The sequence below is a fragment of the Paenibacillus sp. JNUCC-31 genome (assembly GCF_014844075.1).
In the GTDB taxonomy this organism is placed as follows: Bacteria; Bacillota; Bacilli; order Paenibacillales; family Paenibacillaceae; genus Paenibacillus.
On the sequence record NZ_CP062165.1, the window covers coordinates 4,611,587 to 4,842,272 of the forward strand.

The following is a 230,686-nucleotide window of genomic DNA, read 5'->3' on the forward strand; positions in this document are numbered from 1 at the left end:
ATCAGGGGCAGCCCAGAGGTCTGTTAAGGGTCAAGGAAATGGTGGAGAATTGGAGAGAGCCACCAATGACCGATCTATCGTGACACCCACAGATGATAGATCTCAGATAACAGCACAATCAGGAGGAACCAGAACGGGACGCCAGCATGATCAGTCTGAACAGGACCTTGTATTTGGACCTGTTATTGAATATCTCGAAGTATTGGAAGATATGGTCATCTCCGAAGGACAGAAGAATGAATTGGACAATGAGATAGTTGAGAAGTCGTTAGCCTTATTTGCAAGATTGCAGCGTGTTATCCCTGCACTGAAAGAATTAAACAACGGGGACATAAACCACACGATGCGCAGATTGGTTTTGAAGGATCTAAATGGTTTCATCAATCCATTCCTTCGTCTGAGTGGAGAAGCCAAGCGTACAAACCGACGGATGTTGTTAAACGGATTGAAAGATGTGGATTCAAAAATTTCCGAGATTGTATCTACCATAGAACATAAAGATTTATTGGAGCTTCAGAACAAGGCAGAGCTTATTCATCAAAGGTATAATAGCTCCGAATTATAGGAGGGATTGGCATGGCAACTGATTATGTTCCATTAAAGCAGGAAGACGAGCAGCGAATTAACCAGGAAGCGACCCAACTGATTCAAAAAGTTTCGCAGAGTGATGTATTTCATCTGGATACATTAATGGATGACATCGGCAAGTTGGGTGTAAGAACACAGGAAAAAGCCGGCCAAACGCTGAAAATGCTGGATCGTCCTGTGAATGACCTCATGTCCGGGAATCGGGCTGAAGTGTCTAACATGATATTGAAATTGCGTGATGAGTGCGAAAGTCTGCAACAGAGCAAGAACGTCAGTTTTGTAGGACGTTTACTTCGCAAAAGTCCCCTGAAGAACTATGTATACCGATATCAGTCTGTTCGAACCAACATAGACAGCATCATCAACGGGTTACGTGACGGGAAGGACAATTTGGAAGAGAGTATCGTAAACATGCGTCAGCTGAAACGTTCCTCGATCCAGGAGATATACAACCTGCAGACCAAGATTGCTTTCGGTAATCAGCTTAAAGGATTGTTTGAGGCAGAGATTGCCAAGCCGGAAAATGAGAACCGTAAAGCACATCTGGAGCGTGGATTGCGCAAAGTTGTTACACGTACACAATCTATGACTGAGATGATCATGCTGTATAATCAGGCGATTGCGGCGACAGATATCATTAATGACAACAATGACAAACTCATTGACTCCGTGAATAACGCTATAGACAAGACGGCTAATTTGATTACGGTATCCGCGATGATTGCTATGGCTTTAAATGATCAGGAGAAGGTTATTTCGGCTGTAGAAGCTACGAACAAAACGATTGAAGATCAGTTTAAAGAGAATGCGAGATTGCTGCGTACCACAACGGAGAAGACCAATGACCTATTATCCAAACCATCCATGTCTATTGAGTCCGTTAATCAGGCGATCGGAGACTTAATGTCTGCTCTTGATCTGTCTGAGCAGTCCAATCGCCGTATTATTGAGAGTTGTAATGACTATACAACCAAGATGACTGCATTGAACGCAGGTATGAGTGAGAGATTGGGACTGGAGGCTCCGAAGGCTGCAGCCATTCAAGGGAAAGGCCAGCCTGATGCCAATTCGTTAAGCTCTTATTTGGATTAAAACTCGTTTTCGTTAAAAAGAGACGCTGCGGCGTCTCTTTTTGTTTTCATAAATAGATTTATAGAGATCCACACTTGAATAACGGATTTGGTTTATAAGGGTCTTCACCCGGCAATAATAGGCATACATTGAACTCTCCTGCATACAATCTGGTAAGTAAAGAAGGATGCATTTTTCATAGGAAAGGAGTTGGATTTATGCTAACTATAGTTATTGCCGGCATTGCTTGCGTTTTAATCGTTGTTGCCAGCAGTGAGAAAGCAGAGTCGATTGCGGAGTTGAATGACCGTTAATCTTCTGTATTTTTTATTGAGCGTTTGATAGAATGAAGGTAAACTTTGGAAATGTGTGAAGGAGCTTACTCAACATGCTGGAATTTTCATTCGAGATTATTGATGAGACTAAGATTAACATTCAGTACAAATACGGTAATCAGTTTTTTAATTTTAATCTGTTTTGGTCCAATGGCAATTGGACATTGCATCCTTTTGACGGCATTCTTATCGAAAATCGGGAGATGTGCAGCCTAATTGTAGCGGAATTGCTGAAGAATAAGGATTTTCATGTCATGCTTGCAAAAGAAAAGATTATGCTTTCCCATTTACGAACTACCGTAAATCTTCAACCAGACGACGAACCGGAAGAGTTCGAATTAAACCGTCGAATTGCCGATCGGTCATATCAGGATGATGATGGCCTGATGAGTTACATAGAAAATCATAGTTTTGAAGAGATTCTTCAACTGGAGCAGCAGCAGATCCATGCAAGAGTGGAATTTTTCCAGCAAATTATTCAGAGAATGTTTATGGAAGGTATTGGACCAGAAGATGCTGATTTTGGCAAGGTACAATCCATTATTCGAATCTACAAGGATACTCTCGCTAGACTGGGGAATATCAATGATACCAATATGGGCGATTACAATAGCAAAAGATGGTAGAGGTTTTTGAATCTGATCTATTGGTGAGAGGTTGAATTAAAGATTGATAAAGAAGGGATTCGATCCCTTCTTTTTTTGGGTTCTTCGGGAGTTCGTTCTTGTATGATCTGCTTCCTCAGGAATAGAATGATACGGAAGATTATCATGTACAGGACATGACGATTAAGCAGATATGGGATTAAATGAACATGTGGAGCTTCTACATTTATGGTGACGGCAGGTTTTCGATAAAACTCCAAACTTTGGATAGTGTTACCTTGTTAATTAGGTCAGGAGGGGATAAGGGATGACAAAACCTATAGTGGCTGAGCAGGAAGAGGCGCGCTTATATGGCGAGTTGCAACGTGTGCTGGAGGATGTAGAAGAAGGGGAACAGCGGCAAAAAATGTTGAATCATATGATCAGACAAGTCAAGTTTGCCCAATGGCGAACACGGCGACTCCGCAGGTTTGATCAATACTTCCAGAATCTAAGGCCAGCATCACTTTGGATCATGTTAGCTACTGGGGCGCTTATGCCAGTTGTGTTATTCAGCATATTTATATGGATATCCTTATGGGTGGAATGAGCCTGAGAAGAAGAGGGTAAGTACCTTCGTTAAATGAATTGCATTTTCATGTCAGGGGGCAGTGGCAAATGTATGAATCATGTGTACAGTTACTGCCTCACGTATACACGCAAAAGTGTGAGATTGTTTCTGGTAACAACTGCCTAGGTATTTGAAAGAGTCGGCTTCTACTGCCCAAAAGAGATAAAGACTTTTTGCTTATTTTTCAGTTGTTATATACACGTTACACCGAAGATGCACTATAATGATGCTGCTTCTTTGGGAAAAAGAGGATGAAATTTGATGATATTTAGTCCCTATTACATAATTAAAGAGCCTTATTATTAAAGGCCCTCTGATAAAAAATCGTATATGTTCCTATGAGTTTGAAAGAGTTCATTTATTTAAGAGGTTTGATTTCATCAGGCACTGAACCCGTCTTGACTTCATAGGTATCATAGTCGACCATAGTGAATATCTCCTGATCTTTGTTTCCTTTCACATAACCAGTTAAAGAAACGGTATGGGATAAATCAGCGGGAATAAACTTATGGTCTGTAAATTCAACATCAATTCCATATTTTTCTTTAAAATAGGTTTGGCTTGCTACTTGGGCTTTTTGGATAATCTCTTTTTTCTCGTTGGACATACATCCTCCTAAAGTGAATGATATAGCGCAGATCATTAATATAAAAAGTAATCCTGATTTTTTCAATTAATCACCTCATATTCCTAATGTTGTCGTTTGATAATGTGCATTATACAACTTCCGTTAACTAGAAGAAAGGGTGAATAGGATGGATAAATACATGACTGACGAATTATATTTAAAAATATCTGAGCTTGCATATACGGATGTTCCTGCAGGCCGTAGTGACATTTTGGACAAGGATGAGTACAAGGAATGGAGAACGGTTGAACCAAAGGATGCAAGTCTGCACAGTGCGTATTCAGGATTTGATGCTGTAGTGCTTGAGAATCCCAAAACAAATCAAGTTATCATCGGCTATAGAGGTACTGAACCTGAAGGTATTATTGGAAAAGCAGCTGATATTGAGACAGATGCCTTCGATGTGGTAGGTGGCAGAACCAGAAGACTTGAGGATGCAATCACGGATCCAGAACGCCATAATATATTTAAAAATAGTCCCTTCAAGCTGATGAAGGATAACATGGATTGGGAAAATAATCAGTTTCACCAAGCTGAGGAATTGTATGAGGCGGTGAAAGTGGCGTATCCTGATTCAGACATTTCATTGACTGGGCATTCCCTTGGTGGCGGTTTGGCTCAATATGTAGCTGCACGTCAGGATGTGTCTGGCATGACATATAGTGCTCCAAGCGTAACGAATCTTCTGGATGATGTAAGCTTAGCCAAAGTGAATGAGGGTCATTTTGATAACAAAATGGTTAACGTGGTTCATCCCAATGATTCTGTAGGGGCTGGGGGAATAAGTGAATATGACAGGCACGTAGGAAATACCGTGTATAAGGGTCAGGACTTTGACACCGCGAATGCAATGTACCAGAACTGGAAATTTCAGTTTCAGTTAAAGGTTCCTTTTCAGCCTCTGGGCGCAGGCTCGCCCATGTTAGTTCATGATGTAAGAATAGGTGTGGATCTGGACAAGCTTCATGTGGGTGATATTATGAGATTTTTTGATTCATTCTCGAAGGACGAAGGCAAGGGATATCATTCCATGGATCAATATGAGTTTGATGAGCATGGAAATCTGAAAGGTCCGCTAATAGACCGGAGCACAGGGGAAACCATTAATATTTCTCCAAGATGGACGGCCCATCAGAAAGCATTAGCCACGTTCTCAAATTTGATGTCAGGCATTGTTCCTCCGTTGATCGCAGCGGCTACAGGAAATGTTGGTGGATTGGGCGGGGGTAAGATTCAATTAACACCGGAAGAGTTAGCGCAGGCTGCTAGGGAGATGAGGCTAAGTTTAAGTGGCTTCTCGAGCGATGCCCAGGCTTCGATTCAGATGTTTCAGACACATATATCTACCAGCGACAGTCAGTCCTTTACGCCCATTGCCTATAACGCAACAGCAACACTGCAAGCAATTAATCGTTGGTATCAGGAATCCATCAGCGAAATTGCGGAGTATATCGAACGTAAAAGAGAGGATTTTATAATCGCAGACCAACACTAATGCTTTTCTACATAGAAGGACTAACAGGAGGAAATGAGAAATGGGCAGAATATCCATATCCTTGTCTGATTTAAGAAGGGCTGTTCTGCAATGTGAGCAGTTGCAGCAACGGCTTATGCAGCAGGAACAGAAAATGCGCTCCATTCATGGCCGATTGCAGCAAGACTGGTTCGGTACATCCGCAAATGAACTGACATATAAGATGCAGTCCTTTATGGATGGGGCTTCTGCAAAGCTGACAGAACTTGAAGCCCACAAAGAAGAACTGAAGCGATATATTCGTAAAATGGAGGAAGCGGACAGAGAAGACCGCAGGAATCGCAGCCGGATACAATAATACCTCTTCACAAGAAGATAGTTAGATAGGAGTGAGTCTTCCCATCTAACTATTTTGGTTTATTTATACATTGGAGCAGCTTCATCTGAGTAGCCGATACAGATTAATGTGTAGCTGACTTCGCTTTATTCAACGTCTGAATCTTCTCTTGCATGTACTGGTGGTAATCGCGAAAACTGCTAATGTGGTGCAGGGAGTCGGAGTTTTCAGATTGGATCTTGATTTTCCCGTCCTGTGGTAAGTCTTTCATCTCAGCAACCACTTGTTTCGAGCCCTGAATATCTCCCGACATGTCCTGAATTCGCTGTAACAGAGTTGGATGACCTTCATGTTGCAGCATTTCAGCGAGCGGTCTCATTTCCTCCAGCTTCTGGCTTGACCGTTCAAGGGTGGTCATCACTTTGTCTCCATCCATGCTCGCATTCAGCGAAACCATGCGATGGATGTGATCCTTCTCCATCCGCTCCAGTGCCTCCAGGTGAGAAGCCTCCAGGCGTTTGGGATCGTTCCAACTCTCGGATTGCACAGTATCCGTCTGCTCCGAAGCCTGATTCATATTGGTATTGCCACAGCCCCATAACAGAGTCGAGCAAGTTAACACCGTTCCAACGGCGATAATGCTTTTTAACCTCATGTTGTCACTCCTTCAATAATTTCCTTATGGTAGTATGAGCCGTAAATTGGTAATTATGCATACAAACCAATGGATCAGAAGGTCCAACCTTTTGGCATGGGTATCGTTTATAAAAGTAAAGAGATGCTTGTAAAAGGGGAAGCCAATGAAACTCTACACTCACAACATTTGGCGATGGAGTACGACACTGTTGTATCCACTGCTAATATTTTTAGATAGGAGTTGGACGGGACAGCCCCATCCATGGATCACGTTAACCATTGCCATTGTATTTTGTTTTCGACCCTTCTCAACCCGCTGTGCAAAATAATCGGAACATCAACCAACAAATCCCCTTGTCCGTTACGACAGGGGATTTGTTATAGCTACACTTTCCTACGGAATTTACCCGTGTATGGAATCGTAATATAAATGTTCAGCTTCTGAATGGAATCTTCCGTAAGGATCATCTTCGAGCCGTTGTTGGACAGCTTACGCCAAAGACTTGGATTTTTGCGATAAAGTTTCTCCTGAAGTCCATAGATATCGACCCCTTTTTGCAGACCTGCGCGATATGTTTTCAGGATTTGATCCCGTATCGTTTTCTCGCTGAATTGGACCATCTCATCATAGGAAATTGGGCTGAGATATTCATACAAGGCGGTCAAGTACTTGGCATCGATATTGAAATGAACTTCATTCCCACGAACAACAGGGTCAATCTTGATTTTTGGCAAACCCACGCTGAGCACGCCATAGATCGTTCCCTCATTTTCAATAATTAATGGCGCTCGTCGCATGTCTTTGAGTAGCCAAGGGTATCCAGAAAGCTTGCTGTGGGGCAAATATTCGAAATCATTTCCGGTTCTTTCAAAAAAAGCACCGTCAATGATAAACAATTCATGATTCTTTTTGTTCTGCGACCAATGATTCTTGTTCAACGCGATGCAAGGCAGATAGGTTGTCGTGGATGCATCGTTATGTGTGGCAATGAGCTTGAAACTGAGCACTGGAGGGTAGAGCGATTCTTCCAAAAATGAGGGAAGAGGGTTGTGCAGAATGCTGTCCAGCGGCGACATATTGTATAAGGAGGTGGTACTCAAAATATTTTCCAGCGGTTCACGAGTGCCATACACCCAGGTCGTATATCGCGACTCAGGGAAGCGACCCAACATATCAAATGCATCCTTGATGTGATTGCTTGTCAGGATGCTTTCGGCCATGACAATGGCCGTCACATGCCCCCAGGCGATATGAAGCTGGGAACTTCGGAACAGCTCGTTGACTGCCAAATTCAATGTTTTTCCCGCTGCATGTCCAACCCATACGGGCGGGCTTTCCGCTGTTTTGGTTGGGCTGTCACTCTTGGCCACACTGGCAAAGTCCATGGTCTGAACATACATGTGGTACATCCCATCCCTGTAATCTATTCCGATCGCTTTGGCATAGTCGACCTGTTGGATTTCATAGGCACTCCAGCACCCGCTGGTCACCAAACATAGAGAGAGACTTAACAACCCTAGCAACCATAGGTGCATGAGCCGTTTCATCGATCATTGCCTTCTTTGCGCGGCTTCTGTGTTTCCAGATAGACAGGTCTGCGTTTCATCCATCCCTTCGGCAGTTTGAACAAGGAGGCCAGAGCCTGTTTGAAATTAAGCGGGGTGAGCGGTGTCAGATAAGGAATACCGAACGATTTCAGGTCGGTCAGATAGATCAGGAACAGAATAATGGACAGAATGAACCCGTATATCCCGAGGGATGCCCCCAGTACAAAACAGAAAAAGCGCAGAATCAGAACTGAGCTGGTCATGACCTGATTCACAATGGTTGCCCCGGCCACCACGGTAACGGCAATGACAACAATCATGAGCGGGGAAACCATCCCTGCACGGATGGCTGAATCCCCGATAATCAATCCGCCAACAACGGTCAGTGTCTGACCGATGGCGCTCGGAAGCCTTACCCCCGCTTCCCGGAAGAGCTCCATCAAAAGCATAATGAGAAACATCTCTACACTGGACTCCATGGGCAGGCCCATTCGTCCAACCGAGATCGTGGCTACCAGCGGAAAAGGCAGCTGATCCATATGAAATGAAGTCAGTGCAATATAGAAGCCGGGCAGGAATACGGTCACCAATAGCCCGATAAAGCGCAGCATGCGGCCCATATTCACCGGAAGGAATGGGAAGCTGGCATCCTCGGGGGATTTGAGAAGCAGAAACAGATTAACGGGACCAATGATGACGCTTGGATTGCCATCCACGATGAGGATGAACCGACCGTTCAGAAGACATTCCGAGGCAAAATCGGGTCTGCCGGTGTAATGGGTTACCGGAAACAGTGTAATTTTCGAAGGGGACAGCAATTCTTCCAATTCATTAGCTGTCATGATTCGCTCGATGTCGATTTTGCGCAGTCGATCCTTGACATCATTGATTAACTCGGGATTGGCTATATTTTTGATATACATCAGGGCTACTTTGGTCATGGAGCGAGAGCCGATTAATTCAATATTACAGGCTAATTCGGCTGTACGCAGACGTGTACGAATCAAGGCGATATTGACGGACAAGCGTTCGATAAATCCGTCTCGGGCTCCACGGATGGATACTTCAGTGGTGGACTCTTCCGGTGTCCGGGTCGGAATGTTGGATATATCCATGCTCCACATCGTCTGAAGAGAAGGGACGCAGATGAGCATATGTCCCTCAAATACCCGCAGTGCCATGAGTTCCGTCCCCAGTGCCTCATTTTCCAGATCCATACGGGTCCATTGAAGTGTGACGGACTTTTCGATATCGGATGTCCGAACAAAGTGAGTACTCTCGTAGGTTCGCGTCAAATCGGGAAGAATAATATCATATATGGATTTGCTATCTACCATGCCACTGCAATATACAACAACAATCTGTAGGGAAGAATCCCCGATCATATGACTGCTGATAATGACATCGTCTGAACCTGCAAAAAACGTCGTCAGATTATGCTCATTGATTCGGAATGGCTCAGCCAGATGAGGGTTCTTCTTTGGTGCTGTTTTGATCGGCATGGGTCGGAGCCTCCTTGTCTTTTTTGTGAATGAGTGCAGCCAGGGTCAACAGGATGGTGATTATGGATACATAAACCAGCATCACGGGAAACTGAATATGGCTTACATAATAATCAACGTAATCTATCCTCCACCACTGAGCAGCTACGAAGCACATGATAAAGGTGACCGTTAATATGGCAATATACCTCTTTTTGGGTCTGCGAAAATCGAGCAGATCCACGATAAGATAAATGGAGATAGCCACTCTGGCAAAAGAACCGCTCAGCCATTGATATATGGAAAGGAAATCCACGTGCTGAAGCAACTTTCCGATGTTTACCAGTTTCCATTGCTCGTAGGGGCTATTTCGTTGTTTGGCGGCTTCTTCCGGACCAAACTCAACAATGGCTCCAAGGGTAGGCCCGACGGCCATACTGAGCATGAATAGTCCCAGCAGAAGGAGATGCCACCAGCGAATTTTGCTTTTGACATCGTGTTGAAACAGCATCAGTATCCATATCTCCATCAGTCCGGCAAGCGAATAGATCATACCTTTCAGGACAGGACCGGTACCATACTCCATCATCGGGAAAAGTTGTCCGTAGTCCTTGTATTTCATGTTCGCTGACATCACGAAGTATCCAAGCATTATCACGAAGGGAAGCAGAATGCTTGAAGTCATGGCAATGGAACGTATGCCTTTGGCAGCAGCCCAGGCAGCAACTAATGCACCGCCTCCTGCAAGCACATAGGGTGGGGTGAATTGCAGATAGGTAGACACCGTCCAATTGGTTGTTTCATATAACGTATGTGTTCCCAGACTGAGTAACAGCAGCGATGCAGTAATTCGAAAAATCCATGAAGGCACCATGCCGAATTCGCGGGTAATCCAATCTGTTATCCGCTGTCCCTGTACCCGCTTGATGATAATGAACATCATACAGAGAAATAACATAAATAAAGGTGCAGCAGCCAGTACAGATAACCAGCCGTCTCTGCCTGCCTGATCCAGAATTGCCGGAATGGACAGAACATGACATACGAGCCCGGCACTCAATAAAATGATGGAAAAGGATAGCCAAATCGTGATTTCACCCTTTTCACGACTCATGGGAATCCTCCTTTCCGAACGAGGAAGTTTCCGTTAGGTTGTACAGGAAATGGATTTTCGATTCCTGTTTTATCTTTTTGAACAATAGAAGACGAAACAAGATAGACGGAAGAGACAGAAAGCATTAACATACAGATATAGCACGTTTAGAAGACAAGCTCCCAAAAGAAACAGAGAGAAATAAGGAGGAAACCTACGATGACAAATACGACGAAGGCACCTGAAGAGACAAAAGTTGGCTTTATCGGTACAGGCGTGATGGGCAAAAGCATGGCAGGTCACATCCAGCAGGCAGGCTACCCGCTGCATGTCTACACGCGCACGGCCGCCAAAGCGGAAGCATTGGTGAAAGAAGGTGCCGTATGGCATGACACACCAGGCAAACTGGCAGCCGAGTGTGATGTCATCATCACGATGGTGGGGTATCCGAAGGATGTCGAGGAGATTTATCTCGGTGAAGAGGGTCTCGTTGCGAACGCCAAACCAGGAACATACCTGATTGATATGACCACATCCAGTCCGCTGCTGGCTTCACGTATCTATGAAGCCGCTGAAGCCAAAGGACTGCATGCATTGGATGCACCTGTATCCGGTGGAGATATCGGAGCACGGGATGGCAAGTTGTCCATTATGGTCGGCGGTAGTATGGAGGCCTTTGAAGCGGTTCGTCCGTTGTTCGAGCAGATGGGCACCAATATTGTGCTGCAAGGCAAGGCGGGAGCAGGACAGCATACCAAAATGTGCAACCAGATCGCCATTGCTTCAGGCATGATGGGTGTATGCGAGGCACTTGCCTATGCCAAGACATCCGGTCTGGACGCGGAGAATGTGCTGAAGAGCATCGCTACCGGTGCAGCCGGAAGCTGGTCACTTAGCAATCTCGGTCCACGTATGATTGCAGGCGATTATGAGCCCGGATTCTATGTAAAACATTTTATCAAAGACATGGGTATCGCTCTCGAATCCGCCAAAGCCATGGGCATGAAGACGCCAGGACTGGCGCTGGCCGAATCCTTATATCAGGAAATCTCAAGGAACGGTCTGGATGAGAAGGGTACACAGGTGCTTTACACATCCTATTTACAGGCTTAATGGCCACAACCAACCAGACCAGCAGCGTGTTCTTTTTCTTCAATAAGAAAGGAATGCGCTGTTTTTTTAAAATCTCCCCTCTTCTATGCGTCTAAAGTCACAGTATTGGTTAAAGAATCGTATATACTTTAGTTAAGTGTGGGATTTTGCTCCTCTTCCCTTTATTTTTGCCCCTCTTTATCCGACATAAGTAATAGAAGTATACATAATGGATGTGCAAGGACGTATCTCAACCCCTTAATGGTCACCTGTAACTCACACTATATAGAACGGAGCTTGCCCATGTTTAAAAAGATCCTGTCTCTGTTCAAGACACAACCAGAGCTTGCCAACCAGATTACAGCTTCCGCTCCAGCTATGCCGACATCCGGACCTGCGCCTACACGCCTGGTTCGCAGTCGGCGCAAATCCAAATCGCAAGAGGAGTGGACCCGTCAGCCGGAGGAGCCGAGTACTGCCCAGCAGCTGCATGGTCTTCCTGGTGAATACAAAGTTCTAAATGACTTGCTCGTTGCCAATACCAAGTCCCGATCGGGTTATTCATCCATTGATCATGTCGTCATTGGTCCCCGGGGTATCTTTGTCATTGAGACCCGAAACCTGACGACGGGTGAGATCCGCGGCGGCCGAAGAGAGGCTAACTGGACCGTCAGCAGCAGCCGTATCAAGATGTATAACCCACTGATGCAGCACCGTGGACATGTAGAGGCCATTCGGGCACACCTTGGTGATTATAAAAGAGTACGTCTCGTCTCGATGGTGACCTTCACCAATCGCTGCCGGATCAGCGTTGATCCCGCTGTGCGCTATGTCAATTCAGATGAACTGATTATCTATGATCATGAATTGGTGGAGACCATTCTGCGCAAAACGGAACGACTTGAGACCGAGGTTCCCGAAACGTTGTATAAAGAACAGGATGTTCAGGCGATCTACAACTTGTTGTCCGCAGTCAATTCCACTGATCCCCAGATTCGGGCTGATCATATGGAGAAGGCCAAAGGTATCAAATAAGCGAAACCTGAACCTGTTGCATCAATCAAGCGCGATGAATTGGAATTGAATAATTTGTGCTCTTTATTTCGGTCCATCACTTGATGTTAAAGTATGGATGAAATGAAGAGCACTGGATACATATCAACACGGTTATCCTTTCATGGATGACCGTGTAGTTTGTGTTTTGTCCGGGATTAGGGAATAGGTGAGGTTACATAAGGATTCAGGCATATTGTCGTATACACCCAGTATTTAACTTATGATAAAATAAAGACCAGATTATATGTTGAAGTACCCCTGTAATCTGAAAGGGTACTTATGGAATAAATAGGCTGTACATGCATTAAAGTAGAGGTTAATGCAATTCAGGTAACGTAAGATAAGGGGAAGATTATACAATGATATGGAATCATAGAATCAAGATGTTTACGGCCATTTTCAGCTTGGCTGCAATACTGACTGCATGTGGCGGAGGGGCAAAGGACGCAACAACGAATCAACCTGCTCAGGAAGCGGGTACAGCGAGCAATACTTTGGACACGTCCAAGACCGGAACAACGGCAGCAGATAGCGGTGACAAGGATTCCACCGACACAACGACTGCGAATGCAAATGACTCTGCATCAGAAGAGGGCAAGATTGGTTTGGATTCTACACTGGAGGAATTGAAGCAGAAGTATGCCGACAAGCTTGGCTATATTCGTGTCCCGCTTAATGACCATCCAGTTCGCAGGGTAAGTGAAGAAGGATCCAAAAATATTAACATTGCCAATTACAGTGATGCGGTAGTGGGTATGAACACAGGCATTCCGATTCACTCTGATTCACAGCGTTTGATCGATGATGCCTATCCTTTTTTCACAACTGTTCAGGCGCCAGACGTCTCCTATGTACCATGGGAAGAAGCAACCAATCTGGAGCGTGCCATGGTCAAAACGTTGTTTATCTCTCGTGAAGGTCTGCTCATCACCGAAGATGCAATGAATAATAAGGATTACAGCAGTAAATCATTTCAGGATTCCATGGACTTCTTTGAGGTAACAGCCAAATTTGAATCCATGGCACCGGTAGCGCAGCATCCATATGACATCACATTAAGTCAACTCTACGACAAAGCACGGGATTCATGGGGCAAGCTGGCTGCAATAGACCCTTCTCAAGACGAGGCGGCATTTGCAGAGATGTATAAGACGGCTCGAACAGACGCAAATAACGCAATGGGACTCCTGAACATTTTGCTATCCACCAATGAAGAAGAGCGTATGGAAGAGACGTACGGGAAATAGATAGGAACTCTGACTACCATGAACGTGGGGTCAGGGTTTTTCTGTTTTTTTGGATGGGGGTATGATATCTTTTTTTAGAAAAACCTGGTGTGGGACAAGGGTGAGGTGCGTAGGGCAATGAGGTGGTTTCATTTATGTAAACGCTTTAAATTCAGAACGAAACTGATTTTGTTTTTGTCGGCGGCGACCGTTTTGATATCAGGCATCACGGGGTTGATCACTTATCGCATACATATCTCGCTTTTTAATGAGGAAGTTAGTCGCCAGTATAGTCTTACCGCAGAACAGGTACTTGCAAGACTCGACTCCAGAGTCCACGACATGTATAAAGTGACGGACTACATTACGCTGAACCCCTCCGTGAAAAATGCAATCAGGACACAGGCTGCGGGCATTTCTTCCTATGATCAGATGAAGCTGGAGGATGAACTGGATGACCAGTTGTACCAGGTACGTCTGGATGCGCCCGAGATTATGGGGATTCGGATTTATGATCTAAAAGGAAATATATTTAATCTCGGCACATTTGCCAGTTCGTTTCAACAGATGGACCCTTCATATTTGGCTCAGATGGTCCATAAGCTGGAAGGGACGGGCGGGGAATATGTATGGAACCGTCTGGAAGCAGATGCTTTCCTTCAGGAGGAAAAATCGAACTGGATTCTCGCAGGGCGTTTAATGCGATCGGTTGATCTGGAGACCTATGGAGTCATGTTAATCCTCTTTAATACTTCCCTGTTTGAATCCTATCTCAAGGACCTGCGTCTTAATGAAGATATTGCCGCGTATTTGTTGGATTCTGATGGAAAACTGGTGTATGCGTTCCATAACCAAGATGCAAATCCACCACCGCTTACGCAGTTGAGCATGGGGGCAACCGAGATTCGGGACGAGCAGGGGACTACCCATTTGTATACGAAACAAACGTCGGACAAGACCAGATTTACATTGATCAGCAAAGTATCCTTATCCCAGATTCAGCACAAGGGCAAGATTATCGTCAAAGTGGCTGTGTTTTCCGCGGCAGCCAGCGTTCTGTGTTCCTGGATTATTATTACCATCATCAGTCGCAGGCTGCTGCGTCCCTTGGCCAGTCTGGTGAACGCGATGAAAAGAGTGCGTGACGGACAATTTGATACACGCGTTCCGATTCAGACACAGGATGAGCTCGGCTTCATTGGAGAACGATTCAATGCGATGGCATCACGGATCGATACGTTGATTCATGAAGTGTATGAGCGTGAATTAAGTGAAAAACAAGCCGAACTCAAGGCTATTCAGGCACAGCTGAATCCACATTTTCTGTATAATACGTTAAGCATGTTTTTCTGGAAATTCTATATGCTTGGAGATGAGAAGTCGGCGCGTCTGGTCACGGCCTTGTCCGAGATGCTGCAATATACACTGGAACCGGTTCAGCGGTTGACTACGCTGCAGGATGAGATGACCCAGATTGACCATTACTTGCAGATTCAGCAGGCCCGGTATCAGGAAGCATTGTCAATTGAAGTTTCCGTTCCTTCTGAATTGCTTCGTTGCCGGGTTATTCGGCTGCTTCTGCAACCCATCGTGGAGAATGTGTTTGTACATGCCTTTGCGAACAAAAGAGACAATCGCTGTCTGGAGATTCGTGGATTTTGTAACGGGGGAGATGATGCAGAACCGGACATGCTCATCCTGGAGATAACAGATAACGGATGCGGGATGGACCCGTCCATGATGGATCGTATTTTTGCACCCATGGCACACGCCGATGAGGAACGCCAACACATTGGCATGCGAAGTGTGCTCAGACGAATCGAGCTGATTCATGGTGAGCCTTATGGTGTTCAGATCGAATCTACTGCTGGGCTGGGCACGTTGGTACGGCTTCGTTTGCCCTATCAGGTGGAACAGGTTGCTGTACATGATCAGATTAAATGCTGAGAGGAGAATACATCCATTGAATGGACGAATGCTCGTAGTCGATGATGAAGCGATGTTTCGGCAAGGGTTGATACATCTGGTTCGCAACAATCCGCTCGGTTGGGAAGTGGTTGGAGAAGCGGCCGACGGCGAAGAAGCGCTACAGGCCGTGGGCACCTGTACACCGGATCTGATCATAACGGATATCAACATGCCGGTGATGGACGGCTTGGATCTGGCGGAACAGATCCATGATAGCGGTCAGGACATTATGATCATTATTTTGACCGGCTACCGGGAGTTCGAGTATGCACAGCGCGCCATCCGTTATGGCGCCATGGAGTTTCTGCTGAAGCCTTTCTCTATCGATGATGCCTGTCGTGTTCTGCGCAAAGCGCATGAGCGATACCGCCAGCGACAATCCGATAACCGGATCAGGGAACAGTACAGTCAGGCAGATCGTTTGGAGAGGTTGCGAGAGGAACTGGCCTCGCTATTGTTGAATCATCAAGTCCCACAGATGGAAGCGCGGATTGAGGAGTTGTTCAGCAAAGCCTCACGGATGCCTTTACCCGAATGCAAAGCCGAGATTCAGATGCTCATGAAGGTGATGACCGATCTGCTTGTACAGCAGTTGCGTATACAGGAGTCTGCGGGGGCTGACAAGTTCGGCCCTGATCCGTTGCTCTGGATTCATACGGTTCAGGAAGTGATGGCTTGGGCACGCTGCAAAAGTAAAGAATGGCTTGGTATGTTGGCGCGACTTATGCAGGAACAGCAGGATCATGTGGTCCCACGGGTCCTTCAGTATATCGAGATGAACTATTCCACCAACTGCACACTACAGGCCGCAGCCGCATATGTTCATGTGACCCCCAACTATCTCAGTTACCTGTTCAAAAAAGAAATCGGTCATGGTTTCAGCCAATACGTCAGCAAGCGTAGAGTGGAGAAAGCGAAGCTGCTGCTGTGCAGCACCCGGCAGAGCATGGCGGATATTGCCGAACAGACTGGGTTCGATAACTCCAGTTATTTTACAACCGTGTTCAAACAGATCACCGGGCTGTCGCCCCGTGAATTTCGCAAGCAGCCGAGCCTTGAGAGCAACGGATAGAAGTTGATGGAATCAGTCATCTTGTGTCTAAGCCAACCACGATCAAGATGGTCCTAACACCATGCTCGCTATCATCACAGCCCCACGATGTGGGGTTATTTTGCGTAGAAATTTAAAAAAGGATCGTTGAATATCAAATGTTTACGCTTACATTATTATCTAAAATACAACTATAGACATCAGCAGCAGAGAGGAGTGGTGAACATGAAGGGAGAACTGGCCGTCAGGCCGCCAGGGCTGGAACCGCCTGACAATGAAGTAAGGCAGAGAATTCGGCAGCAGCGGCTTCGCCGTTTCAAAACCAATATTCCGTTAATATTGATGTTTCTGCCGGTGATCCTTTTTTATCTTACCTTTCGTTATGCACCGATCGGAGGGCTGGTCATCGCCTTCAAGGATTACAACTTCTATGACGGACTCTGGAACAGTCCATGGGTGGGCTTGGATCATTTTCATACTCTGTTTAGCGATCCGCGCACGGTAGAGATTATTCGTAATACCCTGTTCCTCAGTTTGCTTAGCATTATCGTGGGTTTTCCCATTCCAATTATTCTGGCGATTATGCTGAATGAAGTTCGAAACATGGCCTTTAAGCGGACCGTGCAGACCGTGGTGTATATGCCCCACTTCTTCTCATGGGTCATCATTGCGATGATGATTATGACCGTATTTTCACTGGAGAACGGAATTGTGAACCGATGGGTGGAAGCCTGGACGGGAGAACCGTATCCGTTTATGTACAACAAAGGCTCTTGGATTGCTGTGTTTGTCGGGTCAGGCATCTGGAAGGACATGGGCTTTAACGCCATTATTTTTCTGGCGGCACTGACGACCATCGACCCAAGCCAGTATGAAGCTGCACAGATGGATGGGGCGAGCAAGCTGCGGCAGATCTGGCACGTCACCCTTCCGGGCATCCGCTCCACCATTATTTTGCTGCTTATTCTGTCGATGGGGCGCGTAATGGAAGTAGGATTCGACCAGGTGTATATGCTTCAGAACTCCAATGTGAACGAGATAGCCGATGTAATCAGTACGTATATTTATCGCGCAGGCCTTCAGGGAGCACAGTTCAGCCTGACGACGGCCATGGGATTATTTGAATCGCTGGTCGCATTCATTCTCATATACTGTGCCAACTATATCGCGCGTCGATTTAACGAAGGTTTGTGGTAGGAAGGGGGAGCAGCGTGAGAAGAACTCGCGGAGAACAAGTCTTTTATATGATCAATTATGTATTGTTAACATTGGTCGCCATCAGCTGCATCCTGCCTCTCCTGAATATTGTGGCCTTGTCATTAAGTGATGCGAGAGCCGTAGTATCCGGTAAAGTGGGGCTATGGCCGGTCGACTTCACCTGGTTTTCCTATCATAGTTTATTGACCGGGACGCCGATCCTGAATGCGTTCTGGAACAGTGTAGAGATTACATTAATCGGCACAGGGCTCAGTATGGCTGTTACGATTATGGCAGCGTATCCGCTGTCGCGCAGGCATTTTTATCACCGCAGATTTTTTACGATGGCGATGGTGTTCACGATGATTTTCAATGGTGGATTGATTCCGACCTATCTGGTGGTGCAGAACCTTGGACTGGTGAACAGCTATGGTGCACTCTGGCTGCCGGGTCTGGTGAGTACGTACAACATGCTGATCATGAGATCCTATTTCGAAAATCTGCCGGGGGAAGTGGACGAAGCTGCACGCATCGATGGCTGCGGAGAACTCGGTCTTTTGTTCCGAATCGTGCTGCCGCTCTCCAAACCACTGCTGGCGACCATTGCTCTGTTCTACGGTGTAGGGTACTGGAATTCATTCATGAGTGTGATGATTTATATCAACGATACCTCCAAATACAACATGACCGTGCTGGTTCAGAATATGATCATGTCCAATCTGAATGTGCAGGATTTTACCGATCCAACCATGATTTCGAACCTGACGCCAGAGGGCATCCGGGCAGCGGCCGTGATCGTAATGGTCATTCCCATTTTGGCAGTATATCCGTTCTTGCAGAAATACTTTGTTAAAGGAGTTATGCTGGGTTCCATCAAAGGGTAGTGTAGGCTGCAATCCATTCGCTTGTTTCGTTTCATATTATATAAGAAAGTGGGTCTGATCTTATGGTGATGTCCATCAAGGCATGGGTGAAGTCCGGTCTCGTTCTGGGCCTGATCGGCGGAATACTGGCGGGATGTTCGGGAGAAGGCGAAAGTGAGCAGGCCGAAGGTGAAAGCGGGCGCGGCAACATAACGTCGACGATCTATGATCGGGGCTCCGTGCCAAGCGGCATGGGCACGATTGAGGATAACATGTGGTCCAAGTGGATCAATGAGAATGGCCCGGCCAACGTCAAATATACCGCGGTTCCCCGCTGGGAATCCCAATCCAAATTAAACGTGTTGTTTGCTTCAGGCAGTGCACCGGATGTTATTTTTGAATTTGGGACGCCTATTCGTAATACGTTATTTAATCAAAAACAGTTGATGCCGCTGGATGACCTGATTGCGAATTCCAGTGTGGAGTATAAAGCGCTGATGGAGAAGTATCCACAGTTAAAGAAGGCTGGGATCAAGAGTGATGGAAAGTTATACGAAGTTGGCCGGATGAATGAGGTATTTCCGCTGACCAGTTTTTTCATTCGTGCAGATTGGCTGGAGAAGCTGAATCTGGAGGTGCCGACGAACGAAGCAGAGATGCTGGCGGTCGCCAAGGCATTCACGGAGAATGACCCGGATGGGAACGGTGCAAACGATACATATGGGATCGGAGGTTTGCAATTTGGGGACACTGCTGGATTGTTCCGCTACATGTACAATGCCAATTGGGTTAACGTGGAGGACGGGGAGATCGTGGTTGGCCCTAATCATATGAAGGAAGCGACGGCGTTTAAGCGGGCATTGTTTGAGGCTGGGGTAGTAGACAAGGATTTTCTGACCGACAAGGATGGAGCGAAGTCCAAGCAGGATTTCCTGAACGGTAAAATAGGCATGTATGCCGCCATGACGTCCGATTATACCGGATTTGCGGCCAAGGAACTGGACACCCTTATGCAAAATGTACCTGATGCCAAACTGAAGGTCATTGCCCTGCCTTCCACATCGGTGGGTCAATATACCATGGTATGGAATAACCCGGTACAGATGACAGCTGTTGTGAATGCCCGTGCCAAAAATCCGGAAGCCGTTATTCAATATATCGATTTCCTCACCAAAACAGAATCAGGTCGAACGTTCAAAAACGGATTTGAAGGCACACACTATACATTGAACGAACAGGGCTGCCCGCGCATATCTGACCAGGAAAAGTACAAACAGGAAATTAGCTGGGCCGGAGATTACGCGATGCTGTACAGTCGCCTGGAAGAGGGGAAATGCGGATACACCGAAATGCTGTTCAGTGAGGAGATCCCGTCTCAGAAGGAAGGACTTCGTCTCTTCAAGGAAGCGCGGGAAGTATACATGAACGATCTTCCGGTGGGCGAGGGCGTTACCCATTCGGAACATATGCCCCAGCTGCCTAAAGAGCTTCAGGTGAAGCTTACCAATGTGACGACAGCCATTAATGATATTTTCACACGTTCCATTATTAGCGGCAGTAAGTACACGGTTGAGCAGGCTGCTGCAGAAGCGGAGCAAAAGTGGGAGCAGGGTGGTGGCCCGGAGATCGAAGCGTGGTACAAAGACTGGTGGAGCAAGGAAAAGGACAATGTCCTTATATGGGACGACTTCTATGAAATCTATGAACAGCAGCAGGCTGACTTTAAGAAGTAGAGTGACTTAAGTGACGTTCCAACACGGTGTGAAAATCATTGTCATAGATAGAGAATTAAAGGGGTGGTCTCAAAAGCTCTAAAAAACATATCGATTGGGAGCAATAACACTGATATGTTCAAACGGGACGAAGCAGAGGTCTATTCTGTTTCGTCTCGTTTGCGTTTTTCCGTGATCGTGGCTTTCTTGAGTAGATTGTGGGCAAGGCCAAGCCACCCGACCTCCAAGATTTTGACATAATTGATATCACAGCTATGTTAAGTTGTCTAGGTCTGTTTGTTAAAATTTATTGACAATTTGGATTTGATGTTGTTTCATATGATTAAACTATGTTGAATGACGCTTAGTTAGGAGATCAATGGAATGGAACTGGGAAGCAAAATCCGAAAGCTTCGAAAGGAACAAAACCGTAGTCAAGATGACATCGCAAAGGTTTGCGGATTTACCAAAAGCTTGTTGTCCAAAATCGAAAACGGGAAGACGGTTCCTCCCATCGGTACGCTGATCAAGATTGCCGAAACGCTTGGAACCAAAATTTCCATTTTGCTGGACGATAACGATTTTAACGGAACGGTGTACACGCCAAAAGCCAGGAGCATGGAAAAAATGGTCCAGACGGATCGAGGGTATCTGTTTTCCGCCATAGCGGCCGAACGGCCGGAAAAACTGATGCAGCCGTTTTACTTTGTTGCACAGAAAGGCAAAACGGGCAAAAGAACGATTTCACATGTCGGGCAGGAATTTATCTATGTCCTCGAAGGCACAATGATTTATTACGTAGGGAAGGAAGAGTACACTTTAAATGCCGGTGACAGCTTGTATTTCGATTCGGTGGAAAACCATAAATATATGCTGGTGACCGATGAAGTCAAGTATTTGTCGGTATTCTGCTCCGACACGAATGGTTAGGAGAGGGGATGAAATATGTTAAACATTTTGGTTGTGGATGACGAACCGAAGCACAGAAGAGGACTGTCCCGAATGCTGAACGCTCTGAAACCGGAGTATAACATTTTTCATGCCAGAGATGGGGAGGAGGCTTTGCAAAATTTGAATGTTCATCCGATGGATCTGGTGTTCACGGACATTCAGATGCCGGTTATGGACGGCCTGGAATTAATGGAACAATTGACCCGCCGCGGAGGAAATGAAAGCGTTATCATACTAAGTGCTTATTCGGATTTTGTTTATGCCCAGCGTGCGCTCCAGTTAGGCGCCAGCGATTATTTGCTAAAGCCGGTGGAAGAACAGAACATCCTGCCGCTGCTTGCAAAAGCGGAGCGTAAAGCCAGCACTGCGCGTCTTGCATGCATAGAATCCGCACTTTCCGAACTGTTGGAAGGATGTCCATCCAATCAAGATTATCGATTATTGGAGAGCGCATTCCCGGAATTTAAGCAAGGGATCGTTCTGACCGCTGTTTTTGGCATGGCGAAGGACCATCCATTTCTGCTCAGCAGCCTCCAAGACCGGCTGCTCAAGATGATGGAGAAATCTGGATTCTCCTGCGCTTTTTGTATGAAGGAACAAATGCTCACCGCCTTGATTATGAACTCCGAGTCCTCCTCCATGGTGACTGCCGGCTTTGAAGACAAGATGCAAGAGGTCATTCAACACTTCCTACGGGCATACGGGGCGGAATTAACGCTTGGCCTTGGACGTTATTTTGCCGAATGGCAAGAAGCCAGGCAAGCTTACCAGCAGGCGTGCCATGCGCTCAAAGCCAGGTTTTATAAAGGAGGAGGGGTGCTGTATGGAGCCGAGCAGATGAATAATGGAGACCGGCCTGCCGTCGTGAAGCTTGAAGTAAACGGGCTGACCCGAGCGGTCCTGTCCGGAAACAAGCCGGAAATTGAAGCCTGTCTGGATTCGGCTGTTTGCCAGGATTCCGGGAACGGCTTTCCTGAGCCGGAGAAATTGAAATACGTTCTCGCCGCCTCGATCGATCAAGTCATATCCCTTTTAATGGAAAAAGGGCTTGCGCCCTTACATAGCAGGGTCTATGAGGAAGCTTTGCTTCACTGTCATACCGTTGATGAACTGAAAGAGGCGGCCCGGGAGTGGATCTTCGAGCTGACGGATCGTCTGGATCAACGGCGGCAGTGCAAAGCCGAGTCCATTATCGACAGCTGCAAAGCCTATATTGATACGCACTATGGCGATGGTGATTTGTCACTGAGCACGCTGGCAACGAAATTTCATTTTAATCCCTCGTATTTTTGCATGTTGTTCAAAACGCATTCCCACATGACCGTCCATCAGTACATCGCCCATACCAGAATGAAGGCGGCTGCTGGCCTGCTGCTGCAGACCTCCCAGAAGGTTTACCAAATTGCCGAGAGCGTAGGATATAAAGACGCAAAATACTTCATTCGTCTGTTTCGCAAGGAGTTTGGCACAAGCCCCGAAGAATATCGCCATTTATCCGCTACTCTCTAAAAGGAAGGGATGTCATTTGAGAGGACGTTGTTTATTGCCGCGTTTTAAGGATCTCAGCTACAGGTTCAAGCTTTTCCTGACCTATGCGCTCATCGTTTCGCTCCCCCTCAGTATCCTGAGCTGGATGTATTTTCATTCAAGCCGGGAATTTGTCTCCGAATTTGCCAGGCAAAATCTGTACTCCATCGTAAAGCAAAATAATGAAATCATGGACGCCGAGCTCGCACAGGTGGAAGAAAGCAGCCTGGCCATCATCGCGGATCAAACGTTGTATGAGCAGTATCTGCATGCAAACCCTGCAGATGAATACAGTATGATCTCGATGGAGAAAAAGGTTAGCCGGACGTTAAACACGTATTTTACGGATTTGGGGCAGATATATTCCATACATCTCATTACCAGTTATTCCAATATTGGCCCAACGGGCGCCTCCGCATTTATTCCGTATAGTAATTTCAACCAAACAGCATTGTACCGGGCTGCTTTACAGGGGGAAGGGGCTATGGAGTGGGTGCCGACCTTCTCGTTTGATCAGATGTTTAAGCAGGATATCCGCCGCTCCAAGCCCCCCGAATATGTTCGCCTGCTGGCGGGTGCCCGCTTGTTGAAGCTGTTCAATATCAATAACGGCGAAGTCGTCGAACTGCAGGGCAAGGCCGAGCTTCCCGTGCTGGCCGTTGTTTATCGGCCGGAAATCTATCATTCCCGCTTCGCCAACACGCTCCCTTCTGCCGGAGCTTCTTTTTTTGTGGTCAGTCCGGCCGGACAGCCTGTGGCGGGCACGTCCATGGAGCATGAAATGGCAGGCATCGATCTCGCTTGGCTGGATGAAATGACGGAGATGAAAAGTGGCACTTTGACGGTGACGCAGGATGGAAAGCCGCTCATCGTTTGTTTTGATACGTCTAAGGTGACGGGATGGATCTCGGGTGTCACCATCTCGCCAGAAGCGATGGTGGCGGCTTTTTTGCCAGAGATCAAATCTTATACCTTCTATTTGGCCATTATTCTCCTGTTTATTTCGCTCCTGCTCGCGTATGTTTTTGCCAATTCCATTACCAGGCCCATTCATCAGCTACTCCAGGCAATCAAAAAAACGAGCGAAGGTGAATTCGACACGCGAATACCCGTAGAATCCTACAACGAAATGGGGCTGTTAATCCACAAATTTAATCAAATGAATGTCAAAATCAACAATTTGATTGAAGAGAATTACAAAGTCAAGCTGCGGGAAAAAGAAACAAAGATCATGTCGCTGAACATTCAATTGAATCCCCACTTTATGTACAACACGCTGAATATCATGAATTGGACGGCACTTGAAAACGACCAAAAAGAGTTGAGCCGCATGATTGTCAGCTTGTCCTCCATGTTGCAGTACACCTCCGAGAACAGCCAGGACATCGGCGATTTGGCCCAGGACCTGAACTGGCTGAAACATTATATTTACATTACCAATCAGCGTTTCGAAGATCGGTTTACCGTCAACTATTGCCTTGCCCCTGAACTGTATGCATACCAAGTTCCCAAGCTGTTCCTGCAACCGTTTATCGAAAACGCGATCGTTCACGCATTTTCCCGTTTGCACAGCGGGGGAAGGATCACCATCCGGGGATGGATGGCCGACGGTGAGCGTTTTTTTACGGTGGAGGATAACGGCACGGGGATCGCTCCAGACAAATTAGAAGAGCTTGCAAAACTTGAAGGCGAGTCGATCGGTATCCGGAATGTGGACAAAAGAATCAAACTCATCTATGGAGACGGCTATGGCGTCACTCTGACTTCAGTTGAAGGACAGGGCACAACGGTAACAATCAACCTTCCTGTATCAAACGTGTGAAAATAATCCACCAATACAAATATGTTGGAATTTTATTCGGAACGGCTTTTTTTTACAATAAATATACAAACCATCAGCCAATGAATGGAGGTTTCGTAGATGAACAAAGCCAAACGTGTCGCAGGAGTGGTTTTATCGTCTGTTCTGACGATCAGCTTGTTGCTGACGGGATGCTCGGACAGCGGAGGAGGTCCCGAAGCCCAAGGTGGCAAGAACGGCCAAAAGGAGCCGGTCACGCTTAAATTTTCCTTCTGGGGAGACACCATTGAAAAGAAAACGGTTACAGAAGCGCTTGAGCGCTTTGAGCAGGAGACCGGCATCCAGGTAGAGCCGATGCATGTTCCAGCGGATTATTTGACCAAAATGACAACGATGGTCGCAGGGAACGTTGCGCCGGATCTCGGTTATTTGTCATCGGGGGCCGCTCTGAGCTGGGGACGTGACGGGAAACTGCTAAACCTCACACCGTTTATGGAGAACGACCCTGATTTTAAAAAGGAAGATTATCTGGACCAGATTTGGTATGAAATCGAACCTGGCAACATCATCGCGATGAGTACCGCCGTCGAAGGTTATGGTCTTATGTACAACAAGGATTTGCTGCTGGAAGCTGGGGTCGAGCTGCCTCCAACGGATGCGAACAAAGCATGGGATTGGGATACGTTTGTGGAGTACGCTAAAAAATTAACGCTGGACGATCAAGGAAGAAATGCGTTGGATCCGAATTTTAACCCGGATAAAATCAGACAGTTTGGCCTTCAGTACGATCCGTATAACATGATGGCGGCGGTAGTCTCCAATGGTGGCAACTTCCTGACCGAAGACGGCACAGGCTTCGGGCTTGCCCGGCCGGAAGCGATCGAAGCGATTCAAAAGCTTGCAGATCTGATGTATGTGCATCATGTTTCCCCTACTCCGCTGCAGACCAAAAACATGCCTGACACGGCGCTTCAGACCAAAAAAGTCGCGATGACGGTATCCGGCAACTGGGCGCTTCAAGCCTTTGCGGAACAGGATTTTAATCTTGGCGTCGGGGTCCTGCCAAAGCTGAAGGAAAGCAACACGCTGCTGGACGGCGCGCCAACGGTCATTTTCAAATCAACCAAACATCCTGAAGAAGCTTGGCTGCTGTACAAATATATGACGGACCCTGAATCGGTGCTGCCGCTGATTGAGGGCGGATTATGGATGCCGCTGAAGAAAGAGTGGTACACGAATCCCGAGCTGATCAACAAATGGGCAGCAGGGAACAAAGCGCATCCGGAAGGCTACACGGAAGCCTTTATGAAACAAACCATTGAAAACGGATTCCGCACTCCCGGCTTTGAAGTGAAGAATCTGGACAAGATCAACGCGCTCGTCACGCCCGCACTCGATTTGGTGTGGACGGGCAAACAAAAAGCGGAAGAGGCACTAAAAGGCGTGGAGCCCAAAGTATTGCCGCTTATTGAGGGATATTACGGAAGGTGATCCTTTTCCGGCGGCAGCAGCAAACCGCGTTCTGTTCATGACTTGAAGGATATTCATTGAAGATAGGGGGGATTCATATTCAACATAAACGCCGAATCGCAATGGCGGGCATTCTGTTTGCCCTACCCAGCATTTTGGGACTGATGTTGTTTGTCATGCTGCCGATGCTTGCCAGTTTGCTGCTCAGCTTTACGGATTACCGGATTGTCAACACGCCTAAATTTATTGGACTCGCCAATTATATTCGGCTCTTTGATGGAACGGACCCCTATTTCTACAACTCGTTATGGGTCACCTTGAAATACGTGATTCTCCGTGTTCCGCTGGGCCTTGTGTTCTCTTTTATGGCTGCGTTTTTGCTGAACATGCAATTCATTCGCGGCAAATCCGTCTTTCGCACGATCTTTTACTTGCCGTCTATTGTACCTGCTGTCGCCTCTTCCATGATCTGGCTCTGGTTGTTCAGTCCCGATCTGGGACTGTTCAACAGCTTTCTTGAAGCGTTGAATCTGCCCACGCTCAACTGGCTGTATTCCGAACAAACGGTGGTGCCTTCGATTGTGCTGATGAGTCTTTGGGGGATGGGTAGCACGATCATCATCTTCCTGGCGGGCTTGCAAGGGGTGCCGCGATCCTTGTATGAGGCGGCCACTGTGGATGGTGCCGGCGCCCTCCGGAAATTCCAGCATATTACGATTCCGATGATGACGCCAATTATTTTCTTTAATTTGATCATGGGGTCAATCGGAGCCTTTCAGGTGTTTACTGAGGCGCTGATTATGACGCAGGGAGGTCCAAATAACGCCAGCCTGTTTTATAACTACTATATTTACCGGCAGGCCTTTCAGTTTGGCGAAATGGGGCAAGCCTCCGCCATTGCGTGGATTCTTTTTATCATCATCCTTTTGGTTACGGTTATATTCTTCCGCACATCGAAGTCCTGGGTATTCTATGAAAGCGAGGTGTAGCTCCCTGTGAAGAAAAGCCGCCGTATTCAGCAAATTATCGTGTATTTGTTCCTCATTGGGGGAGCTGCCTTTTGTTTACTCCCGCTGTTTTGGCTGGTACGCAGTTCGATGATGAATTCGCTGCAAATTTTTGAGATGCCTCCGAAGTGGATTCCTTCGCCGTTTCGGCTGCAAAACTATGTGGAGGCACTGACCACCATCGACTTTTTCCAGTTTTTCCGCAACACCTTATTCATTACCGTCAGCTGTCTGTTTGGAGCACTCTTTAGCAGCTCGATTGGAGCCTACAGCTACGCCAGGCTGGAATGGCCGGGAAGGCGGCTCTTCTTCGGCTTGCTGCTGGCCAGCATGATGCTTCCCAGCGCCGTCACCTTGATTCCCACTTTTATCGGCTGGAGGTTTGCCGATCTGATCAATACGTATTTCCCGCTGATTCTGCCGGTATGGTTGGGATCTGCCTTCGATATCTTTTTGCTCCGGCAGTTTTATTCCACGATACCGAAAGACATGGATGAAGCCGCATATGTGGATGGGGCAGGGCCGTGGACCATTTTCACCCGGATCATCATTCCTTTGTCCAAACCGCCCCTCATCGTGATTGGATTGTTTTCCTTTATGAATTCCTGGAACGACTTCATGGGACCGCTGGTGTACTTGAATGAGGAGAGAAAGTTCACGCTGGCATTAGGCCTGCAGATGTTCCAGTCGCTTCACAGTGCGCAGTGGCACCTTCTGATGGCGGCCTCGACCGTGGTCATTTTACCGGTCATCGTCGTTTTTTTCATAGGCCAGCGTTATTTTATCGAAGGGATTACGTTGACCGGAATGAAAGGGTAACTCGGGTGTGGGCATACCTATAATTCAACATTATTGAATATAATTCAATTCAGTTTCGTAACATGCTGTAAAGGCAGAAATTTCGGCTTTGTCACAATACGGAGGGAGCGTAAAAAATATGGAAGCTCAGCGACTCAGCAAGGTAAGGGAAGTGATCGAGCAGCAGGAAATGGATGCACTGTTGATTTCCAGTCCGTTTAACCGGAGATATGTTACCGGCTTTACGGGAACTGCCGGTTGGGCTGTAATTACTCAGGATCAAGCGTGGCTAGTGACCGATTTTCGTTATGTCAGCCAAGCGGGGCAGCAAGCCAAGGAATTTGAAGTGGTGCAGCATGGGGGCCAGCCGCTTGAGCTGATCCGCGAAAAACTGGGCGCCGCCGGCGTCAAGAAAATGGGATTTGAAAAACATCATGTTCCCTTTGCCGACTATGAAACGTACGAGCGCACGTTTGCCGGCATCGAACTAGCGCCAATTGGGGACGCCATCGAAAAGCTGCGAGGCATTAAAGATGAGAGGGAGCAGCACTGTATTCGGAAAGCAATCGAAATTACGGAAAAGGCCTTTGCGTTTATTCTGGGTGTAATGAAGCCTGGCGTTACCGAAAGGGAGGTGGCGGCGGAGCTGGAATATTTCATGCGCAAAAACGGCGCGGTGTCGTCGGCGTATCCGATCATCGTCGCTTCCGGCGCGCGCTCGGCACTTCCGCACGGATTAGCCAGCGACAAGCCACTCGGAATGAATGAATTCGTGACCATGGATTTTGGCGCGAATTACGAAGGATACTGTTCCGATTTGACGCGCACGGTTTTTATCGGCAAACCGACCGAACGCCATCGGGAGATTTACCAGATCGTGATGGAAGCGAACCAATCCGTCCTGGAGGGGCTGAAACCGGGAATGACCGGGAAGGAGGGTGACTCGTTGGCCAGGGAATATATTACGGGCCGCGGGTATGGGGATTATTTCGGTCATGGTCTCGGCCACGCCTTCGGTTTGGAGATTCACGAGCCCATGCGGTTTTCCCAACAAACGGAGGATAAGCTGGAGCCCGGCATGATTATGACGGTTGAACCCGGCATTTACCTGCCTGATTTTGGGGGCGTCCGCATCGAAGACAATATTCTGGTTACCGATACGGGCATCGAGGTGCTGACAACATCGAATAAAGAACTGATTGTGCTGTAAGAGGGGAGGCAAGGGATCGATTCATGAATGCTGAATCTGCGGAGGTTGTTGTTATCGGCGGCGGGATTATCGGCATGTCCATCGCTTATTATGCGGCGAGGCAAGGTATGGATGTGGTTGTGGTGGAGCGGGGAGAACTCGCCGGAGGGACCTCTTCCAAATGCGACGGCAATATTCTTGCGATTGACAAGGATCCCGGCTTTGACAGCCAGATGTCCTTAAAATCGCAGGAACTGGTGGCGGAATGGGCCCGGGAGCTCGATGAGGAATTTGAGTATCGCGCCCCCGGAAGCATCCTTGTCTGCGAGACGGAAGAGGAGATGCTTGCCGCCGAAAACTGGGTTTTACGCCAGAGGGAGGCCGGCCTTCCGTTCCGCATGCTCGACCAAAAAGATCTGCGCAGCGAATGGCCAGCGCTGGCCGAAGATCTGCTCGGCGGCTTAGAGTGCGCAACGGATTCCACCGTAAATCCGTTGCTGCTCACCTATTCGCTGGCATCCGCCGCTCGCCGGTATGGAGCCAGGCTGCGGGTTCATACATCCGTTACGGCGATTATGCTTGATGCTCAGCGGAGAATCCGCGGGGTAGAGACCACTGGCGGTACGATTCATGCACAGACCGTCATCAATGCTGCCGGGGTATGGTCGAAGCATATTGGACAAATGGTCGGGCTGGATATTCCGATCGAACCCCGCAAAGGTCATATTCTGGTCGCTTCCCGCTCAGAGAGCATCGGGAAGCGGAAGGTGATGGAATTTGGTTACCTGATCAGCAAGTTTGGCGGAAAGCGGAGCGTGGACCCGAAATTTGAACAATACGGGATCGCGCTTGTATTCGAACCGACCGCATCGCAAAATTTCCTGATTGGATCGAGCCGCCAATTTGTGGGGATGGACGCTCGCGTGGACCAGGAGGTCATCCGGCTTATCGCCGAAAGGGCAATTCGCTTTTTCCCTGCCCTGGAACAGATTCCGCTGCTTCGAACCTACGCGGGATTGCGTCCCTGGACACCGGATCATCTGCCGATTGTATCTGCCGTTGATGAAATTCCCGGGTTCTACATCGCGGCCGGACACGAAGGTGATGGCATCAGCCTGGCCGCCGTTACGGGAAAAGTCATTAGCGAAATGCTGAACGGAGCGGAGACCTGTATTCCGGTTGATCCGCTGCGTTATGACCGTTTCCGCCACGAGGCGGGCCGACAGGAGGTAATCTTTTGAGAATATCCAAGCTGGTGAGCACAATCGACACGCACACGGGGGGGAACCCCACCCGGACCGTGACAAGCGGAGCACCCGAGCTGATCGGCCACACAATGGCCGAGAAGATGGTGTACATGTCCGAACATTACGACCATTTCCGCCGGGCTCTAATGCTGGAACCGCGGGGGCATGAAGTGATGTCCGGCTGCATTTTGACCCCCCCGTGCAACAAAAGTGCAGACATCGGGGTTGTCTTTATCGAAAGCGGTGGATATTTGCCGATGTGCGGACACGACACGATCGGCCTATGCACGGCACTGATCGAGGGAGGAATTTACCCCGGGAACAAAGACGTTATCCATTTGGATACGCCAGCAGGAATGGTTAAAGCAAAGCTTACAGTGGAGGACGGGAAGGTAAAGAAGGTTTCGTTCACCAACATCGCTTCTTTTTTATACCAATCGGATGTACGGGTTCGCGTTGAGGGTATTGGCGTCATTTCCGTTGATATTGCGTATGGTGGCAATTTTTACGGGCTTGTGGACGCGCGCCCGCTTCATCTGCCACTTGTTCCCGGACGGGGGGCGGAGATCGTGGAGCTGGCGATCAAGATCCGGGAGGCGATCAATCGCGAAATCGAGGTGGTACATCCCGAAATCTCCGTCATTCGCGGACTCACCCATATTGAGTTTTACAGTGATCCGGTCTCGCCGTCCGCCAACTGTCGGAATACGGTTGTCGTACCCCCTGGGGGCATTGACCGCTCTCCATGCGGCACGGGAACTTCTGCGAAAGTTGCCGTGCTTCACGCCAAAGGGGAGCTGCAAAAAGGGGAGGAGTTCGTGCATGAAAGCATCGTAGGCTCCTTGTTCCAGGCAAAAGTATTGGAAGAAACGACCGTGGGTGGTTTGGCAGCAGTCATCCCCGAAATATCCGGTTCAGCGTGGATTACGGGCTTTCATCAGTTTGTTTATAAGGAGCAGGATCCGTTGAGTCAGGGATTTTTCCTGCTCTAATGAATTTTACCGGAGGGCGGCATTATGGAAACAACGAAGTGGTATGCGGCGCTCGATACGCATTCCTGCGGTCAGCCGCTGCGGATCATCACCGGGGGGGTGCCTCAGATCAACGGCTCCTCTCAACATGCGAAGTCTTTATTTTTCAAAAGGCATTTCGATTCCGTCAGGAAGCTGCTGCTGGCTGAACCGCGAGGGCATCGTGAGATGACGGGAGCGATTGTGACGGCACCGACAACGGCAGAAGCGAGCTTTGGATTGTTATTCCTGAACCAGGAAGGCCTTTCGGCCATCAGCGGTCACGGAATCATCGCCGCCGTTGCGGCATGGGCGTCGACAGGGCAGCTATCTGCTTCGGACGCTGCCAACGGCGTTCTGATCGATTGCCCGGCCGGAACGGTCAAGGCATTTGCCGATTTCGATGGACATGAAGTCCGGTCAGTTTCTTTTTTGAATGTCCCAAGCTTCGTTTATGCCGAGCAGTTTGCGGTGAAGGTTCAAGGCATGGAGGTAAGGGTCGATGTCGCTTTTGGCGGTGAGTTTTATGCTGTGGTCGATATGTCAGCTTTGGGAGACGGGGATGTGTTCAACCTTCCGAAGCTGCGTGAATGGGGCAGACTGATCCGCGAGGAGATCGAACGGCGGCTTGAGGTGAAGCATCCGCATCTGGACTGGATATCCGGAATTCACGGCGTCTTTTTTTATCAAAGGGGAGATGCATCGTGCGATGACCGAAACCCGAACCGGCTCACATATCGCTGCACGGCTGCATTTGCCGGAGAGCAGCTTGACCGGTCGCCGGGAGGGGCTGGCACCTGCGCTCACATGGCGGTCCTGCATTCCTGCGGTTCGTTGAAGCCAGGGCAGCAGATCGTTTATGAAGGGATCACTGGCGCGCGAATCGTGGGAAGCATCGAAGGGGAAAAGGACATTTACGGGTATAGAGCTGTCATTCCTCGGCTCACCGGAACCGCTCACATCCTGGGCTTCATGAATTTCTTGCTCGATCCGTCAGACTCGCTGCCGGAAGGTTTTGTTCTGTACTGAATCGAGGTTGATATTGAAATGGATAACACTGAAGGGAGAAATGTCAATATGGCAACATTTGAAGGAGTTTATGTCGCACTTGTCACACCGTTTACAGCGGATTACGAGGTTGATTACAAACGTTTGGCGGAGCTTTGCGATGACCTTATCTCACAAGGTGTGAACGGTTTGATCCCGGCTGGATCATTAGGCGAATATGCGACTTTAACACAGGAGGAACGGGCCAAGGTTGTGGAGACGGTCATCGAAACCGCGGCAGGCCGAGTGCCTGTAATGGTCGGTTCCGCGGCACCTTCCACCAAGCAAGTGGCAGATTGGGTACGGCATGCCAAGGATGCGGGAGCTGCCGGCGTGATGGCACTGCCACCGATTAATTACAAGCCGCTTGAGTCTGAGGTCATTGCTCATTATGAAGCGGTCAATGAGGTCGGTTTGCCGATTATCGTTTACAACAACCCGCATGATTACAAAGTTGATTTGACTCCCCAGCTGCTTTCCAGGCTTTCCGAGCTTGAACATGTCGTGGCCGTGAAGGAATTCTCCGGGGACATCCGCCGCGTGCACGATATTTTGGCCCAAACCAATTTGGAAGTGATGATTGGCGTTGACGACTTAGCTATGGAAGGTGCGCTGTGCGGGGCAACGGGCTGGATTTCGGGCGTGCCAAATGCTCTGCCTAAGGAAGGAGTGGAGTTGTTCAATCTGGCGAGACAGGGCAAAGTTCGGGAGGCGTCTGTTCTATATCGCCATCTTCTCCCTTTGTTCCACTTTGATGCCAGTCCACAGCTTGTCCAGTCGATCAAATATATGATGGAACTGGCCGGATTCCCGGTAGGACCGACGCGTCCGCCTCGCCTGCCACTCCCGGCAGCCGACTATATCGCCATCAAAGAAGCATTTGAGTTTGCCGTGAAGCGCGAAATAAGCCAGCCATGAAGCCTTAACCAATAAAGCTGAATTATGAATCCTGCAAAAGGAGGAACGCAAATGAAAAACAGCCGCAACTGGATCGGGGGAGAATGGATAGAGCCGACAGCGGGAGAGTGCGCCGTAATCAACCCATCCAACACCAAGGAGCAGGTGGGGGTGTTGCATTTATCGGATTCATCACAAGTCATTCAGGCAGAGCAGGCGGCGCGTGAAGCTTACGGCCCCTGGTCTGGCTTGAGCGGCCCTGTCAGAGCCGGTCATTTGGAACGGATGGCGGATTTGCTTCAGTCAAAATCGGGTGACGTCGCTAACCTCGCAAGCATGGAGATGGGGAAGCCGATTGCGGAAATGCGCGGGGAAGTAAGCCGGGGAGTAAACCTGCTGCGTTATTACGCCGCCGAGGGACTCCGGGCGAACGGGGCGGTCATCCCTTCCAGCGAGCAGAATGTGCTGCAATTCACCAGGAAGGTTTCTCTCGGCGTGGCGGGCATCATTACGCCATGGAATTTCCCCGTTGCCATTCCGATCTGGAAAATAGCACCCGCGCTGATTTGCGGAAACACGGTCGTATGGAAACCGGCAGAGCTTGCATCGCTGACCGCGACCAGGCTGGCCGAACTGTTTGAAGAAGCTGGGCTTCCGCCAGGTGTCATCAATCTGGTTATCGGCAAGGGCAGCCAGATCGGTAAAGCGATGCTTGAGCAAACTCCTTTGGACGCCGTGAGTTTTACCGGCTCCACGTCCACAGGCCTTGGCATTGCCCAAATTTGCGCCAAGCGCAATATCAAATATCAGACCGAAATGGGCGGCAAAAATGCTGCTGTCGTATTAAACGACGCTGATCTCGAAACGGCTGTGCCGCTCATTGTCAGCGGTGCGTTTCGGTCGGCGGGCCAAAAATGTACGGCAACAAGCCGGATTATCGTTGAGTCGGGAATTTATGATTCGTTCATCAAGAAATTGTCGTATGCCTTGTCCAACATCAAGCTGGCTCCGGCACTTGACAGCGAGGCTTACCTTGGTCCCGTGGCTTCCGCAAGCCAGTACGAAACCGTGATGTCTTATGTGCATATGGCGAGCGAACAAGCGGATATTCTGGCGCAAGGTCCGCCGCTCTCCGGAGATCAGGATGGTTATTATATCCGGCCAATCGTGGCCGCTGGCGTAGGCGCAGGACACCCCTTGATCCAGGAGGAAATATTCGGACCCGTCGCCACGGTGCTGGAAGCAGCCGACTTTGAGGAGGCGGTGGCTTTGTGCAATCAATCGATTTATGGGCTGAGCGCTTCGCTGTTTACTCAAAATTTATCGCATGCCCACCGGTTCCTGGACGAGGCCCGGGCCGGAATGGTCCGTGTCAATCAGGAAACCGCGGGTGTTGAGTATCAATCCCCGTTCGGCGGTATGAAGCTGTCAAGCTCCCATACGCGCGAACAGGGCCAGGCTGCACTGGACTTCTTTACCGAGCTTAAGACGTGTGCTATTTCTTATCGATAGGAGGGTTCCCATGAAACGCTCTTCCATGATCATTTGCCGATGCGAAGAAGTAGCCCTCATTCAATTGGAGGCCGCATACGAGTCAGGATGCCATACTTCAAGGCAGCTAAAAATGAAAACACGTGCCGGTATGGGAGCCTGCCAGGGCAGGATATGCAGGCATCTCCTCGAAACCTGGGTGCATGCCAAAAATCCGGAGTCTGTCCGCGATCCGGAACTGCTGCCCCACCGTCCTCCGGTGCGGCCGGTGACCTTTGGCCAGCTGGCTAATGGTGAAGCGTAATGGAACGGATTACGAATCATCCGATTTTGGGTCCGCTGAAGAGGGGGAAGGAACCGGTCAGCTTTACGTTTGACGGCAGAACGCTGACCGGACTTCAGGGCGAACCGATTGCTGCGGCCTTGCTGGCCTCGGGGATTCGCAGACTGCGCAGGCATGAGGAGTCCGGCACCGCTCGCGGGCTGTATTGCGCCATCGGCCACTGTATGGAATGTCGGCTGAACGTGGAGGGGAGGGGGCAGGTGCGCTCCTGTCTTACCCCGCTCGAAGAGGGGATGCGCATTTCGGAAGGGCGGCAGCTTTCCAATGAAATTACGGGGAGGAAGCTGCCATGACGTCATTCGATCTGTTGATTGTTGGAGCCGGTCCGGCGGGATTATCAGCCGCCGCAGCGGCGGCCGAGCATGGCTTGAGTGTAGCTGTGCTGGATGAATTCCCGCAGCCGGGCGGGCGCATGCTTGGACAATTCCATGAGGAAAAAGGGAGATGGTGGGTTGGCAGGCAGGTTGCAGAACAGCTGATAGAAGAATGCAGCGTCAAGGGAGTGGATATCCGCTGCGGCGTTTCCGTTCACAGCATACTCCGAATTGAACAGCGCTGGGTCGTAAGAGTCGCGGGCGGATCGTTCACGGCAGCAAGGGTGCTGCTCGCCACCGGCGCTTCCGAAATTCCTCAGCCGATTCCGGGCTGGACGCTGCCAGGGGTTATGTCGATCGGTGCAGCCCAAGTGATGGCCAATGTGCACTATGTGAAGCCGGGACGCCGCGGGCTAATCATCGGCGTGAACGTGCTCGCGATGGCGATTGCCCGCGAACTGTCCGTTAGCGGGATTTCGCTCGCCGGGATCGTGCTGCCAGAACGAAATTCCGTATTCGGTAAGGAGGCCTTGCCTAAAGAAGCAGTGAAACGCCTGCTGGGCCTGGCTCATTTGGCACCGTCTCCGCTGATGAGAATCGGAGGAAAGCTGGGCGCGAGCTTTGGGTTGGCTGGCGCGGTATCCCGCTTTTATCCACGGGGCGGGCTTAAAATATGGGATATTCCTTTACGGCTCCGCACTTCCGCCATATCCATTAACGGCGTACATCACGTGGAATCCGTGACGCTGGCGGATGTAACCGGGAGAGGCGAAATTATTCCGGGCAGCGAGCGGGAGGAGAACGTCGATTTTGTGGCTCTTGCCGGCGGTTTATCCCCGCTAGCGGAATTGGCCGCGGTGGCTGGGTGCCCCCTGGTGTATGCAGAGGAACTGGGCGGTCATATTCCGCTGCACAACGAGGAAATGCAGACGCCAGTAGAGGGCCTGTACGTCGCCGGCAATATTACGGGAATCGAAAGCGCGCTGGTCGCTATGGCTCAAGGCAGTGTTGCGGCGGCTGCCATTTGCCGGGATGCTGGAGTGCTGGGGAAGGATCGGGAACCTCACCTGCTTGAAGCGATGGAGCATGTCCGCCGGATTCGCGCCGAAGCTTTGATCCAGTTTCATTCAGGCATTTCGGATGCCAGAGAGCAATTTTATAAGAAATGAAATGAGGAGGAATGAACATGAAAAAATGGTTATCCATGGCGCTTAGCTTTGCGCTGTTGTTTTCCTTATGTGCATTCCCGGCCGCGGCCGAGCCCGTGAAACCGGATTCAACCACCGGCGAGGCGAAGATCATTGACATTTTCGGAAGAACGCTCAACGATTACGGCGTCGAACTGGTAGACTGGCAGGGATACATCGCCAATCCGTATGTGAAACTGAACGTTGTTCCGCCGAAAGACGCCGCCTATCCATTGACGATTGACATCAAGGCCAAAGGCACCTCTCGCCTGATGATGGACCGGCCGAGCACCTTGAGCGAGACAGGGGCGGCAAAGACGCTGACGTTTCAAAATACCGGCGAAAGCAAGCACTTTCTGCTCGAAATTCATCCCGACCGAATCGGAGGCAACGGTGAAATCGAACATTATATGCTGGAGCTCACGGTCACGGATGCCAATGGCAATGTCCAAAAACAAACCACCCCGATTCGTGTATGGGACCAGGATGATGCCAGAGAGCCGAGCCTGCCGCTGAAATTTGATTATAGATATGACACGATCCAGCCTTATTTCAGCGATCCCGCGATCCGAAATGCCAGCGAGCAGGCGATCAAGGATTGGTTCTATTTCTTTGATATGGAGCCCTTCGATACCGTCCCGGCGAACTCGGAAGTCACCCGGCTGCCGCAGGATAATTTTGACGGGCATATCTCGGTGACCAATAATGAGCCTTACAACGGAATGTGGGTCTACCTCAGAGGGCTTAACGAGCCATATTCCACTGGGGGAGCGTCCGACAACGGGAAATATCATAAACGTAACGGAGTGACGGTTCCCGACAGAATCCATCGTTCGCTTCTCACCATTTTGGACTTTTACGATACTGCGACGCCGTTTAGCTCGCTGGATGATGAGAAATGGTACCTGACGGAGATGTCAGACACCTCTACGGACGTGTACGGACTCATCATGCACGAATTCGGGCATGCGCTTGCGTTTTCCCACAGCTGGAGAGGGATGGCTGCCTATAAACGCAGCGGAGGAACGGCGGACAATATCGTCGCGTACCAAGGGGGTCCGGTTCCGTTGGATGACACCTACCATATTCCTGGAGAACCGCAATACTGGGACCGGATCAGCGGGCAGAACGGCGGCCGTACACATCTCTTTCACAACAAGCGCTGGATGCTGACCAAACTGACGCTGTTGATTGCGGAAAAAGCGGGCTGGACATTGAATCGTTCACTGACGCCTTTCCTTAGCCCTGCCATTAAAAACACTCCGGTTCCCAATGCTAAGCCAGGACAGAATTATGAGCTGAAGCTTCAGGCGGAAGGCGGAGTCCCTTTCTATGATTGGAATATTGCAGGGGGAACCCTGCCGGAGGGATTGACGCTGGACCGTTTTACGGGCAAGATCGCGGGAAAAGTATCCGGTGGGGCCAAAGGCAGCTACAGGTTTACGGTACAACTCCGGGATTATGACGAAAAGAGTGCCCCGGTTCAAAAGGAATTCACATTAAATGTCGGCCAGGGAGAACTGGCGGGAGATTACTTGTTTGATGAAAAACAGGCCGAGGATTCCGGTATCGCCCTGGATTATTCCGGTGCGAGCCATGATGCTGCCGTTTATCATGCTTCTCGGACGGACGGCGCAAGAGGCGGAGGATTGGGCTTGAACGGTTTGTCAAGCTACATGAAGCTTCCGGATCGGATGCTGAAAGGAGCCCAGGACTTCACCTTCTCCGCATGGGTAAACGTGGCCGGGAGTCCGGCTGCCTCATCCTCCGGCAACTCTGATATAAACGCAGCCAACGTGCGCATTTTCGATTTTGGCTCACGCCCAGGCAAATCCATGGCGTTATCCATCGAAGCTGGCGGAACGTTACGCTTGACGGCACCGGGCCCGCAGGGGACCGGAGCCGTGAACATTTCTGGCAGCGGCGTAACATCCGGACAATGGCATCATGCGGCGGTCACCGTATCTGGAAGCACGGCAATCCTTTACCTGGATGGGGCTGAGCTGGCCAAGACCTCGGATGTGAATCCAGGCAGCATCCGATCCCTTCTGAATGGGGCGAACAAGTATATCGGAAAGTCCGGGACGAACGAACATTATTTTGCCGGAAGTCTCGATGAAATCAAGCTCTATTCGCGTGCGCTGCTTGCGGCCGATATCGCCGCTCTTGCCGCGGATAAACCATCTCCGCCCGTTGTCGAACCGCCGGGACCGATAAATCCAAACGTAGCGGTTGAAGGAAACGTTACGGCCTCCTACGTCTCGCCTTGGGAAAGCCTGGTGGGACTAAATGATGAATACGAGCCGACGAGCTCGGCGGACAGGGGGCACCCGATCTACGGGAACTGGGATACCCGTGGGACCGAGCAGTGGGTGCAGTATGATTTTGACCGGCCGTTTACCCTCTCGTCAAGTGAGGTATACTGGTTTGCCGATCATGACGGGATCGATCTGCCAGCGTCGTTTTACATCCAGTATTGGACGGGAACCGATTGGGTGAAGGTGCCTGATCCTTCCGAATATGGCGTTCTTCCGGATCAATATAATGTGACCTCCTTCGATCCGGTAACAACGACGAAAATCCGCCTAACCATGAAGGCCAAGGCAACGACATCCACAGGCATTCAACAGTGGAAGGTGATTGGAACATCCACAAGCGAATAGGGGGGCATGACATGGGTTTGGTTAAAGAGGATGAAAGCATCGTAATCAAGGATATGGAGACGCTGTATTTAGGCAATCTGGCCACGGTGGAATTCGACCTCCGCTTGCCCCTGGAAGGGAAATACGGCTCAAAAATCAACTGGACATCAGGGGATTCCCGCTTTCTCCATGACGACGGTACGGTAACCCGGCCGAAATACGGCATTGGCAAACGCACAGTTCCGCTGCGCGCAACGTTTCGATATGGCGATTGCATCAAGGAAAAAGTCTTTGAAGTGACCATTTTGGAGGAAAAGAATCAAATTCGGGTGTCACGGATTTATCCGATACTGCTGAAAGAGGAAAAGGGGCGGCCGTTTTATTTGCCGACGGTCGCCGTGGTCGAAACGACCGAGGGCGAGATCATTTCCCATGCGGTGGATTGGGAACAGGGGGAGGCATGCATTGTCGATGAGCCCGGTCCTATCATGTTTAAAGGGGTCCTGAAAGACACGGCGATTCCGGTAAGTGCGGAAGTTTGGATGGCAGCCGGGCAGCTTGAACGGGAAACGATGGACACCACTCCTGCCGTGCACGGCTTTCCCGCTGATGCGGTAGCGCTGAAGGACGGGACCGTCTTTAAAGCGGCTCAGGACAGAAGCCTGGTCTTTTTGAGAAATGTCAATGACGACCAGATGTTATATAATTTCAGGGCTGCCGCCGGACTGGATACACGCGGAGCTCCGGAAATGACCGGTTGGGATTCGCCCGACTGCTTGCTGAGGGGGCATACGACCGGGCACTATCTGTCCGCGCTGGCATTGTGCTATGCGACTTCGGGGGATGAGGACATCAAGCGGAAGGCAGAGTACATGATCGCTTCGCTGGAAGAATGCCAGCAGGCTTTTGCAGGCCAATCCGGAATTCATGCCGGCTTCCTCAGCGGTTACACAGAGGAACAATTTGACCAGTTGGAGAAGTTTACCCGCTATCCGGAAATATGGGCTCCTTACTACACCCTGCACAAGATCTTTGCCGGGTTGCTGGACTGCTACCGCCATTTGGGAATTCGTACGGCGCTGACGATCGCCGATCAGCTTGGCGACTGGGTGTATCATCGTTTGAACAGGCTCCCTAACCGCGTGCTCAAAACCATGTGGAGCATGTACATCGCCGGCGAATTTGGCGGCATGAACGAATCGCTTGCCGAGTTATACTCCATGACGCATAAGCCCGAACATCTGGCGGCGGCCAACCTGTTTGAAAACGATCGTCTGTTTGTCCCGCTGCGCGCGGGTATTGATGCCCTTGGCGGCCTCCATGCCAACCAGCATATCCCTCAGGTCATCGGCGCCCTGAAAATATTCCAGGCTACCGGGGAGAAGGTGTATTACGACATGTCCCGTTTTTTTTGGCAGGCCGTTACGAGTTCGCATATCTATTCGATCGGCGGCACGGGAGAAGGCGAAATGTTCCGGCAGCCAGACAGAATTGGAGAGTGTCTCAGCGATAGAACCGCGGAAACTTGCGCCTCGTACAACATGCTGAAATTGACGAAGGAATTGTTTGTGTATCATCCGGCAACGGAATATATGGATTATTACGAGCGTACGATGTTTAATCACATTTTGGCCTCCTGCGATCATCAACCGACGGGAGGCAGCACGTATTTCATGCCGTTGGCACCCGGCAGGACAAAGTCTTTTGACGTAGCGGGGAATACCTGCTGCCATGGCACCGGATTGGAGAACCATTTTAAATATTCGGAGGCGATTTATCATTACGATGAATCCGCGCTATATGTTAATTTGTTGATCCCTTCGACCCTCCATTGGCGGGAACGGCAGGTGAAGCTGGCGCTGGACGCGGAGCGATACGATCCAGGTAAAGTGACGCTGCGGGTGGAGGGGACAGGGGCTTTTACATTGAAGATTCGTCGTCCTTACTGGGCCGGGCCGGATTGCGGAATGGAGATCAACGGCCAGCCAGCCGACATGGCTAACGACCCTGAAGGGTATATGTGCATCAGACGGGATTGGCAGGATGGAGACGAGATCAAGCTTTTCTTCGACTGCAGGCTCCGCGTGGAAACGGCGCCGGATCGGAAGGAACTGGTGTCTCTTGCGTATGGGCCGTACATTTTGGCTGCGCTCTCTGAAGAAAGTGACTATTTGCGGCTTCAGCTGCGCGAAGATGCCCTTCAGGAAAGTTTCACCAAGGAAACCGGGCCGCATGGGTTCGCTTTCCGCTATGCCGAGGATGATTTGTTGTTCATTCCACTTGCGAATGTGTTTCACGAACGATATCACGTGTATATTGAACGGGACACGATGCTGCAGTAGGAGGAGAAATAGCGCACACTTTTGCAGTGTGCGTTTTTTATATTTGAACTTGAGCTTCATATAAGCCCATTGATTTTGGAGGGCATTATTAATTCGTGGTCATCGTAGAGGCTCCGAAATCTTCAATGTCCACCTTCACCTCAAAGGTCACGGGTACGGTTGCAAAGACTTGATCCCAATGGTCCTTCACTTGCTCCCACATATCGGGGTGTTGAATTCGCAAGGCTTGGCCCATATGTGCTACCTCCACCCGCATTTTTTTCATCTTGGATACCGTTTGCTGTGCCAGCTCCTTGATCTTGTCCTGAACAGCATCTGCTTCTTCGTGCAGTGTCTGATCCTTCATTTTATTTGCATCAGAAACAAAGCTTTCAGAAAGGCGACCCACGGATGAAATCTTCACATGGAACGAAATGTCGTTTTTATTAACGTGAGCCTGAATATTACTTTTTGCCGATTTGATCTCATAGACGAAATCCCGTTGCGAACGGGAATCGGTACCTTTTACAATCCCACCTGTCAAATCTCCTGTAATCCATTGCAATCCTTCTACATCCATTTTACTCAGATATCCTGCATATTTTTGCGTGTTCCCCCTGATAACCCCTGCACCAAATAGTGTGATTCCATCCCTAATCCTGATGACGTTGGGTAACACGAAGCTGGATCTCGATTTTAGCGGTCCGATCACTTTGGCGAGAGTTACGGGCTTGACAAGACGATTGGTGTGGCTGCGGTTGTCAAAAAGATCTTTCAGCATGAAGGCGGGCGTTTTCCCCGAGCTCATTTCCTTGAACACATCGCTTGCTGTACCGGTGCTTGTTAAGAGCAGAATACTCAGTCGAATGTCGTTATCCGCCAAATAAAAATCCAATAGTTCCTGAAGGGGGACTTTTTGAAGTAATTCCGAACTAATGATAATGGTTTTAAGGTGAAATCCTGCCGGAGACTGATTGCTGAGATAGGATTCTCTTGTCATTTCCATGATTGAATCGCCAAGCTCTTCTTCATTATAAAACTTGTTTCCCTGTGAAGGAGAGCCTGAACTGCTTCCCTCTTCCGGAAGAACAAACTGAACAGTTCTTCGAATCTGATATTTCGGATGTTGTTGCCGGGTTTCTCGGACCGACGTCTCCGTTTTCTGAGGTTCGGCATCCAACGCAATGCCTGCTTCCAAATTCCTCTCCTCAATGGGGGAACTGCTCCAGCAGCCAGCAAGCAGGAAGCAACATGTAATCATGCAGGTGTATCTCAAGCAACGCTTCCAACTCTTCATGGAGAATTCACCCGCCAACGTGAAATGAGAAGCAACAGCACAGGCAAGCATGAGAACAAGACCAGATTGGCCTTACCCATGTATGCTCCCAGAGCAAAAACTTCGTTGATGTCTTTAGGCAACTGGGAAATGAGACAAATGAACGGCAAAATCAGAAACATGCTTATCCTGTAGGATAAATTGAAAATTTGGGAAACGCCTAAGGCTGCAGAGTAGAAAATAATTGTGAATATAGAAAAAATCTGTAATATCCAGATCGCCAAGAGCAGGGATTCGAATCGTTCCAGCAGGAGGTCTTCGAATTCCACGCTGCGGGCAAGATCGAAGAACGGCCAGGTGCGCGTCAAAACCCCGTCCAGGGAAAATACCCCAATACAGATGATTACGGCTGACGTATAAAAGATAACGGCAAGGCCGATTCCCCAGCTCATGACTTTAGCTGCTTTTTTGGGAGCCTGCATCTGACTCAATATGAACAGGAAACATTCGCTTCCGCTGAAGGCGAGTGTAGTGGATGGAATGCCTTTCATGATCGGTGTCCATCCCTTGGCAACGAGGGGACGAAGATTATTCATATCGAAAGCGGTAGACCCCAAAAAACAGATAAGAATAAGAACGGTTATGGATATGGGAATAATAATCTGGCATAATTTCCCGATTGTGCTGATACCCTCCATGCACAAGTACAGAGATATCCAGACAAAGCAAGCCAATATAGCCCATCCTGGTGTGCCCTCCAGAAGATAGAAGGAAGCCATTTCTTCCATAGACCTTAACTCATAACTGGCAAGATGAATGTAATAAAGAACGACAACAAGTCCGATGCATTTTCCGATAAGCTTACCAGTGATTTGTTGTACGTATTCATAGAAGGTGAAATGCGGATATCGCTGGCCGAGCAAGATAATGATCCAGGCTGTGCAGAAGCTGAATATGCCCCCCAGAACAACCGATATCCATGCGTCGGCAGTGTTTACTTTGCTAATTATCTCCCTTGGCAGGGTAAACAATTCCGCTCCAATCATGAAACAAAGAATAAGCGCTAGCGTCTGTAACGTGGTTAACTGTTTCGTTTCAGGAATTCCGGCTGACATCAGGAATGCTCCTTTCCATCTAATCTTTGCGTTTGGATTCCTTGGGCTTGAGCACCTCGGGACGATATTTCATGAATTGCAGAGGTACACGGATTACATAGTCTTTCCAGTCTTTCAAGGACTGGGGAACGGCCAGATTGACATAAGAAATGCCGAAGCTTTTCAGCTTGAGCATATGGACGGTCAGGAAGAGAAAAGACATGATTACACCATACAATCCGAACATCGCAGCGCTAAACATAATTGGAAAACGCAGCAGGCGCATGGATAACCCTGCGCTGTACATTGGCGTCGCAAAGGAACAGATGGCTGTCACGGCAACGACAATGACCAAAATGGGACTGACGATTCCTGCATTTACCGCAGCCTGTCCAATGATCAGTCCACCTACGATTCCCATGGCGGGACCGATAGGTTTAGGAAGTCGCAGTCCTGCTTCGCGCAATACTTCAATGGCGATTTCCATGATCAGCGCCTCAATGAGTGTCGAAAAGGGAACGCCTTTCCTTGTGGCGATGATGGAAACAACCAATTTGGTTGGAATCAGGCCGGGATGAAACGAAATAAATGAAATGTACAGGGAAGGAGCGAAAAGGGAAATGAACGTGCAGACAAAACGAAGAATGCGGATCAGCGAGCTAGGAAGCCAGCGTTCATAATAATCCTCCGGGGATTGTAACATCATGGCATAGGTGACGGGCATTAACAGCGCATAGGAAGAACCATCCAACAATATGGCTACTCGACCTTCCAGCAAGGAACTCATAACCCGGTCAGGGCGTTCTGTATTTTGTATTTGGGCAAATGGACTCAAAAAATTGTCCTCGATGAGCTGTTCCACATAACCGTTCTCCAATACTTCATCCACATCAATGGTTCTTATACGCCGTTTGACCTCTGCCACCAACTCTTCATTGGCAATATCCTTGAAATATATAACCATCAACTTTTTTTGCACCCGCTTACCGACTTGATAGGACGTCATGGCAAGGCTTTTATTTTCTCCGTGTCTGCGCAACATGGCCGTATTGTCGCTTAACGTTTCGGTGAAGCCGATTCTTGGTCCGCGAAGAACGGCTTCTGAGATGGGTTCCTCTACAGAACGGGTCTGGCCGCGAGAGCTTCCCAACAGCAGGGCACCTGGCATGCCTTCAACTAACAGCATGGTAGAACCGAACAGGACTTTTCGTAATGCTTGATGGACATCGACGATCCACTCGGTCTCCGAAATCAACAAGACTTGTTGCACAAGGTAATCCTCTAGCTTTTCATTTCTAATATGTTCATCTGTTAAGGGCTTACTTGCCCAGTCCAGAAGCGGCTTTAATATATTCTGGTCGAGTCCCGGTTTGTCGGTAAGGCCGTCCACAAAAAACAAGATGCCTCTGGCTTTCAAATTTTGGAGAAAGATCGTTCTCTCGTTGACATCATCCATATCCAGAGCAGTTTTCCTGAATTTGTCCAGGTTAAGTTGATAGTCATCCGTATAAGAAAGTATTTCCTCATCTGATGCTGTCCGCGTATCGCCCGAGTCGAGTCCACGTTGGTCTTCCCGTTGTATTTCCTCTAATTTTTGTTTTCTTTGGCTATAAGCCCCATCAAATATTTTAATCTGTCTGATGGTGAGTAGAATGAGCAGTGGAACAGCCGAAAGAAAAAAGACTTCCATTAGCACTCCCCATTTAGGTAAATGGTTCAGGATGAATTGTGGCATCACAAGGCCTCCATTTCCAGAATATCCACGTTGGTTAATAGAGTTGCCAAACATAACAAAATAATGCATTACTAAGGGGCAATACGTATTGTACCCATTTGCAGTCCTGATTTAGGCACGCTGCTCCGTTTTTTTTATCATAGATCGATGTTCCCATGTCCATTTCAGGTTAATAATGAGAAGGAAAGTAAGATATTAACGATTTGATGATGCAAAATGCGATATAATAAGCGTATTGGATACGTGAAATTTTACATAGAATGATGGAATGAGACTAACGGAGCTGGCTGCGTGGACACAAAAAAATGAGTCACGGTAACAAGCGCTCCGGGCCGGAGGAATGGTAATGATCAAGCTGTTGTACTACTTGAAGAAGTATCGAGTCGCCGCCATCGCAGCACTGGTCATGATGCTGATTGAATTGACGGTCGAATTGGCGCAACCCTATCTGATCTCGAAGATCATTGATAACGGTATCCAGCAAGGAGATCTATCGGTAGTTTGGCTATGGGGTGGGGTGCTCGTGGGCAGTGCCGTCGTGGCGTTTGCCGCGGGAATTGCAAGCTCGTTTTTTGCGTCCCATGCAAGTCTTGGCTTCGGGTACGATTTGCGGGAGAAGCTGTATGACAAAGTGCAAGCGCTCTCTTATGCCGTCTTTAACCGTTTTTCTACATCTTCCCTGATTACCCGATTGACCGGGGACGTTACACAGGTGCAGGATACGATCTTTATGAGTCTGCGATTCATGACGCGTGTGCCGCTCGTAGTGATTGGCAGCATGATCATGGCGGTTGTGGTAAATCCGAGGCTGGGTCTGCTGCTCGTGGTGATGGTGCCTGTATTACTTGTGGTTGTCGTCTGGATGATCAAAAAGGCGGCGCTGCTGTTTCGCAATGTGCAGCGCAGACTGGATGCCGTGAACGGAGTCATCCAGGAAAATCTGACAGGCATTCGGCTGATCCGTGTCTTCGTACGGATGGGCCATGAGATTGAACGCTTTGCCACATACAGCGGCAAACTGATGAAAGGCACGATCTCCGCGCTGCGCCTGACGGAGACAACGATGCCATTCATGCTGCTCATGATGAATGGTTGTATCATCGCCGTACTGTGGTTCGGACGACGTGATATCACTACCGGAAATGCAACCGTGGGTGAAGTCGTTGCAGTCATTAACTATCTGCTTCGGACCATTGGTGCCATGTCTGCACTGTCCTGGATTCTGGTAACCTTCTCCAGAGCGAGTGCTTCAGCACAGCGGCTTAATGAGGTTTTCGATACGGAGGATGTATCGGAAATGGCACAAGGTGAAGGGGGAGGGAAAGCCGAACAAACAGGACAGAAAACAAAGCAATCAACAGAGCAGCCAAGTCTTTCTTTAGAACCAGATCGTTCCGTACAAGCTGGGAAAGGAAATCCTGTTATCCAGGGTGCAGTTGATTTTCGGGGTGTGGGATTCAGCTATCCCAATAGTGAAATTACTGTCCTGGAAGATATTACGTTCTCGGCGAACCGAGGAGAACGTATCGCCATCATGGGAGCGACAGGTTCGGGGAAATCCTCACTGGTTCAGCTCATTCCAAGACTTTATACCGAAGATCAGGGCAAGGTTCGTATTGATGGCAAAGACGCAGCTCGCCTGGATATTGCTTCACTGCGTGGAGCTATCGGTTATGTACCGCAGGAAGTGGTTCTCTTTACCGGATCGGTAAGAGATAACATCGCCTGGGGTCGGGAGGACGCAACGCTCGAAGAGATTAAGGAAGCAGCGCGGCGTGCCCAGATTCACGAGACCATTGAGAAGTTGCCAAATGGCTACGATACACAGCTGGGTCAGCGGGGAGTCAATCTGTCGGGTGGACAGAAGCAGCGGCTCTCGATTGCCCGTGCATTGATACGTCGTCCGAGTATTTTGATACTGGATGACAGTACAAGTGCACTCGACGTGGCGACAGAAGCAAGGCTGCTTGATGCGCTGGAAGAACTGTCCTGTACAACGTTCATTATTACGCAGAAGATCAGTTCAACCACCTCTGCGGATCTGATTCTGCTGCTGGACGATGGGCGTCTGATTGGTCAGGGGAAACATGAGGATTTGATGGATTCCTCCGAGCTGTATCGCCGAATCTATGAATCACAATACGGGGAGGGTACACCACATGTTCAAAGCATTCACTGAACCTTTCCGTCAGCCCCCACCGTCGATTGATCCCGAGACGCTGAAGACGGGTGGAGGACGCAAGCCTAAAGCACGGGCGAAGAATTGGTCTGGTACGTTAGGCCGGATCTGGACGTATCTGGCACGTCGCAAGGTCAAGCTGGCTATGGTGCTGTTAATGGTATTTGCCAGTTCCGCACTCGCTTTGCTTGGACCTTATATGGTCGGTGTGGCTGTGGATAAATTCATTGATGGAGAAGCAACGAGTTCCAGCTGGACGACATTTTTATTGGGTCTGGTGGCAGTCTATGTTCTGTTCTCCCTGACATCATGGCTGCAAAATATATGGATGATCGAAATTGCACAGGAGACCGTGTTCCGCATGCGGTATGATCTGTTCGCTCATCTGCACAAACTGCCGATTCCATTCTTCGGCAAGCGTCAGCAGGGTGAGATTATGAGCCGGGTTACGAATGACATCGAGAATGTCAGCGGTACGCTGAACAGCTCAGCCATACAGATTTTTTCCAGTATATTAACCTTGCTTGGAACGTTTGGCGTGATGCTCTGGCTAAGTCCATTGCTCACCTTGCTTACATTTATCGTAGTACCGCTGATGGCTATTGGTATGCGCTGGATTACACGCAGAACCGGGCCGTTGTTCAAGCAACGTCAGCGCAATCTGGGCGAACTTAATGGGTACATTGAGGAAACATTGTCCGGGCAGAAGATTATCAAGGCATTCTCCCAGGAAGAGCGGGTCATTCGCGGGTTTGAGGAACGAAATACGAACATCCGGTTGTCCGGTTTCTGGGCGCAGACGATCTCCGGCTTTATTCCCAAGCTGATGAATGGTCTGAACAATCTGAGCTTTGCAATTGTTGCAGGCATCGGTGGAATTCTGGCGATTCAGGGTTCGGTTACAGTCGGGGTGATTATCATCTTTGTGGAATACGCTCGTCAGTTCACACGTCCGCTTAACGATCTGGCAAACCAGTGGAATACGTTGCTGTCTGCAATTGCCGGGGCAGAGCGGGTGTTCGAAGTGCTGGATGAGGATGAGGAAGCGAAGGATGAAGGCGCAGCGGTGTCATTGGACAAAGTGGAGGGAGCCGTTCGCTTCGACAAGGTGTCCTTTGGATACGATGAAGGGCGTAATATTTTGCATGAAATCAACTTTGAAGCTAAACCGGGTGAGATGATTGCCTTGGTAGGCCCGACTGGGGCAGGGAAAACAACGTTGATTCAGCTGTTATCTCGTTTCTACGATGCTACAGACGGCACGATAACGGTGGATGGACGTGACATTACCACTATTCGACGTGAGAATTTGCGCTCCCATATGGCATTTGTTCTTCAGGATTCCTTCCTGTTCCAGGGCACGATTCGGGAAAATATCCGTTTCGGCCGTCTGGATGCGACCAACGAAGAGGTGGAGGCTGCTTCAAGGCTGGCGAATGCGCATTCGTTCATCGTGCGGATGAAGGACGGATACGACAAAGTGCTTCAGGCCGACGGAAGTGGTATCAGTCAAGGACAGAAGCAGCTGCTTGCGATTGCCCGGGCAATTTTGGCTGACCCGTCCATTCTCGTGTTGGATGAAGCAACTAGCAGTATCGATACCGTCACGGAGATCAAAATCCAGGAAGGGTTACAACGTCTGATGCAAGGCCGCACCAGCTTTGTCATCGCCCACAGGCTGAACACGATCCGCCAAGCCGATCGAATTCTTGTACTGAAGGATGGTCAGCTCATGGAGCAGGGTTCGCATGACGCATTGCTGGAACAAGGCGGCTTCTACAGAGAACTGTATTACAGCCAGCTGCGGAACAAGGCACAGTAACAGAAAGAGCATGGCCGAAGAACTATGGCGGCCATGCTTTTTTTGTAGGTTATAATGGGTGGTTCGGGCTATCGCTGGCAGAGAATCAGCGAGAGGATTTTCTCTGTTGCTCAGCTGGAAAAAGGAGAGCAGGAACGGAGGGCATAATGAGTATTATGCCTTTCATTCCTGCTTTTTGCCTCTTCACATATTCGCTGAACATGAGAAGTAACTGAGAATTACTTCGTCACACTGCTCAGCTTGAATGAGCCGTCGGTCAATTTGTTTGTATTGGCAAAGTCCACGCCGGGTTTATTCGTTTCCGGATCGATGATCGCAATCGCGATATCATAGGTTCCTGCGGCAAGACCGGAGACTGGAATGGAGTCGGTCAGGGTGTAGGTGCCCGTTTTCCACGTGGTTAGATTAACAGTTGTTGTTTTCTTGGCGACCACTGTATTGCCACTGCGCAGTTGAATTTCAACCGGCCACGCAAATGGGAAGTGCTGTACGCCCTTATTTTCTACCTTAATCGTTGTTGTAAATGTACTTCCGTTAATGGTGGATGGATGCGAGATTTCTTTCACGACAAAGTGGTAACCCATTCGTTTCTTGAGTGCATCGATGTTGGCCTGTAGTGCATGATTCAAAGGAAGCGAGGCAGGGGAGTTCGGTCCCAGCCAGCTCGGCTTGCTCAGCTCCGTTTGACGCAACGTTTCCGTAAATCCGCTGCCGCTGGTCAATGCCGCAAGCATGCCGGAAGCTCCACCGTAAAATTCTCCACCGGAAATTCGTGTCTCCCAGAAGTTCGCATGTGCAGGCTGCTGCTGGCCGATGTCATCCCAATAACCATTCTGGGTGCCTGTGTACCAGCCCCAATCTGCATCGAAGCTTTCTTTATGTCCAAATACATCATTGAACATGCCCATGACCATGCCTTTATTATTGGTTTTGGCGAGGGCAATACTGCGCCGGATCAGAACCTGCATCTTGTCCTCTTTACCGGCAAAGGCATCGATATAATGCTGTACGTACTTGTTCGATATGTCATTTGTAGGGAAAGCGCCTGTGTAGTTGGTCTCGCCATTCGGTCCGACATAAGGCCAGGTATGGAACTCGCCCCAGTGTCCGAGGGAACCGATCTGGACAAAGGCGACCGGACGATCATTAGTGTTGTACCTTGCCGCAATGGCATCGATGGCTAATTTGTGCCTTTCTTGCAGATAGGTGGAGTTGTAGTTGGGGGAGAAGCCCATGTTGTTGCCTGTGCCCATGCCCCCGGTTGTATCGTTGTAAACTGTTCCGGGAGATTCTCCACGGGCAATCATGTCATTGTAGAGCCAGTCTGGAATATCCCGGTGAGCCTGTCCAGTTGGGCTGTCCAGAATGAAGCGAAACACCACTTTAACCCCTTTGCTTTTCCAGTAGGCAAAATTGTTGGCAGCTTCAATTGCGCTAAAATCGTACGTACCTTTGATGGACTCAAGCTCTTTCCAGGTCACACCGGCATATACGAGCCTGTGTGGCTGTGCATATGTTGTGCTCTTGGCCGAAGGCGCCCAGCCTTTGAATGGATTGTTGAGTGGGCTGTCCAGCTCTACGGGATTCACCACAGTATTGTTCCCTGTACCTCCACCCGATCCAGCCGAAGTCAAAAGGTAAGCGGGCAGCGTTTGTCCCGCCGCGGGCAGTCTCGACGTATCCGAGCTGTTGTCGATATACCCGACCCGTACCGTGCTGCCTGCACTGATTTGCAAGGTAGAGAGAGGAATCGCAACCTCAATGGCGGAAGAGCTGCGATAGAATTGGGAGCTGGTTAACGTGCTGTTGAAATTCCAGCTCCAATCGGTTCCGCTACCGCCATAGCGGTATAATCCTGTATTTTCAAGCAGCCACTCCACACCTGTAGCTCCCCAGCCCGCAGCCTGGTAACCGGTTGAAGTATTGTTATCGGTATTGATCCAGAAATTCCCCATCGTTGTACTCAGACCAGAGCCTTGAATAAGCAGATAGAGGTTGGTTCCATCATTGGTCACTTTGAGCGTCTGGGCAGAGCCACTATTGGTGGTGAGAGCACTAACGCTGCTCCAATCGCTGACATTGCCATCAATGGTAATGGTCGCAGCAGAGGCCTTTGGCAAAGCTCCCGCAGGCAAGAGCAGGGTAATCATGAGGATAAAAGCCAAAAACAGTCCAAGACTCCGTTTGCTTTGATCAAATAATCTTGTCATGGTATACCTCCTGAATAATGGATTTTTGAATGAGTACTCGTTCTGCCTTGCCCCTACATGTCTTCATGAGGGAGAGTTAGGAAAGTTCAACTCCTTTCTGAGCCGCCAAAGTGGCAGGATAATGACGTTTTATGTAAGAGTCATGGTAGTAAATAGAGGATAAGCAGCTGAAAACGATCATACTTTGGTTTGCGGCAAATATAAAATGTGCTTTTAGTTCTTGAGTTCCGCGTCTAAATTGCATTATAGGGGACAGGAAAAGGAGATTCAACAGATTTTTTTCCATAATTTATTTGTTTTTCTATTGAAAATAGAGGTATATCATTGAAGATTGAATATAATTCAATTTAGTTAACAAGTTAAATTTGCCGCAAATATAATTGGATTCACATTAAATTATATGATAATAAAATAAAAATGTAAACGCTTAATTTATGATGAATAAAGAGTTATACTGTTTAGTGGTATACAAATAACACCACGAAACTATTGCCGCAAAATGTTTAAAAATTTAGCCAAAATCAATTGACAACCAATCAAAACTATTTTACTATCGTTACATAGTCGCAATCCTGTTAGATTTCTTAACATCAAATTGGCTTGATGGCATTTGCCGCAAATTTACGAGCAACGGAGAGTGTAAGCATGGGGAAGATAAAAATGGCTTTTATCGGTGTAGGAGACATGGGGTCACATCATTGCATTGGTTTTGATTTGCTCGAAGAGTGTGAGGTTCGTTATATCTGTGATATGAATGAGGCCAATGTGGCACGTACGCTGGTTGAACTTAAGAACAGTAACCCCGCCATAGTAAGCGATTATCGTGAGCTGCTTGCCAAGGAAGATTTGGATGCGGTGGTCATCAGTGTACCGAACTATTTGCATCGTGAAGTGGCAGTCGCTTTTCTGGAGGCGGGCAAGCATGTATTTCTGGAAAAGCCTGTCGCCCATACCATTGAGGACTGTGATGCCATTATAGAAGCTGCGGAAGCCTCGGGACGAATTTTACAGATTGGACTGGTCTATCGGTATTCAAATCTGTATCGCCGGATGGAAAAGGAGTTGGAGAACGGACGACTTGGCGACGTGAAATTGATGTGGTGCAAGGAGTTCCGCGATCCGTTCCCACCTGCAGATTGGTTCTATGACAAGACCAAGTCTGGGGGAGCGATTGTAGAAAAGGATTGTCATCACTTCGACATTTTCAACTGGATGATCCAGGCAAAGCCTGTCCGCGTGTTTGCCTCTGGAGGTCAGCATGTCATGAAACAAGGGGAGCCCAATCAAATTCAAAATTCATACAGTCACTATCCGACGAAAGAAATTTCGGACACCTCCATCGTCGATCACGCCTTTATCACCATTGATTATGATAACGGCAGCAAAGCCAATCTGGGCCTGTGCATGTATTTGAAACCGCGCAATCTGATGGGAGAAGGGCTTGAGATTGGCCTGATCGGAGAGAATGGCGGTCAGATGGTGGCACGGAATGACAAGACGATTGATATCGTTGGCGGGCAGGACTGGACGAAGGACCACCTGGACATTGATGTGTCGTCGGATTCAATCATGGGTGGACATACCGGAGGACAGACCCAGCGTATTGATTTTCTGAAATGTGTACAGGAAGGCAGACAGCCTTTTGCGAGTGCGCAGGTTGGTCGTAACGCGTTGCTTATTGCCCTGGCGGCAGAGAAATCCATTGTGGAAGAACGGTACGTCTATTTAGAAGAAATTTCAGGCTGAGGGGTGTCATCATGAACAGATTGAGAAAATATGACACGCTGCTGTTTTTTCTCTTCATTTTGCCTTGGATCATCGGATTTATTACCTTTTTCCTTTTTCCTTTCGGGACCTCGGTCTTCTACGCTTTTACAGATGCGAGGCTCCCGGGAGCAACCAACTTCAACTTTGTCGGCATTGATAATTTTACACACATGATGGACGATCCCATCTTTTTGAAAAGTTTGATGAACACGATGTTTTTCGTTGTATTCGGTGTTCCGATCGTTACAGCGGGCATGCTCGGTTTGGCGATGCTGCTTAATTTTAATGTCAAAGGCATTGCGTTGTTCCGCACCTTCTTCTATTTGCCGACCCTGGTGCCCATTGTGGCAACGGTCATTATCTGGCGGCTCGTATTCAACTCCGAATTCGGCATCCTGAATGCCGGACTTGGCGCGCTCGGTATAAGCAAAGTGGATTGGATTGGCGGCGAACATACAATTAAGCCAGTCATCATCATGCTCCAGGTCTGGATCTCCGGCAGCGGCGTGCTGATCTTTCTGGCTGCACTGAAAAATGTACCCCGACATTTGTACGAAGCTGCTGCGATTGACGGTGCAAGCGGGATTCGTCGATTTTTCCAAATTACGCTGCCGATGATCAGTCCGTCCATTCTGTTTGTCATCATTATTCAGACGATGTATAACTTTCAGATGTTTACGGAAGCGCTGCTGCTATCTAAGGGGGGGCCGAACTACTCTGCTTATACGTTTGTCTACAATATTTATAAATCGGCCTTTACCGATCTGAAATTCAGTATGGCGATGACGCAGTCGATTTTCCTGTTCGCCGTGATCTCGCTTGTCACCCTGATCCTGATGAAAGTATCGAACCGCTTTGTGTATTACGAGGGAGAACGATAGGAGGAGAGTTACATGAACAGCCGAAAAATAGCGGTAAAAGCGTCTCAATATACATTGCTGATCGCAGCGTTAATGCTGTTTGCAGGGCCTCTGGTATGGATGCTCTCGACCATGCTGAAAACCAAAGCGGAGACCTACAAGGTACCTCCAACCATCCTGCCGGACACATTCAGTCTGGAAGCCTTTGAACGATTGTTCGCCGTACAGCCGATGATGTGGCAGTGGATTCAGAATTCGTTTATCATTTCCTTTTTTGTTGCGGCGGGAGCGGTGGTGTCCAGTTCACTTGTCGCTTACGGTTTCTCCCGTTTTGCAACCAAATATCGGAATATTCTGTTCCCGGTCGTGCTTGTTACCTTAATGATTCCTCCATCCATTATGATGATTCCCTCGTACGTCCTTTTTTCCAAGTTGAACTGGATTGATACCTGGTTGCCGCTCATTGTGCCAGCCTGGCTCGGAGGCGCCTATTATATCTTCCTGTTCCGACAGTTTTTCATGACCATTCCCCAGGAGCTGGACGAGGCTACATATCTCGACGGCGGCAATCGCTGGACGGTATATGCACGGGTCATTATGCCGCTGTCCAAACCCATTATTATGACAACCATTATTTTTGCCTTTGTGAACTCCTGGCTCGATTTTCTGGGGCCGTTCCTGTATATCAAAAACGCAGAAATGTTCACGCTGAGCGTGGGCTTGCAGCTGCTGATTGGTCAGACGAGCCAGGATTTGCCGGCGCTCGCTGCGGGTGCATTTATCAGTATTGTACCTATTGGACTGCTGTATATGTTTGCACAACGTTATATCGTTGAGGGGGTGGTGCTTACGGGCACCAAAGGGTAGAATGGCTGCCTCGCTTTCCGGTTTTCGGGTGGATAGAACTTTTTTGACTTTTTGATATGACATGACATAAAGGGGAGCTGTGTATATGAGAGCGAAGAGTAAGCGGCTATTCAATGTATGGGCACTTGTACTTGCGACAATGGTGGTGATCAGTGGATGTGGAAATGGAGGATCGTCCGAAAACGCCGACTCTTCTGGTTCCGGCAGCAGCCAGAGCGAACCTGTAACGATCACATACTCCCAGTGGGGGACGGCGGAAGAGCTTCATCGTACACAGGAACTGTTGGATCAGTTCATGAAGGCCAATACCGATATTAAGGTGAAACTGGAAGGCAAGGATTGGGGCAGCTACTGGGATGGACTCACAGCAAATGCAGCTGGGGGCACACTCCCGGACGTATTCAAAACGAGTTATGCATATGTGGAGAAATACGCCGAGCTTGGCATTTTCAAGGAATTGGACGGCTTGCTGGCGGAAAATCAGTTTGATCTGAATAATGTGGACAAAAGTCTGCTGGGCCTTCACCAATATCAGGGCAAACAAGTATCCTTGCCCATCGATGCCAACGTCATCGTATGGTATTACAACAAAGCGATCTTTGAGAACGCAGCAACCAATCCTCATAACGCCCCGGTTCCATCGCTTGAACCAACCTGGGATGAAATTACCGACATTGCAACCAAGATGACGCTGGATAAAAACGGGAAAAGCGCTGACGAAGCGGGTTTTGATGCCGAGAACATTGTGCAGTGGGGCTTGTCCATTTCACCGGGATCAACGATGGATTGGTTCCTGGAACCGGAGCTATGGTCCAACGGCGCCAAGCTGGTGAACGACGATGGTTCCCTTGCCCTTGAGACACCTGAAGCGATGGAAGTGCTGAACTATTTTATCGATTTGACCAAAAATAAAAAGATTAACACCACACCTGCACAGATTGAAGGTTTGGGTGGACAGGTGAATCTTGCAATTACTACATCCAAGGTAGCCATGAATCCGGGTGGCAGCTGGAATACAACCAACTACCAGGAGGCTGGCGTGGAGTACGGCATCTCCTATTTGCCAAAATTCAAAACCAACCAGACCGTCGTTCAGCCAGCAGGTCTGGCCATCAGCTCCAATACCAAGCATGAAGAGGCGGCTTACAAGCTGTTGGCCTGGCTTGCCGGTCCGGAAGGACAGACTGAACTCGCGAAGCAGGGATATTCCATTCCGGCTAATAAAGCCGCAGCGGATGCTTATATTGCCACTGTAGGCGAAGATAATAAAATCTTCCTGGATGCACAGCAGTATGGTATTGTATCTCCCTTTACGACCAAGAAAACCGATCTGGTCTGGACGTATGGTGAGCAATCGCTCAAACTTCCACTTGCCGGGGACGGTGATCTGAACGCAGCACTGAAGGATTTGGCCTCCAAGATGCAATAAGTAGTTAAAGAGGAGGCAGAGCAGAGCTTCATACGTTTTCTTTAAAGGATTATAATTTGGCGGCAGTATAGGGGATAGCAAGCGCCCCGACTGCCGCCATTATTTTATAAAAGACCGCATCCGTGCACCATTTCATTGACTTCTGGCGAGTAGAAATATAGAATTATATTTGCCGCAAATTTGTGTTTGCAGGGATGAAATTGCCCCAATACAAATGGGGTTTAAATATATGTTTAGAGAAAAGGTGGGGACTTCACATGGCTAAATTGAAGGATATTGCAGACCGGGTAGGTGTATCGATCTCTACCGTTTCACGTGTGATGAAGAACGATGTCAATCGCTCGGTCAGCGATGAAACCCGCAAAAAAATCTGGGATACCGCTGAGGAGCTGGGTTATCGTTCGCAGCGACCGGCCAAGAAGAAAAAGGTGGAGCCCAAAACGGCATATGCAATCGGCTGTGTGGTTGCCATTCCGCAAAATAAATACAATAGCCCTTATTTTTCAGTCATTATGGAAGGGATCGAGAAGCAGCTTGCTGAAGCGGGCATGCGTCTGGAATTTGTGTACAGCATCGAGAACGATGGGGACATCGTGCAGCTGCAGTCCCTTGTGAAGGAGCATCGGATTGATGGCATGATTGTAGTGGAGCGAATTGACCCGGAAGCCTATCGCTGGCTCAAAGCCAATGTACGGACCGTAGTAGGTGTAGATATCACGGACCCGGACATCCCTGTCGTCGGTTATGACCGTGAAGAGGCGGCCAGAGAGGCAACGAATCATCTGATTGCGCAAGGGCATCGTATTATTGCCTATATTGGCGGAGCGGAGTACAAGAATGATTTTCGTGAGGAAAAACGTTTCCTTGGTTATCGGCGTGCAATGAATGATGCGGGATTACCTGTTGATGATGACTGGGTGATCGATGTGAAATGGGATGTTTCGCTGAGTTATGAATTGACCAAGCAGGCATTTACCAACAATGCAAACAGACCTACCGCAATATTTGCAGCCAGTGACATGATGGCAATTGCAGCCATGCGTGCTGCAACCGAACAGGGTCTGCGCATTCCGGAGGATATCGCCTTTTTTGGGGTGGATAATATTGAAATATCTGAATTCACCTCTCCGCCGTTATCGACCATTCATGTTCCCAAGCTGGAGATGGGCATGTTCGCGGTTAAACAGCTGCTCGATTATCTGGATCATCATTATGAAGTCGCTGTCAAAATGATCGTTCCGTATCGCTGTATATTCCGCCAGTCTTCCAATGGCAAAATAGAATAGCTATCAACCAAAGAGTTCCCGTGTCCAGAGTTGGACAGAGGGAACTCTTTGGTTAAGATTTAATCGTAGATCACATTTTTTCCTTCTTCACTTAATTTTTTTAAAGATGTAAGCATATGATTGATCTCTTCATCGGAGTGTCTTTCCCATGAAGCTAATTCAGCTACTATTTTTAGAGGTGATTTAGATCTATATGAGCGTGTTGGGTTGCCAGGAAATCTTTTATCCGTTAAGTTAGGATCATTTTCAAAATCTCCTAATGGTTCTACAATGTAGATTCTTTCTTTTGCATTCGTTTTTGCTAATTCCGCACCCCACTTGGCAGCATTTAATGTTCCGGTAAAGTAAATGTGGTTAGATTTTTTATCTTGGTAATTGGATAAGTATTGCGGTTCTAATAAATCTCCAATTTTCAGTTCTGCTTTAGTACCATGAAAAAAAGGTCCGTTATCTAAGACATTTTTTTGGTCATCCATACTGATGCACCTCTTCTTTTTAGATTTGTATTTAGCAGTATAGTGTAGGAATCGCCAAAAAAACAGTCTATAAAAAACATATAAATAACGGTATAATGTAAGTAGAGAGAATGATATTCAAGAATCGGACAAGTGGGGACCCACGAATAAGCATACCGAACTGGAAAAAGTAAGAGAAGCGATGAAACAAGCCAAAGAGCGACGATTGAAAACGTCATGCGATTCATTGCTCAACGAAATTCGTATCAAATTAATAACAAATAATGTGTGATGCTCAAACAAGAAGGCAGCCGATCATAGTGATCGGCTGCCTTTGTTCAACTAACGGGCAGGGTAGTGCAATGGTTTGCGTTAAGATATGTATAATAAGGTATATTGTAGTTTGAAAAGGGGAGACGAGGCTATGTCGCAATCACTAATTTTTGATATGGATGGAACACTATTTCAGACAGGAAAAATATTAGAGGTATCACTCGAAGAAGCTTTTGATCGTTTAAGGTCACTAAAAGTATGGGATACAGTAACGCCTATTGAGAAATACCGTGAAATTATGGGAGTACCTTTACCAAAAGTTTGGGAGGCATTATTACCCAATCATTCTGATGAAGTAAGAAAAGAGACGGATGCTTACTTTTTGGAAGTGTTAATAAAAAATATAAGATGTGGGAAAGGCGCTTTATATCCAAATGTAATGGAGATTTTTACGCATTTAAAAGAGAATAATTGTTCAATCTACATAGCAAGTAATGGTTTAAAAGAATATTTAAATGCAATTGTGGGTTACTATAATTTGGATAATTGGGTTACTGAGACCTTTAGCATTCAACAAATTGAATCTTTGAACAAGTCAGACTTAGTCCAAAGTATAATTGTAAAATATGGAATTAGTAGTGGAGCAGTAGTAGGAGACCGCCTTTCGGATATAAATGCAGCTAAAGATAACGGTTTGGTTTCCATAGGATGTAATTTTGATTTTGCGCAAAGTGATGAACTTGCTCATGCTGATATCGTTATAAACGATTTGATCGAGCTGAAGACAATAGTAATACAGTGAAAAATACGAAGACTTTGATTCTAATTCAGCTTGTGAAACATATGAAAAATTAGCTGAGAATATAGAAAAGTATCAACTTTTTACAATTTTAGAGGAGGAAACAATAATTGGTGCGATTGATATAAGAGGAAATGATGATCGTATTCACAGTTTAATATTTTTTCTCTTCTGAAAATACGGGAATCGATTGACAAATAAGAGAAGAGCCTGAGGGGGACGACGAAATCACGAAACCCTCCAGGCTCTTCTCTATTATGATCTTCATAACCATATTATTAGTGATTATTTATTGAGAACATCCGCGTATTCGGAGAGACGTTCGAATCGTCCCTTGGCAAACGGGCATAAGGGTAAAATCTTAATACCGTTTTCCCGCGCGTATTCCACCATAGCTTCGATAAGCTTATCGCCAAGCCCTTGCCCTCGGTAAGCATTTTCGACAAAGGTATGATCAATAATGTAAAGTTCAGGACTTGAGATTACATACGTCATCACCGCAGCAATGCTGCCGTTATCTCGAATAAGAAATCTTTTTTTGGCGGTTTCATGTTCTACCACATGCATGTTCATCCCTCTTTCTCTGTTGAAAATTCACCGTCCAGGCGTCTATACGTCAGTGCTCCGCTTGGGCATGTGTCAATATGCCGGGCAATTGCCTCCGTAGTGTCAGCATCTGGATTGATCCAAGGACGCTTGTTTAAATCAAAAACACCAGGCAGGCCTTTTACGCAAATACCCGAATGAATGCATACCTCTGAATTAAACATTACCTCGATATCTTTACCGTAGTATACTTTCTGCTTAATCATCATTTCTTCACATCTTTCACTATTGAGTTTGTTTAAAGACCAATCCATTCTTCGAAAGCTGATAGAAATCTTTCCAAATGGCGAAGCGTTGATTCGTCTTCCAATTCTGGGGTTTCATTCACCGGTTTTTGAATCAACCGCTTTTCGAATGCTTTTTCTTTAAATTCGAAAACCGACTGGGGAACGTCTTGGCTCTCGATGTTCGAATTATAAAGAGGAATCGTTGGTAAGTCAACGAGATGAACCACCCGATGCTTTGTCGAATGCAGCTGGGTTTTGAGATAGCTTATGGGCCGAAGTCCCCCTGCATTCAAGGGTTTTCAGAGTTTCTTTTTTAGATCCAACCTTGGGCAGTGCTATTCTTCATTTCATAAATTTTTTGGAGTATATGGATTTGCTTCGCCTTCTGGTCATCGTCCTCTGCATGGAGATACCCCTCCACAAGCCTGTACCCGAATATGAGCAGGATCAGCTCGTAGACGCAATGATCGGCGACAGGGGATACATCTGCATACTCCGAAAAGCCTTTGTAATACGCGGGGACACATCGCTGGTAGTATTCGACCATATGATCGGTATCCGCTTCATCCGCAATCAGGCTTGCGAGATCCTCGCCCAAGTAGCCCCATCCCGATGTATCCCAGTCGATGAGCGCAATTTTTCCATCGGCGTAGATCAAGTTGGTCACCCAGAAGTCCCGGTGGCATAGCACGAGGGGCAATCTTTCGATGCGGGCAAGTATTTCGTCCGCGTGCTCATCGATGTCGATAAGCATTTGCCGTACGTGCTGCGGGAATTCACAGTCCTCCGAACGAATATAATCGTAGACGATTGGCCATGACCGGTAATGCATATACGTATTCTTCATGAGATCCGCATGGCTCAGGTTTGTCAGGCTCTGCAGTACAGTGGGCTGTTTCGCATACAGTTTACCTTGAAAGCGTCCTAACTCCAACGAAGCCTGTTCATACATGTCACCGGTCAAGTCCAAACCTGTTACACCGTCGATATATTCCAGCCATAGCTGGAATTCATCTTCTTCGGTATTCATCTCGGCGTGATAACATGCTGGCCAACGTAAGGCATCTGAGAACGTCGCTCCCAAGTCAGACTCATAAAGATCATATTCCCGGCGCCATGAACCCGGATCACCATAACGCTCCCATTTCTTCTGAATTTTAAGTACGATATCGTACGGCATTTTTTTGCCACACGCGGTTTCGACGATCCCGGTTACCAGGTACACATTTCCCACAGTACCACCCTGTAACGGCATGGTTTGGCAGTCGGCCGAGATAATATCCTTCCTGAACTGTTGGCTCAAGGCATAGATCAGCGTTTGGAGATTAATATTCATAGCTTCCAACCTCCGTTATTCTTCGTTTGCTTGCCCTGCCTGGCTTGTGTCAGGTACCGCATGATGCGGGTAACGTTGAAATCCGAATTCAGAGAAGAAAGGATAAACACATAGTCAAAGTTGGTAGCGACGACTTGTTCCAGCACGGTTTTGGCATAGCCTGTGGCATGCCCTGAGTAATCCGCGCGTGAGAACTTGGAGCGGCGGGGCAATACCGTAACGATGAGTGAATGTCCGCTCTCGTTGTGGTGCAGCAAGACAAAATCACCGACGCACGGAAAGTCCACGCGTGTTTCCGCGCCGTGATAGAAAGTTCCCTTGAGGACTGCCGTTACTTCCCCACGCTCAGTCATGACCGTGAAGCGCTCTCGACGAAGCTCCGTCACCCTGCCGGGCAATAATCCGCCTTGAATTGCATCTATTTCTGTATAGCCATAGGTTTTCAAATCCATCATGTTTTTTGTTAGCTCCTTTAATGTTGTTTTTTGGACGCAAAAATGCCATGGACAAGCAGCCTCTAAAGAAGCTGCTGTCGCACGGCATCAGGACGTAAAAAAAGATACGACCTTCATCGTATCTGCAAACAGCAATATTCACGAAAGGTTACTTTGGATGGCATACCAAATAATACGGCCGTTTTCCCGCTTTTTTCGCATATGCCTACTATTCGGTTTTAAGACGAAACCACCATATAAGTAGTTGCCATTAAAAACATCTCCCTTCGTGTCAGGAACTTGCTTATCACTAAGCTGTCTATAAAATAACCTTTTTTGGAAAAAAAATCAATGCTGAATACGACTAACCGTGAATTAACCTACTTTATCATATAGAATTCGCTTTTACAGCATTCTGGACAACTTCCGATATTCCCGGGGCGAAATGCCCTCATATTTGCGGAACATGCGGCTGAAATAGTGAATGTCCGGGTAACCGCTTTGTACACCCACAGCCTCAATGGAATGATCCGTTTCCCGCAATAGTTTGCGTGCCTCGCTTAGGCGCATGGATTGAATATATTCGTTGGGTGGCATGCCCGCAATCTGTTTGAATAATTTGGCCATGTGATCCACACTCAGGTTCAATTGTTTGGCGATGCTCGAATTGGTCCACGGGTCGGATGGGGCGACCTCTATACGTTTCATGAGTTCGAGCAGCTTCTCTCCGTGTACCGAATCATGGCGTGGTGTATTTCGCCAGGATGAACGCAGCAGATGGGTTAATAATTGCAGCATCAGAGCTTTACATACCAGTTCATATCCCGGTGGACGCATGGTGAATTCATGAACCAGTTGTTCCATGAGCTGCACGGCAGCTGGAGAAGGGGTATAGACCGGATTGGAGGATAACGGCGTCATGCCCTCAGCGCACGCTTCCACTGCGAATTTATGAGGCTGAACCGTTTCTTCGTTAACCACCATATCCGCCTCGGTCTGAATGGTCAATTCATTGAAGAAATCAAAATGAATGCCGATAAAACGAGCTTCCGGGCTGGATACGACCTCATTTTGGTGATAGACACCGGATGGCAGCATAATCAACTGTCCCGCCTTCAGAGTATGGTTTTTACCGTTCATATAAGTTGCAGCTTCACCTTGAGAGACGTACAGAAGTTCAAAATCATACAAACGCCGCTTTGCCAGCTTGCCGGGAGGAAGGCTCTGGAACTGAGCATAATGCACGTTGGGAGACCAGTCCTTGTAAGTGACGGTTCGTTGCAGAGGATATACCGCTGGTTGGAGAGACATAAATTCCATCTCCTTTTTCAATGAGATTGGCACAAACAGATTTAATTAAAACTAAACGGAATTGTGCAAAAAATCTCTTTATCTCCTAAATAAATGATCGGATGAATTATTTATAATATATGTATTATCACATGTTCAAACGAGAGAGACAACATCACGGATTATGCTAAAAAGGAGATGAATTACAATGCGCTCTCTCCCTGTGGAACGGAGCACGAGTTATTGCTGCGAACCACTCCGTTCAGTTGCACGGAATGGATTTCCTTCTGCTGTGGATTGGGAAAAGTGTGTCCCAGTGGAACTGGTGGATACGGTGACAGGCAGACCACCTCATCAATCCACGGAAGTCCGTTTTGGCTGGAGTCCCGAATTCCTGCATATTCGATTTGTATGCCAGGATGATCACGTCGTATCTGATTTCACAGAAAGGGATCAGCCATTATATGAGCAGGATGTGGTTGAACTGTTCATTGATGAACAAGGCGATGGCAGGAACTACATGGAACTGGAGGTCAGCCCGCACAACGTGGTATTTGATGCACTCATTCACAATAACGGCGAGGGTTCCGAATTGAAAGCAGATGTAACTTGGCAGGTGGAGGGTTTACAAACGGCTGTAGAAGTGGATCGGCAGGGCAATCGTGTGTATTTGATCCATATTCCCGCCAGTAACTTCAGGTCTCCCCTGGCTAAAGGGGTATGTTGGAGGGTTAATGTTTACCGTATTGATGAGAATGTGCTGGGAGATCGGGAATATCAGGCATGGCAGCCTACGGGGGCTGTAAACTTTCATTTGCCTGCCTGTTTTGGTCATTTTCGTTTGGGATAGCCATGCACTGCAGAAGAACAGGGTTCCATATTTTGAAGGAGGGGTTTGACATGAAAAAAGGGATTAACATATGGTCGTTTCCAGGAGATGCCTCGATTTCGGATTGTATTCAGACGGCGAAGCAGGCTGGCTTTGAAGGGATTGAACTATCGCTTAATGGAGAAGGCGAGCTGAGTCTGTCTGCCACGGATCAGGAGGTCCGTGATATTCAGGGACGTCTCGAAGAGGCCGGGATTGAGATCGCGGGACTTGCAACCGGTTTGTACTGGGATTACCCGATGACGAGTGCTCGTCCAGAGATCCGTACAAAAGCATTGGATGTATGTAAGAAGCAGCTCGAGCTTGCCGCGGCATTTGGTGTGGATACCATTCTGGTCATTCCAGGTGCTGTTGGTGTGGATTTTATTCCAGACAGCGAAGTGACGGATTATGAAGTCGCCTACGAGCGGGCGCAGGAAGCGATTGCGCACCTGCTGCCGTATGCGGAAAGTACCGGCGTATCCATTGGCATTGAGAACGTATGGAACAAATTCCTGGTGTCACCGCTAGAACTGCGTTCCTTCATTGACTCGTTTAATTCAGAATATATAGGTTCGTATCTCGATGTGGGCAATGTCGTACAGAACGGTTATCCGGAGCAGTGGGTTCGCATTCTCGGCCATCGGATCAAAAAGGTGCATTTCAAGGATTACCGCCGTCAAGCGGGAGGACTTCACGGGTTTGTGGATCTGCTGGCTGGAGATGTGAATTATCCGGCGGTGATGGAGGCATTGCAGGCCATTGGTTACGACAACTATGTGACTGCCGAGATGATTCCGCCGTACACTCATCATTCGAAGCAGATCATATTTAATACATCCAAAGCGATGGATGCCATCCTTGGATGTTCTTTGGAATAGGGGATACATCTAACAATGGGAATTGGAACGCAAAATTTTATTTTATTCGGGAGGTAGAAGCATGTTAAAAGTGGGATTGATCGGTTTTGGGTTTATGGGACGTATGCATTTCGATAACTATGTACGCCTTGCTTCCGAAGGGGAACCTGTGGAATTGGTAGCCATCTGCGATCTGAGAATAGAGGAACTGAAGAACGGTAAAGCAGCTGGCAATATGGCAACAGAGCAAGAGGTATATGATCTCACACCTTATCGTTTGTACGACAACATCGACGCGATGCTGGAGCAAGAAGAACTGGATATCATCGATATTACGCTGCCTACGCCATTGCACGCTGAACTAACGTGTTCCTTGCTGGAGAAAGGCATGCATGTGCTGTGCGAGAAGCCGGTTGCACGTCATTCGGCGGAAGGCTGGAAGATGGCAGAGACCGCCAAAGCGACCGGAAAAACACTGATGATTGGTCAATGTTTACGCTTCTGGCCAGCCTATGCCTATCTGAAATCTGTTGTAGAAGATGGTCGTTATGGAGCGGTAAATGCAGGTTATTTCTTCCGGGGTTCAGGTTTGCCTCAAGAGTGGTTCCTGGATGGCGAGAAAAGCGGCGGCTGCATACTGGATATGCACATTCATGATGCGGACATCATTCACTGGCTATTTGGTAAACCGGATCAAGTCTCCACACTTGCCCGTAACGTAATTCCGGGAAGCGGTTATGATACGGTGTCCACCAACTACGTATACCCTGACGGAAAAGTGCTGAATGCCCAAGCCGACTGGACGCTGGGGGGAGACTATGGTTTCTCCATGACGTATAGAGTTAATTTCGAACAGGGGAATCTGGTATTTGAGAATGGTGAGCTGAAAGTAAATCCGAACAATGCACCCGGCTTCGTCGCTGAGTTGTCACCCGACACGGGATATTATCACCAGCTCAAATATTTTATCCAGTCCGTGCAAGCAGGTGCCCCTGTATCTGTATGTACACCGGAGAGCGCAACGGGCACGCTTGAAATGATTGAAGCCGAAATGCGTTCGGCGGATGAGCACGGGGCATTGGTTTCGGTGGCGGAAAAGACAGGTCAAATGACAGCAGAGGCATAAATCAGGATGTACTGGAAAATACAACCGTGACGGTATGTAATCTTGTGGATATACTGGGGTGAGATTGTTATTCCGGGAGGTCCCTTGTCATGAAAAATCGTACCGTGGCGAATTGGCTCTTTTTTATCAATGCGATCAATTTAATTACACTGGTAGCTTATCCTTATATGCTGCTCATCAGCTTTTATATGTTTGCCAGCAGCAATACGAATGATTATGTATTGGAGTATATCGCCGCAGGGGTGCTGGCTACCTATCCGGTTCCGGTCCTGGCATCGTTCACCTGCTGGGTGTTCTATAAAAATTACAAATTCAAGATTGCGCTGATCATGGCAAATTTGTTACTGGTGTGGGTGGCCATTCTTTTGCTTGCCGCACTTGCGTCTACTTTGATTTAGATCGAGACGAAATGGAAAGAGCAGAACCTTCGTACATGAAGGTTCTGCTCTTTTTACAATAATGTTCCTTTTAAAAATCGAACATGAAGAAATGTAAATGATATTTATTACTGTTTAATTAATGGATTTATCGGATAATTTCTCTTGTAAATACAATTTAATAATTATATTTGTTTGTTAATCTAATTGAAGGGAGGTAGAGATATGCTTAAACAAATCAATAAGGGATTTGCTAAGGGTTCTTCTGACTCAAAGTTATGTTGGACATGTGATACAAAGGACTACTGTGTAAAATGTGATGCACTTGACTGGGGATGTTCAGGTGGATGGGAAACTTGCATTACCAAAGATTCTGATGGTTAGATTGTGAGAAGTGACTTTTTACTAGACACACTCCTCAGCAAAGAACCCAGATGTTCTAAGAAATAATCTGGGTTTTTTGAGCGTTATTTTATCAAGAATAACTTACAACGTATAGAATGGAGCAAAGGAAATGAACGAATTAACAAATGTTTGGGAAGAACGCATCACACCAGGAGATGTTATGCTTCTAAAGCATAATTCTACTAAATATGCATACGTTCCAGAGAGTAATGCATTATATGAAATTGATAACAATTTAGAGATGATTCTCAAGTCGGAAAATGAAACAGCATCGGTGTTATACAATAAATTACCTTCGCCATTAGAGAAAGGAGAGTTTCTCGAAGTCATTGATTCTCTGATCGAGAATGAAATGATCAATCAAGAAAGAAAAACTAAAGAAATTGAGACAGCCCATTTTCAAACAATCAGCGCTCTAACACTTATGATGGTACAAGAATGCAATCTAAAGTGTACCTATTGTTATGCTGGAGATGGCGAGTACAATGAAAAAGGAAAAATGAATTTCGAAACTGCGAAAAGATCTGTGGATTTTTTAATTCAGAATTCAGGAAATATTGAAGAATTGACTCTTGTTTTCTTTGGCGGGGAACCTTTATTAAATTTTGAAACGATCGAGCAAGTTGTACAATATGCTAATAAACTAGCTGAGACACATCATAAAAAAATTAAATATAGTATGACTTGTAATGGAACCCTCATTACTCCGAAAATCATTAACTTTATTAGGGCTCATGATATCTATGTTCAAATTAGTGTTGATGGCCAGAAGTCTGCTCATGATCAGAATAGGTTTTATGGTAACCAAAAAGGCAGTTACGAAATAATCATGAATCGTACGGAAGAGCTCAGAGACAAAAAACAGTTGGGAGTGCGTTCTACACTTACTCCCGCAAATACGAACTATACAGAAATATACCAACACTTATTTTCTTTGAATTTTCGAAGTGCTTTTTTAGCACCTGCTATGCAAATGTTTAACAGAGAGAGTTTTGAAGATTTGGGTGTAGAATTTGAGGTTCTAACACAGTATTTTCTAAAACTTATAGAAGCGAAGGAATATAGTAAGGCTAAAAAGATAAATAATGTAATGAAATTTTTACAGAGATTACATAGTGGTTTCGAGTCGACCTATTCATGTGGAGCCGAGGTTAACTTTTATGCTGTTGATATTCATGGTGATCTCTATCCGTGTCATCGCTTCGTTAACAATAAAAATTACAAACAGGGCAACGTATACTCTGATATTGATCATTATAAGAAAAATGAATTTCTTCTAGAAGCACATACATCCAATCGGCAAAATTGTAATTATTGTTGGGCTAGAAATTTGTGTGGCGGTGGCTGTCATCATGAGAACTATGAGTTATCTGGAGCTGTAACATCACCACCGGTGGATTATTGTAGGCTTACAAAAACACAATTACAGTCCATTTTTCATCTTTACTTAACTTTGACAGAAGAAGAAAAAGAGATATTGCTAGGTTAACTTTTAAAAGGGTATTACTAAGGAGATTCAATTATGAAAGGTCTTGCTTTTATATATAAAAGATTGCTCCCTTATAATCGTGAGATTGTGACAATTTTGTTATTCATGGGACTGCCTCTGTGTTTTGGAATAATACAGCCTATCCTGTTTGGAAAATTCGTTGATTTGATTAGTTCTAACCAGATTAAGGATGCTTTTTTTATCGTTTTTTTGATTTTTATTGTTTGTTTGATGAGTCTTCTTTTTAACTTGGTGTGCAAATATAAAGTAGCAAGTATCTCTTATAAAATTCAATTCAGTTTAAAGACTGATCTAATTAAACGTATCTTCTTTCTTCCTATGAACATCTTCGAATCGCTCCCCAAGGGAGAGATAATTAACAAAGTTGAAAATGATACAAAAGCATTCTCAATTGCCGTAACGGACTTAGCAAAGTTTCTCGTAGATAGTATCAGTTTCATCTTTATTATTATTATACTCATTAAAATCAATCTGAAACTTTCATTAATTTTAGTTCTTCTTGGGCCGATATTACTTATATCATTCTTGGTATTTGGAAAAAAAATAAAATTTTGGGACGCGATTGTTAAACGGAAATTAGATAGTTATCTTAATTTATTGAATGAGATCTTGGAGAAATTCACGCTATTTAGAGTTTTTCATGCAGAAGGTGTGATCTTTCGAAAGTTTGAAGGGGAATTGAGTAGTTATCAATCGTCATCATTAAAAAAGAACAGGATAACCATTCTTTCTAGTGGTACAGTAGAAGGCCTAAACTTTATTTCATATATAGCAATTCTCTTGGGTGGACTTTATTTTATTGGAAATCACAATCTTACTCTGGGGGAACTTGTAGCATTCACAACGTATTCCAGCAATTTCAATTACTCTCTGTTAAGGTTTTCTCAATTTAACGTCCTGGTACAGGAAACCGTGGTCTCTATAAATCGAATGGACAATATTCCGGCTCCAGCATTAAAAAATAGCAATGAGAAAGGTAAATATGATTTGGGGAGTTTAACTAATTTTACCGGAAATGTCATGGGAATATCGAATCTCTCCTATAGCTATGCTGAAGTTGGTATTAGGTGTATTAATGAATTAACCTTGTCTGTTTCTCGATCAAAAATTCTTCAAATTACTGGGGCAAACGGGAGCGGGAAATCAACCTTGTTAAAAATTCTAGCAGGATTTTATCGGAACTATACAGGTGAGATTCGTTATAAGGGATCAGATATTAATGATATCCCTCGTTCTGTATATTGTAATGAGGTATGTTTGGTTACTCAAGAACCTCAAGTCATTTCTGGCTCAATCCGTGAGAATCTTTTACTGGGGAACGCTCAAGCAACTTCGGGAGAACTACGCAAGGTGTGTGAAATGGTTGGTATTGCTTCGTTTATTGATTCACTAGATCATAATTATAATACTTTAATCGGTATTAATGGAATTGAACTATCTGTTGGTCAAAAACAGAAGTTATCCATGGCTAGAGGACTACTAGTAAATGCAGAATTATACTTGTTTGACGAAGTCACTTCTGCACTGGATGCGATGCATAAACAAACTTTTTTCGAATTGATGCACTCTTTGAAAGAGAACAATAAGGCGATTATTATCATCTCTCATGATCCACTTCCACCTGGCTTGGTTGATGAAAAAATCGAATTATGTATCTAAGGACTGAGATGTCAAAATAAAAATAAGGTAGCAGGTGAGTATTTATGAAATTGAGCGTTAAAAATCTTTCGAAACATTACGATAAGCCTATTCTCCAGAATGTATCTTTTGAAATGAATACTGGAATACTTGGTTTGCTAGGCGAAAATGGAGCAGGAAAAACGACATTGCTCGAAATCATCTCCACGCTCATTGCCCCCCATACAGGTCAAGTAGACTATGAAGGCATGGATGTCGTTCAGGACTTACATACGATTCGAAAACAGATTGGCTACTTGCCACAGAAGTTTGATTTTTTTCCCCACTTGACCGTGCAGGAGATTCTTGAATATGTTTGTCGTTTGAAAAATATTCATGGGAGGCAGCGGATAACAGAAATTGAAGAAAAACTCAAGCAGGTTGGATTGCTGGAGCAAAGAAACAAAAAATTCAATGCTTTGTCTGGAGGTATGAAGCAACGCTTAGGTATTGCCCAGGCTATTGTCGGCAACCCCAAGTTACTATTGATTGATGAACCTACCGTGGGACTTGATCCTCATGAGCGTGTATCGTTTAGACAATTGTTAACAACTCTTGCAACAGACCGGTCTATTATTATTTCCACTCATATTGTCGAAGATGTTGCACTTACAACAGATTTTGTTCTTGTACTGCACCAAGGGAATGTTAACTACTTTGGAGATATCCCTGCTTTCATCAAATCGGTCGAGGGAAAGGTGTGGCTTTACAGCGGAGAGAATGTGACAGAGAAGCTTCAAAAACAAGGTGCACTAATCATCTCAACACAGGTCACTGCAAGTGGTGTACATATACGCTATCTATCGGATACCCCGTTGGAAGGCAGCCTTTTATTAGAGCCTACTTTGGAGCACGCCTATATTTATACGAATAGAAAGAAGGTATAACCATTGAATGAATTTATGGTACAACTTCATTTTTCGTTTAAATCTTTGCTAAAACATCGCATGCTACTTATCATTGTTTTTTTTCTCACAACGATAATCCCACTTGTTTTGGCACAAATGAGTGGAGAGACCCGCTTTGAAAATCGTTGGCTTTCTATGCTTCAGCTCCAAATGATTATTGTGACGCCTCTAGTCCCCGTTCTCGTAAATGCTGTTTGGGGCGGAAAACTAAGAGACTTCGAACTGAAAACGATCATGTTTTATCTAATTAGCCCAGCAAATTATTTAATCTCTAAGCTTGTAGCGGTTGGGGCCGGAATAAGCATGAGTTTGATACTGATCGATTCTATTTATTGGTTTGCATTATCAAACCAAGCTCCTAATCTCTTATGGTTAGTTACACTCTTGCAAATCATCTTAACCGTATCCTTTGTTGTCTCGTTAACTGGACTATGCTCACTTATTTTTAAGAGGACGATATACAGTACTATTTTAGTTTTTATTTACTTGATTATCAGTATTCAATATGTCCAACAACCCATGTTTGCGATCTGGTTTAATCCAGATTATGTATCGGAAATGATACTACAGCCGAATTTTATGCTTCAACGGTATGTCTTAGTCTTGTGGGTAGCCCTCATGCTTTTGATCAGCTCAATGTTGTTCAGAAAGCAGGTTGTACGCACATGATACGGTTATGGTTTTTAAAACTAAAGGTCCTATGGCGCAGTGAACATATCTGGGCTTTCTACATGGGACTGTTCATGTTGTATTTGACCAAATTTGTATTTTTCATAGATGAATTGCCTGTTACCATACCTTTATATGGACTTTTCATGTCCACCATGACGCTTGTTATATTGAATTCACCTAAGCGTTACCATATGGTTCATATGATAAGACTTACCAACTGGAATCCTATACGGAGAACTTTGCAGTCATGGTTATTTAGTTTTTTTTGTACGCTTCCAGCCTCAACCCTCTTATTTTTCACTATTCGTGAAATCTTTAAAGACACTCCTGTTTATCTGCTTATGTTTGTTATTTTCGGATTATCTTACTTCGCAATCAGCTTTGCGTTTGTAATTTCTTTATTACCTTTTAAAATGGCTATTCTATGCAGTGTATCTTTGTACATGGTCCTCACTTTAATGCATGGTTATAAACTGGAGAGTGTTCGGTACGTTGCACCAACTCTGAATTTTATGTATCCAGATTACCCTGATATGATTAATATGCTGTCGATATTTTTTCTTGGTATACTGATGCTGGCCATCTATTGTTGGAGCGGAGTCGATTGGCCTCGCCGACAAAAAAAAATATTGCTTTTCATTCTCATGATTATCGCTGCCGCATACATCGCAGTTCCCCTTGGACAAATATGGAATGGAAGGCATTTAGCAAATGAACCTTATCAAAAGGTTCAAGTGAATAACATCGTTGTGCAGTATAAAGGCATCCCTCATACTATTGCAACAAGATATGGTCAGGTAGTCTCTGATATTATTGATGAGTTGAACGAACATAAGATTAATCCCAATATTGCCCAAATCATAATTACTCGATTAGATCATGTTCCCAAAGGTACTCAACTGGAGCATATTTTGAAGTTAGAAGAGAAGACGCTATACATTGAACCCTATTCAAATAAGTTTTATGAGTTTAATTATGGATATAATATAATTCGGGATATGCTTGAACTTTCCGAAACTGACCATCAAATTGGACAACAAATAACCCAAAGTTTGATTAGTAAAAACAAACATCACTTTTTCGATTCACTTCAACGCAGGGGACTTAGTGAAACCTATGAATAAAAGATATGGTTTCATAAGAGTAGGCGTGTCTTCAAACTGTTTGAAGACACGCCCTGGAACATTAGCTAATGGATTTTCCGCACTATCGAATTTGGTGATTGTACTTTTTTTGAAATACATACTGGCTTGATTTTATTTTTGAAACTTAAATTACCCGCCAGTTATTCGCCTGCTCCACCGTCACTGGTTGATGCCTGCGAATATAATCTTCCACTAATGCGGCCATATCCGTGGCGCCTTCGTGCAGTACCTTTTTGCCTGGATACATGGCATAATCACCACCACCCGCCGCACGATAACTGTTCATCACTACGGAGTACGTTGCGTCCATTGCAACAGGTATACCCTCACGTTCCAGCTTCACCACACGATCCCCTACAGGTTTGGAGATTTCCAGCTCATATTCGATGCCTGCCCACATGTCGTAATTATAATGTTGCGGTTTGGGCTGCATGTACGCGGGATTGACGACGACGTCGCCTGAAGCATCCAATTCAAAGTAACGTGCCGTTTGCTCCAACGCATCCCGAATGTCCTGCCCACGAAGCTCCAGCACGGTCAGTGTATTAGGATAGATAAAGTTAGATAATACATCCCGAACGGTAATGAGGGAACCGAACCCTCGGGCTTCTTCACTAAGCAATGCCGTATTGGAAATCTGTGCACCTGTTGCTTCCATCTGTACCTGATGTACAAAAGCCATGAAGGGATGCGCAGCAAGCCGCAGTGCGGCAGGATCTGCGATGGACAGGTCTCCGGCAACTTCGCCAATCGGCTGGTCCAGCCATGCCTGTGCTTTTGCTTCCAGCTCGTCTGTCAGTTTCATAACAGCATCATCGGGCTGTAAGTCCGTATGTTCATCCAAAAGCAGCAAGCGAGCCTGTTTTCCGGCAATCTGCCATTTTCCATCCGATAAACGCTCCAACTGGACGGATACCTGACCTGCACCGTTTCCACTAAACCCCGGCTGGATGACGGTCACCCCATGTATTTCAGCCGTAAGCTGACGATGTTGATGCCCGGTGAGCAGAACGTCAATCCCTTCAATGTCACGGCAGATGGCGTACGCCTGATTTTCTCCGGTTAACCTTTCGGCAGGTTCGCCTGTCTCCAGATCACTTTCAAATCCCCCATGATAACTGACCACGAGCACATCCGGCTGTTCATGTTCACGAATATAGCCAACCCACGCACGAATAGTCTCCAGAGCGTCAAGGAACTGTAAACCTTCTATATTTTTCGGATGCTCCCAGTTCGGAATATAGTGTGTCGTTGCGCCCAGCAAAGCAATTTTAACGCCCGAGGACAACGTTTTGATCAGATAAGGAGGGCCAAAGGCAGGTATGCCTGCTCCAGGAGGCGCAACAGCCCGTATTTCTTTTTCAGGATTCCCTTCATATGCATGGATCACGACCTGTTCATCCTGATACGTTTTGTACGACGGCTGATCGTCGGCGCTGTGTTGTGACGCTAACCCTTCATGGTCACTTTCATGATTTCTCTCATCCTCTCTATAAGGATCTTCTTTATGACGATCCATAACAATGTTGGCGGATAGCCAAGGAAAATGAGAGTCTTCCACGGCTTTACGCAGCAATTTCTGTCCGTAGTTGAATTCATGATTGCCCACCACGGCAGCATCATAGCCTAGTTCATTCAGAACGTGAATGAAGGGATGCACTTCATGATCTGATACAAAGGACGCCGCATATGAGGCCAAAGGAGAACCCTGCAACAGATCGCCATTATCCACGAGCAGCAGTTCAGGTGAGCATTCCCATTCCCGCCGGATCAGTGAAGCCAGCAAAGCAAGCCCGGCTGGACGATAGGCATTGGTATTATAATGAATGGGCCGAATGGCCCCATGCAGGTCACTGGTTACTATGATGTCGAAGCTTGACGTAGATGTTATGGATGTCATTTTACAATCTCCTCTAACTATATAAGTTTAAACATATGAAATCCCAGGTCATTCTGGCGGCGGAGTACGTAGTAATTACCATTTCTACTTGTATCATCTGCCGTAATGAGCCTATTCTACCAGATGAAAGTCGCTCTGACAGCCTGACAGGAAACTTTACAAAACTCCAAATTTCGTTTCACATCGCGCAAATATTCGACGACTATAGTAGACAAGTATTGAAAAATAGAAACTCTTTGGAGGGTGTTCGCTTGAAGAAGTCTGCTTTATTTTTACCATTGTTGATTTTGGTTCTGTTTCTAAGTGCTTGTGGGTCTAACAGTAGTACAACAGGTTCAGCTAACGGAGCTGATACGAGCTCGAATGCACCCGGTACGGAAACGGCAGAAACAGACAAAGCCGCTGAAGGTTATGTGCCAACTGAACTGACTGTACAATTCGTTCCATCACAAAATGCAGATACACTCGAAGCCAAAGCGAAACCGCTTGAGAAGCTGCTGGGTGACAAATTGGGCATCCCGGTGAAGGTTAGCGTATCCACAGACTACAACACAATTATTGAAGCAATGGCTTCCAATAAAGTGGACGTTGGTTTCTTGCCTCCGACGGCTTATGTACTTGCCAAAGAAAAAGGCGCAGCTGAAGTTATTCTTCAGGCACAACGTTTTGGCGTAAATGATGAGACTGGCGCTCCAACCGAGCAACTGGCAGATTCGTATAAATCCATGATTATCGTAAAAAAAGATTCGCCGATCCAATCCATTGAGGATCTGAAAGGCAAAAAAATCGCCTATCAGAACGTAACTTCTTCCGCAGGTTATGTATGGCCGGCAGCCCTGTTGCTGGACAGAGGCATTGATCCGTTGAAAGATGTAACACCTGTAACGGTAAAAGGTCATGACCAAGGCGTTATCGCTGTACTGAACGGTGATGTTGATGCAGCAGCGATTTTCCAGGATGCTCGTAACACAGTATCCAAAGACTACCCAACTGTATTCGAAGACACCCGTGTACTGGCGTTCACAGAGCCAATCCCTAATGACACCATTGCTGTTCGCACAGACATGAATGCAGAGTGGTCTGCGAAGATCAAACAAGCGTTCATCGACATCGGTAAAGATCCTGCAGGTCACGAGATCGTTAAGGAAATCTACACACACGAAGGTTACGTAGAGTCGGATGACAGCAAATTTGATATCGTTCGTGAGTACGGCGAAAAAGTGAAAACAGAGTAGTTTTCTGTTAAAAGAAAGATAGTTAATGATCGCATTGCATTGCTTATCTTTTCATTGGAGAACTTCATCGGTTCAGCGGGCAGGCCAGTTCAGCGTGACATACGCTGCGCTGGCTTGTCCCATTACAGCGTGACTCTAAGAAATACCATATTAATGAAAGAAGGATTAACGCCATGATTGAGCTTCACAATGTAACGAAAACTTATGCTAACGGCACGAAAGGCCTGAATAATATTAATCTGAAATTTAAGCAGGGGGAGTTCATTGCCGTAGTAGGTTTGTCTGGTGCAGGGAAATCAACGCTCTTGCGTTCCATTAACCGACTGCATGATATCAGCGAAGGCGAGATTTTGATTAATGGCAAGTCGATTACGAAAGCCCATGGCAAGTCACTTCGCATGATTCGTCGGGATATCGGCATGATCTTCCAGAGCTTCAATCTTGTGAAACGTTCCAGTGTTCTTCGCAACGTGCTTGCTGGGCGTGTGGGATATCATTCCACCATGCGTACCATTCTGGGACGTTTTCCCAAAGAGGATACGGAACTCGCATTTGGAGCACTGGAGCGGGTGAATATTGCGGAGAAAGCCTATTCCCGCGCGGATCAATTGTCCGGTGGGCAGCAGCAGCGGGTAGCCATAGCTCGCGTACTTGCACAGGAAGCAAAAATCATTCTGGCAGACGAGCCTGTCGCTTCACTTGATCCGCTGACAACGAAACAGGTTATGGATGATCTGAAACGCATCAATCAGGATCTCGGAATTACAACCATTGTTAACCTTCACTTTATTGACCTCGCAAGAGAATATGCGACCCGTATTGTTGGATTGCGTGCGGGCGAAGTGGTGTTTGACGGACCTGTTTCCGAAGCGACGGATGAGCGTTTTGCAGAAATTTATGGCAGACCTATTCTGGCAGACGAGCTGCTGGATAAACAGGCTGTACAGGAACAGCGGGGAGAAGTTCTGGTATGAAGCAGCCCGTGAATGTACCGATAGATGGATCATTGCAGAACGATTCGAGGAAGGGCAAGCGTCCTGGCCCAGGCTCAGGTTCGACGATCCACCGTCCCAAACCACCGGGGCGCACCAAACATCTGCTCACGTTGATCATCATTCTCCTGCTTTTGTGGGCAAGTGCCAAACAGACGGATGCCAGCTTCAGTGAACTGATCGAAGGTTTTCCGAACATGCTGGACCTACTGCGGGAGATGTTCCCGCCGCGATGGACCTATTTTGACAATATCGTTCAGGGCATGCTGGAGACGATTCGTATGGCTCTCATCGGTACAACGATTGGTGCAATCATCGCGATTCCCGTTTCCATCATCTGTGCTGGTAATTTGATGCCCAGCCGCTGGATCTATTATCCGGCCCGCTTTGTACTGAACCTGATTCGTACCGTGCCAGATCTGCTGCTGGCTGCGCTGTTCGTTGCTGTATTTGGACTGGGGCCGATTCCGGGTATATTGGCACTCGCCGTCTTCTCGGTGGGACTGATTGCCAAGCTGACCTACGAAACGTTGGAAACGATTGATCAGGGCCCCCTTGAAGCGATGACCGCTGTAGGCATGAATCGGATTCAGCTCATTATCTATGGCGTGGTGCCGCAACTGGCTGCCCAGTTTACTTCCTATGTGCTCTATGCCTTTGAGATTAATGTGCGCGCCGCCGCGATTCTCGGATTGGTCGGTGCAGGGGGCATTGGGCTGTATTATGAAGCGACACTTGGTTTCCTGGAATATGACAAAACGAGTGTAATCATTCTGTTTACCCTTGTCATTGTTCTGATTATTGATTATGTAAGTACTAAGCTGCGGGAGAAATTGTTATGATGAAAAATGAAACAAGCGTTATCCGGCGCAAACCACGGAAAAACCCGCTTCGCTGGGTCATTGTACTCTTGCTTATCCTTGTGTATGCCTGGGCACTTGCCGGTGTACCGTTTACCGGTTTCAAGGAAACCGCTGGTCAGATCATGAAGGCGATTGTTGCCGGAATTTTCTCCCCGGATTGGAACTTTGTCTATCTGCCTGAGGGTGAGGATCTGCTGCGAGGGCTGCTGGATACGCTGGCGATCTCCGTGCTGGGTACCGTCATTTCCGCTGTACTGTGCATCCCGTTTGCGTTCTGGTCTGCCCGAAATATGAGCAGCTTCCGTCCTGTATCGGGTACAGGCAAAATGGTGCTCAGCTTTATCCGTACGTTCCCGGAGATTATTATGGCTTTGCTGTTCATCAAGGCGGTAGGACCGGGTTCTTTCGCGGGTGTGCTCGCCCTTGGATTGCATTCCATAGGGATGCTCGGTAAGCTATTCGCTGACGAAGTGGAAAATATTGATTATGGTCCTTCTGAAGCGTTGCTCGCTTCCGGAGCGACTCGCATGCAGCAGCTGTGGTTTGCTGTACTGCCACAAGTTTTGCCAGGATTCCTGAATTACACGTTGTATCGGTTCGAGATTAATGTGCGCTCCGCAACCATACTAGGTGTGATTGGGGCAGGGGGGATTGGTACACCGCTGATCTTCGCACTCAGCACACGGAACTGGCCACGAGTAGGTATTATCCTGCTGGGTATTATCGTGATGATTACGATCATTGATCTGATCTCGGGATACATCCGCAAGAAGCTGGTATAAAGAAGAAAGAGAGATCACCTGTAAGAGGGCAAGCGAAATGGAATGAAAAATAGAAAATCTTTGGTTAAGCGGCGATTTTTCCCCGAAATTCAACAGGGGAGAGGTCGCCCAGTTTGTTTTGGCAACGCTCCTCGTTGTAAAACAGAATATATTCGTTAATTAAGCTTCTCGCTTTCTCTAGATTCTGAGGTGCCGCAATTGCAACTTGTAGGTTATTTCGCTGAATTCAGATACGTGATCGTACATGATACCTGGAGCAACACTCCGACAGATGTTTACATTTACTTGCCACAACTTTCTTGGAACGAGACGGTAAAGGTTGTACCAAACTAAAAGAAGGGAGTAGCCTTTATTATAATGTACCCTATAAGATAGACACTTTAAAAAAGGTCATCTTATAGGGTGTTTTTTTGTTTAATGTAACCTTTTATGGGAATCTTCGTCTTGGAGGTAGGAGGTGACAATATGCTTAGCATTAGAAAATCTGCATATATAGTTGTGCTGCTTGTACTATTTGCTTCGTTCCTTTCTGGATGTGGCAGTTTAGAAAACGATGAGACGGGGGAGAAAATTATGCCTCTAACAGACGTGTTAAAAAGTGATTTATCCAAAGTAGATGGTATCGATTTACAATTTAGCGATGGAAACAAGTTGTCAATCACCGATTCAAAAACCATTCAAGACATCGTTTCCCAAATAAAGAACATTAAAGTTCAAGAAACGATTAGCAAGGGTGTCGGGTATTTGTATTATTTAGACCTGAATGAAGGGAATAAAACGTATCGATTAAATAGCAATTTAACTTTTGGGGAAAAGACTTACGAAGCGACGGACAATAATGCAAATAAATTGAACGAATTTATTCTAAAGTTAGGAAGGGGAAAAATTCCGGGGCTGCTTTCAGGTGTAAAATAAATTCTGAATTTAAACGGAGGCTTCTTGGCTATCACCGAAAGAATGTGTGCTTTCATGAAAGCATTCTGCTTTCTCTACACTGCTAAAATGTTTCTTAGTTCATAACAAAAATCCCCTCCGTTTTCCAGTGCTGAGTTCATTTTAACATGATCTCTTTTTTCACTGTCTACCTTGAGGGGATCATACCAGCTTGACTCTTTTTGTGTCCATCTTCGTATTCGTGCTTGATAATACTTTAATTTCTTAGCTTGCTGCTGGCAGAGATACGGATTTCGTTACTTGTACCGTAATGGTTTCAGTACTTGTCACACCTGCTGCATTGATCAATTCTGCACGATACGTGTACGTTCCATTCGCGTGACCGGATACATCTGTCACGGCGCTTTGGGCATTAGGTGTTACTGCGTTCAACGTCTTGGTGTCGATCAGTTGACCGTTCTCATAGAGACGGTATTCTGTTGCATTCGTTCCCCACCAGAGATTCATCGTTACTTTGTAGTTACCGTCCCCATCCCAGTTGTCTTGGGAGAGAACGGCTTTGCCAGGGGCAGCATTCGCCACTTGTACCGTGAGTACCTCACTGCGAGTAGTGCCCTTGGAGTTCGTCAGCTCGGCTACATAGGTGTACGTACCGTTAGCTTTGCCATGAATCGTTGTCTGGGCTGATTGAGCTGCCGGAGTAGCGTCTGTCAGCTTTTGTGTGTCGATCAGCACACCATCTTCATACAGCTTATAGCTGGTGCCATTGTTACCCCACCAGAGGTTCATGCTGACGGTGTAAGATCCTTCGGACAGACCGTTGCTATAACCATTGTTGGAGGTAAGCGCCGGTTTACCCGGTGCGCCAACAGCTGGCGTGGAAGGTACTTCCTCAACTGCTGCAAAATCGTCCAGGTTTCTTGGTTTCAGTTGAAATACATCTTTGAAAATAGCGGCAACACCTGTCACGTTGATTTTATCGCCTGCCACATAAGGGAAGGACGTTTGTGTTACACCTGTACGTGTATCCACACGGACATGGGTGCTTGTTCCATCTGCTGCAATCGCATCGAATTCGAACGAGCCTACGGGTGTTGCGCTAATGATATTTTGAACCGTTACTTCTTTCAATTGAACGAGTTGACCCTGATTTTCAGCCGTTACCGCTTGAACTTCAACGGCAGCAGGGATGGAGGCTGTACCTGTTTTCTCGATTGCCACGATATCCGTAAGTTCGAATTCGCTATTATACAGCGCCGTTGCTGCGGTTACTTTAACTACATCACCCGCGTGGAAGCCGCCAGTGCTTTGAAAAACATAAAGGCCGCCAGTTGTATCCTGAAGATAGAAGGATTGTCCGCCAAATGCACCCGGTTCTGTTGTAACTACACCCTCAACTGTTACGGTTGACCCAGCTGCTTTGGTGCGTGCATCAGCAATGCTGATCGTTGCCGGGATGGGTCCTTCTTCCTCTGGAAGCTGCTCAGCCGGAACATTACCGACCGTAACTGCATTGGTAATCAGGTTGCTGCCATTCAGGCGCAGACGCAAGCTGGCAGCTCCAGTTGTACCCGGTTTGATGCGTACATTCAAGTCTTTAATTGCACGACCTTTACTATCTGAGGTTACGCTAAACGTAGAGCTGTAACCGTACGAAGTCGGCCATGTGCCACTTTCATTCTGAATCATGGCTACCTGTGTTCCGCCAGTCAGATAGATCCCTGCACTATAGCCGGAAACGGTTGTGTTCGCAGGCATGTTCTCTACAACAACGCGGATCTGGAAATCCTCCGCATTAGGCAGGGTTTCCTGCTTCACAAAGCTGTAAGAAGCGTTCGCGCTTGAAGCTGGCCCACCATAAGAACCTGCTTTGAACGTGGAACGATCATACCACTTATATCCCGCAGCGGGTGCCGCCCAAGGTTCAGCCTGTGGTTCTGTGGAAGCAGCAGGTTGTTCGAACGGAAGCAATGCTGTCGCATTATCCAGTTGAAGCCCGTTCACTTGGCTCAGGCTTGTGTAATTTTCCTGAGTAGCGAGCCAGTTAACTGTATTGACCAGCAATTTACCGTCATCGACTTCTTTGAAGCCGTCATAGGTTGTTTTGCGAGCGCCATTCTCTTCGCGCAGATACTTCGGTGAAGCATCCTCAACCGGAGAGGAGTCCCCGATAAAAGCAGCCTTACCTGCACCCAGCTTGGAAACAGCTACGTAAGGGCCTTCTTCGACTCCGCCGCCATTGTACACGCCTTGGTCAACTGCATTGGGCCAGGCTGCATTCGTTTTTGGCAGGTATACAATACCTTTGGCTTTGGTTGGATCAGTAATTGCGAGGGTGGAGCCTGCATGCATTGCTACAGCAGATACCCCTTCTGTAATGCCAAATGCCTGTCCTGCAGGCATGATGTTAGTGGCGTTAATATCACCTAGTGCGTTGTACCGGAAGCGTACACCAAAATTGTCGGACAACCAGTCGCTGCTGGTTACATTCTGCATGGCTTCGGAGTTACGCTCCTCTGTGCTCATGCCTTTGGCTGGATCTTCATAAGCACCGCGACGGTAGCCATTGATTGCTTCGGAACCGTCCCAGCGGTTTTTGTTACGGTCTGCATTGTAGTGATCTCCAATGAAGAAAATGCTGCCGCCTTTTTCCACATATTCTTTCATGGCTGCCTGCTCTGTCGTTTTGAATGGAACGTTGGGCTCGGCAATTACAAAAACACTATAATCCTTCAGATCCTCATACGTAAAAGGGGTGGTTTTGCGAAGTTCTTTGACGTCATATCCGTCATTTGCGAGTGCATTTCCGAAGTCCGAGAAACCTCCGTCAATGACCCAGTCAGCCGCTCCGGCTGTCTGTGCATGAGTATTGTCGAACAGCACTTTCTTGCCTGCATTGCCATTAACCACTTTGGCCTGGATGAACGGTGCCGGGTCTGTCGGCCCTTCCGCATGAACCGAAGCATTTCCATTCCATAATCCGATCTGAAGCGGCAATGCCATGGACAATGCCAGGAGTGATTTTACCCATACTCCTCGCATACGTGTCAATTTACCCAACCAAATCCCTCCCAAATATTAGTTGAAACATGAGTTCGTCCATATTCTAACACACCAAAATCTCACATAGTCATAACAATTTGTAAAAACGAACTCGACTTTTGTAAAAATGAGTCCTTTGTCATGCTCCATCTATCAAATTTTGATACTTTCTAACATTAGATGTTGATTTCACGTCATTTCTGCTCATGAAAAAAGCCATCTCTTATGAGATGACTTTGGCCCGAATACGATTGACGGCATGAAATACCGAGGATTTGATCATGCCTTCACTGCGGTTGACGAGCTGTGCGGTTTCCTTGATGCTGTACCCGTGAATCACGCGTAATTCAAGAATTTTGCGATGTTCCGTATTGGGGATGTGGCTAACCAGGTCGTTGACCCCTTCTTCGATCTCCAGTTTGGGTGTATCACAGTGATATGTTGGCATCTCCAGCTTGCTGTCTCGCTTCACTGTACGGGTTTGCCTGCGGAAGGTATCCATGGCAAGGTTACGGGCAATTTTTTTGAGATAGTAGAGAAGACGTTCTTCCGATATGTCTGCCGATACATTCATCAGCCGAATGAAGCAATCCTGTGCAAGATCCTCTGCATCCTGTGGATGTTTGACAATTTGAGATAGATACCGTGTCACTTCTGATTTATAGTTTACATAAGCCTCATGAATGGTTGTTTTGTTCACGTGATGTTGTCCCCGTTGGATACCGATCTGGCCTTGTCCGGTCTGGTTTGTTCTCTATGGTCCAAGTATATCGGGATGATGTTTCCAAAGACGCCAGACTTGTATCGGAGTTGTAACATTTCCCGTGAACCTCTGTTCATTCATGGATCAGGGATACAAAATATAGGCAGATGAAATTCATAGAGCAGGGAGATTAAGATTCATCATGAGACCGAAACAGATTTTGATAATAGAAGATGAAGAGTCCATTCGCGACATCCTTTCCTATTCGTTGCGCAAGGAAGGGTTTGAGATGACAGAAGCGGCAACAGGCAGAGAGGGATTGGAACTGCTGAGGGAGTCCAGACCGGATTTGATCCTGCTTGATCTGATGCTGCCTGACATGAGCGGGTTCGATGTATGCAGACAGCTATCCGTGAATTCGAAAATTCCCGTGATTATGATTACGGCGAAATCCGATATGTTAGATAAAGTGCTTGGCATGGAGCTGGGGGCTGATGACTATATTACGAAGCCCTTTGACATCCGGGAGGTGGTTGCCCGCATTCGTGCCATTTTTCGTCGTATTGATCTGATCAGTGAGACATTGGAGAATCAGTCCTATGAAGTGGTGCGGCTTGGCAGACATATTGAGATCCGGAAGGATGAGCGTGAAGTCTGGAAGGATGGGGAACGGGCCGGACTCACCAACAAGGAGTATGAACTGTTACTGTATCTGGTGGAACACCACCGCAAAGTACATACTCGCTCCGAGCTGCTCGACAAGGTGTGGGGCTTTGATTTCCCGGGGGATACCCGTACAGTTGATATTCATGTGCAGCGCATTCGCAAAAAATTGGATAGCAGTGTGCATGGAATTTCACTCATTGAAACCGTGTTCGGCGTGGGTTACAAGCTGAATATACAGGTACAGACATGAAGTGGACCATTCAGTTCAAAATGGTGGTGCTATTCTCGGTTATCATCTTCATTGGTTTCTCTGCCCTGCTGATCATCTCCAACAAGGTAGGCGAGGAGAACATGTACCGGGAAGTCCATGAGGACATGGTTCAATCGAAAAAAAATCTGGATATTGCGCTCAATCAGTATTTCCTGATTCATAACAAACGTATGACAACCGTCTCGCTTGAGGCCGGGAATCGTGAACTCGCCGATCAGATCGGTTCCGCAGTGGGAGGGGTCGTCACTATCTACCGTCCAGATGCTACGGCATACAACTCAGCTGGCAGAGGCGGGGATGCCGTTGATCTATATTCGGATTACCCTGATGTGAAGGCTGCCATGGACTCCAGAATCGCTTACTCCACACAGACGAAGCAGGGACGGGTCAAGGCAAGTCTTTCCTTCCCTCTTCAGGTCCATCAGCAATTGCTCGGCATTGTTCAACTGGAGAAGGATTATACGGAGCTGTTCAAACGCAATCTTCGTTTTCAGAATACGATCAAGTTATTTGCAGCGATCATCTTTGGGTTTGTGTTTATAGCTTCCATCATGATTTCCCGGAAAATTACGAAACCGATTCGTGTGCTCACAAAACGTTCAGCGGAAGTGGCCCAGGGCAGTCTGAATGCGGATATCCAGATTGCGACAAAGGATGAGATTGGAGAACTGGCCTCAAGCTTCACCATCATGATTGATCGGGTACGGGAGCAGATTGACGTGATTGAGCAGGAGCGGGACGAAGTGAAGCAGGTACAGGCAAGAAGCAAAGTTTTCTTTGACAATGTGACCCACGAATTGAAGACACCGCTGACGACCATTCTGGGATACGCCCAGATTTTACGTGACAATGGATTTACGGATCAGGCTTTCTTTGATAAAGGGTTGAACTATATTATTAATGAGAGCCGCCGTCTGAACACGATGGTCGCTGATATTCTGGAGGTGTCCGTATCTTCTACGGTTATTCAGTCCTATCGGTTTGAATGGATTGATGCTGCGGAGATCATTCGTGAAGCTTGTGAGGATATGTCCATCAAGGCAAGTAAATACAATATAGGCATTCATTATGAGCTTGAAGAGCAGTTATATTTGCAGGGGGATCGAGTAAAGCTCAAGGAAGTCTTTCTCAATTTAGTGGACAACTCGGTTAAATACGCCTATGTCAACTCGATCATTGAGGTTCAGTCGTTCCGTTTGGGAGATCAGATCGCTATCCTTGTTCGCGATCAGGGAGAAGGCATCGGTCCAGAAGCGTTGAAGCATGTTTTTGAACCCTTTTATCGGGATAAAGACCTCAACAGAACCGAGAAAGGAAGTGCCGGCCTGGGCTTGTCTATTGTGAAGAATATCATTGAACAACATGGAGGGACTGTAGAAATCAAGAGTATCATGCATCAAGGAACACAAGTAAATATCAGTCTGCCGGGGGAAAGCAAAGCATGAAACATCCTGGATTTTGGCGTAAAAACCGCGATATCTTAATGCTGTCAGGCCTGTTGATCGTATTTGTCGGAGGCATCTTCGGTATTGGCAGCCTGTTCAGTATCAGCAGTCTCAAGCCTCGAACTGTGATTTTACCGAGTGAACAGTTTAATAGCCGCCTGGCTCCGCCACAGAGCAATGTCATCCAGATCGAGTCAGCAACCAAGCTGACAACGGATTTTGCCATCTATGACTTTGATATGGTTGACCGGAATACCATGATATTGAATCGCCCGGAACGTTCCTATTCAGGGCTCAAATTGTCTCTGCTGCATCTGGATGACAACCAGGTCAAGGATATCGCCGGCAACACCGATTATGGCATTTCGCTGAGCCCGAATCTGGATAAACTGATCTACTCCCAGTATCGTTCGGGGCTGAATCAGAAGACCACATATGAATACGATATTCAAAGCGGAGAACGCAGCAAGTTGCCCAATGACAATTCATACTACAGAACTTTTATAGGGAACGACACCTATATAGGCCAGGATGATCTCGCCCTTAATTTGGTCGATGTGAAGTCGGGCCACAAACGGGATATATACAGTTATGACGAGTTGAAGGCCCTGATTACGGAGATGAGGCATATCAAAAATCAGGATAAAACCTTCTTTATTTTGGATTATTTTGAGGCCAGTCAGCAACTGAAGCAGGTCTATATCCTGGTAATGCTGAACGATAAATACGCCATTTACTCCATTTCACTTGCGCCTGAGGCTGACGTCAAGCTATATGCGGAAATGAAAGAAATCCAGCAATACAAGCTGCTGAAAAATGGAGATATGCTCATTCAGGGGAACTTGAACAATGTGGTGGGCTTGTACCGATATCGGGCGGAACAGAAGCAGTTTGATCTGCTGGTTAAGGGATCAATCTGGAATTTTGATCTAGATACGGACGAATCCCGTATTGCCTATTTCCGTTCTCTGGAGGGTCAGAAGTATGAGGTGCATACAGCATTCCTGAATGGAAGCAAGCTGTCATCCGACACCGTGATCTATCGAAATATCGATAATTTTGTCAAACTGAAATGGAACAAGGATGAACTTTTTGTCGTAGGCAGTTCCGTGGATAAAAGCGAGCTGTACCGTTTTAGCTTCAAAGCATGGTAGATAACTCTTTACTGCCTAATCTATACTCCCCTCACCCTTCAAAAGGGTAATTGCCCCTGTTGGCCGAAGCAGAGCTTCGTGACTGACAGGTTTTTTTTGTGAGCAAATTTACAACTTGGATACATCCTTGGGCGGCTAGGATACAACTTCACCCTATACTGAAAAGGTGATGAAGCTCTATGAGTCCTATACATATTCAGCAAATAGAAAGGAAGACATACAGGAATGCTTCAAGTTGAACAGTTATCCCACTCGTTCCGAAATGCACAGGGACCTGTACCGGTGCTGCAAGATATCAATTTGACTATTGGTAAAGGCCAGATGGTTGCTCTGCTTGGCAGCTCAGGTTCGGGCAAATCAACGCTGCTGAATCTGATGGCCGGGCTCATGAAGCCGGATCAGGGCAGGATTTTAATAGCCGGACAGGATATCGTACGTTTCAGCGAAAATCGTCTGGCAGAGTTCAGGCGCAGCCATATCGGTTTTATTTTTCAATCCTATGAACTGCTGTCGAATCTTACGATTCGGGAAAATGTAGAGCTGCCGCTGGTGTTTATGGGGGTAAGCCCCTCGAAGCGAAAGTCCAAAGCGTTGCAATTGCTGGAACAGGTCGGTCTGGGTGATAAAGTGAACCTGTTCCCTTCCCAGCTGTCTGGCGGTCAACAGCAGCGGGTGAGTATTGCGCGTTCGCTCATTACAGAGCCTTCGGTTATTTTCGCAGACGAGCCTACAGGGAACCTGGATACAGAGACCGAGGAGGAAATTATTGCGATCCTGCAGCAGCTTAATCGAGATATGAATACGACGTTTGTTATTGTGACACATGAAGCGGAGGTTGCGGAGCAAATGCAGGCCGTGCTTACACTGCAGCATGGAATGCTGGTTGAAGAGGGCGTAAGGGAAGTTTGAGGCAAAAGGAGAGGAATTGTGAGAATACGGGATGTAATACGTATGGCCTGGGGACAGATCATTCGCAGGAAAATGGTGACATTGCTGTGTATGATGGGGCTGTCCATCGGCTCTGCCGCCATGATCATTGCACTTAGTATAGGGCAGTCCGTACAGACATATAGCGAGAAAACATTGAATGACAATTACAAGATGGATGAAATTACGATTACGCCCAATGAAGGCATTCGTACCGGCAAAGGTAGCAGCGGAAGCGGTCAGACCTCGAAGTTTGAACGCGGTGCGTTGACCTTGGAAAAGATTCGGATTATCCAGAGACTTCCCCATGTTGTTGCTGTGGCGCCCATGTTGAAGCTGGATGCACTCGATATGGTGCTTCCCGACGGACGTAGTTCCTATGTGGAAGTTGTAGGTACGGAGCTGGATACGCTGAGCGGATTCGGATACCGTTATGCACAAGGAAGTGGTGCCGGGGACGGGCGGATTGCGGTGGCGAATTATGGGGCAACGTTCGGATTTATGGATCCCAAAGTCACCCAGAAATTATTCGAGCAGCTGAATGCTGATCCCTATAACAATGAGCTTTTGCAACAGTATACAGACATGTCGTCCATACAGGAGCAGCTGATGCAGCAGCGTGTTCAATTTCGCTATGAAGACTACTCGGATGGAAGGAAAACCAAAATGAGTGGATCGGTTCGGGTGTCTGGTGAACTGATGAAGCCTTCCAACATGGACGATATGAGTGCCCAGGGCGAAAAGAGGGTATACGTACCGCTTGATACGGCGCGCGCCTTGCAGAATGAGCTTGGGTTACAACAGGTGGACGGTACTGCGACCAAGCATCTCAACTCGGCACTGGTCAAGGTAGAGGATAAACGCTATGTATCCCGTGTTGAAGAACAGATTAAAAAGCTCACGTTAAACACACAGAGCAATCTGTTCCAGGAGGAAGCGATGGCAGGCCAGATGGCAATGTACCAAAAGGCGGCATTGGGCATAGGGGGCTTTATCATGCTGCTGGCCTCGCTGTCCATTATTGTGGCTATGATCATGTCTACACATCAGCGGCGCAAGCAGATTGGTGTCATGAAGGTGCTGGGAGCGAATCTGTGGCAGATTCGCCAGATGTTTATTACAGAAGCAGCAATGCTTGGATTCATGGGCGGCGTGGCTGGTGTGGGGATTGCGTTTGCAGCCCTTGGAGGGGTAAACCAATTGCTGGCGAGCCAGATGGCAGATCAACAAAATGGGCCGCTCACTGTAGTCATTCAGCAATCGGCTTTGCCGCTCGGCATCATGTTTGCTGTTCTGGTAGGTATTGTATCGGGTATCTATCCGGCGATCAGCGCATCCAGAACCAATGCTCTGAGTGTCATCAAGTCGATGTGAATTTTATCAGTGAAAGGAAAATGGCTGCATGAAGAAATGGATCAAAATAATCATTACCGTTGTGCTCATAGCAGGCGCGAGCTACTGGCTATATGAGAAATATAAACCAAAGCCTGCCGAACCTGTGGAGGCTCCACCACAGATTACCTTTGATGTAACACAGGAAACTATGACACAAACGATCCAGGTTAAGGGCAAATCAGTATATACCGATCAGACGGATATCATCGCGCCATATGCCTCCAACATTCAGAAATGGAACGTGAAAAATGGGGAGCAGGTAAGCAAGGGAGATGTCCTGTTCACACTCGATACTTCAGCCCTGCAATCCGAAATAGATCAATTGGAGAGCGATCTGGCAAAGGCGCGAATTGAATTGGAGGTCAATGAGGTCAGCCAGAATCAGGCAGATATGAGCGCTCCGCTTGGCGTAACGGAGGAGGAACGTAAAAAGGCTTTTGCAGATCGGGAGAGCAGGATTTTGACTAACGAGCTGAGTAAAAAGACGTTGGCAATCAAGGAAAAGGAGTTACAGAAGAAGCAGGACATCATGAGCAAGGGTGTGGTCTATGCCCCCGCTTCCGGTATTTTTCAAATGAATGATCCAGACAGCAAAACACGGATGGTGACCGAAGGACAGTTAGTCGGGAACATTATCAATATGGGCAAACTGAAATTTATGACCATCGTCGGAGAAGATGAAATGTTCAAGCTTAAGGCGGGAATGCCTGTCCAGGTCCGAATGACAGCTCAGAAGGAGACCCCTTTTACTGGAAAGGTGAGCATTGTATCCAAATTTGCACGTAAAGGTGCGTCGGAAACGAACCTCAAGGAGGCTTCTCAGTTTGATGTTGTTATTGATCTGAAGCCTGACCCCAGAATGTATGGGGGCGTTAGTCTGGAAGGGGACATTGAAACGGCACGCAAGGACAAGGCTATTGTCGTATCCAGCTTGGCCATTATGCGAGATCAAGGAGAACCTTATGTTTTATTGAGCAAAGGGAACGGAGAGACGGAGCAAAAGACAATCCAAACAGGCATGGAGTCAGGAGACAAGACGGAAGTGCTTAAAGGATTAAAGCCGGGGGACATTGTGGTTCTTCCCTAAACGTTCGGGCGCCTTCATTTCATGGGCATTCATTCACTTCAAAGTGGAATTGGACTCAGCGACGTTCTTCACAAGAAAAGGTTCATTGTGGCAAATAGCCATAATGAACCTTTTTGCCCGCATGGGAAGGGGACTCTCCACATTCCTGCTTGAATTATGGAATTTTATATAAATTATTTTAAATAATTCAATTTACAGTAATATATTCATGACGTATAATCAAGTGAAAAGGAGGTGGACATGTGATGTACATGTAATATCGAGGGTAAGCTTTTTTTTTAAAATCAAAAAGAAAGCGCTTCCCTTGAAAAGCCCAGTATAACTGCTTGAAGCGATTGCACCCATGATCACCCTCACATCCCTACACACGCTGTACCCCTCACAAGGAAATGATCCGCATATTCAGTCATCCATCTTTAGGTTTAAACTCTTGATGTTCTGCTCTCAATGCAAGTTAGCATACAAGTCTTTAACGCAAGTTATTCGTGCTGCCGTTCCTTATATTGCAAACCAAATCCATTCCAGCTGGAGGTGAGGCGTTCACCACTCATCCATATGTTCTCTACCGTGCATAGCATCTTGCCGACACAGAGGATCCGACATGAGTATATACCAATCCAACCACAGGAAAGGTGGAACCCTAATGACAAAATCGAAAACCTTATCGAGAAACGGAAAGGTCCTTCGCAGAAGTGTAAAACAAATGCTGGCAGCCACACTGCTCGCGGCAGGCATTTTCCCAGGCATGGCTCCAGGTGTGACCCAGGCGGCAGAAGCGCATGTGGATAATCCATTTGTCGGAGCTACGGCGTATTTAAATCAGGATTATTCAGCCCTCGTGGATACGTCCATTGCGCTCACCAGTGATGCTTCGTTAAAGGCCAAGATGCAAACGGTCAAATCTTACCCTACAGCAGTCTGGATTGACCGTATTGATGCTATAAATGGCGGGACGAACAATGCTGGACGCAAGAGTATTGAGGAGCATCTGGATGCTGCGCTTGCTCAAAAGAAAGCCGGCACACCGATTACTGCTTCGTTTGTTATTTACAATTTGCCCGGGCGGGACTGTCACGCACTCGCGTCCAACGGTGAATTGCCGCTGACACAAGCTGCTCTGCAGACGTATAAAACGGATTATATTGATGTGATCGCAGACATCTTTGCAGATCCGAAGTATCAGGACATTCGCATTGTGGCGATCATTGAGCCGGACAGTCTGCCTAACCTTGTGACCAACCTGAGTACGCCAGCTTGTGGTCAAGCCAGTTCAACAGGCATCTATGAAGCAGGTGTGAAGTATGCACTAGACAAGCTGCATGCCATTCCGAATGTGTACAATTATCTGGATATCGGCCATTCGGGCTGGCTCGGATGGGATAACAACCGTGCAGGTGCAGTCGCGCTGTACACAAGCGTTGTGCAAGGAACAGCCGCGGGTCTGAACAGTGCGGATGGTTTCATTACGAATACAGCAAATACCACACCGCTGGGAGAACCGAATCTGCCTAACCCGGATCTGAATATCGGTGGACAACCGATTAAGTCCGCCAAGTTTTATGAGTGGAACCCTTACTTTGACGAAACCGATTTCACAGCTGCGCTGTATGCCGACTTTGTGCAGGCAGGCTGGCCAACCAGCACTGGCTTCCTGATCGATACGAGCCGAAATGGCTGGGGAGGCGTCAATCGCCCGACAACCGCAACGGGCAGTGATATCAATGCCTACGTGAATTCCGGGCGCGTCGATCGCCGGGAGCATCGGGGGAACTGGTGTAACGCCAGTGGAGCTGGCATAGGTGAAGCCCCTAAGGCAGCACCGGGACCTGCCCATCTGGACGCATATGTATGGGCCAAGCCCCCAGGTGAGTCCGATGGATCAAGCTCCGAAATTCCGAACAACGAAGGCAAAGGTTTTGACCGGATGTGTGATCCAACATTCACGACTCGTGATGGAGTATTGACGGGGGCACTGCCTAACGCACCCGTGTCAGGTCACTGGTTCCATGATCAATTCGTCATGCTGGTGCAAAATGCATTCCCGATCCTGCCTGCCAGCAATGGCGGAGGGGATCCAGGCGAGGGAACAACAGCGCCAGCTGCTCCGTCAACACTGACTGCGACAGCGGGCAATGCACAGGTTTCCCTGAGCTGGACAGCCTCCACAGGAGCGACCAGTTATAACGTAAAGCGTGCGTTGAGTGCGTCCGGTCCATTTGCTACGATTGCTGCGGGCGTGAGCGGCACATCGTATGCCAACACAGGATTGACCAACGGGACAACCTACTATTATGTGGTTAGTGCCGTGAATGCCGTAGGTGAAAGTACTAACTCGACTGTAAAAAGTGCCGTACCGGTTGCAGGCGCGACTGCCCCTGCTGCACCAACTGCGCTGACAGCTACAGCAGGAAACGCACAGGTCTCCTTGAGCTGGACAGCCTCCACAGGAGCGGCTAGTTATAATGTGAAGCGGGCAACGACGGTCGCCGGACCATTCGCAACTGTTGCTGCGGGCGTGAATGGTACCTCTTATACGAACACAGGTCTGACCAACGGAACGACTTATCATTATGTCGTTAGTGCCGTAAACGCTGCCGGGGAAAGTGCCAATTCTGCCGCAGCTTCCGCTACACCGCAAAGTGTCGTTGTTCCGACCAGTGATCTGGTCCTGCAGTATCGGGCGGGAGATACCAATGCAGCAGATAGCCAGATCAAGCCGTATTTCAATATCAAAAATGTGGGCAACACGGCTGTAAACCTGAGTGATCTGAAGATTCGTTATTACTTCTCCAAAGAAGGCACGGCAGCGATGGACTCTGCAATTGACTGGGCTCAGGTTGGCGGTGCCAACATTCAGCAGACGTTCACCGATACGTATGTGGAACTGAGCTTCACTTCTGGAGCAGGTGCGATTCAGGCGGGTGGACAATCCGGGGATATCCAGCTCCGCATGTACAAAACGGACTGGAGCAACTTTGATGAATCCAATGATTATTCCTACGATCCAACCAAAACATCCTATCAGGACTGGAGCAAGGTGACCCTCTATCAAGGAGGTAATCTGGTCTGGGGAATTGAGCCTTAAAAGAACCGAAAGGATTTATCGGATCGAACGGATTGAAAGATTAAAAGGATCGAAAGATTTAAAGGATTGAAAGATTTCAAAGGAGCGCCAAATAATGGCCGAAATGATCGATCAGTGATCAAGGTGAGTAAGATTACGTCATGTAATTTAAGGCAGATAAGTTTACTTGATGTAATGGAGACCATAAGGGCGTTTGCATGAGATGATCATGAAGAAGGGGCCTATCGAGGTCATGATAATGAAGTAAGGCCTTTTCCAGCCCATCACATGAAGCAGGGGCGTTTCCAAGTCATGTCTATGACTTGGAAACGTCCCTGTTCTCATTTTAACGAATGGAGCGCATCTTATTTAGTGGAATTGAGCAGGTGCGGCGGTTTAACGAATCGTAGACAAGTTATAACCATGTTTTCAATCCATGTTCGCTAAGTTCTACCGAGATAACGTTACTGGAGTTCGTTAAATTTTCCATTGCCCACTTATCTTCAGAATAAGGTGTAATCGGTTCGTAAGAGCGTCTAACTTGAACATATTATGCGTGAACATTCATTCATCCGGGGATCAGGGAGGGAAATAACGAATCAGTTGTAACCGGAACGGCTGCTCCGCATAACCGTAAGCACAAATTTCCCCATCGAGCCTTCCAGAACAACACTGAATATTGATCGTTTTGGACGGATATTTGCCTATGTCGCAGCAGGCAGGATGACTATAATAATACCCGATGGGCAGGATGAAGCTGCTCAGATGGAGAGGGAATGGAAGGGGGACGGAGTCGAAGAAGTCTGATAGGTCTGTTCACATGGATTATTCTTTTGAACATTTGTAAGCGCATTCAGTTAAATTTGAAAAATATGAACGTCAGTATGAATTGACAGAGGTCGCAGCGATTCAAACGCATCTATAAGCATCACCATTCTGTCTCAAGGAGAGTGAAGGTGGATGAAATTCCAAACAACAGCGCCGATACATAAGAGATCGGTTTCAGGTATGCACTCCAATCGGAGGAAGGTGCGTATGCCACTTGCAGCCAAGGTGCTTTCGTCGGCACTAAGCGTGGCCCTGCTCGTTGCGGGAACCGCAGGTACGAGCGGAGCAGCGGCTTCCAATGGAAACAATGGGGCGGAGGCCAGCCTGCAGTCACATAAGGGGGGCGGACCTTTGAAGGACATTCAGTTGGAGTATCTCGATCGAGGTCTGGTCGCGGCCTCTACATCCGAGGGTGTTTTTCTCAGTTGGAGATTGCTTGGTGATGAGGCTACAGGGTATAGCGATAAAGGTCTGACAGGTACGGATTTCAACGTGTATCGGGATGGCAAGAAGATTGCTACGGTCACCGATAGCACCAACTATGTTGATGCGGCAGGCCAATCGTCATCGCGTTATGAAGTGGCAGCGGTAACCAAGAAGGGCAAGGAGAGCAAACGCAGTGCATCTGTCCAACCTTGGGCGAATGGCTACGTCGATATCCCTTTGCAAAAACCGGCCGATGGTGTGACGCCAGTGGGAGAAGCCTTCACATATTCTGCGAATGACATGAGTGTGGGCGATGTGGACGGGGACGGTCAGTATGAGTTTTTTGTAAAATGGGACCCTTCCAACTCCAAGGATGTCTCGCAAAAAGGCTACACCGGTAAAACGTACGTGGATTGTTACACGCTGGACGGACAATTGTTATACCGGATCGATCTCGGGGTTAACATCCGTTCGGGTGCTCATTATACACAGATGCTCGTTTATGATTTTGACGGGGATGGCAAGGCTGAGATGATGTTCAAGACCGCTCCGGGTACTAAGATAATTCAATATAACAAAAAAGGGAAAGTGACGTCCGAGAAATACATCACCCTTCCGAAGCAGGATCGCAAGGCAGGATACTCCAACGAAGATGATTACCGTCTAAGTGCAGATGGCTACTATGATCATGTCGTAGATATGTTCAAGAACTGGCATAAACATGAAGAGGTCGTGAAGGGCAACTGGCCTGCTACGCTGGAAGAAGCTTTTGGAATGGAGAAAAAGTATACCTATCCATTATCTCAGCAGGACGCCGAAAGTCTGGCCGATTACTTCATCGATGTGTATGCACCGAGCCGCAGTGACAAGAATGAGCTGCGCAAGTTCGAAGGCTTTATCGTGGATGGGCCTGAGTATGTAACGGTGTTCGAAGGAGAGTCAGGCAAAGAGCTGGAGACGATTCCTTATGAGCCGGGACGGCAGGATGATGGGCTGATGTGGGGCGATTACGCGATGGCTCGCATCGAACCGGGCAACCGGGTAGACCGTTTCCTGGCAGGCGTGGCCTATCTGGACGGGAAGCAACCGTCTGCGATCTTTGCACGCGGCTACTACACACGTTCCACCATGGTCGCCTACAACTGGGATGGCAAAAAGCTCAAGCGTGAATGGAAAGTGGACAGTGGCTGGACACCGATGAAGAACCCGTTCAATGACGGTCCGCATGGAGTGGATGGTACAGATCCGGAGTATGGTTCCATCACAACGCAAGGCGCGCACTATTTTAGTGTCGCTGATGTCGATGGAGACGGTAAACAGGAGATTGTATACGGCTCGGCCACGATTGATCATGATGGCATTGTGCTGTACAGCTCCACGGACCTGATGCCTGCACAGAGTGCTGCACCGGGAACGATCGCTCGTCTGGGGCATGGTGACGCACTTCATGTAGCCGATATTGATCCGGAACGTCCGGGACTGGAGATCTTCATGGTGCATGAGGGCGGCCCTTGGGCTCCATACGGATATTCCCTGCGGGATGCGAAGACCGGGAAAGTGATCTATGGTGGGTACACGGGCAAAGATACCGGACGCGGCATGATTGGTGATGTGGATCCGACCCGCCGAGGGTTGGAGACATGGGCTGTGGGATTGTGGACAGCCAGCGGTGAGAAGATAAGCGATAAAGCCCCTGGTACTAATATGAACATTCGCTGGGCGGCCGATATGACAACTCAGATCGTGGACGGGGCCATCGATGTCACACCTACGATCAAGGATTGGAATCGGGGTACGCTGTTAACCGCAACCGGAACGTTGACCAACAATTATACCAAAGGAACGCCATCACTCGTAGCGGATATCTTTGGGGATTGGCGGGAAGAGATGCTGGTGAGAACCGAGGACAGCTTGGCAATCCGCATCTATCTGAGCACCGAGAAGACCGACCGCAAACTGTACACGCTGATGCATGACGCGATGTATCGTGTCGGCATTGCCGGACAGAACAGTGGATACAATCAACCGTCCTACCCATCCTTCTATATGGCCTCGGATATCGATTGGTCGAAGGTTACACTGCCCAAGTTCCACACGCCCAAGTCGGGTAAGGGTGGGAAGTAAGAAGTAATAGGTGATAGGTGATAAGTGAGAAGAGGCCCAAAACACAGATTATCTGAAGGTTGGGCTTGAGAACGCATACCAGCATGGTGATTCATCGTGCTCTGGGGGATGCCATCTGGAAACGTAAATTCAAAAGCGTAATTCCGAGGGCGTAATTCCAAAAGTACTATTTTGTTATAGAAGTTGTTTACTATTGTAATACAGCGAAGCTCTGGAGTAACCTCGGGTGCGTTTAGGCGTATGGAGGATTACTCGGAGCTTTTTTTAGGTGGCTAAACCGAAACAGACAGCATCATCATTTCAAATGTGCTACGGATGCAAAATCTTGAATGGTGTACTTCCCGTTTTCATGAATCAATGTGGTGATAGAGCATTCGGGAATCAGTTGACTTTGCATGGCTATAAAATCAGGATGCCAGACGTTAAGCTCATGCACTGGAAATGTGTTTACCAGAAAATCCGTAATTAACCCGCCATGAGTAACGATAACAATATGACTATCCGGTGGCTCTGTGTTCGCCAGTTCGGTTAGGAAAGAGGCTAAACGTTCCCCTGACTGTTTGGATGAATCACCCACGGGTGGAAGGTAGTGTGGATCAATTGTGCATCGGTCCCACATGGCAATAAATTCTTCAAATGTTTGTTCAGGCAGGTCCCCCCAGTTGGCGCGTTCGCGAAGACGCTGGTCTTCAGTCACAATAGCTTTAGTCTTCAAAGCAAAATACTCTGCGGTTTCCTTTGCCCTTCGAAGTGGACTTGAAACGATCTTGGTGATAGGCGCATTAGCCAAATGAAGTGCTGTTGACTCAGCTTGTGCTATTCCTTCGGATGTGATGGGAACATCACCGATTCGCTTTTCTTTGATCCCATGCCTCACTAGGAAAAATGTAGTTCTCATGCCCTCAAAACCTCCTGCTTATAGATTGGATAAATACCCAATTTATTAGTTATAAATCTAATTATATGATTATCTAATTTAATATAGCAATGATATTTTTTTGAACGGGTGAAATACATCGCCAAGACTTGTTACAATGGAGAAAAGTGAGGATCGTTGCAGCAACGGAGGTGCAGGCATTGGAAGCAAAACATTGGACAGGCAGTCTGTTTCAGGAGAAACTGCGCACAGATGACTATGGACCGCGTTTCTACGCGTATTATTACAAGCAATGGGCTAACTACCAAATGTCCTATCACGACCATGATTCCACTGAGATCATGTACATTATTTCGGGAATGTGCCGGGTCGACGTACAGATGCCGGATGGGAGCTCGGAACAGGCTGTATTGAAAAAAGGGCAGTTCATTCTGCTGGACGCCGGGGTCCCACACCGACTGCTGGTACAGGATGGTGTCCCGTGCCGCATGCTGAATGTGGAGTTTGGAGTTGCCAGGTCGGAGCCAGGGCAGCCTTCCATTCGCCAACTCGCGCTGGAGGAGGAAGAAGTCCATGCATTTCTCACTCAAGCCTCGCCTTATCTGGTACTGCCTGACCCGGAAGAGGTGTACCACATTATGAAAAGCCTGGTGTTGGAGCTGGATCAACGAGGTCTGATGGAGCAGGGAAGATCTTCTAAACCCATGCGGATTATTCCGCCGGAGGAACGCTCGCATCATCGTGAATCCCGTGATCTGAAGTCTCCTGAGCAAGGTACGCTGGTACGCACGTTGTTTATCCAACTGCTGGTTCGGGTCGCCCGACTTCGCGGGGAAATCAACCGAAGTGCACTGGATCAGACAGAGCTGTATGTGAAAAGGACGATTGAATTCATGCATCACAATATGGATCGCCATATTCAGATGAAGGATATCGCGGCAGCAGTGAATCTGCATCCGGGCTATTTGCACCGTATTTTTCGCCAGCACACGAAGCGCACGCCTACCGATTATCTGACGATGCTTCGAATGGAGAAGGCCAAGATGCTGCTGCAACAGACGGATATCCTCATCTCCGAAATTTCCGATTATGTGGGCGTAGGGAGCAGGCAATATTTTCATATGTTATTCAAGAAATATACAGGACACACTCCGGTTGAATTCCGTTCCTCGATAGAGCGACATGTCAGTCATTATCCCTCGGATGAATAGGGGCGGATAGATCGTCTGATTTGTTCCGAGTAGGAGAGTGCCAATAAGCTGGGACACAGAAGTTAGGATTTTTGACAACCTTTACGTGAACAGGTCATGATTTTGATAACGCTTACGTGTTCTCCGTTGATACAATGACTTCATCAGGAAATGGTAATTCCAAGTCCAATATTACTGAATGAAATCATTAACCGAAACCAATCATTTCGGATTACGGGGGGAACTGTGCATGTCGTTTAAAGTGGCATTTATCGGGGCAGGCAGTATCGGATTTACAAGGGGGCTGCTGCGGGATTTGCTCTCAGTACCGGAGTTTAGGGATATTGAAATTGCGTTCTGCGATATCAATCAGCATAATCTGGACATGGTTACCGAGCTGTGTCAGCGGGATATCCGCGAGAATGGACTGAATATTCAGATTCAGCCGACAACGGACCGGAGAGAAGCGCTTAAGGATGCGAAGTATGTACTGTGTACAATTCGTGTAGGCGGGTTGGAAGCTTTTGCAACCGATGTGGACATTCCGCTCAAGTATGGGGTGGATCAATGTGTCGGCGATACATTGTGTGCTGGTGGGATTATGTATGGACAGCGCGGGATTGCCGAGATGCTGGACATCTGTAAGGATATTCGTGAGCAAAGTGCACCGGATGTTCTGCTCCTCAATTATTCCAATCCGATGGCCATGCTGACGTGGGCCTGCAACAAGTACGGCGGCGTGCGCACGATCGGACTATGTCATGGGGTACAGCACGGACATCACCAGATTGCGGAAGCGTTTGGGCTGAAAATGAATGAAGTGGATATTGTATGTGCCGGCATTAATCATCAGACCTGGTACATCAAGGCATCCCATGAAGGCAAAGATCTTACGGGTGATTTGCTCGAAGCCTTCGAGAAACATCCGGAATATAGCCGTACCGAGAAAGTGCGGATTGATATGCTGCGCCGATTTGGTTACTACAGTACGGAATCGAATGGTCACCTTAGCGAATACGTACCTTGGTACCGCAAACGTCCTGAAGAGATCAAGGATTGGATCGATCTGGACAGCTGGATTAATGGCGAGACAGGCGGGTACTTGCGTGTATGTACAGAAGGAAGAAATTGGTTTGAGACCGACTTCCCGAACTGGATGAAAGATGAGCCGAAGCAATTTGCCCAGGAAAAACGGGGCGGGGAACATGGTTCCTACATTATAGAAGGGTTGGAGACGGGACGTGTATACCGCGGACACTTCAATACCGTCAATAACGGTGTAATCTCCAATCTGCCGGATGATGCAATCATTGAAGCACCAGGATATGTGGACCGCAACGGCATTTCGATGCCGCTTGTAGGCGATTTGCCGCTCGGTCCGGCTGCCGTGTGTAACGTAAGCATTTCTGTACAACGGCTTGCGGTTGAAGCTGCTGTACATGGTGATGACAAACTATTGCGTCAGGCATTCATGATGGACCCACTTGTGGGTGCAGTATGTAATCCAAAAGAGATCTGGCAAATGGTCGATGAAATGCTGGTCGCCCAAGCTCAGTGGTTGCCGCAATATGGGGATGCCATTGCCGCGGCAGAAGCAAGACTCGCTGCGGGCAACCTGATTCCTACGAAGGATTACGAAGGTGCTGCACGTCTCAAAGTGAAAACCGTTGAGGAGATGCAGCAGGATCGTGATGCCGCCAACAAAAATGCGGGTGAATCGGATAAAGGGAAAGATCGCGAGAAAGTGCAGCAATAGATAGAGGCAGGATGTACAACAACGAAATAGGAATAAGAATATGATCGCAAGAAATAACCAAATGAATATGAATATAAACAGTAAACAGGGCCCTCTCATTATTGAGGGCCCTTATTTGTTTCTATTTTTTCTCCACAACACGAACCGCAAAAGCAAAAGAAGTACTTCCCAAGCTGACCTGTGAATCTTGACTTGAAGTCCAACGGACAGATGCTCCGTAATAATGTGTTCCTGGTTCCTTAGGAAGTTGGAAGGTCCCATCCGTGGAAGCGATAGGCTCGACTTGCTCCTCTATATATTCAAACAGATCCCATTCATCAGGCGGAATATCAGTGCCCATATGTATGGATACTTCTTCGCCAACAAGGACAGGCACAAATGTATGCCCTTTTAGCAAGTCCATACCTCCCACATAATCAGCGCAGGTGCCACTCCAACAATAACTGCCCTGTACAGCTGGAATAGAGATGCCGCTTTCGCTCTGGATAGTTGGCGTAGGCAGTTCCTGGGGTAAGTTGGAATCCGGTTCCTGAGCTTTGTCCTGTTGAGATCCCATATCTGCTTCCTTTGGATTGGTCGTTGGGGGTGAGCCGGATTCGTTTGTACCGTTACTTGGAGCAGGACTACAGCCGGATAATATCAGCAAAGTTGTAAGGAACACGACTGAAGACAATGTTCTCATTGTTTTGATGAATTTTATTTTATCCACCTCCCTAATATCTTCCAGACGAAAAGCAAGAGAAGAATGTTGCTCAGCAGTGGGCTGGAACGGAACTGAAGAAGTTTCAGGAGACGGGGAAATGGGATTCGCTTGTGCATGAGAAGCTGGTGGAACCGGCGCAAGTGAAAGAAGCTTTTTCACAAATTGTTGACAATTAAGTGGATTCAAATAGATGGAAAAGGACAAGAGGCTCGACTCTTCTTTCATGCTATGTTATTATAAGACTCTGATAACGTGGTAACGAACTAAAGCGTTTGGGTTTTGGTTATAGACATGGAGGGGTTAGAGAGATGAGAAAACAAGCGATATTTCTATTACTGATCAGCATATGCATGATTGTTGTTGCGGGTTGTTCCAGCTCGGGAAGCAAGGATGAACATGCCATTATTGTGGGAATAGATGATAAGTTTGCTCCAATGGGCTTCCGGGATGACAAGAATGAAATTGTTGGTTTTGATATTGATTATGCCAGAGCGGCAGCGGAGAAAATGGGGAAAAAGATTACGTTTCAGCCCATTGACTGGTCTTCCAAAGAATCGGAGCTGAACAGCGGCCGCATCGACCTGATCTGGAACGGTTACACAATTACGGATGAGCGGAAAGATAAAGTGCTGTTCACGAAGCCGTATCTGGAGAACAGTCAGGTTGCAGTCACACTCGCGGACTCACCGATCACGAAACTGGATGAACTGGATGGCAAAAATGTAGGGTTGCAGGCTCTGTCCTCTGCGGCTGATGCACTTGCCGCAAGTCCTCTGAACGATAAAGTGAAAGCTTCCGAATTCCCGGACAACGTACTGGCGCTAACTGATCTCAAGACTAAACGTTTGGATGCTGTCATCATCGACGAAGTGGTCGCGAGATATTACATGTCCAAGGAAGAGGGAACGTTCAAATTGCTGGATGAATCCCTTGCTCCGGAACAATACGGTATTGGTGTGAAAAAAGGTAATGAGGAACTGCTGAATCAGCTGCAAAAAGCACTGGATGAGCTGAATGCCGATGGCAAAGCAGCCGAGATATCCACCAAATGGTTTGGTGAAGATAAAGTTTTGAAATAGGTCCAGGCACTTGCCTGACATATGTAAACAACATGACCCCGGATTCCAAAATGGAGCAAGTCTCCTGAGGAATGCGGGGTTAACAGATTAGAGGAGCCGATTGCGATGAGTTGGGAATATCTCTCGGGCATTATGAAGCCCATGCTTGAAGGGGCACAGACCACAATCTTTTTATTTTTGCTGGCGATTGTGTTGTCTGTACCGCTTGGATTTGGAGTAACCTTGTTGATGAAAAGCCGATTCAAGCCACTGGCATGGATCGCTCATACGTACGTATATGTGATGCGGGGAACGCCTCTGATGCTTCAGCTGTTGTTCTTCTGCTTTGGTCTTCCGCTGCTTCCAGGCGTGGGGGAGTATCTTGTATTTGACCGCTTCACAGCAGCGGCACTGGCCTTTATTTTGAATTATGGTGCGTACTTTGCCGAGATTTTCAGAGGCGGATTGCTCTCGATTGATAAAGGACAACATGAAGCTGCACAGGTACTGGGCCTAAGCAAATGGCAGACGATGACGAAGGTCATCATTCCACAGATGATCCGGGTTGTTTTGCCTGCGACGGCGAACGAATCCATTACCTTGATCAAAGATACGGCGTTGCTGTATGCAGTTGCTGTACCTGAGTTACTCCACTATGCACAGGCTGCGGTAAACCGGGATTTCCGTCTGACCCCATTCCTGATTGCCGGTATTATTTATTTGTTGCTGACCATGGTACTCACCTTGTTCTTCAAGGCACTGGAGAAACGTTATACATTTGAGTAAACACGCACGGACCAGAAATTTATGAAGTTATCCAATCTGATCAATTAAAGGACTGTCTGCATATGACCCATATTATAGAAGTGAATCAGTTGAGAAAATCATTCGGTACACTCGATGTGCTGAAGCAGGTATCGTTTAACGTGGAGCCGGGCGAGGTCATTGCCGTGATCGGACCTTCAGGTTCCGGTAAAAGTACAATGCTGCGCAGCCTGATTCATCTTGAAGAGATTTCGGGTGGATCGATTCGCATTCAAGGACAGACGCTGGCTGAGAACGGATCGTACGCGGGTGGCGCGGATATTCGGAAGATTACGGATCGCATGGGCATGGTTTTTCAGCATTTCAATCTGTTTCCGCATCTGACCGTACAGGCGAATCTGGAACTGGCACCGAAGACGTTGAAAAAAGAAAGTTCGGCGATCATTCGGCAGCGCAGTCTGGAATTGCTCGGTAAAGTAGGGCTGTCCGACAAGGCGGATGCCTATCCCGCCAACCTGTCGGGTGGACAGAAACAGCGCGTAGCCATTGCTCGCGCACTGATGATGCAGCCGGATATTCTGCTGTTCGACGAACCGACCTCGGCACTCGATCCTGAGCTGACGGGAGAAGTGCTGCGTGTCATCAAGCAGCTCGCACAGGAGAATATGACGATGATGATCGTCACGCATGAGATGAGCTTTGCCCGCGATGTCGCGGATCGCGTCTTCTTCATGGACAACGGCGAAATCGCCGAGGCGGGTCCGCCGGAGCAGATTTTCGGCAATCCCAAGCTGGAGCGCACACGTACGTTTTTGCAGCGGGTGGAAGTGGAAGGGTAACTAGAAATATTTAAAATGAGGATGTCCCATAAGTCATGAATATGACGGGGCATCCTCTTTTAGCGTTATTTTGTTTTAATGAACCTGACACACGCTATTCGCTCCCATTTGCCCAGATCTGAGATCTAACGAATCACAGAGACGTTATTTCGTCGATTCACTTGATTTTTTAGGTTTTGAAGCCCTTTGATGACGAAATAGCGTTACTGAGGTTCGTTAAATCTTGCAACCGTTGATGATCTGCCTTTTAAGGTGCGGTAGGTTCGTTAGCGCTTGGAGCGAGGCAGAATTCCTTTTGAGAAAGACCTATTTTTTTGGAAAAGTTCCATTCAAGAGATGTAGCCGTCAAACAGCCAAATGCCTTCTGGGGAACGGACAAAAGAGAACTCATACGCGATATATCCTTCCAAACCTTTTGTCGTGATGTATTGTGCTATGAATAGCATGAAATGGTCCGTATCTTTTTGATTGTAACCTCTGAATTCGAATTCACCCCACTGTATACCCTGAAGGAAATTGACTTCATAGGAGTGGCCTGCATTATGAATAGTCATGGTATTGTTGTTTGTGGATATATCCACATTAGGGGAGGATACGGATTCAATATACGCCGTATCTCCAGACTCCATGGCAGAGATCAGCTTAAACGTCATGTTCAGAGTTTCTCTTAAATTGTTTCTGAGCTCCTCGCTATGTACGTTCTCTTGAATTTGAGCGATCTGTTCCTGAAGGCGAGCGTTATCTTCCCGTAATTCCTTGATGGTTTGCATATTTTCCTGGTTAAGTTCCATCGACTTCAAAGCTTCGACAGACGTATCCGATCCACTGCAGCCTGTCATCAAAAAAGTAACCGACAATAGTAAAGGTGCAAATTTATACATAATAAACCTCCTTATCCTTAAATTAGAATATCATAATTTCTGTGTTCTTAGGTGCTCTTAGTTTGCGGTCGATAAAGTAAATATATTTAATAAAATCGGAATATTTACAAATAATGGAGCATATTTTCCAAGCTAATCAAGTATAATGAGAATACTTAATAAACAGGGAGGATTTACCTTTGGACCAACGTCAGCATGATGCAGATCGTTATTATAGCGATCCGCTTCCGCCACCACCTTATGTAATACCCAAAACCAATGGCAAGTCTATCGCAGCGCTTGTCATGGGAATTTTGTCAATCATGATTCCATACTTGGGGTTTCTGATTGGAATTGTTGCTATCATATTTGCATCTATTTCTCTTAAAGAAATCAAGCTTCGCATGGAACAAGGAAGAGGACTCGCGATTGCTGGTCTCGTCTGTGGCATCATTGGCACGGCAATTTATGCGATTATCTTTTTGTTCCTGCTGGTTGCATTTCTCGCATTCTCCAGCGGCGAGATTTCTTCATATTAGGATATGTGGAATGAGAAAGGGCGATCTGCATTTGTCTCCTCACTAAAAAAGCAAGGCCGTGTATAAGCAAACACCCGCTGTGTTCCAGACGTGGGCCTTGCTTATACACATGCCTTGCTTTTTATTTTCCCATTTTATACGTGAAGTGCTGCCTCACCGCTTACTTCTTCGATCTCACTCGTACGATGCACCATGAAATAGGTGAAGGTAGCCGCCAGCCCAATCACCGCAAAGATGCACAAAATTCCGATCTGATCCCAAGCCACATCAAACTGTCCACTCGAAATAACAGCTTTATACCCGGTTACCGAATAGGTCATCGGCAGCCATGGGTTGAAACCTTTCAGCCAATTCGGAATAAGTTCCAACGGGAACGTACCTGCGCTGGTTGTCAGTTGGAAGATTAACATCAGGATCGCCAGGAAGCGTCCGGGATTCTCCAACCAAGTAACCAGGGCTTGAATGATGTACATGAAGCTTAGACTCGTAACAAAGCTGAATAAAAGGAACAAAGGTATGCTTTGAACTTCAAGGCCCAGGCCAGACAAGACAAGCCAGGAAGCGAGCAGGGACTGCACAGCACTCATGATCGTGAAGGCCAATGTTCTGCTCACAAAACGATTCCAGCTGCCCGCATCGGCAACCGAGCTGCCGCGTGTGGGTACAACCAGCGTTGCAATCAATGCCCCGACAAACAGCCCCAATGACAGGAAGTATGGTGAGAATCCTGTACCATAGTTGGGCACTTCGTTATGTTTATGTTCATCCACCTGAACGGGCTCGGCATACATCGTTACAAGTTCATCCGTTTTTTTCACACTGCCCGTTTGATCGGCGGCTTCATTCAGTTTGGTGGCAAGTTCACCAGAGCCGTCGGTTAACTTGGCGGTACCTTCTTTTAAATCTCCTGCGCCATTATCCAGCTTGCGAGAACCGTCGGCAATGGTCGTAATTCCATCTGAAAGTTGGTTCAACCCATCAACCAGTTTCCCTGCACCTGCGTTTAATTGACTCGAACCCTCTGCAAGTTTGGCTCCGCCAGTAGCAGCCTCAGATAATTTGGAGTTGAACTGTTGGAGACCTGTCGCAAGCTGTTCCTGTCCAGCAGACAACTGCGTTGCTCCTACTACAAGCTGCTGTTGTCCTTGTACTAACTGGCTGCTGCCTTGATGCAGTTGTTGCTGCGCAGCTTGCAGGCGTTTGCTGCCTTCGACCAATTGCTGTCCGCCTTGATACACCTGTTCGCTACCAGCAGCAACAGCCTGACTTGCTGCCAGCAACTGTTGTACAGCCGGGTTAGCAGCTAACTCTGGACTGGCCTCAGCTAATTGGGCAAGACCTTGCGCAACGCCCTTGGCGCCTTCACTTACTTTGCCGCTGCCTTCGACTGAAGTCTGCAATCCTGTGGTCAGCTTGGCGCTGCCTTCCTCGGATGCCGCCAGTCCTGCATCCAATTGGGCTGCTCCTTTCTGAGCAGATTGAATCCCGGCCTGCAACTGTTTACCGCCAGCTTCAGTTTGGGCTGCTCCATCACCGAGCTTCGTGCCTGCCGCCGCCAATTGGGACAAACCATTGGAAAGGGAGCTGGCTCCCGTATGAAGCTCGCCAATACCTTGAGCCAAGGTGCTCGTGCCTTCTTTTAACGGGGTCATACCTGTTTCGAGTTGGTCGGTTCCATCCGCCAGTTTGGACAGGTTCTCTTTCAATTTGGAGGCACCTTCGTCCAGCTTGACCGCACCCTCGTTAATCTGACCTGCGCCATCTCCGGCATCCGCCAAACCGCTAGAGATTTTCTCCACCTGATCCAGCAACGTTTCAGTATACGATTCCGTCACTTTGGCGGAGACTTTGGATTTGATCTGTTTGACCGCCGTCCCGCCAATCTGACCCGCGAGGAAGTTGTATCCTTCATTGGGTTCATAGATCAGCTCTGCCGGCTGGGGATGGTCATCCATCAGCGTGGTTGCTTTTGCTGAAAAATCCTCCGGAATAACGATCGTCATATAGTACGTGTTGTCTTCCATGCCTCGCTCCGCTTGTTCCCGTGTTACGAATTGCCAGTTGAAGTCGTCACTCTTTTTCAATTCATCGACCAGATTCTGTCCGACTTCCAGCAATTTATCGTTGTAGGTTGCCCCCTGATCCGTGTTGACCACGGCGACAGGCAATTCATTCATTTTGCCGTAAGGGTCCCAGAATGCATTAAGGAACAGACCGCTATATAGCACAGGAATGAACAGCACCACGAGAATCGGAATAAAAACTTTTGGTTTCTTGAAGGCGGACTTGAAGTCCTGCCCAAATACAGTGAATGATTTCATCATGTTCTCTCCCCATCATTACGCTACTCTGTTACTATCTCTTTCTCTAATCTATTAAAGGATTCAGCCGCACATCTTTCTTTATGTAGGAGATAATCCACTTTTGAGAAAGAGGCCCACAAAATCCTTGATCTGATCCTTGTTCAGCGAAGGATGCGCTTTGTTCCAATCGGATGTTAAGGTGACATACAGCTTCAACAGGACAAAAGAGACCAGTCTGGGATCGTCCTCGCGAATCTGCTGTAGTTCCATGGCACGTCTTACTTGCCGCTCCAAATATTCAAGAATCGCAGTCTCTACTTTCTGCAGACCTTCCTTCGCTTGAGGCGTACCGAACTCGTTCACTTCCTGAAACAGTTTGATCAACAGTTCATGTTCTTCCCTGTATTCCAACAAAGAGTCCATGCTAAGGTGTACGTTATCCAGAAATGAATTCTCTTCCTTTACCGTTTGTTCTGTAATCTGCTTCATATCGGTAATGATCGAGTGGAGAATCTCGTCGAACAGTTCTTCCTTGTTTTCGAAAAAAGTATAGATGGTTCCCTTGCCTACATTGGCAAGTTTTGCAACCTGCTCCATGGTTGTTGCTTTGTAACCAAACAACGCGAACGATTTTTCAGCCGAGTCAATGACTTGCTGCCTTCGATCGATTGTTCTCATGGCATATCCACCTCCTAGTCGTATGGAATGTTAAAGGTAAACCCGGAATTGACTGAATTACTTAATTGGTCAATTGGTCGTTTATAACTGTAGCACTCGAACGGGCAGAGTGGATGTGATCTTTGTCATAATGTACATGGGGGGAGTGAGGAGGTTATTCAGTGGAATCAGGATGTGACTTAGGCAGGTGCGAATGTGAAGCTCACATGAAAACCCTGGGGGATTCGCACCTCAGATTTTGTCGAAAAGGGGGCAATTATTGCCTTTTGGCATAACGTAGACAGGAATAGATTGAATTATGATATGGAAAGCCATAGAATAATAGTGAAAAAACGTGTTTTTGATGGATCGGATCGTTAAGATACGTGTTTTTTCGCTGTCGCACTCCGTATGGAGTGCGTGGATTGAAATCAACCAGGAATGAAGCCTCCTGCACAGTGGTTCAAGTCGCACTCCGTATGGAGTGCGTGGATTGAAATTGGAAACATATTTGAAGCATGGAAAGCTGTATCTGGTCGCACTCCGTATGGAGTGCGTGGATTGAAATTGAAGCTTATGCTTGGGAGATGCTTGACGAGACAGTCGCACTCCGTATGGAGTGCGTGGATTGAAATAATCAATCTTGCGCGATTATTATCATTGTCTAATAATGTCGCACTCCGTATGGAGTGCGTGGATTGAAATATCGGAACTGGAAAGAAGAAAGCCCAAGCTGCTATGTCGCACTCCGTATGGAGTGCGTGGATTGAAATCTGTCTGTTACCAATGTTCTGCTGCGCTGTATTGGTCGCACTCCGTATGGAGTGCGTGGATTGAAATATCCAGTGGGGAGTAGTTGGCAGTAATATTTAAGTCGCACTCCGTATGGAGTGCGTGGATTGAAATCATAAGGGCCTGTAGTAAATCATCAACCTCTTGGTGTCGCACTCCGTATGGAGTGCGTGGATTGAAATCATAACAACACACACTCCTATTTTTTAGATGATGAGTCGCACTCCGTATGGAGTGCGTGGATTGAAATGGTAACTGATAACATAATGTAACAACTCCTATTTTGTCGCACTCCGTATGGAGTGCGTGGATTGAAATGTTCAACTTTTCGGCCGCTTCGTAGTTCTCTTTTGTCGCACTCCGTATGGAGTGCGTGGATTGAAATACTTAGACTTATGGTCCTGGCTATGAAGTTAATGCAGTCGCACTCCGTATGGAGTGCGTGGATTGAAATAGGAGTTGATGTCCGGCCGTAAGGAACCAATCTCGCGTCGCACTCCGTATGGAGTGCGTGGATTGAAATTTCAACTCAGCTAGGCTTACCTGATCCTCGTTCCAGTCGCACTCCGTATGGAGTGCGTGGATTGAAATCTTTTAGGCGAAGCGGATAATAGTCGCTGGTACAGGTCGCACTCCGTATGGAGTGCGTGGATTGAAATATAGCTTGACCGATACACTTTCGCGGATTAAAATGGTCGCACTCCGTATGGAGTGCGTGGATTGAAATTATACGGACTACGCGCTTAAGACTCGCGATAAGAGTCGCACTCCGTATGGAGTGCGTGGATTGAAATAGCTAGCATTCTTGCCTGCCCTACAACCACTGTTGGTCGCACTCCGTATGGAGTGCGTGGATTGAAATTTTCACCCTCGCTCCCGATGTTTGTTGTTGCAGAGTCGCACTCCGTATGGAGTGCGTGGATTGAAATTTTAACGTCGATTACCGCAAGGCCGGGAGATAGCGTCGCACTCCGTATGGAGTGCGTGGATTGAAATATCACTACCATACAAACGCGCCTCCTAGTTAGTCGGGTCGCACTCCGTATGGAGTGCGTGGATTGAAATGTTTGGATTAAGAACATTCACCAGCGCAATCGGGCGTCGCACTCCGTATGGAGTGCGTGGATTGAAATTCTATATTTGCCCTCACTGATCGGCGGATCAAATTGTCGCACTCCGTATGGAGTGCGTGGATTGAAATATTGTTACCAAAGGGGTATTTGCGTATTGATTTCTGTCGCACTCCGTATGGAGTGCGTGGATTGAAATAACATTGGATGGAAAGCAGACAGAAGAAACATCCAGTCGCACTCCGTATGGAGTGCGTGGATTGAAATCTAAATGGGGGTTGCATCATTTTCCCAATCGTGTTGTCGCACTCCGTATGGAGTGCGTGGATTGAAATAGGAAGCGAGAGAGAATTATAAAATCTGGCTAGAGTCGCACTCCGTATGGAGTACGTGGATTGAAATTGTCCAAGCGGATGAAAGTTCCGTCTTCGTTAATGTCGCACTCCGTATGGAGTAAGTGGATTGAAATCAAGGAACACCGCCAAATTCAGCAGTGACAATGGTGTCGCACTCCGTATGGAGTGCGTGAATTGAAATTGGTTACGATCAAAGTGGACACCCATCCATTGGAGCTACAATCCGAATGGAATGCGTAGATAAGGAGGAAGATAAATAAAAAAAGGAAATTAAAATGCTGGAACGTGTTACCGTTCTTATATACAGCGCTGTAGGTTTAGAATTCCAATTATATTCCTTAAAAAAATTTGTGGGTTCAAAAATAGATGCGCCATCTATAGAGTGCGAAGTGAATAGATGCGAGCTTGTCTTTTTCGATTACTGAACGTTCGATTGTGGGGATGATATTAGAGGAGATTGAACCTTAATAGGCTCTTTTATTCAAAAGTTGATGATATATGTGCTAAATCAGGATAATATGATTACCTTTTTTCAAAAAGTAATTATCGGAACTTGTGTTGCATGAACATCAAATTTTCTTGTTGGAAAGGAGTATCGGTTGGTAGTTGTCGTAAATTAATGTGAAATGCAGACAAGTTTACCTATATAAAGTAAATCCGCTGTTTCAAATCCACTTAAATTTACTCCTCTATAAATTCAACAACTTCTTCAATACGACATTGTAGTTCTTCACAAATACGTGCAATCACACTTAACGCAACAAACTCTCCATTGGACATTTTGGCTAGAGTAGAAGGTGAAATACCTAGTTGAGTACGCAGGTAAGTTTTAGTCTTGTCCTTTTTAATTAGAGTAATCTCCATTGGTTTATAGCTAGGTTTTAATGCCATCATTAACCTCCAAGAAAAAAGTGTGTATATACATGTATTTTATTGAATATGGACTAAAAATACAAGAAGTCGTACTTTTTGTATAAATTAGTATTGAATAAAAATCTAATTTGTTATACTATATGTATAACAAATCGAACTTTTAGTTCATAAAAGATTTTATTTATTTTTGTATATGGGGGCGATATCTCAGAACGAAGGATTACTATGCATGAAAAATGATTTTTGATTCAAGTAGATATATTAAGAAAATTGTTAGACTTTGCTGAGGCTGAGGCGGTACAGAACAAAAATATAATTATACTAATCTATTAAGTTACAGAAATATGAGATTTTGATAGCGATCTAATGAAAAAGAGGTGTCCCTAAGTATGTCAGATCGTATTGAATTAGCTTCTGTAGTGATGACGTTCGGGATTTTTATATTTACCAAGGCTATGTCTTGAATGAAAGTTATATTTTTTTCCTTGACGAAGGTACGCTATGGCTGCGGCATGTACACAAAGTTGCTCACGTAGATCACTTATATATTAATGGAGATACCGGAGGAATAATTCTCGCTGAGCACCCCCAAGGAAATGTCAAAGAACTGATAGAGTCAATCATGGATAGATTGTGTGGCATGGATGCTTTGACATTTCTCACGGATGTCTTATTGTGGACTCCAGAACGTGTTGATATGAATTTGAAGCTTGATCGTCTTCAATAAAAATATGATGCGATGGTCATAGCAGCATATAGAATAAGATCAAATACATTGGATATTTTTTGGTTCTTTAGATGTTGATATTATCAAAATAGTATTTTTAAAGTAACAAAGATTAGACCTGTAAAAAAGCGCTGCTTTACTGGTGCGAATGTTAAGCTCACATAAAATCTCTAGGAGATTCGCACCTCGAAAATTGTCGATTAAGCTATTATTGTCCCCTTTTGGCACTCGATTATTTGTATTAAGATGAATTTATCATCTTTACTAAACGATAGAATAACGTTAAAAACATCTTTTTTTAAACGACTATACGTTATTTTCTGTTGTCGCACTCTAAACATGAGTGTGTGGATTGAAATTCTTATGCTTCGAATATAAAGTTGATGCTGGACGTCGCCCTCCTTATGGAATGCAAATCGAATCCCTAAAAAAGTTTTACCTTTCTCATGCTAAACATGGGTAAGAGGGTAGGATTTTTTTATTTTAGAGAAATAAAAAATATTGAGTATAGAAATGTTCTATTAATGCAGCATATTTTAAGGTTTTTTGCTAAACAATAGATTTGACCTATGGTAGAAAAATCAATATAATGTTATTAATTGTAAAATGAGGAGGAAGGGTATGTCGAGGTATTATGATGGATACGGATTAGACTCGACTGTGACACTTCTCAGAATAGCTTATGGTCTTGACAACTGGAGAGAGGTCGTTAAGTTAGGTGAAACACTTTATGAAGAATCACTTCGTATATATAATTTACAAATGTTGACTAAGGAACAGGACATCGTTGAAATACATACACAGCGGGCAATAGTATATTACATTGGATACAGTCGTTTGATGCAAGGAATAGCGTATCAAAAACTACTAGAGTTTGATAAAGCAAGGGAATGCATATTGCAATATAGTGATTTTCAGTGGATTAAATTGACTAATCAAGAGACACTTAATGAAATTGAATTTTACAGCGATATAGCCACAATCAATTTAATTGTTTTGGATTTACTTGAGGGTAATGCTACAAAGCTTGATGAATACGTGGCTTACATTCAAAAGTCAAAAGGTGAGATTATATCTGGATTATTGACTTTGCTTGAAGCCAATCGTTTAAATAATTTACCTATTAAGAAGTTAGAGTATCTATTTGAAGAACATCGTTCGATTGGTGATACTACCGTAATGTCGGATATTGATATCTCATATTATCTTAAATTTAGTTTTGAGTTGGCGCTGTATTATACCCGAAGTAATAATGATCCCGATGCAATCGATATCTTACTCAATTGTTTGGCAATATCTCCTAAGATTAATCATAATAAGATAAAATATGTAGCGCTTTTTGAAAAAACCAGAGATCAGGCTACACATGCACAGATTAGCTTTTACAAATCTATCTTAGAGGGGATGTTATGATGAAGAAAAGAAATGCTCTAAATATGTTGTATTCAATTGTTTTGGCAACGTTAGTAGCACTCCCGATTGAGAGTATAATGCAGTTATTTAATCATGGCGTTGGCCATTAATTTTCAAATAATCGACTGAATAAAGAAAATCTATCCAAAGTATAGACTGTACCCTATAGAGGAGACACTTTAAAAAAGTCTCTCTATGGGGTATTTTTGTTGTATGCAACGATTTGAGACAAGGGGATGAAGATCAACCCATGTGTAAAAAAAAAATTACAGAAAAGATTCACCTGCTCCAAGTAGAGAATGAACTCTTAAAAAAGATTTGCATGGCCGAACGGAGGTGGAACCACGAGTTAAACTAGCGCCTAGTCTTCGATTCAGGTTTGATCCGAACCGTGATTGAGAAATAGGCGAATGGTGAGTTATTTGTGTGGATGGGTTTGATATTATTTAAATCTTCTGCTATTTGCGTGGATTGAAAATGCTAAATTGTCATTGTGGAGTTTTGTTGCAAAAGGCGCATCCTTTAAGAGGATGCGCAAGTTATTATTAAAATTGTGAAGTACATAAATAGCACAAAATTAAGAGAATATATGGTTTCACTAACCTATAAGAAATCAAGGAGGGGAATATGTGATAAATGGATTTTATTTAGACGAGTCTGGAAATAATGGATTTGGAGATATGCAACAACAACCTGTAGTTTGTTATGGTGGGATTTTAGTTCCTAACACCAGTGTTATAGGTCTTGAACGTGATTTTGAAGCACTGTCCTTTAAAGCAGCTTTGCAAATTAAAGGTGAGATAAAAGGATTGACAAGTAAACAGGTTAATACGTTACCGTTCTTTCAAAAGTATGAAATTCACAGTAAGTCTTTCTTTGATGGGGACGATCTGTATTCCAAAATTCCGATCAATGATCGGTTTAAGCTCGCTGAAGAAATGTTAGAGCTTATTGATCAACATGGAGGTAAAGTGCTTGCCTCTGTAATTAATAAAAATACATATAAACAAAATACAGGTGATACAGGTCATACTAACATGCACCAGCTTGGAATGAGTAATTTAATTCAATTAATAGAAAAAGAACTCATTCAAAGGAATGAAACAGGAGTTGTTATTCCTGACAACGGACGCGACGAAGAGAGAGAACTCTTAATTCAAGTTATCCGACAGGAGACGACCAGCGATCGTATATATAATAGCTCTTTCCTTCAGAATTCACACCATTGCCAGTTAGTACAGTTAGCCGACATCATTGTATTTCTTACAACTGTCTTTTTTCGATTCCAATATGGATATGCGCCTCGTAAAGCAAATAATAAAGAATTAATAGAACTATATCAAAAAAGGATAGCTCCTTTGTCCCCAACAGTATGGGAGTACAGGTGATTACAATTAAGGGAGCATACCATTGTACGCTCCCTTAATGTGGTCGAACCAATGTGCGGCCACATATATAGTATACCCAATATTGGACTTCAATATGCACAATACAAAAAGGGAAACTTCATGTTAGGTCGGACCAATGTACGAGTTAACATGAAGTTTCCCTTATAGGAAAGTTAATTAGGTCGAACCAATGTGCGAGTCAATTAACTTTATCTAACAATATTATACTCTGTAACTGAATCCGAGTCAATGATATAACAAGTTTAACACTACTTGATAGGGGTAGAAACTAAGGATTTTTTTGGGTAATAAAAAAGGAGTTTGTCGTCTGAAGTCGAAAGGTTAATATAAGTAATTTTCCCAATTAATGAGTATGGGAAACGGATTTGAATCCCTTTTCTGAAAGGAATCGAGGCTTAATGACCTTTATTGCACATATCCGTCAAAAGGATGGAAAAATACAAACCGTTCAGGATCACTTAGTAGAGGTTAAGCAAGGGGCGGAGCAGGCTGGAGAGAAGATCGGCGTTAAATATTTGGCAGGCATTGCTGGTCTTCTGCATGATATGGGCAAAAATACAGATCTTTTTCGAAACTACATTCAGGAAGCTGTCGCAAACCCGGATGCCCCTCCTCGCAAAGGTTCAGTTGATCATTCGACTGCTGGGGGCAAGCTACTGCACAGCCTTTACCATGGAAGTGGCACAACGCTTGAGTCAAAGTACACCGCGGAGTGGATTGCCAATTGTATTATCTCCCATCATCAGGGTCTAAGAGACTACGTATCACCTGATAAAGCCTCACCTTATATGGAGCGAGTCATTTCCAGGGAACTAGATCAATATGAGCAGGCAAAAGTAGAATTTCTCAAGCACAATCCCCCAGACCAACTCGACCATATGTTTGAGCAAGCGACCCAAGAGCTTCAACAATACATACAGATCATCAATAAAAATAAACTTCCACGAATTGCGGGAGCGCTGCTTATTAAATATATCTTTAGCTGCCTGATTGACGCGGATCGAACCAATACAAGACGATTTGAAGAAAACGAAACATCGACAGAAGAAATCGATTACAAGTTGTTTTTTCAACAAAGCTATGAATTACTATCTCAACATTTAAGCGAGCTTGAGCACGGCAGTATAGTAGACACACCCATTAATCAATTGCGACGTGAAATGTCCCGGCAATGCGAACAATTTGCGTATCGTCCATCAGGAGTGTACACCCTTTCCATACCAACAGGCGGGGGAAAAACGCTTGCTAGTATGCGCTACGCGCTAAGACATGCCATTGAACATAACAAACAACGGATTATATATATCGTTCCCTACACCACCATCATTGAACAAAATGCGGCTGAGATCCGCAGTATTTTGAAAAACGATGACATGATTTTGGAACATCACTCCAACGTGGTGGATGACAAGGATGACGAACGCCATGAGGGCGACGAAGGGGAAACTCTGGATTTACGCAAAAAGAATCTCAAGCTTGCCCGTGATCATTGGGATCGGCCGATTATTTTTACGACGATGGTTCAGTTTTTGAACACCTTTTATGCCAAAGGAACCCGAAACGTCCGCAGATTACACCAGCTTTCCAATGCAGTCATTGTATTTGATGAAGTGCAGTCGGTTCCGGTTCATTGTATCTCCCTCTTTAATGCTGCACTGAATTTCCTGAATGTGATTGGGAGATCCAGCCTGTTGCTCTGTACAGCGACTCAGCCTGCATTGGATTTTGTAAAGTACAAGCTGCATTTCTCGGAGCAGCCGGAGATTATTGAGAATTTAGATGAGGTGGGGCGAAGCTTCAAACGAGTTGATTTACAGGACCTTACGAGGGATTCACCTTCGGGTTGGGACGCAGAGGAAGTATCTTCCTTTATCCAGGAACAGATGAGGGAAGTGGACAGTGTGCTGGTCATTTTGAACACGAAAACAGCCGTCCGTAAACTGTTTGAACAGTTGATTGAGGTGGAATGGCTGAGAGAGAGTGGCGTTCAGTTGGTTCATCTGAGCACCAATATGTGTGCAGCACATCGCAAAGAGGTTTTATCCGGGGAGTATGGCGTTATTCCGAGATTGGCAAAGGGTGAACGGATCATCTGTGTGAGTACACAGCTTATTGAGGCGGGTGTGAATATCAGCTTTGATTGTGTAGTTCGTTCCTTGGCTGGTTTGGATTCGATTGCTCAGGCGGCAGGGCGATGTAATCGGCACGGGAAAGATAAGGTTCGCAATGTGTACATCATTCGCTCATCGGATGAGGTGTTAACGAATCTGCCTGAGATTCAAATTGGCGCCGAGAAGACGGAACGTGTGCTTCAGGAATTCAAGGATGACCCGAGTTCGCTCGGCGATGACTTGTTATCTTCAAAGGCAATGTCCCGTTATTTCGAATATTATTTTAACGATATTGGAGACAAAATGCATTACCCCATTCCTAAGCTTGAACAGAACTTGTTTGATCTGATGGACCGTAATCGTTATTACGTGGATGCCTATAAGAAGAAGCATGATTGTAAGCCGGAGGTTGTGAATCACTATGCTATAGCTACGGCAGAGAAGTATTTCGAAGCCATTTCCACAAACGCCACGCCCGTAATTGTGCCTTATGGGGAAGAAGGAAAAGAATTGATTTTGGACTTGAATGGAGAAATTGAACCTGGTGAAATGAGTGAGTTATTACGCAAGGCTCAGCAGTATACGGTGAATATTTACGATCAAGAACTTCGGGCCTTGGAGAGAAATGGAGATGTATATCCCCTTTTGCATGGGCATGCCCTGGCATTGAGGGAACCAGCATATTCCGATGATTTTGGCGTGGAATCCAAGGGTGAGGGTGCTTGGGAACCGATGATGATTTGATCATAGGATTCATACAGGAGGGAGATTCATGATACATGTTTCTCCCTCCTATACCCCATAGAAAGGAGCTGAAATGTTGAGAAATCAAATCGAATTTGAGGTTTCGGGAAAATATGCGCTATTCACCGATCCACTCACGAAACTTGGCGGAGAAAAATTCTCTTATCAGATTCCTACATATCAAGCCCTCAAAGGGATCGTGGAATCAATTTACTGGAAGCCAACGCTGATCTGGATTATAGACGAAGTCCGCATCATGAATCCAATTCAAACGGAATCGAAGGGCATGCGTCCGATTGAATACAGCGGGGGCAACACACTGGCCTATTACACCTATTTAAGAGATGTTCGATATCAGGTGAAGGCCCATTTTATATTTAATCCTCATCGTGAAGATCTGATACATGATCAGAATGAACACAAGCACCACAATATCGCCAAACGAGCTGTCCAGGTCGGTGGACGAAGAGATATCTTTCTGGGAACCCGTGAATGTCAGGGCTATGTTGAACATTGCCAGTTCGGTGAAGACGAGAGCTTCTATGATCGTATAGGTGAGCTTGATTTTGGTACGATGCTGCATGGGATCAGTTACCCGGATGAAACAGGAAGCAATGAGCGAGAGGTTCGTCTGTGGAAAGCGAAAATGCAGCATGGTGTGATTCGTTTTATCCGTCCAGATGAATGCACATTGATTCGTAAAGCTGGAGAAGGTACAGCTAAAATATTTGGTTCAGAGAATATGCAGTCTGTTGATGATTTACACTCGGAGTGGTTCGATAATGAGGTGAATAAATGAGCTGGCTGGCCAATTTAAGTAAAACGTATGATGATCACGCTAACGTTGTCGGACAATTTGAAATGAAGAAAAATGGCAAGGAATACGCTCTGATTCCAATCTCGCACACCACACAGACCGCGCATATTGAAGTGCATCTGAATGGAAGAGGGGATATCGTTAACGCCTATGTGGTTGATAAAAATGATGGCAGCACGATTATTCCTTGCACCGAAGCTTCCGCAAGCCGAACGAGTGCGCCTGTACCGTATCCTCTTTTTGACAAATTATCTTATGTTGCAGGAGATTACACTCAGTTTTGCGGAGAAGCCAAGGGAACACCGTATCAAGATTATTTGAACCAACTGAAAGCTTGGTGTGAATCTCCATTTAGCCATCCTAAAGTACAGAGCGTACTTCACTATGTTAGCAAAGGTACGCTGATTACTGATCTGGTCGAGAGAGGGATACTTCATGTGGATAGTCGAGGAAAGCTATTGGAGAAGTGGGTAGCTGCGCCTGGCGACCAAGAAGGGAAAAAGCCTGACATTTTCAATGTGATAGCTTCGGATCAGAGTGGGGCATTTGTTCGATTTGCTGTAGATATCCCAGGAGAACCCGAATCCAGATTGTGGCGTGATGCTTCGGTACAACAATCTTTTATCCAGTTTTACGAGATGAGTTTGCAGGACAAGGACATCTGTTTCGTGACAGGTGATTACCTACCAGTTGCGGATAAACACGCTTCTCGCATACGTCACTCAGGAGACAAGTCCAAGTTGATCTCCGCCAACGACTCCAGTGGATTTACGTATCGGGGGCGTTTTCGTACCAGTCGTGACGCAGCAACAGTCAGCTATGAAGCATCGCAGAAAGGGCATAACGCTCTCAAGTGGCTGATTGATAAGCAGGGAACTACGATGGATGGCAAGGTTTTTCTAGTGTGGGGAAGTAGTCGTCTGGATATGCCGGAGCCCCAGGAGGACTCGTTTATTTTTTGGGACGATGCGGATGATGAGGCAGCGCTTGCTGGTGGAGACCGAACGCATAAGGAATTTGCTTTGCAGATCCGGAAGGCGATTAATGGTTATCGTTATGATGGAGATTATCAATCCAGTCATGAAGTCACGATTATGACGCTGGATGCGGCTACACCAGGTCGTATGTCAATTATGTATTACCGGACGTTGGATCAGAACATCTATTTGGACCGGATACAAGCCTGGCATGAGAGCTGTTATTGGTTGCATCGTTATCGGAAAAATAAATACGACAAACTTGTCTCTTTTATCGGAGCCCCCGCAACCAAAGATATCGCTTTTGCCGCCTATGGCCCACGGGCCAGTGACAAGGTGGTCAAAGGATTAATGGAGCGTATGCTTCCATGCATCATTGATGAACGACCGATTCCACTGGATATCATTCGCAGTTCGATTCATCGTGCATCCAACCCGGTAGGCATGGACAATTGGGAATGGGAGAAAACACTTAGCATTACTTGCGCACTGGTTAGGAAGGATCATCAGCAGGATCATAAGAAGGAGGGGTACGGGGTGAGTCTGGATACAGAAGCAACGGACCGCAGTTATTTATTTGGGAGAATGCTTGCTATTGCGGATGTTTTAGAGCGAAGCGCGCTGAGTAAGGATGAAAAACGAGCTACCAATGCCATTCGATATATGAATGCTTTTGCACAACGACCGGGTCGGACCTGGACCATCATTCAATCGAATCTCCAGCCTTATCAGGCGAAGATGGGCACTGGAGCAAGATATTATAATTCACTGCTGGATGAGGTCGGGGCCAAACTTCGATTGGAGGATTATACGGACAAACCTCTGACGGGCTTGTATTTGTTAGGCTTTTACAGTCAGCGTAACGATCTGTACACCAGCAAAAAAGACAAGGAAGCCGCAGCTGCACTGAATCACAACGATGAGAATGAAAACCAAATGAACGAACAAGGGGATAACTAAATGAGTACACTTGATCACAAAATCGATTTTGCTGTTGTGCTGTCTGTTCGTAATGCCAATCCGAATGGAGATCCACTGAATGGAAACCGTCCTCGTCAGAACTACGATGGCTTTGGAGAAATCTCGGATGTATGTATCAAACGTAAAATTCGTAACCGTCTGCAGGATATGGGAGAGTCCATTCTCGTACAATCCGATGAAAAACGTAATGATAATCACCGTTCCATTAAAGATCGTGTCGATGCCAATGAGAATGTGCAAGAACATGCCAAAGGCAAGAAGGCAAATAAAGATCTGTATGCCGAGGCTGCTTGTCAGTCCTGGATTGATGTTCGTAGCTTTGGACAGGTGTTTGCTTTTGGTGGAGGGGAAAGTGTATCTGTGGGTATTCGGGGTCCGGTATCCATCCATACCGCTGTAAGCTTGGATCGGATTGATATTTCCAGCATGCAGATTACGAAGAGTGTAAACTCAGTCACAACGGCTAAAGATCCGGACAAAAAAGGATCGGATACGATGGGCATGAAGCATCGAGTAGATTTTGGAGTATATGTATTCTATGGCAGTATCAACACGCAACTGGCTGAGAAGACCGGCTTTACATATGAAGACGCGGAGAAGATTCGTGAATCGCTTAGAACTTTATTTGAAAATGATACATCCTCGGCCCGTCCTGATGGAAGTATGGAGGTTCACCAGTTATATTGGTGGGAGCATAGTTCCAAAATGGGGCAATATTCATCTGCAAAGGTACACCGCTCTCTGCAAATTGAATTGAAGCCAGACGTAGCCGAAGCGAAGTCTTACGATGATTATAATTATAGTGTTCAGCCACTGGAAGGCTTGGCAGTTCAAGAATATGAAGGACTATAACGAAGGGGATTATCTGCTGCTTTCGGGTATTCAACATTTTAACTTTTGCAGAAGGCAGTGGGCATTAATTCATATCGAACAGCAGTGGGAAGACAACGTGCGTACTATTGAGGGAGATCATTTGCATCGAAAGGCAGATCAACCAGCGCTTCGTGAAAAACGAGGCGATAAACTGGTAGTTCGTGCACTTCCGGTGCAATCGAGGGAACTCGGAATCACAGGCATCTGTGACGTGGTTGAATTCATTCGTGATCCGGCTGGAGTTCCGCTTGCGGGAGAGGAAGGGTTATACCTTCCTTTTCCTGTTGAATACAAACGCGGAAAACCGAAACGTAATGATTCGGATCATTCCCAATTGGTAGCACAAGTCATATGTCTCGAAGAAATGCTCGTATGTGATATTCACAAGGCTTACCTTTATTATGACGAGATCAAGCATCGGGTAGAAGTGATCATTACTGCGGCGGATCGGGAACGAGTAAGAGTGAATATACAGGAAATGAGACACTATTTTGAACGAAACCATACACCGAAAGCCAAAGCAGGGCCACACTGTCAAAGTTGTTCGTTGAACAATATATGTGTACCGGACATTTTAAATAAACGATCCGTTTCAAGCTACATCGAAAGCAGGTTGAATGAATGAAAAAGCTGCTGAACACCTTATTTGTGACATTACCCGATACATACCTTGCACTGGATGGGGAAAACATTGTGGTGAAGCAGGAGGAAGAAATTCTTGCTCGCTATCCACTGCATAATTTGGAGGCCGTATGCACCTTTGGCTATGCTGGAGTAAGTCCAGCACTGATGGGGGCTTGTGCGGCACGCAATGTGAATCTGACTTTTATGACACGAACAGGGCGATTCCTCGCACGGGTCATTGGTGAGGATCGAGGAAATGTTGTATTGCGGAAGGAGCAGTACCGTATCTCGGACGATGAGGTGCGCAGTGCGCGGGTTGCTCGTAATATGATTACAGGGAAGTTATACAACAACAAGTGGATTCTGGAACGTGCCACACGAGATTATGCACTACGTATCGACACAGAACGAATCAAGAAGGTCACGGAGTCGCTAGGAGAAACGATGAAGCTGTTACGCGATGTAGAGCAATTGGACGTATTGCGTGGCTTGGAAGGCTCTGCCGCTGTTCAATATAATTCCGTTTTCGATGATCTGATCCTACAGCAAAAGGAGTCATTTTACTTTTACGGACGCAGTCGCCGTCCTCCCTTAGATAAAGTGAATGCGTTATTATCCTTTGCCTATACCTTGCTCGCTAATGATATGAAGTCTGCACTTGAATCTGTCGGACTTGATGCATACGTCGGCTTTTTGCACCGGGATCGTCCTGGCAGAGCTTCTCTTGCACTGGATATGATGGAGGAACTTCGGGGAGTGTACGCAGACCGTTTTGTGCTCTCTCTTATTAACAAAAAAGTGATTAACGATAAAGGCTTTTATGTAAAAGAAAATCTTGCAGTCATTATGGATGATGAAACACGAAAGAAAGTGTTGAAAGCATGGCAAGATCGTAAACAGGACAAGATTATGCATCCGTATTTGAATGAAAAAATACCTTGGGGTCTTGTACCGTACACTCAAGCGTTACTACTGGCAAGATATATACGTGGGGATCTGGATGAATATCCTCCGTTTCTGTGGAAGTAGGTGTGATGATTGCTTATTTTGATTACGTATGATGTGAGCACAATAGGTAGTGAAGGTCGAAGAAGGCTATCTAAAGTGGCTAAAAAGTGTGTGGATCACGGTCAGCGAGTGCAGAACTCGGTGTTTGAATGTATACTGGATGCTGCCCAGTTTAGACGTTTAAAATTTGAACTGGAAGAGTTAATTGATAAGGAGACCGATAGTCTTCGATTCTATAACTTAGGCGATAATTACAAAAGTAAAGTTCAACATGTGGGAGCCAAGGATTCCTATGATATGGGTGATCCGTTAATACTTTAACAGGTGCGAATGCCAAGCTCACATGATTTTCCCGGGGGATTCGCACCTCGAAACTTGTCGAAAAGGCCTTTTTCGTGACCTTTTGGCAATGAATTTAGGCAAAGTTGACTGAGTAAAGGTTCTTAATAAGCCGAAATAACGAAAAGACGTTAATATCTATTCGAGAAATATTGCTATTACGTGCTTTTTCGCTGTCGCACTCTGTATGGAGTGCGTGGATTGAAATAGCATTTGTAAACTTTGGATATGCATCAATCGCATGTCGCACTCTGTATGGAGTGCGTGGATTGAAATCAACAGCTGCCGTAGAAGTAGACTTTTCCGGAGCAGTCGCACTCTGTATGGAGTGCGTGGATTGAAATCGTTATCGTCAATCCCAACCCAGATGTCACGGCAGGTCGCACTCTGTATGGAGTGCGTGGATTGAAATTCATGGGAACAGGGAGAGGGTAGGGAGTCTATACCCGTCGCACTCTGTATGGAGTGCGTGGATTGAAATGAATACACAACGCGTGAACAACCCGATCCTATAGGCGTCGCACTCTGTATGGAGTGCGTGGATTGAAATAGTGCGGCTCTTAACGTAACTGTAAGCGTTGGTCGCACTCTGTATGGAGTGCGTGGATTGAAATAATGGTTGTATTAAAACCATATTGGGGTTCACGACGTCGCACTCTGTATGGAGTGCGTGGATTGAAATCATCGTTGATGATGGTACACGCGAAACAAAGAACAGTCGCACTCTGTATGGAGTGCGTGGATTGAAATTCTGACTTCAATGTGGCGACTCAGTGGATAGCGATGTCGCACTCTGTATGGAGTGCGTGGATTGAAATTCGATGAGACTTACGCTAATCTTACCGACGCCGCGGTCGCACTCTGTATAGAGTGCGTGGATTGAAATGAAGAATAAAGGCTGGAATAGGGTGTATGTGTTAGTCGCACTCTGTATGGAGTGCGTGGATTGAAATGTAGGAGAGGAAATAACGCAGATTATGAAGAATTGTCGCACTCTGTATGGAGTGCGTGGATTGAAATCATTATGAGTGCCATTGGATAGGGAGATAGGGGTCGCACTCTGTATGGAGTGCGTGGATTGAAATTTGTCAGTGAAGAAAACTTTTGGTGGTAAATATCGTCGCACTCTGTATGGAGTGCGTGGATTGAAATTCAATTACAATACCGAATAACAACCGCTTCGGCCGTCGCACTCTGTATGGAGTGCGTGGATTGAAATTATAGCAGACAGCTTGCCGAAAGGGACTCCTGGAGGTCGCACTCTGTATGGAGTGCGTGGATTGAAATAGAAGATAGCGGCGCGCGTGCCCGGGCATTTCTGGTGTCGCACTCTGTATGGAGTGCGTGGATTGAAATCATTTCAGCAAACCGGGATACGTAAGTTGCTGTGTCGCACTCTGTATGGAGTGCGTGGATTGAAATTATCTTGCTAATCTAGCAGAGACGGATGAAGAGAGTCGCACTCTGTATGGAGTGCGTGGATTGAAATCGGACGGACACAGAAAGCACAGGAGGTGGATATCGTCGCACTCTGTATGGAGTGCGTGGATTGAAATAAGAACCAACCGCTTAATAGCGAACCCGATAGACATCGTCGCACTCTGTATGGAGTGCGTGGATTGAAATAAGAACCAACCGCTTAATAGCGAACCCGATAGACATCGTCGCACTCTGTATGGAGTGCGTGGATTGAAATTTTTTGAAGCGCTACTTGTTGTTCATTCACATAGCGTCGCACTCTGTATGGAGTGCGTGGATTGAAATAATCATCGTCTTCCGTATCGATTCAAACTGGATCAGTCGCACTCTGTATGGAGTGCGTGGATTGAAATTAATCATCCCGGCTGTGGCGGCTTTTGCGGCCATGGTCGCACTCTGTATGGAGTGCGTGGATTGAAATCAGTCACGCTCCTGGCGGATATCCTATTGATTTGCGTCGCACTCTGTATGGAGTGCGTGGATTGAAATTTCCCGGTGCCGATAAAGGAACGGGCCGGAATATTGTCGCACTCTGTATGGAGTGTGTGGATTGAAATCTTTTAAATGGGGTGATTTGAGGTGGCAGGAGGGTCGCACTCTGTATGGAGTGCGTGGATTGAAATTTGCTTTGGGTAACGTTGGGGTAACACTAGGGTAAGTCGCACTCCGTATGGAGTGCGTGGATTGAAATTGGTTTGCGTTTATGAACGATCAGCAAAATACTTATGGAAAGCGAAACGTATTCTTTCAAAGTAACCAGATACAAATAAGCCGGAGGCGCATGTTGGGCCGCACTCCGGCTTGTTTGTATTTGTAGAGATTCATCCTGCTTGGAAGTAAGCTAAATTTGGTCTTGCAATCATCCATCATTAAAGATATATTATTAATTAATTAACTGATCACTTAATTAAAGTTTAACTTAAAGAGAGGGGAATACCTTTGGCAAGACCCATCAATGAAGAAAAAAGGCTGGAGCGTCGTAAACGGATTCTAAAAGAAGCTGTTGTTCTGTTCGCAGAAAGTGGATATTCCAATACCACAACGGCGATCATTGCGAAAAGTGCGGGAGTGACTTCTGGAACCATTTTTCAATATTTCCCTAGCAAAGAAGCTTTATTCTATGCCGCTGTTCTTGAGCCGCTTGCTGATATACAGATGAGATCACTTGCTTGTCTACAACAAGAGGGAACGCCAGGCGCATTGATTAAGAACATGGTGGCAGAACAATTCAACCATATCTACTCCTATACCAATGAATTACGGCTTGCCCAATCTGTCTTAGGGCAACGAATCAGGTTCCCTGAACTTACACAGAAGGTCCTTGAGAGTATAAAGGTAATGACCGATGAGATCGAAAGTGTCTATGCCAAGGGACAATTAATGGGAGAGTTCAACAAAAGCTTTTCTCCCGCAATGATCTCCCGTGCCTATATCTCTTTCTTAAATGGAGTGGCTTTAACTCTTGGAGAAAGTATTCTTCAACATCCCGAGTGGGAAGATCTGAAGGGGCATGCCTTTTATTTGTTCGGACCCATATCACCTATAGAAAAACTGGAGGAGTTTGAATGAGTCAAACATCATTAGAGCCCAATCATAACGTTCGTGTGAAAAAACGGAACAACATTTTATGGAGCCTGGGAATCGTGCTTTTGCTTGTGGTGGCTCTTGTGTTTTTTATATCGTATAAAGTAGTAGACACCTTGTTGCATCATCCTAGAGACACGAATGTCAGCTACGAATTGAATATCGATAAAACGCCCTACGAAGAGGTCGAGTTCAAGAGTTTGAAAAATGATAATACGATCAGAGGTACCTTCTTTCCTGCAAATGCTGGTGTTAAATCAAGCGATAAGACAATTATTGTCGTCCATGGATATACGAGCAATCGTTTAGTCAAAGGGCGGACCCCAAAGTTAGTAGAGCATTTCGTTCCCAAAGGCTACAATGTATTGGCATTTGACCTCAGCTCGCAAGGTAAATCCGATGGTGATCTGATTACACTGGGCCTCAATGAAAAATACGATTTGCTTGGAGCCGTAGACTATTTGAAATCCAGGAACCATGCTGGGGATAACATTGGAGTGATCGGCTTTTCAATGGGTGCAGCTACTTCTTTGTTAGCCACAAGTGAAAGTGATGATATCCAAGCTGTAATCGCGGATAGTCCGTTTCGCAATGCTGGGCTATTTCTGAGAGAGGGTCTGCCTTTCTTTTCAGGTTTACCTGCGTTCCCATTCAGTTATACATCGACCTGGATGGCCAATTGGGTCTTTGATGTTGATCTTGATTCCGTATCTCCCATGGATGCGGTGAAAAAAATGAAAGACAAGCCCGTAATGCTCATTCATGGTACTGGAGATCAGCAAATTAGTTATAAAAATACAGAAAGGATTTATGAGTCCTTAAAAGATAACCCAAGCGCAGAAGTGTGGTATCCGAAAAACACGGAGCACATCGATGCGATCAACCACTACCCCACTGAATATTTCCAAAGAGTAGATCGTTTTTTGGATGAGTATGTAGGAAAATAAATGTAGTACTTGAGAGATGACTAGTAGAAGGGTTTTCTGACGAGGTAAAAAAACCATAATATCAAGCATTTTCAGCCTATAGCGTGCAAAACCGCTATAGGCTGAATTTACATAAAAGAACAGTTATTTTAAAGCCGGAAACGGTGGACGCAAGGGTTGCTCCAACCTAAAGAAAACACAAGTGAACGAAAAGACAGTCCATTGTTGCTCTCTCTCAGGAACGCTAAGATGAAGTTGTTAAAGCGTTTACATTACTTGGTGAAAGGGAGATGAACTCGGATGCCGGAAATATCAATCAGGCTGTATGAAGGCAGGACGGATGAGCAGAAGCAGGAGATCGTGGAGGTGTTCACGCGCGAGCTATCGCGTATTATCGATCGTGAGCCGGAGTACATTTCCGTTGAATTCAATGAAATCCCATGGGACGAGAATGTTCCTGATAATTTGAAAAGCATGCAATCACAGAAGCAGGGAGGGGAAAAGACGTGAAGCCGGCGGATATCGCGCCGCCAAGCCGGGGAACAGCCAGACTTCACTCGTCTGGTCTGGGCACTCGGCTCGGGGATGCGGGACGTTATCTGTGGCGATACCGGATATTGTATCTGCTTTCGGTGCCGGGCATCCTGTATTTTTTTCTTTTCAAATATGTGCCTCTGTTCGGCTCGGTCATTGCTTTTCAGAACTACAACATTTTCAAAGGCATCACCGGAAGTGATTGGGTCGGTCTGGAGCATTTTCAGAAGATGTTTAGTCATTATGACTTTTTGCGAATTCTCAATAATACACTTCTGCTCGGGTTGTATGATCTGGTAATTGCATTCCCGGTACCGATCTTACTGGCCATTCTGCTGAATGAAGTACGAATGATTGTGTTCAAGCGGTTGCTGCAAACGATTGTATACATGCCTCACTTTCTGTCCTGGGTCGTCATTAGCGGTATTTTCATGGGGATTTTCTCGATGGATGCCGGGGTGGTGAACAAGGCACTTGGATTTCTGGGCATGCAGCCAATCTACTTTCTTGGAGAAGACTCATACATTCGTTCCATTCTGATCGGTTCCGGGATCTGGCGCGACTCCGGGTACGGCACGATTATTTTCCTGGCTGCCATTGCGGGAATCAATCCCGACCTGTATGAAGCGGCAGAGGTGGATGGAGCCGGACGTTTGAAGCAAATATGGTCGATTACCCTGCCATCCTTGCTGCCGACAATTATGATTTTGCTGCTGCTGCACATCGGAAAGTTCCTGGATCTGGGCTTTGAGCGTGTGTTTGTATTCCTGAATCCGCTCAATCTGGAATCTGGTGAAATTCTGGATACGTATATCTACAAAGCCGGGCTTCTCTCACAGCAATATAGCTATACAACAGCCATCGGGTTGTTCAAATCGGTCGTGGGCTTGATGCTTATTCTACTCGGTAATTTCTTCAGCAAAAAAACAACCGGCGAAAGCCTGTATTAGGAGGCGAGTTCTATGCGTACCCCCAGTGTCCGTTACCGTATATTTCGCATTGGAAATCTCGTTTTTCTAACGCTGCTCTCGTTGACGATGATTCTGCCTTTCATTAATGTGCTGGCCCAATCACTCAGCAGCTCGGAAGCGATCATGGGCGGAAAGGTCAGCTTCTGGCCTGTTGCTTTTACCTGGATCAATTATGAATATGTATTCGGAGATGCTTCGTTCTGGCGGGCATTTGCGGTATCGGTTGGGGTCACACTGTTCGGGACGCTGGTCAATCTCGCTGCAACGGCATCGCTGGCATATCCCGTGTCCCGTCCAGAGTACAAGGGGCGTTCTCTGGTCGTCATGTTTGTCCTGGTGACCGTTGTATTCTCGGCGCCGCTCATACCGAACTTTATCCTGATGAAAGAACTGCATCTGGTCAACAATCCACTGGTTCTGATTGTGCCGGGAGCGATTAATGCCTTTAATTTCTTCGTTATGCGCTCGTTCTTCTCACAACTGCCGGGTGAACTGATCGACGCTGCCCGCATCGATGGCTGTGGTGAATTCGGTATCATCTGGCGTATCGTCATCCCATTGTCCAAACCGGCCATGGCATCACTCGGCATTTTCTATGCAGTAGGCCACTGGAATGCCTATTCCACCGCCCTGTATTATCTGAATGATCCAGCCTGGTGGCCGATCCAGGTAACACTCAAGAAGCTGTTTGAAAGTGACGACATCTCGGTCGATCCGGGGTCTGCCGTCTATAGCACTCTTGCACATACATCGCCGGAAGGCATCAAAATGGCAACCATTATCATCGCCACCTTACCGATTATTATCATTTACCCTTTCCTGCAAAAGCATTTTGTAAAAGGAATCATGGTCGGCTCCGTCAAATCTTAAGTACAAGAAGCATACAGATCTGACGGAAACGGGGGAATGGCGATGTTCAGAATCTTGATTGCGGACGATGAACCAATGATTCGCATGGGTCTGGCCAAAATGATCAAGCAAGCGGGGCTGTTTGACTGCGAGATTCGGCAGGCAGCACATGGGGAAGAAGCTCTCCAGGTGGTGGAGGACTTTCGGCCTCACATCCTGTTTACGGATATCCGCATGCCAACGATGGATGGTATTGAGCTGTGTCGACGTTTATCCGAGCAAGGCAGTACGATACGAATTATTGTGGTCTCCGGTTATTCGGACTTTGAATATGCAAGAGCCTGTATGGATTATGGGGTAAAGCGATATCTGCTAAAACCTGTGGGGCGACAGGAGCTTCATGAGCTGCTGCTCAAATTGATGGCGTCTGAAGAGGAAAAACCTACGGTTTCCCTTGTACCTGTGAGGGAGCTGAATGACTGGGCCATGCGTCTGGAAGAGGCCATATGGGAGCTACGGCAGACCGATGTGACGGAACTGCTCGCAGCATGGTCAGGTCGGTATCCGGCATATTCCCTGATGCCTGAGCAGACAGCGGAGCTTTTTCAGGAATTGCTCGAATTGATTGTGGCCCGAATGAATGCACGAGGCAACGGAACGATGAGTACGTCTTGCGAGATAAATGTAAGCGCTTCCTCAAAAGAGTGCTACGACGCTCTGGGCAACGAGATTCACAGGTTGATGAAGACGATCAAGGAAAAGCGCAGCGGCAAGCGCAAGCATCCGGTGGAAGAAGCAAAAGCCTATCTGGAGCAGCATTTGCGCCGCGAGGTGTCACTGGAAGAGATTGCCGCCAAGCTGGGACTTAACCCGTCCTACTTCAGCCAACTATTTAAGCAAACGACAGGCCAGACCTTTATCCAATACCGGATACGCAGCAAAATGGAACTGGCCAAACGCATGCTGGAACAGCCGGGCAACCGGATTACGGATATTTCCTACGAAGTGGGATATGCGGATCATCCCCATTTTACGAAGACGTTCAAGAAGATTACCGGACTGACACCGTCCGAGTACCGCAGCAAGTTGGGCATTGAATGATGAAGCGCAGCCTGTCGATCCGCCTGTTCTTTCATTTTGCCATCGTGATTACGTTGTCCCTGTCCGCCATCGGCTTGTTTACCTACACCTATGCTTCGACTGAAATGAACGACCAGCTCGCGGACAACATCGCCCAAACGATGCGTAATACGGCGTACCAGACCGATCTGTATTTGCAAAATTATGATCGTGCAACCTACTCCATCCTCTCGAATGGAAGTGTGAAGCACTTCCTCGATATGAATTCGGAGGACAGTTATGCCTATTACGAGTATAGCCGTCAGATTAAAACGAACGTGTTTCCGCCTGTTTTTATGTTATACCCACAGATCAAGTTTCTGTATGTTATCGGGGAAAACGGGCGTGTTGTCATTGACGACAATCAGAACTCAGCTGGCATACCGGATATCAACGCGGCAGAGCAGTATAAGGAGTTGCTGGCTGCAACCCCTGCAAATGGGGAATCGATTTTGCTTACCCGGAGTATTCGCAGCGGACAGAGTGCAAACGTGATTACGATTGCGCGTCGGATCAGAGGGGTGTCCTCCTATATGCCAAACGGCGTGTTGGCGATGGAAGTGAATGTGCTGGAGCTTGACAAAATATGGGGAGAACTCGACCTCGGTCAAGGTGGGTATCAGTATGTGATGGATCAGAATGGAACGGTCATCTACACACCCGGGGACGAAGAGGCGCAGACGGCGATGCCGGCCAGCACTGTAAACAGGCTTATGCACATGGAGGAAGGGTCGCTGGAACAGAATGCGGATGGCATCAAACGACTGTTCATATCGGAGCTTTCTGAGTATTCGGGCTGGCGTTTTGTCGCTTCCGTGCCGCTGTCGGAGCTCCAAAGACCGATTGCAACGATCCGTTCGGCCACCTTGTGGGTTGGCGCAGGAACGCTGCTGGCTGCACTGGTCGTGGCCTATCGGATCGGCGCTTCTCAGGTAGAACCCATTCGTGTGCTGATGAATGGAATGAGACAGACCGAGAAGGGAATCTGGAACAAGGTGGAGATGAAGGAAAGGCGCGATGAAATCGGCGTGTTGATCCGCAGTTATAATCTGATGGTCAGCCGCTTGTCGGACATGATTGAGAGTGTGTATGAATCGGAACTGCGCCGTCAGAAATCGGAGATCGAGCTTCAGCAGGAGGCGCTGGAACGGCATCGTGCTGAATTTCAGGCGCTTCAGTTGCAGATCAATCCGCACTTTCTCTACAACACCCTGGAGACGATCAAATGTTATGCCGTTGTACAGGACTCCGAAGAAATTGCACAGATGGTGGAATCGATGGCCCATATGCTCCGTTATTCCATTCAGACGAATCTGGAGGAAATCACGGTTGCGAATGAACTGAAACATGTGCTGGCCTACCTGTCCATCATGAAACATCGCATGGATCGGGAGCTTGAAGTGGAGGTCATCATTGCACCGGATCTGTTACTGGAAAAAATGGTTCGACTCACCCTTCAGCCGCTGGTGGAAAATGTGTTACAACACGCGTTTCCGCGGGGCATGGAGCCCGGTCATTATATCCGCATCGATGCTCGGCGCCTGGAAGATCGCTTCCTTGTCATCGTCCAGGATAACGGCATGGGCATGAGCGAGGAACGCCTGAAGAAGCTGCGTGACCGTCTGGAATTGAATCGTCTGGCAGGTGAAGATTCCGATGATGTCTATCATCGCGGGGGCATCGGGCTCATGAATGTTCATCGCCGGATACAGCTGGTATTTGGAGAAACGTACGGCTTGATGATGGAGAGTGAGCAGGGCTTGGGAACGACCATTACGATGGCGCTTCCGGCGGATCAGCATAGCAAGCGGATTTAATTTAATGGATACCAATAACAGGGAGGAAGATTAAATATGAATATCAATTTACAGAACAAAATTGCACTTGTAACAGGTTCTAGCGGAGGGATCGGCGCTGCCATTGCCGGGGCATTGGCTTGCTGCGGGGCAAAGGTGGCTGTGAATGGTCTGCACAATATGGAGCGGGCTGAAGAGGTTGTAGCTGCGATCCGGGATGCTGGTGGTGAAGCAGCGGCATTTCAGGCCGATGTGACAGATACGGATGCCATTGCATCAATGGTTGGAGATATTACGCTTCGCTTCGGCGGACCGATTGACCTGTTGATCAATAATGCGGGACATTTGGTGGAGCGGAGCCCTATTGAAACGATGAGTGAGGAGCTTTACAGCCGAATTATGGATGTAAATCTGAAGAGTGCCGTATTTGTCTCCAAAGCGGTCATTCCTGGCATGAAGGCGGCTGGAGGCGGCCGAATAATCAATTTGACTTCGGTAGCGGCTCATAATGGTGGCGGTCCGGGAGCAGCTATTTACGCAGCCTCCAAGGCAGCAGTCATTGCGTTAACCAAAGGGCTTGCCAAAGAGCTGGCTCCTGGAGGGATTACGGTTAATGCCCTCTCACCAGGCTTCATCGGGCAGACAGCGTTCCATGCTACGTTCACCTCGGAGGAAGGGCGATCTTCTGCGGTAAGCAGCATTCCGCTTGGACGGGAAGGCAATCCCGATGATGTCGCAGGTGCGGCGCTGTACCTGTGTTCGGAGCTGGGTTCTTTTATAACCGGAGAAACGCTTGAAATCAATGGCGGAATGTATATGCGTTGATGCTACATCATTGCGATAAGGAGGGGATTAACGATGGAAGTGAAGCGGAAGCCTGCAGAAAGACCGTTGTACCAACCCGTTAGCGGGCCGTTCCATGTGGACTATGCACCTGAAAAACATACCGTTCTGACAGAGAACCCGCCGAGATTTACCTGGATGGCAGCACAGCAGGAGGATGAGAATGCCTATGTGCTGCAGGTGTCGGTGGGGCCTTCTTTTCAGGAAGAAGGGACGATGACGTTTGCACCGCTCCCCTATAACTTTTTCACGCCGGACCGGGTGTTTGAACCTGGTGAATATTACTGGCGTTATGCACTGCTTGTGAACCATCCCGTGCAGCAAGGAAGCGAAGCTGAAGCGGATGCCGTTCAGGAGAAACAGCAGGAAATGTCGGCATGGAGTGAGGTACGGAGGTTCACCATGCCAGAGGGGTTACCCGAGACACCGATACCGTCTCGGGCACAGCGATATGTTGCCACGGACACGTCCCACCCCCGGTTGTGGCTCGGAGAAAGTGGGCTAAAGGCACTTGCGGATGGCATTGCGTCCGATCCCACATATTGCGGCTGGGATATATTTATGGCAAATTCCGTTGAGCCGTGGGCAAACCGCGAGCCGATCAATGAACCGCTGCCTTACCCGGAGAACAAACGCGTCGCTCCGTTATGGCGTCAAATGTACATTGACTGTCAGGAAGTGTTATATGCGATTCGTCATCTGAGCATCGCTGGTCGGGTGCTTCGTGACGAACGGTTGCTTGAAGCGGCGAAAACCTGGTTGCTGCATGTGGCGGCCTGGGATACGGAGGGAACGACCTCCCGCGATTATAACGATGAGGCTGCCTTTCGGGTTGCGGCCGCGCTCGCTTGGGGTTATGACTGGCTGCATGATGAGTTGAACAGTGAAGAGCAGGATGCGGTAAGGCGGAGTTTGCTGCGGCGGACAGAGCAGGTGGCCCAGCATGTGATGATTCGCTCTAAGATCCATCATGTGCCTTACGACAGCCATGCGGTGCGTTCATTATCTTCTGTACTTGTGCCCTGCTGTATGGCTTTGTTGCATGAGGAGCAGCAAGCTGCAGCGTGGCTGGATTATGCGATCGATTATTATGCCTGTCTGTATTCCCCTTGGGGAGGCAGCGATGGGGGTTGGGCCGAAGGTCCAATGTACTGGACAACAGGCATGGCCTATGTGACCGAGGCCATGAATTTGTTGCGAAACTACGCAGGCATCGACTTCTTCCGTCGGCCGTTCTTCCAGCGTACCGGGGATTTTCCACTCTACGTGTACCCTCCTGATGCTCGGCGCGCCAGCTTCGGAGATCAGTCTACGCTGGGTGACCCGGTAAACTTGAAAACAGGCTATCTTGTCCGCCAGCTGGCGGGTGTTACAGGTAACCGTTGGTACCAGTGGTACTTTGAGCGTGTACGCCAGTCCGATCCGGGGACAGAGAGAGCCTTTTATAACTACGGTTGGTGGGACTTTAACTTTGACGACTTGGTATACCGCCACGATTATCCGCAGGTAGAGGAAGAGTCGCCTGTGAACATCGAGCCGCTCAAATGGTTCCGGGATGTGGGATGGGTAGCTATGCATCACCGGATGGATGATCCGGATGAGCATGTTATGCTGCTGCTCAAGTCAAGCCGTTACGGCTCTATCAGTCACAGTCATGCGGATCAGAACAGCTTCACTCTGCATGCATTCGGTGAGCCGCTTGCGGCGGATACGGGCTACTATATCGCGCACGGCAGTTCCTTTCATCGGGAATGGCGCAGGCAGACGCTCTCCAAAAATAACCTGCTGATTGGCGGAGCAGGACAGTACGCCGAGAACAACAAGGTGCTGAACATGGCCGCAACCGGACAGATTGAAGAAGCCTATTGGCGAGACGGCGATGGTTATGTGCGCGCGGTAGCGACCGATGCCTACGCCAGCACCGTACCGCATGTGAAGCGTGTTGTACGGGAAATTCATTTTTTACAGTCATCGTACTTCGTTATTGTGGACCACATTGATCTGGAGAAGCCGGACAGCGTTCAATGGCTGTTCCATGCCCTACACCCGTTACAGCTGAAAGGGCAGAGTTTCCGTTTGAACGGGAATAAGGCAGGGTTAGAAGGGACGTTTGTCTACGCTTCCTCCGGTGAGCTGTCCCTCAGCCAGACGGATCAATTCGCAGAGGTGGACCCGGCAGAGTACGAAGGGCTGGACAGACATTATCATCTAAGCGCGGAAACGCGGCCTGCTTCAAGCCATAGAATTGTAACGCTGCTTGTGCCGTATAAGATCGATGAGCCGAAGTATGTTCCTTATTTCATCGATGACCAGGATCACGGTATCCATCTCTATTTTACCGACAACGGTATAACGAAGAAGATCGAGGTATCCAAAGCGTACTAGATAAGATGAACTGAATATTTACACAAGAACGAAGAGTGCAGAACCCATCTGAAGAAGCGAAGCGTTCGCCTTTATCACCGGATTTTCCCCTTTGGAAAGGGAATCAAAAAAATCTGGGGATAACAGCGATCGGAAGAGGGTACTGCAATCGGAGTGGCTGAGTGTAAAGTTTGTACGTTTAATTTATATAGTGCTATATGACTGGATGCTGTGGAACTTTAAGTATGACCTAAAGAAAACGCAATCTCATCTAAAACATCCCCATTGTTGCAGGCGGTGGGGATGTTTTAACATCTATATGAAAGCGCTTCACCAATGATTGGTACCTAAATCTAAATCAGGATGAAAAGAGGGGTAGCATGAAAAAGTGGATGGTCTCAGGCATCGCGCTATTGCTGGCGGCATCGGTCATCGCGGGATGCAGCAAGGGAAGCGGGGCAGAATCCGGTGAAAATGGTGGAGACGGCAAGACGAGGTTCTCCATGTCACTTCGTACACTGGCGTATACGTATGTGGAGAAGTCGCCGGACATTAATCAGGATAAATGGGTGAAAAAGCTGGAGGATCTGACCAATACCGATCTGAAAATTGTCCTGGTGCCCCATAAGGAATATGAGCAGAAAATGGTCCAGATGTTTGCCACCAACGATATTCCTGATGTGGTGCAGGGTGATGGCGGCGTCAACGGCAAAGAGATGGCCGGCTCGGTCGAAGCCGGGGTATTTCAGCCGCTGGATGAACTGTTGCAGGAGTATGGGCAAGACTTGCTCAAGGCCGTGCCGAAGGAAGCCTGGGACCAGGTAACCCATGACGGCCAGATCTATGCCATCCCTGAATATTTATCCAATCCATCCCGTCGGGCAACCTGGATTCGCAAGGATTTGCTGGATCAAACGGGCCTGCCGGTACCAACTACGGTTGAGGAAACGATGGAGGTTCTGCGCGCCTTTAAAAAGCTGGGTGTCGAGAATCCATATATGGGGCGGGAGGATTTCAAATATGCAGATACCTTTTTCGGTGCCTATGACGTGCAGCAATTCCTGTCCATGATGGAGCAGCAGGGCGACCAGGTTGTACCGAAATTTATGGATAATGAGAATATGCAGAAAGCGCTGACTGTGTACAAAACGATGTATGACGAAGGGCTGATTAATAAAGAGTTCGCGACCATCAATTCGACGGTATTCAAAAATACGATTCTCTCTGGCAAGGCGGGCATGTGGTCCATGAACGCCAACGAGCTGATTCAATGGGAGAAGCAGATTAAAGCATCGGTTCCTGATGCCAAAATCGAGATTATCCCTTCGCCTGTCGGCCCGGACGGAAAGGGCGGTTATTATCTGTACGGTCCGGTGACACGTGCCTACTTTATTAATAAGGATGCAGCTGATCCGGCTTCCATTATCCGTTTCTTTAACTGGATGGTGTCCGATGAAGCGGAGAAGTTTTTCACGTACGGCACGGAGGGAGAGACCTACACAGAGGATAATGGCGTGATTTCCTACACAGCTCCAACAGATTCCGCTGGCGTGGACGAAGAGCGTTATCGTCAGTCGTTCTTATGGTTTGTACAGGACACGACATACAACAAAGGCTCGTTGTCACTGACAAAAGAAGGCAAAAAACTGATGAATATTTACGATACCATTTTAGCCAAAGAAGGTCGGGATGGCATCAACTTTGATCCGCGTTTGGAGGCCTTTGTACAGAATCCCGACATTGCTCCCAATTCGGATACACCTCCTCAGGTATTGCTCACACACATGATCAAGATGGTTTATGGGAAGGAGCCGATCTCCGATTGGCCGAAAGTGGTTGAGGAATGGAAATCCAAAGGCGGGGATCAGGCCATCAAGGAAGCCACGGAGAAGTTCAAGAACGGTGAAGGCGTGTCGGCACCGCGTCGCTAACTATATAAGTTGAACTATACATTTACACGATAACGGAGAGGCAAGTGTGAATACGGAGGGGATACAAGTGAATGACGTGTTCAAAACGTGGAAAAAGCGGGTTGTACTTGTTGCCATGTCTGTCATACTTATTAGCGGTTTTGCCGTTCCCGTGCATGAAGTCCGGGCGATGGAAGACACTGTTCCTCATTCTATTTTAAATGCTACGCAGGAAGGGAATATCCCGGATCCGGAGGGCCCGGAGCTGGAGATTTACGCGGAAAACTTTGATGACCCGGACAATTTTGGCTCTACGGGTGGAATTGCATTGAGATCTCCCTGGTCGCAGGAAGGGGCAGGTGGAAGCAAGGCCAAAACGTCATCTTCCACCACCGCACCCTCGCTGCCCAACATGATCAAGATGGACGGAACCGATGCTCTCGCGCTGCCACTTAATCTGACCGGATACGGAAATATCCGGCTAAGCTACTACACTCGTGCCTCATCCTATATAAGTGGAAGCGTGATTATCGAGTGGTCGAAGGACGACGGCGCATCATGGACAACGCTGGAGACGTTCGAACTTCCCCCAGGCACTCCAGACATGAAGAACAAGGAAGGTAATACGCTAAAAAGCTGGACGCTGGGTTCGGAAGCGAACAATAACAGCACGGTGAAAATTCGTTTTCGGACAGGAGATGCCATGCAGGCCAACATGTATATCGACAATGTTGCCATTTACGGTCAGGCTATTCCCGGAATAACGCCTGCCCCCTCCCCAGTGCCACCTGGAGAGGGGAATACTGAATTTACGCCACCACAAGGAGTGACTTTGTACGAAGATGTGGAGATAGGTACGGCTGGTGGGCGGGCGATGTATTCATCCATTGCTGTTCCCGAGACAGCGGCAGCTGAACCGATGCCGGTCATAGTCTACATTCACGGAGGTGGATGGAACCATGGGGACCGGAAGCAGGCATTGAACTCCATATGCAATTATGTACTCAAACGCGGTTACATCGGTGTATCTCTGGACTACCGACTGACGCCTGAGGCGCCTTTCCCTGCCCAGATTCAGGATGTGAAGCTCGCTATCCGATACTTGCGTGCCCATGCAGCCCAGTACAATCTGGACCCGAGTCGGATTGGTGTCTGGGGATCGTCTGCTGGCGGCCATCTGGCTGCATTGCTTGGCACAACAGGGGACATGGTTGCTGGTGATACCGTAGTGCTGGATACAGGAGCGACGGTAGAAATACCTGATCTCGAAGGTTCTGGCGGATGGCCTGAGTATTCCGACAAAGTTCAGGCGGTCGCCGACTGGTACGGACCTGCTGATTTTACGACGACATTTGCCAATAACTATAGCTCGGTCACGGCCCTGCTTGGCGGGCATCGTGCGTTCGATGTACCGGAACAGGCCAGACTTGCCATGCCGGGCACGTATGCTTCATCGGATGATCCACCGTTCTGGATTCGGCACGGCGATGCTGATGCCACCATTCCCTACACGGACAGTGTTACTTTTGCGGGACAGCTTCAATCCGCGGGTGTTCCGATTGTGGATCTGAAGATCGTACCCGGTCAGGGCCATGGATTTACAGGGACGGCTTCCGAGATTGCGAATGCGGAGGCATGGGCCTTCCTTGATGAACATGTGAAGAACCGGGTTGTTACGGAGCCCATTATATTCAAAAGCAATCACGAAGACACTTCGCCTGGAGATGAAGAAGTGGGTGAAGAAAAACCGTTGATTGAAAAGGTTATATCCAGCAAGCTGCCCAGCGACGATGCGGCGATAGACAGCGGCAAGCCTGACGTTAATTTCAATCAGACTACGGGCTCCAGCACCGGATTACTTAGTATTTCTTCCACTTTGTCAACGAAGAAATATGTGTATTTTAAGTTTGACATGACCGGAAATGAGTCTGAGGGAGACCGGTATCGATTACGGATTGCTGCAAAGAAAGGCACGTCGAATACGGATACGGAATTGTCTGTGTACGGTTTGGATGCAACAGACTGGAGCGAATCATCACTTACCTGGTCGAATGCTCCTGTCCAAAGTCTCAACGAAAGTTCGCTGCTTGGCACATTCCAGGTCACGGCAGATCGGAATGGAAGCCCGGCAGTTTATGAAGTCGATGTGACCGATTATGTGAAGAGCCGATCAGAGGAGGGGCAGGTGGCATTTCTGCTCGGGGATGCCGGATCAACAGGCGTTTCTGTGAACGTGTACACCAAGGAAGCCAATGGAACGAGCAATCCGCGTCCACAGTTATTTGTTATCTCATTAATCGAAGATGGAAGCGACACACACGCGCCAGAATGGGAGCAGGGAGCTGAGCTGGAGATCCGCAACTGGGGAACGGAGTTTGCAGAACTGAGATGGCCTGTTGCCAGCGATGATACGGCTGTATTTGCCTACCGAATCTATCGGGATGGAGTTCTGCTGGCCGAACAAGGCAAGCAGTCATTCCGGGACAGCGGACTTGCAGCCGGAACACCGTATACGTTTCAAGTGAAAGCGATTGACGAGGCGGGCAACGTCAGCAGTGCTTTATCAACCGACATGACCACCCTTGACGTTCCGGTATCGTCCCTGCTTGTTGCTTCCGTTTCGGCAAGCGGCAGCGACGGCAACTTGGCGACCAATACCATCGACAATAACAGCTATACTCGCTGGTCTGTTGCGGGAGAGGGGCAATGGATAACATTTGATCTGGGGCAGGCACAGCAAGTCGGCTATGTCGGGATTGGTTTTTACAAAGGGGATGTAAGGAAGACCTTCTTTGAGATGGAAATTTCTGTTGACGGTAATCATTGGACCCAGGTATTCAACGGCGAAAGCAGTGGGGATACCACAGAAATGCAGGCATTTGATATCCCGGACACGTCTGCACGTTATGTACGAATCACCGGGCATGGCAATTCCGATGCAAGTATTTATACGAGTCTCACCGATGTTCATCTGTATGCCCCATTTACAGGGGGAGGGACACCTGTTGCCCTGATTCCATATATGGAGCCGCAACCACCTGAGGGGACGGTGCCATTTGTCGCTCCAGGTCTAACGGAGACAGATGGAACACCGCATGCGGTTCATTCTCCGCATGCCGTGACCGGACGTACCATTGATGTACGGGATTACGGAATAAATCTGGCTGACAATACTAATGATGACCGACCTGCTATACAGGCTGCCATTGATGACGCCAATGTCGGCGATGAAGTTTTTTTGCCTGATGGCGTATACAATTTGTTATCCGGGCCGGATGCAACCACCAACCTAATGCTCAAATCCGGGGTGAACCTGAGAGGAGATAGCCGTGAAGGAACTGTGCTCAAGACATCGCTGGATCAGGTGACAGGAAGTACCGTCCTGAAAGCATCGGCTCAGCATAGCATTCTTGTATCCAACATGACCCTAACTTCATCCTGGTCCGGCAGCTACACAACCGATCACAAATCCAATAACCCCTCCGCAGGGGGACCGGATAGCCTGATTCACATCGCTAACTATGGCGAAGCTCCATCGTATGACATCACGATCGACGGCGTGATTGTGGAGAAATTCAAACGAATGGCGATCCGCATTGAACACAGCCGCGATGTCGTTGTTAAGCATGCAACGTTCCGCAATGCGACCGATCTGGGCCCTGGCGGTTCAGGCTACGGCATTTCCATTCAGGGAACGGCTAAGACAGATCGACTCGGTTTTGACAATGATACGTTATGGAATCTGGTGGAGGACAGCACATTTGAGGGTCCTTATCTCAGACATGGAGCGTTGATCCAGTTTGTCGCCCACAACAACGTGCTGCGTGGCAATACGTTTAACGGAACCAAGCTCGATGCCATCGATCTTCATGGTGAACTTGAGTATTTCAATGAAATCTCCGGGAATGTGATTACGGATGTGCTGACAGGCGCAGGAATTGGACTCGGCAATACAGGGGGTTCAGCACCCAGCAACCACAGCAAGTCGGGCAAAGGAAACTACATTCATGACAACACGATCACGAACAGCCAAATCGGCATTTCGGTGACCATGGGCACCCCTGATACCCTAATCGAGGATAATCTCATCGAGAATACAACCACAATTGCAGATGCGGCAGGAATCAAAGTGCTGAACGGACCGGGTACGGTGATTCGTGGCAATGTGATCCGAAGCAATACCGCCAGCGGTTACTGGGGCGTGCGGCTTGAACGTGATAAAGGCGATGCCGGAGCAGGCAATATTGGCGAAGGGGACCCCGAGAATGTGTTGATTGAAAATAACCGAATTGAAGGTAACACGAACGGAATCGGTCTCTTTGCCGGAGTCGGCATTTTGCTGAAGGCCAATATACTGAGCAACTTGAACGAGGACTACTACAAAGCAGCAGGTGTGACAGTTACCGAGTTATAAAGGATCAGAACAACTAGTAGCCTAACAGGAGTTCGGACCTGATGGGCTACTTTTTGTTGTGAATCATTGATTTAAGATTCATTAAAGGTTTGTCCTCTACGATGGTTTCATAAGCCTAAGTGGCTTTACAGAAATCAAGAAGGAGGATTCATCATTTGAATAGCTTATTACGTAAAGTTGCGATAACGGCCTTGTCCGTGACCATGGTAACGTCATCTTTTGCCCTGCTCGGAAGTCCGAACGCTGCGTACGCCGCAGAGGATACAACTACCAGCACAGGAGTTGCGAAAGCCTATGAATCGTTGTTCCAGACGGACAATGTGATTGATGTGAATGTTACGATTGATGATGCAGACTGGAAGAGCATGCTCGAAAGCCCGCTGGATAAGGATTATAAGAAGGTAAGTGTGGAGGTGGACGGGAACAAGCTGGATAACGTTGGTTTCTCCACCAAGGGTAATCTGACTTTGAAAGCTGTAGCCTCGATGGAAGATTCGGACCGCTACAGCTTCAGACTAAAGTTCGATAAATACGACAAAACACAAACCCTGCTCGGTCTGGATAAAATGGTCCTGAACAACAACTACGCCGATCCATCGTACATGCGTGAAGTTCTTCACTATGAGGCGCTGCGCAGTATTGGCATGGATGTACCGATGACAAACTACGTTAATTTGTATGTAAACGGCGAACTGGTTGGTTTCTATACCGGGGTCGAAGCAGTAGATGACAGCTACCTGGAACGTAATTACGGGGAAGATTATGAGGACGGTGTCCTCTATGATACAGATGAGAAGAGTTACCTGCAATATGCAGAAGGCAGCGACTATACTACGATCACCGAAGATTTGGGTACGGACGAGAACAAAACCAAGCTCAAAAACTTCATTAAAACGCTGAACGACATGCCTAAAGGTGAAAAAGGTGATATCGAAAGTGTGCTGGACGTGGATTCCGCGCTTCAATATATCGCGGGTAACATGGTCTTTGGCAACTATGACAGCTATAACGGAGACAAAGGGCACAACTATATGCTCTACAGTGATGCCAATGGCAAGTTCACGGTTGTACCTTGGGACTTTAACATGTCCTTCAATGGATACTCGGGTGGAGGCGGACGTGGAACAACGACGAACGGATCAACCACGGCCAACACCAACGCAACGAACGTATCCGTGGACGAGCCAGTACTGGGCATCAGCATGGAAAACGTACCGATGATCAACAACCTGCTTGCCGTGCCGGAGTATAAGGAAAAATACTTGAGCTATGTCAACGAGTTGACGGATTATCTGGAAGGCATCCAGGACCGCATCACAGGTCTGGCTGATATTATTCGTCCATATGTCGAAGCAGATCCAACGAAATTCTACACAACAGAACAGTTTGAATCCAACATCGTCTATTCTGCCAACGCTGATGCAGCAGGCGGTATGGGTGGTACACCACCGGAAGGATTCGAAGGCATGACGCCACCAGAGGGCATGGAGGGGATGACCCCACCGGATGGAACAACCCCACCGACACCGCCGGATGGCACCACGGGAACAGGAACAACAGACACAACAACGAACACTGGGAATACCCCCCAGACACGTCCTGGCGGTAACTTTGGCGGTGGTATGGGCTCCATGGCAGCAGGATCGCTGACGACATTTGCTCTGAACCGACTTGCCAATTTGCAAGAGCAACTCGGACGTGAAGTCACACCTTTGCCTGAGTCTTCGGAAGATACAGGCACGACAGGCATGGATAACGGAACAGGAACGACGGGCAATATGATTACCGTAACCCTGGATGGCAAAACAATTACGTTCCCGGATCAGGACCCGCTAGAGCAAAGTGGCCGAGTGATGGTACCTGTGAACGCCATTCTTGAAGCTTTGGGTGCGAAAGTGACATGGGACAAAACAGCGAAAACCGTAACCGCCGTTCTCAATGACCAGACGCTGGTGCTCCAGATCGGAAGCAGCACAGCAACCGTTAATGGGGAGACGCTCGAAATGGATACACCCGCCATGATTAAGAACAGTCGCACGCTTGTGCCGGTACGCTTCATTTCGGAAGGACTCGGATTAACAGTGAATTGGGATCAATCGGCTGCAAAAGTAAGTCTTACATCCAAATAATCAGGATTGAAAAAAGGGACTCGATGACCACATCGAGTCCTTTTTTGTTCGCATCATTCCATAGATCTCCCACGCTGCCAGCAAAGCAAGACGGAGAAATTATTGATGTATAGGTGTAAACAAAATCTGTGTAAAACTGTGGCAAATATCATAAAAGTATTACCCGACTATCGTAATTTGGAATTGGCGGCTACGGCATAAACAGCGGAGAGCAGAGTCCTCTTTTTTGCGAGGGTTGAACTGCAGCCACTCATATCGAATTATGAATATGATTATTGATCAAATATACTTTAGAATATGTCATTGTATCAAACAGTCTTTCCATTCGTATGAAAGGATTCCTCAATCATCAGGATGATCGGCTGCCGAAGCCTGCTGGGAATGACTGCGAAATTCGCTTGGTGCTATACCTGTCCACCGCTTGAACTGACGGCTGAAATGCGCAAGGGTCTTATACCCCAGCATCATCGCAATATGGTCAATGTTCAGGTCTGTTTGCTTTAACAGCCGCTGGGCTTCGTTCAGTAGGGTTTCGGATAAAAACTTGCGCGGTGCTGTGCCGTATACGTGCTGAAAGATCCGATTGACCTGCGACGGACTGATGTTCAGCGACTTGGCGATGTCCTGGATCCAGGTTCGCTCGTTCTCCCGGGTTTCACCATGAAGGTGGATATATCTTACGGAATCCTCAATATGTTCAGCAATTTGATGGGCGATGGCTTCTTTTCTGGATAGAGTAACAGATGCATTCTGAGATAACTGGCCGACCAGGGAGCCGAGCAGTTCGAATACGGCGGCATGAACCTTCATTTGTTTGGAAGAAGACAGCGAGATGGACAAGTGCTCTGTGGCCAAATCATATAGTGTAGACAGTGAGGAGGACAGTCCCAGAGCTAAATCCGAATCTGCCGGATAATAAATGTCCTTGTAGCGATTGAGTTCTCTGCAAAAGGACGTATCGTGTATGCTGAAATGAACGGAAAAGTAAGTGAAACCCTGCGGTCCGGCACCGGTGCAGGAATGGGTCATGCCAGGGCGGATGAACAGTAGATCTCCAACAGACTGACTGTATAACTGCCCGTTGACCACCATGTTCATCTGACCGTCCATCATCCAGTGGATTTCATACATCGAATGCTCGTGGGACGGATACGTCCAGCTGGAATCTACTTTTCTTGCATGCAGCCCCATTAATTGAAACGACATGCGAACATCGGGCAGACGGCCTAAATACACGGCTTCTGAAAGCTTGGTCACAGCAACCCAACCCCCTCGTAATGTTCTACATTCCAAATACGGATCGATTCGTATAGATTCATCTTAACAGAAAAACAATGCGTGAAAAGGGTAAATCGTCGGAGAGATTAGAACATCGTCATGAAGCATGGCTGGTGCTAAGGTAGAATTATCAACCCGATGGGGAAAATAGGGGGCAAGCTTGAATGAGAATTATTCGATTTCTGGACGGACAACAAAAGTGGCTGGCAGCCGTTACGGACGATGAAAAAGCCTATCGTTTGCCACAGGCAGATTTTATGACTTTGATCTATCAAGCGAGGGAGCAGGGAATTCATCCGGTTCAATTGGTTGAAAGCGCTTTTAAGCCGTTGAACGAGCTGACAGACGATTGGACTTCCCTGCACCTGATCACTCCATTGGAAGCTCCGGAAGTATGGGCGGCAGGTGTTACGTATCAACGGAGCCGGGAAGCGCGGAATTATGAAGCTACGGATGGCAAGCTGGATGTGAAGACTTTTTACGATAAGGTTTATGATGCAGAAAGACCGGAGATCTTTTTTAAATCCACAGCGGCCCGCACCGTTGGACCGAATGAGGCTGTCACGCTGCGCAGCGACTCCGCTTGGCAGATCCCGGAGCCTGAACTTGGATTGGTGCTTGCTGCTGATGGCAGCATTGTAGGATACATCGCCGGTAATGACATGAGCTGCCGCGATATCGAAGGAGAAAACCCGCTGTACCTGCCACAAGCAAAAATGTGGCGTAACTCCTGCTCGATAGGTCCGGCTATTCGACTGGCAGAAACGGTGCAGAATCCCTATGCATTCAGCATCGTCTGCGAAATATATCGCGAAGGCGAGATGGTTGTCAAAAGTGAGGCGAGCACGAGCGAATTAAACCGAAAGCTGGATGAACTGGTCTCCTTTCTGGCAAGGGACAATGATTTGTTTGACGGTACGGTACTTTTGACAGGCACAAGCATCGTGCCACCCAATGAATTTACGCTTGAACCCGGGGACCGCATTGAGATATCCATTAGCGATATCGGGACACTCGTTAATCCTGTCATTTCAAACTAGTATATAAGGAGGATGAATGCTATGACCGCATTTCAGGTAGAGCAGACATACAGAAATTATATTAACGGAGAATGGGTGCAGGCTGCGTCCGGAGAAACCGAACCCAGCATAAATCCGGCGAATCGGAATGAGGTCGTGGGGTATGTACCAAACTCCGACGTAGGGGATCTGAACCGGGCAGTTGCAGCGGCGAAGGCAGCAGCCAGGGATTGGCGGAGGTTAACCGGTGCGGAGCGTGGTAACTATCTATTTCAGGCCGCGAACGTGCTGGAACGCCGGGCCGATGAGGTTGCAGAGGCGATGACCAGGGAAATGGGCAAAACACTCCCTGAAGCCAAAGGAGAGACGATGCGCGGAGTCGCGATCTTAAGGTATTACGCTGGTGAAGGCATGCGGAAAACGGGTGATGTCATTCCTTCGACGGATAGCGAAGCGCTGATGTTTACAACACGCGTACCGCTTGGTGTAGTAGGCGTTATTGCTCCATGGAACTTCCCAGTAGCTATTCCCATCTGGAAGACGGCTCCGGCTTTGATTTACGGCAATACAGTCGTATTAAAGCCGGCACAGGAAACGGCGGTCACTGCGGCCCTAATGGTGGAATGCTTTGAGGAGGTGGGCATTCCGGGTGGCGTTCTCAATCTTATATGCGGCAGAGGTTCGGTGATTGGATCTGCACTTGCTGAGCATCCGGATGTGGGCGGGATCACGTTCACAGGTTCCAATGAAGTTGGAAAGCGGGTCGGCGCCGCAGCGCTGGGACGAGGGGCCAAGTATCAACTTGAAATGGGCGGGAAAAACCCGATTATCATCGCGGCAGACGCTGACCTGGATTTGGCTGTTGAGGCCACGATCAGTGGTGGCTTGAAATCTACGGGCCAAAAATGTACGGCCACCAGCAAGGTCATTATTGAACGAAACGTATATGATGCCTTTAAAGAAAAACTCCTCTCGCAAATCCAGGAAATCCGGCTGGGTGACGGCATGTCTTCCGGAAGCTGGATGGGGCCATGTGCAAACGAAGGACAGCTCAACACCGTGCTGAGCTATATTCAAAAAGGACAGGATGAAGGTGCCGTTCTGCTGGCAGGTGGAAAAAGACCGGACGACCCAGGGCTTGCAGAGGGATTTTATGTCCAGCCGACCGTATTTGAAGGTGTCGAATCACACATGTCCATCGCCCGGGAAGAAATTTTCGGCCCAGTGCTTGCATTAATGCCTGTGGATTCCATGGAAGAAGCGATCGAAGTGGCTAATGATAGCGATTACGGTTTAAGTGCTTCCATTTATACTCAAAATGTTGGAGCGATGCTGTCTTTCATCCGGGATATGGATGCAGGATTGGTCAGAATCAATGCGGAAACGGCCGGCGTAGAGCTGCAGGCTCCGTTCGGTGGAATGAAGATGTCTAGCTCACATTCCAGGGAGCAGGGGCAAGCGGCCATCGAGTTTTTCACAGCTATCAAAACCGTCTTCGTGAAGTCATAAAATGTGGGAGGGTATCATGTACGAACAGATTATGTCGATTATGGGGGAGAAGGAGTCCAACTGCTTCGATATCATAGCACATGCTCCAGGGGCAGCAGGACGTCTGCCTTTAACGGATGATTTGCTGCGGAATGCTCCAAGCGGCGACTTGTTCGGCATGTCCCAGAATGTTGGAATGGGCTGGAAGCCCGGGGAATTGAATGGTAAACAGTATCTGATCCTAAGTACTCAAGGGGGTATCCGCAATGAGGACGGCAGTCCCGCAGCTCTCGGTTATCATACGGGCCACTGGGAAGTCGGTCTGCTGATGAAAGCTGCCGCGGAAGAACTATCGAGCCGTGGAGGAATCCCGTTTGCCGGATATGTCAGCGACCCTTGTGATGGCAGATCACAAGGAACGACCGGCATGTTCGACTCGCTCCCCTACCGGAACGATGCAGCTATGGTGTTTCGGAGACTGATTCGCTCACTGCCGACGCGTAAAGGCGTGATCGGCGTCGCAACTTGTGACAAAGGTCTGCCGGCGATGATGCTCGCGCTTGCGGGCATGCCGCAGCTGCCGGGAGTGATCGTTCCCGGTGGCGTCACGCTTCCGCCTATCGATGGAGAGGACGCTGGTAAAATTCAGACCATTGGCGCACGATACGTCAACGGAGAAATCTCTCTGGAAATGGCATCGGAGTTAGGATGCCGGGCTTGCGCAACACCGGGGGGAGGTTGTCAGTTTCTGGGGACCGCGGCAACAGCCCAGGTGGTAGCTGAGGCATTGGGCATGACGGTGCCGCATGCCGCCCTTGCACCTTCCGGGCAGCCCATTTGGATTGAAATGGCGCGCCAATCCGCACGTGCACTGATCAGCATGGAGTCTCAGGGGATGAGGATGGCGGACATTGTCACAGATGCGTCGATTCGCAATGCCATGACCGTTCATGCCGCGTTTGGCGGATCTACCAATCTGCTTCTTCACATACCCGCTATTGCCCATGCAGCCGGTTTAACCGTGCCTTCGGTACAGGACTGGATACAGGTCAACAAGAATGTTCCGAGACTGGTGAGTGCCCTGCCGAACGGACCGATCTTCTATCCGACCATTCGGGTATTTCAGGCCGGAGGTGTACCCGAGGTCATGCTTCACCTCAGACAGCTTGGTCTGCTGGATGAGTCTGTCCCTACAGTAACAGGTACGTCATTAGGCCAGGTGCTGGATTGGTGGGAATCGTCGGAACGCCGGCATCTCATGCGCAAACAATTGAAAGAGAAGGACGGCATTGATCCGGACAGTGTCATCATGAGCATGGAACACTCGCAGCGTCTTGGGATTTCTTCGACCGTGACATTTCCAACCGGGAATATCGCTCCGGAAGGTTCTGTCATCAAATCCACATCCATCGACCCTGCTGTGCTGGATGAGCATGGCGTGTATCGTCATCGTGGCCGGGCAAAGGTGTTTACAACCGAACGTGCGGCGATCCATGCGATTAAAACCGGCGGTGTTCTGGCAGGCGACGTTGTTGTACTGCTTGGGCGTGGACCCTCAGGAACGGGGATGGAGGAAACGTATCAGCTTACGTCTGCGCTCAAGCATTTACCTTTTGGCAAATATGTGTCGCTCATCACGGATGCCCGGTTCTCCGGTGTTTCCACCGGAGCGTGTATTGGCCATGTTGGCCCCGAAGCACTTGCAGGCGGGCCCATCGGCAAGCTGCGGAACGGAGACTTGATTGACATTGTTGTGGATCGGGGCACGCTGGAAGGCAGTGTTAATTTTGTCGGAGAAGGCGGGATGGAGGTTTCGCCGGAAGAAGGAGCACTCATTCTGGCCCAAAGGCCTTTTCATCCCGATATGCGACCTGATGAAGATTTGCCGGATGATACCCGGCTGTGGGCAGCGCTGCAATCCGTCAGCGGTGGCACATGGAGAGGAAATGTGTACGATGTTGAGCGGATTCTAACCGCCCTGGAAGCCGGCAAAAAAGCGCTAGGCTGGCAATGAGATCACCTTTTTTGTACCTCTTTTGAGTACAGATCATTACTTTCTTACCGGAGGTTTCTTCAATGAATATGATCAAGCAAATGATCACGAATCCCATCCTTCCCGGTTTTCATCCTGATCCGTCCATATGCCGAGCGGGGGAAGATTATTATATCACCACATCCACCTTCGAATGGTTCCCGGGTGTACGGATTCACCATTCCCGGGATCTGGTTCATTGGCGGCCGATCGCTTCTCCGCTGACCCGCATTACACAGTTGAACATGGAAGGAAACATAAACTCTGGAGGCGTATGGGCTCCCTGCCTTAGTTATGACAACGGCGTGTTTTACCTGATTTACACCGATGTGAAAAGCCGGGTAGGCGCTTTTAAAGATACCCACAATTACCTTGTGACAGCAACAGATATTGAAGGACCCTGGTCTGAACCGGTGTATCTGAACAGCAGCGGCTTTGATCCTTCCTTGTTTCATGATGAAGATGGACGCAAGTGGCTGGTCAATATGATTTGGGATCACCGTAAGGGCAAAAACCGGTTTGCAGGCATTGTTCTTCAGGAATATTCGGTCCGGGATCAAAAGCTGGTCGGGCCAGCAGATAACATATTTAAGGGAACTGAACTAGGACTAACCGAAGCACCACATCTGTATAAGCGCAAGGACTATTATTATCTAGTAACGGCTGAAGGGGGAACCGGTTATGAGCATGCGGTTACGGTAGCACGTTCCCGGACGTTACAAGGTCCTTATGAGGTCGACCCTGCCAATCCGATCCTGACTTCCTACGGCAGGTCGGATTTAGTCCTGCAAAAGGCTGGTCACGGCAGTCTTGTCGAGACCCACACCGGCGAATGGTACATGGCCCATCTCGTCGGCAGGCCTGTTAATGAGAAATTTTGCATCCTTGGTCGTGAGACTGCTCTTCAACAGTGTACCTGGAGCGAGGAAGGCTGGCTGAGGCTTGCGAGCGGTGAGCGGTATCCCGAGGTCCAGGTGATTGCACCGAAGATTACGGCACATTCATTTGAACCGGCAGCGGACATGGACCACTTTGATCATTTCGAGCTTCAGAACGATTGGAATACACTTCGTATCCCACCGGATTCGACTTGGCTCAGCCTGACGGAACGTCCAGGTTACTTGCGCTTGCGCGGAATGGAATCCATGAGCTCAACGCACAGGCAAAGCATGGTCGCCCGGAGACTGCAGGCTTTTGAGTGCGAAGCTGAAACTTGTCTGGAATTTGCGCCGGACCATCCACAGCAAATGGCAGGATTGATTCTGTACTACGATACCCAAGACTATCTCTATTTGCGGGTAACTTATCATGAAGAGAAGGGGCTGTGCTTAGGAATTATACAGTCCAAGTACGGGATATACGACGAACTGTTGGAGGATATACCGTTACAATCGGTGTACAGAATCCGGTTAAAGGTTGTGGTGGATCACAATCGTGCCTGCTTTTACTACGCGTTAGTTGATGATCCATCCTGGTATCCGGCAGGCGAGTGGTTTGATATCACACATTTGTCCGATGAATCACCGGAATATATCCGGTTTACGGGAACCTATATCGGTCTTTGTGCGCAGGATCTGGGTGGGACCCGGAAGCATGCTGATTTTGATTATTTTGTATATAAAGAAACAACCAAACGGCTTCATTAATTTCTATCAGCAGCATTCTTCTTGATATCTATAAGGACGTTTTATTATTTCTGGTACAATGAGGGAAAAGGAGGGAATATATATGGCTCCCGATAAAACCAAACTTTTCCCAAACGAGAATATCCGAACCGTCTGTTATATTCAAAATTTGCCGCCGCGTCCTAATGTGGACATCGGTGACTATACGTATTATAGCGACAACAGTCATCCACCCGAGCAATTTTATGACCGCATTCAGCATCACTATGATTTCCTGGGTGATCGTCTGGTGATCGGCAAGTTTTGTGCAATTGCCGAGGGCGTGACATTTATTATGAATGGTGCCAATCATCGGATGGAAGGTATGACGACCTATCCTTTCAATATTTTCGGTGGTGGTTGGGAGAGAGTGACCCCTACGCTGGATCAGCTGCCCTTTAAGGGAGACACTGTATTAGGGAACGACGTCTGGATTGGGCAAAATGTAACCATCATGCCTGGTGTAACCATCGGAGACGGTGCCATCGTCGCTTCCAATGCGACAGTCACCAAGAACATCGAGCCCTACACCATTGTAGGGGGTAACCCGGCCAAGCCAATCAAACAGCGCTTCGATGATGAGATCATTACTTTGCTGCTTGAACTAAAATGGTGGGATCAGAATGAGGCGTGGCTGGACGCACATTTGGAACAACTGGTCTCTACATATGATCCGCAGACATTGCGCGAGCTTCTGAAGAGCAAGTAGAGAACGCGTACGTAAATTGATTTGCAAAAAAATGAGGCTATAGCTGGTTCCTGATGGAGCCAGCTTGTTTTATTTTGGACTCCATATGCTCATCATTACCATCATAATTCAGGGAACCTTGCATACCCACGCTAAGCCCCTGGATGGAAGAGGTCAAGAGAGCCGATCCATCTGTAGGTGGACTTACCTCCCGCTGAATTCGGCTACACTGAATGTAGTCGAAGAGCATATGGAGAAAGTGAGGAAAAGCATATGATCAATATTGTGATTATAGCCGTCATTGTTCTACTGTTCTCTTTAAGAGAGAAGGAAGTGAAGATATCCCGTTTATGGATCTTTCCAGCGATCGTTGCGTATGGGGTACTTTCGAGTGTGATAAAGACGCCACTAACAGCAGACAACATCTTGTTATATCTTGTTTTTCTCACCATAGGTTGTGGGATTGGCGCGTGGCGTGTACATCTGGACAGCTTCGAACCATCCAACCACAGGCAAATGGATGTCCAAGGGATCGTTAGCCAGTATCTACATAGAAGTGTACATAAAGAAATATGTACATAATTCTCAGTTATACCAGTGATTCCTTATACCTCTGGAATACCCATCATGAAATGTTCATTATGGAGAAGTGTAACAAATATGTTGAATCAATCAATTAAACCTATGTTGCTGTATCCGTTGCAGCCTAATCAAATAAAAAGCTGGAAAAATAATAGTTTGAAATGGGATGGCTTTAGAATACTGATCCACTATGATGATGGAAAAGTTCGTGCATTTTCAAAGCACGGTACGGAAATTACATCAAGATTTCCGGAATTGTTAAACTTCCCGTAAAATCAGCGATCCTGGATGGAGAGTGCATAGTATTTGGTTTAACCCAGCCCAAGGATCAGCCACCGAAATACTGGTGGGATGATTCTATGGCAAGATTTAATACCAAAATTGAGTCAGAGGTTAAACGAATTGTGACCACGTTAAGGGCTCGTTTTCCTTTGTGGGATATTTTATATCTGAATGGTGAACCGATAATACAGAAGACAAGGCTAAAGAATTCGGTCTTGAGGGTACGTGTCAGTATAATGAGGATGCTCCAATGATTTTAGATGGGCGTTCAGAACGTCACGTCGTTATGGTAAAAGCGTATCAATACATTACCTGCCAGATAGAATCTATGCGGATCAAGGGGAGCTTTGGGGTGGGGTCTATCAGTAAACGGTAAGTATGTTGGTATGCTGGAATTTCCGCCTAGCCATGAAGAAATACGCGAGTTTAATCATATATCGAAGCAGCTCATTTGTGGCGAAGGTAAAGGCTGGCGTTATCTTGATCCGTTAATAAGTTGCAAAATCAAGTTTCAAGTTGTTTGAGTATTTTTGTATGGGTGACTTTATGTAGATACTTTTAAAGGCAAAAAGCAGTTTGTACTACACCAATAGACGACCCAAGGATTTGTGGCAGCGTGAGGTTAACTATAGGACCTTTTTTGTCTAATGCTACCGGCTTGTAAGATAATATTTATTAGCAGTTGTCCAAATGATAGCTGCTTTTTTGTATTGAATCGATTATGAAAACTCACGTTACAAAGGACCTGCGAGCTGCCCGGGTCCACACTGCGCTAGGTGTGGGATCGGCAGCGTGCGAGGCGACACTGCCGCGGCTCTGCATCTTGCATACGGGGAGTAGATAAATAAAGCATAGAAAGAAAATATATTAGTCGATTATTTATCTTGGTAACTATTTGATGTTCAGGACCGTTTAAATAATAAGTGGAAAACTTATTTTATTGGGGGGGACGGATGAAGAAAAAATGGAAGATTATTTTATTTAGCTTTATTGGAGTAATTATTCTTTTAGTCATATTAGGAGCAACATACATCAACAACGTTGGTTATAACAATGTAAAGCTTATGTATAAGTTAAATACAACGGATGTATCAATTGTTCAGATGGATGAAGAGGGGCAGTACCTTGGACTAAAAATGAACAGTAATCAAATTCTTAAAGATCGAATGGAGAGGGAAGGCTGGCAGTTCAAGCAGCAGGAAGGGGCTGCATTTTTCTTTAAGAAAGACAATAAAGAAGCTGTTATTTCTACGGAAATATGGAATAGTAATTATGTCCTTTATCGTGTAGATGATAATGTCGTCAATCTTGCCGACAAATAAGGCAAAAAACCAGCCTGTCCACTTATATGTGGAGGCTGGTTTTTAATTAATTAGTGGCTCTATCTATTTCATAGCCATACACGCCATAACCTTCGCTGAACATATCGAACGTAACCTTGGATGGCAAAACAATTTCGTTCCCGGATCAGGACCCGCTAGAGCAAAGAGGCCGAGTGATAGTACCTGTGAACTCCATTCCTGAAGCTTTGGGTGCGAAAGTATGTGAGGTATAAAATTGTTGATTTAATGTTTTCAAAAAAATATTGAAACGTTTCCAATTAGGTGTTATTATGAATTCCATCAGAGAGATAGGCGGGGGGGTTAGATGTCAAGTATTAAAGATGTAGCCAGCTTAGCTGGTGTAGCTGTGGGAACCGTGTCCCGTGTTATTAACAATTCGGGCGCCGTTAAACCCGCAACACGCAGAAAAGTCGAGAAGGCCATACAAGAGTTGAAATATATCCCTAATGAGATTGCCCGAAACTTCAAAATGCGGAAGTCCAAGATGGTAGCCCTGCTGCTCCCGAGTATCTGGCATCCTTTTTTTTCCGAACTGGCTTATTACATTGAAGATGAGCTGGATCAGGAAGGTTTCAAGCTCATGCTGTGCAATAGCGGTGGCAAACCTGAAAAGGAATTATATTATCTGGATATGCTCCAGCAAAACAAAGTGGCGGGTATTGTCGGCATTACGTACAACGATATCGAAAATTACGTCAGTAATGACATTCCGATTGTCAGTATCGACAGACACTTCAACAAGAAAATCACATGTGTTACGTCGGACAATTATGAAGGAGGGCGTCTGGCGTTAAGGGAACTTGTCAAAGCAGGAGCCAAAAAACCGGCTTTTATGGGGAGTGTCACTTCTGTTTTCAGTGAAACCATGAATCGGAGAGAAGGTTTCATTCAGGAAGCCAGAACCATGGGGGTTGACTACGTTGTATACGAGAAGCCAGACCCGGTTTTGGACGATGATGCCTATTATGATGAGTTTCTAAAAGAGCATGGGGATGTGGATGGTATTTTTGCCATTACGGATATGTTCGCCGCCAAATATATAGAAAGAGCCGGCAGGCAGGGCATTAGGGTTCCTGAGGATGTAAAGGTCATCGGATATGATGGCATTCAGGATCATCCTTATTTCCATCCAATATTGTCAACAATCAGACAACCTGTGGAGGAGATGGCACGTACGGCGATCAGGCTGCTCTACCAAAAGATCGATGGGGAAACATTGGACCGGGAAGTTTATCGTCTTCCAGTCATATTTAGACAAGGTGAAACGACTTGATCGTTCCTGAGAACAAAAAGCTTCACTTCACCCTTTTAATTAGTTTAGAAAAACATCAGCAGCCACGGCCGCTTCACCGGGTGGATTAGCCGGGTGACGTTTTTCTCATGTTGAATTGGAAACGTTTCAATTAATATGGAAGCGCTTCATATAAATTGGAAACGTTTCAATAACAAATATTAATTTTACGAAGAAAGGGAGTATGACGGTGATTTCACGAGATTCCGGAGGAGAACAAACCCTGATCAAAGAAAATCGTAAAACTTGGAGTCGAATTAAACGCAACTATGAACTGTACCTGTTCCTGCTGCCGATCATTCTGGTTTACCTCCTGTTCAAGTACTACCCGATGTACGGAGTACAAATTGCATTTAAGGATTTTTCACCAAGCCAGGGCATTTGGGGCAGTGAATGGGTGGGGTTCCGGCATTTTATTGATTTTTTCAATTCTTATAACTTCTGGACGATCATGAAAAATACGCTAACACTCAGTTTTCTATCGCTTGTGTTCAGCTTCCCGGCTCCTATTATTATCGCGATCATGCTGAATCAGATGCTGGGCAAGGGATACAAGAAATTTATCCAGACCGTCATTTATGCGCCACACTTTATTTCTACCGTTGTACTCGTCGGTATGCTCCATGTTTTTTTATCGCCAAACAGCGGAATCGTGAACCTCATCATTTCCTGGTTCGGTGGAGAACCGATTCTTTTCATGGCTGACGAAGGCTGGTTTCGTCCTTTATACATTTTGTCAGGGGTATGGCAAGAGACCGGTTTCGCCACCATTATTTACCTGGCTGCGCTTGCCGGAGTTAATCCCGAATTGCATGAAGCCGCGATTATGGATGGAGCAAGCAAATGGAAGCGTGTATGGTATGTGGACATTCCGTCCATCTTGCCGACCATTGTCATCCTGCTCATTCTCGCACTCGGGAACGTCATGAGCATCGGGTTCGAGAAAGCATTTCTAATGCAAAGTGACCTGAATTATGCCACCTCCAATATTATTCCGACCTATGTATATGAATTGGGGATTCAGAAGGCGCAGTACAGCTTTTCTACAGCGGTCGGACTGTTTAACTCCGTCATCAATATCATCCTGATTGTCACTGTTAACCGAATTGCCAAAAAATTAACCGAAACCAGTTTGTGGTAGGGGGGATTAACTTTGAACCAATTTTTGAAGAGAAAAAGCAGAGGAGACGCATGGTTTGACGCTATCAACTATTTCTTCTTGACCGTCGTTATGCTGCTTGTATTATTTCCGCTGTATTTTGTGCTGATTGCTTCATTCAGTGATCCCGATCTAATTTATTCAGGGGAAGTATGGTTATTACCAAAGGGATTCACGCTCGACGGCTATGAACGAATATTCAATGACTCCTCCATATGGATCGGGTACGCCAACTCCATATTGTACGCTGGCGTAGGAACCTTGATCGGAGTAGCGGTTACCGTATTTGCAGCTTATCCGTTAGCACGGAAGGATCTGGTTGGAAGGTCGGTCATCATGTGGTTTTTGCTGATCACCATGTTTTTTAGCGGCGGGTTGATTCCGACGTATTTGTTAATCAAGGATCTTCACATGCTGAATACGATCTGGGCGCTTGTAATCCCGGGTGCCGGTGGCATAATGAACGTCATTATCGTAAGGACCTTCTTTCAGTCCTCCATCCCGGATGAAATGAGGGAAGCAGCGTCGATCGACGGATGTTCCAACACCAGATTTTTCTGGAGTATTGTGTTGCCTTTATCCAAGTCCATTTTAGCTGTCATGGTGCTGTATCACGTCGTCGGCTTTTGGAATGGTTTCTTTGACGCTTTGATCTATTTGAACGACGAAAACAAATATCCGCTTCAACTGGTGCTTCGCAATATTCTCGTCCAGAACCAAGTAAACTCCGGCATGATGGTGGATGTCGAATCCTACGCAGCGAAGATGCGCGTAACGGAACTGATTAAATATGGAGTCATCATGGTATCCAGTCTGCCGCTGCTGATTTTGTATCCTTTCCTGCAAAAGTACTTTGTCAAAGGCGTAATGATCGGCTCGATCAAGGGATGATGTTGTCATGGTACTTGAAAGGGGGGATGTGCAGCAGAATCGATATATCTGCATCCAGACCACTATAGAGTAAGTCAAGGTAAGATATTCAACTTGTGGAATGATCTTGAGGGAGGTTATGCACGATGAAATCTGTATTCAAAAGAGCGGGAATTCTTATGTTGGCCGGAGCTTTTGCGCTGAGTGGATGTTCAGGAGATTCCAAGAATCAGTCGGAAAATTCCGCTGCGACTTTTAACAAGACGGGTCTTCCGATTGTGAATGAACCAGTATCGTTAAAGATGGTATCCCCGAAAGCTGCTTTGGCACCGGAGTACTCGCAAATGGAAATTTTCAAGAAGCTGGAAGAGCAAACCAACGTCAAGATCGAGTGGGAGAACATTCCTGATACCGACTTTACCGAGAAGAAAAATTTGTTGCTGGCCAGCGGAGATTTGCCTGACGCTTTTTACGGAGCAGGATTCTCGGATTACGAACTGGTCAAATACGGTGAAGACGGGACCATTCTTCCATTGGAGGATTTAATCGATCAATATGCGCCTAACCTGAAAGCGCTTTTAGAACGCAGGCCTGACATCAAGTCCTCGATCACGGCACCGGATGGGCATATTTACGGACTGCCTTCTTGGGAAGAGAACAATCTTGGAACGAACCCCTTCTTTCACGTTATCAATAAAAAATGGCTCGACAAGCTGGGGCTGAAAATGCCGCAGACACTGGATGAATATACGGAAGCATTAGTTGCCTTTAAAACACAGGATCCAAACGGTAACGGCAAGGCCGACGAAATTCCGCTGAGCTTTATGCATATGCAGTGGTGTATGGACATTGCTGGGATATTCGGAGCATTCGGACTTCCGGATAACATGGAACATCGGGTCGTCCGGGACGGAAAAGTAATCTTTACTGCTACGCAGCCTGAATATAAGGAAGCGTTGAAATATTTTAATGAAAAATGGTATAAGCAGGGCTTGATTGATCCTGAATCGTTCACCCAGGACGCTGCTCAGTATCTGGCCAAAGGGAAAACAACAGTAGAAACGCTCGGCTCCTATATCTGGTGGGAAGTCGATGAGGTGGTCGGAACGGAGCGAAGCGAAGATTATGCTTTGCTGTCCCCGCTCAAAGGACCGGACGGGGATCAATCGATCGGTCGCGGCAACGGTGGCGGCCCAGGACGCGGTGCTTTCGTGATTACTAAAGAGAACCAGAATCCGGAAATCACAATGCGTTGGATCGACCAGCAGTATGAACCGTATATGGCTGCTCAAATCCACTGGGGTCCGCTGGATGTCGTATTCAAGAAGGACGAGAATGGGAAATTGGTGAACCTGCCGATTCCTGAGGGCACTTCCGCGGGCGAATTCCGTCAAAAAGTGGCTCCAGGCGCAGGCGGCCCTGGCGTCATTACCATCGAAGATTTGGGAAAAGTAGTGGATCTGGAGCCTAGAGCCCAGCAGCGCGTTAAAGACTTGGAGAAATATTACGATCCCTATATGGAAGAGGAAAACTACCCGAGTATCTTCTTTGAGCCGGAGGAGCTGGACAAAATCAATCGAATTGAGCCCGAATTGATTAAATATGTAAATACCCAGCGAGGAAAATTCATTGTTGATGGCGGCGTGGATGAGCAGTGGGACAGCTATGTGAAGAACCTGGATAAGATGGGATTAAACGAATTGATGGAGATCTATCAAAAAGGGCTGGATCGTTATAACGCAAGTTTAAACAAATAATTAATTAAATCGATGATCATGGAATTAACAAGACGGGAAGGGGCTCTTCAATCTATGCCGAAGACTGAGGAAATGAATAAGATAATGGGGTCAAATAAACAGCTTATGGATGAGAGATTTAGACCGGGATATCATTTTTCGCCTCCATCCCACTGGATGAACGATCCGAACGGATTAGTCTATTACGAGGGAGAATATCATCTGTTTTATCAACATCATCCCTATAGTAATAAATGGGGGCCGATGCACTGGGGCCATGCCGTAAGCCAAGATCTGATTCATTGGCAGCATGAACCTATCGCTCTGTTCCCAGACGAGCATGGAGCCATTTTTTCTGGTTGCTGTGTGGTTGACTTTAATAACAGCAGCGGACTGTTCGCGGGTACCCATGGATTGATTGCGATTTTTACCCATGCGGATACTTGTCCAGAGACCGGGCAGCCGCGTCAGCGGCAAAGCTTGGCTTACAGCAGCGATAAAGGCAGAACCTGGCATAAATATGAGGGGAATCCGGTTCTTGCCGAACCTGATCTGGCAGACTTCCGGGACCCGAAAGTGTTCTGGCATGCACAAAGTGAGCGGTGGGTCATGACCATTGTAGCGGGAGATCATGCTCGGTTTTATGGATCGGAAAATTTGCGTGAATGGACATTAACAGGGGAATTCGGGCAGGAAGAAGGCTCGCATGACGGCGTTTGGGAATGCCCGGATCTCTTTGAATTGCCAATCGATGACAGTGGACGTTCCAAATGGGTACTTATCATTAGCATTGGGGATAACCCTGCCTTTCCGGAAGGATCACGCACGCAATATTTTATCGGAGAGTTCGACGGAAATACATTCATCAACGACAATTCGGCGGATCATATCATGTGGTTGGATCATGGTCGGGACAACTATGCAGGGGTCACCTGGTCGGATATGCATGAACAAGACGGACGACGCGTGATCATCGGTTGGATGAGCAACTGGAAATATGCCAACGAGACGCCAACCGGAGACTGGAGAGGCGCAATGACTCTGCCTCGCGCCCTGTCACTGACCAGTCGGGACGAGGGCATCATGCTAACCCAAATGCCTGTCCGGGAAATAGAACAGCTGCGGAAAGAGTCGATAAGCTGGTCTGATGTCACGGTTACGCAGGAGGTCCCGTTTATGATAAAGACAAAGGATGATCTGCTGGAGATTGAAGTGGACATCGATATTCGAACTGCGGGTGAGGTTCATATCAAACTGCAAACGTCCGGGCAGAGTGAGACAATCATCGGCTATGACCCTGTGCGCCAATGGCTATTCATCGACCGTTTCCAATCGGGCATGACTGATTTTCATCCATCATTTGCTTGCCAGCATGGGGTCATGCTGGTTCCGGAAAATAAGAAAATCAGGCTGCATATCTGGCTGGATCGCAATGCGGTTGAAGTGTATGCGAATCAGGGCCTGGTAGTTCTGACAGATCAAATTTTCCCGGATGCAACACTGGATCGTATTTCAATAGGAACGAATTCAGGGCAGGTTGTATTGAGCTCACTTCATATCCATGCTCTTCAGTCCATTCATATTCCCGATGGCATCACAGAGCAGACCTTAGGGAGGGCGGAAGCGTGAGTCAAACATATGACAGTCAGCGGCTGATGATGTATTGGGCCTTTGATGAGGGAACCGGAGCCAGCGCTGTGGAGAGCATATCTCAAGTACAGGATGATATTCAGTACGTATTTAATCAAGCCGAGTTTACGGAATCCTGTGATCCACAGTGGAGACAGGGAGTTATGGGGGACGGGCTCCTCTTCGATGGTTACTCGACTTATATTGCCCATTCGGTCAATGAGGGAGAACCGAACGGCAAGCAAAAGTATCGATCAGCGCTAAGTATTGGAGTATGGGTAGCACCGCGCTCTTATGAATGGGGCTCTGAGGGCAAGTTGTCTGCCATTGTGAACCACCACAACATGGATCGCAAGCAGGGGTATCTGCTTGGGATGTACCGTCATGGCTCCTGGTCCTTTCAAGTCGGGCTGGAAGGAGGGGACTGGAAGGAAGTTTGGTCGCCGGAGGGTCATGAACTGCCCAAGAATGAATGGTCTTACGTGAATGCAGTATTCGACGGGACCCAAGGAGAAATGAAGCTGTATTTAAACGGCAGGGAAATCGCTTCGGCTGATCTGCCCCCCGGTTCTCGCCTGGCCGAGGCGGTGGACACGGAGCTGCTCATCGGCAAAAACAATCACAGCAGCCTGCTGGCGAAAGTATTTAGCCTTCACATGTTTAGCGGTATCCTCGATGAACTCAAGGTTTATAATCAGGCCCTGAGCGAGGAAGAGGTGGTCGCTTCCTATCGGCACGTGTTGGATACCGCCTATGGAGGAGCCCATCCGCCATTAACGTATGATGAGATCAAGCTGGATCGGACGCCACTGCTGCCGGATCGGCACAGACCGCAGTATCATGTCAGCCCGCCGGCTCATTGGATGAACGAGCCCCATGCGCCGATCTATTTTGACGGGCATTATCATTTATTCTATCAGCATAACCCCCTTGGGCCATTTTTCCATCAGATCCATTGGGGACATTGGGTAAGTAAGGATCTGGTGCATTGGCGTGATCTTCCTGTAGCATTAGCCCCTGAAAATGATCAGCTCGCACCAGACGGGATCTGGTCGGGAAGCGCGACATATGATGCAGACGGCCTGCCTGTCTTATTCTTTACGGCGGGCAATGACAGTGCTTGGCCCAATCAGAGCGTGGCGCTTGCCCGAAGCACCTATTCCCGGGATGGAGATCCGGATTTGGTTCACTGGGTCAAACACGCGGAGCCGTTGATTGTGCAGAAGAAGGGCATGGGTGTATTCGGAGATTTCCGGGATCCGTTCGTGTGGAAGGACGATGACGAATGGTTTGCCTTGGTAGGGTCCGGGATCGAAGGCGAAGGTGGAGCAGCGCTCGCATTTGCATCACAGGATATGCTGAATTGGACGTACAAAGGGTCATTATTTAAAGCGGATATTCAGAAATTCCCTTATCTTGGACCCATCTGGGAGCTTCCTGTGCTTCTTCCCCTTGGCAGCGACAAGCAGGGAGTGAACAAGCATCTTCTATTGGTGAGTCCAGTGGGACAGGGAGCGGATGTCGAGGTATTCTATTGGATAGGGAAGCTTGACAAACAAAATCTATCATTCATTCCCGATCAAGAGGAGCCGCAATTGATTGATGTCGGTGATTTCCATTTTACCGGTCCGAGCGGAATGGTTGATCCGAAGACCGGCCGAAAGATTGTGTTTACGATAGCGCAAGGTGACCGGACGTCTGAGCTGGAATATCAATCGGGCTGGGCTCATAATGGCGGCTTGCCGTTAAGCGTGTATTTGAGGGATGACGGACGTTTGGGAATTGAGCCGATTGAAGAGCTCCAATCCTTGCGTGGTGCCAAGCGGTTATCGCTCCAGGACAAATCATTGGCTGAGGCTAATATGCTGCTGGGGGATGTACAAGGAGACATGCTTGAGATTCAACTGGAGATGGAGCCTGGCAGTGCCAAACAACTCGGCATCAAGGTCCGGTGTACGCCGGATAACGAAGAAGAGACCCTGCTGTATTATGATTGGAATCAATCGATGCTCTTGGTCGATCGAACGAAAACGACGCTTCATCCGGGAGAAAAGTGCCGAGGGATCCAAGGCGGTAAGCTGGAACTGCTAGAGGAGAATTTAAAGCTTCATATTTATTTGGATCGCTCCATGGTCGAAGCCTATGCAAACGGATTGAAAAGTCTGACGACCCGGGTGTATCCAAGCCGTAAAGATGCTTTGGGGCTTGAGATCTGGGGAGATGGGGAATTGTTGGTTAAATCGATCGATATATGGGAGATGAAATCCATTTGGTAAAAAGAGCGCTTAGGCGCTCCTTACACCCTTTGGATAAAGGGACCAAAGCTCGAAAATTTGTACTCTGTAGTTTGGAAACGCTTCATATATACGTTTATCTTTTCTCTCCTTCCTTCATGACTATTCATCCTTGTTACAGGGAGAGCATGTCGAAATGCGGTATCGATGTTTTCTGAATATGAAATCATGGAGGAGGATCTTGAATGAGGAAAGTAATAACAAGGGAAACCTGGATCTCAAGAATGGTCATATGGGTAATGGTTCTCCAGCTTGTTGCTCCAGGAATATCGGTTGCAGCCGAAGTTGGAGTGGATGCTCGGGAGGCGTTAACCCCTAAGGCTAACGAGGGGTTGTCAGTTACGGATACAGTCTATCAAATCCAGAATCCAAGCTTCGAAACCGGGGATATGTCAGGCTGGACGGTTGTCAGAGGCCAAGCGTTCGGTCAGGACAGCGTATCGGACGAAACCACTTGGTGGGCGGAACAAATTCCGTACAACCAGGAAGGGACCTTTCATTTAAATGGCTGGCAGCATGACGAGGCTGCGACAGGTGTGCTTCGTTCCAGCACCTTCGAGCTAGGCGGCAGCGGCTGGATCAGCTTCAAGCTTGGCGGTGCGAAAAATCCAAACAAGGCATATATAAATATCGTGGAAGCCGAGACGGGGCAAGTCATTGCCCGGTATGGCAATAGCGCCTTCGCTGACGTTGGCTTCCCAAATCCCGATCAGGGCTTGCGGCTTGCCAATATGGAGCAATATAAGGCGGATCTTTCCGAATATTTGGGCAAAAAGCTGTATGTGGAGATCGTTGACAATGCAACCTCGGATTGGGGCGTGATCTTTGCGGACGCCTTCTTCATGTACCATGAAGCCGAGCCGGCCGGAGGAATTGCCGCCACGGATATCAAGCCGGATTTCAAACGCTATCAAATCGAAAATCCCAGCTTTGAAACAGGGAATTTAACAGGCTGGACGATTGTAGAAGGTGAGGCGTTTGGTCCGAACAGCGTGTCGGACGAAACAACCTATTGGGTTGAAGAAATCCCGTATAACCAGGAAGGCACTTATCATTTAAACGGATTGAAGTATAACGAGGCTGCGACAGGTAAGCTTCGTTCCAGCACCTTCGAGCTGGGCGGAACAGGCTGGATTACCTTCAGATTGGGCGGAGGCAAGCATACGGATCAAGTGTATGTGAGCGTCATCAATGCGGATACAGGTGAACTGATTGCCAGGTACGGTAACACCGAATTTAACGAGTCGGGGTTCCCGGATCCGGCACAGGGCCTGAGGCTCGCGAATATGGAGCAATATAAAGCCGATCTCTCCAAGTATATCGGCAAGAAGCTGTACGTGGAGATCGTTGATAATGGGCACTCGGATTGGGGAGTAATCTTTGCGGACGCCTTCAACACCTTCAATGAACTCGTACCGGAAGAAGGAGTTATGGCAGATAACATTATGCCGACTGAAATCCAGAATCCCAGCTTTGAAACCGGAAATTTAGAGAACTGGACCGTTGAAGGCAACGCTTTTCAAGTGAACAATGAAGCTCAAGCGGGTAAAGAAGGCAACTATTTTGCTAAATCCTCCTTGGAAGGACAGGGCTCGATTATCTCTAGCACCTTCACGCTTCAGGGAACCGGGACTATTAACTTCACTGTTTTGGACATTGTCAATCCGCAGCATGCCTACGTCGCATTATATGATGCCAGTACTGACACGTTGCTTGAGAAGACCGGGGAAGTCAGTACGAATGAGAAGATTTCCTGGAAAATGCAGCAGTATTATAACAAGCGGCTTTATATCAAAGTTATCGATCAATCCAATCAAGCTCGTATTTCCGTTGATGCTTTTCAAGCTCATGGTGCGGGTACCATCTTTCACATGAGTCTTGATGAAGACGGAGGAAGAAAGGCGCTTGAGAAAGTAAGCAATATTGAACACGATGTGAACTATGTATTTAACAACGCCAGATACATGGACTCCAAGGAACCGAGATGGACTCCGCGCGGAGTAAAAGGCGGCGCCCTGCTGTTCGATGGATACTCAAATGATATCGAGGTCAATGCAAAGAATGCCGTTCCTGTAAGTGACGCGTTGACGCTTGAAACTTGGGTCGCGCCGCGCAGCTACGAATGGGGAGACGGAAACAAGCTGTCTGCTATCGTGAACCAGTCCGATCAGGATAAAGCGGAAGGCTTCGCGCTTGGCATGTACCGGCACGGCACATGGTCGATGCAGGTCGGGATCGGCGGCCAGTGGATTCAGGTATGGGTAAAAGATCATCCACTCGAAAAGTACAAATGGAATTATGTGGCGGCTACGTTCGACAAAAAAGATGGAATGATCAAGTTGTACCTGAACGGTGAGGAAGTGGCTTCCCAAGCGACCCCTGTCAACGTTCCGATCACACCCTCTACCGAAAACCTGATTATTGGTAAACATAATAAACCGGTAGAGTTGGCGGGGTTGTTCTCTTACAATATGTTCTCTGGACTCATTGATGAAGTGAAGCTGCAAAACAAAGTCCTCACTGATCAGGAGATCCTTGCTGAGTATGAGAATGTGAAGTCGCTTCACGGCGGTTCGGTCCCGGAAATTCCGAATGGCGATATTGATGAGGACCCAAGTGTGTTTGATGGTGATCAGCATCGTCCTCAGTACCATGCGATGCCTCCACAAAACTGGATGAATGAAGCGCATGCGCCGATTTATTATAACGGCAAATACCATTTGTTTTATCAGCATAACCCGCAAGGTCCATTCTGGCATCAAATCCACTGGGGACATTGGGTGAGTGACGATATGGTACATTGGGAAAATGTGAGGCCTGCTCTTGCCCCCGAAGCAGGCACCCTGGATCCGGACGGTGTATGGTCAGGCAGTGCAGCGTATGATCGAGACGGTAATCCTGTTCTGTTCTATACCTCCGGCAATGACTCCCTGTCGCCGAATCAAAGAACAGGGCTGGCGACTCCGACAGATTTGTCTGACCCCAATCTGGAACAATGGGTGAAATATCCTGATCCGGTGACGGAGCAGAACGGGAATGGCATCCATAACGAGTTCCGCGATCCGTTCGTCTGGTATGACGAAGAGGTGGATAAGTGGTATCAGTTAGTGACATCCGGTCTTCAAGACTTCAGCAGCGGCACAGCTTTGGTGTATGTGTCCGACGACATGTACAACTGGGAGTATAAGGGGCCTTTATTCGTTAGCGACAGAAGCCTGTATCCGGAGCTCGGTACGGTATGGGAACTGCCGGTATTGCTGCCGTTAGGCAAGGATAGCGCTGGCAAGCAAAAGTATATTTTCATGATCAATCCCCATGAGAAACCGGAGCAAGTGCCTCCAGCGAACGATGTGCAAAGAGATGTTGAGGTCTTTTATTGGATAGGTACCTGGGACCGGGATCACTTCAAGTTTATTCCCGACCAAGAGGCACCCTCCAAAATGGATGTGGGCGATGGCTATTTAACTGCAGAGAGCGGTATGGTCACACCTGACGGAAGAACGGTCGTTTACTCCATGGTGCAAAATGTAAGAACGCCGCAAGCCGAATACCAAGCCGGATGGGCGCATAATTTGGCATTGCCAGTTTCACTGAGCCTGGATGAGCATGATCAATTGCGTATTGAACCGATTCAAGAATTGCAGAGTCTCCGGGGAGATAAGGTGGTTGATTTCTCGGACAAAAATTTGGCGGCCGCTAATCAATTGATCCACAATGTCAAAGGCGACATGCTGGAGATTGTGATGGAAATTGATCCGGGCGAAGCCCAGAAATTCGGTCTCAAAGTGCGGCGCTCCGATAATGGCCAAGAAGAAACGCTGATTTACTATGACAAGACAAACGGGACCTTTAATGTAGATCGGACAAAAAGCAGCATTGATCCGGATGTACGCGTGGATGGCATTCAAGGCGGTTACGTGGATTTGGACGGAGAGAACCTGAAGCTCCATATTTTCCTTGACCGTTCGGTTGTTGAAGCCTTTGCCAATGACAAAAAAAAGCTGACAACCCGCGTCTACGTAGGCCGATATGATTCCTTGGGCATGCAGATTTGGGCCGACAACGATATTACGGTCAAGTCGATGGAAGTATGGGAGATGAACGCTTTAACGGGTGAACCGGCTGCTCCGGTCGATGTGCCTGACAACTGGGACAACTCCGTGTATACCGATATTACGGAGCTGCCAAACCATGATTTTGCTACAGGAGATTTGACAGGCTGGATTACGGAAGGAGACGCCTTCCAGGATGTCCATGTAACCGATGCCCAGTTTTTCTGGGATACGATTTATTTTAATCCGTCGCATAAAATTCCGGGTGGCCATCACTTATGGGGCTTTAATGAGGAAGCTGGCGGTGACAGCTTGATGGGAACGCTAAAAACACAAAACTTCGTCCTTGGCGGGAATGGCAAAATCAACTTCCTTGTCAGCGGCGGCCGTGATATAGATAAGCTCTATGTTGCGCTGGTTCGGGCGTCAGACGGCAAAACGTTATTTAAAGAGACAGCAACCAATTATGAGGAGTATCAACGGAAGATTTGGGATGCGTCGGAGTATATCGGCCAGGAGCTTTACATTAAGGTGGTTGATCAATCCACAGGCGGCTTTGGACATATAAACGTTGATGATTTCAATGTACCGGTTAAGGTGCAGAATCCGACTTAATAAGATTAACAAATAACGGGTAAGAGGAGCGCCTGGCATGAATCGAACGGAGCAGCAGTTCCATACCTATCAAGACCTCATGAAGCGATTATATGATCTTGAATCGCTAGCGGTACCGCCGCAGGCTGGAGAGAAATCGGGATGCTTCTCAAGTTTTGACCGAAACTCTATTTATAATGCCGAGACGGGCTTATACGAGAATTGGGGAGCCAATGATGATGGAGGAGGCTTCATTCGCAAGGAAGGAGAAAGCATCGTCGCCATGGAACTTGACGGTCCTGGCGTGATCTGGAGATTCTGGTCTGCACTTCCTGAAGACGGGCATATCCGGATTTATATTGATCACGCCGACACCCCCGTGATCGATCAGCCCTTCCGGGATTATTTCGATAAATTCAATCAGGAAGGGCCGCCATCCAATTTTCCGAATCTGTTTCCTATTTTGTCCCGCGGAAGAAACTGCTTCATCCCAATCCCCTTCCAAAAACATTGCAAGGTGTTGCTGGATAAAGGTTGGGGAGCCTATTATCACATAACCTACACCATCTTCCCTGCCGGGGTCCAACTGCCGTCCTTTAACGGTAGCATCGATAAGGAATCGGCTATTGCACTGGCCGAAGCAGACCGGATTTTGCAGCAAAGGGGAACGTACTCGTTTATGAAAAAGGAAGGGTCCTCCGCCGAGAGCGTTACGGTATCCGTACCGGCAGGCGGCAAAGCGTTGCTTTTGGATAAAAAGGGGGCTGGCGCTATTTCCATGATTCGGATTAGGACAGACCTTGGACGAAAGAGCGAGGAACAGCAGCGGATCTTGACCAGGCAGTTGGTCATCTCGATGAGATGGGACAATGAAGAAGCTCCTTCCGTATGGGCTCCACTGGGTGATTTTTTTGGAAGCGCACCCGGGATCAAGCCGTACCGAGCCCTGCCTCTGGGCATGAATGAACATGAAATGTACAGTTATTGGTACATGCCGTTCTCGGAAGGCGCGAGGATCGAAATTGAAAATGATGGAGTCGAACCGTGCGAGATAGCGGCTGATATCCGGTATACTCCCTTAACGACATCTCATACGGACGATCTCCTACGTTTTCATGCAAAATGGCACCGGGATGATTATCTGTATCTGGATACGGGCCGATTCAAGGAAGGCGGGGATCGTTGGCCGGATTGGCCTCTGCTGCTAACGAAAGGCCGGGGAAGGTTCTGCGGCGTTCATCTGCATGTGTACAATACCTGGGAGAAACCAGATGAGGAAGCCGAAACATGGTGGTACGGGCGATGGGATCGAAAAACGATTGATTGGTGGTGGGGAGAAGGAGACGAGAAATTTTTCGTGGATGGCGAATCCTTTCCGTCCACGTTCGGAACGGGTAGCGAGGACTATATTGGCTATGCCTGGGCAGCCGAGCCGCCTTTCCCGATGTTTGACAGTGCTTTCGCCAGTCAGCCGTTTATCGAGTTGGATGCAAACGGGCATACCTCGGTTAACCGATTTCATATTTGTGACAACGTTCCCTTCATGGACTCTTTCGAAGGATTTATTGAGAAATATAAAGGGAATCAATGGGGCCCAAATAATCAATGTTTGTATGCAGCCACTGTTTATTGGTATCAGGAACGAGGCACAAGCGATGCGTACATGCCTGTTCCGGTGAATGAGCGCTTAGCTACTTTAACCATTAGGAGAGATGAAGGATGAGGGAGTTTTTCTACCGGCCGGCTAACGCCTGGGTCGGAGACGTTATTCCATATTATGAAGACGGAGAGTTTAAGTTATTTTATCTTCACGGATGGAGGGATAACTATCGTGAGGGCCTTGACCACGGCTGGCATCTTGTCGGAACAAAGGATTTCGTGAATTATCGGGAAGAAGGAGCTTGCAAGATCGAAGGCGGCACCGGTCATATACTGAAAGTGGACGGTATCTACCATATGTTCTACTGCATATTTCCAGAAGGCAAGCAGCTGGTATGTCATGCGATCAGCAGAGACTTCAAGACTTGGGAAGCGATCCCTGAGGATACCTTTGGGGCTGATGACCGCATCTATGAACTGTCTGATTGGCGTGACCCCTTCGTATTCTGGAATGAGGAGGAAGGTCAATACTGGATGCTGCTCGCAGCGATGGCGAAAGGGCCAACCAATCGAAAAGGATGTACTGCACTGCTGTCATCCAAAGATCTTCAAGCTTGGGAGTACCGCGAGCCCCTGTACGCACCGAATCTGCACGTAGGGGCTCACGAATGCCCCGATTTGTTTCGGATCGGGGAGTGGTGGTATTTGATCTACTCCTCTTATACCGGGCGATTTGCGACCTTTTACCGGATGAGCCGTTCCCTGGATGGCCCATGGATTACCCCAAAGGAGGATACTTTCGACGGACGGGCTTTCTATGCGGCCAAATCCGTGGATGACGGGCAGAAACGCTACCTGTTCGGTTGGAATCCAACGAAAAATGACGATTTATTCGGCTGGAATCCGCCGAAATCCCTTGGCAAGGATTACGATACCTGGGACTGGGGCGGGAATCTGATCGTGCATGAAATCGTTCAGCGTCCCGATGGCAACCTCAGCGTAAAGGTACCTGAAACGGTCGATGCCGCATTTACGGATGGGTTTCCTATACATCTCAATGGAATTGCAGGAGATTGGATCCATTTGGATAGCTCGCTTTCCTGCGAGTCTCTGTATGGGTTTGCCGGCTGCACGAGCCAGGAGGATTTGCCTGATCAATGCAAGATATCTGCACACGTCTCATTTTCCGGGGAAACGCAAGGTGTTGGGTTCATGTTACGAACAGAAGACACTTTGGATGCAGCCTATTACCTCACATTGGAACCGCAACGAAACCGTATTACCTTCCGGGGGGCGATAATGCAGTCGGAAGAGGGCGGGAAAACGTTCCCTTATGAGGTTGAACTGGAACGTCCCGTTCAGCTTGTTCCCAATCATCCTTATGAAATTAAAGTGTTTATTGACGGAACGATCTGCGAAATGTATGTAGATGATCAAATTGCAATGAGCGCCAGAATGTATGATATTCATCGAGGGAAGCTTGGCTTGTTCGTTAGCCAAGGTAGTGCCCAATTCAACAGTGTAAAAATCACAATCAGAGAGTAGGATTCCCGGTGGTATAGACCGATAGATTGGTCGACGAAATATTTCAAAGTCTAGCTGATGATTTGCAAAAAAAATTCGGCTGGAAGACCGCACACAGGCGGTCGTCTTTGCCATACGTAATGGATTCGTCAAGTAAACCGTTCTTGATCTAATGTGAAGTAATAAATAATCATAATTCAGCAGATAACCAGCTGCTTCTTGCGGAGCTGGTTATTTCGTGTGTCCGTATAAATAATGTCTCAAATTTGAGAAAAGAGATGGAATGTTTGGTGTGAGATAAGTCATAGAATAACTTTAAGTAAGCGCTTCCAATAACATCAATATGAATTCACGGAGGGGTTCAGAATGCGATTTAAGAGAGCTGCCACACCGCTCGTCGCTCTGTTCATGTCGGTCACATTGTTTGCCGGATGCCAAAATGTTCAGCCACCATCCGTAAGTGAACCACAAGGGACGGTGGATACACCGACCACGACAACCCAGAATGAACCTGCACCACAGACCAACAAAGAGACACCACGCAATGAGACCTTGTATATCAACGGGCTGCAATGGGGACCACCAACCAACTTCAATCTGCTGAGCGGAAATCCTGCATTTCCTGTGAATTACGGCAACTCCAGGGAGTTGGTGTACGAGACGCTGTTCATGGTGAATCAGCTGGACGGCGGCCTTGAACCGCTCTTGGGCAAGTCGTATGAATGGACGGATGAAACCACACTGCGCATTGAGCTGAATGCGGATGCGAAGTGGAGCGACGGGGCGGCTTTTACAGCAGATGATGTTGCATACACCTATGAACTGGGCAAAAAATACGATATCAATTGGAGCAGCTTCTGGACCTACATCAGTGAAGTGAAAGCGGATGGAGCGCAGGCTGTGGAAATCAAGCTGAACCCTGATAACCCAAACAAGCTGACCGTACTGGATAGCATTGAACTGATTCCGATGCTGCCGAAGCATATCTGGGAAGAGATCGAGAAGAAGAACAATAATGATCTGACCGCGATTCGTAAAGAGGTTAATGACAATCCGGTGGGTACCGGTGCGTATAAGCTTCATTTTTACAATGACCAGAAAATCACAATCATCCGTGACGATAACTACTGGGGGCAAAAGTTGTTCGGCAAGCTGCCTGCACCGAAGTACATCACCCATGTAATCTACAAGGATAATGCCGCAGGTGATCTGGCGTTCAAGAGTGGGCAAGTGGACGTCTCCCAGCAGTTTATTCCGCAGGTGTGGAAGATGTGGGAAGGCGGAGCTGCCGTTAAAACGTATTTGAAGGATGCGCCGTATTATCTGCCAGGTTCCATGCCAAGCATTTTCTTCAATCTGTCCAAAGCCGGACTCGATAACGCTGACGTTCGCCGTGCAATCGCCATGAGCATCAACTATGAAAAAATCTCGGAGCTGGCCATGAGCGGATATTCCGCACCAATGCAGCCTTCCCTGACCTTGAACTCGGACGCCGAGTCCAAATATATTGACCAGGACGCCATCAAGTCGTTGCAATGGACGATGGACATTGAAGGAGCCAACGCCCTGCTCGACAAGATTGGAGCAAAGAAAGGCAAAGATGGCATCCGCGTTCTTAACGGCACACGACTTGGACCTTTCGAGATTGAATGTCCTTACGGTTGGTCTGACTGGAATGCTGCTCTGGAGATCGTAGCACAGAGTGCCAAGGCGATAGGCATTGAGATTCGTACCAAATTCCCGGAATCCCCAGTATGGACCAATGATCTGCAAACCGGCAAATTCGATATCATCATGAACACACCTGCGGGCGGGGTCAGCCCAAGCCAGCCGTGGAATCGTGCAATGACGATCATGTATTCCAAAGGGGTTGCCCCAATGGGCGAGATGGCATTCTGGAACTGGGGACGTTACCAGAATGACCGCGCAGACGCCATCATCGAAGAGATTCCATCCGTGTCCGACGAGGCGAAGCTGAAGTCACTGTACACTGAACTGAATACCATCTGGCTGAAAGACATCCCTTCCATTCCGCTGATGTACAGACCATGGGTGTTTGACACCGTGAACGAATCGGTCTGGAAAGGCTTCCCGACCGAAGGCGATGGCACCAACATTCCGCCGCAAATCTCGATGGACGGCGCAGGTATTAAGGCATTGTATCAGATCCACAATTAAGGAACTCATATTGAATCAGGATACGATGAAGTAACATGCCACTTCAGACATAAGGCCCTTATCCGCTAAACTTGGGGGTGCTAAATCCTATGAATGCCTATTCCAGATATGTCGCCAAAAAAGTATTCTGGTACGGCCTGACCCTGGTCATCGCCATCGGACTGAATTTTATTTTGCCAAGATTGATTGAAGGTAACCCGGTGAGCATGATCGCTTCCAAAATGACGTCAGGGATGACCGACTCGGATTCCATCAAGCGGGTGTATGAGACGTTTACGGTTGAATTCGGCATTGATCAGCCGCTATGGACCCAATTCGGCATCTATTTAAAAAATCTGTTCACAGGCAATCTGGGTACGTCTTTCGGATTGTACCCGAAACCTGTGACGGACATTCTGGCCTCCGCCGTCCCGTGGACGGTGGGGCTTCAACTTCCGGCCATCCTGGTCGGCTGGCTGATTGGCAATTTGCTCGGCGCCATTGCGGCGTACCGAAAGGGTGTTTTTGATAAAGTGCTGTTCCCGGTCGCGCTGTTTATCAATTCCATTCCTTTTTTTACTCTGGCTATTATTATGCTGTATGTCTTTGCCTTATCACTAAAATGGTTTCCGTTGTCCGGGGGATATGACTTCCAGATGGTGCCGCAGCTAAGCTTCGACTTCATTATGTCCGTGGTTCGCCACCATACCTTGCCGTTCCTCTCCATCGTGCTTGTGACCATTGGTGGCCAGGCCATTGGCATGCGGGAGATGTCCATCTATGAGCTGAATTCAGACTATGTGTTATACAGCAAACTGCTGGGTATTCGCGACGGCCGAATTGCGCGTTATGTGTTCCGTAACGCCATGCTGCCGCAAATTACGGGGCTTGCGCTCTCCATCGGTACGATGGTCGGAGGATCACTCATCTGTGAGATTGTCTTCAGTTACCCGGGCATCGGCACATGGTTGTTCACGGCCATAAGGCAACTGGATTACCCACTAATCTCGGGGTGTACGCTGTTGATTGCCATTGCTGTATTACTTGCCAATTTTACCATTGATGTCATCTATGGCTTCATTGACCCGCGCATCAAGGCTGCTCAAATGGAGGAACAATGATATGAAGCATTCGATCTCTATTTTGCTGAAGTCACCCAAATTCATGATCGGTGCGGTGACTTTTGTCGGCATGCTGCTCCTGGTTACGATCTATCCGCTTATCAACCGCAGTGATCCCCTGGAGATGATTGCGATGGCATTCCAGCCGCCGGGTGATGGCTTGCTGCTGGGATCGGACAATTTTGGACGGGACATCTTCCTTGAATTGATGTATGGCATCCAAACGTCCATACGAGTGGGACTGATTGCGGGTGTGTTTGCGACTGTTATTGGACTCGTTATGGGCCTGGTGTCTGGTTATATCGGAGGGATGCTGGATAACTTTCTGACGGCGATCACCAATATTTTCATCGTTATTCCTTCGTTTATCATCCTGATCCTGATCTCGGTCAGCATTGATTCACGCAGCTCTTTGGTGACGGCAATTATTATCGGGATAACCAGCTGGCCCTGGACGGCCCGGGCTGTGCGAGCCCAGACGACATCTCTGCGTAGCCGGGATCATGTGCACATTGCGAAAATTTCGGGACACAGTACACCGCGGATCATTATCCATGAGATTTTGCCGTATATCGCGTCTTATGTAGTGATGGCTTTTGTGCTCCAGACGGCCTCGGGCATCCTGTCCGAAGCTTCCATCTCGATGCTGGGACTGGGACCATATAATACGATCTCGCTCGGCATACTGATGAACTGGGCACTGGTCTTTGAAGCGCCAGTAGCGGGGGCGTGGTGGGCGTTCATTCCTGCAGCGCTGGCCATTGCCGTCATTACCTTCTCGCTTTATCTGATGAATACGGGCATGGACGAAATTTTCAATCCGAAAATAAGGAGCTAAGACCATGAACCAACCTATACTTCAGGTCAGCGGTCTCAAAACCTATTACCGTACCCGGCTCAAGGAGAACGTCTTTGCTGTCGACGGGGTGGAGTTTGGACTGAACGAGGGGCAGACGCTGGGCATTGCAGGGGAATCGGGCTGTGGCAAATCGACGCTGGCACTCAGCCTGATGGGCTTTTATTTCCCGCCGCTTCATTATGGCAGTGGTTCGATCCGGATCAATGGTACCGATATTATGCAGCTGAACAAAGAGCAGCTTCGTTCGCGCATTTTGGGCAAGGAAATTGCCTATATTCCGCAGGCCGCCATGAATGCACTGAACCCAACGCTGCGGATTATCAGGTTTATTGAAGATATCATGAAGGAGCATCGTCCCGAGATGAAGCGGCCGGATGTACGGAAGATGGCTACCGAGCGATTCCAATCCCTGAATCTGTCGCCGGATGTGCTGGATATGTATCCAAATGAATTGTCCGGCGGCATGAAGCAGCGAACGGTCATCGCCATCTCAACAATTCTGAATCCGAATGTGCTTATTGCGGATGAACCTACTTCGGCACTGGACGTCACTTCTCAGAAGGCAGTCATTCGTCTGTTGAAGGATTTGTTGAAGCGTAAAGTCATCAAATCATTGGTGTTCATCACGCATGAGCTGCCGCTGTTGTACCATGTCACGGATGAAATTATGGTTATGTATGCCGGGGAGATTGTGGAACGAGGCACAGCAGAGCAGATGATTTTCAATCCGTTGCATCCGTACACCCGCAAGCTGATGGGCTCCATCATTGTGCCGGAAGAGGGCATGAAGGAGCACAAGCTGGCGGCCATTCCCGGTGCACCACCGAATCTGAAGAATGTGCCGGAAGGCTGTCGCTTCGCAGAGCGCTGTACACTGGTGACCGACGAGTGCCGCCAGGGCAAAATCGAGAACATTCACGTTGATGGGCGCATATATCGCTGTCTCCTGACCCCGGAGATGCTGGAGCAGATCAGGGAGAAGGAGCAGGAGCAGGACGATCACGTAGAACAGAAGCCCGTGAACGAAGAGTCACAGGAAAAGGAACAAAACCAGGAGGAGAACGACTCACACAAAGAAGATGTCCGAGATGATCAAGCTGATACAGACGATATCGCAGACCGATGAAATGATTCTTTCTGGGCGTAAATGGCTCGGATCTAGGCTCCCCGAAAGGAGTGAGGTAGTATGGCGATGGGCAAGGTGCTGATCAGCGGCCGCCATCTGACCAAGGTGTACGGTACAGGCAATCGCAAAAAGGCAGCGGTGGACGATGTCAGCTTTGATTTTCATGAAGGGGAGATTATCTCCATTGTAGGAGAGAGCGGCAGCGGCAAGACGACACTTGCCAAAATGATTATGGGATTGCTGAAGGAAACGGGCGGGGCAATAGAATACGATGGCAAGCCAAGACAGTTGAAGCGGTATCGTGAACGTAAAGCGTATTGGAAGGATATCCAGGCCATTTTCCAGGACCCGTTCTCTTCGTTCAACGTATTTCACCGGGTGGAGAAACTGCTGGTGGACTGTATCAAACTCCAGGGACTGAAGCTGAACAAGGATGAGGAATATGCCAAAATGAAGGAAGCCTGTTCCTTCGTCAACCTGAAGTTTGAGGAATTATACAATAAATATCCGTTTGAGCTGTCCGGTGGACAGATGCAGCGGCTCATGATTGCCCGTATTTTCATGCTGCATCCAAAGGTGTTAATTGCCGACGAACCGACGTCCATGGTGGACGCATGCTCTCGTTCAACCATTTTGGATATGCTGCTGAAGCTTCGTGACGAGAACCGTATGACCATTGTGTTTATTACGCACGATGTGGGTCTGGCTTATTATGTGAGCGACACGATCTGTATTATGGAGCATGGACGAATGGTGGAGGCAGGAAGAGCCGAGGAAGTCATTCATCATGCGGAGCATCCCTATACCAAACAATTAATCAATGACGTACCCAAAATTCATTCTCCCTGGGTGCTCGATTGACTCAAATTACACAAATCAAGCCCTGGACCGTTTTGAGCGGAACAGGGCTTCTTATTGTCCAAGATGAAAGGTTCGTTTTAGCGAGTGGGTGGTTGTGGCGTCTGTGCAGACTCTGCTGATGGGGGTGTTGAATGGGTGTGATCTTCCGCGTTATTCTGGTTTGTCTGCTTGCCCGAATAAAAGTTAATGATATCATCAACCGTAGAAAACACGACATTTACATCAAAATGTTCGTTGTGTGTTTGAATAAAAACCTCTTTTCCAATCGTGTTGTTGCTGTTTAGTTCAAAGCTTCTTTCATCGTTAATCCTGCTGTAAATACAGGTACCTTACCTGCGGGAAGTTGAATTTCTTTACCGGTTCTCCGGCTTTTGCCCATACGTGCTTCACGATTACGCACTTCGAATTTTCCGAATCCAACCAGTTGAACTTCTTTGCCTTCTTTCAAAGCTTCCAAAATGGAATCCAGTACAACGGTTACTGCTTTTTCAGCGTTCTTTTTGGAGAATCCGCCGTTTTTGGCTACTTCTGTGATCAATTGTTCTTTATCCATTTGTCATACCTCGCTTTTCGTTATTGGATGAAATAAAACAAAAAGCTGCCTTGTACAAGGCAGCCTTAATATAATTAAACTTTAGTAACGTTCTCAGCCTGTGGACCACGGTTACCTTGAGTTACTTCAAATTGAACGCGTTGTCCTTCGTCCAATGTTTTGAAACCGTCGCCTTGAATTGCACTGAAATGAACGAATACGTCTGTTCCTTCTTCAGTTTCGATAAAGCCAAATCCTTTGTCCGCGTTAAACCATTTCACTGTACCTGTTTGCATGTAGTTCCTCCAAAAAATAAGTTTTTAAACGACCATTTTGAAAAGGGTTAATTAGAAATTAACGCTAATCAGGTATATTCAAACCCACAGACTTGATGTCCGCTAATGTATCGATTAATATGATAATACCATGTCCGCTAATATAAGTCAAGATTTGGAGGTTTTTTCTATTGGATAAGGGATCTGGTACTTCGCTACAAGGGGAAATGGTTGTTCAGGAATTCATATATATGCTTACAATTCAGGGAGAATTGACTCCCAAAACCTTGAAGGAATACGCGAGTGATTTGAAACATTTCACTGAATGGTATAAGGGAAACGATACTCGAAGTGAAGAAATTTCGTTTCGAATCGAAGACGTGGATACATCGACTTTGGTCAATTACCGGGAAGATTCAGAAAAGGTATTGCAATTGAAACCATCTACCATTAATCGCAGATTGATTACACTCAAGCGTTTTTTCAAGTGGGCGGTAGCCGAATCCAAAATCAACCTGGATCCTTCCAAACCTCTGAAATTCATTCCGGAAGACAAGGTCAGCCCCCGCAGGATGACAACTGCTGAGGAACAATCATTCCTCTTGGCGGTCGAAAACGGCAACTCGCTTCGAGACCGAACCATCCTTACCCTCATGTTTCATACGGGTTTGCGGACGATGGAGGTATGCAACCTCGCTCCCGGTGATATTGAATTAGGGAAACGAAGCGGACAACTCACGGTGAGGGCCGATAAACGAAACGGTCAACGGAAAATCCCGCTGAACATGACATGTATTGCTTTGTTGAAGAGGTATATGGCCGGTCTCGCACCGGATAGCCCTTACCTGTTTCCTTCGGAGAAAACCAGTGATCGCTTAACAGAGAGGGCGCTGCGCCATTTGATCAAAAAAGTGATGACTACAGCCGGGCTGGAAGGGCTAAGTTCCCATGATCTGCGTCATCGGTTTGGATACGCCATGGCCGAGCATACACCACTGCATCGCTTGGCAGAAATGATGGGGCATATCAATCCGGATACCACGATGATTTATGTGAAGGGGTTAAATGCCAATTTATCTTTGTCAGAAGAAGAGGATGGAGAAACGGAACCACATTAAAGTACATGCAGCACTCTTTATGAGGGATTACGAATGGATATAGGATCAATGATGCCCTGACCCACTTCAAGTGGATGAGGGCTGTTTGGTTATCCAAGAATGACGTACATCCCATTCAGGTTTGTTATTTTCATTGATTTGCAATCCTGATGTGATAATGGCGTAGGTTCCATCATGCTTTTCCCAAAAAAGTATCGCCTTTGTATGATCGGGATGTAAAAGCAAGGCAGGCATGATATCTCCGGTTTCCAGCATGGTTCTTCGTTCGTTACTGTAATAGGCAGCGATGAAGGAAGAGTGCTCTTGATGGGGAAGGCTGTTTAATGAATCCTCCAAGCTGTAAAACAGTTTCCAATCAGTTATATTCTCATTTTCACTGTTCTCATTTAGAGTGCTACGTATTGCCTCTATTCCTCCGCTCCATGATGTTGTTAACTTCTCCTGAAGTTCATGAGGTTGGTTCTCCCAGCGTGAAGACTCGGTGGATGTTTCTAATCGATCGGTTCGAATTGTCTCCGTGATTGCACCGCTGCAAATTAATATTGCGGCAATACCGGTCGTTATCATTCCGGATTTCAAGTAATTCATCAGTTAATAGACTCCTATTCTATTTCATAATTAACTCCTTTCTATAATTTACCATATATTTGTTTGTGAGTGCTCACATCAATCTTATCACCTTAAAAGTAAGCGATTACATAATTAAATTTATATTGTATATTATGATGGCAACCTTGGATCGTATCGACATATACATTATTGCTTGGGCTTATGGCCCCTTAAATAAAGGAGGAATCTGACGTGTACCGGGTATTGCTGGTGGATGATGAAGAGGATGTACGCGAAGGGTTGGTTGTAGAGGTGGATTGGGAAGCACTCGATCTGCGCATAGTTGGTCTGGCGGAGAATGGACGTGAAGCACTGGAGATGGCAGAACGAGTGGAGCCGGATATTGTGGTAACGGATATCAGCATGCCATTTATGGATGGACTTGAACTTGCCAAAAGGCTGAGGGAGCGAAATCCACTCGTAAAAGTGGTGATTTTGACTGGATATGATGAATTCGACTACGCCCGGCAAGCAGTCTCGCTGAGTGTGGATGAATATTTACTGAAGCCTTTCTCGGCGGGACATTTAACAGAACTGCTTACAAGATTGCGTGCGCAGATGGCGGCTGAAGTGGCCGAACGAGAGGATGTACAGCAGCTGCGCGACCATTATTATACAAGCCTGCCCTTGTTACAGGCGGACCTGATGGCCACTTTGCTGCATCGGCAAAAATCACCGCAATATATTCATGGCAAAGCAAAGCAATGTGGCCTGGATCTGCATGGTGAGCGCTATGGTGTATCCGTATTGACCCTGCATATGGACGGAGACCAATCCGGGGATGTGGAGCTGAAGCAGTTCGCTGCGCTAAACATTGCCGCAGAGGTATGGACGGAACACGGGGCCGGACATGCTTTTATGCATCAGGAGACGATTGTGCTGCTCTATGTAGATCGGTGGGGTGGAGAAGACGGGGAGAAACGACAGCAGCAGGCGCTGGAAAATGTAATGCGCAGCATCAATCACTATCTGCGTATTCCTGCCACTGTTGGATCGGGCTCGATCGTGAACACACTGGCAGGTGTGAAGCATGCCTATGAGGATGCACTACTGGCACTGGATTATCGGCTTGTCCCGGGGACCGATCCTCTTATCTATATTGCAGATGTGGAGCGGCAGACGGCGGGCAAATTGCGTTTTGACGAGTTGAAGCAGCAGACGCTGACACGTTGTCTGAAAGCGGGTACGCAGGCGGAGCTGGAGGACGCGCTAGAGATCATTTTCCGGGAAATTACGGTGGAGCATGGGCGAAGTGACATTCAACTGTATCTGATTGAAGTTTTAACGAACGTTTGGAAAGCGGCCCAGGCATCGGGTGAGGCCATGGAGGACATTTTTGGGGCAGGGTTCCAGTTGTATGCCGATTTGTTCCGTTTGCCTGGGTTGTCTGAGGCACAGGGTAAGGTGCGGGAGGTCTGTCTGCTCGTTCAACATCGCATTGCCAGCGGAAGGCAGCATGTATACAAGGATATTGTGGAACAGGCGTTGTCGTTTACCAAAGAACACTACGCCGATCCGGATCTGTCCATTCAGAAAGTATGCGGGCATCTGCATATCAGTTCGGGTTATTTTTGTGGCATTTTCAAAAAAGAAGTACAGCTTACCTTCCTGCAATATTTGATGCAGATCCGGATGGAGGCGGCGAAGGAATTACTTCGATCCACAGAGATGAAGTCGTTTGAGATTGCAGGGCAGGTAGGCTTCGCGGAACCGAATTATTTCAGTTTTTGCTTCAAAAAACATATCGGCATCTCGCCCAAAGAATATCGCAAAATGACTGCACTAACAACTAGTGAAGGCTCAAGCCGATGAAAATGTCTGCCGGATGGATAAAATCCCTTTGGCTCAAGCTTCGGTCCAGGCTGCGTTCATCCAGGGTCAGCAGCATCCGCTTTATTATTACGTGGTCCTTCTCCGTCTTCATTGTATTGGTGCTGACCATCATGGCGATGCTGCTGCATGACAAATTCACGCAGGCTGCGGAGCGAAGTGCGGAGCTGACGACGAGACAGATCGTGGATCAGGTCAGTTACAATCTGGAGGATTATGTCCGCAGCATGTCCCATCTGTATCGAGCCATCGAAGAGCATATGCTGCGGGACGGGACTTGGGAAGGGGAGCAGGTAGACAAACAGCTTGACACACTGCTTAGCAGCCGTGAAGATATCATCTCTATTACTTTGCTGGATTCCTCAGGGCAATTACTCAAGAACAGACCCTCCGCCGAATTAAAGTCGAGTGCCCATGTGACACAGCAAGGGTGGTTTCAATCTGCGCTCCGAGTGCCGGATCACCTTAGTTTCTCGCTGCCTCATATCCAGAACATGTACACAGGCCCATACACATGGGTCGTTTCCATGAGCAAAGGCATTACCGTACGGCAAGATGGTCAGGATCGACAAGTAATTCTGCTGGTCGATATCAACTTCAAACAAATGGACGAACTGAGCCGCCGGGTCAGTCTGGGGCAGCGGGGATACGTCTACATTATCGACGAAAGTGCAGGCAATATCGTATACCATCCGCAGCAGCAATTAATGTACATGGGGCTCAAAAGTGAAAATATCGAACAGGCGCTGGTGGCAACCGGCAGTTATGAAGATGAGGCGGATGGGCAGAAAAGGCTGAATACCGTCAAGTCAGTCGCCAATATTGGTTGGAAAATCGTTGGTGTGGCCTATCTGGATGAGATCATGACAACCCGCCAGGAGGTCAATGGATACCTGATTCGGGTACTGCTGGTTGTATTGGTATTGGTCATCCTCGTTTCGCTGTTTCTCTCTTCCAGTCTGACACGTCCGATCCGGCGCATGGAACGAAAGATGAAGGCGGTGGAGCGAGGGGATTTTAACGTGGAGCTGCCCATCGAGGGGCCGTTGGAAGTGGAACGTTTATCCCGCCGCTTTAACCTGATGGTCTATAAGATCCGTACCTTGATGAGTGAAATCATTCATGAACAGGAACAGAAACGACGTCTCGAACTGGAAGCTTTGCAGGCTCAGATTAATCCGCATTTCCTATATAATACGTTGAATTCGGTCGTGCGTATGGTGGGCATGAGCCGGAATGAGGAAGTCATTACGATGATTACTTCGTTATCCCGATTGTTTCGCATCAGTCTCAGTCAAGGGAAAACGATTATTACGGTCAGGGAAGAACTGGAGCACGCCCATCATTACCTGACGATTCAGCAGATGCGGTTCAAGCGGAAATTCAATTTTAGCATGGATGCGGATGAGGACACGCTGGACTGCCTGACACTTAAGCTGGTGCTTCAACCGCTCATTGAAAATGCCATTGTGCATGGCATTGAGTATCAGATGGACGAGGGGTGCATTGAGATTCGTGTATACCGGGAGGACGACAAGCTGGTATTTCGTATTACGGATAATGGGGTCGGCATGACGGAAGAACAGATGTCGAGACTCCTGGTGGGCAGTCCTATCGTGAAAAGTGGAGCAGGATCAGGTGTAGCTGTACGCAATGTGCATGATCGGATTCAGCTCTATTATGGCGAGGCTTACGGTCTTGAATTTGATAGTGAACTGGAAGAAGGCACAACCGTCTGGATTCGGATTCCGATTCAATGGGAACGAGAGGAGGATGATGCTCATGATGAACCATAAAGATAACAGCACGTGCGCCAAGCGAACCAACATGGTGACGACGACCAACAGAACGGATTGGATCGGGTATGTGGGAATGAGAATGAAAATCCTCTTCCGCTCGGAAGTCGACCAAGGGGGAGTCCGAGTTCTTATGCTTCGTTTAATGGCAATGACAGCAGTAATGTGCTGCATCTTATTATGTATGGCGTGCAGTATGTCGAGTACGGATTCAGCTGGATCGTCGCCGCGTATTGCAATGATTACACCAGCCGGAACAGGTGAATTGGCGGAGGCGATAAGGCTTGGGGCTGAAGCAGCTGCCAAGGAGGCGGGGGCGGAGCTGATTACGGTGGAGGCCTTCCCATCCGCAGGGGTTAATTACGCACCATCTAACCCCGACTTTACAGCAGGACAGCGAAAGATTAACCAAGAGCATTTGCCAAATGGGAATTATCCACTGAGCGAACGTGAACAAGCTCAGGTCGATGCCGTATCGCTGGCACTGGAAGAGGGAGCCTCGGCACTGTTGATTGATCCCTTGAGTGAGAGGGCACTCATAGAGATTATCCAGAAGACCCAAACAATGAATGTCAACGGAGCGGTCATCCCCGTGATTGTGCTGAACGATGAGTTTCCTGTAAAAGGTATAACAAGTGTCATCTCGATGGATAACGTCGAGGCTGGACGGCAGGCGGGCCAGGCTATGGCTGATCTTCTCGGAGGACGAGGACGTGTAGCCTTACTGGGTCCTGATCCGGTAAACCCGGGTCTGATTCACCGGGAGCAAGGGGTGGAGGAATCACTGGCCCAGTATCCGGGCATTCATGTGGAGCCACCATTCGTATGCAGCACCCGGGATGGCTGCTGGCAGGCGGCGAAGCAACTGCTGGACCAGCAGAAGGTGGATGGCTTCATTGCCCTGCAGGAACCTGCTTCTCTGGGAGCAGCCGATGAACTGAATCGGCGTACGTTGGGGAACAACGGGATAAAGGCAAAGATTGTGGGATTTGGCAGTGAGCAGCAGCAGCTGGAGCAGTTGCAGGAGGGTAAAATCCAACACTTAATTGTACAAAACGGATTCAGTGCAGGATATCTTGGTGTGAATCAGGCCGTTGCGAGGCTGAACAATCAACAAGTGCAAGCGAGGGTGACGCTGGAAACGAAACTGGTCAGTACGGACAATATGTTCTGGATGGATAATCAGAAGCTGCTGTTTCCTTTTGTACAATGAAGACAGGAAAATAATTGAGGAAGATTTTGATAAAACAGAGGAAGATATTGTATTCGAATTATTTGTAAACCCTTTCATAATAAAGACATCGGTAAAGCCGAATGAACTTGGGGGAGGTCATTAGGATATGAAGAAAACGTGGATGACATTGTTGCTTACAGCGTGTATGGTTGCGGCGGCGGGGTGCAGCAGTGGCGGAGACAGCGCAGGCGGAAGTACAGGAACAGATACAGGAGGTCAGACGGCCGCAGGAACGGAAACGCCGAAGATTGGCGTGGCGATCTATAAGTTTGATGACACGTTCATGACGGGTGTACGGAATGCAATGACGGCAGCAGCGGAAGGCAAAGCCACACTCGATATCGTGGATAGCCAGAACGCACAGCCGACTCAGAATGAGAAAGTCGATCTGTTTGTATCCAAGAAATACAACGCAATGGCCGTGAATCCGGTTGACCGGACCGCTGCAGGAGTCATTATTGACAAAGCCAAAGCGGCCAGCATTCCAGTTGTCTTTCTGAACCGTGAGCCGGTTGCTGAAGACATGAACAAGTGGGATAAAGTGTATTACGTTGGAGCCAAGGCGGAAGAGTCCGGCACGATCTCCGGTCAGCTCATTGTGGACTACTGGAAGGCCCACCCGGAAGCAGATAAAAACGGTGATGGTAAGCTGCAATACGTCATGCTGAAAGGCGAGCCGGGCCACCAGGATGCTGAGCTGCGGACTAAATATTCCGTACAGGCCATCCAGGATGCCGGTATTGAAGTGGAAGCGCTGGCGGAAGACACGGCGATGTGGGATCGGGTCAAAGGCCAGGAGAAAATGCAGGCGTTCCTTGCCTCCCACGGAGACAAAATTGAAGCGGTATTGGCTAACAACGATGACATGGCACTTGGAGCCATTGAAGCGTTGAAAGCAGCCGGATACTTCAAAGACGGCAAAACAATGCCTGTTGTCGGCGTGGATGCAACGGCTCCGGCCATTCAGGCCCTTCAGGACGGAACGATGCTGGGCACGGTGTTGAATGATGCCAAGAACCAGGGCGCAGCAACGGTTGCACTCGCTTCCGTACTTGCGAAAGGTGAGACGCCAACGAAGGAAAACACGGGTTATGACATTACGGATGGCAAGTACGTCTGGATTGCTTACAAAAAAATTACGAAAGACAACATTGCCGACGCCCAATAACAGCAGCAAACAGGGACGTCCTTCATGAGATGGCGTCCTTTTTTTGCCGGGTTTACGGAAGGGGAGGATGAAAGATGGAATCACCTTACCTGCTGGAGATGGACGGAATATCCAAAGCATTTCCAGGTGTGCAGGCACTGAGTCAGGTCACATTGAAGGTAAAGACGGGCACGGTTCATGCACTGATGGGAGAGAACGGAGCGGGCAAATCCACGCTGATGAAATGTCTATTCGGTATGTATCGCCCGGACGAAGGGACGATTCGGATTGACGGCAATGAGGTGGAGATTCCGAGTTCGAAAGCGGCGCTTCAGCATGGCATATCGATGATTCATCAGGAACTGAATCCGGTGCCACACCGTCCGGTGATGGAGAACATCTGGCTGGGACGGTTTCCGATGAGGGGGCTGTTGGTGGATGAGAAACGAATGTACGCCGATACACTAGCCTTGTTCAAGGATCTGAATCTGGACATTGATCCGAAGGCTCAGGCGGGAACGTTATCCGTTTCCAAAATACAGTCGATGGAAATCGCCAAAGCGGTCTCTTTTCAATCCAAAGTCATCGTGATGGATGAGCCAACATCCTCGCTCACGGGCAAGGAAGTGGACCAGCTCTTCGCCATTATTAATCAGCTGCGCAGTCGCGGGGTGTCTATTATCTACATTTCGCACAAAATGGAGGAAATTCTGACGATCTCGGATGAAGTCACGATTATGCGGGATGGTTTTGTGGTGGGTACCTGGGATGCTGCCGATTTAACGACCGATCTGATCATTACCCGCATGGTTGGACGTGATCTGGATGAACGGTTCCCGGAACGGACGAACGTACCTGGAGAAGTGATTTTGAAGGCAGAAGGCTTAACCTCCAGCCAGCCGAATTCGTTCCGTGACGTGACATTTGATTTGAGGAAAGGTGAAGTGCTTGGCATCGGCGGCCTGGTTGGGGCACAGCGGACAGAATTAATCGAGTCACTGTTTGGCTTACGAGGACTTGCTTCAGGGACGATCTCGATCCATGGACGCAAGGTAAAGATCAAGTCACCTGCCGCAGCAAAGCGTCATAACATTGCCTTGCTGACCGAAGAGCGGAGAGTCACAGGAATCTTTCCAGTGTTGTCTGTGTATGAAAATACGATTATAGCGAGTCTCGGACGTTACCGGAATCGAATCGGTCTGCTGGATGAGAAAAAAGGCCGAGACGAGGCACGCGAGCAAACTCAGAAGTTCAGAACTAAAACGCCTTCAGTTAACAAGCTAATTCGCAACCTTTCCGGTGGTAATCAACAGAAGGTGCTTCTGGCTCGATGGTTGTTGACTGACCCTGAAATTCTACTGCTCGATGAACCGACACGTGGGATTGATGTGGGCGCCAAATTTGAAATCTACACCATTATTACGGAACTGGCCCGCCAGGGCAAAAGCATTATTATGATCAGCTCGGAGATGCCCGAACTGCTGGGCATGTCGGATCGAATTATGGTCATGAGCGAAGGACGGCTCACCGGAATTGTGGACGGAGCCGAGGCAACAGAGCAGGATATCATGAGGCTGGCCGCACAGCAGCGGATGGCTTAGTCAGGAGGGAACACATGAATACACAAGTTATCAATCAGGTGAAGCAGTATGTGGCGCAGCGCGCAATCTTTATTGTGCTGATCCTGCTGGTCATTGGCATTGCTATTGCCGATCCGCACTTTCTTGCTTTCTCTACACTTCGGGATATATTACAGCAGTCCTCCACACGGGCCATCATTGCGCTGGGGGCGGCGTTTATCCTGGTAACGGGCGGGGTCGATTTGTCGGCAGGGCGGGTCGTTGGGCTAACGGCTGTTGTATCCGCATCCATGCTGCAAATCGACGAATATGCCAATCGGTTCTTTCCTGATCTGCCACATTTATGGGTGGGATTACCGATCGTCATCGGGATCATCGCGGGCCTGGCAGTGGGTCTCGTCAACGGCATCATTGTAGCCAAATTACATGTTCCACCCTTTATTGCGACGCTGGGCACCATGGTTGCGGTATATGGTCTGAACTCGATTTATTTTGATACGGAGCCGAATCAGTCCCAGCCGATTGGTGGACTGAGACCTGATTTTACCGTTATTGGATCTGGTTACATTGATCTTGGCGGTGGTTATTCCATTCCGTATATCGTATTGATTGCCATAGCGGTTGCGCTGATCTGCTGGGTCGTCTTCAACAAGACCCGCCTTGGGAAGAACATGTATGCCATCGGTGGCAACATTCAGGCTGCGCATGTGTCCGGTATTCATGTAGCACGCAACCTGATTGCGTTGTATGCCATCGCAGGTGCACTGTATGGACTGGGCGGTGTGCTGGAAGCCGCACGTACGGGAGGGGCAACGAACAATTACGGCAACATGTATGAGCTGGATGCTATTGCGGCCTGCGTAGTGGGGGGCGTCTCCACTGCGGGTGGGATTGGTACGGTGCCGGGTGTTATGGCAGGGGTGCTGATTTTTGGAGTCATCAACTATGGTCTGACCTTTATCGGTGTAAGTCCTTACTGGCAGCTCATTATTAAAGGATTGATTATTGTGGCTGCGGTGGCTTTTGATATCCGCAAGTATATGGCGAAAAAATAGAAGGGTATATAAGCTGATTAGTAAAAGGTTACACCGTGCCGCGCCGATTGCAGTAATACCTTTCGATCTCTTTTATAGAGGTAAAACAAAGCCAGCACTCTGGAATGACAGGGGGCTGGCTTTGTGTGTGTCATGCTTTTTTAATGGAATATGACCCATATTACACCGTAAAGTGGAAAGATCATCACGCTAAGGATCAGCATGAAACCACCGACCTTGTAGGCCACTTTTGTACCATAGTGAGAATGATATTTGCGTGCGATCAAAACGGAAGATAACCAAAAGATGACAGCTGCCATAAAGGGAATATGAAATCCTTGATGACCATTGCTATAGATCGGCAAATCCAGTAGATTAAACAAGTAGTGGCTGATCTGTACCTTTTCAGTGCCCCAAGAAAAATTAAAAGCAAACCCCATAGCAAGCACAAGCAGAGAGAGGGTCCCGACGCCCAACGGTTTTCTTTGTTGTATCAACTATTTCCCCTCCATAACCAAGGTGATATCCTAAATAAATCCATTAAATGCATTGTATCACAATCGGATCATGAATTGGAGGATATTTCGCATTCTCCTTTTTCCTATAAACCGTTTGTCCTACTTTATTTATAAACTTATACATTCATGTGAATTTGGCGATCCTCCAATAATCGACAACATCAGCTAATCATAATCGATATAATACATGTAAATAGGATCTTAGATGTGCGTATTGTCAAAGGGGGCGAGGCTGTTTGCTGAGTTACACGATGAAAATGGTTATTTTCCCGCTGGGATGTCTGCTGGTTATCCTGTCCTCTTATTTTCTAGGGCTTACTCCCCATCTTGCGTTAATGATATGTGCTGGTGTGTTATTTGTAGCAAGTATATACGGGGAAAAACGGTATCCTGTACTGCGCTATATCCATTGGATCTTTCTCGGCATATTCCATTATTTCAGTGAACTGAACTGGTGCAATATGTTGTATTACCTGCTCATTATGTCGATGATTCAGGATAAACAGCGTGTAACGCAGACGTTACCCCTTTCAATGTTGATGGTGTTTGAATATACCGTGATTCGACTCTCGTATGTGACGATAGATACATATAATTTGCTGGTGTTCATGTTTGACATGTTGGCAGTAATTGTCTTTATCTTCTTGTATCATGCCTTGATTAACAGCGAGGCAGAGAAACGAAGACTGCGGGAAAAAAATCGTTATCTTACGATCCACGACCCGCTCACCGGGTTACTGAATTACGAGGGATATATGAATGTACTGAAGAAAACGGCGGACGAGCAACGATCCTTTTTGCTGATTATCTTGAACATTCAGAATTTCAACGGATTTGACAAAGAGGTTGAAGATAACTGGAGTCAAGTGATCAAAGCCGCAGGCGAGAGTGTATCGAAACAATTTGCAGATGCGTATGGGGTTTCCCGATATGCGGGGGATCGGTATGCTGTGGTTCTGCCTGAAATACAAGATATTGAAGAGCGCATGGCGTCACTGTTGACCGGGGAGTTAAAGGGGCTGCAGGTAAACTACATTATTTCCCTATATCCGGGAATGTCTGAGACCTTGCAGCAATTTATTACCCTCTCGGAGGACAGGCTGTTCCAGCAGCAGCGCAGCAAATGGCTAAAAAATGAAGAGGAGGTCTTCCGTTCGGAAAGACTCCGGGCTGTAGGTGAGCTGGCGGCTGGCATGGCTCATGAAATCCGCAATCCACTGACTGCCATTCGAGGATTTCTACAGTTATCACGAGGACAGGCATTTAATATCGCTCCATGGTATGAAGTCATTATGGGTGAGGTAACGCGGGTAACGGATCTGACAGCCGAGTTTTTACAGTTCTCCAAACCGCAAGCCAATCACATGAAGCCCGAAGGTGTGGGACATTGTCTTGAACGAGTCATGTCGTTAACCGAATCGGATGCAGCATCGCGAGGGCACCAGATTACACTTAAAATGACTGGTGAGCCAGTTGTGGTCAACATGGATCGTGACAAGATCGTTCAGGTTCTGATTAACCTGATCCGTAATGCTTTTGAAGCGATGGCAGATCCCGGCGAGGTACATATTGATCTGTTGCAAGATGGGGACCAAGCGCTGATCTCCATTACCGATACAGGCAGCGGCATTCCGGAGAATTCACTGGCAACGATCTTTAATCCATTTTATACAACCAAGGAAGAAGGGACCGGACTCGGGCTGGCACTCTGTCAGAAAATCGCTCAGGATCATCATGGGAAAATTACCGTTCAGAGTGAAGTGGGGATTGGTTCGACATTCACCCTTTTTCTGCCTATGGGGGTATAATTTCAACAGACATAGAGGCTGAACTGCCCCGTCAAGTAGACGTAAAAAAACGAAAAATGGTTCGTATAAAAACCTTAGCTCGGATGACGTGCTAAGGTTTCTTGTTATGCTGCTTTTCGGTATTCGTTAAACCTCCAAATATCGACAGCATCAGCTAATCATAATCGATATAATACATGTAAATAGGATCTGGATGTGCGAATGATGTCAAAGGGGGTGGGGCTGTTTGTTGAGTTAAACGATAATCCAGTTGGGCTGTTCCATTATTTTAGTAGAATAATATTCAATTCACATGGAGGGAATGTATGTACCAAACAACGATTCGTAATAGTTTTACATTAGACGGCATTGCTATACATAGTGGGAATTTGTCACAGATAACTCTGCATGCTGCACAACCAAACTCAGGTATTGTTTTTAGAAGAGACTCATCAAAAATTGGTAATAACGTCATAATGGCTGGTGGAAGTGCGGTTATTAATAATATCACCATTGGACACAACAGCGTTGTTTTAGCTAGAACCATGGTTACTAAAAACATGCCTGAGAACTCTATGGTTTCGGGATATACAGCTCGTTCACATAAGAGACAACTACGAGAATCGGCTGCACTTTCCAGACTCCCCAAAACGATAAAAAAACTAAATGAAAAACTTGATGAACTTTCCAAAACAAGGGAAGGTGCTAAATGATACATCAATCAGCCATTATTCATCCTACCGCAGTAATGGGGAACAATGTTGAAGTCGGACCTTTCAGTATCATTGAAGAAAATTCAAAAATAGGTAACGGGTGTAGGATTGGAAGTCACGCAATCATAGGAGCAAACACAATATTGGGGGAGAATAACTATATTTCACATGGTGCCATTATCGGTTCAGACCCACAAGATAAAAGTTACCAAGGCGAAAAAACATATCTTATCATTGGAGATAATAATACCGTAAGAGAGTATGTCACCATATGTAAAGGCACATCAAAAGGAGATGGTTTCACGAGAGTAGGGAGTAACAACTTTATTATGAATTATGCACATATCGCACATGATGTAGTGATGGGAGATCATAATGTCATCGTTAATAATGTGCAAATTGGCGGACATGTTATTGTTGAAGACTATATCACTTTTGGTTGTGGTTCTGGTGTACACCAATCATGTAACATAGGAAGGTTTGCAATGATTGGAGCGGGAAGTAAAGTTTCACAAGATATTGTTCCATATTCTTTAGCAGATGGTCCGCGTTCGTACATACATGGTATTAATACCGTTGGTCTAAGAAGAAATGGATTCTCAAATGAAGAAATAAGCACGATAAAAAAGATTAATACCATTTTATTTCGCCAAAAGCGAACTCTCGATCAATCTATTGAAGAAATAAACAACTTACCTCCTTCTGAATTTAAGGAACACACATTGAAATTTTTAAATAAATCTACACGCGGAATTGTACGAATGAAGCGATAAAATGAAAACGCCGCAAAGGTCCGGAATAAAACGGAACCTAATGCGGCGTTTTCGTCTTGTTTTCAAGGGCGGGACAGGTTAATTTTGTAGTCCCTGATGCAACTGATAATAGAAACCTTGCTGCTGCATCAACTCATCATGGCTGCCACGTTCGGCAATCTTCCCGTCATCGATGACCAGAATCTGATCAGCCTCACGGATTGTGCTTAGCCTGTGGGCAATGACGAAGCTGGTGCGATCCTTCATCAAAGTGCGCATCGCTTCCTGAATCTGCATTTCGGTGCGTGTATCAATGCTGCTGGTCGCTTCATCCAGAATAAGAATCGCAGGGTCAGCGAGAATGGCACGAGCGATGGTTAACAGTTGTCGCTGTCCCTGACTCAGATTGCTGCCACCGGAAATAATCGGAGTATCATAACCCTGCGATAACTTGCGGATGAAGGAGTGGGCATTAGCCAACTTCGCCGCTTGCTGGATCTGTTCATCCGTTGCATCCGATTTGCCGTAGGCAATATTGTCACGAATGGTGCCGGAGAACAGATAAGCGTCCTGTAACACAATGCCAAGTTCGCGCCTTAGCTGGTCTTTCTCCAGTTTCGAGATGTCACAGCCATCAATGGTAATCCGTCCGCCCGTAATCTCGTAAAAACGGGGCAGCAGGTTGATAATGGTTGTTTTCCCCGCTCCAGTCGGTCCAACAAGGGCAATCATCTCGCCCGGTTTTGCGGTAAAGCTAACCCTTTTCAGAATTTCTCTCTCAGGGCTATACCCGAAGGACACATCCTCAAATACCACTTTACCTTGAATCTGCTCCAACTGTTTCTTCTGTTCTTCCACGTATTCACTTGGTGTATCCATAATGTGGAACACACGTTCAGCACCTGCAATAGCTGCCTGAATCAGGTTGTACTGGTTCGCCAAATCATTGATGGGCCGCTCAATCTGGCGGGAATAAGCAAGGAAACTTACAATCAGCCCGATGGACGTCAGTTCGTGATAAGCCATCCACCCACCTACCGCTGCCAGTATGGCAAAGCCGATATTGTTCATAACATTCATCGTTGGCCCAACCAGACCGGATACACTCTGAGCCTGGGTACTGGAAGTGCGAAGCTTCTCGTTCAGATTCTGAAAATGTTGTTGTGCCTGCTCCTGACGGCTATAGGCGGCAACCACCTTTTGTCCGGCAATGGTTTCCTGAGCGTAGCCATTAAGCTCACCCAGCAACTTTTGCTGGGCGGTAAAATGTTTGCGTGTTCTTGAAGCGATCTGCCGAGTGGCGATCGTAATCAGGGGAACCGTGACCAGACTGAGCAATGTCAGTCGGACATCCAGGGCTAGCATAATCGACAGGGAGCCAACCAGCAAGATGGCGCTGGACATCAGTTGAGTTACACTTTGATTAAGCGTCGTGGACACGTTATCGATATCATTGGTAGCCCGGCTCATCAAATCACCGCTTTGATTTTTATCAAAAAAGTGGATCGGCAGCTGCTGCAGCCGTGAAAACAGAGCATGGCGCAAATCCTTCACGGTCAATTGGGACACACCGATCATGACATAGGATTGAGCCCACATCATGAACGAGCCAAGGACGTATACGGTCAGCAATAACATACAGTCTTTCAGCAGGCCATCCGTCATTTTGGGAACGATATGCTCATTGACCGCACGACCGAGCAGATAAGGTCCCGCCAGATTCAATAACGTCCCAAGTGCCGTCAGTACCAGAGCAGTGATAACCCCTTTGCGATGACGGCCCATATATGACCACACCCGAATGATGGCGTGCCGGGCATTCTTGGCTCTTACTTTGGGAACCGGACCTCGGCCGGGTGGCCCGGGTCTTCCAATCGGCGGAACAACGGTCTGATGGATGGAGGAAGAAGCGTTTTTAGCCAAATTGAACATCCTCCTTCCGCTGCTGCGAATAATAGATGGATTGGTAAAGTGACGAATGGGCCATGAGATGCTCATGTGTACCACTTGCCACAATTTCGCCTTCATCAAGCACATAAATACAGTCTGCATCCTTCACGGAAGATATCCGTTGTGCAATCAGGAAGGTGGTGCTGTTTTTCATTAGTGAATGAAGCGCCTTCTGAATGCTTGCTTCGGTACGCAGATCAACGGCACTGGTGCTGTCGTCCAGAATCAGAACCTCCGGTTGCATGAGCAGGGCACGGGCAATAGAAATCCGCTGTTTCTGTCCACCCGAGAGATTAACCCCGCGCTGACCCAGCTCCGTGTCATACCCATCTTTCAAATTCATAATAAAATCATCAGCTGCCGCTGCTTGAGCTGCCGCACGCAGTTCGGCTTCCGTTGCATCAGGTCTGCCGAAGCGGATATTATCACGAATGCTGCCACTGAACAGGATGGACTCCTGTAATACGATGGACACACGGCTGCGAAGATCCTGGAGATCCCAGTTACGCACGTTTACTCCATTCACGAGCACTTCACCCTGTGAGGCATCATACAAGCGGGGGATCAGCTGTACAAGTGAGGTTTTGCCTGATCCTGTAGAGCCGAGCAAGGCCACTTTTTCTCCCGGCCGAGCCGTCAGCGTAATTCCGGAGAGGGTATGTTCTCCATCATAGCGGAAATATACGTCCCTGAATTCCACCTGACCTGCTCCTTTACGAGACACATCATCTCCCGATTGGATATCAGGCTGGGTGTGAAGCACCTCGTTGATGCGTGTTGCAGACACTTTGGCACGGGAGAAGCTCATCATCATCATGCCGATTGAGGTAAGTGATGAGAGAACAACTGTTACGTAGTTGATAAAAGCAATCAAATCCCCGGCGGCAATATCGCCTCCGACCACCTGAAAACCTCCAAACCACAGCACCGCTACAATGGTCGCATTCAGCATCAGGCTTAATACCGGTGCATTCAGCGATACGATGCGCCAGGCTTTCACTGCCGTATGGGTATAATCTTCATTGGCTTGCTGGAAACGCTTCTTCTCCTGCCGTGCGCGTGCAAAAGCTTTGACGACACGAATGCCGGCAAGATTCTCCTGAAGAACGGCGTTCACCTTGTCGAGCTTGTTCTGAACGCTGGCGAACAGCGGATAGGAAGCGGAGATCAGGATGTATAAAATGATAAACAGAATCGGCACGGACAAAATGAGAATGAGCGCCAGTTTGACACTGATCGTAAACGCCATAATAATACTGCCGATAATCAGCATCGGCGAACGGATAAACATACGCAGAAGCATCTGTACAAAGGTCTGCATCTGAGTAATGTCACTCGTCAGTCGCGTGATCAGCGAACCCTCCTGGAAGGTATCCAGATTACGGAACGAGAACTTCTGGATATGATCAAACAATTCCTGGCGCAGATCGGTGCCATATCCAACGGCAGCTTTGCTTGAAAACAGCGTACATCCTGCACCGCCAATCCATCCGATTAACGCAAAAAGAAGCATAAATATACCTGTAGTCACGATGTGGGACAGGTTCCCTGCAAGAACACCATCATCCACAATGCTGGACATCAGCTTGGGTTGAAGCAGATCCATGGCAACCTCAAGGACCATGAGCAGCGGAGCAAGAATGGCCGCTGACTTATACGGGGCAAGGTATCGTTTTAACGTCCACAATGGGAAAAATCACCTCATTCGTTATGAAATAATCATGTTGCAAATATTCTTTCAGACAGAAACACCTCATTTAATATTCTCGCAGATTCTGAACCATGCGCTGGACGAGCGCCGACATCAGCTGCGATTCCTCGGGTGTAAAATCTTTCTGGGCTTGGTGATCAAGCTCCTGGAATACTTCTTTCAGTTCCTTAAGCGCAGTACGGCCCTGATCGGTCAGATAGACTCGCAGACTGCGCAGATCCTTCGCATCAGCTTCACGCCGTATAAACCCTGAGCTTTCCATACGTTTCAGCATTACCGTCACCGTTGCTGGGGCTCGGCGAAGCTGTTCGGCCAGTTGTTTCTGGGTCTGACCATCTTCGCGTTCAAGCTGGAACAGCAGCGGCGGTTGTCCAGGATATAACTCAGGGTGGTTAACAAGCTTCTCATGAACCTTGTAACGCTGTAGCTTGACGAGTTCTGATAATTGGCCCATTAATCGTTCATTTCGAGTTGATTTCATAAGCGCTTCCATCCTTTTATTTAGTCGACTAACTAAATGATAAGTTTCATTTGACATATCGTCAAGTGCTTTTTGACATCCATAGGAAGGATGTGTGAGAAGGCCATAATGAATTTTTGCGAGAAGATGGGAAATATTGACGCAGGCTTGAACGATATGTTAGATTGTTATTATCTAATTGTTAATAACATATTGTTAATAACAGAATGGAGCCTTTTGAAATGACACAAGCAGGTAATTCTGATCAAAATCCATCAGATCATCAGAATCACGTGAATATAAGCGAACAACAGTTTCTTGAAACCTATGACGCAGGCGAATACGAACGCCCTTCCGTAACGGTGGATATGTTGGTATTTACAATACGAAGTGAAACGCAGGAGAACTATCGCAAGCTTGCAGAACCAGAACTCCAGTTGCTGCTAATCCGTCGGGGTGGTCATCCCTATTTGGGGCAGTGGGCACTTCCGGGTGGATTTGTTTCGATGCAGGAATCATTGGAAGATGCCGCTAGAAGAGAACTTTTTACGGAAACCGGACTGGATGATATTTATCTGGAGCAGCTGTATACCTGGGGGGATGTACATCGTGATCCACGTACGCGTGTAATCAGCTGTTCCTACATGGCGCTGGTCGACAGCAGCGAACTGCAGCTTCAGGCTGGCGATGATGCCAGCGAAGCAGACTGGTTTCGGATGGAACAGCGGCTTCTGGAGGAGAAACGTCATATCCATGAGCGTGGACGCGTGACGGAGCGCAGGGTGCAGTTGATTTTGACCAATGGAACAGAGCAATTGTCGGCTGTCATTGAGACGAAGGAAACGTTGGAAGGCAGAGTGCGCAGCAGCAATATCACGGTGAATGAGGTTCAAGGAATTGCTTTTGATCATGCAAAGATCATTCATTACGCGCTGGAACGTCTGCGGGCGAAGGTGGAGTATACGGATATTGCTTTTAATTTGATGCCAGAGACATTCACGCTGACCGCTCTTCAGAAAGTATACGAGACCATCAGTGGCAAAAAACTGCTGGCTGCCGCTTTCCGGCGCAAAATCGCCGATTGGGTCATCGAAACGGGGGAGTATACGGGGAAAGCCGGACATCGCCCATCCCGCTTATACAGACTGAACCCGGAAAGATTGGTTCCGTAGAAGTTGATATGTATGCAAAGAAGACCATTCAAAGGCAAAGTGATTCAAGATAGACGAAGCATTGCATTCAACTGTCGAATGATGGATCAACAAGTTAGGAGGGGATATCCATGGAGAAGTTTACATTTTTCTGGCGCACAGCGTCTCCGTTCTCACAGTGGCACAAGGCGGATTTTACCGTGAATGGCGTTCACTACACGAGTGCAGAGCAATATATGATGCACCAGAAAGCACTGCTGTTCGGCGATCAGATCACGGCAGATAAGATCCTGAAAGCAAGCTCCGCTTCCGTACAAAAAAAGCTGGGCAGACAGGTCGCAGGATTCGACCAAACTGTATGGGAAGCGGAGTGCAAACGAATTGTCTATGAGGGCAACGAAGCCAAATTCACCCAAAATGAACAACTGCTGACCATGCTGCTCGCCACCCGCGGCACGACGCTTGTGGAGGCAAGCCCGGATGACCGCATCTGGGGTGTTGGACTGGCGGAAGAAGACCCGCGCATTCGTAATAGAAGAACATGGCGGGGAACCAACTGGCTGGGTGAGATCCTCACCCGTCTTAGAGAAAATATAGGAAGTGATGAAGATGAACGAGCAACAACGTAAGAACGATTTTCTGAACAACAATTACAGTAAAACAACAGGCGTTAATAACACGAGCGTACGTTCCAAACGATCCCGTATCGCCCATCAGACGCTGGCTATCCTGGAAGAAGGAGAATACGTGAACGGGTATGATCGCAGGGTTCAGATTGGTGCGGATTTACAGCGAGCGATCCGGGATTCGGTATTATACCGCCCGATGGAGCTTGTCGCTCTTCGAGAAAAGAGAGCTAAAGAAGTGGTACAATTGCAATCTTTGGCCGAAGCTCCTGTCGAAGCTTCAACCGTTCGCATTGAGGTTACGGGCGAGACTACACTCGCAGCAGCTTCACGCCTTTCTGTGGATGAAGACAGGGAAGATGTCGTTTGCCTGAACTTTGCATCAGCGAAAAACCCTGGCGGCGGCTTCCTGGGAGGCAGTCAGGCACAGGAGGAAAGCTTGGCCCGGGCTACGGGGCTGTATCCATGTATCGCCCAAATGAGTGAAATGTATGATTACAATCGCAAGCTGAGATCCTGTTTGTACTCGGATTACATGATCTATTCGCCTGCTGTTCCGGTGATTCGTGATGACGAGGATCGGCTGCTGGGCAAATATTATCTGACGTCATTCATCACAGTGCCTGCTGTAAATGCAGGAGTGGTGAGAGAGCGGGGAGATGCCGATGAGCAGCAGATTGAGTCCGTCATGAAAGGGCGCATTCGCTATATTCTGGACGTGGCTGCGCTGCATGGACATCGAACCATCGTACTAGGTGCATTCGGCTGTGGAGTGTTTAGAAATGATCCGGCGAAGGTAGCGACGTATTTTCATGATGTATTGGTGGGAGAGAACTTCAGGTATTCCTTTGAACGAATCGTATTTGCCGTATTGGACCGGACAGCAGGACAGAAAACGTTCAAGGCATTTGAGAAACGTTTGGCTGGTATGTGAATTGGAGAAGTTTGAAAAGTAAAAAGGTGTAAGGGAGAGGGCTGGTATGAAGTTTCGCGAGATACAGCAGGATTTGTTTGCTATGGATGACAGTTACACGCTTGCACACTGTATTTCCGCAGATGCCCGCATGGGTGCAGGAATTGCTGTGCAGTTTCGGCAGCGATTTGGATTGGAGGTTCTCCAGGAACAGGCGCAGCAGGAGCCGCTTGAGATCGGACAGTGTTACCGGGTAGGACGGACACTGAATCTGGTCACCAAGGCCAAGTTCTCGAACAAACCGACCTATCAGTCGTTCACTCGTGCGGTGGAATCCATGCGTGATATCTGCGTTAGTGACGGGCTTAACCAATTGGCTATGCCACAGATTGGCTGCGGACTGGACAGGTTGAAGTGGGATAAGGTGAGGGGCATTATTCAGGATACTTTTGCCGAAACGGATGTTGAGATTGTTGTTTGTACCTTGTGATTAGACCATGCCGACGGACTTTCACCTACAGGAATACAAGTATGGATACAAGCATGGATACAAAAAACCTCTGCTTTGAGTGGATGGAGAGAGAGCATGTTAGCTGACTCTGTTCCTATCCTCAAAGAGAGGTTTTTTGGTGTTTTTTTATATGTTATGCGTAAGGAACATTTTATTTCTTGGAGAACATTTCTTTGGCTTCATCCATAGCCATTTTATTGCCGATTGAAGAATAATCCAGCCAAGGTTGAGCGCCTATAGGATAGACATGGCCAGCTTTGACCGCCTTTAGTCCTTGCCAGATCGGATTGTTTTCCAGTTCTTTGAACATGTTCTGGGCTTCATCATCCGAGTTCACAACAACGAAGATCGCATCTGCATCAAAGTCTGGCAGCACTTCACGGGAAACCACCTGATAGGGCTTGGACGAATCGATTTCCTTAATGCCTTTGGCGGGGGTCAACCCCAGATCTTCATACAAAATCGGACCCATAGGACGGCGTGTACTGAATACACGCAATTCTTTGGCGGTAACACGGATAGCCATTACGGTGCCATCACCGATTGTATCATGAATCAGGGATTTCACTTCTTCCGTTTCAGTCGCATAATCCTGAATGTATTGCTCGGCTTCTTTTTCACGGTTCACCAGTTTACCAATGTCTTTCAGATGGTCGCGCCAAGTGCCATCATCCAGATTGAAGACGTGTACAGGGGCAATTTTTTCGAATTTGGCAATATCATCACCGGAGAATTCTTCGTCCAGATAGATGACATCCGGTTTCAGAGCAAGCAAGGCTTCCATATCCGGGTCCTTCACGGGACCGAGCGGCGTTGTATTTTGAAGACGGTCAGCCACATGGGACAGGAAACCTTTGGCTTCCCCGCCGATCACCGAACCAACGGGCGTAATGCCGAGAGACAGCAGGTCATTGGTCAGATGGATCGACATGGATGCGATGCGTTGTTCACCGGAAGCTGAATGGGTGTCTTGTGCAGCGTTCGAAGCGTCCGTAGTAGAACCTTCCGACGTAGAGGATGAATCCTTGGCGTTCCCGCAGGCTGCAAGTACAAGCACCAGACAGATGCTCACGACGAGCATAAGGTTTTTCTTTAACATGTGTAATCTCAATCTCCTTGAACATCTCATGGATGTCGTTTTTATGTTGAAAATAAGCCATTACTTGGTTCGTACCAGCAGGTATAAAAAGTAAGGTGCGCCTATCGCCGCGACCACGACGCCTGCCGGAATGGCATTGGGTTGAAAGATCGTTCGCCCGACCGTATCGGCGGCGACCAGGATCACCATGCCGATGAGTCCAGCGGCCGGGATCAGATGGCGATGCATCGGGCCAACCAGTCTGCGGGCCAGATGCGGCGCCGCCAGACCAATGAATCCGATCCCGCCGGCCATGGACACACTGACGGCAGATAAGGCTACTGTACACAATAGCAAAATCACACGTTGGGATCTGACGGGTGTACCAATACTGGTCGCGGCAGCATCTCCCAGATTGAAGGCATCCAGCGTTTTGGAGCGGCTCCATATGTACGAGATGCACAGTACAATCCATGGAAGCAGTGCCTGAACATGAACCCAGTCCCTGCCCCAGACGCTGCCTGCCAGCCAGCGGGCGGCGAAGGAATAGGTGTCTTCATCCAAACGCAGGGATAGATAGAGCGTCAGGGCATGGAAACCGGCTGCTACGGCAATGCCCACCAGAATAAGCTTAATGGGGGATACTCCGTTATGTCGGTCATAGGATAGCAGCATAATAATCAACGCCGCGGCGACACTGCCTGCAAAAGCAAACAACGGAATCAGCAAGGCAACCGAGCCATTCATGGAATGGGAGAAGCTTACAAATACCATCAACCCAAAAGCCGCTCCTGCATGCAAACCGAGGATGCCCGGATCGGCCAAGGGATTGCGTGTAATGCCTTGCAGTGCAGCACCGGCAACACCGAGTCCCGCTCCAGCGAGTACAGTAACGAGAATGCGTGGCAGCCGATAGTCGAACAATACAATCTGATCATCCGGCGTACCATAGCCAAGCAGGGTTTGAAGCACAGCTATTGGTGACAGGCGAATTGTTCCCGAGTTGAGGCTGATCACGATAACGGCACAGGCGATGCAGAGCAGTGTAACGCTGACCGCTATGGAACGTTTGCCTCTTGAAGGTGCATTGGTGTTCATCGCTACAGAGCCCTCCTTTCTTTCCGGGCCAGATAGAGGAAGAAGGGTACACCGACAAAGGCGACCATAATGCCTACTGCCAGTTCCTGAGGCGGGTTCACAATACGTGATCCCAGATCGGCGAGCACGAGCAGGACGGCTCCGAGCAGGGAGGACATCGGAATGATGAGTCGATAATCCACGCCAACCAATTTGCGGGAAATATGTGGAATGACCAGTCCAACAAAGCCGATCGAGCCTACAGCAGAAACGGATACGCCAGCCAGTACAACTACCGCCGTCAAGGCAAACAGCCTGGTCCAGCGGAGGTTGATTCCGAGATTAATCGCAACTTCTTCTCCAAGCGACATGAGAGATATCCGACGGGCCATAGGCAAAGTGAGCATCAGAGTAACGAGCAGAACAGGCAGAATCAGCTTCAGATGCCGCCATTCAATTCCCCCGAAACCACCCGCATACCAGAAGGCCAAATCCTGGCTCAGATCAAAATAGATGGCGACACCGGTGCTGAGCGAACTCAGCATAGCTGCAATAACGGCACCCGCAACAGTAAGCCTCATGGAGGTCAGACCTCCGGGGGCCGCCATACCCAGCAGGAAAATGAGCAGCGTGCCAAGCACAGCCCCTGCAAATGAGAGGAGCATGATCCAGCCGTAAGGCAATCCCGGCCAGAAGGCGAAGCTAAGCGCCACGACAAAGGTAGCGCCTGCATTGATCCCCAGAATGCCGGTGTCTGCCAGCGGATTGCGTGTGATTCCTTGCATGAGCGCCCCGGCTACAGCAAAGGCTGCGCCAATGACAGCAGCAGCAATGACACGTGGCAGCCGCAGCTCGTGAATAATCTGATGTGGCGTCAAAGCCGGGTTGTACTGAAATATGGCAGTCCATACGGTCTCCAGTGTTAGTCCCTTGGCACCAAGAGAAATGGCGACAAACATACTAAGCAGCAGTGCGGCAATGGCCGCCAAAAACATCAGGCCAACCGTCACTGCGGATTTTTTTGATTTGGACGGACGTTGTGACAGTCCCGGATGTTGAATGCGGGTCACTCCTTTGTTACCAACAACGCTTGCTGTTGTTATTGATTATCATTATCAATTAGTGAACATTATAAAATCTTAATTCAGGCCCGTACATGGCATAAATTAAGATTATAGAGATGGACATTTTATAGATTACAGAAATGCGGGTTTGTTCGTCAACATGGAGAGCGCTTCATCGAGCTGGATGTTGATGGAATACGGAGCGTATACCACCCATGAATTCCAGTCTATGACATGCACACGTCCAGCTTTTACCGCGGGATAGTTTTTCCACAACGGATCAGCAGTAATATGTTGCAACAGGGTGTTGCGTTCATGCATGGACGTGACTGCAATCAGGAGTACATCTGCTTCCAAGCCATCCCAGTCTCCAGGCGTGAAAGACATCCAGTTGAAACCGACACCAGCTGGTTTGCCTGCCAGTTCTCTCTGAATTCGATCAGGAGCGGCCAGTTGCAGACTGCGGTAAAAGACATGGCCGAAATTGCGGTTGCTGTACATGCGTGGTCCTTTTGCGGTCAGGGTACAGACAGCGACGGTGACCTCACCTGCCGTTTCCCTGATCTTTTTGCGAGCCCGCTCTGCCTTGCGCTCATGCCAATCCAGCCACTCCTTTGCCGCTTGAGTACGATCCATAATAGAGGCAATTTTCTGCAAATGACCGAACACGTCTGTCTCATTCCAGGGGATGGTGATGATTGGAGCGACATCTCCGATATGTTCCATCGCTTTAGCGGCTGCATTGTCCTTGGTCAGAATCAAGTCGGGATTCACATCCAGGAATGCCTGACGTCCCTGTTCCCATGGTTCATAGGCATGGAATGGCAGGGTCAACGATTGGGGAACATGGGGCAGATGGCCTTGGATTTGAGCTGCACATGGTGTGATGCCAAGCGTCATCAGGTGATCGGTGTATGGATAGGAGAGTGAGACGATATTTCGATGTACCTGCTTGGCATAGGAAGTTGGCGCATAACCCGCGTGGTTCCTGAAGCGGCGGCTGAAATAGAATTCGTCCCGATAGCCTACCTGGCGGGCGATATCACGAATACGCAGTTCCGAAGTCATGAGCAATTCCTTGGCCCGATTCATTCGTAAATGAGTGATATATTCGATTGGATTTTTCTTCATCCGGCTCTTGAATAGCTGGGAATAATACGATGGATGCATGCCGGCCAGTTCCGCCAGCTTCTCCAGCTTGATTTCGTTCATATAGTTTTCCCGCATGTACTGCAAGGTTGATCTGAGCCACTGCTCTGGCTCGTCCTGTTCTTCCGCATCCGACTGGCCTCCCTGCGGCCAGAGCGTATGAAGCAGATCGGTCAGAAGCAGCTGTACTTTCAGGCTGGTCTGTGAAGCTTCAGTTGTTAATTGTGCGGCAATTCGCTGTATCCCATAGTAAGGACCCTGAATCCACCCTGTTACAGGTGAACCAAGCTCTCGCTCATATAATCGCCGTTCTTCCGTTTTCTCAGCCACTCGAAACAGATCGAAATGGATGATATACAATTCAATCTCATGGTCAGCATCAGAGAAAAGCTCCAGAGAAGTTCCAGGTGTAGACAAGAAGGCAGATTTACGAGTGACGAGGGATTCGATACCGTTCGCTACTAGTTTGCCCGTGAATTTGTGCATATAGACAAAGGTATGGTGAGGGAGCTCGGTCTGACGCCATCGCCAATGCGTGTCCAAGGTAACCAGCTCTGCATGACGCAGCTCGAGCAACGCATCGTTCAGAAAAGATTCCATTTCCGTTCGTGTCATGGATTCATCCGTGCGTTTCGGCTGATCTGGTTGGGCTAACGTATGGGTGGTCTTCCGGTTATTATTGGTGATGGGATGGGTTAACATGGTGTGGCCTCCTTTCCTCGCGAAGTTGATATATTATAGCGAACGCAGCCTCATATCCGATGTGAACCATTGTCGGTATGTCATCAGGCTAAGCAAGATGCTGGTAATGGCGGCTGAACTGGTAAAAGCAAACACGATCAGAATCTGGTAACGGACGGCCTCAACCGGATCGGCACCCGCAATAATCATGCCTGTCATCATGCCAGGAAGCTGTACGAGTCCTACCGTTTTCATGCCATCGATCGTGGGGATCATGCTGGATTTGACGGAACGTTTTAATACGTCCTGAAAAGCACGTCTTGGTGTTGCGCCCAGGGCAAGCAGGCATTCAATCTCTCCTTTGGAGGATTCGACCTCGCGTTTCATCTGATTCAGGAACAGCCCGGACACCACCATGGCATTACCGATGGTCATCCCGCTCAATGGAATAATGTATTGGGGAGTAGGCTCTACAATCCCAAGTCCCAACAACAGCCCCATCATGAGCAGCTCCGTAACCGTAATGGCAGCCGCAATATACAAGGAAATCCAGCGAAGTCCTTTGCCGCGTTTGCCAGCATTAATGGAGGCTACGATAATCATGAATCCGACAATGGCAATGATGAGAGCAGGGTGATCCGAGTTGAAAATAAATTGAAGTACATATCCGACAAGCAACAGCTGTACAGCGGAACGAACGGTGCCGATGGCAATATCCTTTTCCAGATCAAGCTTCTGCCAGACAGAGATAAGCATGGTGAGCATCACAAATATAATGGTAAAACTCAGGGCGATGAGTGACATGATTTCTCCTTATTTTGCCGCAGGGGCAGGGTGCATAATGAATTGTCTGGCCAGGTCGGTGGACGGGTTGTCAAAAAAGTGGGCTGTCGGCTGGCGCTCCAGCAATGTCTGATTGCCCATAAACCAGGTGGTTGTACTGAATGATTGTGCCTGTTCCTGATCATGGGTAACCCAGACGAGAGAAGTACCTTCCTGCTGGCTCCAGCGGGTCAATTGCTCTTCCACCAGGCGGGCGTTGGTCCGATCCAGGGAAGCGGTCACTTCATCCAGCAGCAGTACCTCAGGACGAAGCATCATGGAACGGATTAGGGCTATGCGCTGTTTCTCCCCACCGGAGAGGTCGATGGCCCGCTTTTGAATATCCAGATTCTCCAAGCCCATCCCCGCAAGCAGGCGTCGGGCGAGGTCCTGATCGTATGGCTGCCTGTGAAGCAGGTGTACCGTTTTCAGGTTATCTTCCACACTGCCTGCCAGCATGACAGCCTGCTGTGCGACATAAGTCATGCGCATGCGCCAAATACGAGGGTCTGAATCCCGATAAGAAATTCCTTTCCAGATCAGGTCTCCTTCATCAGGAACATCCAGCAGGGCGAGAATGCGGAGCAATGTGCTTTTCCCTTGACCGGATGCACCGAGTATAGCAATACGTTCTCCCTGATTCACTACTGCGCTCACATGTTCAAATAAAATACGCTGCTCGGTTAAACCGATACGTTTCACTAGTGTATCCATGGTTAAAAGTGTGGACAAAGTCGGGTCGTCCTTTCATCCGTGATCTGCAATCATCTTAGCAAAAATACGAAAAAAATTGAAATGAGAGTGAATCTCAATTAGATCATTGAATTAGTTCATTGAAATTAGACCATGAAATTTAGTTCATTGGATATAAAGCTTTGAATGTGAAAGATGAAACCGGTCTGACGCAAGCGGTTCTTTTTGGTAAAATAAAGAAGACTCCGTGTTGGCCTAATCGAGATCGTGATCTTTTTAAATATTTTGATATCAGGGGAGGATTTATGATGACGAAAGTTGTTGGACGGGACAAAGTGAATTGGGGCATTATGGGTACGGGATGGATTGCATCCCAGTTCGCGCGGGATCTGGAGCATGCCGGGAACGCCGTAAAAGCGGCGGTGGGTTCACGAACTGCGGGTAGCGCAGAGAAGTTTGCAGCTGAATATGGTTTTGCACGCGCTTACGGTTCATATGATGAGATGCTGCAGGACCCTGAAGTGGATATTATTTATGTGGCAACACCGCATCCGTTACATAAGGAAAATGTGCTTGCTTGTCTGGAAGCGGGCAAAGCAGTTCTCTGTGAGAAACCGTTTACGATGAATGCCCGCCAGCTGGAGCAACTGGTGGAGAAGGCACGTGAGCGCAAGCTTTTTCTCATGGAAGGCATGTGGACACGCTTTCTGCCGCCGATTACCCAAGCGAGAGCATGGATTGCGGAAGGCAGAATCGGCGAGGTACGTCTGGTCAAAGCAGATTTCGGTTTCCGTGTAGGCTGGGAGCCGGAAGGCAGGTTGCTTAATCCGGAGCTGGGTGGGGGTGCTTTGCTGGATGCGGGTGTGTATCCGATCTCGTTTGCGTCCATGATTTTTGGGGAGCAGCCTCAGCATGTGTGGAGTACGGCGAACATTGGACAGACGGGTGTGGATGAGCAGTTCTCCGTACTGTTATCTTATTCCGAAGGACGTTCTGCATCGCTGAATGGGGCCATTCGTCTTAATCTGAGTAACGAGGCGGTCATATACGGCACAGAGGGGTACATTCGTTTACCGTTTTTCCTGGCAGGCAAAGAAGCTGATCTGCACGTGAACGGTCAGGACGAACCCGAGAAGTTTACCGATGACCGGACGTGTATTGGATATGCGTTTGAAGCGGAGGAAGCAGGGCGCTGCATCCTGGAAGGACGGACAGAGAGCAGAACGATTCAACTGGACGAATCCCTGGAGATTATGAAGCTGATGGACACCATTCGTGGGCAGTGGGGCCTGCGTTACAAATCCGAGTAAATAGACAGGAGTGGAAAAGCGATGATGAAAATTCTGATCTCCGGATTTGAACCTTTTGGCGGGGATGCGGTGAATCCGACGGGCGAGCTGATGGAGGCACTTGCGTATGAAGTGATGGAGGGAGCAGAGTTAAAAACAGTGCTGTTGCCTGTGCACTTCGATGAATGTGCGGATTTGCTCATCGCAGAGATGGAATCCTATCAACCGGATGTTGTCATCGCCTGTGGTTTGGCCAAAGGCAGGACAGCTGTTACACCCGAACGGATTGCTGTCAATGTCAAAGACGTTCCTCCTGGCTCCTTCGCGGACAACCAGGGCCAACATCCCGTGGACGAGCTGATTGCCGCAGGAAGCCCGGATGGTTTGTTTTCCACACTGCCTATTCGTGCGATGGTGAACAACATGAGGACAGCAGGAATCCCGGCTGCGGTGTCCAATACGGCAGGTACGTATATTTGCAATAATACGATGTACCGGGTGTTGGATCATATCCGATTGAAACAGCTTCCGATTCGTGCCGGATTTGTACATTTCCCAGCTTCGACAGAGATGGCTGTGCTTCAGCCTTCGGTGCCGTCACTGCCCATCCCCATGATGCTGGATGCTCTGCGAGTTATGATTCGCACGGTAGTGGCGGAGTAATTAAGTTTGGATCGTTGTAAGACGAACGAATGAGATTACATGGAACCACTACATTAATACTGAAAAATGCAGATGGGTTATTGAACATAAAAATGCAGTGCAGAGATGAAGAGGTTCCACGGTATGGCAACAACCAAGTACCGAGGTCAATTTCGTATGCGAATACAGATACAGACGTATATCATAGAATTTGTTATGAATGTGAGCGAATGGTAAAGCTAGTCGAGCAAAAGCAGTCCGCCCTCGTATGAGGAGCGAGCTGCTTTTTAGCATTCTTGATTACATTTCCAAATTGAATCTCTCTTTTGCTCAAAAGCAAGGCTTTTGCAGGGCTCTCAGAGAGGGCACTTTTTTAAAGTGTCCATCTCTCGGTCATAGTTCAGTTTTCCGGCTACAGGCTTTATTTGGTGTTTGAAAATTAATAATGTCCCGGTTGCAGTATACTGAGCTCAGCTTATGACTGAGACAAAATTCCTTTAACAAACAATGAGACACTGTGCTTGTAGAACTCTTCCTCGGTGACGAGTTGGGACTGATATTGCCGGTGAATCAGCTCGCTCATCTGAAATCCGTAACACATCGAGAGAAAAGACATAGCGGTAAGACGCTCATTCTGTCTAGCTATAACTTTTTTCTTCTGCAGGCGTTCAAAATATTCAACCAGCAAGGAGTGCAGCTTCGCCGGCGGATCGGCCAGCACTCTGTCCAATTCGGGAAGCATTCCTTTGTCACGGATGCCAATCAAAATGATGTCCGCATTTTTATGGAAAAACAAACGGTACTGCTGGCTTACATTCAGCAGATCGACTTCCGGATTATCGGTCGCGTCCTCTTTTAAGAGCTTCTCAAATTGCGGGATATCCGAATGTCTTTCAATGATGGCTTCCAATATGCCTTGCTTGCTTCCAAATTGCCGGAAAATCGTAGATTCATTGACTTTAGCTTCCGTTGCAATGGCTTTGGTGCTTACTCCCCGATAACCATTCTTTTTGATGAGCCCTGTCGCGGCTTCAATGATTCTGTCTGAAGTATTCATTGTATTTCTCCTTTTGCATATGTTAAACCTATTCTACTACAAGTTTTGCATATGCAGCAGGGTCGGGGTTCATCTTTCATAAACGTTTATTTAAGGAAAATCGCTTCTTTTTTCCCAGCGGCTTGGTTCCGTAATCTTGACATGTTCAGGCACAAATTGCGTGAGCGTGCCTAATTTATCGAATGTAATCTGGATTCGGTCAGAGGGCAACAACCATTGTTCGGTCTCGATTGCGCAGCAATCTGGTATCGTCCCCATTCCTATAATCGTGCCCGGGAGCGGCGTGAAAACGTTGAGAACCTCCTCCATCACTTTCCCAGGGTGTGCAGAATACTCGGAAGTGCTTCCCTTCCAGTGCAGTCTCTCCCCGATGCGTACATCCACATCTAGTGCCAGCGGGTTGTCGACTTCATCCGGCGTAACCAGAAATGGTCCTATTCCTTTGCTGCGATCAAAATCTTTGCAGCGCGTCGGTCCGGTCAGCGCCTGGAAATCCGGCCACTGCACATCGCGGACAGTACTGTCGTTAAAAATAACATAACCTGCGATGCAATTCCCCTTCCCTGTAACAAAGGCCAGCTCCGGCTCGATATCCAGGTATGAAGAGTATGATGGCCAATGAATCGTATCCCCATCGCCAATTAAAGCATTATGGTTACACTTGTAATAACTGAAATTCACTTTATTCGGATCTTGCTGGAATTTTTCGGCGATTTTTTGTTTAAGCTTTTCTCTTTCCGGCCCTGTATATTCTCTTTGCAGCAGATTTACGCCAGCATTTCTTAGATGTCTTGGCGTCAGCCCGAAATCGATAAGCGCAGCCGGATTCGGAACCGGTGGCAGCAGTTTTACCGCTGCAATCGGGCAGATTTCATTTTCATTGAATTGATGCGACTGTTCGACAGTATATTGCATCAATTCCTTAGCGGCATCATAACTTGCCGGCAAATAATGAAGATAGCTGTCCATACTTTCTAGACTGTCAACGAATGTTCCCTGCTTTTTCATGATTGCAGCAAAAGACACGACAAATTTCTCGTTAATTACAAGCCCAAACAAAGGTTCCTGAGATGTCTTGGTTTGAAAGGTTACTAGCTTCATGTTGCAGCGCCTCCATCCATGTTGTTTGATGTTGTTCTGTTACTATCATATTGCAAAACATAAATGCATGCAAGTACTTGCTTGCATTTATGTTTTCGATTCTCTATACTAAAGACATAAACAGTGTGCTTTACCCCAAAAACATATACGCAAAGGAGAATTTTCATGAAGTATGGACGTATTATCCAAAAACCTCGCGTTAAATTTTTTGAAGTCGCAGATGGCGTCTTTGCAGGTATTTCGCCGTATCGCGGCATCAGTTGGGCCAATGCCGGGTTCATCAACAAGGGTGAAGGGCTGGTGTATGACACGTTTTTCGATTTGTTCCATGCGCGGGAAATGCGGGAGGCTTTTAAGGAAGTAAGCAACGGCGGCTCTCCCGCATATGTGGTGAACTCGCACTATAACAGCGACCATGCCTGGGGAAACAAAGTGTTTGAAGATGCTTGCATTATTATGCACAAGGAAGCATCCAGAGAGCGTCTCACCGAAAATATCGCCTGGATGGACAACGTCATCAGAAGAGGAAAGGATTCTCTGGAATCGACTTCGGGCGAGCGGTTTTTTGCAGCGGAATTTGAAGGATTCGACCTGGAAGGCGTAGAATGGGTACACCCGAATATTGAGATAAAGGACGATATCAGCATCCGTCTTGACGATACGGAAGTCATGATTTACAACGTAGCTCCGGCCCACTCCGACAGTGACTTGCTGCTGTGGATGCCAAAAGAAAAGGTACTGTTCGCCGGCGATGTCGTGTTTAACGGTTGTACGGCATACAGCGAAGAGGGAACCCTCAATTGGGTTAAAGTGCTTGATCGCATTATTGATGAAATTAAACCCGAAATCGTTGTTCCTGGACATGGCGCCATCTGCGGTCTGGACTTCGTGAAGGAGCAAAGAGACTACCTCTTGAACCTGATTAGCGAGTTTAACAAGCATTACAATGACGAAATTGATACCTTGTCCCTGACCAAGCAAATTGATATTTCCCGCTTCCTTCATTGGATTCAGCCAGAACGGTTGTATGTTACAGTGGACATCCTATTGAAAAGCAAACGAGGGTTACCGCCCCTTCCAATTTGGAACGAGGTGCCTGCTAAGCTGGAAGACATGAAAGCTTTTTTGGCCGGGAAATATGGCGATCAGATCAAGCCATGGGACCCTATGAGTGTTTGGCAAGAATAGCAAGTTGAAGCTAGCGTACGAAAAACAAAAAAACGGCCTTGTCGCAAACGATGCGAACAGCGGCCGTTTTTTTGAATTGTTTCACGAAATTAAAATCGGCGTTTAGAACCGATTTTAAAGAAAAAATGGAGATGGACTTATGACTTACTAGTAGAACTCTTCTAAAACGATATAACCAAAATTTGATGTTAAGTGTATTTCTCTTCTTTAAAGGGTTGCAGAAGAAATAGACCAGCGAACTGCCAAACCAGCCTGCGGAAGAACGAAATAATCAACGAAGGAGTGAACGAAGGCAGAAGCGATCTAACGGATCGGCCAACCAATCAACGTACCTACGGACCAATCGTTCCACATACTAACAAGCGAAGCGGCGAATTAACGAAACTGCAGACGAGCGCTCCAGCCATCACATCTAACGAACTAGAGTCACGCTAATAAGCGGATTTCCACAGACACTGGAATCTAACGAATTTAAGGATCGTTATTTCGCCGTTTCTTCTGTTTATTTTGTGTTTTCGCAGAGGTTTACCGGAATAACGTGACTGAGGTTCGTTAATATTGCCATTCCGCTCGATCCTGCTTAATAAGGTGTTACCGATTTGTTAGAACATTAGTCACGAAGATTATCAGCACGGAGACGGTACCCAACAGAAGTATAGAAACGAGATTAGGGTGAGCCAGAGTTAGATCCGCAATAAATCGAGATCAAACTCGGGAACAAGTCCTTCTTTCATCGCTCTTCCAAGCAACGCCGTAATTGCACCGTAACCGTCATCGCCCAGGTTGGCGCTGAACTCGTTAACATACAAGCCAATATGCTGCGCAGTTACATCAGGGTCCATCTCTTGTGCATGTTCCATGACGTATGCTTTGGACTCATCCGGATGCGCCCAAGCGTATTCCACCGAGGCACGTGCCCAACCTGCAAGAGCGTGAGCATCCAGGTTGCGACGGGCGATGATTGCCCCTAGAGGGATCGGTAGACCCGTATCGCTTTCCCACCAGTTACCGAGATCGGTCATAAGCTTGAGATCATAATTCTGGTACGTGAAGCGTGCCTCATGGATAACCAAGCCGGCATCGATCTTGCCGTCCCGAACAGCAGGCATAATCTGGTCGAATGGCATAACGACAATCTCGCCTACACCGCCGGGAACATTTTGTGCTGCCCAGAGACGGAATAACAGATAGGCTGTTGAACGTTCGCTCGGCACGGCAACTCGGCGTCCCGCGAGATAGGCCGGATCGGTTGTGCCGTTAGCGGTCAACACAAGCGGACCACATCCTCTGCCAAGCGCGCCGCCAGCAGGCAAGAGCGCATAATCATTCAGCACATAAGGCAGTGCTGCATAGGATATTTTCATAACTTCAGGTGTATCTGGTCCATTCGGATTAGCCGCAAGGCCGTTGGTAATATCAATGTCTGCATACCGGACATCCAGCTCAGGTGCACCTGGAATCAGTCCATGCACCCAGGCGTGAAAGATAAATGTATCGTTGGGACAAGGGGAAAATGCAATTTTCATGATGTCAGTACCTCCCGTAAAATGGAACTTGCAGCCTGGAGCGCATCGAGGGCGTCCTTGATGCGCCAGGCGTCGCGGTCGCGTGGACCGACCGCGTTGGATATAGCCCGCAGTTCGAGTGCTGGCACGCCGAACTGCTGGGCTGCGGTTGCTACGCCGAAGCCTTCCATGCCTTCGGCGGCGGCATCCGGCACGCGGCGCAGCAGCTCCGCGGCCGTCTCGGCAGTTCCGGTCGCCGTGGATACGGTGACCGCCGTGCCTCCGCTGACAGCGAGCCCTGCCCGCTGCAGCTCATGGCGCAGGCGCGCGACAAGCTCCGCGTCCGCCGCCACACGGGACGAGCCAAAGCCGAGCTCGTCCACACTGAGGAAGCCGTCTGGCGTCTGCGAGCCCAGATCGGCGGCAACCATGGCGTCGGCCACCACGAGGGAGCCGACGTCCGCCCGGCCGGGGAACCCGCCGCCGATGCCGGCACTGACCACCAGCGTGTACGCTGGGGTCAGTCCGGTCCCGGCCAGGGGCCCCGGCCTTGAGGATGCGGCAGATGCCTGTGCCGCATCGGTTTCGCTTGGCGCGGCGGAGCCTTGCGCCAGCAGCGCATTTCCGCCCGCCGCTGTGGCAAAGGCCAGCGCGGCAGCGGTTCCTGCTGCGGCCGAGGCAGGGCCTACGCCCGCAGCAATCACATCAAAGCGTTCCGCAGCCTGATTACCCAGGCCGCGCAGTACAGCCTCTTTTTCCGCATCAACGGCGGTTACGATCAATACACGCTGTATCGAAGCTGCTGATGCCGAGGTTATTTCTGAGCTTTTTACCCTGTTTGTGGTTTCTGAACGATTACCCTCTATAGAATCATTCTGTCTCTGTTCATTCATCCCGAACTCTCCCTTGTAAAGTGTTAGATTCAAAACTGTATAAATTCATCCCGAATGGGATGTGCAAGATAATCAAGAATAATGATGTCTATCTGAACGGGACGTTTCACTGGATTTTGTCCTTCAAATAGGCGGAATCCAAGAATAGTTGAACATTTTGTGCTCAATTAAACTTTCTTCTCCATCATAACGGAAGGGGAAAGATCAGAACAAGCTTTGAACGTATATAGCCCGAAAAGCGTGTTAACCAACTATAACAACCACACCGATCCGAACCAGACAATTCAGTCCAAACTAATCCGCCAATCCGAACCACGAAATTGCATCCTTTTTATTTCCAAAGTGATCTACTTTCTTGAGTTTATATGTCATTTTAATCATATATAAACCTAACGCGAATCATAAGAGAAGTCAAAGTAAAGGATTGACAATCTGTATTAACTGTATTAATAATAGTAGTACAGTTAATACACCTTAGTGTTGAATACATACACTTCATATACAGTCATCGTTCTTCAATAGGGTATTACAACATTTTCAGAGAGGAGGTGCGGGATGTTCGAATTGGATGTACGCAGCCGTAAGGCGATCTATGAGCAGCTGGTGGACAAAATCAAAGAAATGATCGTGTACGGTGTTCTCCAACCCGATGAGCAGCTGCCTTCCGTTCGCACACTGTCCGGGCAGCTCACGGTTAATCCGAATACGATTCAGAAGGCATACCGGGAACTTGAACGTGAAGGTTATATTTATTCATTGCAGGGAAAAGGGAGCTTCGTATCATCGTCCGTGGAACATCCGAATGCAGCCATGAGAGATGAAATCAGAGCGGCTCTGGTGAAGCTGATTGCGGAAGCTTCGTATTCCGGTTTAACCAAAGCCGATATGACGCTTTTATTTCAGGAAGCCATGGCCCGTATAGAGAAGGGGGAGCCGAATGATTGAACTGAATCAGGTCATTAAGGCATTTGAACAGGAAAAAGCCGTTGATGGCGTCACGATGCAAGTACATAAGGGATCGATCTATGGTTTGCTCGGCTCCAATGGGGCAGGCAAAACGTCACTGCTCAAAATACTGGCAGGCATCTATCGTCAGGATAGCGGGACAGTTCGTATTGATGGACAAGAAATATATGAAAATATGGATCTTAAGGGACGTACGATTTTTATGGCAGATGCGCCAACCTTTTTCCCACAGTCGTCCATCGCTCAGATGGCCGCCTTCTATCGTTCGGTATATCCGCGCTGGAATGAGGAACGCTTCGTACAGCTCAGCAGTGTATTTAAACTGGACGTCAAACGTAAACTGCATCGCATGTCCAAAGGCATGCGCCGTCAGGCGGCCGTGTGGCTCGGGCTCAGCTGTATGCCTGAAGTACTGCTCATGGATGAGCCGATTGATGGACTTGATCCGGTCATGCGGCAGCAGATCAAGAATCTGCTGTTCCAGGAAGCAGCGGAGCGTCAGGTGACGATTCTGATCTCATCCCACAATTTGCGTGAGATTGAAGACCTGTGCGACCATGTTGCCATCATGCACAAAGGGCAGATTATTGTAGAGAAAGACTTGGATGATCTGAAGGCTGATACACATAAAATTCAGGTCGCTTTCCGTCATCCTGATCATGCCATGGCAATGGATGAACAGGTGAATATTTTGCATGAAGAGAAGCGGGGGAGTGTATCCCTGTTTATTGTGAAAGGTAACCGCGAGGCTGTAACGGAACGATTCCGTGCATTTGATCCCTATCTGCTGGATGTGCTGCCGCTGACGCTGGAAGAAATATTTATCTATGAAATGGAGGATGCTGGGTATGATATTCAACCGATTGTTCTGTAACCGGGGCATCCTGTTCCAAAATTTCAGGCAGCATGGATGGATCGGCATCCTGTACCTGATCACGTTGTTGTTTTCACTACCGCTTTATATCGCAACCGAGTATCGGGAAGTGCCACAGAAGATTACGAGTTTGTTCCAGGCGAATGGAGAAGTACAAATCCTGTTTGCCATTACCTTGCCGGTAGCTGCGGGAATATTTTTATTCCGTTATATGCAATCCGGTGCGCCTTCGGATCTGTTCCACAGTTTGCCGCTGCGCCGCAAGCATCTGTTAACCGTGAATTTGTTGACAGGATTTATGATGATCCTGCTTCCGATCTGGATCACGACTGCCATTACAGGCTGGGTATGGGCGGTTTTGGATCAGCCCGCGTTTACATTCGGAGGTAGTTCAATCTGGATGTGGGGATTCAGTATGAGCATCTACTCGTTGTTTATGTTCATGCTGACCGTGGTGGTAGGCATGTGCATCGGACAGTCCGTATTGCAGGGACTCACCGTGTACGCGCTCCTTTTGTTACCTGTTGTCGTATGGTTCATTTTGTCTCTGCATCTTCAGCATTACCTGCTCGGATATCCGTACGATGATGTTGGGCGAAATGCAGAAAAAATATCTCTAGTCCTTCGCATGGCTTCGATTAGTGGAGCTCCTGTGATCCGTTGGGAACTCATTATCTATTCAATATTAACGCTGTTGTTCATCCCGCTGACTTATGTATTCTACGCGAAGAGACAGGTGGAATCCGCTACCCAAGCGGTGACGTTTACACTTGTTAAACCCATATTCCGATTTGGTTTAATGTTTACGCTGGTTTTAATTGGCGGAGCCTACTTCACCATTATTGCTCCAAGAGGATCATCAGGGTGGGGGATCTTCGGATATATCCTCGGTGGAATTGTCGGTTATATTGTTGCCGAGATGATTATCCGCAAGACGTGGCTGATCTGGAGCAGCAAACTGCTGCCCAAGCTCGCTCTATATGGCATCGTGGCTGGATTGATTCTGTACGTACCTGTTGCCGATTGGAATGGATATGCTGAACGGGTGCCTGAACTGAACAAGGTCAACAGTATCAAGCTTGGCGGAGAACGTTACACTTATAGCAATGGTATCAATCGGAAGGTGGATGATGGACCATTTTATTCGGATGATCCGGAATATATGGAAGCCGTTATCCATCTTCATCAGAAGATCGTGGATTCCGATCTGCCTTTGCTGAGTGACCCTATCAATTCAGGTATGGAAAATGATGAGTATGTTTTTATGAACTACAAGTTGGATAATGGCAAGGTGATGAAACGCAAATATTACATTCCCGAAGCTGAATTTCGTCAGGAATTGATGGCGCTGAAGCAGTCTCAGGCTTACAAAAAATTTGCATATGATACGTATAAGCTGGATGAGGACGCGCTAAGTATTGGCATTCGCTCAACGATTAGTTCGTACCGAAAAGTATATATTAGCAATCCGAATCAAGTTCGTGAATTCAAGGAATTGCTGAAACAGGACATTATGGACCAGACTTATGAGGAACAACGTTCTCCATGGCAGTCTTTTGCATACGCGGAAATGAATCAGGATTCCTCATCGAATGACCCTTTACAACCCAAGGAGATGTGGAATTTTGAGATCAAACCAAGCTATGACAGGGTATTGCAATGGCTCAAAGAGAACAAATTATACGAGCAACTGGAATTTCCAGTAGATGAGGTGGCTTCTGCACAATTTGTAAAGCAGGAGATTAACAGTCCCGGAAATCCTCAGATGGTGTACCCTCAGTCAGAATATGTGGACGGGAATTTAAGTGGCAACAAACAGATTGCTACCAAAAATAAAAAAATTATCAGCGAATTGCTTCAACGTCAACGGTCCGGTTATCAAACAGAGAGAGATACGCTCTATCAGATCAAATTGAATGTCACCCGCGGGGAGAACATCTATATGATCCTGAAAGAAGAGGACCTGACGAAAGAGATGAAAGCCATCCTGGTCGGACAGTAAGGTTATCTTTATACGGGAAGGGTTCTCCCATTGAAACAACTTGATTTCTCTAACTGACTTGACCAGATACAACGTATGGAATATATTAGAAAAAGGTAGTGGTTCGATTCGAAATGATGACCATTTCGGCGAATCCCATATGGAACGGCTTATGAGGGAAGCACCCGTAAGAGCAGGCAATACGCCTGACTTGCGGGTGCTTTTTTTGTTTTTTTCTACTTTCCATATCAGGGAGCGCAATCGAATGACCACTCAGGTACATCCAGCAGGTTATATCTATCAATTCAATCGAAGGGAGCAGAAGAGAATGCAAACCAGAATAGTAGAGGACAGGAGCAATTATCAGGCGAGTCTTTGTTCATGTCTAGGACAAGCCAGACAAAGCCGCTCAAATGAGGAGAATGAAGAGGAGCAGCAGATCATGGACCCATTCCAAAAGAGTAGCGTTAGAGAACATACTCTCATAGGGACACGACCTGGATCTCGGCCTAACCTTCGCGCTAACATATGGACCCGTATGAGCCTGGGACTCATCATCATGTTCAGTATGAGTGTGATTTATTATTCTTCCACTGCTGAAGGTGCGGGCCCTGAGCTTGGTGTAACTGCGCAGAAAGCATGGGAGAGCGTGCTGAGCAAGGCCGATTCACAGACAAAATTGTCCCTGCAACGAGCGTATGAGAACGTGGGGAACTGGACGACCCAAGAGCAATCTTGGGAACAAAAAACAAAGACACTACATGCCGCGAATACGTCGGAATTGGCAAGGTTGCGTGTGGAAATCAGGCAAACCGATGACGCGAAGATCGCAGGTCTAGCTGAAAAGGTAAAACAAACCGAGGCCCGGTATGAGCCTTTGTTTGCCTTGTACAGTTCAGTAAATAAGCAACTGGACGCCGCCAAAGCGATCAAAAACAAGGAATGGAGTGCCGCTATTCGTACCCAAGCGGATACGTTGAAACCCGTTGTTCAGCTTGCACGAGAAGACATTCGTTTCAAGAAAAAGGAACTTGCCGAAGCCCGCAAACGAAAGAGCACAGAAGTGAAACGGTTGCGTACTTTATTAGCTGGAGTTGATCCGGTGAAGAAGCAGATTCAAACGGGCAAAAAACAGGCGAGCCTGTCGAGAGAGCGATATTCAAACGCGTTGCAGCAGTTCAAACAGAGTGCAAAGCTAGGTCAGTCATCACGCGTATTAAGCTCGTTGAACTCCCTAGCCGCTGCAGCAGAGAAATGGGCTGGCTCCAAACAGCATATTTATACACTGGAACAGAAGGTAAGCGCCACCTATGCCAACGTCAGACAGGAACTGGCCAAGAGATCCAAATAAAATAGAGAGATACTTTATCCTTGCTGCCACTACCGAGAAACAACAGTATAGTCGATGAGAAGACAGGACTGTGGTACACTCGAAGCAAACGAGGCGGCAGGAGGATATGAATGGCAGACAAAGAAGATTTAACCCGGTTCGGTGTGGCATTTCCCACGCCTCTGATCGAACAGTTTGATAGGTATATTGAAGAGCAGGGATACAAAAACCGTTCGGAAGCTTTCCGTGATTTGGTCCGTAAAACATTGCTGGAGCCTTCTGCATTGCATTCCGAGCAGGATGTAGCCGGAACCATTGTGATGGTGTTTGACCACCATATCAGTGATCTCCCTATTCGGTTAATGGAGCTGCAGCATGAGGCACACCATGACATCATCTCCAATATGCATGTGCACCTGAATCATGATCAATGTCTGGAGGTCATTGCGGTGAGGGGCAACCTCGGGCGATTGCGTCATCTTCATTCGCAGATTCAGGTGCAAAAAGGAGTGCTATATGCAGAACTCTCTGTAACGTATGTGGATGAGCTTAATAAACTGACAAACCATCATAACCATAGTCACAATCATGATTGATCAAAATCGCCATAGCCATCATCGTCATCCTAATTCTTCAACGGATTAACTTAAAATTTCAATAACCGATCCATTGGTTTTAACTAACTTTGCCCATAACCCGTATGTTGAACAACAGATTATCGGACTCATGCCGATATTCTGTTGTTTTTTTTGTTATAATACCTCACTCCAAATAGTGTAATGTTTACTGATTTCCTTGTGACTATCCATTTTATACTTTGTAAATGAAAATAAATGGAATTCGAAGTTAAGTTTATTGACACATAAAATCTATTTTGTGCTACAATTTTCAAAAAAAGTGACACGAAAATGAATTGTACAGCAGAACACAGAGGGGGAACAGTGAAGATGGGCAGATTTTCATGGGGAAAACGTTCGGTTCGAGCGGGGTTAGGCATTTTGCTTTGTTGTACAGTTGGGTTATCAGGATGTACGCAGGGGGCATCCTCATCGATAACAGAGAGCGTTCAGCAGGCGGCTTCTCTTCCCAAAGACGAACTGGTGCTGGCCGTTGGCACGGAACCTGAAGGTGGATTTGATCCAACTACAGGTTGGGGACAGTACGGTTCGCCACTCTTTCAGAGTACCTTGTTGAAAAGGGATGCCAAGCTTCAACTGGTCAATGATCTGGCGACAGACCACTCCGTCAGTAAGGATGGGCTGACTTGGACTGTCAAACTCCGGGATGATGTCAAGTTCTCCGATGGTAAGCTACTGACGGCCGAAGATGTCAGGTTTACGTTTGAGACGGCTGCGAAGAGCGGGTCGGTCATCGATTTGACCAATATGGCTGAAGTGAAAGCCCAGGATGCAACAACTGTTGTCTTTACATTAAAGTCACCACAGTCCACGTTTATCAGTCTTCTGACTACGCTGGGCATTGTGCCTGAGCACGCCTATGGTTCCGATTATGCGGAGCATCCGGTCGGGTCCGGTCCATACAAGCTGGTACAGTGGGATAAGGGGCAGCAGGCGATCGTTGAGGCTAACGAGCAATATTACGGAAAAAAGTCCGCATTCCATAAACTGACGTTTCTCTATCTTGATGAGGATGCAGCTTTTGCGGCGGCTCAGGCCGGTACAGTCGATATCGCGGCTATCCCGGCGGCGTTCAGCAAGCAGCAGGTGAACGGAATGAAAATGGAATCGGTAAAAACCGTTGATAACCGGGGCATCATGTTCCCGATGCAACCTGCCGGCGCCCAGTCTGGTGACGGGCTACCAGCAGGCAACGATGTTACATCCGACATCTCCATTCGCAAGGCGGTAAATGTTGCAATTGATCGTAATGCTCTGGTGGAAGGTGTACTGGAGGGGCATGGGCGTCCGGCCTACTCGGTCAGTGATGATTTGCCTTGGGGTAATCCGGATTCTGTATTTGCAGATGCGAATCCGGATGAAGCGAAGCAGATTCTGGCGGCTGGCGGCTGGATGGATTCAGATGGCGACGGTTTTGTTGAGAAAAACGGCGTAAAGGCTGAATTCAATCTGCTTTATTTTGCTGGGGATTTAACAAGACAATCTCTGGCACTGGCTGCTGCGGATATGGTAGCCCAGGCAGGGATCAAGATCAATGTGGAGGGCAAGAGTCGCGAAGAGACGAAAAAGCTGGCCTATACCAATGCCGTATTATTTGGCTGGGGAAGCCATGATCCGCTGGAGACTTACAACCTCTACAGTAGTACCCATAAAGGGGAAGGGTATTACAATACAGGGTTGTACAACAACCCAACCGTAGACTCTTGGATGCAACAGGCCCTCCAAGCGACAACGGAAGAAGAGGCACTACCCTTTTGGCAGAAAGCCGAGTGGGATGGATCAACAGGATTCAGTTATCAGGGCGATGCGCCATGGGCATGGCTGGTGAATATTGATCATCTGTATCTGGTGAAAAATGGTCTGAATATCGGTGAGCAGCAAATCCATCCACATGGTCACGGGTGGCCAGTGACATCCAATCTGGAGGAATGGTCCTGGAATGACGATTCGAAATAAGCTCTGCAGTAGCTTTAGCCTGAATTGGGGAGAGATTGGATGACAGACGGAGTGAGATGGGCCAGATTTGTCGGATTTAAAATGTTGCGGCTTGTATCTTTACTGGTGGGAGTCAGCGTGGTGTCTTTTATACTGATGCAGTTCTCTCCTGTGGACCCGGTCGAGGCCTACATTGGTGGAGACATGATCAGGGTGAGCGCGGAGCAGCGTACGCTTATTGAGGAACGTTGGGGACTCAATGATTCACCTGTAGAGCGACTACTTACGTGGGGCCAGGCGCTGATTCAGGGTGATCTGGGAACCTCGATGATCTACAGGCAGCCGGTTGCAGATATCATCCAGGAACGATTCATGAATTCTGTTGCTCTTATGGCGGTGGCATGGCTGTTATCCGGTCTGATCGGATTCGGTCTGGGGGTTGTTGCTGCCATGAGGCGGGATTCGCGGGTGGATCGTCTGATCTGTTGGTACTGTTACACTCTGGCTTCCACACCGGTATTCTGGATGGCCTTGTTACTGCTCATGGTATTCGGTGTGTGGCTTGGGTGGCTCCCGGTTGGACTTGGTGTGCCTGCGGGCATGACGGCAGATCAAGTGACATGGGGGGATCGGACGAAGCACATGATATTGCCTGCGTTGACTTTGAGTTTGACGGGCGTGGCCGCGATCGCCCTGCATACCCGGCAGAAGCTGGTGGATGTGCTGGACTCGGACTATATTCTTTTTGCAAGGGCACGAGGTGAGCGAGGTGTTCAATTGTTTCGTCGCCATGGGTTCAGGCATGTTGTACTGCCAGCTTTGACGCTGCAATTTGCTTCATTTAGTGAATTGTTCGGTGGGGCCGTGCTCGCGGAGCAGGTGTTTTCCTATCCCGGGCTGGGGCAGGCAACGGTTCAGGCCGGATTGCGCGGTGATGTGCCGCTGCTGTTGGGGCTTGTGCTGTGTAGTGCCGTATTTGTGTTTACAGGCAATATGATTGCCGACATTCTTTATCGTATTATTGATCCGCGCATCAAGGAGGAGGAGATAGGATGAAACAGACATTGGAGCGTCCCTCCCGGCCTGCGGGTCAGATTGCACAGCAGCCAAAAGCAAATTCTGTAAATGGTGAGGAGAGCAACAAGAGGGATTGGGGATCAATAGTTCCACGTCCACATGCTTGTGGAGCAGAAGGGTATACCGATCCCGGCGTCAGTAATCCTCGTTTCCGTAATCCGCGCAAATGGGCGCTCATTTGGGGCAGCCTGGGCGTGATCTGGATTGCCATCGTGTGGCTGACAGGCAGACTGCTTCCCGCTGAATCGACGCTGACCTCCTTGATGGATCGGAATCTGGCCCCAACTTGGGCTCATCCTTTCGGTACGGATTGGCTGGGGAGAGATATGTTCATGCGCACATGGAGAGGATTGGCAACGAGCATTCAGGTAGGTTTGCTGGCGGCTTGTGGTGGTGGACTCATTGCGCTGGTGCTGGGTCTGACTGCTGCTTCAGGGAAAGCTGCGGATCGGGTGATCTCATGGGTTATTGACCTCTTCCTGAGTGTTCCCCACCTGGTATCGCTGGTGATGCTCGCCTTTGTATTCGGTGGAGGTTTGCCTGGGGTAGCGTTAGCCATTGCCCTGACCCATTGGCCGAATCTGGCCCGAATTGTACGGGCAGAGATGATTCAGCTGAAATCAGCGGAGTATATTCATATCTCACGCAGGTTGGGTCATTCGCGAATGCGTATTGCGGTGCAGCACATGCTGCCACATCTGATTCCACAGCTGCTCGTGGGAGTGCTGCTGATCTTCCCTCATGCGATTCTGCATGAGGCAGCGATTACGTTTCTGGGGCTGGGGCTGTCGCCGCAGCAGCCAGCGATCGGAATTATTTTATCAGAGTCCATGAGATATTTGTCCGCAGGTATGTGGTGGTTGGCCTTTTTCCCGGGACTCGCATTGCTGTTGGTCGTTCGTGCGTTCGATGTGCTGGGGAGTAGTCTGAAGACATTAACGGGAACCGGCAGTTCAAGGGAGGGGGTGTAGACATGGCTCTTCTTGAAGTAGAGGGAGTATCGGTTTCGTTTCGGCGTGCGCGGGGATGGTTTGGGCACGAGGAGAACCTTGTTATTCAAGATCTGAATCTGTCTGTTCATGAAGGTGAGATTGTAGCGGTCGTAGGGGCGAGCGGATCTGGGAAAAGTGTACTGGCACAGGCGATCATGGGCATTCTTCCTGCCAATGCCAGGCTGGAAGGCCGGATTAGCTATGTGGGCGAACCCTTGACTCTGGAGCGGCAGCTTCATTTGCGAGGTGATGAACTGGTGTACATTCCGCAATCGGTCAGTTATTTGGACCCGCTGTTGAAGGTAGGCAGACAGGTTCAGCGCGTAAATCAAAAGTCTGGACGGCATCCCCGATTGACGCCCCGATCCGTGATGCAAGAGGCAGAGCAGGAGTTGTCAGGACGTTATCACTTGCCTCAGGGCACATCGGACAAATATCCGTTTGAGCTATCAGGCGGCATGGCTCGGCGGGTGTTGATGGCAACAGCCACCTCCGGTGCACCGAAACTCATTATCGCAGATGAGCCAACACCTGGCATCCATCCTGAAGTGCTGGCTGAAACGATGAAGCAATTTCGTCAACTGGCCGATGAAGGCGTCGGTATCCTTTGGATTACTCATGATATTACAACTGCCTTGACGGCAGCGGATCGCATATCCGTATTTTACGCAGGTTCCAATGTAGAGACGGCACAGGTTGGTGATTTTACGGAAACGGGCGATCGCTTGCGGCATCCATATACAAAAGCGCTTTGGAACGCGTTGCCGCAGAACGAATTCCAACCTCTATCTGGTACCCAGCCTGTAGCGGGTCAATGGTTGTCAGAGGGATGCTCATTTGCACCACGCTGCATCGGAGCGACTACGGCATGTACCAGTAGCCGTCCTGAACTGCGCAAGGTTCGCGAAGGAGAAGTGAGGTGCATTCATGCCACTTGAAGCCAGAAAGACAGGTTATCGTTATGGTAAAGAAGCTTGGGTATTTCAGAATGTAAACATGGAATTACATCCGGGGGAAGCCGTTGGCTTGTGGGGTCCCAGCGGTTGTGGCAAAACAAGTCTGGGGCGTATCCTTGCCGGGTATGCGAAACCAATGACAGGTCAAGTGTTGCTGGATGGCAAGCCGCTTCCCCAAACCGGAACCTGTCCGGTTCAGCTTGTATTCCAGCATCCGGAGAAAGCCGTGAATCCACGCTGGCGGATGCGCCGTGTACTGAAGGAAGCGGCAATCGAGGATCAGGAGCTGCTTGACGCCTTGGGCATTCAGGAGAATTGGCTGGACCACAGACCTGGTGAATTGTCTGGCGGTGAATTGCAACGATTCTGCGTTGCACGTGCACTTGGCACAGCAACTCGTTACCTGATCGCCGATGAGATGACCACCATGCTGGATGCCATTACCCAGGCACAGATCTGGCATACCGTAATGAACATCGCCCGTCAACGCAACCTGGGGTTGTTGGTCATCAGCCATGATCGAGAATTGGTGGACAGGATATGTGATCGGATTATCCGTATGCCAACATCATAGTTTACTGAATATAAACCATTTTTGAATAGCAGCATTTTGCATAATTTGATCTCTAACGCTAATGGGTACAAATTATAGACGAACAGAATCATTCGATCTATACTTTTGGTGATTGGAAGCCACTTTAGGGATTTATGCAGATGCGCATATAAAAGGGGTGTCCGGGCAGTCAATCATGAACTTAATCATGGAATGACTACAGGGACAGCCCCTTTTGGATTTTAACGAACTCAATGCTTTAACGAACCGAGCGCGTGTTATTAGACGAAATTCTACAGTTTCGGTGTTGGAACGAATCATAGACACCTTATATGCCCTTACTGCCTGTATTTCCACAGAATTTTGCCATAATGACAATAATAAAGTAGCTGGAGTTCGTTAGCCTTCCCATTTCACGCTAAACTTTGAAATAAGGTGTAACCGATTCATTAGCGTCTTGAATTAACTTTAACGTAATTCTACTTACTTATCCTACAGCTTGCTCAGCAGCATAGACAATCTGCGCATGGCTTCTTCAACTGTTGAACGTGGACAGGCCACATTGATGCGCATGAATCCGGTACCTTCCGCTCCGAAATTGCTTCCATCATTGAAGGCAAGTCCTGCTTCCTTGAGCAGCATATTGCACAGTTGCGATTGCGGGATTTTCAGCTTTCGGAAATCCATCCATAACAGGTAAGTCGCTTCTGGAAGATGGATTCCGATTTGCGGCATATGTTCCGCGACATACTCTTGCACGTACTCCATATTTCCACGGATATAGGCAAGGCAATCATCCAGCCATTGCTCAGCACCGTTGTACGCAGCTTCAGTAGCGACAGCTCCCAGCGTACTGATATTGGAAAGCCCCATCGTCTTCACACCCTGCATGAATGATTCACGCAGCTTGGCATTTGGGATGATGATATTGGAAGTGCATAGACCTGGAATGTTGAACGTTTTACTCGGTGCTGTACAGATCATGCTGAGATCAGCGACAGCTTCCGAAATAAGGGCCAGCGGCGTATGAGTGCCGCGTTGATGAACGAGATCAGCATGAATCTCATCCGAGACCATAATGACATTATATTGCACACACAGGGTGGCGAGGCTTTCGAGCTCCTCACGAGTCCACACACGCCCGACCGGGTTGTGAGGACTGCACAGAATCAGCATTTTGACACGGCCAGTCTTGAAGCAGGATTCCAGATGCTCCAGATCCATGGCGTAATGTCCGTTGTTCTCTATCAGAGGATTGGTCATCAGTTCTCTGCCTTGACCACGTACCACTTCATAGAAGGGCGCATACACCGGAGTCTGGATTACTACCGCATCTCCCAGTTCAGTGAATCGTTGTATGGCAATGCTGAGTGCAGGCACAATACCCGGGGTGAATACAATCCATTCATCGTTAATGCTCCAGTTGTGACGTCGCTCCATCCATCCCGCCACCGCTGTATGGTACGCATCGGTTCGCACCGTATAACCAAAAATCCCATGTTCCATTCGATTCTTCAGCGCCTGAATGACCGATGGTGGAGCAGCGAAGTCCATATCGGCAACCCACATGGGTAGTGCATCCGCGACGCCAAAGATTTCTTCAAGTGCATCCCATTTCTCTGATCCGGTCGTGAGCCGGTTAATTGGCTCGTCAAATGTACTTTTATTATTCATTGCATAAATCCCCCCTTGATATCCGTTCCTTCGACTACAATCGACAGATTATTATCTAATAAATTCGGTAATTTCGCAACTTGCAAATCATCTGGATGAACTCCATGATGTATGTCCCGAAATCCGGGACTTTATTCATGTAAAAACAGGTTTCCGAGCATTCGCATAGCCTGAAGACGAATAACCACCGGTTTCTAAGCCGCTAGTCCTGTTTTTCGTGTAAAACGTTCACAACCTCTCACCAGATGAAATTATGATTCCACCATTTGGTTTCCAACAAGTGATCCCATTCATTTCTTTCATATAATGAATAAGGCATAACATCTTAGTAACTGTTCCGTATCCAAGTCTTAAACAGCAAAAACCACCAGGGCAGGTCATATGTATGACGGCTGCCACTGGTGGTTTTTGCTGATCCTATATTCTAACCGAGTGTTAAGAAGTGAAATAGGAGAAGTGCATTTATCTATTATTTTATGAATTTAATCTTACTACGCCATTACAGGTGCTCATTAAACCATCCAGCTATATGTTCCAGACGGCGAACTCGTAAGTGGGGATTACCTCCCCGGGACAACTCGTGGTTGGCTCCCGGGAAACGAACGAACCGGGCCGTCTGTTTGCGCCGCTTTAAGGCAACATACAGTTGTTCAGCCTGTTCAATCGGACAACGCAGATCCTGCTCACTATGCAATATCAGCAGCGGCGTGCTGACGTTACCGACATAAGCGAGTGGGGAGTGTTTCCACAACTTCTCGGTGTCATCCCATGTATTACCGCCAATCTGATCCTCCGTGAAAAAGAACCCAATATCACTGACTCCGTAGAACGAGAGCCAGTTAGAGATGGAACGCTGAGTGACGGCTGCCTTGAACCGGTCGGTATGTCCAACGATCCAGTTGGTCATGAAGCCGCCATAGCTGCCGCCAGTGACGCCCAGACGGGATTCGTCGATAAACGGATATCGGGACAACGCGTAATCCATCGCTTCCATCAGATCACGGTAATCTCCACCGCCATAATCACCCCGGCAGGCATTCACGAATTGCTGTCCGTATCCGAGCCCTCCTCGCGGGTTGATATATACAACAGCGTATCCCTGTGCTGCGAGGATCTGGAACTCATGCATAAACGTAAACCCATACATCATATGTGGACCGCCATGAATCTCAAGGATGGTTGGGACTTTGACTCCTTCTACCATGCCAGTCGGTTTCAGCATCCAGCCTTGCAGTCGCAGGCCGTCAGAGGTATCAAACCAGAAGGTCTCTGGTGTGCTAAGTTGAATCTCTTCATCCAGTTGAGGATTGCTATGGGTCAAAGGTATGGGCTTGGCCCCGATCTCATCAGGTTGAGTATATAGATAAAGATCACCAGGACTGAGTACATCAGCTACGGCTGCAACGATCTGACCATTCTCCAGCTCAGCAAACTGATAGAACTCTTTCCCGGCTTCTAAAATATATTCGGCATTGCTGCCGTCCCGCGCATAACGGGCAATACGGACACTGCCTTCAATAGTAGCAAGACAGAGGATGGATGAACCATCATGACTGAATACCGGACCCGTATTTGTCAGGTGTGAGCGCATATCACCAACGAGGCTGTGATTCATCTGTACATCCCAATCCTTGCTCAGACACGTGGGTTTGCCGCCTGAGATCGGAAGTGTGTAGAGCTTCACCAACGTAGCATTTCCATAAGAGCGGTCGCTGGCAAGCAGCGCAAGGGATTGTCCATCGGGTGCGTACGTCAGTCGGCCAAAAGAATATCCTTCCGGTGTCAACTGCTGGACGTCAGATCCGTCTGCCTTGGCACGATACACATGGTTGGTCAAGGTGTAATCGTTATGTTCTTCGCCCTCTTCCGGCATCTGGGCAATCCAGGCAATGGACTCTCCATCTGGTGACCACGCATAGTCTCCAACATCATAATGGCCTGTGGTTACAGGGGCAGCCTCACCGCCCTCGGCTGGAACACGGAAGAGATGGGTTCGTCTACCGTTCCACAGTCCACTGCTGTCAGATTTCATTCGAATTCGGTCCACAACGAGTTCTTGCAGCGGTTTTTTATCTGTATTTTCAGTTTCTTCTTCGTCTTTTTCGCTCATGTCAACAGATGATTTAACCAGGAGAGTAAGCCCATCCGGTGACCAGAGGAGGGAGCTGACGCCATGTTTCAAGTGGCTGATTTGCCTTGCTTCTCCGCCATCTGAGGCGATTAGCCACACTTGTGTTTTACCTTCATGTTCCCTTAGAAAAGCAAGTTGTGTTCCATCCGGCGACCAGGCAGGAGCATGATCTTTCTCTCCAGAAGTGAAAGGTCTGTCCTTCTGGTTCTCCAGGTTGAGGAGTCTCAGGTGAGAAGAATAACCGTCTCGTGCTTCATTTGTTTTTCGGCTTACATATACTACTTGTCCGCCCTGAGGGGACGGAGTCGGATCATTAACCCATGTAATATGATATAGATCTTCCGAGGTTATGCCGCGCAGACTGTTCATTATTTGTCCTCCCACCATGATTCAGAATATTTAATTTCCTAACCTTTCCATTTATATTAACGGAAAGCATAGGTCAGGACAATACGATTTTGGACGAACATACTCCTGTTTCTTAACAATATCACCTGTCGGAAAAGGGATTATTGGTAGCATGACGAATCCTAATGTTGAACAGTCATGAAATGGACGAAATGTTGCCTGAAAATGATGTTTGATGTCAGTGGAATCTGTTTAATGAACCATGCTATTTAAGTATATTTGGCAAACCAGCTCATTCAATGAGCTGTACCCCGTTTATATATAACATTCAGTCTCAGTCACCATGAAGGAGGAGCATCACAGTGTCCACATCCCATGATCAACAACACGTGGAATACCCGAGCCGGAAACGAATGGCATGGCTTACAGTCGGGGCAGCACTTTTTGTAGCAGCCGGATTTTTTTTAATGTTTGATGAGTCATCAGCCAAGGGCTCCGCTATTTCTTCCGTTATAGGTTTGTTCTCCATTTTGTTTTTTGGCCTTTGTCTCTGCTACAGCCTGGTGAAGATGATGAAGAAGGAGCCTTCCTTTGTTGTAGATGAGCATGGATTTGTGGATTCATCTTCTTATACATCAGGTGGGTTAATTGCCTGGAAAGATGTTGAGAATATTTTTATGTATGAATTCATGGGACAGAAGATGATCGGGGTTAAATTGTGGGACGAGAAAGCTTTTTTGGATCGTCAGAACGGAATGAAACGCAAATTAATGACAGTAAACAGCAGTATCGTTGATGCTACCGTAAGCATTGC

183 protein-coding genes, 1 pseudogene and 2 CRISPR repeat arrays (2 of these 186 cut by a window edge) are annotated in these 230,686 nt (G+C 47.7%); of the genes and pseudogenes, 138 read left to right on the forward strand and 46 right to left on the reverse strand.

Annotated elements, in window-relative coordinates:
• From JNUCC31_RS20035 to JNUCC31_RS20050, 4 genes are all read left to right on the forward strand, one after another.
• Positions 1-565: the 3' portion of a hypothetical protein gene (locus JNUCC31_RS20035; protein ID WP_192263822.1), read on the forward strand. Its footprint begins 167 nt before the window's first position; only the last 565 of its 732 coding nucleotides appear in the window; its start codon lies beyond the left edge, outside the window; it ends in the stop codon at positions 563-565.
• Positions 566-576: 11 nt separating this feature from the next.
• Positions 577-1,680 (forward strand): toxic anion resistance protein, encoded by a 1,104-nt coding sequence (locus JNUCC31_RS20040; RefSeq protein ID WP_192263825.1) that lies wholly within the window; start codon positions 577-579, stop codon positions 1,678-1,680.
• Between the two features lie 367 nt (positions 1,681-2,047).
• On the forward strand, positions 2,048-2,620 hold the full coding sequence (locus tag JNUCC31_RS20045) for a hypothetical protein (RefSeq protein ID WP_192263829.1): 573 nt from the start codon (positions 2,048-2,050) through the stop codon (positions 2,618-2,620).
• A 286-nt stretch (positions 2,621-2,906) separates the two neighbouring features.
• Complete coding sequence (locus tag JNUCC31_RS20050; protein WP_192263831.1) at positions 2,907-3,188, forward strand: hypothetical protein; 282 nt, start codon at positions 2,907-2,909, stop codon at positions 3,186-3,188.
• A gap of 379 nt (positions 3,189-3,567) precedes the next feature.
• Here JNUCC31_RS20050 and JNUCC31_RS20055 read toward each other — a convergent pair whose 3' ends face one another.
• Complete coding sequence (locus tag JNUCC31_RS20055; RefSeq protein WP_079349941.1) at positions 3,568-3,816, reverse strand: hypothetical protein; 249 nt, start codon at positions 3,814-3,816, stop codon at positions 3,568-3,570.
• 160 nt (positions 3,817-3,976) lie between these two features.
• Here JNUCC31_RS20055 and JNUCC31_RS20060 point away from each other — a divergent pair, with 160 nt between their 5' ends.
• Positions 3,977-5,332: a lipase family protein gene (locus tag JNUCC31_RS20060; protein ID WP_192263834.1), complete on the forward strand. Its 1,356-nt coding sequence runs from the start codon at positions 3,977-3,979 to the stop codon at positions 5,330-5,332.
• 40 nt (positions 5,333-5,372) lie between these two features.
• Positions 5,373-5,669, forward strand: coding sequence for a WXG100 family type VII secretion target (locus JNUCC31_RS20065; protein WP_192263850.1), 297 nt, complete (start codon positions 5,373-5,375; stop codon positions 5,667-5,669).
• A 103-nt stretch (positions 5,670-5,772) separates the two neighbouring features.
• Here JNUCC31_RS20065 and JNUCC31_RS20070 read toward each other — a convergent pair whose 3' ends face one another.
• From JNUCC31_RS20070 to JNUCC31_RS20085, 4 genes are all read right to left on the reverse strand, one after another.
• Positions 5,773-6,303 (reverse strand): hypothetical protein, encoded by a 531-nt coding sequence (locus tag JNUCC31_RS20070; protein WP_192263853.1) that lies wholly within the window; start codon positions 6,301-6,303, stop codon positions 5,773-5,775.
• A gap of 365 nt (positions 6,304-6,668) precedes the next feature.
• Positions 6,669-7,832: a Ger(x)C family spore germination protein gene (locus JNUCC31_RS20075; RefSeq protein ID WP_192263857.1), complete on the reverse strand. Its 1,164-nt coding sequence runs from the start codon at positions 7,830-7,832 to the stop codon at positions 6,669-6,671.
• A complete protein-coding gene (locus tag JNUCC31_RS20080) occupies positions 7,829-9,334 on the reverse strand; it encodes a spore germination protein (protein ID WP_192263860.1) in 1,506 nt (501 codons plus the stop codon). Before JNUCC31_RS20080 ends, JNUCC31_RS20075 begins: the two co-directional genes overlap by 4 nt.
• Entirely contained in the window at positions 9,291-10,427 is a 1,137-nt protein-coding gene (locus tag JNUCC31_RS20085) for an endospore germination permease (RefSeq protein WP_192263863.1), read from the reverse strand. Before JNUCC31_RS20085 ends, JNUCC31_RS20080 begins: the two co-directional genes overlap by 44 nt.
• 198 nt (positions 10,428-10,625) lie before the next feature.
• Between JNUCC31_RS20085 and JNUCC31_RS20090 the strand changes: the two genes are divergently transcribed.
• From JNUCC31_RS20090 to JNUCC31_RS20210, 25 genes are all read left to right on the forward strand, one after another.
• Positions 10,626-11,519 carry an NAD(P)-dependent oxidoreductase gene (locus JNUCC31_RS20090; protein ID WP_192263866.1) on the forward strand — a complete coding sequence of 298 codons (894 nt, stop codon included), beginning with the start codon at positions 10,626-10,628 and terminating at the stop codon, positions 11,517-11,519.
• A 282-nt stretch (positions 11,520-11,801) separates the two neighbouring features.
• Positions 11,802-12,533: a nuclease-related domain-containing protein gene (locus tag JNUCC31_RS20095; protein WP_192263869.1), complete on the forward strand. Its 732-nt coding sequence runs from the start codon at positions 11,802-11,804 to the stop codon at positions 12,531-12,533.
• A gap of 380 nt (positions 12,534-12,913) precedes the next feature.
• Positions 12,914-13,801 carry a hypothetical protein gene (locus JNUCC31_RS20100; protein WP_192263872.1) on the forward strand — a complete coding sequence of 296 codons (888 nt, stop codon included), beginning with the start codon at positions 12,914-12,916 and terminating at the stop codon, positions 13,799-13,801.
• 117 nt (positions 13,802-13,918) lie between these two features.
• Positions 13,919-15,727, forward strand: coding sequence for a sensor histidine kinase (locus JNUCC31_RS20105; RefSeq protein ID WP_192263875.1), 1,809 nt, complete (start codon positions 13,919-13,921; stop codon positions 15,725-15,727).
• A gap of 16 nt (positions 15,728-15,743) precedes the next feature.
• Positions 15,744-16,820 (forward strand): response regulator transcription factor, encoded by a 1,077-nt coding sequence (locus tag JNUCC31_RS20110; protein WP_192263878.1) that lies wholly within the window; start codon positions 15,744-15,746, stop codon positions 16,818-16,820.
• 204 nt (positions 16,821-17,024) lie between these two features.
• Positions 17,025-17,996: an ABC transporter permease gene (locus tag JNUCC31_RS20115; RefSeq protein ID WP_192263880.1), complete on the forward strand. Its 972-nt coding sequence runs from the start codon at positions 17,025-17,027 to the stop codon at positions 17,994-17,996.
• A gap of 14 nt (positions 17,997-18,010) precedes the next feature.
• A complete protein-coding gene (locus JNUCC31_RS20120; protein WP_192263881.1) occupies positions 18,011-18,880 on the forward strand; it encodes a carbohydrate ABC transporter permease in 870 nt (289 codons plus the stop codon).
• A gap of 62 nt (positions 18,881-18,942) precedes the next feature.
• Entirely contained in the window at positions 18,943-20,592 is a 1,650-nt protein-coding gene (locus JNUCC31_RS20125; RefSeq protein ID WP_192263894.1) for a type 2 periplasmic-binding domain-containing protein, read from the forward strand.
• Positions 20,593-20,955: 363 nt separating this feature from the next.
• Positions 20,956-21,501: a helix-turn-helix domain-containing protein gene (locus JNUCC31_RS20130; protein WP_062320999.1), complete on the forward strand. Its 546-nt coding sequence runs from the start codon at positions 20,956-20,958 to the stop codon at positions 21,499-21,501.
• A gap of 15 nt (positions 21,502-21,516) precedes the next feature.
• Positions 21,517-23,031: a response regulator gene (locus tag JNUCC31_RS20135; RefSeq protein ID WP_192263897.1), complete on the forward strand. Its 1,515-nt coding sequence runs from the start codon at positions 21,517-21,519 to the stop codon at positions 23,029-23,031.
• Between the two features lie 34 nt (positions 23,032-23,065).
• Entirely contained in the window at positions 23,066-24,871 is a 1,806-nt protein-coding gene (locus JNUCC31_RS20140) for a cache domain-containing sensor histidine kinase (RefSeq protein ID WP_192263900.1), read from the forward strand.
• 99 nt (positions 24,872-24,970) lie between these two features.
• Entirely contained in the window at positions 24,971-26,341 is a 1,371-nt protein-coding gene (locus JNUCC31_RS20145; RefSeq protein WP_192263903.1) for an ABC transporter substrate-binding protein, read from the forward strand.
• 101 nt (positions 26,342-26,442) lie between these two features.
• Complete coding sequence (locus JNUCC31_RS20150) at positions 26,443-27,309, forward strand: carbohydrate ABC transporter permease (RefSeq protein WP_062320991.1); 867 nt, start codon at positions 26,443-26,445, stop codon at positions 27,307-27,309.
• Between the two features lie 6 nt (positions 27,310-27,315).
• Entirely contained in the window at positions 27,316-28,146 is an 831-nt protein-coding gene (locus tag JNUCC31_RS20155; protein ID WP_192263905.1) for a carbohydrate ABC transporter permease, read from the forward strand.
• A 118-nt stretch (positions 28,147-28,264) separates the two neighbouring features.
• Complete coding sequence (locus tag JNUCC31_RS20160; RefSeq protein WP_192263907.1) at positions 28,265-29,335, forward strand: M24 family metallopeptidase; 1,071 nt, start codon at positions 28,265-28,267, stop codon at positions 29,333-29,335.
• 23 nt (positions 29,336-29,358) lie between these two features.
• Positions 29,359-30,555, forward strand: a complete 1,197-nt coding sequence (locus tag JNUCC31_RS20165) for an NAD(P)/FAD-dependent oxidoreductase (RefSeq protein ID WP_192263909.1) — start codon at positions 29,359-29,361, stop codon at positions 30,553-30,555.
• A complete protein-coding gene (locus tag JNUCC31_RS20170; protein ID WP_192263911.1) occupies positions 30,552-31,553 on the forward strand; it encodes a proline racemase family protein in 1,002 nt (333 codons plus the stop codon). Before JNUCC31_RS20165 ends, JNUCC31_RS20170 begins: the two co-directional genes overlap by 4 nt.
• Positions 31,554-31,577: 24 nt before the next feature.
• The gene (locus tag JNUCC31_RS20175) at positions 31,578-32,600 is read left to right on the forward strand and encodes a proline racemase family protein (protein WP_192263914.1); all 1,023 of its coding nucleotides are present in this window, start codon (positions 31,578-31,580) and stop codon (positions 32,598-32,600) included.
• Between the two features lie 48 nt (positions 32,601-32,648).
• Complete coding sequence (locus JNUCC31_RS20180) at positions 32,649-33,536, forward strand: dihydrodipicolinate synthase family protein (protein ID WP_192263916.1); 888 nt, start codon at positions 32,649-32,651, stop codon at positions 33,534-33,536.
• A 51-nt stretch (positions 33,537-33,587) separates the two neighbouring features.
• Entirely contained in the window at positions 33,588-35,027 is a 1,440-nt protein-coding gene (locus tag JNUCC31_RS20185; protein WP_192263919.1) for an aldehyde dehydrogenase family protein, read from the forward strand.
• 10 nt (positions 35,028-35,037) lie between these two features.
• Complete coding sequence (locus JNUCC31_RS20190; RefSeq protein WP_192263922.1) at positions 35,038-35,310, forward strand: (2Fe-2S)-binding protein; 273 nt, start codon at positions 35,038-35,040, stop codon at positions 35,308-35,310.
• Complete coding sequence (locus JNUCC31_RS20195; protein WP_192263924.1) at positions 35,310-35,642, forward strand: (2Fe-2S)-binding protein; 333 nt, start codon at positions 35,310-35,312, stop codon at positions 35,640-35,642. Before JNUCC31_RS20190 ends, JNUCC31_RS20195 begins: the two co-directional genes overlap by 1 nt.
• Positions 35,639-36,832 carry an NAD(P)/FAD-dependent oxidoreductase gene (locus tag JNUCC31_RS20200; protein ID WP_192263926.1) on the forward strand — a complete coding sequence of 398 codons (1,194 nt, stop codon included), beginning with the start codon at positions 35,639-35,641 and terminating at the stop codon, positions 36,830-36,832. Before JNUCC31_RS20195 ends, JNUCC31_RS20200 begins: the two co-directional genes overlap by 4 nt.
• Before the next feature lie 17 nt (positions 36,833-36,849).
• Entirely contained in the window at positions 36,850-39,513 is a 2,664-nt protein-coding gene (locus JNUCC31_RS20205) for a LamG-like jellyroll fold domain-containing protein (RefSeq protein ID WP_416234323.1), read from the forward strand.
• A gap of 11 nt (positions 39,514-39,524) precedes the next feature.
• Positions 39,525-41,834 (forward strand): beta-L-arabinofuranosidase domain-containing protein, encoded by a 2,310-nt coding sequence (locus tag JNUCC31_RS20210; protein ID WP_192263930.1) that lies wholly within the window; start codon positions 39,525-39,527, stop codon positions 41,832-41,834.
• An 88-nt stretch (positions 41,835-41,922) separates the two neighbouring features.
• On the opposite strand, the gene JNUCC31_RS20215 is transcribed toward JNUCC31_RS20210, so the two are convergent.
• Genes JNUCC31_RS20215 through JNUCC31_RS20225 form a run of 3 tightly spaced genes read right to left on the reverse strand, consistent with a single transcriptional unit; the run spans position 41,923 to position 45,918 of the window.
• A complete protein-coding gene (locus JNUCC31_RS20215; RefSeq protein WP_488656248.1) occupies positions 41,923-43,161 on the reverse strand; it encodes a Ger(x)C family spore germination protein in 1,239 nt (412 codons plus the stop codon).
• Positions 43,107-44,204: a GerAB/ArcD/ProY family transporter gene (locus JNUCC31_RS20220; protein WP_192263934.1), complete on the reverse strand. Its 1,098-nt coding sequence runs from the start codon at positions 44,202-44,204 to the stop codon at positions 43,107-43,109. The genes JNUCC31_RS20215 and JNUCC31_RS20220 overlap by 55 nt, the downstream gene beginning before the upstream one ends.
• 19 nt (positions 44,205-44,223) lie before the next feature.
• The gene (locus tag JNUCC31_RS20225) at positions 44,224-45,918 is read right to left on the reverse strand and encodes a spore germination protein (RefSeq protein WP_192263936.1); all 1,695 of its coding nucleotides are present in this window, start codon (positions 45,916-45,918) and stop codon (positions 44,224-44,226) included.
• 346 nt (positions 45,919-46,264) lie between these two features.
• Between JNUCC31_RS20225 and JNUCC31_RS20230 the strand changes: the two genes are divergently transcribed.
• On the forward strand, positions 46,265-48,097 hold the full coding sequence (locus JNUCC31_RS20230) for an ABC transporter ATP-binding protein (protein WP_192263939.1): 1,833 nt from the start codon (positions 46,265-46,267) through the stop codon (positions 48,095-48,097).
• Positions 48,078-49,919: an ABC transporter ATP-binding protein gene (locus tag JNUCC31_RS20235; RefSeq protein WP_192263942.1), complete on the forward strand. Its 1,842-nt coding sequence runs from the start codon at positions 48,078-48,080 to the stop codon at positions 49,917-49,919. Before JNUCC31_RS20230 ends, JNUCC31_RS20235 begins: the two co-directional genes overlap by 20 nt.
• A gap of 218 nt (positions 49,920-50,137) precedes the next feature.
• Here the strand turns inward: JNUCC31_RS20235 and JNUCC31_RS20240 are convergent, their stop codons facing one another.
• Positions 50,138-52,129, reverse strand: a complete 1,992-nt coding sequence (locus tag JNUCC31_RS20240; RefSeq protein WP_192263945.1) for a DUF4832 domain-containing protein — start codon at positions 52,127-52,129, stop codon at positions 50,138-50,140.
• Between the two features lie 645 nt (positions 52,130-52,774).
• Here JNUCC31_RS20240 and JNUCC31_RS20245 point away from each other — a divergent pair.
• From JNUCC31_RS20245 to JNUCC31_RS20265, 5 genes are all read left to right on the forward strand, one after another.
• Positions 52,775-53,875 (forward strand): Gfo/Idh/MocA family protein, encoded by a 1,101-nt coding sequence (locus JNUCC31_RS20245; protein ID WP_192263948.1) that lies wholly within the window; start codon positions 52,775-52,777, stop codon positions 53,873-53,875.
• Between the two features lie 11 nt (positions 53,876-53,886).
• A complete protein-coding gene (locus JNUCC31_RS20250; RefSeq protein WP_192263951.1) occupies positions 53,887-54,777 on the forward strand; it encodes a carbohydrate ABC transporter permease in 891 nt (296 codons plus the stop codon).
• 12 nt (positions 54,778-54,789) lie between these two features.
• Entirely contained in the window at positions 54,790-55,623 is an 834-nt protein-coding gene (locus JNUCC31_RS20255; protein ID WP_192263954.1) for a carbohydrate ABC transporter permease, read from the forward strand.
• A gap of 85 nt (positions 55,624-55,708) precedes the next feature.
• Positions 55,709-57,052 carry an ABC transporter substrate-binding protein gene (locus JNUCC31_RS20260; protein ID WP_192263957.1) on the forward strand — a complete coding sequence of 448 codons (1,344 nt, stop codon included), beginning with the start codon at positions 55,709-55,711 and terminating at the stop codon, positions 57,050-57,052.
• A gap of 257 nt (positions 57,053-57,309) precedes the next feature.
• Positions 57,310-58,338, forward strand: coding sequence for a LacI family DNA-binding transcriptional regulator (locus JNUCC31_RS20265; RefSeq protein ID WP_192263959.1), 1,029 nt, complete (start codon positions 57,310-57,312; stop codon positions 58,336-58,338).
• Positions 58,339-58,397: 59 nt separating this feature from the next.
• On the opposite strand, the gene arr is transcribed toward JNUCC31_RS20265, so the two are convergent.
• Positions 58,398-58,814: an NAD(+)--rifampin ADP-ribosyltransferase gene (gene arr, locus JNUCC31_RS20270; protein WP_192263961.1), complete on the reverse strand. Its 417-nt coding sequence runs from the start codon at positions 58,812-58,814 to the stop codon at positions 58,398-58,400.
• A 403-nt stretch (positions 58,815-59,217) separates the two neighbouring features.
• On the opposite strand from arr, the gene JNUCC31_RS20275 reads away from it, so the two are divergent.
• On the forward strand, positions 59,218-59,868 hold the full coding sequence (locus JNUCC31_RS20275) for an HAD family hydrolase (protein WP_192263963.1): 651 nt from the start codon (positions 59,218-59,220) through the stop codon (positions 59,866-59,868).
• Positions 59,869-60,150: 282 nt separating this feature from the next.
• On the opposite strand, the gene JNUCC31_RS20280 is transcribed toward JNUCC31_RS20275, so the two are convergent.
• The 6 genes from JNUCC31_RS20280 to JNUCC31_RS20300 all read right to left on the reverse strand — a co-directional run bounded on the left by JNUCC31_RS20280 (position 60,151) and on the right by JNUCC31_RS20300 (position 63,779).
• Positions 60,151-60,432, reverse strand: coding sequence for a GNAT family N-acetyltransferase (locus tag JNUCC31_RS20280; protein ID WP_192263965.1), 282 nt, complete (start codon positions 60,430-60,432; stop codon positions 60,151-60,153).
• Positions 60,433-60,434: 2 nt separating this feature from the next.
• Positions 60,435-60,725 carry a (4Fe-4S)-binding protein gene (locus tag JNUCC31_RS20285; RefSeq protein WP_228469131.1) on the reverse strand — a complete coding sequence of 97 codons (291 nt, stop codon included), beginning with the start codon at positions 60,723-60,725 and terminating at the stop codon, positions 60,435-60,437.
• The gene (locus JNUCC31_RS33465) at positions 60,710-60,991 is read right to left on the reverse strand and encodes a hypothetical protein (RefSeq protein ID WP_228469133.1); all 282 of its coding nucleotides are present in this window, start codon (positions 60,989-60,991) and stop codon (positions 60,710-60,712) included. The genes JNUCC31_RS20285 and JNUCC31_RS33465 overlap by 16 nt, the downstream gene beginning before the upstream one ends.
• Before the next feature lie 20 nt (positions 60,992-61,011).
• Positions 61,012-62,034 carry an aminoglycoside phosphotransferase family protein gene (locus JNUCC31_RS20290; protein WP_192263967.1) on the reverse strand — a complete coding sequence of 341 codons (1,023 nt, stop codon included), beginning with the start codon at positions 62,032-62,034 and terminating at the stop codon, positions 61,012-61,014.
• Positions 62,031-62,387 carry a ribosome small subunit-dependent GTPase A gene (locus JNUCC31_RS20295; protein WP_228469135.1) on the reverse strand — a complete coding sequence of 119 codons (357 nt, stop codon included), beginning with the start codon at positions 62,385-62,387 and terminating at the stop codon, positions 62,031-62,033. Before JNUCC31_RS20295 ends, JNUCC31_RS20290 begins: the two co-directional genes overlap by 4 nt.
• Positions 62,388-62,873: 486 nt before the next feature.
• Complete coding sequence (locus tag JNUCC31_RS20300) at positions 62,874-63,779, reverse strand: AraC family transcriptional regulator (RefSeq protein WP_192263969.1); 906 nt, start codon at positions 63,777-63,779, stop codon at positions 62,874-62,876.
• Positions 63,780-63,966: 187 nt separating this feature from the next.
• On the opposite strand from JNUCC31_RS20300, the gene JNUCC31_RS20305 reads away from it, so the two are divergent.
• The 9 genes from JNUCC31_RS20305 to JNUCC31_RS20345 all read left to right on the forward strand — a co-directional run bounded on the left by JNUCC31_RS20305 (position 63,967) and on the right by JNUCC31_RS20345 (position 73,285).
• Positions 63,967-64,608, forward strand: coding sequence for a carbohydrate-binding family 9-like protein (locus tag JNUCC31_RS20305; RefSeq protein ID WP_192263971.1), 642 nt, complete (start codon positions 63,967-63,969; stop codon positions 64,606-64,608).
• A 50-nt stretch (positions 64,609-64,658) separates the two neighbouring features.
• Positions 64,659-65,507, forward strand: coding sequence for a sugar phosphate isomerase/epimerase family protein (locus JNUCC31_RS20310; protein ID WP_192263974.1), 849 nt, complete (start codon positions 64,659-64,661; stop codon positions 65,505-65,507).
• Positions 65,508-65,568: 61 nt separating this feature from the next.
• Positions 65,569-66,612, forward strand: coding sequence for a Gfo/Idh/MocA family protein (locus JNUCC31_RS20315; protein WP_192263977.1), 1,044 nt, complete (start codon positions 65,569-65,571; stop codon positions 66,610-66,612).
• Between the two features lie 89 nt (positions 66,613-66,701).
• Positions 66,702-67,010: a hypothetical protein gene (locus JNUCC31_RS20320; RefSeq protein WP_192263980.1), complete on the forward strand. Its 309-nt coding sequence runs from the start codon at positions 66,702-66,704 to the stop codon at positions 67,008-67,010.
• Positions 67,011-67,503: 493 nt separating this feature from the next.
• Complete coding sequence (papB, locus tag JNUCC31_RS20325) at positions 67,504-68,883, forward strand: PapB family radical SAM/SPASM ranthipeptide maturase (RefSeq protein WP_192263995.1); 1,380 nt, start codon at positions 67,504-67,506, stop codon at positions 68,881-68,883.
• 33 nt (positions 68,884-68,916) lie between these two features.
• Entirely contained in the window at positions 68,917-70,563 is a 1,647-nt protein-coding gene (locus tag JNUCC31_RS20330; protein WP_192263998.1) for an ABC transporter transmembrane domain-containing protein, read from the forward strand.
• Positions 70,564-70,607: 44 nt separating this feature from the next.
• The gene (locus JNUCC31_RS20335) at positions 70,608-71,468 is read left to right on the forward strand and encodes an ATP-binding cassette domain-containing protein (RefSeq protein ID WP_192264001.1); all 861 of its coding nucleotides are present in this window, start codon (positions 70,608-70,610) and stop codon (positions 71,466-71,468) included.
• Between the two features lie 3 nt (positions 71,469-71,471).
• Positions 71,472-72,158, forward strand: coding sequence for a hypothetical protein (locus tag JNUCC31_RS20340; RefSeq protein ID WP_192264006.1), 687 nt, complete (start codon positions 71,472-71,474; stop codon positions 72,156-72,158).
• Complete coding sequence (locus JNUCC31_RS20345) at positions 72,155-73,285, forward strand: polysulfide reductase NrfD family protein (protein ID WP_192264009.1); 1,131 nt, start codon at positions 72,155-72,157, stop codon at positions 73,283-73,285. Before JNUCC31_RS20340 ends, JNUCC31_RS20345 begins: the two co-directional genes overlap by 4 nt.
• A 145-nt stretch (positions 73,286-73,430) precedes the next feature.
• Here JNUCC31_RS20345 and JNUCC31_RS20350 read toward each other — a convergent pair whose 3' ends face one another.
• Entirely contained in the window at positions 73,431-75,206 is a 1,776-nt protein-coding gene (locus tag JNUCC31_RS20350) for a bifunctional metallophosphatase/5'-nucleotidase (protein ID WP_192264013.1), read from the reverse strand.
• 236 nt (positions 75,207-75,442) lie between these two features.
• Here JNUCC31_RS20350 and JNUCC31_RS20355 point away from each other — a divergent pair, with 236 nt between their 5' ends.
• The 4 genes from JNUCC31_RS20355 to phnE (JNUCC31_RS20370) all read left to right on the forward strand — a co-directional run bounded on the left by JNUCC31_RS20355 (position 75,443) and on the right by phnE (JNUCC31_RS20370) (position 79,078).
• On the forward strand, positions 75,443-76,441 hold the full coding sequence (locus JNUCC31_RS20355; RefSeq protein ID WP_416234452.1) for a phosphate/phosphite/phosphonate ABC transporter substrate-binding protein: 999 nt from the start codon (positions 75,443-75,445) through the stop codon (positions 76,439-76,441).
• 173 nt (positions 76,442-76,614) lie between these two features.
• Positions 76,615-77,415: a phosphonate ABC transporter ATP-binding protein gene (phnC, locus tag JNUCC31_RS20360; protein WP_024628881.1), complete on the forward strand. Its 801-nt coding sequence runs from the start codon at positions 76,615-76,617 to the stop codon at positions 77,413-77,415.
• Positions 77,412-78,275, forward strand: coding sequence for a phosphonate ABC transporter, permease protein PhnE (phnE, locus tag JNUCC31_RS20365; protein ID WP_228469138.1), 864 nt, complete (start codon positions 77,412-77,414; stop codon positions 78,273-78,275). Before phnC ends, phnE (JNUCC31_RS20365) begins: the two co-directional genes overlap by 4 nt.
• Entirely contained in the window at positions 78,272-79,078 is an 807-nt protein-coding gene (gene phnE, locus JNUCC31_RS20370) for a phosphonate ABC transporter, permease protein PhnE (protein ID WP_192264016.1), read from the forward strand. Before phnE (JNUCC31_RS20365) ends, phnE (JNUCC31_RS20370) begins: the two co-directional genes overlap by 4 nt.
• A 64-nt stretch (positions 79,079-79,142) precedes the next feature.
• Here phnE (JNUCC31_RS20370) and JNUCC31_RS33850 read toward each other — a convergent pair whose 3' ends face one another.
• Positions 79,143-79,304, reverse strand: coding sequence for an IS3 family transposase (locus tag JNUCC31_RS33850; protein ID WP_192273176.1), 162 nt, complete (start codon positions 79,302-79,304; stop codon positions 79,143-79,145).
• A gap of 239 nt (positions 79,305-79,543) precedes the next feature.
• Between JNUCC31_RS33850 and JNUCC31_RS20380 the strand changes: the two genes are divergently transcribed.
• A complete protein-coding gene (locus JNUCC31_RS20380) occupies positions 79,544-79,993 on the forward strand; it encodes a hypothetical protein (protein ID WP_192264019.1) in 450 nt (149 codons plus the stop codon).
• Positions 79,994-80,236: 243 nt separating this feature from the next.
• Here the strand turns inward: JNUCC31_RS20380 and JNUCC31_RS20385 are convergent, their stop codons facing one another.
• Together JNUCC31_RS20385 and JNUCC31_RS20390 are read right to left on the reverse strand one after the other, a co-directional pair.
• Positions 80,237-83,032, reverse strand: coding sequence for a chitinase N-terminal domain-containing protein (locus tag JNUCC31_RS20385; RefSeq protein WP_416234324.1), 2,796 nt, complete (start codon positions 83,030-83,032; stop codon positions 80,237-80,239).
• A gap of 205 nt (positions 83,033-83,237) precedes the next feature.
• The gene (locus tag JNUCC31_RS20390; protein ID WP_192264022.1) at positions 83,238-83,714 is read right to left on the reverse strand and encodes an RNA polymerase sigma factor; all 477 of its coding nucleotides are present in this window, start codon (positions 83,712-83,714) and stop codon (positions 83,238-83,240) included.
• Positions 83,715-83,919: 205 nt separating this feature from the next.
• On the opposite strand from JNUCC31_RS20390, the gene JNUCC31_RS20395 reads away from it, so the two are divergent.
• From JNUCC31_RS20395 to JNUCC31_RS20430, 8 genes are all read left to right on the forward strand, one after another.
• A complete protein-coding gene (locus JNUCC31_RS20395) occupies positions 83,920-84,633 on the forward strand; it encodes a response regulator transcription factor (protein ID WP_062320909.1) in 714 nt (237 codons plus the stop codon).
• Positions 84,630-86,099, forward strand: coding sequence for a sensor histidine kinase (locus JNUCC31_RS20400; RefSeq protein ID WP_192264025.1), 1,470 nt, complete (start codon positions 84,630-84,632; stop codon positions 86,097-86,099). The genes JNUCC31_RS20395 and JNUCC31_RS20400 overlap by 4 nt, the downstream gene beginning before the upstream one ends.
• Positions 86,096-87,253, forward strand: coding sequence for a hypothetical protein (locus JNUCC31_RS20405; protein ID WP_192264028.1), 1,158 nt, complete (start codon positions 86,096-86,098; stop codon positions 87,251-87,253). The genes JNUCC31_RS20400 and JNUCC31_RS20405 overlap by 4 nt, the downstream gene beginning before the upstream one ends.
• 225 nt (positions 87,254-87,478) lie before the next feature.
• Positions 87,479-88,162 (forward strand): ABC transporter ATP-binding protein, encoded by a 684-nt coding sequence (locus tag JNUCC31_RS20410; RefSeq protein WP_192264030.1) that lies wholly within the window; start codon positions 87,479-87,481, stop codon positions 88,160-88,162.
• An 18-nt stretch (positions 88,163-88,180) separates the two neighbouring features.
• A complete protein-coding gene (locus tag JNUCC31_RS20415) occupies positions 88,181-89,554 on the forward strand; it encodes an ABC transporter permease (RefSeq protein WP_192264033.1) in 1,374 nt (457 codons plus the stop codon).
• Between the two features lie 28 nt (positions 89,555-89,582).
• Entirely contained in the window at positions 89,583-90,662 is a 1,080-nt protein-coding gene (locus JNUCC31_RS20420) for an efflux RND transporter periplasmic adaptor subunit (protein WP_192264036.1), read from the forward strand.
• Between the two features lie 643 nt (positions 90,663-91,305).
• Positions 91,306-93,747: a glycoside hydrolase family 6 protein gene (locus JNUCC31_RS20425; RefSeq protein ID WP_192264039.1), complete on the forward strand. Its 2,442-nt coding sequence runs from the start codon at positions 91,306-91,308 to the stop codon at positions 93,745-93,747.
• Between the two features lie 1,014 nt (positions 93,748-94,761).
• The gene (locus tag JNUCC31_RS20430) at positions 94,762-97,104 is read left to right on the forward strand and encodes a rhamnogalacturonan lyase (RefSeq protein ID WP_192273178.1); all 2,343 of its coding nucleotides are present in this window, start codon (positions 94,762-94,764) and stop codon (positions 97,102-97,104) included.
• A 295-nt stretch (positions 97,105-97,399) separates the two neighbouring features.
• On the opposite strand, the gene JNUCC31_RS20435 is transcribed toward JNUCC31_RS20430, so the two are convergent.
• Entirely contained in the window at positions 97,400-98,002 is a 603-nt protein-coding gene (locus JNUCC31_RS20435) for a histidine phosphatase family protein (RefSeq protein WP_192264041.1), read from the reverse strand.
• 179 nt (positions 98,003-98,181) lie between these two features.
• Here JNUCC31_RS20435 and JNUCC31_RS20440 point away from each other — a divergent pair, with 179 nt between their 5' ends.
• Together JNUCC31_RS20440 and melA are read left to right on the forward strand one after the other, a co-directional pair.
• On the forward strand, positions 98,182-99,192 hold the full coding sequence (locus JNUCC31_RS20440; RefSeq protein WP_192264044.1) for an AraC family transcriptional regulator: 1,011 nt from the start codon (positions 98,182-98,184) through the stop codon (positions 99,190-99,192).
• Positions 99,193-99,421: 229 nt separating this feature from the next.
• Positions 99,422-100,927, forward strand: coding sequence for an alpha-glucosidase/alpha-galactosidase (gene melA / locus JNUCC31_RS20445; protein ID WP_192264047.1), 1,506 nt, complete (start codon positions 99,422-99,424; stop codon positions 100,925-100,927).
• A gap of 121 nt (positions 100,928-101,048) precedes the next feature.
• Here melA and JNUCC31_RS20450 read toward each other — a convergent pair whose 3' ends face one another.
• Entirely contained in the window at positions 101,049-101,609 is a 561-nt protein-coding gene (locus tag JNUCC31_RS20450; RefSeq protein ID WP_228469140.1) for a hypothetical protein, read from the reverse strand.
• 329 nt (positions 101,610-101,938) lie between these two features.
• Between JNUCC31_RS20450 and JNUCC31_RS20455 the strand changes: the two genes are divergently transcribed.
• The 3 genes from JNUCC31_RS20455 (at position 101,939) to JNUCC31_RS20465 (ending at position 104,292) form a co-directional block, all read left to right on the forward strand.
• Positions 101,939-102,709, forward strand: a complete 771-nt coding sequence (locus tag JNUCC31_RS20455; RefSeq protein WP_192264055.1) for an amino acid ABC transporter substrate-binding protein — start codon at positions 101,939-101,941, stop codon at positions 102,707-102,709.
• Positions 102,710-102,814: 105 nt separating this feature from the next.
• On the forward strand, positions 102,815-103,474 hold the full coding sequence (locus tag JNUCC31_RS20460) for an amino acid ABC transporter permease (RefSeq protein ID WP_192264058.1): 660 nt from the start codon (positions 102,815-102,817) through the stop codon (positions 103,472-103,474).
• 62 nt (positions 103,475-103,536) lie between these two features.
• Complete coding sequence (locus tag JNUCC31_RS20465) at positions 103,537-104,292, forward strand: amino acid ABC transporter ATP-binding protein (protein WP_192264062.1); 756 nt, start codon at positions 103,537-103,539, stop codon at positions 104,290-104,292.
• Between the two features lie 329 nt (positions 104,293-104,621).
• Here JNUCC31_RS20465 and JNUCC31_RS20470 read toward each other — a convergent pair whose 3' ends face one another.
• Positions 104,622-105,173 carry a mediator of RNA polymerase II transcription subunit 4 gene (locus JNUCC31_RS20470; RefSeq protein WP_192264065.1) on the reverse strand — a complete coding sequence of 184 codons (552 nt, stop codon included), beginning with the start codon at positions 105,171-105,173 and terminating at the stop codon, positions 104,622-104,624.
• 179 nt (positions 105,174-105,352) lie between these two features.
• Here JNUCC31_RS20470 and JNUCC31_RS20475 point away from each other — a divergent pair, with 179 nt between their 5' ends.
• Positions 105,353-105,691 (forward strand): DUF4190 domain-containing protein, encoded by a 339-nt coding sequence (locus JNUCC31_RS20475; RefSeq protein WP_192264068.1) that lies wholly within the window; start codon positions 105,353-105,355, stop codon positions 105,689-105,691.
• 134 nt (positions 105,692-105,825) lie between these two features.
• Here the strand turns inward: JNUCC31_RS20475 and JNUCC31_RS20480 are convergent, their stop codons facing one another.
• The 3 genes from JNUCC31_RS20480 to JNUCC31_RS20490 all read right to left on the reverse strand — a co-directional run bounded on the left by JNUCC31_RS20480 (position 105,826) and on the right by JNUCC31_RS20490 (position 111,760).
• A complete protein-coding gene (locus JNUCC31_RS20480; RefSeq protein ID WP_192273179.1) occupies positions 105,826-108,012 on the reverse strand; it encodes a YhgE/Pip domain-containing protein in 2,187 nt (728 codons plus the stop codon).
• An 81-nt stretch (positions 108,013-108,093) separates the two neighbouring features.
• A complete protein-coding gene (locus JNUCC31_RS20485; protein ID WP_192264071.1) occupies positions 108,094-108,672 on the reverse strand; it encodes a TetR/AcrR family transcriptional regulator in 579 nt (192 codons plus the stop codon).
• Between the two features lie 378 nt (positions 108,673-109,050).
• Positions 109,051-111,050: a CRISPR direct-repeat array (repeat unit 33 nt; unit sequence GTCGCACTCCGTATGGAGTGCGTGGATTGAAAT).
• Positions 111,051-111,550: 500 nt separating this feature from the next.
• Positions 111,551-111,760, reverse strand: coding sequence for a helix-turn-helix domain-containing protein (locus JNUCC31_RS20490; protein ID WP_091036871.1), 210 nt, complete (start codon positions 111,758-111,760; stop codon positions 111,551-111,553).
• Positions 111,761-113,090: 1,330 nt separating this feature from the next.
• Here JNUCC31_RS20490 and JNUCC31_RS20495 point away from each other — a divergent pair.
• From JNUCC31_RS20495 to JNUCC31_RS20595, 21 genes are all read left to right on the forward strand, one after another.
• Complete coding sequence (locus tag JNUCC31_RS20495) at positions 113,091-113,882, forward strand: hypothetical protein (protein WP_192264074.1); 792 nt, start codon at positions 113,091-113,093, stop codon at positions 113,880-113,882.
• Positions 113,883-114,511: 629 nt separating this feature from the next.
• Positions 114,512-115,270 carry a DUF3800 domain-containing protein gene (locus tag JNUCC31_RS20500; RefSeq protein WP_192264077.1) on the forward strand — a complete coding sequence of 253 codons (759 nt, stop codon included), beginning with the start codon at positions 114,512-114,514 and terminating at the stop codon, positions 115,268-115,270.
• A 419-nt stretch (positions 115,271-115,689) separates the two neighbouring features.
• Entirely contained in the window at positions 115,690-118,146 is a 2,457-nt protein-coding gene (gene cas3, locus JNUCC31_RS20505; protein ID WP_192264080.1) for a CRISPR-associated helicase Cas3', read from the forward strand.
• Positions 118,147-118,222: 76 nt separating this feature from the next.
• Positions 118,223-118,945: a type I-C CRISPR-associated protein Cas5c gene (gene cas5c / locus JNUCC31_RS20510; protein ID WP_192273181.1), complete on the forward strand. Its 723-nt coding sequence runs from the start codon at positions 118,223-118,225 to the stop codon at positions 118,943-118,945.
• Positions 118,942-120,900, forward strand: coding sequence for a type I-C CRISPR-associated protein Cas8c/Csd1 (cas8c, locus tag JNUCC31_RS20515; protein WP_192264083.1), 1,959 nt, complete (start codon positions 118,942-118,944; stop codon positions 120,898-120,900). Before cas5c ends, cas8c begins: the two co-directional genes overlap by 4 nt.
• On the forward strand, positions 120,901-121,773 hold the full coding sequence (cas7c, locus tag JNUCC31_RS20520; protein WP_192264086.1) for a type I-C CRISPR-associated protein Cas7/Csd2: 873 nt from the start codon (positions 120,901-120,903) through the stop codon (positions 121,771-121,773). It abuts the gene before it with no gap.
• The gene (gene cas4 / locus JNUCC31_RS20525; protein ID WP_192264092.1) at positions 121,760-122,419 is read left to right on the forward strand and encodes a CRISPR-associated protein Cas4; all 660 of its coding nucleotides are present in this window, start codon (positions 121,760-121,762) and stop codon (positions 122,417-122,419) included. The genes cas7c and cas4 overlap by 14 nt, the downstream gene beginning before the upstream one ends.
• The gene (gene cas1c / locus JNUCC31_RS20530) at positions 122,416-123,447 is read left to right on the forward strand and encodes a type I-C CRISPR-associated endonuclease Cas1c (RefSeq protein ID WP_192264095.1); all 1,032 of its coding nucleotides are present in this window, start codon (positions 122,416-122,418) and stop codon (positions 123,445-123,447) included. The genes cas4 and cas1c overlap by 4 nt, the downstream gene beginning before the upstream one ends.
• Before the next feature lie 9 nt (positions 123,448-123,456).
• Entirely contained in the window at positions 123,457-123,747 is a 291-nt protein-coding gene (gene cas2 / locus JNUCC31_RS20535) for a CRISPR-associated endonuclease Cas2 (protein ID WP_192264115.1), read from the forward strand.
• Between the two features lie 193 nt (positions 123,748-123,940).
• Positions 123,941-125,935: a CRISPR direct-repeat array (repeat unit 33 nt; unit sequence GTCGCACTCTGTATGGAGTGCGTGGATTGAAAT).
• Between the two features lie 248 nt (positions 125,936-126,183).
• On the forward strand, positions 126,184-126,813 hold the full coding sequence (locus JNUCC31_RS20540) for a TetR/AcrR family transcriptional regulator (protein WP_192264119.1): 630 nt from the start codon (positions 126,184-126,186) through the stop codon (positions 126,811-126,813).
• Positions 126,810-127,775 carry an alpha/beta hydrolase gene (locus tag JNUCC31_RS20545; RefSeq protein WP_192264122.1) on the forward strand — a complete coding sequence of 322 codons (966 nt, stop codon included), beginning with the start codon at positions 126,810-126,812 and terminating at the stop codon, positions 127,773-127,775. The genes JNUCC31_RS20540 and JNUCC31_RS20545 overlap by 4 nt, the downstream gene beginning before the upstream one ends.
• A 279-nt stretch (positions 127,776-128,054) precedes the next feature.
• Positions 128,055-128,264 (forward strand): tautomerase family protein, encoded by a 210-nt coding sequence (locus tag JNUCC31_RS20550; RefSeq protein WP_192264125.1) that lies wholly within the window; start codon positions 128,055-128,057, stop codon positions 128,262-128,264.
• 56 nt (positions 128,265-128,320) lie between these two features.
• Positions 128,321-129,238 carry an ABC transporter permease gene (locus JNUCC31_RS20555; protein WP_053784167.1) on the forward strand — a complete coding sequence of 306 codons (918 nt, stop codon included), beginning with the start codon at positions 128,321-128,323 and terminating at the stop codon, positions 129,236-129,238.
• 12 nt (positions 129,239-129,250) lie between these two features.
• Positions 129,251-130,129 (forward strand): carbohydrate ABC transporter permease, encoded by an 879-nt coding sequence (locus tag JNUCC31_RS20560; RefSeq protein WP_192264128.1) that lies wholly within the window; start codon positions 129,251-129,253, stop codon positions 130,127-130,129.
• Between the two features lie 42 nt (positions 130,130-130,171).
• Positions 130,172-131,209 (forward strand): response regulator transcription factor, encoded by a 1,038-nt coding sequence (locus JNUCC31_RS20565; RefSeq protein ID WP_192264131.1) that lies wholly within the window; start codon positions 130,172-130,174, stop codon positions 131,207-131,209.
• Complete coding sequence (locus tag JNUCC31_RS20570; RefSeq protein WP_192264134.1) at positions 131,206-133,044, forward strand: cache domain-containing sensor histidine kinase; 1,839 nt, start codon at positions 131,206-131,208, stop codon at positions 133,042-133,044. The genes JNUCC31_RS20565 and JNUCC31_RS20570 overlap by 4 nt, the downstream gene beginning before the upstream one ends.
• 36 nt (positions 133,045-133,080) lie before the next feature.
• A complete protein-coding gene (locus JNUCC31_RS20575) occupies positions 133,081-133,848 on the forward strand; it encodes an SDR family NAD(P)-dependent oxidoreductase (RefSeq protein ID WP_192264137.1) in 768 nt (255 codons plus the stop codon).
• 33 nt (positions 133,849-133,881) lie between these two features.
• Positions 133,882-136,251 (forward strand): DUF4962 domain-containing protein, encoded by a 2,370-nt coding sequence (locus JNUCC31_RS20580; RefSeq protein ID WP_192264140.1) that lies wholly within the window; start codon positions 133,882-133,884, stop codon positions 136,249-136,251.
• A 359-nt stretch (positions 136,252-136,610) separates the two neighbouring features.
• Entirely contained in the window at positions 136,611-138,161 is a 1,551-nt protein-coding gene (locus JNUCC31_RS20585) for an extracellular solute-binding protein (RefSeq protein WP_192264144.1), read from the forward strand.
• A 46-nt stretch (positions 138,162-138,207) separates the two neighbouring features.
• Entirely contained in the window at positions 138,208-142,554 is a 4,347-nt protein-coding gene (locus JNUCC31_RS20590; RefSeq protein WP_228469142.1) for an alpha/beta hydrolase fold domain-containing protein, read from the forward strand.
• A 155-nt stretch (positions 142,555-142,709) separates the two neighbouring features.
• Positions 142,710-144,683 carry a CotH kinase family protein gene (locus JNUCC31_RS20595; RefSeq protein WP_192264163.1) on the forward strand — a complete coding sequence of 658 codons (1,974 nt, stop codon included), beginning with the start codon at positions 142,710-142,712 and terminating at the stop codon, positions 144,681-144,683.
• Positions 144,684-145,025: 342 nt separating this feature from the next.
• Here JNUCC31_RS20595 and JNUCC31_RS20600 read toward each other — a convergent pair whose 3' ends face one another.
• Positions 145,026-145,940, reverse strand: a complete 915-nt coding sequence (locus JNUCC31_RS20600; RefSeq protein WP_192264166.1) for a helix-turn-helix domain-containing protein — start codon at positions 145,938-145,940, stop codon at positions 145,026-145,028.
• Between the two features lie 185 nt (positions 145,941-146,125).
• On the opposite strand from JNUCC31_RS20600, the gene JNUCC31_RS20605 reads away from it, so the two are divergent.
• The 22 genes and pseudogenes from JNUCC31_RS20605 to JNUCC31_RS20725 all read left to right on the forward strand — a co-directional run bounded on the left by JNUCC31_RS20605 (position 146,126) and on the right by JNUCC31_RS20725 (position 177,931).
• Positions 146,126-147,001 carry a fumarylacetoacetate hydrolase family protein gene (locus JNUCC31_RS20605; RefSeq protein WP_192264185.1) on the forward strand — a complete coding sequence of 292 codons (876 nt, stop codon included), beginning with the start codon at positions 146,126-146,128 and terminating at the stop codon, positions 146,999-147,001.
• A 21-nt stretch (positions 147,002-147,022) separates the two neighbouring features.
• A complete protein-coding gene (gene gucD / locus JNUCC31_RS20610; protein WP_192264188.1) occupies positions 147,023-148,489 on the forward strand; it encodes an alpha-ketoglutaric semialdehyde dehydrogenase GucD in 1,467 nt (488 codons plus the stop codon).
• Positions 148,490-148,505: 16 nt separating this feature from the next.
• Positions 148,506-150,482: a YjhG/YagF family D-xylonate dehydratase gene (locus tag JNUCC31_RS20615; RefSeq protein ID WP_323374335.1), complete on the forward strand. Its 1,977-nt coding sequence runs from the start codon at positions 148,506-148,508 to the stop codon at positions 150,480-150,482.
• A gap of 62 nt (positions 150,483-150,544) precedes the next feature.
• Positions 150,545-152,146 (forward strand): glycoside hydrolase family 43 protein, encoded by a 1,602-nt coding sequence (locus JNUCC31_RS20620; protein ID WP_192264191.1) that lies wholly within the window; start codon positions 150,545-150,547, stop codon positions 152,144-152,146.
• An 82-nt stretch (positions 152,147-152,228) separates the two neighbouring features.
• Positions 152,229-152,873, forward strand: a complete 645-nt coding sequence (locus JNUCC31_RS20625; protein WP_192264194.1) for a Vat family streptogramin A O-acetyltransferase — start codon at positions 152,229-152,231, stop codon at positions 152,871-152,873.
• Positions 152,874-153,125: 252 nt separating this feature from the next.
• Entirely contained in the window at positions 153,126-153,434 is a 309-nt protein-coding gene (locus tag JNUCC31_RS20630) for a hypothetical protein (RefSeq protein WP_192264198.1), read from the forward strand.
• Positions 153,435-153,536: 102 nt separating this feature from the next.
• Positions 153,537-153,970, forward strand: a pseudogene (locus JNUCC31_RS34145) (ATP-dependent DNA ligase).
• 699 nt (positions 153,971-154,669) lie between these two features.
• Complete coding sequence (locus JNUCC31_RS20645; RefSeq protein WP_192264204.1) at positions 154,670-155,038, forward strand: hypothetical protein; 369 nt, start codon at positions 154,670-154,672, stop codon at positions 155,036-155,038.
• A gap of 325 nt (positions 155,039-155,363) precedes the next feature.
• On the forward strand, positions 155,364-156,332 hold the full coding sequence (locus tag JNUCC31_RS20655; RefSeq protein ID WP_192264211.1) for a LacI family DNA-binding transcriptional regulator: 969 nt from the start codon (positions 155,364-155,366) through the stop codon (positions 156,330-156,332).
• 202 nt (positions 156,333-156,534) lie between these two features.
• Entirely contained in the window at positions 156,535-157,491 is a 957-nt protein-coding gene (locus JNUCC31_RS20660; protein ID WP_192264214.1) for an ABC transporter permease, read from the forward strand.
• Positions 157,492-157,503: 12 nt separating this feature from the next.
• Positions 157,504-158,400 (forward strand): carbohydrate ABC transporter permease, encoded by an 897-nt coding sequence (locus tag JNUCC31_RS20665; RefSeq protein WP_192264217.1) that lies wholly within the window; start codon positions 157,504-157,506, stop codon positions 158,398-158,400.
• Positions 158,401-158,525: 125 nt separating this feature from the next.
• On the forward strand, positions 158,526-160,136 hold the full coding sequence (locus tag JNUCC31_RS20670; protein ID WP_192264220.1) for an ABC transporter substrate-binding protein: 1,611 nt from the start codon (positions 158,526-158,528) through the stop codon (positions 160,134-160,136).
• A gap of 105 nt (positions 160,137-160,241) precedes the next feature.
• A complete protein-coding gene (locus JNUCC31_RS20675) occupies positions 160,242-161,744 on the forward strand; it encodes a glycoside hydrolase family 32 protein (protein ID WP_228469144.1) in 1,503 nt (500 codons plus the stop codon).
• Positions 161,745-161,770: 26 nt separating this feature from the next.
• Positions 161,771-164,020 carry a GH32 C-terminal domain-containing protein gene (locus JNUCC31_RS20680; RefSeq protein WP_416234453.1) on the forward strand — a complete coding sequence of 750 codons (2,250 nt, stop codon included), beginning with the start codon at positions 161,771-161,773 and terminating at the stop codon, positions 164,018-164,020.
• 203 nt (positions 164,021-164,223) lie between these two features.
• Entirely contained in the window at positions 164,224-168,705 is a 4,482-nt protein-coding gene (locus JNUCC31_RS20690) for a GH32 C-terminal domain-containing protein (RefSeq protein ID WP_228469145.1), read from the forward strand.
• 37 nt (positions 168,706-168,742) lie between these two features.
• Entirely contained in the window at positions 168,743-170,407 is a 1,665-nt protein-coding gene (locus JNUCC31_RS20695; protein ID WP_192264228.1) for a glycoside hydrolase family 172 protein, read from the forward strand.
• A complete protein-coding gene (locus JNUCC31_RS20700) occupies positions 170,404-171,828 on the forward strand; it encodes a glycoside hydrolase family 32 protein (RefSeq protein WP_192264231.1) in 1,425 nt (474 codons plus the stop codon). The genes JNUCC31_RS20695 and JNUCC31_RS20700 overlap by 4 nt, the downstream gene beginning before the upstream one ends.
• A 345-nt stretch (positions 171,829-172,173) precedes the next feature.
• The gene (locus JNUCC31_RS20705; RefSeq protein WP_192264235.1) at positions 172,174-173,985 is read left to right on the forward strand and encodes an ABC transporter substrate-binding protein; all 1,812 of its coding nucleotides are present in this window, start codon (positions 172,174-172,176) and stop codon (positions 173,983-173,985) included.
• Positions 173,986-174,074: 89 nt separating this feature from the next.
• A complete protein-coding gene (locus JNUCC31_RS20710; protein ID WP_079349874.1) occupies positions 174,075-175,085 on the forward strand; it encodes an ABC transporter permease in 1,011 nt (336 codons plus the stop codon).
• Between the two features lies 1 nt (position 175,086).
• Positions 175,087-175,923 (forward strand): ABC transporter permease, encoded by an 837-nt coding sequence (locus JNUCC31_RS20715; RefSeq protein ID WP_090893845.1) that lies wholly within the window; start codon positions 175,087-175,089, stop codon positions 175,921-175,923.
• A gap of 4 nt (positions 175,924-175,927) precedes the next feature.
• The gene (locus tag JNUCC31_RS20720; protein ID WP_192264238.1) at positions 175,928-177,070 is read left to right on the forward strand and encodes an ABC transporter ATP-binding protein; all 1,143 of its coding nucleotides are present in this window, start codon (positions 175,928-175,930) and stop codon (positions 177,068-177,070) included.
• Between the two features lie 60 nt (positions 177,071-177,130).
• Positions 177,131-177,931 carry an ABC transporter ATP-binding protein gene (locus tag JNUCC31_RS20725; RefSeq protein ID WP_062320810.1) on the forward strand — a complete coding sequence of 267 codons (801 nt, stop codon included), beginning with the start codon at positions 177,131-177,133 and terminating at the stop codon, positions 177,929-177,931.
• Positions 177,932-178,211: 280 nt separating this feature from the next.
• On the opposite strand, the gene JNUCC31_RS20730 is transcribed toward JNUCC31_RS20725, so the two are convergent.
• Both JNUCC31_RS20730 and JNUCC31_RS20735 read right to left on the reverse strand, forming a co-directional pair.
• Complete coding sequence (locus JNUCC31_RS20730) at positions 178,212-178,484, reverse strand: HU family DNA-binding protein (protein ID WP_053783990.1); 273 nt, start codon at positions 178,482-178,484, stop codon at positions 178,212-178,214.
• A 74-nt stretch (positions 178,485-178,558) separates the two neighbouring features.
• Positions 178,559-178,759 carry a cold-shock protein gene (locus JNUCC31_RS20735; RefSeq protein ID WP_062320808.1) on the reverse strand — a complete coding sequence of 67 codons (201 nt, stop codon included), beginning with the start codon at positions 178,757-178,759 and terminating at the stop codon, positions 178,559-178,561.
• A 206-nt stretch (positions 178,760-178,965) separates the two neighbouring features.
• On the opposite strand from JNUCC31_RS20735, the gene JNUCC31_RS20740 reads away from it, so the two are divergent.
• Positions 178,966-179,856, forward strand: a complete 891-nt coding sequence (locus tag JNUCC31_RS20740; protein ID WP_228469765.1) for a tyrosine-type recombinase/integrase — start codon at positions 178,966-178,968, stop codon at positions 179,854-179,856.
• Between the two features lie 66 nt (positions 179,857-179,922).
• On the opposite strand, the gene JNUCC31_RS20745 is transcribed toward JNUCC31_RS20740, so the two are convergent.
• Positions 179,923-180,444 (reverse strand): hypothetical protein, encoded by a 522-nt coding sequence (locus tag JNUCC31_RS20745; RefSeq protein WP_192264244.1) that lies wholly within the window; start codon positions 180,442-180,444, stop codon positions 179,923-179,925.
• Positions 180,445-180,657: 213 nt separating this feature from the next.
• Between JNUCC31_RS20745 and JNUCC31_RS20750 the strand changes: the two genes are divergently transcribed.
• The 6 genes from JNUCC31_RS20750 to mglC all read left to right on the forward strand — a co-directional run bounded on the left by JNUCC31_RS20750 (position 180,658) and on the right by mglC (position 189,107).
• On the forward strand, positions 180,658-182,277 hold the full coding sequence (locus tag JNUCC31_RS20750) for a response regulator (RefSeq protein WP_192264247.1): 1,620 nt from the start codon (positions 180,658-180,660) through the stop codon (positions 182,275-182,277).
• Positions 182,274-184,091 (forward strand): cache domain-containing sensor histidine kinase, encoded by a 1,818-nt coding sequence (locus tag JNUCC31_RS20755; protein WP_192264251.1) that lies wholly within the window; start codon positions 182,274-182,276, stop codon positions 184,089-184,091. Before JNUCC31_RS20750 ends, JNUCC31_RS20755 begins: the two co-directional genes overlap by 4 nt.
• Positions 184,078-185,304, forward strand: coding sequence for a substrate-binding domain-containing protein (locus JNUCC31_RS20760; protein WP_192264254.1), 1,227 nt, complete (start codon positions 184,078-184,080; stop codon positions 185,302-185,304). Before JNUCC31_RS20755 ends, JNUCC31_RS20760 begins: the two co-directional genes overlap by 14 nt.
• A gap of 127 nt (positions 185,305-185,431) precedes the next feature.
• On the forward strand, positions 185,432-186,493 hold the full coding sequence (locus JNUCC31_RS20765) for a galactose ABC transporter substrate-binding protein (protein WP_076290272.1): 1,062 nt from the start codon (positions 185,432-185,434) through the stop codon (positions 186,491-186,493).
• Between the two features lie 74 nt (positions 186,494-186,567).
• Positions 186,568-188,073, forward strand: a complete 1,506-nt coding sequence (locus tag JNUCC31_RS20770) for a sugar ABC transporter ATP-binding protein (RefSeq protein ID WP_192264257.1) — start codon at positions 186,568-186,570, stop codon at positions 188,071-188,073.
• A 14-nt stretch (positions 188,074-188,087) separates the two neighbouring features.
• The gene (mglC, locus tag JNUCC31_RS20775) at positions 188,088-189,107 is read left to right on the forward strand and encodes a galactose/methyl galactoside ABC transporter permease MglC (protein WP_062320794.1); all 1,020 of its coding nucleotides are present in this window, start codon (positions 188,088-188,090) and stop codon (positions 189,105-189,107) included.
• A gap of 140 nt (positions 189,108-189,247) precedes the next feature.
• Here the strand turns inward: mglC and JNUCC31_RS20780 are convergent, their stop codons facing one another.
• The gene (locus JNUCC31_RS20780) at positions 189,248-189,583 is read right to left on the reverse strand and encodes a hypothetical protein (protein WP_192264260.1); all 336 of its coding nucleotides are present in this window, start codon (positions 189,581-189,583) and stop codon (positions 189,248-189,250) included.
• 272 nt (positions 189,584-189,855) lie between these two features.
• On the opposite strand from JNUCC31_RS20780, the gene JNUCC31_RS20785 reads away from it, so the two are divergent.
• The 3 genes from JNUCC31_RS20785 (at position 189,856) to lpxA (ending at position 192,877) form a co-directional block, all read left to right on the forward strand.
• The gene (locus tag JNUCC31_RS20785) at positions 189,856-191,412 is read left to right on the forward strand and encodes an ATP-binding protein (RefSeq protein WP_228469147.1); all 1,557 of its coding nucleotides are present in this window, start codon (positions 189,856-189,858) and stop codon (positions 191,410-191,412) included.
• A gap of 305 nt (positions 191,413-191,717) precedes the next feature.
• Positions 191,718-192,104 (forward strand): UDP-3-O-acyl-N-acetylglucosamine deacetylase, encoded by a 387-nt coding sequence (locus JNUCC31_RS20790; protein ID WP_192264263.1) that lies wholly within the window; start codon positions 191,718-191,720, stop codon positions 192,102-192,104.
• A complete protein-coding gene (gene lpxA / locus JNUCC31_RS20795) occupies positions 192,101-192,877 on the forward strand; it encodes an acyl-ACP--UDP-N-acetylglucosamine O-acyltransferase (RefSeq protein WP_192264268.1) in 777 nt (258 codons plus the stop codon). Before JNUCC31_RS20790 ends, lpxA begins: the two co-directional genes overlap by 4 nt.
• 78 nt (positions 192,878-192,955) lie before the next feature.
• On the opposite strand, the gene JNUCC31_RS20800 is transcribed toward lpxA, so the two are convergent.
• From JNUCC31_RS20800 to JNUCC31_RS20810, 3 genes are all read right to left on the reverse strand, one after another.
• Positions 192,956-194,788, reverse strand: coding sequence for an ABC transporter ATP-binding protein (locus JNUCC31_RS20800; protein ID WP_192273191.1), 1,833 nt, complete (start codon positions 194,786-194,788; stop codon positions 192,956-192,958).
• The gene (locus tag JNUCC31_RS20805) at positions 194,772-196,493 is read right to left on the reverse strand and encodes an ABC transporter ATP-binding protein (RefSeq protein ID WP_192264272.1); all 1,722 of its coding nucleotides are present in this window, start codon (positions 196,491-196,493) and stop codon (positions 194,772-194,774) included. The genes JNUCC31_RS20800 and JNUCC31_RS20805 overlap by 17 nt, the downstream gene beginning before the upstream one ends.
• Positions 196,494-196,563: 70 nt before the next feature.
• Positions 196,564-196,998, reverse strand: coding sequence for a MarR family winged helix-turn-helix transcriptional regulator (locus JNUCC31_RS20810; protein ID WP_192264275.1), 435 nt, complete (start codon positions 196,996-196,998; stop codon positions 196,564-196,566).
• Between the two features lie 221 nt (positions 196,999-197,219).
• On the opposite strand from JNUCC31_RS20810, the gene JNUCC31_RS20815 reads away from it, so the two are divergent.
• From JNUCC31_RS20815 to JNUCC31_RS20830, 4 genes are all read left to right on the forward strand, one after another.
• Positions 197,220-198,149 (forward strand): NUDIX hydrolase, encoded by a 930-nt coding sequence (locus JNUCC31_RS20815; protein WP_192264278.1) that lies wholly within the window; start codon positions 197,220-197,222, stop codon positions 198,147-198,149.
• 110 nt (positions 198,150-198,259) lie between these two features.
• Complete coding sequence (gene ybiA / locus JNUCC31_RS20820; RefSeq protein WP_192264281.1) at positions 198,260-198,757, forward strand: riboflavin biosynthesis intermediates N-glycosidase; 498 nt, start codon at positions 198,260-198,262, stop codon at positions 198,755-198,757.
• Complete coding sequence (locus tag JNUCC31_RS20825; protein WP_192264285.1) at positions 198,738-199,688, forward strand: TIGR02452 family protein; 951 nt, start codon at positions 198,738-198,740, stop codon at positions 199,686-199,688. The genes ybiA and JNUCC31_RS20825 overlap by 20 nt, the downstream gene beginning before the upstream one ends.
• Positions 199,689-199,734: 46 nt before the next feature.
• Positions 199,735-200,157: a macro domain-containing protein gene (locus tag JNUCC31_RS20830; protein WP_192264288.1), complete on the forward strand. Its 423-nt coding sequence runs from the start codon at positions 199,735-199,737 to the stop codon at positions 200,155-200,157.
• Between the two features lie 172 nt (positions 200,158-200,329).
• On the opposite strand, the gene JNUCC31_RS20835 is transcribed toward JNUCC31_RS20830, so the two are convergent.
• The 6 genes from JNUCC31_RS20835 to JNUCC31_RS20860 all read right to left on the reverse strand — a co-directional run bounded on the left by JNUCC31_RS20835 (position 200,330) and on the right by JNUCC31_RS20860 (position 206,763).
• A complete protein-coding gene (locus JNUCC31_RS20835) occupies positions 200,330-201,277 on the reverse strand; it encodes an iron-hydroxamate ABC transporter substrate-binding protein (RefSeq protein ID WP_192264291.1) in 948 nt (315 codons plus the stop codon).
• A gap of 60 nt (positions 201,278-201,337) precedes the next feature.
• Positions 201,338-202,354: a FecCD family ABC transporter permease gene (locus JNUCC31_RS20840; RefSeq protein ID WP_192264295.1), complete on the reverse strand. Its 1,017-nt coding sequence runs from the start codon at positions 202,352-202,354 to the stop codon at positions 201,338-201,340.
• A 2-nt stretch (positions 202,355-202,356) separates the two neighbouring features.
• Positions 202,357-203,328, reverse strand: a complete 972-nt coding sequence (locus tag JNUCC31_RS20845) for a FecCD family ABC transporter permease (protein ID WP_192273193.1) — start codon at positions 203,326-203,328, stop codon at positions 202,357-202,359.
• A 201-nt stretch (positions 203,329-203,529) separates the two neighbouring features.
• Complete coding sequence (locus tag JNUCC31_RS20850) at positions 203,530-205,248, reverse strand: helix-turn-helix domain-containing protein (RefSeq protein WP_192264298.1); 1,719 nt, start codon at positions 205,246-205,248, stop codon at positions 203,530-203,532.
• Positions 205,249-205,281: 33 nt separating this feature from the next.
• The gene (locus JNUCC31_RS20855) at positions 205,282-206,031 is read right to left on the reverse strand and encodes an ABC transporter permease (RefSeq protein ID WP_192264301.1); all 750 of its coding nucleotides are present in this window, start codon (positions 206,029-206,031) and stop codon (positions 205,282-205,284) included.
• Positions 206,032-206,040: 9 nt separating this feature from the next.
• A complete protein-coding gene (locus JNUCC31_RS20860; RefSeq protein ID WP_192273195.1) occupies positions 206,041-206,763 on the reverse strand; it encodes an ABC transporter ATP-binding protein in 723 nt (240 codons plus the stop codon).
• A gap of 287 nt (positions 206,764-207,050) precedes the next feature.
• Between JNUCC31_RS20860 and JNUCC31_RS20865 the strand changes: the two genes are divergently transcribed.
• Together JNUCC31_RS20865 and pcp are read left to right on the forward strand one after the other, a co-directional pair.
• A complete protein-coding gene (locus JNUCC31_RS20865; protein WP_192273197.1) occupies positions 207,051-208,052 on the forward strand; it encodes a Gfo/Idh/MocA family protein in 1,002 nt (333 codons plus the stop codon).
• Positions 208,053-208,076: 24 nt separating this feature from the next.
• Complete coding sequence (pcp, locus tag JNUCC31_RS20870; protein WP_192273199.1) at positions 208,077-208,694, forward strand: pyroglutamyl-peptidase I; 618 nt, start codon at positions 208,077-208,079, stop codon at positions 208,692-208,694.
• 454 nt (positions 208,695-209,148) lie between these two features.
• On the opposite strand, the gene JNUCC31_RS20875 is transcribed toward pcp, so the two are convergent.
• A complete protein-coding gene (locus JNUCC31_RS20875) occupies positions 209,149-209,730 on the reverse strand; it encodes a TetR/AcrR family transcriptional regulator (RefSeq protein ID WP_192264304.1) in 582 nt (193 codons plus the stop codon).
• Positions 209,731-209,820: 90 nt separating this feature from the next.
• Positions 209,821-210,831, reverse strand: coding sequence for a fumarylacetoacetate hydrolase family protein (locus tag JNUCC31_RS20880; protein WP_192264307.1), 1,011 nt, complete (start codon positions 210,829-210,831; stop codon positions 209,821-209,823).
• A 165-nt stretch (positions 210,832-210,996) separates the two neighbouring features.
• Here JNUCC31_RS20880 and JNUCC31_RS20885 point away from each other — a divergent pair, with 165 nt between their 5' ends.
• The gene (locus tag JNUCC31_RS20885; RefSeq protein ID WP_192264310.1) at positions 210,997-212,019 is read left to right on the forward strand and encodes an MBL fold metallo-hydrolase; all 1,023 of its coding nucleotides are present in this window, start codon (positions 210,997-210,999) and stop codon (positions 212,017-212,019) included.
• A gap of 683 nt (positions 212,020-212,702) precedes the next feature.
• Here JNUCC31_RS20885 and JNUCC31_RS20890 read toward each other — a convergent pair.
• Together JNUCC31_RS20890 and JNUCC31_RS20895 are read right to left on the reverse strand one after the other, a co-directional pair.
• Entirely contained in the window at positions 212,703-213,545 is an 843-nt protein-coding gene (locus tag JNUCC31_RS20890; RefSeq protein WP_192264312.1) for a 1,4-dihydroxy-6-naphtoate synthase, read from the reverse strand.
• Entirely contained in the window at positions 213,542-214,417 is an 876-nt protein-coding gene (locus JNUCC31_RS20895; protein WP_192264315.1) for a futalosine hydrolase, read from the reverse strand. The genes JNUCC31_RS20890 and JNUCC31_RS20895 overlap by 4 nt, the downstream gene beginning before the upstream one ends.
• 555 nt (positions 214,418-214,972) lie before the next feature.
• Between JNUCC31_RS20895 and JNUCC31_RS20900 the strand changes: the two genes are divergently transcribed.
• From JNUCC31_RS20900 to JNUCC31_RS20945, 10 genes are all read left to right on the forward strand, one after another.
• A complete protein-coding gene (locus JNUCC31_RS20900; RefSeq protein WP_192264318.1) occupies positions 214,973-215,362 on the forward strand; it encodes a GntR family transcriptional regulator in 390 nt (129 codons plus the stop codon).
• Positions 215,355-216,257 (forward strand): ABC transporter ATP-binding protein, encoded by a 903-nt coding sequence (locus JNUCC31_RS20905; protein ID WP_192264321.1) that lies wholly within the window; start codon positions 215,355-215,357, stop codon positions 216,255-216,257. The genes JNUCC31_RS20900 and JNUCC31_RS20905 overlap by 8 nt, the downstream gene beginning before the upstream one ends.
• On the forward strand, positions 216,211-218,259 hold the full coding sequence (locus tag JNUCC31_RS20910) for a hypothetical protein (protein ID WP_228469149.1): 2,049 nt from the start codon (positions 216,211-216,213) through the stop codon (positions 218,257-218,259). The genes JNUCC31_RS20905 and JNUCC31_RS20910 overlap by 47 nt, the downstream gene beginning before the upstream one ends.
• A gap of 538 nt (positions 218,260-218,797) precedes the next feature.
• Positions 218,798-219,589, forward strand: a complete 792-nt coding sequence (locus JNUCC31_RS20915; RefSeq protein ID WP_192264327.1) for a hypothetical protein — start codon at positions 218,798-218,800, stop codon at positions 219,587-219,589.
• A gap of 110 nt (positions 219,590-219,699) precedes the next feature.
• Positions 219,700-220,164: a nickel-responsive transcriptional regulator NikR gene (nikR, locus tag JNUCC31_RS20920; protein WP_192264331.1), complete on the forward strand. Its 465-nt coding sequence runs from the start codon at positions 219,700-219,702 to the stop codon at positions 220,162-220,164.
• Positions 220,165-220,515: 351 nt separating this feature from the next.
• Complete coding sequence (locus JNUCC31_RS20925; protein ID WP_192264334.1) at positions 220,516-222,162, forward strand: ABC transporter substrate-binding protein; 1,647 nt, start codon at positions 220,516-220,518, stop codon at positions 222,160-222,162.
• A 39-nt stretch (positions 222,163-222,201) separates the two neighbouring features.
• Complete coding sequence (locus tag JNUCC31_RS20930) at positions 222,202-223,197, forward strand: ABC transporter permease (protein ID WP_192264336.1); 996 nt, start codon at positions 222,202-222,204, stop codon at positions 223,195-223,197.
• Positions 223,194-224,189, forward strand: coding sequence for an ABC transporter permease (locus tag JNUCC31_RS20935; RefSeq protein ID WP_228469152.1), 996 nt, complete (start codon positions 223,194-223,196; stop codon positions 224,187-224,189). Before JNUCC31_RS20930 ends, JNUCC31_RS20935 begins: the two co-directional genes overlap by 4 nt.
• Before the next feature lie 2 nt (positions 224,190-224,191).
• The gene (locus JNUCC31_RS20940) at positions 224,192-225,148 is read left to right on the forward strand and encodes an oligopeptide/dipeptide ABC transporter ATP-binding protein (protein WP_192264338.1); all 957 of its coding nucleotides are present in this window, start codon (positions 224,192-224,194) and stop codon (positions 225,146-225,148) included.
• Positions 225,138-225,740, forward strand: coding sequence for an ABC transporter ATP-binding protein (locus tag JNUCC31_RS20945; protein ID WP_192264340.1), 603 nt, complete (start codon positions 225,138-225,140; stop codon positions 225,738-225,740). Before JNUCC31_RS20940 ends, JNUCC31_RS20945 begins: the two co-directional genes overlap by 11 nt.
• Before the next feature lie 471 nt (positions 225,741-226,211).
• Here the strand turns inward: JNUCC31_RS20945 and JNUCC31_RS20950 are convergent, their stop codons facing one another.
• On the reverse strand, positions 226,212-227,393 hold the full coding sequence (locus JNUCC31_RS20950) for a MalY/PatB family protein (protein ID WP_192264342.1): 1,182 nt from the start codon (positions 227,391-227,393) through the stop codon (positions 226,212-226,214).
• A gap of 499 nt (positions 227,394-227,892) precedes the next feature.
• Positions 227,893-229,893 carry a S9 family peptidase gene (locus JNUCC31_RS20955; protein ID WP_192264344.1) on the reverse strand — a complete coding sequence of 667 codons (2,001 nt, stop codon included), beginning with the start codon at positions 229,891-229,893 and terminating at the stop codon, positions 227,893-227,895.
• Positions 229,894-230,234: 341 nt separating this feature from the next.
• Between JNUCC31_RS20955 and JNUCC31_RS20960 the strand changes: the two genes are divergently transcribed.
• A protein-coding gene (locus JNUCC31_RS20960) for an STM3941 family protein (RefSeq protein ID WP_192264346.1) crosses the window boundary here: on the forward strand, positions 230,235-230,686 show its 5' portion. Its footprint extends 100 nt past the window's final position; the window shows 452 of its 552 coding nt (coding positions 1-452); its start codon is at positions 230,235-230,237; the stop codon falls past the right edge of the window.

What these genes read in the sequence shown, in the direction of transcription:
- JNUCC31_RS20040 (WP_192263825.1), top strand. Translation starts at nt 577, where the DNA reads ATGGCAACTGATTATGTTCCATTAAAGCAGGAAGACGAGCAGCGAATT.
- JNUCC31_RS20045 (WP_192263829.1), top strand. Translation starts at nt 2,048, where the DNA reads ATGCTGGAATTTTCATTCGAGATTATTGATGAGACTAAGATTAACATT.
- JNUCC31_RS20050 (WP_192263831.1), top strand. Translation starts at nt 2,907, where the DNA reads ATGACAAAACCTATAGTGGCTGAGCAGGAAGAGGCGCGCTTATATGGC.
- JNUCC31_RS20055 (WP_079349941.1), bottom strand. Translation starts at nt 3,816, where the DNA reads ATGTCCAACGAGAAAAAAGAGATTATCCAAAAAGCCCAAGTAGCAAGC.
- JNUCC31_RS20060 (WP_192263834.1), top strand. Translation starts at nt 3,977, where the DNA reads ATGACTGACGAATTATATTTAAAAATATCTGAGCTTGCATATACGGAT.
- JNUCC31_RS20065 (WP_192263850.1), top strand. Translation starts at nt 5,373, where the DNA reads ATGGGCAGAATATCCATATCCTTGTCTGATTTAAGAAGGGCTGTTCTG.
- JNUCC31_RS20070 (WP_192263853.1), bottom strand. Translation starts at nt 6,303, where the DNA reads ATGAGGTTAAAAAGCATTATCGCCGTTGGAACGGTGTTAACTTGCTCG.
- JNUCC31_RS20075 (WP_192263857.1), bottom strand. Translation starts at nt 7,832, where the DNA reads ATGAAACGGCTCATGCACCTATGGTTGCTAGGGTTGTTAAGTCTCTCT.
- JNUCC31_RS20080 (WP_192263860.1), bottom strand. Translation starts at nt 9,334, where the DNA reads ATGCCGATCAAAACAGCACCAAAGAAGAACCCTCATCTGGCTGAGCCA.
- JNUCC31_RS20085 (WP_192263863.1), bottom strand. Translation starts at nt 10,427, where the DNA reads ATGAGTCGTGAAAAGGGTGAAATCACGATTTGGCTATCCTTTTCCATC.
- JNUCC31_RS20090 (WP_192263866.1), top strand. Translation starts at nt 10,626, where the DNA reads ATGACAAATACGACGAAGGCACCTGAAGAGACAAAAGTTGGCTTTATC.
- JNUCC31_RS20095 (WP_192263869.1), top strand. Translation starts at nt 11,802, where the DNA reads ATGTTTAAAAAGATCCTGTCTCTGTTCAAGACACAACCAGAGCTTGCC.
- JNUCC31_RS20100 (WP_192263872.1), top strand. Translation starts at nt 12,914, where the DNA reads ATGATATGGAATCATAGAATCAAGATGTTTACGGCCATTTTCAGCTTG.
- JNUCC31_RS20105 (WP_192263875.1), top strand. Translation starts at nt 13,919, where the DNA reads ATGAGGTGGTTTCATTTATGTAAACGCTTTAAATTCAGAACGAAACTG.
- JNUCC31_RS20115 (WP_192263880.1), top strand. Translation starts at nt 17,025, where the DNA reads ATGAAGGGAGAACTGGCCGTCAGGCCGCCAGGGCTGGAACCGCCTGAC.
- JNUCC31_RS20125 (WP_192263894.1), top strand. Translation starts at nt 18,943, where the DNA reads ATGGTGATGTCCATCAAGGCATGGGTGAAGTCCGGTCTCGTTCTGGGC.
- JNUCC31_RS20130 (WP_062320999.1), top strand. Translation starts at nt 20,956, where the DNA reads ATGGAACTGGGAAGCAAAATCCGAAAGCTTCGAAAGGAACAAAACCGT.
- JNUCC31_RS20135 (WP_192263897.1), top strand. Translation starts at nt 21,517, where the DNA reads ATGTTAAACATTTTGGTTGTGGATGACGAACCGAAGCACAGAAGAGGA.
- JNUCC31_RS20145 (WP_192263903.1), top strand. Translation starts at nt 24,971, where the DNA reads ATGAACAAAGCCAAACGTGTCGCAGGAGTGGTTTTATCGTCTGTTCTG.
- JNUCC31_RS20150 (WP_062320991.1), top strand. Translation starts at nt 26,443, where the DNA reads ATGGCGGGCATTCTGTTTGCCCTACCCAGCATTTTGGGACTGATGTTG.
- JNUCC31_RS20160 (WP_192263907.1), top strand. Translation starts at nt 28,265, where the DNA reads ATGGAAGCTCAGCGACTCAGCAAGGTAAGGGAAGTGATCGAGCAGCAG.
- JNUCC31_RS20165 (WP_192263909.1), top strand. Translation starts at nt 29,359, where the DNA reads ATGAATGCTGAATCTGCGGAGGTTGTTGTTATCGGCGGCGGGATTATC.
- JNUCC31_RS20175 (WP_192263914.1), top strand. Translation starts at nt 31,578, where the DNA reads ATGGAAACAACGAAGTGGTATGCGGCGCTCGATACGCATTCCTGCGGT.
- JNUCC31_RS20180 (WP_192263916.1), top strand. Translation starts at nt 32,649, where the DNA reads ATGGCAACATTTGAAGGAGTTTATGTCGCACTTGTCACACCGTTTACA.
- JNUCC31_RS20185 (WP_192263919.1), top strand. Translation starts at nt 33,588, where the DNA reads ATGAAAAACAGCCGCAACTGGATCGGGGGAGAATGGATAGAGCCGACA.
- JNUCC31_RS20190 (WP_192263922.1), top strand. Translation starts at nt 35,038, where the DNA reads ATGAAACGCTCTTCCATGATCATTTGCCGATGCGAAGAAGTAGCCCTC.
- JNUCC31_RS20195 (WP_192263924.1), top strand. Translation starts at nt 35,310, where the DNA reads ATGGAACGGATTACGAATCATCCGATTTTGGGTCCGCTGAAGAGGGGG.
- JNUCC31_RS20200 (WP_192263926.1), top strand. Translation starts at nt 35,639, where the DNA reads ATGACGTCATTCGATCTGTTGATTGTTGGAGCCGGTCCGGCGGGATTA.
- JNUCC31_RS20205 (WP_416234323.1), top strand. Translation starts at nt 36,850, where the DNA reads ATGAAAAAATGGTTATCCATGGCGCTTAGCTTTGCGCTGTTGTTTTCC.
- JNUCC31_RS20210 (WP_192263930.1), top strand. Translation starts at nt 39,525, where the DNA reads ATGGGTTTGGTTAAAGAGGATGAAAGCATCGTAATCAAGGATATGGAG.
- JNUCC31_RS20215 (WP_488656248.1), bottom strand. Translation starts at nt 43,161, where the DNA reads ATGCTTGCCTGTGCTGTTGCTTCTCATTTCACGTTGGCGGGTGAATTC.
- JNUCC31_RS20220 (WP_192263934.1), bottom strand. Translation starts at nt 44,204, where the DNA reads ATGTCAGCCGGAATTCCTGAAACGAAACAGTTAACCACGTTACAGACG.
- JNUCC31_RS20225 (WP_192263936.1), bottom strand. Translation starts at nt 45,918, where the DNA reads ATGCCACAATTCATCCTGAACCATTTACCTAAATGGGGAGTGCTAATG.
- JNUCC31_RS20230 (WP_192263939.1), top strand. Translation starts at nt 46,265, where the DNA reads ATGATCAAGCTGTTGTACTACTTGAAGAAGTATCGAGTCGCCGCCATC.
- JNUCC31_RS20235 (WP_192263942.1), top strand. Translation starts at nt 48,078, where the DNA reads ATGTTCAAAGCATTCACTGAACCTTTCCGTCAGCCCCCACCGTCGATT.
- JNUCC31_RS20240 (WP_192263945.1), bottom strand. Translation starts at nt 52,129, where the DNA reads ATGACAAGATTATTTGATCAAAGCAAACGGAGTCTTGGACTGTTTTTG.
- JNUCC31_RS20245 (WP_192263948.1), top strand. Translation starts at nt 52,775, where the DNA reads ATGGGGAAGATAAAAATGGCTTTTATCGGTGTAGGAGACATGGGGTCA.
- JNUCC31_RS20250 (WP_192263951.1), top strand. Translation starts at nt 53,887, where the DNA reads ATGAACAGATTGAGAAAATATGACACGCTGCTGTTTTTTCTCTTCATT.
- JNUCC31_RS20255 (WP_192263954.1), top strand. Translation starts at nt 54,790, where the DNA reads ATGAACAGCCGAAAAATAGCGGTAAAAGCGTCTCAATATACATTGCTG.
- JNUCC31_RS20260 (WP_192263957.1), top strand. Translation starts at nt 55,709, where the DNA reads ATGAGAGCGAAGAGTAAGCGGCTATTCAATGTATGGGCACTTGTACTT.
- JNUCC31_RS20265 (WP_192263959.1), top strand. Translation starts at nt 57,310, where the DNA reads ATGGCTAAATTGAAGGATATTGCAGACCGGGTAGGTGTATCGATCTCT.
- arr (WP_192263961.1), bottom strand. Translation starts at nt 58,814, where the DNA reads ATGGATGACCAAAAAAATGTCTTAGATAACGGACCTTTTTTTCATGGT.
- JNUCC31_RS20275 (WP_192263963.1), top strand. Translation starts at nt 59,218, where the DNA reads ATGTCGCAATCACTAATTTTTGATATGGATGGAACACTATTTCAGACA.
- JNUCC31_RS20280 (WP_192263965.1), bottom strand. Translation starts at nt 60,432, where the DNA reads ATGCATGTGGTAGAACATGAAACCGCCAAAAAAAGATTTCTTATTCGA.
- JNUCC31_RS20285 (WP_228469131.1), bottom strand. Translation starts at nt 60,725, where the DNA reads ATGGATTGGTCTTTAAACAAACTCAATAGTGAAAGATGTGAAGAAATG.
- JNUCC31_RS20290 (WP_192263967.1), bottom strand. Translation starts at nt 62,034, where the DNA reads ATGAATATTAATCTCCAAACGCTGATCTATGCCTTGAGCCAACAGTTC.
- JNUCC31_RS20295 (WP_228469135.1), bottom strand. Translation starts at nt 62,387, where the DNA reads ATGACTGAGCGTGGGGAAGTAACGGCAGTCCTCAAGGGAACTTTCTAT.
- JNUCC31_RS20300 (WP_192263969.1), bottom strand. Translation starts at nt 63,779, where the DNA reads ATGTCTCTCCAACCAGCGGTATATCCTCTGCAACGAACCGTCACTTAC.
- JNUCC31_RS20305 (WP_192263971.1), top strand. Translation starts at nt 63,967, where the DNA reads ATGCGCTCTCTCCCTGTGGAACGGAGCACGAGTTATTGCTGCGAACCA.
- JNUCC31_RS20310 (WP_192263974.1), top strand. Translation starts at nt 64,659, where the DNA reads ATGAAAAAAGGGATTAACATATGGTCGTTTCCAGGAGATGCCTCGATT.
- JNUCC31_RS20315 (WP_192263977.1), top strand. Translation starts at nt 65,569, where the DNA reads ATGTTAAAAGTGGGATTGATCGGTTTTGGGTTTATGGGACGTATGCAT.
- JNUCC31_RS20320 (WP_192263980.1), top strand. Translation starts at nt 66,702, where the DNA reads ATGAAAAATCGTACCGTGGCGAATTGGCTCTTTTTTATCAATGCGATC.
- papB (WP_192263995.1), top strand. Translation starts at nt 67,504, where the DNA reads ATGAACGAATTAACAAATGTTTGGGAAGAACGCATCACACCAGGAGAT.
- JNUCC31_RS20330 (WP_192263998.1), top strand. Translation starts at nt 68,917, where the DNA reads ATGAAAGGTCTTGCTTTTATATATAAAAGATTGCTCCCTTATAATCGT.
- JNUCC31_RS20335 (WP_192264001.1), top strand. Translation starts at nt 70,608, where the DNA reads ATGAAATTGAGCGTTAAAAATCTTTCGAAACATTACGATAAGCCTATT.
- JNUCC31_RS20345 (WP_192264009.1), top strand. Translation starts at nt 72,155, where the DNA reads ATGATACGGTTATGGTTTTTAAAACTAAAGGTCCTATGGCGCAGTGAA.
- JNUCC31_RS20350 (WP_192264013.1), bottom strand. Translation starts at nt 75,206, where the DNA reads ATGACATCCATAACATCTACGTCAAGCTTCGACATCATAGTAACCAGT.
- phnC (WP_024628881.1), top strand. Translation starts at nt 76,615, where the DNA reads ATGATTGAGCTTCACAATGTAACGAAAACTTATGCTAACGGCACGAAA.
- phnE (WP_228469138.1), top strand. Translation starts at nt 77,412, where the DNA reads ATGAAGCAGCCCGTGAATGTACCGATAGATGGATCATTGCAGAACGAT.
- phnE (WP_192264016.1), top strand. Translation starts at nt 78,272, where the DNA reads ATGATGAAAAATGAAACAAGCGTTATCCGGCGCAAACCACGGAAAAAC.
- JNUCC31_RS20380 (WP_192264019.1), top strand. Translation starts at nt 79,544, where the DNA reads ATGCTTAGCATTAGAAAATCTGCATATATAGTTGTGCTGCTTGTACTA.
- JNUCC31_RS20395 (WP_062320909.1), top strand. Translation starts at nt 83,920, where the DNA reads ATGAGACCGAAACAGATTTTGATAATAGAAGATGAAGAGTCCATTCGC.
- JNUCC31_RS20400 (WP_192264025.1), top strand. Translation starts at nt 84,630, where the DNA reads ATGAAGTGGACCATTCAGTTCAAAATGGTGGTGCTATTCTCGGTTATC.
- JNUCC31_RS20405 (WP_192264028.1), top strand. Translation starts at nt 86,096, where the DNA reads ATGAAACATCCTGGATTTTGGCGTAAAAACCGCGATATCTTAATGCTG.
- JNUCC31_RS20410 (WP_192264030.1), top strand. Translation starts at nt 87,479, where the DNA reads ATGCTTCAAGTTGAACAGTTATCCCACTCGTTCCGAAATGCACAGGGA.
- JNUCC31_RS20420 (WP_192264036.1), top strand. Translation starts at nt 89,583, where the DNA reads ATGAAGAAATGGATCAAAATAATCATTACCGTTGTGCTCATAGCAGGC.
- JNUCC31_RS20425 (WP_192264039.1), top strand. Translation starts at nt 91,306, where the DNA reads ATGACAAAATCGAAAACCTTATCGAGAAACGGAAAGGTCCTTCGCAGA.
- JNUCC31_RS20430 (WP_192273178.1), top strand. Translation starts at nt 94,762, where the DNA reads ATGCCACTTGCAGCCAAGGTGCTTTCGTCGGCACTAAGCGTGGCCCTG.
- JNUCC31_RS20435 (WP_192264041.1), bottom strand. Translation starts at nt 98,002, where the DNA reads ATGAGAACTACATTTTTCCTAGTGAGGCATGGGATCAAAGAAAAGCGA.
- melA (WP_192264047.1), top strand. Translation starts at nt 99,422, where the DNA reads ATGTCGTTTAAAGTGGCATTTATCGGGGCAGGCAGTATCGGATTTACA.
- JNUCC31_RS20450 (WP_228469140.1), bottom strand. Translation starts at nt 101,609, where the DNA reads ATGAGAACATTGTCTTCAGTCGTGTTCCTTACAACTTTGCTGATATTA.
- JNUCC31_RS20455 (WP_192264055.1), top strand. Translation starts at nt 101,939, where the DNA reads ATGAGAAAACAAGCGATATTTCTATTACTGATCAGCATATGCATGATT.
- JNUCC31_RS20460 (WP_192264058.1), top strand. Translation starts at nt 102,815, where the DNA reads ATGAGTTGGGAATATCTCTCGGGCATTATGAAGCCCATGCTTGAAGGG.
- JNUCC31_RS20465 (WP_192264062.1), top strand. Translation starts at nt 103,537, where the DNA reads ATGACCCATATTATAGAAGTGAATCAGTTGAGAAAATCATTCGGTACA.
- JNUCC31_RS20470 (WP_192264065.1), bottom strand. Translation starts at nt 105,173, where the DNA reads ATGTATAAATTTGCACCTTTACTATTGTCGGTTACTTTTTTGATGACA.
- JNUCC31_RS20480 (WP_192273179.1), bottom strand. Translation starts at nt 108,012, where the DNA reads ATGAAATCATTCACTGTATTTGGGCAGGACTTCAAGTCCGCCTTCAAG.
- JNUCC31_RS20485 (WP_192264071.1), bottom strand. Translation starts at nt 108,672, where the DNA reads ATGAGAACAATCGATCGAAGGCAGCAAGTCATTGACTCGGCTGAAAAA.
- JNUCC31_RS20490 (WP_091036871.1), bottom strand. Translation starts at nt 111,760, where the DNA reads ATGGCATTAAAACCTAGCTATAAACCAATGGAGATTACTCTAATTAAA.
- JNUCC31_RS20495 (WP_192264074.1), top strand. Translation starts at nt 113,091, where the DNA reads ATGTCGAGGTATTATGATGGATACGGATTAGACTCGACTGTGACACTT.
- cas3 (WP_192264080.1), top strand. Translation starts at nt 115,690, where the DNA reads ATGACCTTTATTGCACATATCCGTCAAAAGGATGGAAAAATACAAACC.
- cas8c (WP_192264083.1), top strand. Translation starts at nt 118,942, where the DNA reads ATGAGCTGGCTGGCCAATTTAAGTAAAACGTATGATGATCACGCTAAC.
- cas7c (WP_192264086.1), top strand. Translation starts at nt 120,901, where the DNA reads ATGAGTACACTTGATCACAAAATCGATTTTGCTGTTGTGCTGTCTGTT.
- cas4 (WP_192264092.1), top strand. Translation starts at nt 121,760, where the DNA reads ATGAAGGACTATAACGAAGGGGATTATCTGCTGCTTTCGGGTATTCAA.
- cas1c (WP_192264095.1), top strand. Translation starts at nt 122,416, where the DNA reads ATGAAAAAGCTGCTGAACACCTTATTTGTGACATTACCCGATACATAC.
- JNUCC31_RS20545 (WP_192264122.1), top strand. Translation starts at nt 126,810, where the DNA reads ATGAGTCAAACATCATTAGAGCCCAATCATAACGTTCGTGTGAAAAAA.
- JNUCC31_RS20550 (WP_192264125.1), top strand. Translation starts at nt 128,055, where the DNA reads ATGCCGGAAATATCAATCAGGCTGTATGAAGGCAGGACGGATGAGCAG.
- JNUCC31_RS20560 (WP_192264128.1), top strand. Translation starts at nt 129,251, where the DNA reads ATGCGTACCCCCAGTGTCCGTTACCGTATATTTCGCATTGGAAATCTC.
- JNUCC31_RS20565 (WP_192264131.1), top strand. Translation starts at nt 130,172, where the DNA reads ATGTTCAGAATCTTGATTGCGGACGATGAACCAATGATTCGCATGGGT.
- JNUCC31_RS20570 (WP_192264134.1), top strand. Translation starts at nt 131,206, where the DNA reads ATGATGAAGCGCAGCCTGTCGATCCGCCTGTTCTTTCATTTTGCCATC.
- JNUCC31_RS20575 (WP_192264137.1), top strand. Translation starts at nt 133,081, where the DNA reads ATGAATATCAATTTACAGAACAAAATTGCACTTGTAACAGGTTCTAGC.
- JNUCC31_RS20580 (WP_192264140.1), top strand. Translation starts at nt 133,882, where the DNA reads ATGGAAGTGAAGCGGAAGCCTGCAGAAAGACCGTTGTACCAACCCGTT.
- JNUCC31_RS20585 (WP_192264144.1), top strand. Translation starts at nt 136,611, where the DNA reads ATGAAAAAGTGGATGGTCTCAGGCATCGCGCTATTGCTGGCGGCATCG.
- JNUCC31_RS20605 (WP_192264185.1), top strand. Translation starts at nt 146,126, where the DNA reads ATGAGAATTATTCGATTTCTGGACGGACAACAAAAGTGGCTGGCAGCC.
- gucD (WP_192264188.1), top strand. Translation starts at nt 147,023, where the DNA reads ATGACCGCATTTCAGGTAGAGCAGACATACAGAAATTATATTAACGGA.
- JNUCC31_RS20615 (WP_323374335.1), top strand. Translation starts at nt 148,506, where the DNA reads ATGTACGAACAGATTATGTCGATTATGGGGGAGAAGGAGTCCAACTGC.
- JNUCC31_RS20620 (WP_192264191.1), top strand. Translation starts at nt 150,545, where the DNA reads ATGAATATGATCAAGCAAATGATCACGAATCCCATCCTTCCCGGTTTT.
- JNUCC31_RS20625 (WP_192264194.1), top strand. Translation starts at nt 152,229, where the DNA reads ATGGCTCCCGATAAAACCAAACTTTTCCCAAACGAGAATATCCGAACC.
- JNUCC31_RS20630 (WP_192264198.1), top strand. Translation starts at nt 153,126, where the DNA reads ATGATCAATATTGTGATTATAGCCGTCATTGTTCTACTGTTCTCTTTA.
- JNUCC31_RS20645 (WP_192264204.1), top strand. Translation starts at nt 154,670, where the DNA reads ATGAAGAAAAAATGGAAGATTATTTTATTTAGCTTTATTGGAGTAATT.
- JNUCC31_RS20655 (WP_192264211.1), top strand. Translation starts at nt 155,364, where the DNA reads ATGTCAAGTATTAAAGATGTAGCCAGCTTAGCTGGTGTAGCTGTGGGA.
- JNUCC31_RS20660 (WP_192264214.1), top strand. Translation starts at nt 156,535, where the DNA reads ATGACGGTGATTTCACGAGATTCCGGAGGAGAACAAACCCTGATCAAA.
- JNUCC31_RS20670 (WP_192264220.1), top strand. Translation starts at nt 158,526, where the DNA reads ATGAAATCTGTATTCAAAAGAGCGGGAATTCTTATGTTGGCCGGAGCT.
- JNUCC31_RS20675 (WP_228469144.1), top strand. Translation starts at nt 160,242, where the DNA reads ATGGATGAGAGATTTAGACCGGGATATCATTTTTCGCCTCCATCCCAC.
- JNUCC31_RS20680 (WP_416234453.1), top strand. Translation starts at nt 161,771, where the DNA reads ATGATGTATTGGGCCTTTGATGAGGGAACCGGAGCCAGCGCTGTGGAG.
- JNUCC31_RS20690 (WP_228469145.1), top strand. Translation starts at nt 164,224, where the DNA reads ATGAGGAAAGTAATAACAAGGGAAACCTGGATCTCAAGAATGGTCATA.
- JNUCC31_RS20695 (WP_192264228.1), top strand. Translation starts at nt 168,743, where the DNA reads ATGAATCGAACGGAGCAGCAGTTCCATACCTATCAAGACCTCATGAAG.
- JNUCC31_RS20700 (WP_192264231.1), top strand. Translation starts at nt 170,404, where the DNA reads ATGAGGGAGTTTTTCTACCGGCCGGCTAACGCCTGGGTCGGAGACGTT.
- JNUCC31_RS20705 (WP_192264235.1), top strand. Translation starts at nt 172,174, where the DNA reads ATGCGATTTAAGAGAGCTGCCACACCGCTCGTCGCTCTGTTCATGTCG.
- JNUCC31_RS20710 (WP_079349874.1), top strand. Translation starts at nt 174,075, where the DNA reads ATGAATGCCTATTCCAGATATGTCGCCAAAAAAGTATTCTGGTACGGC.
- JNUCC31_RS20715 (WP_090893845.1), top strand. Translation starts at nt 175,087, where the DNA reads ATGAAGCATTCGATCTCTATTTTGCTGAAGTCACCCAAATTCATGATC.
- JNUCC31_RS20720 (WP_192264238.1), top strand. Translation starts at nt 175,928, where the DNA reads ATGAACCAACCTATACTTCAGGTCAGCGGTCTCAAAACCTATTACCGT.
- JNUCC31_RS20725 (WP_062320810.1), top strand. Translation starts at nt 177,131, where the DNA reads ATGGCGATGGGCAAGGTGCTGATCAGCGGCCGCCATCTGACCAAGGTG.
- JNUCC31_RS20730 (WP_053783990.1), bottom strand. Translation starts at nt 178,484, where the DNA reads ATGGATAAAGAACAATTGATCACAGAAGTAGCCAAAAACGGCGGATTC.
- JNUCC31_RS20735 (WP_062320808.1), bottom strand. Translation starts at nt 178,759, where the DNA reads ATGCAAACAGGTACAGTGAAATGGTTTAACGCGGACAAAGGATTTGGC.
- JNUCC31_RS20740 (WP_228469765.1), top strand. Translation starts at nt 178,966, where the DNA reads ATGGTTGTTCAGGAATTCATATATATGCTTACAATTCAGGGAGAATTG.
- JNUCC31_RS20745 (WP_192264244.1), bottom strand. Translation starts at nt 180,444, where the DNA reads ATGAATTACTTGAAATCCGGAATGATAACGACCGGTATTGCCGCAATA.
- JNUCC31_RS20755 (WP_192264251.1), top strand. Translation starts at nt 182,274, where the DNA reads ATGAAAATGTCTGCCGGATGGATAAAATCCCTTTGGCTCAAGCTTCGG.
- JNUCC31_RS20760 (WP_192264254.1), top strand. Translation starts at nt 184,078, where the DNA reads ATGATGAACCATAAAGATAACAGCACGTGCGCCAAGCGAACCAACATG.
- JNUCC31_RS20765 (WP_076290272.1), top strand. Translation starts at nt 185,432, where the DNA reads ATGAAGAAAACGTGGATGACATTGTTGCTTACAGCGTGTATGGTTGCG.
- JNUCC31_RS20770 (WP_192264257.1), top strand. Translation starts at nt 186,568, where the DNA reads ATGGAATCACCTTACCTGCTGGAGATGGACGGAATATCCAAAGCATTT.
- mglC (WP_062320794.1), top strand. Translation starts at nt 188,088, where the DNA reads ATGAATACACAAGTTATCAATCAGGTGAAGCAGTATGTGGCGCAGCGC.
- JNUCC31_RS20785 (WP_228469147.1), top strand. Translation starts at nt 189,856, where the DNA reads ATGAAAATGGTTATTTTCCCGCTGGGATGTCTGCTGGTTATCCTGTCC.
- JNUCC31_RS20790 (WP_192264263.1), top strand. Translation starts at nt 191,718, where the DNA reads ATGTACCAAACAACGATTCGTAATAGTTTTACATTAGACGGCATTGCT.
- lpxA (WP_192264268.1), top strand. Translation starts at nt 192,101, where the DNA reads ATGATACATCAATCAGCCATTATTCATCCTACCGCAGTAATGGGGAAC.
- JNUCC31_RS20800 (WP_192273191.1), bottom strand. Translation starts at nt 194,788, where the DNA reads ATGTTCAATTTGGCTAAAAACGCTTCTTCCTCCATCCATCAGACCGTT.
- JNUCC31_RS20810 (WP_192264275.1), bottom strand. Translation starts at nt 196,998, where the DNA reads ATGAAATCAACTCGAAATGAACGATTAATGGGCCAATTATCAGAACTC.
- JNUCC31_RS20815 (WP_192264278.1), top strand. Translation starts at nt 197,220, where the DNA reads ATGACACAAGCAGGTAATTCTGATCAAAATCCATCAGATCATCAGAAT.
- ybiA (WP_192264281.1), top strand. Translation starts at nt 198,260, where the DNA reads ATGGAGAAGTTTACATTTTTCTGGCGCACAGCGTCTCCGTTCTCACAG.
- JNUCC31_RS20825 (WP_192264285.1), top strand. Translation starts at nt 198,738, where the DNA reads ATGAACGAGCAACAACGTAAGAACGATTTTCTGAACAACAATTACAGT.
- JNUCC31_RS20830 (WP_192264288.1), top strand. Translation starts at nt 199,735, where the DNA reads ATGAAGTTTCGCGAGATACAGCAGGATTTGTTTGCTATGGATGACAGT.
- JNUCC31_RS20835 (WP_192264291.1), bottom strand. Translation starts at nt 201,277, where the DNA reads ATGTTAAAGAAAAACCTTATGCTCGTCGTGAGCATCTGTCTGGTGCTT.
- JNUCC31_RS20840 (WP_192264295.1), bottom strand. Translation starts at nt 202,354, where the DNA reads ATGAACACCAATGCACCTTCAAGAGGCAAACGTTCCATAGCGGTCAGC.
- JNUCC31_RS20845 (WP_192273193.1), bottom strand. Translation starts at nt 203,328, where the DNA reads ATGTTTTTGGCGGCCATTGCCGCACTGCTGCTTAGTATGTTTGTCGCC.
- JNUCC31_RS20850 (WP_192264298.1), bottom strand. Translation starts at nt 205,248, where the DNA reads ATGTTAACCCATCCCATCACCAATAATAACCGGAAGACCACCCATACG.
- JNUCC31_RS20855 (WP_192264301.1), bottom strand. Translation starts at nt 206,031, where the DNA reads ATGTCACTCATCGCCCTGAGTTTTACCATTATATTTGTGATGCTCACC.
- JNUCC31_RS20860 (WP_192273195.1), bottom strand. Translation starts at nt 206,763, where the DNA reads ATGGATACACTAGTGAAACGTATCGGTTTAACCGAGCAGCGTATTTTA.
- JNUCC31_RS20865 (WP_192273197.1), top strand. Translation starts at nt 207,051, where the DNA reads ATGACGAAAGTTGTTGGACGGGACAAAGTGAATTGGGGCATTATGGGT.
- pcp (WP_192273199.1), top strand. Translation starts at nt 208,077, where the DNA reads ATGAAAATTCTGATCTCCGGATTTGAACCTTTTGGCGGGGATGCGGTG.
- JNUCC31_RS20875 (WP_192264304.1), bottom strand. Translation starts at nt 209,730, where the DNA reads ATGAATACTTCAGACAGAATCATTGAAGCCGCGACAGGGCTCATCAAA.
- JNUCC31_RS20880 (WP_192264307.1), bottom strand. Translation starts at nt 210,831, where the DNA reads ATGAAGCTAGTAACCTTTCAAACCAAGACATCTCAGGAACCTTTGTTT.
- JNUCC31_RS20885 (WP_192264310.1), top strand. Translation starts at nt 210,997, where the DNA reads ATGAAGTATGGACGTATTATCCAAAAACCTCGCGTTAAATTTTTTGAA.
- JNUCC31_RS20890 (WP_192264312.1), bottom strand. Translation starts at nt 213,545, where the DNA reads ATGAAAATTGCATTTTCCCCTTGTCCCAACGATACATTTATCTTTCAC.
- JNUCC31_RS20895 (WP_192264315.1), bottom strand. Translation starts at nt 214,417, where the DNA reads ATGAATGAACAGAGACAGAATGATTCTATAGAGGGTAATCGTTCAGAA.
- JNUCC31_RS20900 (WP_192264318.1), top strand. Translation starts at nt 214,973, where the DNA reads ATGTTCGAATTGGATGTACGCAGCCGTAAGGCGATCTATGAGCAGCTG.
- JNUCC31_RS20905 (WP_192264321.1), top strand. Translation starts at nt 215,355, where the DNA reads ATGATTGAACTGAATCAGGTCATTAAGGCATTTGAACAGGAAAAAGCC.
- JNUCC31_RS20910 (WP_228469149.1), top strand. Translation starts at nt 216,211, where the DNA reads ATGAAATGGAGGATGCTGGGTATGATATTCAACCGATTGTTCTGTAAC.
- JNUCC31_RS20915 (WP_192264327.1), top strand. Translation starts at nt 218,798, where the DNA reads ATGTTCAGTATGAGTGTGATTTATTATTCTTCCACTGCTGAAGGTGCG.
- nikR (WP_192264331.1), top strand. Translation starts at nt 219,700, where the DNA reads ATGGCAGACAAAGAAGATTTAACCCGGTTCGGTGTGGCATTTCCCACG.
- JNUCC31_RS20925 (WP_192264334.1), top strand. Translation starts at nt 220,516, where the DNA reads ATGGGCAGATTTTCATGGGGAAAACGTTCGGTTCGAGCGGGGTTAGGC.
- JNUCC31_RS20930 (WP_192264336.1), top strand. Translation starts at nt 222,202, where the DNA reads ATGACAGACGGAGTGAGATGGGCCAGATTTGTCGGATTTAAAATGTTG.
- JNUCC31_RS20935 (WP_228469152.1), top strand. Translation starts at nt 223,194, where the DNA reads ATGAAACAGACATTGGAGCGTCCCTCCCGGCCTGCGGGTCAGATTGCA.
- JNUCC31_RS20940 (WP_192264338.1), top strand. Translation starts at nt 224,192, where the DNA reads ATGGCTCTTCTTGAAGTAGAGGGAGTATCGGTTTCGTTTCGGCGTGCG.
- JNUCC31_RS20945 (WP_192264340.1), top strand. Translation starts at nt 225,138, where the DNA reads ATGCCACTTGAAGCCAGAAAGACAGGTTATCGTTATGGTAAAGAAGCT.
- JNUCC31_RS20950 (WP_192264342.1), bottom strand. Translation starts at nt 227,393, where the DNA reads ATGAATAATAAAAGTACATTTGACGAGCCAATTAACCGGCTCACGACC.
- JNUCC31_RS20955 (WP_192264344.1), bottom strand. Translation starts at nt 229,893, where the DNA reads ATGAACAGTCTGCGCGGCATAACCTCGGAAGATCTATATCATATTACA.